At 70.2% G+C, this 230,686-nt stretch carries 199 protein-coding genes, 1 tRNA gene, 1 other RNA gene and 5 pseudogenes (2 of these 206 cut by a window edge); 112 read left to right on the plus strand and 94 right to left on the minus strand.

Going from position 1 to position 230,686, the window contains the following annotated elements; genetic code table 11:
* Together IPI43_00700 and IPI43_00705 are read left to right on the plus strand one after the other, a co-directional pair.
* A protein-coding gene (locus IPI43_00700) for a heme-binding protein (protein ID MBK7772649.1) crosses the window boundary here: on the plus strand, positions 1 to 409 show its 3' portion. 242 nt of this gene lie to the left of the window's left edge; 409 of the gene's 651 nt are visible here — the last part of the coding sequence; the start codon falls outside the window, past its left edge; the stop codon is at positions 407 to 409.
* A gap of 168 nt (positions 410 to 577) precedes the next feature.
* Positions 578 to 1,708 (plus strand): hypothetical protein, encoded by a 1,131-nt coding sequence (locus IPI43_00705; GenBank protein ID MBK7772650.1) that lies wholly within the window; start codon positions 578 to 580, stop codon positions 1,706 to 1,708.
* A 98-nt stretch (positions 1,709 to 1,806) separates the two neighbouring features.
* Here the strand turns inward: IPI43_00705 and IPI43_00710 are convergent, their stop codons facing one another.
* Positions 1,807 to 2,538 (minus strand): DNA alkylation repair protein, encoded by a 732-nt coding sequence (locus IPI43_00710; protein MBK7772651.1) that lies wholly within the window; start codon positions 2,536 to 2,538, stop codon positions 1,807 to 1,809.
* A gap of 126 nt (positions 2,539 to 2,664) precedes the next feature.
* On the opposite strand from IPI43_00710, the gene IPI43_00715 reads away from it, so the two are divergent.
* Both IPI43_00715 and IPI43_00720 read left to right on the plus strand, forming a co-directional pair.
* The gene (locus IPI43_00715) at positions 2,665 to 3,609 is read left to right on the plus strand and encodes an ABC transporter ATP-binding protein (protein MBK7772652.1); all 945 of its coding nucleotides are present in this window, start codon (positions 2,665 to 2,667) and stop codon (positions 3,607 to 3,609) included.
* A gap of 4 nt (positions 3,610 to 3,613) precedes the next feature.
* Positions 3,614 to 4,219 carry a hypothetical protein gene (locus IPI43_00720; protein ID MBK7772653.1) on the plus strand — a complete coding sequence of 202 codons (606 nt, stop codon included), beginning with the start codon at positions 3,614 to 3,616 and terminating at the stop codon, positions 4,217 to 4,219.
* A 15-nt stretch (positions 4,220 to 4,234) separates the two neighbouring features.
* Here the strand turns inward: IPI43_00720 and IPI43_00725 are convergent, their stop codons facing one another.
* On the minus strand, positions 4,235 to 4,810 hold the full coding sequence (locus IPI43_00725; GenBank protein MBK7772654.1) for a hypothetical protein: 576 nt from the start codon (positions 4,808 to 4,810) through the stop codon (positions 4,235 to 4,237).
* An 80-nt stretch (positions 4,811 to 4,890) separates the two neighbouring features.
* Between IPI43_00725 and IPI43_00730 the strand changes: the two genes are divergently transcribed.
* From IPI43_00730 to IPI43_00740, 3 genes are all read left to right on the plus strand, one after another.
* Positions 4,891 to 6,123, plus strand: a complete 1,233-nt coding sequence (locus tag IPI43_00730; GenBank protein MBK7772655.1) for an SGNH/GDSL hydrolase family protein — start codon at positions 4,891 to 4,893, stop codon at positions 6,121 to 6,123.
* An 80-nt stretch (positions 6,124 to 6,203) separates the two neighbouring features.
* Positions 6,204 to 6,923, plus strand: coding sequence for a hypothetical protein (locus IPI43_00735; protein MBK7772656.1), 720 nt, complete (start codon positions 6,204 to 6,206; stop codon positions 6,921 to 6,923).
* 12 nt (positions 6,924 to 6,935) lie between these two features.
* Positions 6,936 to 7,157 (plus strand): hypothetical protein, encoded by a 222-nt coding sequence (locus tag IPI43_00740; protein MBK7772657.1) that lies wholly within the window; start codon positions 6,936 to 6,938, stop codon positions 7,155 to 7,157.
* Between the two features lie 64 nt (positions 7,158 to 7,221).
* Here IPI43_00740 and IPI43_00745 read toward each other — a convergent pair whose 3' ends face one another.
* Positions 7,222 to 9,015: a DEAD/DEAH box helicase gene (locus IPI43_00745; protein ID MBK7772658.1), complete on the minus strand. Its 1,794-nt coding sequence runs from the start codon at positions 9,013 to 9,015 to the stop codon at positions 7,222 to 7,224.
* 202 nt (positions 9,016 to 9,217) lie between these two features.
* Here IPI43_00745 and IPI43_00750 point away from each other — a divergent pair, with 202 nt between their 5' ends.
* From IPI43_00750 to IPI43_00775, 6 genes are all read left to right on the plus strand, one after another.
* Positions 9,218 to 9,874, plus strand: a complete 657-nt coding sequence (locus IPI43_00750; protein MBK7772659.1) for a hypothetical protein — start codon at positions 9,218 to 9,220, stop codon at positions 9,872 to 9,874.
* A gap of 234 nt (positions 9,875 to 10,108) precedes the next feature.
* Positions 10,109 to 11,296: an outer membrane protein transport protein gene (locus tag IPI43_00755; GenBank protein MBK7772660.1), complete on the plus strand. Its 1,188-nt coding sequence runs from the start codon at positions 10,109 to 10,111 to the stop codon at positions 11,294 to 11,296.
* Positions 11,293 to 12,642, plus strand: coding sequence for an outer membrane protein transport protein (locus tag IPI43_00760; protein MBK7772661.1), 1,350 nt, complete (start codon positions 11,293 to 11,295; stop codon positions 12,640 to 12,642). The genes IPI43_00755 and IPI43_00760 overlap by 4 nt, the downstream gene beginning before the upstream one ends.
* The gene (locus IPI43_00765) at positions 12,639 to 13,775 is read left to right on the plus strand and encodes a hypothetical protein (protein MBK7772662.1); all 1,137 of its coding nucleotides are present in this window, start codon (positions 12,639 to 12,641) and stop codon (positions 13,773 to 13,775) included. Before IPI43_00760 ends, IPI43_00765 begins: the two co-directional genes overlap by 4 nt.
* Entirely contained in the window at positions 13,772 to 14,401 is a 630-nt protein-coding gene (locus IPI43_00770; protein MBK7772663.1) for a TetR family transcriptional regulator, read from the plus strand. Before IPI43_00765 ends, IPI43_00770 begins: the two co-directional genes overlap by 4 nt.
* Positions 14,402 to 14,599: 198 nt before the next feature.
* Positions 14,600 to 16,825: an NADP-dependent isocitrate dehydrogenase gene (locus IPI43_00775; GenBank protein MBK7772664.1), complete on the plus strand. Its 2,226-nt coding sequence runs from the start codon at positions 14,600 to 14,602 to the stop codon at positions 16,823 to 16,825.
* Between the two features lie 195 nt (positions 16,826 to 17,020).
* Here the strand turns inward: IPI43_00775 and IPI43_00780 are convergent, their stop codons facing one another.
* The 4 genes from IPI43_00780 to IPI43_00795 all read right to left on the minus strand — a co-directional run bounded on the left by IPI43_00780 (position 17,021) and on the right by IPI43_00795 (position 19,945).
* Complete coding sequence (locus IPI43_00780; GenBank protein ID MBK7772665.1) at positions 17,021 to 17,389, minus strand: hypothetical protein; 369 nt, start codon at positions 17,387 to 17,389, stop codon at positions 17,021 to 17,023.
* A 230-nt stretch (positions 17,390 to 17,619) separates the two neighbouring features.
* On the minus strand, positions 17,620 to 17,919 hold the full coding sequence (infA, locus tag IPI43_00785) for a translation initiation factor IF-1 (protein MBK7772666.1): 300 nt from the start codon (positions 17,917 to 17,919) through the stop codon (positions 17,620 to 17,622).
* 271 nt (positions 17,920 to 18,190) lie between these two features.
* Positions 18,191 to 19,264, minus strand: coding sequence for a phytanoyl-CoA dioxygenase family protein (locus tag IPI43_00790; protein MBK7772667.1), 1,074 nt, complete (start codon positions 19,262 to 19,264; stop codon positions 18,191 to 18,193).
* A gap of 57 nt (positions 19,265 to 19,321) precedes the next feature.
* Positions 19,322 to 19,945, minus strand: coding sequence for a TetR/AcrR family transcriptional regulator (locus IPI43_00795; protein ID MBK7772668.1), 624 nt, complete (start codon positions 19,943 to 19,945; stop codon positions 19,322 to 19,324).
* 114 nt (positions 19,946 to 20,059) lie between these two features.
* On the opposite strand from IPI43_00795, the gene IPI43_00800 reads away from it, so the two are divergent.
* From IPI43_00800 to IPI43_00810, 3 genes are read left to right on the plus strand one after another with little or no spacing between them, the layout of a single operon-like run.
* Entirely contained in the window at positions 20,060 to 21,067 is a 1,008-nt protein-coding gene (locus IPI43_00800; GenBank protein MBK7772669.1) for a 1-acyl-sn-glycerol-3-phosphate acyltransferase, read from the plus strand.
* A gap of 44 nt (positions 21,068 to 21,111) precedes the next feature.
* Positions 21,112 to 21,846, plus strand: coding sequence for a class I SAM-dependent methyltransferase (locus IPI43_00805; GenBank protein MBK7772670.1), 735 nt, complete (start codon positions 21,112 to 21,114; stop codon positions 21,844 to 21,846).
* Positions 21,847 to 21,893: 47 nt separating this feature from the next.
* Complete coding sequence (locus IPI43_00810) at positions 21,894 to 23,237, plus strand: hypothetical protein (GenBank protein ID MBK7772671.1); 1,344 nt, start codon at positions 21,894 to 21,896, stop codon at positions 23,235 to 23,237.
* 3 nt (positions 23,238 to 23,240) lie between these two features.
* Here the strand turns inward: IPI43_00810 and rnk are convergent, their stop codons facing one another.
* The gene (rnk, locus tag IPI43_00815; GenBank protein ID MBK7772672.1) at positions 23,241 to 23,648 is read right to left on the minus strand and encodes a nucleoside diphosphate kinase regulator; all 408 of its coding nucleotides are present in this window, start codon (positions 23,646 to 23,648) and stop codon (positions 23,241 to 23,243) included.
* A 589-nt stretch (positions 23,649 to 24,237) separates the two neighbouring features.
* On the opposite strand from rnk, the gene IPI43_00820 reads away from it, so the two are divergent.
* A complete protein-coding gene (locus IPI43_00820) occupies positions 24,238 to 24,921 on the plus strand; it encodes a hypothetical protein (protein MBK7772673.1) in 684 nt (227 codons plus the stop codon).
* Positions 24,922 to 24,961: 40 nt separating this feature from the next.
* Here the strand turns inward: IPI43_00820 and IPI43_00825 are convergent, their stop codons facing one another.
* The 5 genes from IPI43_00825 to IPI43_00845 all read right to left on the minus strand — a co-directional run bounded on the left by IPI43_00825 (position 24,962) and on the right by IPI43_00845 (position 31,167).
* The gene (locus tag IPI43_00825; protein ID MBK7772674.1) at positions 24,962 to 26,113 is read right to left on the minus strand and encodes a sigma-70 family RNA polymerase sigma factor; all 1,152 of its coding nucleotides are present in this window, start codon (positions 26,111 to 26,113) and stop codon (positions 24,962 to 24,964) included.
* 3 nt (positions 26,114 to 26,116) lie between these two features.
* A complete protein-coding gene (locus IPI43_00830; protein MBK7772675.1) occupies positions 26,117 to 27,613 on the minus strand; it encodes a hypothetical protein in 1,497 nt (498 codons plus the stop codon).
* A gap of 70 nt (positions 27,614 to 27,683) precedes the next feature.
* Positions 27,684 to 28,622, minus strand: a complete 939-nt coding sequence (locus IPI43_00835; GenBank protein MBK7772676.1) for a hypothetical protein — start codon at positions 28,620 to 28,622, stop codon at positions 27,684 to 27,686.
* A gap of 56 nt (positions 28,623 to 28,678) precedes the next feature.
* The gene (locus tag IPI43_00840) at positions 28,679 to 29,335 is read right to left on the minus strand and encodes a lysoplasmalogenase (protein ID MBK7772677.1); all 657 of its coding nucleotides are present in this window, start codon (positions 29,333 to 29,335) and stop codon (positions 28,679 to 28,681) included.
* A complete protein-coding gene (locus IPI43_00845) occupies positions 29,332 to 31,167 on the minus strand; it encodes a long-chain-acyl-CoA synthetase (protein MBK7772678.1) in 1,836 nt (611 codons plus the stop codon). The genes IPI43_00840 and IPI43_00845 overlap by 4 nt, the downstream gene beginning before the upstream one ends.
* A gap of 185 nt (positions 31,168 to 31,352) precedes the next feature.
* On the opposite strand from IPI43_00845, the gene IPI43_00850 reads away from it, so the two are divergent.
* Positions 31,353 to 31,739 carry a hypothetical protein gene (locus IPI43_00850; protein MBK7772679.1) on the plus strand — a complete coding sequence of 129 codons (387 nt, stop codon included), beginning with the start codon at positions 31,353 to 31,355 and terminating at the stop codon, positions 31,737 to 31,739.
* Complete coding sequence (locus IPI43_00855) at positions 31,739 to 32,731, plus strand: Rieske (2Fe-2S) protein (protein ID MBK7772680.1); 993 nt, start codon at positions 31,739 to 31,741, stop codon at positions 32,729 to 32,731. Before IPI43_00850 ends, IPI43_00855 begins: the two co-directional genes overlap by 1 nt.
* 40 nt (positions 32,732 to 32,771) lie before the next feature.
* On the opposite strand, the gene tsaD is transcribed toward IPI43_00855, so the two are convergent.
* From tsaD to IPI43_00870, 3 genes are read right to left on the minus strand one after another with little or no spacing between them, the layout of a single operon-like run.
* On the minus strand, positions 32,772 to 33,839 hold the full coding sequence (gene tsaD / locus IPI43_00860; GenBank protein MBK7772681.1) for a tRNA (adenosine(37)-N6)-threonylcarbamoyltransferase complex transferase subunit TsaD: 1,068 nt from the start codon (positions 33,837 to 33,839) through the stop codon (positions 32,772 to 32,774).
* Positions 33,836 to 34,444 (minus strand): hypothetical protein, encoded by a 609-nt coding sequence (locus tag IPI43_00865; protein ID MBK7772682.1) that lies wholly within the window; start codon positions 34,442 to 34,444, stop codon positions 33,836 to 33,838. The genes tsaD and IPI43_00865 overlap by 4 nt, the downstream gene beginning before the upstream one ends.
* Positions 34,445 to 34,465: 21 nt before the next feature.
* Positions 34,466 to 37,471, minus strand: a complete 3,006-nt coding sequence (locus IPI43_00870) for a protein kinase (protein ID MBK7772683.1) — start codon at positions 37,469 to 37,471, stop codon at positions 34,466 to 34,468.
* A 46-nt stretch (positions 37,472 to 37,517) separates the two neighbouring features.
* Here IPI43_00870 and IPI43_00875 point away from each other — a divergent pair, with 46 nt between their 5' ends.
* Positions 37,518 to 38,285, plus strand: coding sequence for a hypothetical protein (locus IPI43_00875; protein ID MBK7772684.1), 768 nt, complete (start codon positions 37,518 to 37,520; stop codon positions 38,283 to 38,285).
* Between the two features lie 51 nt (positions 38,286 to 38,336).
* Here IPI43_00875 and IPI43_00880 read toward each other — a convergent pair whose 3' ends face one another.
* Positions 38,337 to 38,675, minus strand: coding sequence for an SCP2 sterol-binding domain-containing protein (locus IPI43_00880; protein ID MBK7772685.1), 339 nt, complete (start codon positions 38,673 to 38,675; stop codon positions 38,337 to 38,339).
* Positions 38,676 to 38,861: 186 nt separating this feature from the next.
* On the opposite strand from IPI43_00880, the gene IPI43_00885 reads away from it, so the two are divergent.
* Genes IPI43_00885 through IPI43_00895 form a run of 3 tightly spaced genes read left to right on the plus strand, consistent with a single transcriptional unit; the run spans position 38,862 to position 42,156 of the window.
* On the plus strand, positions 38,862 to 40,241 hold the full coding sequence (locus IPI43_00885) for an FAD-dependent oxidoreductase (GenBank protein ID MBK7772686.1): 1,380 nt from the start codon (positions 38,862 to 38,864) through the stop codon (positions 40,239 to 40,241).
* Between the two features lie 3 nt (positions 40,242 to 40,244).
* Positions 40,245 to 41,366 carry a 4Fe-4S binding protein gene (locus tag IPI43_00890; GenBank protein MBK7772687.1) on the plus strand — a complete coding sequence of 374 codons (1,122 nt, stop codon included), beginning with the start codon at positions 40,245 to 40,247 and terminating at the stop codon, positions 41,364 to 41,366.
* A 22-nt stretch (positions 41,367 to 41,388) separates the two neighbouring features.
* Positions 41,389 to 42,156, plus strand: coding sequence for a hypothetical protein (locus IPI43_00895; protein ID MBK7772688.1), 768 nt, complete (start codon positions 41,389 to 41,391; stop codon positions 42,154 to 42,156).
* 24 nt (positions 42,157 to 42,180) lie between these two features.
* Here the strand turns inward: IPI43_00895 and IPI43_00900 are convergent, their stop codons facing one another.
* Positions 42,181 to 42,801 (minus strand): TetR/AcrR family transcriptional regulator, encoded by a 621-nt coding sequence (locus tag IPI43_00900; GenBank protein MBK7772689.1) that lies wholly within the window; start codon positions 42,799 to 42,801, stop codon positions 42,181 to 42,183.
* A 167-nt stretch (positions 42,802 to 42,968) separates the two neighbouring features.
* Between IPI43_00900 and IPI43_00905 the strand changes: the two genes are divergently transcribed.
* Together IPI43_00905 and IPI43_00910 are read left to right on the plus strand one after the other, a co-directional pair.
* A complete protein-coding gene (locus IPI43_00905; protein ID MBK7772690.1) occupies positions 42,969 to 44,072 on the plus strand; it encodes a ferredoxin reductase in 1,104 nt (367 codons plus the stop codon).
* A gap of 57 nt (positions 44,073 to 44,129) precedes the next feature.
* Positions 44,130 to 45,290, plus strand: a complete 1,161-nt coding sequence (locus tag IPI43_00910) for an acyl-CoA desaturase (GenBank protein MBK7772691.1) — start codon at positions 44,130 to 44,132, stop codon at positions 45,288 to 45,290.
* Between the two features lie 329 nt (positions 45,291 to 45,619).
* Here the strand turns inward: IPI43_00910 and IPI43_00915 are convergent, their stop codons facing one another.
* Entirely contained in the window at positions 45,620 to 47,134 is a 1,515-nt protein-coding gene (locus tag IPI43_00915) for a DUF4403 family protein (protein MBK7772692.1), read from the minus strand.
* Between the two features lie 144 nt (positions 47,135 to 47,278).
* On the opposite strand from IPI43_00915, the gene IPI43_00920 reads away from it, so the two are divergent.
* Entirely contained in the window at positions 47,279 to 48,109 is an 831-nt protein-coding gene (locus IPI43_00920; protein MBK7772693.1) for a kinase, read from the plus strand.
* A 101-nt stretch (positions 48,110 to 48,210) separates the two neighbouring features.
* Entirely contained in the window at positions 48,211 to 50,388 is a 2,178-nt protein-coding gene (locus tag IPI43_00925) for a hypothetical protein (protein ID MBK7772694.1), read from the plus strand.
* Between the two features lie 25 nt (positions 50,389 to 50,413).
* Here IPI43_00925 and IPI43_00930 read toward each other — a convergent pair whose 3' ends face one another.
* Complete coding sequence (locus tag IPI43_00930; protein ID MBK7772695.1) at positions 50,414 to 51,283, minus strand: acyl-CoA thioesterase II; 870 nt, start codon at positions 51,281 to 51,283, stop codon at positions 50,414 to 50,416.
* Between the two features lie 80 nt (positions 51,284 to 51,363).
* On the opposite strand from IPI43_00930, the gene IPI43_00935 reads away from it, so the two are divergent.
* Together IPI43_00935 and IPI43_00940 are read left to right on the plus strand one after the other, a co-directional pair.
* The gene (locus IPI43_00935; GenBank protein MBK7772696.1) at positions 51,364 to 52,140 is read left to right on the plus strand and encodes an SDR family oxidoreductase; all 777 of its coding nucleotides are present in this window, start codon (positions 51,364 to 51,366) and stop codon (positions 52,138 to 52,140) included.
* Positions 52,141 to 52,189: 49 nt separating this feature from the next.
* A complete protein-coding gene (locus IPI43_00940) occupies positions 52,190 to 53,473 on the plus strand; it encodes a cyclic nucleotide-binding domain-containing protein (protein ID MBK7772697.1) in 1,284 nt (427 codons plus the stop codon).
* A gap of 12 nt (positions 53,474 to 53,485) precedes the next feature.
* Here the strand turns inward: IPI43_00940 and IPI43_00945 are convergent, their stop codons facing one another.
* On the minus strand, positions 53,486 to 53,962 hold the full coding sequence (locus tag IPI43_00945) for a glutathione peroxidase (GenBank protein MBK7772698.1): 477 nt from the start codon (positions 53,960 to 53,962) through the stop codon (positions 53,486 to 53,488).
* A gap of 111 nt (positions 53,963 to 54,073) precedes the next feature.
* Between IPI43_00945 and IPI43_00950 the strand changes: the two genes are divergently transcribed.
* The 3 genes from IPI43_00950 (at position 54,074) to IPI43_00960 (ending at position 57,432) form a co-directional block, all read left to right on the plus strand.
* A complete protein-coding gene (locus IPI43_00950) occupies positions 54,074 to 54,904 on the plus strand; it encodes an outer membrane lipoprotein-sorting protein (GenBank protein MBK7772699.1) in 831 nt (276 codons plus the stop codon).
* Complete coding sequence (locus IPI43_00955) at positions 54,901 to 56,493, plus strand: hypothetical protein (GenBank protein ID MBK7772700.1); 1,593 nt, start codon at positions 54,901 to 54,903, stop codon at positions 56,491 to 56,493. The genes IPI43_00950 and IPI43_00955 overlap by 4 nt, the downstream gene beginning before the upstream one ends.
* A 78-nt stretch (positions 56,494 to 56,571) precedes the next feature.
* Positions 56,572 to 57,432 carry a hypothetical protein gene (locus IPI43_00960; protein MBK7772701.1) on the plus strand — a complete coding sequence of 287 codons (861 nt, stop codon included), beginning with the start codon at positions 56,572 to 56,574 and terminating at the stop codon, positions 57,430 to 57,432.
* Between the two features lie 25 nt (positions 57,433 to 57,457).
* On the opposite strand, the pseudogene pgi reads toward IPI43_00960, so the two are convergent.
* Together pgi and IPI43_00970 are read right to left on the minus strand one after the other, a co-directional pair.
* Positions 57,458 to 59,117, minus strand: a pseudogene (pgi, locus tag IPI43_00965) (glucose-6-phosphate isomerase).
* 57 nt (positions 59,118 to 59,174) lie between these two features.
* On the minus strand, positions 59,175 to 61,331 hold the full coding sequence (locus tag IPI43_00970; GenBank protein ID MBK7772702.1) for a response regulator: 2,157 nt from the start codon (positions 61,329 to 61,331) through the stop codon (positions 59,175 to 59,177).
* Between the two features lie 123 nt (positions 61,332 to 61,454).
* Between IPI43_00970 and IPI43_00975 the strand changes: the two genes are divergently transcribed.
* The 3 genes from IPI43_00975 to IPI43_00985 are packed head-to-tail and all read left to right on the plus strand — an operon-like array spanning position 61,455 to position 65,342.
* Entirely contained in the window at positions 61,455 to 63,068 is a 1,614-nt protein-coding gene (locus IPI43_00975; protein MBK7772703.1) for a GMC family oxidoreductase N-terminal domain-containing protein, read from the plus strand.
* A gap of 3 nt (positions 63,069 to 63,071) precedes the next feature.
* A complete protein-coding gene (locus tag IPI43_00980; protein MBK7772704.1) occupies positions 63,072 to 64,064 on the plus strand; it encodes an NAD-dependent epimerase/dehydratase family protein in 993 nt (330 codons plus the stop codon).
* Between the two features lie 9 nt (positions 64,065 to 64,073).
* Complete coding sequence (locus IPI43_00985; protein MBK7772705.1) at positions 64,074 to 65,342, plus strand: DUF1295 domain-containing protein; 1,269 nt, start codon at positions 64,074 to 64,076, stop codon at positions 65,340 to 65,342.
* On the opposite strand, the gene IPI43_00990 is transcribed toward IPI43_00985, so the two are convergent.
* The 3 genes from IPI43_00990 to IPI43_01000 all read right to left on the minus strand — a co-directional run bounded on the left by IPI43_00990 (position 65,336) and on the right by IPI43_01000 (position 69,304).
* Entirely contained in the window at positions 65,336 to 66,952 is a 1,617-nt protein-coding gene (locus tag IPI43_00990) for a hypothetical protein (GenBank protein ID MBK7772706.1), read from the minus strand. The genes IPI43_00985 and IPI43_00990 overlap by 7 nt on opposite strands.
* Before the next feature lie 68 nt (positions 66,953 to 67,020).
* Complete coding sequence (locus tag IPI43_00995) at positions 67,021 to 68,454, minus strand: MBOAT family protein (GenBank protein ID MBK7772707.1); 1,434 nt, start codon at positions 68,452 to 68,454, stop codon at positions 67,021 to 67,023.
* A 25-nt stretch (positions 68,455 to 68,479) separates the two neighbouring features.
* The gene (locus IPI43_01000; GenBank protein ID MBK7772708.1) at positions 68,480 to 69,304 is read right to left on the minus strand and encodes a YhfC family intramembrane metalloprotease; all 825 of its coding nucleotides are present in this window, start codon (positions 69,302 to 69,304) and stop codon (positions 68,480 to 68,482) included.
* Positions 69,305 to 69,547: 243 nt separating this feature from the next.
* On the opposite strand from IPI43_01000, the gene IPI43_01005 reads away from it, so the two are divergent.
* Positions 69,548 to 70,054, plus strand: coding sequence for a peptidase S1 (locus IPI43_01005; protein ID MBK7772709.1), 507 nt, complete (start codon positions 69,548 to 69,550; stop codon positions 70,052 to 70,054).
* A 31-nt stretch (positions 70,055 to 70,085) separates the two neighbouring features.
* Here the strand turns inward: IPI43_01005 and IPI43_01010 are convergent, their stop codons facing one another.
* The gene (locus tag IPI43_01010; protein MBK7772710.1) at positions 70,086 to 70,343 is read right to left on the minus strand and encodes a hypothetical protein; all 258 of its coding nucleotides are present in this window, start codon (positions 70,341 to 70,343) and stop codon (positions 70,086 to 70,088) included.
* Positions 70,344 to 70,414: 71 nt separating this feature from the next.
* The gene (locus IPI43_01015) at positions 70,415 to 70,822 is read right to left on the minus strand and encodes a hypothetical protein (protein MBK7772711.1); all 408 of its coding nucleotides are present in this window, start codon (positions 70,820 to 70,822) and stop codon (positions 70,415 to 70,417) included.
* Here IPI43_01015 and IPI43_01020 point away from each other — a divergent pair.
* On the plus strand, positions 70,815 to 72,350 hold the full coding sequence (locus IPI43_01020; GenBank protein MBK7772712.1) for a hypothetical protein: 1,536 nt from the start codon (positions 70,815 to 70,817) through the stop codon (positions 72,348 to 72,350). The genes IPI43_01015 and IPI43_01020 overlap by 8 nt on opposite strands.
* Positions 72,351 to 72,354: 4 nt before the next feature.
* On the opposite strand, the gene IPI43_01025 is transcribed toward IPI43_01020, so the two are convergent.
* Complete coding sequence (locus IPI43_01025; GenBank protein ID MBK7772713.1) at positions 72,355 to 72,873, minus strand: hypothetical protein; 519 nt, start codon at positions 72,871 to 72,873, stop codon at positions 72,355 to 72,357.
* A 13-nt stretch (positions 72,874 to 72,886) separates the two neighbouring features.
* Positions 72,887 to 73,492: pseudogene (locus IPI43_01030) on the minus strand (serine/threonine protein kinase).
* On the opposite strand from IPI43_01030, the gene IPI43_01035 reads away from it, so the two are divergent.
* From IPI43_01035 to IPI43_01050, 4 genes are all read left to right on the plus strand, one after another.
* A complete protein-coding gene (locus IPI43_01035) occupies positions 73,479 to 74,012 on the plus strand; it encodes an NUDIX hydrolase (GenBank protein ID MBK7772714.1) in 534 nt (177 codons plus the stop codon). The pseudogene IPI43_01030 and the gene IPI43_01035 sit on opposite strands and share 14 nt — an antisense overlap.
* Positions 74,009 to 75,553 (plus strand): cellulase family glycosylhydrolase, encoded by a 1,545-nt coding sequence (locus tag IPI43_01040; protein MBK7772715.1) that lies wholly within the window; start codon positions 74,009 to 74,011, stop codon positions 75,551 to 75,553. The genes IPI43_01035 and IPI43_01040 overlap by 4 nt, the downstream gene beginning before the upstream one ends.
* A gap of 69 nt (positions 75,554 to 75,622) precedes the next feature.
* Positions 75,623 to 76,849, plus strand: coding sequence for a DUF445 family protein (locus IPI43_01045; protein ID MBK7772716.1), 1,227 nt, complete (start codon positions 75,623 to 75,625; stop codon positions 76,847 to 76,849).
* A 265-nt stretch (positions 76,850 to 77,114) separates the two neighbouring features.
* The gene (locus IPI43_01050; protein ID MBK7772717.1) at positions 77,115 to 78,095 is read left to right on the plus strand and encodes an AraC family transcriptional regulator ligand-binding domain-containing protein; all 981 of its coding nucleotides are present in this window, start codon (positions 77,115 to 77,117) and stop codon (positions 78,093 to 78,095) included.
* A 7-nt stretch (positions 78,096 to 78,102) separates the two neighbouring features.
* On the opposite strand, the gene purU is transcribed toward IPI43_01050, so the two are convergent.
* Positions 78,103 to 78,957 carry a formyltetrahydrofolate deformylase gene (gene purU, locus IPI43_01055; protein ID MBK7772718.1) on the minus strand — a complete coding sequence of 285 codons (855 nt, stop codon included), beginning with the start codon at positions 78,955 to 78,957 and terminating at the stop codon, positions 78,103 to 78,105.
* A 184-nt stretch (positions 78,958 to 79,141) separates the two neighbouring features.
* On the opposite strand from purU, the gene IPI43_01060 reads away from it, so the two are divergent.
* Complete coding sequence (locus IPI43_01060) at positions 79,142 to 79,759, plus strand: hypothetical protein (GenBank protein MBK7772719.1); 618 nt, start codon at positions 79,142 to 79,144, stop codon at positions 79,757 to 79,759.
* Between the two features lie 129 nt (positions 79,760 to 79,888).
* Here the strand turns inward: IPI43_01060 and IPI43_01065 are convergent, their stop codons facing one another.
* Positions 79,889 to 80,611: a DUF455 family protein gene (locus IPI43_01065; GenBank protein MBK7772720.1), complete on the minus strand. Its 723-nt coding sequence runs from the start codon at positions 80,609 to 80,611 to the stop codon at positions 79,889 to 79,891.
* A 158-nt stretch (positions 80,612 to 80,769) separates the two neighbouring features.
* Positions 80,770 to 81,966, minus strand: a complete 1,197-nt coding sequence (locus IPI43_01070; GenBank protein MBK7772721.1) for a cysteine desulfurase — start codon at positions 81,964 to 81,966, stop codon at positions 80,770 to 80,772.
* Positions 81,967 to 81,969: 3 nt separating this feature from the next.
* Between IPI43_01070 and IPI43_01075 the strand changes: the two genes are divergently transcribed.
* Positions 81,970 to 82,854 carry a serine/threonine-protein phosphatase gene (locus IPI43_01075; GenBank protein ID MBK7772722.1) on the plus strand — a complete coding sequence of 295 codons (885 nt, stop codon included), beginning with the start codon at positions 81,970 to 81,972 and terminating at the stop codon, positions 82,852 to 82,854.
* Between the two features lie 113 nt (positions 82,855 to 82,967).
* Complete coding sequence (locus IPI43_01080) at positions 82,968 to 84,095, plus strand: hypothetical protein (GenBank protein ID MBK7772723.1); 1,128 nt, start codon at positions 82,968 to 82,970, stop codon at positions 84,093 to 84,095.
* 52 nt (positions 84,096 to 84,147) lie between these two features.
* Here IPI43_01080 and bfr read toward each other — a convergent pair whose 3' ends face one another.
* The 3 genes from bfr to IPI43_01095 all read right to left on the minus strand — a co-directional run bounded on the left by bfr (position 84,148) and on the right by IPI43_01095 (position 85,124).
* Complete coding sequence (gene bfr, locus IPI43_01085) at positions 84,148 to 84,615, minus strand: bacterioferritin (GenBank protein ID MBK7772724.1); 468 nt, start codon at positions 84,613 to 84,615, stop codon at positions 84,148 to 84,150.
* Between the two features lie 105 nt (positions 84,616 to 84,720).
* Complete coding sequence (locus IPI43_01090; GenBank protein ID MBK7772725.1) at positions 84,721 to 84,909, minus strand: (2Fe-2S)-binding protein; 189 nt, start codon at positions 84,907 to 84,909, stop codon at positions 84,721 to 84,723.
* A gap of 131 nt (positions 84,910 to 85,040) precedes the next feature.
* Positions 85,041 to 85,124, minus strand: a tRNA-Leu gene (locus IPI43_01095).
* 69 nt (positions 85,125 to 85,193) lie between these two features.
* Between IPI43_01095 and IPI43_01100 the strand changes: the two genes are divergently transcribed.
* Positions 85,194 to 85,403, plus strand: a complete 210-nt coding sequence (locus IPI43_01100) for a hypothetical protein (GenBank protein ID MBK7772726.1) — start codon at positions 85,194 to 85,196, stop codon at positions 85,401 to 85,403.
* Between the two features lie 34 nt (positions 85,404 to 85,437).
* Here IPI43_01100 and IPI43_01105 read toward each other — a convergent pair whose 3' ends face one another.
* Genes IPI43_01105 through IPI43_01115 form a run of 3 tightly spaced genes read right to left on the minus strand, consistent with a single transcriptional unit; the run spans position 85,438 to position 87,070 of the window.
* Complete coding sequence (locus IPI43_01105; GenBank protein ID MBK7772727.1) at positions 85,438 to 86,220, minus strand: enoyl-CoA hydratase/isomerase family protein; 783 nt, start codon at positions 86,218 to 86,220, stop codon at positions 85,438 to 85,440.
* Positions 86,217 to 86,645, minus strand: a complete 429-nt coding sequence (locus IPI43_01110) for a hypothetical protein (protein ID MBK7772728.1) — start codon at positions 86,643 to 86,645, stop codon at positions 86,217 to 86,219. Before IPI43_01110 ends, IPI43_01105 begins: the two co-directional genes overlap by 4 nt.
* On the minus strand, positions 86,645 to 87,070 hold the full coding sequence (locus tag IPI43_01115; protein MBK7772729.1) for an SCP2 sterol-binding domain-containing protein: 426 nt from the start codon (positions 87,068 to 87,070) through the stop codon (positions 86,645 to 86,647). Before IPI43_01115 ends, IPI43_01110 begins: the two co-directional genes overlap by 1 nt.
* A 151-nt stretch (positions 87,071 to 87,221) precedes the next feature.
* Between IPI43_01115 and IPI43_01120 the strand changes: the two genes are divergently transcribed.
* The 5 genes from IPI43_01120 to IPI43_01140 all read left to right on the plus strand — a co-directional run bounded on the left by IPI43_01120 (position 87,222) and on the right by IPI43_01140 (position 93,144).
* Positions 87,222 to 87,581, plus strand: coding sequence for a hypothetical protein (locus IPI43_01120; protein ID MBK7772730.1), 360 nt, complete (start codon positions 87,222 to 87,224; stop codon positions 87,579 to 87,581).
* 15 nt (positions 87,582 to 87,596) lie between these two features.
* Entirely contained in the window at positions 87,597 to 88,073 is a 477-nt protein-coding gene (aroQ, locus tag IPI43_01125) for a type II 3-dehydroquinate dehydratase (protein MBK7772731.1), read from the plus strand.
* Between the two features lie 111 nt (positions 88,074 to 88,184).
* Positions 88,185 to 88,655: an acetyl-CoA carboxylase biotin carboxyl carrier protein gene (gene accB, locus IPI43_01130; GenBank protein ID MBK7772732.1), complete on the plus strand. Its 471-nt coding sequence runs from the start codon at positions 88,185 to 88,187 to the stop codon at positions 88,653 to 88,655.
* Positions 88,655 to 89,983 (plus strand): acetyl-CoA carboxylase biotin carboxylase subunit, encoded by a 1,329-nt coding sequence (gene accC, locus IPI43_01135; protein ID MBK7772733.1) that lies wholly within the window; start codon positions 88,655 to 88,657, stop codon positions 89,981 to 89,983. Before accB ends, accC begins: the two co-directional genes overlap by 1 nt.
* Positions 89,984 to 90,252: 269 nt before the next feature.
* Complete coding sequence (locus tag IPI43_01140; protein MBK7772734.1) at positions 90,253 to 93,144, plus strand: tetratricopeptide repeat protein; 2,892 nt, start codon at positions 90,253 to 90,255, stop codon at positions 93,142 to 93,144.
* 19 nt (positions 93,145 to 93,163) lie between these two features.
* Here the strand turns inward: IPI43_01140 and IPI43_01145 are convergent, their stop codons facing one another.
* From IPI43_01145 to IPI43_01155, 3 genes are read right to left on the minus strand one after another with little or no spacing between them, the layout of a single operon-like run.
* Positions 93,164 to 93,388, minus strand: coding sequence for a TetR family transcriptional regulator C-terminal domain-containing protein (locus IPI43_01145; protein MBK7772735.1), 225 nt, complete (start codon positions 93,386 to 93,388; stop codon positions 93,164 to 93,166).
* Complete coding sequence (locus tag IPI43_01150) at positions 93,366 to 93,872, minus strand: helix-turn-helix transcriptional regulator (GenBank protein ID MBK7772736.1); 507 nt, start codon at positions 93,870 to 93,872, stop codon at positions 93,366 to 93,368. Before IPI43_01150 ends, IPI43_01145 begins: the two co-directional genes overlap by 23 nt.
* Positions 93,848 to 94,030, minus strand: coding sequence for a hypothetical protein (locus tag IPI43_01155; protein ID MBK7772737.1), 183 nt, complete (start codon positions 94,028 to 94,030; stop codon positions 93,848 to 93,850). The genes IPI43_01150 and IPI43_01155 overlap by 25 nt, the downstream gene beginning before the upstream one ends.
* A 185-nt stretch (positions 94,031 to 94,215) precedes the next feature.
* On the opposite strand from IPI43_01155, the gene IPI43_01160 reads away from it, so the two are divergent.
* Positions 94,216 to 96,117 (plus strand): permease, encoded by a 1,902-nt coding sequence (locus IPI43_01160; GenBank protein ID MBK7772738.1) that lies wholly within the window; start codon positions 94,216 to 94,218, stop codon positions 96,115 to 96,117.
* Between the two features lie 25 nt (positions 96,118 to 96,142).
* Here IPI43_01160 and IPI43_01165 read toward each other — a convergent pair whose 3' ends face one another.
* Genes IPI43_01165 through IPI43_01175 form a run of 3 tightly spaced genes read right to left on the minus strand, consistent with a single transcriptional unit; the run spans position 96,143 to position 99,365 of the window.
* Entirely contained in the window at positions 96,143 to 96,403 is a 261-nt protein-coding gene (locus IPI43_01165; GenBank protein ID MBK7772739.1) for a hypothetical protein, read from the minus strand.
* A 5-nt stretch (positions 96,404 to 96,408) separates the two neighbouring features.
* Positions 96,409 to 98,886 carry a cation-translocating P-type ATPase gene (locus IPI43_01170; GenBank protein ID MBK7772740.1) on the minus strand — a complete coding sequence of 826 codons (2,478 nt, stop codon included), beginning with the start codon at positions 98,884 to 98,886 and terminating at the stop codon, positions 96,409 to 96,411.
* Entirely contained in the window at positions 98,883 to 99,365 is a 483-nt protein-coding gene (locus IPI43_01175) for a helix-turn-helix transcriptional regulator (GenBank protein ID MBK7772741.1), read from the minus strand. The genes IPI43_01170 and IPI43_01175 overlap by 4 nt, the downstream gene beginning before the upstream one ends.
* A 60-nt stretch (positions 99,366 to 99,425) precedes the next feature.
* Here IPI43_01175 and IPI43_01180 point away from each other — a divergent pair, with 60 nt between their 5' ends.
* The 9 genes from IPI43_01180 (at position 99,426) to IPI43_01220 (ending at position 107,439) form a co-directional block, all read left to right on the plus strand.
* The gene (locus IPI43_01180; GenBank protein MBK7772742.1) at positions 99,426 to 99,845 is read left to right on the plus strand and encodes a CBS domain-containing protein; all 420 of its coding nucleotides are present in this window, start codon (positions 99,426 to 99,428) and stop codon (positions 99,843 to 99,845) included.
* Positions 99,846 to 99,885: 40 nt separating this feature from the next.
* A complete protein-coding gene (locus IPI43_01185) occupies positions 99,886 to 100,245 on the plus strand; it encodes a hypothetical protein (GenBank protein ID MBK7772743.1) in 360 nt (119 codons plus the stop codon).
* 186 nt (positions 100,246 to 100,431) lie between these two features.
* On the plus strand, positions 100,432 to 101,196 hold the full coding sequence (locus IPI43_01190; protein MBK7772744.1) for an enoyl-CoA hydratase family protein: 765 nt from the start codon (positions 100,432 to 100,434) through the stop codon (positions 101,194 to 101,196).
* A gap of 68 nt (positions 101,197 to 101,264) precedes the next feature.
* On the plus strand, positions 101,265 to 102,110 hold the full coding sequence (locus IPI43_01195; GenBank protein ID MBK7772745.1) for a CoA transferase subunit A: 846 nt from the start codon (positions 101,265 to 101,267) through the stop codon (positions 102,108 to 102,110).
* 80 nt (positions 102,111 to 102,190) lie between these two features.
* Complete coding sequence (locus tag IPI43_01200; GenBank protein ID MBK7772746.1) at positions 102,191 to 102,880, plus strand: CoA-transferase; 690 nt, start codon at positions 102,191 to 102,193, stop codon at positions 102,878 to 102,880.
* 79 nt (positions 102,881 to 102,959) lie between these two features.
* Complete coding sequence (locus IPI43_01205; protein ID MBK7772747.1) at positions 102,960 to 104,027, plus strand: nitronate monooxygenase; 1,068 nt, start codon at positions 102,960 to 102,962, stop codon at positions 104,025 to 104,027.
* 7 nt (positions 104,028 to 104,034) lie between these two features.
* On the plus strand, positions 104,035 to 105,195 hold the full coding sequence (locus IPI43_01210; protein ID MBK7772748.1) for an acyl-CoA dehydrogenase family protein: 1,161 nt from the start codon (positions 104,035 to 104,037) through the stop codon (positions 105,193 to 105,195).
* 15 nt (positions 105,196 to 105,210) lie between these two features.
* Entirely contained in the window at positions 105,211 to 106,245 is a 1,035-nt protein-coding gene (locus tag IPI43_01215) for an acyl-CoA/acyl-ACP dehydrogenase (protein ID MBK7772749.1), read from the plus strand.
* Between the two features lie 42 nt (positions 106,246 to 106,287).
* A complete protein-coding gene (locus tag IPI43_01220; protein MBK7772750.1) occupies positions 106,288 to 107,439 on the plus strand; it encodes an acetyl-CoA C-acetyltransferase in 1,152 nt (383 codons plus the stop codon).
* 32 nt (positions 107,440 to 107,471) lie between these two features.
* Here the strand turns inward: IPI43_01220 and IPI43_01225 are convergent, their stop codons facing one another.
* From IPI43_01225 to IPI43_01250, 6 genes are all read right to left on the minus strand, one after another.
* A complete protein-coding gene (locus IPI43_01225; GenBank protein MBK7772751.1) occupies positions 107,472 to 108,014 on the minus strand; it encodes a hypothetical protein in 543 nt (180 codons plus the stop codon).
* A 591-nt stretch (positions 108,015 to 108,605) separates the two neighbouring features.
* Positions 108,606 to 110,468 carry a thioredoxin domain-containing protein gene (locus tag IPI43_01230; GenBank protein MBK7772752.1) on the minus strand — a complete coding sequence of 621 codons (1,863 nt, stop codon included), beginning with the start codon at positions 110,466 to 110,468 and terminating at the stop codon, positions 108,606 to 108,608.
* A gap of 40 nt (positions 110,469 to 110,508) precedes the next feature.
* Positions 110,509 to 112,824 carry an AAA family ATPase gene (locus IPI43_01235; GenBank protein ID MBK7772753.1) on the minus strand — a complete coding sequence of 772 codons (2,316 nt, stop codon included), beginning with the start codon at positions 112,822 to 112,824 and terminating at the stop codon, positions 110,509 to 110,511.
* A complete protein-coding gene (locus IPI43_01240) occupies positions 112,821 to 116,339 on the minus strand; it encodes an ATP-dependent Clp protease ATP-binding subunit (protein ID MBK7772754.1) in 3,519 nt (1,172 codons plus the stop codon). The genes IPI43_01235 and IPI43_01240 overlap by 4 nt, the downstream gene beginning before the upstream one ends.
* On the minus strand, positions 116,336 to 119,683 hold the full coding sequence (locus tag IPI43_01245) for an ATP-dependent Clp protease ATP-binding subunit (protein ID MBK7772755.1): 3,348 nt from the start codon (positions 119,681 to 119,683) through the stop codon (positions 116,336 to 116,338). The genes IPI43_01240 and IPI43_01245 overlap by 4 nt, the downstream gene beginning before the upstream one ends.
* Before the next feature lie 36 nt (positions 119,684 to 119,719).
* Positions 119,720 to 121,540, minus strand: a complete 1,821-nt coding sequence (locus IPI43_01250) for a serine/threonine protein kinase (GenBank protein MBK7772756.1) — start codon at positions 121,538 to 121,540, stop codon at positions 119,720 to 119,722.
* Between the two features lie 152 nt (positions 121,541 to 121,692).
* On the opposite strand from IPI43_01250, the gene IPI43_01255 reads away from it, so the two are divergent.
* Genes IPI43_01255 through IPI43_01295 form a run of 9 tightly spaced genes read left to right on the plus strand, consistent with a single transcriptional unit; the run spans position 121,693 to position 133,481 of the window.
* The gene (locus tag IPI43_01255; GenBank protein MBK7772757.1) at positions 121,693 to 122,040 is read left to right on the plus strand and encodes an SCP2 sterol-binding domain-containing protein; all 348 of its coding nucleotides are present in this window, start codon (positions 121,693 to 121,695) and stop codon (positions 122,038 to 122,040) included.
* 16 nt (positions 122,041 to 122,056) lie between these two features.
* Positions 122,057 to 122,965, plus strand: a complete 909-nt coding sequence (locus tag IPI43_01260) for an OB-fold domain-containing protein (GenBank protein MBK7772758.1) — start codon at positions 122,057 to 122,059, stop codon at positions 122,963 to 122,965.
* A complete protein-coding gene (locus tag IPI43_01265; protein ID MBK7772759.1) occupies positions 122,965 to 124,023 on the plus strand; it encodes a thiolase domain-containing protein in 1,059 nt (352 codons plus the stop codon). The genes IPI43_01260 and IPI43_01265 overlap by 1 nt, the downstream gene beginning before the upstream one ends.
* Positions 124,023 to 125,171: a thiolase domain-containing protein gene (locus IPI43_01270; protein ID MBK7772760.1), complete on the plus strand. Its 1,149-nt coding sequence runs from the start codon at positions 124,023 to 124,025 to the stop codon at positions 125,169 to 125,171. Before IPI43_01265 ends, IPI43_01270 begins: the two co-directional genes overlap by 1 nt.
* Before the next feature lie 46 nt (positions 125,172 to 125,217).
* Positions 125,218 to 126,846 carry an acyl-CoA synthetase gene (locus IPI43_01275; protein ID MBK7772761.1) on the plus strand — a complete coding sequence of 543 codons (1,629 nt, stop codon included), beginning with the start codon at positions 125,218 to 125,220 and terminating at the stop codon, positions 126,844 to 126,846.
* The gene (locus IPI43_01280; GenBank protein MBK7772762.1) at positions 126,843 to 127,427 is read left to right on the plus strand and encodes a TetR family transcriptional regulator; all 585 of its coding nucleotides are present in this window, start codon (positions 126,843 to 126,845) and stop codon (positions 127,425 to 127,427) included. The genes IPI43_01275 and IPI43_01280 overlap by 4 nt, the downstream gene beginning before the upstream one ends.
* 32 nt (positions 127,428 to 127,459) lie before the next feature.
* Complete coding sequence (locus tag IPI43_01285) at positions 127,460 to 128,773, plus strand: L,D-transpeptidase (GenBank protein MBK7772763.1); 1,314 nt, start codon at positions 127,460 to 127,462, stop codon at positions 128,771 to 128,773.
* A gap of 35 nt (positions 128,774 to 128,808) precedes the next feature.
* Positions 128,809 to 130,956: a protein kinase gene (locus IPI43_01290; protein ID MBK7772764.1), complete on the plus strand. Its 2,148-nt coding sequence runs from the start codon at positions 128,809 to 128,811 to the stop codon at positions 130,954 to 130,956.
* Entirely contained in the window at positions 130,953 to 133,481 is a 2,529-nt protein-coding gene (locus IPI43_01295; protein ID MBK7772765.1) for a mechanosensitive ion channel, read from the plus strand. Before IPI43_01290 ends, IPI43_01295 begins: the two co-directional genes overlap by 4 nt.
* On the opposite strand, the pseudogene metH reads toward IPI43_01295, so the two are convergent.
* Together metH and IPI43_01305 are read right to left on the minus strand one after the other, a co-directional pair.
* Positions 133,466 to 137,141: pseudogene (gene metH / locus IPI43_01300) on the minus strand (methionine synthase). The gene IPI43_01295 and the pseudogene metH sit on opposite strands and share 16 nt — an antisense overlap.
* A gap of 10 nt (positions 137,142 to 137,151) precedes the next feature.
* Positions 137,152 to 138,117: a metalloregulator ArsR/SmtB family transcription factor gene (locus IPI43_01305; GenBank protein ID MBK7772766.1), complete on the minus strand. Its 966-nt coding sequence runs from the start codon at positions 138,115 to 138,117 to the stop codon at positions 137,152 to 137,154.
* A 129-nt stretch (positions 138,118 to 138,246) separates the two neighbouring features.
* On the opposite strand from IPI43_01305, the gene IPI43_01310 reads away from it, so the two are divergent.
* On the plus strand, positions 138,247 to 139,308 hold the full coding sequence (locus tag IPI43_01310; protein ID MBK7772767.1) for a GGDEF domain-containing protein: 1,062 nt from the start codon (positions 138,247 to 138,249) through the stop codon (positions 139,306 to 139,308).
* Positions 139,296 to 140,192 (plus strand): NAD-dependent epimerase/dehydratase family protein, encoded by an 897-nt coding sequence (locus IPI43_01315; GenBank protein MBK7772768.1) that lies wholly within the window; start codon positions 139,296 to 139,298, stop codon positions 140,190 to 140,192. The genes IPI43_01310 and IPI43_01315 overlap by 13 nt, the downstream gene beginning before the upstream one ends.
* On the opposite strand, the gene IPI43_01320 is transcribed toward IPI43_01315, so the two are convergent.
* Positions 140,170 to 140,727 (minus strand): hypothetical protein, encoded by a 558-nt coding sequence (locus IPI43_01320; GenBank protein MBK7772769.1) that lies wholly within the window; start codon positions 140,725 to 140,727, stop codon positions 140,170 to 140,172. The two genes, IPI43_01315 and IPI43_01320, sit on opposite strands and share 23 nt — an antisense overlap.
* Positions 140,728 to 140,836: 109 nt before the next feature.
* Between IPI43_01320 and ssrS the strand changes: the two genes are divergently transcribed.
* A non-coding RNA gene (gene ssrS, locus IPI43_01325) (6S RNA) lies at positions 140,837 to 141,022 on the plus strand.
* A gap of 95 nt (positions 141,023 to 141,117) precedes the next feature.
* Here the strand turns inward: ssrS and IPI43_01330 are convergent.
* Genes IPI43_01330 through IPI43_01355 form a run of 6 tightly spaced genes read right to left on the minus strand, consistent with a single transcriptional unit; the run spans position 141,118 to position 148,562 of the window.
* Complete coding sequence (locus IPI43_01330) at positions 141,118 to 142,404, minus strand: cyclic nucleotide-binding domain-containing protein (GenBank protein ID MBK7772770.1); 1,287 nt, start codon at positions 142,402 to 142,404, stop codon at positions 141,118 to 141,120.
* 22 nt (positions 142,405 to 142,426) lie between these two features.
* On the minus strand, positions 142,427 to 143,953 hold the full coding sequence (locus IPI43_01335) for a metallophosphoesterase (GenBank protein ID MBK7772771.1): 1,527 nt from the start codon (positions 143,951 to 143,953) through the stop codon (positions 142,427 to 142,429).
* A gap of 40 nt (positions 143,954 to 143,993) precedes the next feature.
* Positions 143,994 to 144,548 (minus strand): cob(I)yrinic acid a,c-diamide adenosyltransferase, encoded by a 555-nt coding sequence (locus IPI43_01340; protein MBK7772772.1) that lies wholly within the window; start codon positions 144,546 to 144,548, stop codon positions 143,994 to 143,996.
* Positions 144,549 to 144,598: 50 nt separating this feature from the next.
* Complete coding sequence (locus IPI43_01345) at positions 144,599 to 145,537, minus strand: methionyl-tRNA formyltransferase (GenBank protein MBK7772773.1); 939 nt, start codon at positions 145,535 to 145,537, stop codon at positions 144,599 to 144,601.
* A 6-nt stretch (positions 145,538 to 145,543) separates the two neighbouring features.
* On the minus strand, positions 145,544 to 146,053 hold the full coding sequence (gene def / locus IPI43_01350; GenBank protein ID MBK7772774.1) for a peptide deformylase: 510 nt from the start codon (positions 146,051 to 146,053) through the stop codon (positions 145,544 to 145,546).
* A gap of 40 nt (positions 146,054 to 146,093) precedes the next feature.
* Positions 146,094 to 148,562, minus strand: a complete 2,469-nt coding sequence (locus IPI43_01355; GenBank protein ID MBK7772775.1) for a hypothetical protein — start codon at positions 148,560 to 148,562, stop codon at positions 146,094 to 146,096.
* 101 nt (positions 148,563 to 148,663) lie between these two features.
* Here IPI43_01355 and IPI43_01360 point away from each other — a divergent pair, with 101 nt between their 5' ends.
* The 5 genes from IPI43_01360 to IPI43_01380 all read left to right on the plus strand — a co-directional run bounded on the left by IPI43_01360 (position 148,664) and on the right by IPI43_01380 (position 154,592).
* Positions 148,664 to 150,400 carry an FAD-dependent oxidoreductase gene (locus IPI43_01360; GenBank protein MBK7772776.1) on the plus strand — a complete coding sequence of 579 codons (1,737 nt, stop codon included), beginning with the start codon at positions 148,664 to 148,666 and terminating at the stop codon, positions 150,398 to 150,400.
* 47 nt (positions 150,401 to 150,447) lie between these two features.
* A complete protein-coding gene (locus tag IPI43_01365; protein ID MBK7772777.1) occupies positions 150,448 to 150,891 on the plus strand; it encodes an OmpA family protein in 444 nt (147 codons plus the stop codon).
* Between the two features lie 158 nt (positions 150,892 to 151,049).
* The gene (locus IPI43_01370) at positions 151,050 to 152,300 is read left to right on the plus strand and encodes a hypothetical protein (GenBank protein MBK7772778.1); all 1,251 of its coding nucleotides are present in this window, start codon (positions 151,050 to 151,052) and stop codon (positions 152,298 to 152,300) included.
* Positions 152,301 to 152,302: 2 nt separating this feature from the next.
* A complete protein-coding gene (locus IPI43_01375) occupies positions 152,303 to 153,433 on the plus strand; it encodes a hypothetical protein (GenBank protein ID MBK7772779.1) in 1,131 nt (376 codons plus the stop codon).
* A gap of 61 nt (positions 153,434 to 153,494) precedes the next feature.
* Positions 153,495 to 154,592 carry a hypothetical protein gene (locus IPI43_01380; protein ID MBK7772780.1) on the plus strand — a complete coding sequence of 366 codons (1,098 nt, stop codon included), beginning with the start codon at positions 153,495 to 153,497 and terminating at the stop codon, positions 154,590 to 154,592.
* A gap of 12 nt (positions 154,593 to 154,604) precedes the next feature.
* Here the strand turns inward: IPI43_01380 and IPI43_01385 are convergent, their stop codons facing one another.
* Positions 154,605 to 155,411, minus strand: a complete 807-nt coding sequence (locus IPI43_01385) for a DUF2236 domain-containing protein (protein ID MBK7772781.1) — start codon at positions 155,409 to 155,411, stop codon at positions 154,605 to 154,607.
* Between the two features lie 127 nt (positions 155,412 to 155,538).
* Positions 155,539 to 156,069: a rhodanese-like domain-containing protein gene (locus IPI43_01390; protein ID MBK7772782.1), complete on the minus strand. Its 531-nt coding sequence runs from the start codon at positions 156,067 to 156,069 to the stop codon at positions 155,539 to 155,541.
* A 140-nt stretch (positions 156,070 to 156,209) separates the two neighbouring features.
* On the opposite strand from IPI43_01390, the gene IPI43_01395 reads away from it, so the two are divergent.
* The 9 genes and pseudogenes from IPI43_01395 (at position 156,210) to IPI43_01435 (ending at position 166,660) form a co-directional block, all read left to right on the plus strand.
* The gene (locus IPI43_01395; protein ID MBK7772783.1) at positions 156,210 to 157,295 is read left to right on the plus strand and encodes an LLM class F420-dependent oxidoreductase; all 1,086 of its coding nucleotides are present in this window, start codon (positions 156,210 to 156,212) and stop codon (positions 157,293 to 157,295) included.
* Positions 157,296 to 157,341: 46 nt separating this feature from the next.
* Positions 157,342 to 158,937 carry an AAA family ATPase gene (locus IPI43_01400; GenBank protein ID MBK7772784.1) on the plus strand — a complete coding sequence of 532 codons (1,596 nt, stop codon included), beginning with the start codon at positions 157,342 to 157,344 and terminating at the stop codon, positions 158,935 to 158,937.
* Positions 158,934 to 159,926, plus strand: a complete 993-nt coding sequence (locus IPI43_01405) for a hypothetical protein (GenBank protein MBK7772785.1) — start codon at positions 158,934 to 158,936, stop codon at positions 159,924 to 159,926. Before IPI43_01400 ends, IPI43_01405 begins: the two co-directional genes overlap by 4 nt.
* Complete coding sequence (locus tag IPI43_01410) at positions 159,923 to 161,641, plus strand: hypothetical protein (protein ID MBK7772786.1); 1,719 nt, start codon at positions 159,923 to 159,925, stop codon at positions 161,639 to 161,641. Before IPI43_01405 ends, IPI43_01410 begins: the two co-directional genes overlap by 4 nt.
* On the plus strand, positions 161,638 to 162,267 hold the full coding sequence (locus IPI43_01415) for a hypothetical protein (GenBank protein ID MBK7772787.1): 630 nt from the start codon (positions 161,638 to 161,640) through the stop codon (positions 162,265 to 162,267). The genes IPI43_01410 and IPI43_01415 overlap by 4 nt, the downstream gene beginning before the upstream one ends.
* A gap of 1 nt (position 162,268) precedes the next feature.
* A complete protein-coding gene (locus IPI43_01420; GenBank protein MBK7772788.1) occupies positions 162,269 to 163,225 on the plus strand; it encodes a hypothetical protein in 957 nt (318 codons plus the stop codon).
* Positions 163,158 to 163,652 (plus strand): hypothetical protein, encoded by a 495-nt coding sequence (locus IPI43_01425; protein ID MBK7772789.1) that lies wholly within the window; start codon positions 163,158 to 163,160, stop codon positions 163,650 to 163,652. Before IPI43_01420 ends, IPI43_01425 begins: the two co-directional genes overlap by 68 nt.
* A 27-nt stretch (positions 163,653 to 163,679) precedes the next feature.
* Positions 163,680 to 165,407 (plus strand): annotated as a pseudogene (locus tag IPI43_01430) (GAF domain-containing protein).
* 119 nt (positions 165,408 to 165,526) lie between these two features.
* On the plus strand, positions 165,527 to 166,660 hold the full coding sequence (locus tag IPI43_01435; GenBank protein MBK7772790.1) for a hypothetical protein: 1,134 nt from the start codon (positions 165,527 to 165,529) through the stop codon (positions 166,658 to 166,660).
* A gap of 110 nt (positions 166,661 to 166,770) precedes the next feature.
* Here the strand turns inward: IPI43_01435 and IPI43_01440 are convergent, their stop codons facing one another.
* Positions 166,771 to 168,270: a putative metal-binding motif-containing protein gene (locus IPI43_01440; protein MBK7772791.1), complete on the minus strand. Its 1,500-nt coding sequence runs from the start codon at positions 168,268 to 168,270 to the stop codon at positions 166,771 to 166,773.
* 386 nt (positions 168,271 to 168,656) lie between these two features.
* Between IPI43_01440 and IPI43_01445 the strand changes: the two genes are divergently transcribed.
* Together IPI43_01445 and IPI43_01450 are read left to right on the plus strand one after the other, a co-directional pair.
* Entirely contained in the window at positions 168,657 to 169,679 is a 1,023-nt protein-coding gene (locus IPI43_01445) for an Ig-like domain-containing protein (protein ID MBK7772792.1), read from the plus strand.
* A 36-nt stretch (positions 169,680 to 169,715) separates the two neighbouring features.
* Positions 169,716 to 170,339, plus strand: coding sequence for an RNA polymerase sigma factor (locus IPI43_01450; GenBank protein ID MBK7772793.1), 624 nt, complete (start codon positions 169,716 to 169,718; stop codon positions 170,337 to 170,339).
* A 6-nt stretch (positions 170,340 to 170,345) separates the two neighbouring features.
* Here IPI43_01450 and IPI43_01455 read toward each other — a convergent pair whose 3' ends face one another.
* Positions 170,346 to 173,828: a protein kinase gene (locus tag IPI43_01455; GenBank protein MBK7772794.1), complete on the minus strand. Its 3,483-nt coding sequence runs from the start codon at positions 173,826 to 173,828 to the stop codon at positions 170,346 to 170,348.
* A 12-nt stretch (positions 173,829 to 173,840) separates the two neighbouring features.
* Positions 173,841 to 174,569, minus strand: coding sequence for a hypothetical protein (locus IPI43_01460; protein ID MBK7772795.1), 729 nt, complete (start codon positions 174,567 to 174,569; stop codon positions 173,841 to 173,843).
* Positions 174,570 to 175,085: 516 nt separating this feature from the next.
* Here IPI43_01460 and IPI43_01465 point away from each other — a divergent pair.
* Both IPI43_01465 and IPI43_01470 read left to right on the plus strand, forming a co-directional pair.
* Positions 175,086 to 176,129: a hypothetical protein gene (locus IPI43_01465; GenBank protein MBK7772796.1), complete on the plus strand. Its 1,044-nt coding sequence runs from the start codon at positions 175,086 to 175,088 to the stop codon at positions 176,127 to 176,129.
* 102 nt (positions 176,130 to 176,231) lie between these two features.
* Positions 176,232 to 177,065, plus strand: coding sequence for a LamG domain-containing protein (locus IPI43_01470; GenBank protein MBK7772797.1), 834 nt, complete (start codon positions 176,232 to 176,234; stop codon positions 177,063 to 177,065).
* A gap of 13 nt (positions 177,066 to 177,078) precedes the next feature.
* Here the strand turns inward: IPI43_01470 and IPI43_01475 are convergent, their stop codons facing one another.
* The gene (locus IPI43_01475) at positions 177,079 to 177,930 is read right to left on the minus strand and encodes an SDR family NAD(P)-dependent oxidoreductase (protein ID MBK7772798.1); all 852 of its coding nucleotides are present in this window, start codon (positions 177,928 to 177,930) and stop codon (positions 177,079 to 177,081) included.
* 67 nt (positions 177,931 to 177,997) lie between these two features.
* Between IPI43_01475 and IPI43_01480 the strand changes: the two genes are divergently transcribed.
* Positions 177,998 to 178,318: an oxidative damage protection protein gene (locus IPI43_01480; GenBank protein MBK7772799.1), complete on the plus strand. Its 321-nt coding sequence runs from the start codon at positions 177,998 to 178,000 to the stop codon at positions 178,316 to 178,318.
* 138 nt (positions 178,319 to 178,456) lie between these two features.
* Here the strand turns inward: IPI43_01480 and IPI43_01485 are convergent, their stop codons facing one another.
* Positions 178,457 to 179,029: a CoA pyrophosphatase gene (locus IPI43_01485; protein MBK7772800.1), complete on the minus strand. Its 573-nt coding sequence runs from the start codon at positions 179,027 to 179,029 to the stop codon at positions 178,457 to 178,459.
* 178 nt (positions 179,030 to 179,207) lie between these two features.
* Here IPI43_01485 and IPI43_01490 point away from each other — a divergent pair, with 178 nt between their 5' ends.
* Positions 179,208 to 180,197 carry an SDR family NAD(P)-dependent oxidoreductase gene (locus tag IPI43_01490; GenBank protein MBK7772801.1) on the plus strand — a complete coding sequence of 330 codons (990 nt, stop codon included), beginning with the start codon at positions 179,208 to 179,210 and terminating at the stop codon, positions 180,195 to 180,197.
* Positions 180,194 to 181,228 (plus strand): beta-N-acetylhexosaminidase, encoded by a 1,035-nt coding sequence (gene nagZ, locus IPI43_01495; GenBank protein ID MBK7772802.1) that lies wholly within the window; start codon positions 180,194 to 180,196, stop codon positions 181,226 to 181,228. The genes IPI43_01490 and nagZ overlap by 4 nt, the downstream gene beginning before the upstream one ends.
* A 19-nt stretch (positions 181,229 to 181,247) precedes the next feature.
* Here the strand turns inward: nagZ and IPI43_01500 are convergent, their stop codons facing one another.
* Both IPI43_01500 and IPI43_01505 read right to left on the minus strand, forming a co-directional pair.
* Complete coding sequence (locus IPI43_01500; protein ID MBK7772803.1) at positions 181,248 to 181,892, minus strand: TetR/AcrR family transcriptional regulator; 645 nt, start codon at positions 181,890 to 181,892, stop codon at positions 181,248 to 181,250.
* A gap of 3 nt (positions 181,893 to 181,895) precedes the next feature.
* Complete coding sequence (locus tag IPI43_01505) at positions 181,896 to 183,356, minus strand: NAD(P)/FAD-dependent oxidoreductase (GenBank protein MBK7772804.1); 1,461 nt, start codon at positions 183,354 to 183,356, stop codon at positions 181,896 to 181,898.
* A gap of 72 nt (positions 183,357 to 183,428) precedes the next feature.
* Between IPI43_01505 and IPI43_01510 the strand changes: the two genes are divergently transcribed.
* A complete protein-coding gene (locus IPI43_01510; GenBank protein ID MBK7772805.1) occupies positions 183,429 to 184,250 on the plus strand; it encodes an SDR family oxidoreductase in 822 nt (273 codons plus the stop codon).
* 44 nt (positions 184,251 to 184,294) lie between these two features.
* On the opposite strand, the gene IPI43_01515 is transcribed toward IPI43_01510, so the two are convergent.
* Positions 184,295 to 184,783, minus strand: a complete 489-nt coding sequence (locus tag IPI43_01515; protein ID MBK7772806.1) for a hypothetical protein — start codon at positions 184,781 to 184,783, stop codon at positions 184,295 to 184,297.
* A gap of 355 nt (positions 184,784 to 185,138) precedes the next feature.
* Here IPI43_01515 and IPI43_01520 point away from each other — a divergent pair, with 355 nt between their 5' ends.
* Entirely contained in the window at positions 185,139 to 185,390 is a 252-nt protein-coding gene (locus IPI43_01520; GenBank protein ID MBK7772807.1) for a hypothetical protein, read from the plus strand.
* Positions 185,391 to 185,423: 33 nt separating this feature from the next.
* Here the strand turns inward: IPI43_01520 and IPI43_01525 are convergent, their stop codons facing one another.
* The 3 genes from IPI43_01525 to IPI43_01535 are packed head-to-tail and all read right to left on the minus strand — an operon-like array spanning position 185,424 to position 189,116.
* Positions 185,424 to 186,683 (minus strand): hypothetical protein, encoded by a 1,260-nt coding sequence (locus IPI43_01525; protein MBK7772808.1) that lies wholly within the window; start codon positions 186,681 to 186,683, stop codon positions 185,424 to 185,426.
* Positions 186,676 to 187,542 (minus strand): immunity 49 family protein, encoded by an 867-nt coding sequence (locus IPI43_01530; protein MBK7772809.1) that lies wholly within the window; start codon positions 187,540 to 187,542, stop codon positions 186,676 to 186,678. Before IPI43_01530 ends, IPI43_01525 begins: the two co-directional genes overlap by 8 nt.
* Positions 187,539 to 189,116 carry a cellulase family glycosylhydrolase gene (locus IPI43_01535; GenBank protein MBK7772810.1) on the minus strand — a complete coding sequence of 526 codons (1,578 nt, stop codon included), beginning with the start codon at positions 189,114 to 189,116 and terminating at the stop codon, positions 187,539 to 187,541. Before IPI43_01535 ends, IPI43_01530 begins: the two co-directional genes overlap by 4 nt.
* A gap of 116 nt (positions 189,117 to 189,232) precedes the next feature.
* On the opposite strand from IPI43_01535, the gene IPI43_01540 reads away from it, so the two are divergent.
* The gene (locus IPI43_01540; GenBank protein ID MBK7772811.1) at positions 189,233 to 190,939 is read left to right on the plus strand and encodes a sel1 repeat family protein; all 1,707 of its coding nucleotides are present in this window, start codon (positions 189,233 to 189,235) and stop codon (positions 190,937 to 190,939) included.
* Positions 190,936 to 191,910, plus strand: a complete 975-nt coding sequence (locus IPI43_01545; protein MBK7772812.1) for a hypothetical protein — start codon at positions 190,936 to 190,938, stop codon at positions 191,908 to 191,910. Before IPI43_01540 ends, IPI43_01545 begins: the two co-directional genes overlap by 4 nt.
* Positions 191,911 to 191,925: 15 nt before the next feature.
* Here the strand turns inward: IPI43_01545 and IPI43_01550 are convergent, their stop codons facing one another.
* On the minus strand, positions 191,926 to 193,128 hold the full coding sequence (locus IPI43_01550) for a hypothetical protein (protein MBK7772813.1): 1,203 nt from the start codon (positions 193,126 to 193,128) through the stop codon (positions 191,926 to 191,928).
* 436 nt (positions 193,129 to 193,564) lie between these two features.
* Here IPI43_01550 and IPI43_01555 point away from each other — a divergent pair, with 436 nt between their 5' ends.
* Positions 193,565 to 194,575, plus strand: coding sequence for a DUF2804 domain-containing protein (locus tag IPI43_01555; protein MBK7772814.1), 1,011 nt, complete (start codon positions 193,565 to 193,567; stop codon positions 194,573 to 194,575).
* Between the two features lie 143 nt (positions 194,576 to 194,718).
* Positions 194,719 to 196,047 carry an amino acid permease gene (locus tag IPI43_01560; protein ID MBK7772815.1) on the plus strand — a complete coding sequence of 443 codons (1,329 nt, stop codon included), beginning with the start codon at positions 194,719 to 194,721 and terminating at the stop codon, positions 196,045 to 196,047.
* 24 nt (positions 196,048 to 196,071) lie between these two features.
* Here the strand turns inward: IPI43_01560 and IPI43_01565 are convergent, their stop codons facing one another.
* The 4 genes from IPI43_01565 to IPI43_01580 form a co-directional block, all read right to left on the minus strand.
* Positions 196,072 to 197,613 carry a hypothetical protein gene (locus IPI43_01565; protein MBK7772816.1) on the minus strand — a complete coding sequence of 514 codons (1,542 nt, stop codon included), beginning with the start codon at positions 197,611 to 197,613 and terminating at the stop codon, positions 196,072 to 196,074.
* Between the two features lie 77 nt (positions 197,614 to 197,690).
* Complete coding sequence (locus tag IPI43_01570) at positions 197,691 to 197,945, minus strand: hypothetical protein (GenBank protein ID MBK7772817.1); 255 nt, start codon at positions 197,943 to 197,945, stop codon at positions 197,691 to 197,693.
* Positions 197,946 to 198,610: 665 nt separating this feature from the next.
* Positions 198,611 to 199,216, minus strand: coding sequence for an RNA polymerase sigma factor (locus tag IPI43_01575; protein ID MBK7772818.1), 606 nt, complete (start codon positions 199,214 to 199,216; stop codon positions 198,611 to 198,613).
* Between the two features lie 58 nt (positions 199,217 to 199,274).
* Entirely contained in the window at positions 199,275 to 200,369 is a 1,095-nt protein-coding gene (locus IPI43_01580; protein MBK7772819.1) for a hypothetical protein, read from the minus strand.
* Positions 200,370 to 200,464: 95 nt separating this feature from the next.
* Between IPI43_01580 and IPI43_01585 the strand changes: the two genes are divergently transcribed.
* The 4 genes from IPI43_01585 to IPI43_01600 all read left to right on the plus strand — a co-directional run bounded on the left by IPI43_01585 (position 200,465) and on the right by IPI43_01600 (position 203,983).
* Positions 200,465 to 201,943 carry a hypothetical protein gene (locus tag IPI43_01585; GenBank protein ID MBK7772820.1) on the plus strand — a complete coding sequence of 493 codons (1,479 nt, stop codon included), beginning with the start codon at positions 200,465 to 200,467 and terminating at the stop codon, positions 201,941 to 201,943.
* Positions 201,944 to 201,996: 53 nt separating this feature from the next.
* Positions 201,997 to 202,674 (plus strand): DUF2293 domain-containing protein, encoded by a 678-nt coding sequence (locus IPI43_01590; protein MBK7772821.1) that lies wholly within the window; start codon positions 201,997 to 201,999, stop codon positions 202,672 to 202,674.
* 43 nt (positions 202,675 to 202,717) lie between these two features.
* Complete coding sequence (locus IPI43_01595) at positions 202,718 to 203,326, plus strand: AAA family ATPase (GenBank protein MBK7772822.1); 609 nt, start codon at positions 202,718 to 202,720, stop codon at positions 203,324 to 203,326.
* Between the two features lie 222 nt (positions 203,327 to 203,548).
* Positions 203,549 to 203,983, plus strand: a complete 435-nt coding sequence (locus tag IPI43_01600; protein MBK7772823.1) for an FHA domain-containing protein — start codon at positions 203,549 to 203,551, stop codon at positions 203,981 to 203,983.
* Positions 203,984 to 203,990: 7 nt separating this feature from the next.
* On the opposite strand, the gene IPI43_01605 is transcribed toward IPI43_01600, so the two are convergent.
* The gene (locus tag IPI43_01605) at positions 203,991 to 205,037 is read right to left on the minus strand and encodes a phosphotransferase (protein MBK7772824.1); all 1,047 of its coding nucleotides are present in this window, start codon (positions 205,035 to 205,037) and stop codon (positions 203,991 to 203,993) included.
* A gap of 44 nt (positions 205,038 to 205,081) precedes the next feature.
* Here IPI43_01605 and IPI43_01610 point away from each other — a divergent pair, with 44 nt between their 5' ends.
* From IPI43_01610 to IPI43_01620, 3 genes are read left to right on the plus strand one after another with little or no spacing between them, the layout of a single operon-like run.
* Positions 205,082 to 206,293: an acyl-CoA dehydrogenase family protein gene (locus IPI43_01610; protein ID MBK7772825.1), complete on the plus strand. Its 1,212-nt coding sequence runs from the start codon at positions 205,082 to 205,084 to the stop codon at positions 206,291 to 206,293.
* A gap of 4 nt (positions 206,294 to 206,297) precedes the next feature.
* Positions 206,298 to 206,603, plus strand: a complete 306-nt coding sequence (locus IPI43_01615) for a hypothetical protein (protein ID MBK7772826.1) — start codon at positions 206,298 to 206,300, stop codon at positions 206,601 to 206,603.
* A gap of 58 nt (positions 206,604 to 206,661) precedes the next feature.
* Positions 206,662 to 207,279: a DedA family protein gene (locus IPI43_01620; GenBank protein MBK7772827.1), complete on the plus strand. Its 618-nt coding sequence runs from the start codon at positions 206,662 to 206,664 to the stop codon at positions 207,277 to 207,279.
* 10 nt (positions 207,280 to 207,289) lie between these two features.
* Here the strand turns inward: IPI43_01620 and IPI43_01625 are convergent, their stop codons facing one another.
* Both IPI43_01625 and IPI43_01630 read right to left on the minus strand, forming a co-directional pair.
* Positions 207,290 to 209,119, minus strand: a complete 1,830-nt coding sequence (locus IPI43_01625) for a long-chain fatty acid--CoA ligase (protein ID MBK7772828.1) — start codon at positions 209,117 to 209,119, stop codon at positions 207,290 to 207,292.
* A 60-nt stretch (positions 209,120 to 209,179) separates the two neighbouring features.
* Entirely contained in the window at positions 209,180 to 210,199 is a 1,020-nt protein-coding gene (locus IPI43_01630; protein ID MBK7772829.1) for an AraC family transcriptional regulator, read from the minus strand.
* 96 nt (positions 210,200 to 210,295) lie between these two features.
* Here IPI43_01630 and IPI43_01635 point away from each other — a divergent pair, with 96 nt between their 5' ends.
* Together IPI43_01635 and IPI43_01640 are read left to right on the plus strand one after the other, a co-directional pair.
* Positions 210,296 to 211,420, plus strand: a complete 1,125-nt coding sequence (locus tag IPI43_01635; GenBank protein MBK7772830.1) for a glutathione S-transferase family protein — start codon at positions 210,296 to 210,298, stop codon at positions 211,418 to 211,420.
* Entirely contained in the window at positions 211,417 to 212,262 is an 846-nt protein-coding gene (locus tag IPI43_01640) for an SDR family NAD(P)-dependent oxidoreductase (GenBank protein ID MBK7772831.1), read from the plus strand. Before IPI43_01635 ends, IPI43_01640 begins: the two co-directional genes overlap by 4 nt.
* Here the strand turns inward: IPI43_01640 and IPI43_01645 are convergent.
* From IPI43_01645 to IPI43_01660, 4 genes are all read right to left on the minus strand, one after another.
* Positions 212,210 to 213,541, minus strand: a complete 1,332-nt coding sequence (locus tag IPI43_01645) for an AarF/ABC1/UbiB kinase family protein (protein MBK7772832.1) — start codon at positions 213,539 to 213,541, stop codon at positions 212,210 to 212,212. The two genes, IPI43_01640 and IPI43_01645, sit on opposite strands and share 53 nt — an antisense overlap.
* Before the next feature lie 71 nt (positions 213,542 to 213,612).
* Complete coding sequence (locus IPI43_01650) at positions 213,613 to 214,347, minus strand: DUF2071 domain-containing protein (GenBank protein MBK7772833.1); 735 nt, start codon at positions 214,345 to 214,347, stop codon at positions 213,613 to 213,615.
* Between the two features lie 32 nt (positions 214,348 to 214,379).
* The gene (dctP, locus tag IPI43_01655; protein ID MBK7772834.1) at positions 214,380 to 215,408 is read right to left on the minus strand and encodes a TRAP transporter substrate-binding protein DctP; all 1,029 of its coding nucleotides are present in this window, start codon (positions 215,406 to 215,408) and stop codon (positions 214,380 to 214,382) included.
* Positions 215,405 to 216,109 carry a hypothetical protein gene (locus IPI43_01660; GenBank protein MBK7772835.1) on the minus strand — a complete coding sequence of 235 codons (705 nt, stop codon included), beginning with the start codon at positions 216,107 to 216,109 and terminating at the stop codon, positions 215,405 to 215,407. The genes dctP and IPI43_01660 overlap by 4 nt, the downstream gene beginning before the upstream one ends.
* 140 nt (positions 216,110 to 216,249) lie before the next feature.
* On the opposite strand from IPI43_01660, the gene IPI43_01665 reads away from it, so the two are divergent.
* Entirely contained in the window at positions 216,250 to 217,191 is a 942-nt protein-coding gene (locus IPI43_01665) for a phosphoribosylaminoimidazolesuccinocarboxamide synthase (protein ID MBK7772836.1), read from the plus strand.
* A gap of 34 nt (positions 217,192 to 217,225) precedes the next feature.
* Positions 217,226 to 217,651, plus strand: coding sequence for a hypothetical protein (locus IPI43_01670; GenBank protein ID MBK7772837.1), 426 nt, complete (start codon positions 217,226 to 217,228; stop codon positions 217,649 to 217,651).
* Positions 217,652 to 217,717: 66 nt separating this feature from the next.
* On the opposite strand, the gene IPI43_01675 is transcribed toward IPI43_01670, so the two are convergent.
* Positions 217,718 to 218,449 carry an N-formylglutamate amidohydrolase gene (locus tag IPI43_01675; GenBank protein ID MBK7772838.1) on the minus strand — a complete coding sequence of 244 codons (732 nt, stop codon included), beginning with the start codon at positions 218,447 to 218,449 and terminating at the stop codon, positions 217,718 to 217,720.
* Between the two features lie 295 nt (positions 218,450 to 218,744).
* Here IPI43_01675 and IPI43_01680 point away from each other — a divergent pair, with 295 nt between their 5' ends.
* A complete protein-coding gene (locus tag IPI43_01680) occupies positions 218,745 to 219,407 on the plus strand; it encodes a hypothetical protein (GenBank protein MBK7772839.1) in 663 nt (220 codons plus the stop codon).
* Positions 219,408 to 219,443: 36 nt separating this feature from the next.
* On the opposite strand, the gene IPI43_01685 is transcribed toward IPI43_01680, so the two are convergent.
* Entirely contained in the window at positions 219,444 to 219,797 is a 354-nt protein-coding gene (locus IPI43_01685) for a hypothetical protein (protein ID MBK7772840.1), read from the minus strand.
* Between the two features lie 120 nt (positions 219,798 to 219,917).
* Between IPI43_01685 and IPI43_01690 the strand changes: the two genes are divergently transcribed.
* The gene (locus IPI43_01690; protein ID MBK7772841.1) at positions 219,918 to 220,292 is read left to right on the plus strand and encodes a group II truncated hemoglobin; all 375 of its coding nucleotides are present in this window, start codon (positions 219,918 to 219,920) and stop codon (positions 220,290 to 220,292) included.
* On the opposite strand, the gene IPI43_01695 is transcribed toward IPI43_01690, so the two are convergent.
* The 7 genes and pseudogenes from IPI43_01695 to IPI43_01725 form a co-directional block, all read right to left on the minus strand.
* A complete protein-coding gene (locus tag IPI43_01695; protein MBK7772842.1) occupies positions 220,293 to 221,363 on the minus strand; it encodes a DMT family transporter in 1,071 nt (356 codons plus the stop codon).
* Positions 221,360 to 224,486: pseudogene (locus IPI43_01700) on the minus strand (efflux RND transporter permease subunit). Before IPI43_01700 ends, IPI43_01695 begins: the two are co-directional and overlap by 4 nt.
* Before the next feature lie 9 nt (positions 224,487 to 224,495).
* The gene (locus tag IPI43_01705) at positions 224,496 to 225,932 is read right to left on the minus strand and encodes an efflux RND transporter periplasmic adaptor subunit (protein ID MBK7772843.1); all 1,437 of its coding nucleotides are present in this window, start codon (positions 225,930 to 225,932) and stop codon (positions 224,496 to 224,498) included.
* A gap of 113 nt (positions 225,933 to 226,045) precedes the next feature.
* A complete protein-coding gene (locus tag IPI43_01710; protein ID MBK7772844.1) occupies positions 226,046 to 227,332 on the minus strand; it encodes a TolC family protein in 1,287 nt (428 codons plus the stop codon).
* Between the two features lie 12 nt (positions 227,333 to 227,344).
* The gene (locus tag IPI43_01715; GenBank protein MBK7772845.1) at positions 227,345 to 228,337 is read right to left on the minus strand and encodes a M48 family metalloprotease; all 993 of its coding nucleotides are present in this window, start codon (positions 228,335 to 228,337) and stop codon (positions 227,345 to 227,347) included.
* Positions 228,334 to 228,690: a BlaI/MecI/CopY family transcriptional regulator gene (locus tag IPI43_01720; GenBank protein ID MBK7772846.1), complete on the minus strand. Its 357-nt coding sequence runs from the start codon at positions 228,688 to 228,690 to the stop codon at positions 228,334 to 228,336. Before IPI43_01720 ends, IPI43_01715 begins: the two co-directional genes overlap by 4 nt.
* Before the next feature lie 116 nt (positions 228,691 to 228,806).
* Positions 228,807 to 230,686 carry the 3' portion of an efflux RND transporter permease subunit gene (locus tag IPI43_01725; protein MBK7772847.1) on the minus strand. It continues 1,264 nt past the right edge of the window, so the window shows 1,880 of its 3,144 coding nt (coding positions 1,265–3,144); its start codon lies beyond the right edge, outside the window — the gene reads right to left on this strand; its stop codon occupies positions 228,807 to 228,809.

Genomic DNA, 230,686 nt, shown 5'->3' on the forward strand with positions numbered 1-230,686 from the left:
GAACGGTGGCGGCCAGCGCATCGCCATGACCACCCCCGTCACCACCGAGCCCACATCGGCGCGGATCGCGATGACCACCCCGGTGGAGACGGCCTCGACCGGGGGCGAAGCCTCCATGGCGTTCACGATGCCGGCCGAGTGGGCGCTCGCGGACCTACCGCGCCCGAACGACAGCAGGGTCGTGCTGGAAGAGGCCCCGGCGCGCCTCGTGGCGGTCTTCCGCTTTCGCGGTCGTCCGTCGCCTGCGGAGTTCGAGGCGAAGCAGGCCAACTTGCTCCGCGCGGTCGAAGCTGCGGGCATGCAGGCCGCCGGGCCGGCGTACACGGCCCAGTATGACCCACCGTGGGTGCTCCCGGTCTTGCGGAGGAACGAGGTCATGGTGCCCGTCGAGGCTCTGCCCAGCCCGTAGGGGCAGTCGGACCTCACCCAGCAAGGCATGGAAGCCGAGGAAACGCTGCGATGTGGTGCCGTGCCAAACAGTCCGGAGAGGGCCTCGATGTTCAGCAGCCGATCACCGCGACCGGGGGTGCAGGTACAGACTGTGGGGCGCCCGTAAATCCGTGCTAGAGCTGCACGCATGAATCGGGGAACCCATCTTGCAGCGCTCGCCTTCTCTCTCTTGGTCGCCGGCTGCGGTGGTGGTGACGAACCGCTGTGCACACCGGGCGCGTCCGTGGCGTGCGTGGGCACCGGAGGGTGCGCCGGAGGCCAGGTCTGCAACGCGGATGGGACCGGCTTCGGCGCGTGCTCGTGCGGTCCCGGACCCGACGGTGGCACGAACGACAGCGGGATGAACGACAGCGGCACCACCGACCATGGCACCAACGAAGACGCGGCCGTCGGGCCCTGCGACCTGGTCGCACAGTCCGGCTGCGGGAACGGCCAGCGCTGCACCTGGGTGCGCGACGACCTCGGGGGCGGTGGTGCAGAGTGCGCGAGCGCTGGCACGATTCCGGCTCTCGGCGAGTGTGTCGCATCGGAATCCGGCGAGGTGGACGACTGCGTCGCAGGCCACGCCTGCGTCGCAGGCCTGTGTCACCGCCTCTGCTCGACGGTCGCTGGCTGCGGCGCGAACTTCGCCTGCACCACCTACGCGGACTTCGTCGACGATGGAACGACCGGGGTGTGCTCGCCGCTCTGTGACCCCGTGAGTCAGACGCGGCTGAGCGATGACGCGCCCGCGTGTGGATCGTCCAACGTGAGCTCCCCCACGATCGGGTGCTACGGGCCCTTCTCTGGCCCGTTCACCTGCAACCGCATGGCCGACGGCGCCGGCGCGCTCACCCACGGGACGACTCCCCTTGGGCCGCCCAGCGGCGGGGCGTTCCGGAATGGATGCGCTCCCGGCTACTTGGCCGTCCCCACGGCCAATGGCTTGCGCTGCCGCGCGTTCTGCACACCGGCAGAGACCACCATGGGCAACGACGCCCAGCGGCAGGGCGTGGCCCCCCACACGTGCTCTGCACGCGGCGCGACCGCGGCGACAGAAGAGTGTCGCTTCGCGCCGTTCCTCTTGGGGAACCCAACCCCAGCGACGCCGGGTGTCGGCCTCTGCATCGACCCCACGCAGCACTCGTACGACCACGACGCGAACCCGCAGACCGGCTCCGTTGCATGGCCGAGCTGCTCGACGCTGACCTCCAGCGACGGTGACGGCAACCAGGTCTCCGACCACATCGACTGGGGCTGCGGACAGCTCATCCCGTGACGCTCCGCGAGCGCCCTGGCACGCCTGAAGGGTCCCGCTTTCGACTTCCGCGGTGCCCTTCCGAGTCTTGATCTCGGCGTCCCGGCGGCGGCGCCGAGTCACCGGTGCTGGAGCCGCGCGATGGTCTTCTCGGAGCGGAGTTCACGGAGCGCGTCGGACGCCACCCAGCGAGCAGCGCGCGCTCCGCGGTCGCCACCGCGCTCTCCTCCCGCGCGCTCGTTCGCCTCGGCGAGAATGGTCTCTGCGCACTCGGTGGCCGCCACATGGAGGGCGAGATTGCGCTTGCCGATGTTACGCAGCGCCCAGTTGACGGCCTTCTTGACGAAGTTGCGATCGTCCCAGGCGCCGCGTTGGATGAGCGGGAGCAGCTTCAAGAACGCCGCGTCGCTCGTGGCCTCGTCGTGGACGGCGAGACCCGCCATCAGGGCGAAGCCACCGCGCTTCACCCACTCGGCATCTCGCACCGCCCACTCGTGGGCCTTGGGCCAGGCGTGCTTGGTCCGATCGAAGAGGCTCGTGGTGGCCTGATCGCAGATGTCCCACGAATCGAAGTCGCCCGCCCACAGCTCAACTTGCTCGGCGGTGACTGCGGCCGGATCATCCACGAAGCAGGCCAGCAGTCGAGCCTCGTGGTTGCCAGTCGCCCAGAGTCCGCGGGCCAGATCGTGGTCCTTGCCGAGGCGCTTGGCGACCTTTCGCAGCTCACGGACCGACACACCGAAAGCGTTGTCCACGTTGATGCCGTAGCGGGCCATGCCGGCGCGGTCTTCTTCGCTACCGAGGGAACGCAGCTCGGCGAGGAGGGCCTCTATCCGCTTCTTGGTGCTCATGCTCGATCCGAGCCGCCTGTGCCGCCGGAGCCCAGGGCGTGGATGCCAGCCTAGCAGGGTGCCCTCGAGCTCGCTCCCGGCCACGTCCGCTTGCCAGAGCCGCCCTTCCCCGCGTACGGTGCCCGTGTGTCACTGCTTCAACTTGAGAACGTCGAGAAGCGCTACGGCGAGCTGCGCGCCCTGAAGGGCCTGAACCTCACGCTGGAGCCCGGCCGCATCGGCTTGTTGGGCCCCAACGGCGCGGGCAAGAGCACGTTCCTGAAGACCCTGCTGGGGTTGCTGCAGCCGTCGCACGGCTCGGTCCGCGTTCTCGGCATGGACCCGTCGCGTGAAGAGCTGAAGCTGCGCGCCCTGATTGGCTACATGCCCGAGGGCGACGCCGTGTTCCCCGAGATGAACGCGCTGCACTACACGGTGCTGGCCGGTGAGCTGTGCGGGCTGCCGCACGCCGAAGCCACCGGGCGTGCGCACCAGATCCTGCACTACGTGGGCCTGGGCGAGGCGCGCTACCGTCCGTTGGGCTCGTTCTCCACCGGCATGAAGCAGCGCGCGCGCTTGGCGCAGGCGCTGGTGGGTGACCCCAAGCTGCTGCTGCTGGACGAGCCCACCAGCGGCCTCGACCCGCGCGGCCGCGACGAGATGCTGGCGCTCATCCTGGACATCCCGCAGCGCACGGGCGCGAGCGTCATCCTGTCCACGCACATCCTCCCCGACGTGGAGAAGACCTGCGATCAGGTGGTGGTCATGTCGCAGGGCGAGGTGCTGTTCGCGGGCGAGCTGGCCGAGCTGCTGCGCACGGACCACAGCGTGTACGAGGTGCGCGTGAAGGGCGACCCCGACGTGGTGCGCCGCGCGCTCGAGATGGAGCGCTGCGTGGTGCAACGAGACGGCGCGGCCCTGCGCGTGCGGCTGCCCGAGGGCGTGGGCACGGACGCCATCCTGCGCGCCGCGCGCGAGGCCAAGCAGCCGGTGCGGCACATGGCGCCCTTCAAGATGACCCTCGAGCGCGCGTTCCTCGAGACGCTGGCCAAGCGCGAAGACGCCGACGCAGACGCCGCCGCGGCCGAGTGACGCGGTGAGCGTCCTCTTCTGCCCGTTTTGTGAAGAGTCCTTCGAGGGCCTCACGCAGTGCCCCGAGCACGAGCTCGAGCTCGTGGCCTTCGACAAGCTGAAGAGCCGGCTCGACGAAGACGCGCAGCGCGAGCGCACCTCCGACGAGAAGCCCATCGACGCCCTGCACCCCGGCTACATGCGCGGCCCGGTGGCGCTCGGCGCGGTGACCACGGCCGTGGGCTTCTTCCTGCCGTTCATCGAGTTCCAGCTCGGCGACCAGCTGGCCACCGCGTCGGCCTACTCGTTCGCGCTCGAGCGCGCGCTCAACCTGTGGACGCCGCTGGGCGTGGCCATCGCCCAGCTGGCCGTGCTGGCCACGCGCCGCACGCCGAGCGCCATGCAGAGCGCGCGGCTCACCATTCCGCTGCTCTCGTGCGTGGGGGGCGCGTCCATCGCCTACACAGCCCAGCGGGTGTTCGCGCAGGTGGACGCGCAGGGCAGCGCGGGCCACGCGGCCTCGGCCCAGCTGCTGGTGGGCGCCTTCATGATGATCGCGGGGCTCGCGTTCAGCGGCGTCAGCGGGCTGCGCTTCGGTTCCCCCGGGCGCGACAGCGCGGACACCGAGTAGCTCGGGCGTCGGGCCTCAGGAAACCAGGTTGGTGCGGTCTTCCCCGCGCGGCCCCGTCACGGCGTGGCTCAGCGCGATGACCTCCACCAGCAGCGCGCGGTACACGTGGTCCAGCTCCTCCAGCTCCACGTCGCCCTCGGCCTGCTCGATGGCCTCCTCGACGTGGTGCTGCACGAACTCCAGCACCGCGGGCTGCCCCATCGCCACCACGTCGTCGCTGTCCAGCGCCTCGGTGGGGTCGTTGGCGCGCAGCTCCTCGTCCACGCTCAGGGTCTCGAGCGCCAGCTGCAGCGAGCGCTCGTCCACCTCTTCGAGCCGCGTGGGGAAGGCCTCGCGAAACGCCATGTACACGGTGATGACCAGGAAGTAGCCCAGCGACTGCACCAGCTCGTCGTGGCCATCGGCCAGCTGCTCGGCCAGCCAATCGCTCAGCGCGGGCTGCCGGCGGTCGAGCTCCGCGTAGCCGCGGTCCAGCACGCCCTGCAGGTCGTCCTCGTGCGCATCGAGCTGCGCCTCCACCAGCTGGACGAAGTGCTCGTCTACCACAGCGTGGCGCGGCACGGGCCGGAGGGCCGCTTTCCGAAGGAACATCTCGGCGATCTAGCAGGCCGGGCCCCCTTGACCACCAGACGCCGGGGCGGGTCGGACGAGGCCTTGCTATGGTCCCCCTCATGCAGCAACCGCACCCGCCAATGGCCAGACTGCGCAGTGCGCGCGTGGGGGCGGCCGCCGCGCTCCTCTGTCTCCTGTTCCCCGGGTGCGCCGCCGACGGCCCGCCCGAGCCGTGGTTCGCCACATGGTCGAGCAGCATGGCCGAGGACGCACCCGGCCTGCAGGACCAGACCCTTCGACAGGTCGTTCGCATCAGCGCGGGCGGCGCTCAGGTGCGTGTGCGGCTCTCCCATGTGTTCGGCACCGAGGCCACGCGGGTCGGCGCCGCCAGCGTCGGCATCGCGCAAGAGGGCGCGGACATCGAGCCCGGCACGCTCCGCATGCTGACGTTCGGAGGGAGCCCCTCGGTCGTGCTCGAACCGGGTGAAGAGCTCGCGAGCGATCCCGTCGAGCTCTCCGTGCCTGCGGGCGCGGACCTCGCGGTGAGCCTCTACCTCGAAGCCGACTCGGGTGACGCCACGAGGCACCGCGCCGCGCAGCAGACGGCGTATATCGGAGACGGGGATCAAACGGCCGCCGACACGTTCGTGGTGGGGTCGACGAGCCGCTCGGCCGACTGGCTTACGGGCGTGGACGTGTTCGCGCCCGAGACGGAGCTCGTGATCGTCGCGTTCGGTGACTCCATCACGGAGGGGAGCGGGTCCACGACCGACCTCCACACCCGCTACCCGGACGTCCTCGCGCGGGAGCTCGCGGCGCGCGGCGTCGCCGGGGCGGTGGCCAACGCCGGCATCGGCGGCAACCGGCTGCTCAACGACGGCTTCTCCACCTTCGGGGCTGGGCCGAGCGGGCTGAGCCGCTTCGACCGTGACGTGCTCGCGCAGCCGCGGGTCACGCACGTGCTGCTGCTGGAAGGCGTGAACGACATCGGCATGGGCGGCACCCTCGGCCCCGTCGTCACCGCCGAGGAGATCATCGCCGGGTACGAGACCCTCATCCGCAGGGCGCACAGGCGCGACGTGCGCGTGGTCATCGGCACCATCCTGCCCTTCCGCGGTGCCGTCTTTCCGCGCTATTGGACCGCCGCCAACGAGGCCAAGCGGCAGGAGGTCAACGCCTGGATCCGGACCACCAACGCGCACGACGGCTTCGTCGACTTCGACGCAGCCCTGCTCGACCCCGACGACCCCGAGCAGATGCTGCTGGAGCTGCACAGCGGCGACTTCCTCCACCCGAGCGACGCGGGCTACCAACTCATGGGCGAAGCGGCAGCGGACGTGTTCGCGCCGTAGGCAGGCGCGCCTTCGGTCGGTGACTCATCGACACGCGGTCAGCGTGGCGCGCGCTCCGCCACCTGGTACCTTGGGCGCTGATGTCCGACGACGCGTCCACGGAAGAGGAGCCCCGCCCTGCCCCTCTCGAGGCGCCCCCGGACGAGCTGACCGCGCATCCCCCCGCCTCGCAGCGCGAGCGCCGCCTGGCCGTGGTGCTGGTCACGCTCACCACGCTGGTGGGCGGTGTGGGCACGGCCCTCTCGCCGTACCTGCTGGTGCACCACCCCGCGTGGCTGGTCGCGCTCAGCCCCGACATGCGCCACATCGTGCTCAGCGCCACGTCGCTGGACCTCGAGACCATGCTGCTCATCTGCGTGCCGCGACGCGTCTTCGGTATGTACACCGCGTGGGCCCTGGGCGCGGCGTACGGCGCGGCGGCGCTCGGCTTCATCGAGGGGCGCTACCCCCGGGTGCTGCGGGCCGTGCGCTTCATCGAGCGCGTCTTCGTGCGCACCGGCCCGCTGCTGCTGGTGGTCTGGCCGTCGTACACGCTCAGCTCCATCGCGGGCGTGGTGCGCACGCCGTTCTGGCGCTTCCTGCTAGCCACCTGCTTCGGGCAGCTGTTCTACGTGCTGGCCAGCTACTACTTCGGCAACGAGATCTCCGAGCTCACCGACGCGTTCCTGATCTGGCTACGCGCGCACGTGCTCGAGACCACGGCGGTGTGTGTCGCGGCCGTGGCCCTGCAAGTGGTGCTGCGCATGCGGCGGAACGCGAAGAAGCGCGCCGCGGCGGTGCGCACCTCGGAGGTGGGGTAGGTTCGCATGGCCATGGACGAGACCGAAGAGCGAGCCCGAGTACGCGCGGCCGTGGACGAGGCCAGCGAAGAAGTGGGCCTCGCCACGTGGTACCGGAGCAGCGTCATGCCGCTGATGAAACTTCCCGAGTCGCAGTTTCCAGAGTGCTGCGGAGGCGGATGCGAGCCCTGCGCCTCCACACTGACCGAGGTGGCCGTCCGAGCGCGCCGGAAGCTGGCTGGCCGCACGACCTGACCGGCCCAATGAAAAAGCGGCCCCGAAGGACCGCTCTCTCGAACTCACCCAGCGTCGCGTCGACTCAGCCGACGACCTGGCGCTTGGGCTTCGGGGCAGCCTTCTGCGCGCCGGGGGGCGCCCAGCGGCGCACGCGCACCTGCGGGTCCCGGTTGTCGGGCTTGCTGGCGCTGCGCTCGAAGTGGTCGGCCACGGCGGCGTGAACGTCCACGGCGCTGCTGCGCTGCTGGACCCGGATCTCGCCGATGTCCTGGCTGGTCACGTCGCCCTTGCGGCACAGGATGGCGAGCAGGCGGCGCACGTCGGCGCCCTTCTCTTCACCCCAGCTCACCTGGAACGTCACGAAGGCCTGGCCCTGGGCGCCCTGCCCTGTGGGCCGCTCGGTGCGCGGACGAGCAGGCGCCGACGGCGCGCTCACGCTGCTGACGGCCCGCTCACGAGCGGGGGCCGGGGCGCGATCCCGCATGGAGACACTGGCCACGGTGGGCCGCTGCGCGTTCGGGTCACGGTAGGGCTGCACGTCACGCGGCGCGCACGGCCCCGCGAAGTCCATGCGGGTGAGCAGCGCGGCCACCACGTCACGCGGCTCGCGCCCGTCCAGGAGCAGCTCGGCCAGGCGCTTGCGGCTGCTCAGCGTGGCGTCCTTCGCACCGCTCTGGTCGCGCTCGATGCTCTCGGCCACGGAGGCGAAGAGCCGGTTCTGCGCGGCGGCCAGCACGTCTTCGGCGGTGGGCACGTCCTGGAAGCGCGCCTTCACGCGCGCCGAGCGGAAGAGCATCTCGGCCCGAGCACGCGCGCGCGGCGGCACGAAGAGCACGTTGCGACCCTGACGACCAGCGCGGCCGGTGCGCCCGCTGCGGTGCGTGTAGATGTCGGCGTTGGTGGGCGGGTCCACCTGGATGACCTGCGCGATGTCCTGCACGTCGAGGCCGCGCGCAGCCACGTCGGTGGCCACCAGCAGCTTGCACGAGCCGCTGCGGAAGAGGTCGAAGGTGCCGGTGCGCTCGCGCTGCGTCATGTCGCCATGCAGCGCGCGGGCCGGGAAGCCGTTGTCGCACAGCGCGCCCGCCAGGCCCTCGGTGTCGGCGCGCGTGCGCACGAAGATGAGCGTCTTGTCGTCTGGCGCGGCCAGCAGCGTGTTGATGATGGCGTCGAGCGCGCGGCCCGGCTGTACCCACATGCCGATGTGGTCGATGTCCGTGTTGGCGCTGCCGAGGCTGGTGCCCTCGATCACCAGCGGGTCACGCTGCAGGCGCGCCGCCAGGCGCTGCACGGCGGGCGGGAACGTGGCCGACACCAAGTGCGTGGTGCGCTCGGCGGGCGCGTGGCCGAGGATGGCGTGAAGCTCCTCCTCGAAGTCCATGTCCAGCATCTGGTCGGCTTCGTCCAGCACCACGGCGCTCATGTTGGCGAGCGACAGGCCGCCATGGCGCAAGTGATCCAGCAGGCGGCCGGGCGTGCCCACCACCACGGCCGGCTCACCCGAGAGGCCACGGCGCTCCTCGAGCGGGTTGGTGCCGCCGGTCACGGCCACGACGCGCGCGTTCAGCGGCTCGTACAGCCAGGTGAGCTCGCGGCCCAGCTGCTGCGCCAGCTCACGCGTGGGCGCAATCACCAGCACGCAGGGAGAGGCCGAGCGGCCACCCGTGCGCTGATGAGCGGCCACCTGAGCGGCGACGGCGAGGCCGATGGCCACCGTCTTGCCCGAGCCGGTCTGAGAGGAGACACGCAGGTCGCGCCCGAGGGCGTCGGCGGCCACCACGGCAGCCTGCACGGAGGTCAGCGCCTCGAAGCCTTGCGCACGGAGAGTTTCGCCGAGCCCCATGGGGGCGGCGGAGAGGTCATTTTCTAGGGTCATTTTCCGGATCTCGTGGGCGCCATGTCGCAGGCAACCAAACGGCAGGCAGCCAACGAGAACGGCGAATGGGGGGCCGAGGTACGTCACAGCCAGAGGGCGTATGCGACGGGGGTCGGCGCTTTAGGCGCACCGACGCTCGGTCCGGCTATATGAGGGCAAACTGGCTCGGCGTCCAGTCCGCGTGTCTGTTAGGGTGCGCGCCGTGCCCATCGTCTTCACCCTCTCGGCCGGCGAACACCTACCCCAGCTGACGGAAACCTTCCGGCGCGACGCCGCAGGAATGTCCCTCGATGCGCTGCGCGCGCACGTGCTGCGCATGGGCCACCACTTCATCGACGCGTCCGTTCAGGGCTTGGTCTTGGGGCTCATCACGGACGGTGTGGGCGTCAGCTCCTTCACCGAGTCGCTCATGCGGGGCCTCGCCTCGCTGGTGGAGTCGGTGGGCAGCAAGCTGGTGGATCAGGTGCTCAAGAAAGCACCGCAAGCCGTGCTCATGGATGCGGGCCATTTCTTCGCTTCGCGCGTCACGCGGCTCCCCGGGCTCGAGCACCCCGTGATCGCCGTCCCCATGACGCCCGACAACGAGGCCGCCATCGATCTGGCCATCCAGACCGTGGAGCGAGAGCCGCTGGTGCGCGCGATGGACGGCGTGGTCGATGACAGCCTGGATTACCTGTTCGACGCCGCCTTCGCGGTCATCCCCGTGGGGCCGCTGATGCGTCGCGCGGTGGACGCTGGAGGGAGCGCAATCCGCTCGGGCGGCAAGAGCTCGTCGGCGCGGGCGATCCGCAAGGCCAGCGATGGCGAGCTAAAGGACCTGGCCGCGTTCCTGGTCCGCAGGCGCCAAGAAGCCCCGTAATTCCGGGCTTGTCACCCCCGCACAAACTATTTGTCACTGCGTGACAGGGGTCGTCGTTTTCGTGTCCAAGTGGACATGACATCATGTTAGCGTCCCGCCACGCACATGACGTGGCCTCGCCTTCGCGTTTTGCTCCTCGCCTTGGTCCTCGCAGCGCCCTCGTGGGCGCCATCGGTCGCACACGCGACCCCGCAGGACCTCATGGGCTTCGGGGGGCGCACTCCTGGTTTGGGTATGACGGGGGCGTCCTATGCGGACAACTTCGAAGCTGCCTACGCCAACCCCGCCGGACTCGGCCGCAACGGGCGCATGGAGCTGATGCTCGGCGCCACCGGCGGTCTCTTCCGCCTGCAGCTGGATGGAGACCCGTACGACGTGGACGCGTCCCAGGGCATGACCATCGGGTTCCAGCTGCCGCTGCCGTTCGGCGGCCCGCTCGAGGACGTGCTCACGCTGGGGGCCGGGTTCTTCACGCCGTTCAACACCATCCTGCGAAACGACGTGCGCTTCGCCGAGGTGCCGCAGTGGACGGTCATCGACCGCGTGCAGGTCGTGGCGCTGCAGATCGCCTTCGGCATCGGGCTCGAGCGCTGGGTCCCGGGCCTGCGTCTCGGCGTGGGCATCTCCGGTCTGGCGCAGAACTCGGGCACGCTGGACGTGCTCCTGGACGAGACCAACCAATTCGTCTCGCTCACCGAGGTGCAGCTGCTGGCGGACTTCAGCCCCATCGCCGGCATCCAGTATTACCGCGACAACTTCGCGCTGGGCATCACGTACCGCTCGGAGCTGGTGTCGGCCATCAACCTGGACATCGAGGTGCGCAACCTGCCCATCTCGCTGCCCACGCTGGGCATCGACGCCTACGCCCACTACGACCCGCACAACGTGGCGATAGAGGGCTCCTGGAAGCCCACGCCGGAGCTCATGCTGGTGCTCAACCTCACTTGGCGGCACTGGTCGGCCTACCCCGGCCCAGCAGGCGCAACCACCGACCGCAGCAACTTCCCGCCGGCCATGAACTTCCGCGACACCGTCTCGCCGCGCGTGGGCATCGAGTACACCGCTCGCACGGAGCGGATGGCCCTCTCGGCGCGTGGTGGCTTCCTCTTCGAGCCCACGCCGGCCCCGCGCGCGGCCATGGCCGCCGTGCGTGACTTCAACGGCGACCCGCTGCTGGACATGGACGGCAACGTGGTCATGCAGCCGCAGCGCCGCATCGACAACAATCGCTTCATCGTCACGGCGGGCTTCGGCCTCGAGTGGCAGACGGCCCACGAGCCGGTGTTCCGCCTGGACGTCTTCGGCCAGGCTCAGGCGCTCCAGGGGCGCACGCACCGCGTGCCCGTGGCCGGCGCCACCAACAACATGATCACGCGTGGCTACATGCTGGTCTTCGGCGGAACGGCAGGCCTCGCATGGTGAAGGGCATCCATCTCGCGGGCTGCGCGCTCGCCGTCCTGCTCCTGCTGGGCATCACCGGTCGCGCCAGCGCCACGCCGGGCGACACGCTCGGCTTCGGCACCCGCAACATCAACCTCGGCGGCGCGGTCACGGCCGACGTCGAGGACGTGGGCGCCAACTACTACAACCCGGCGGGAATCGTGCGCGGCCCGGGCCTGCGCCTCTCGGTCAGCTATGTGTCCGTGAGCTCGCTGCTGGAGATCAACGGCAACGACAGCGACGTGGAGCGCATGAGCGGGCTCACCATCGGCATCGTCGCGCCGCTGCAAATCGGTGACTTCCGCTTCGGCTTCGGCCTGGGCGTGCACCTGCCCGACCAGCGCCTGAGCCGCACCCGCTCCACCATCCAGACGCGCCCGCGCTGGGAGCGCTACGACACGCGGCCTCACAAGGTCTTCCTGTCCACCAACATCGCGTTCCGGCCCATCGATTGGCTGCTCATCGGCGTGGGCATCACGTTCCAGTCGCCCTCGGACCTCGAGCTGCTCATCGACGGCGACGCCGACCTCTTCCGTGTCACCAACACGCGCCTGCGCCACCAGTTCGGCGGTGACCTGACCAGCACGCGCTACCCGCAGGCCGGCGTGCAGTTCATCGCGTCGGAGGCCCTGTCGCTGGGCATCTCCTGGCGCGGCGCGCTCACGCTGCGCAACCGGCTCTCCGCCACCGTGGAAGGCAACGTGGTCGTGGGCACCGTGCGCGCGCCGCTCGACTTCTCGCTCGTCAGCAACAGCGTCAGCACGTACATGCCGCAGCAGCTCACGTTGGGCGTCTCGGCCAACCCGGTCGAGCGCCTGCGCGTGAGCATGGACCTCACCTGGATGGACTGGTCCAAGCACCCCAGCCTCATCCCCTCGGAGCAGATCACCCTCGAGATCGACCTCTCGATGCTGCCCGTCATGCTGGACATCCCGGAGGAGATCGGTGGCCGCTCACCCATCCCCATGAACATGCGCGACACGCTGGTGCCCCGCGTGGGCGTCGAGTTCGACGCCTACCAGAGCACCAGCACCCTGGTGCAGACGCGCTTCGGCTACGTCTACGAAGGCACTCCGTTCCCCATCCAACGCGGCGCCACCAACTTCGTGGACTCCGACCGTCACACGTTCTCGCTCGGCGCGGGCGTGCGGTTCTCCGACCTGCGCCCCACCATCCCCGGGCACTTGCAGCTGGACGCCTACTTCCAGTACGCCTACCTGCCCACCCGCAACCATCAGAAAGACAGCCTGGTCGACCCGGTGGGTGACTACACCGCAGGTGGCCAACAGTGGGGCGCCGGTGTCAGCCTCGAGGTGGTGTTCGAATGAGCCGTAGAGCCCTCACTCCCATTCGCAAGCCGCGCGCGCTGCACCTCTGCCTCGTGGCGCTCGCCCTGCTCACCGGCTGCGCCGCGCTCGGCAAGGAGACGCCGTTCTCGGAGCCCGTCAGCACCAGCGGCGTGGGCCCCTTCCGGCGCCTCACCGACGAAGAGACCCGCTTCCGTGGGCGCGCCATCGAGCTGGGCAACGTGGCTGTGGACCGCGCTTCCTTCGCGGGCGGCTCGCTTTTCTATGGCGCCGCCCCCGCCCTCGATCCGCTGCCGGTGCGCAACCCCGCGCTGCCGGTGAACGAGCTGGACCCCGCGCAGCTCGAGCCCTTTCGCATCTTCCGCAGCAGCACGGAGACGGAGTTCGGCTTCGACCCCGGCACGGTGCTGCTCACCGCCAGCGAGGCCTGGGAGGGCGGCTACGTCACACAGCCCTTCGCGCTCGAGCTGGCCGACGGCTCCGTGCGCCTCTACTACGCCGCCGCGGGTGGCATCGGCGTGGCCGTGGCCCAGAGCGCAGACGGCACGTTCACGCGCAATGGCGACGGCCTCGCGCTGGCCAACAACATGGGCGTGCAGGCCGCTGGCCTGCGCTCGCCCGCGGTCGCCCAGCTGGACGGCACGTACTACTTGTACGCCGACGACGGCGTGGACGTGTGGGTGGCCACCTCGGTGGACGGGCTCAGCTTCACGCTGCTGGACACCGACGACGCGGCCGCCGGGGTGAACCCGCTGGCCATCCCGGGACCCGCCGACGAAGACGACCCGATGGAGCGCGCGCACGTGAGCCCGGCCGCCACCGTGGCCACGTCGCCTACGGGGCGCACCACGCTGCGGCTCTATGTAGAGGCCCAACAGGTCCCCGAGGACCCTGCCACGGACGACGACCGCATCATCTTGGCCCTGGCCAGCCTGGACGGCGTGAGCTTCGAGCGCGCGCGCCTACCGGCCCACGAAGCAGGCGATTCCCCTGGGCAGCCCACCCTGCGCCCCTACCAAGACGGCGTCAGCGAGTCGCTCATGTACATGACCGTGGCACGCGGCATGAACCCTCAGTTGCGCGCCGTGGTGCTCGCGGTAGACCCTGGCCGCGCGAGCTTCGCGCCCGAAGCCGAGATGGAGGCAATGCCTTGAACGCTGAGCTGGTGAGCCCGGACCACGAGGAAGACGACCCCCAGGGCCTGCGCGAGCGCAAGAAGGTCCAGACACGCGAGGCGTTGGTGAACGCGGCCCGCGACCTGTTCCTGGAGCGCGGCTTCGACAGCGTGACGGTGGACGAGATCGCCGCCGTGGCCAACGTGTCGCGCCGCACGTTCTTTCGGTATTTCGCCACCAAGGAAGCGGCTGCGTTCCCCAACCGTGATCTGTGGCTCGAGCAGTTTCATGGCTTGACCGCTCACCGCTCGGGTGAGGCCGCCTACCAGACGGTGCGGCGGGCCATCCTGACCATGGCCAGCGCGTTCATGCAGAACCGCGACATGATGGTGGCACAGCACCGCATCGCCAACGGCGCCACTTCGCTCATCGCCTACCAGCGCGACGTGGACCGTGTGTGGGCCGACGTCATCGCCGACGCCCTGCGCGCCGAGCACGGCAGCCGTGAGTCGCGCCTGATCGGCGCCGCCATGATGGGCGTCATCCGCGCCACGCTCGACGAGTGGTTCGCGCAGGGGGCCCTTGGCGACCTGTTGGACATGGGGACCATGGCGCTCGAGCTGGTGGAGCGCGGCGTGCTGCACACCGCCCCCAAGAACGGCTGAGCCCAAAGCGCGCGATCACGGACGTGAACGTGGTCGTTGACGTGCTCGTGCTCGTGAACGGCCGAGCACGAGCGCGAGCACGTCAACGTTCACGTTCACGTTCACGTGGATGCTTGGGCAAACTCTTGCTTTGGGCTGGCGTGCCCTGGGCTGCGCGGGGCATGCTCTCACCCTCCCTTGGCAACCAGAACAGCACCCATGACCACCAAGCCGACGATCCTCTACACGTTCACCGACGAGGCGCCTGCCCTCGCGACCTTCTCCCTGCTGCCCATCCTCAAGGCCTTCGCGGCGCCCGCCGGGATCGCCATCGAGACGCGCGACATCTCGCTCGCGGCCCGCATCCTGGCGGCCTTCCCAGAGAGCCTGACCGAAGCGCAGCGCGTGCCCGACACGCTCGGCGAGCTGGGCAAGCTGGTGGTCCAGCCCGACGCCAACATCATCAAGCTGCCCAACGTCAGCGCGTCCATGCCGCAGCTGAAGGCCGCCATCGCGGAGCTGCAGTCGGATGGCTATGCCGTCCCCAGCTACCCGGACGAGCCCAGCACCGACGACGAGCGGCAGGCCAAGGCGCGCTACGACCGCATCAAGGGCAGCGCCGTGAACCCCGTGCTGCGCGAGGGCAACTCCGACCGCCGCGCGCCCCGCGCCGTGAAGGAGTTCGCGCGCAAGAACCCGCACTCCATGGGCAAGTGGACCGCCGACTGCCAGTCGCACGTGGCCACCATGAGCAAGGGCGACTTCCGCAGCAATGAGAAGTCCGTGACCATCCCAGCCGCCACCACGGCGCGCATCGAGCACGTGGACGCGAGCGGCAAGGTCACCGTGCTGAAGGACAAGCTGGCCCTTCAGGCCGGCGAGATCCTGGACGGCACCGTCATGGAGCGCGCCGCGCTGGTGGCGTTCCTGGAGGCCCAAGTGGAAGACGCGCGCAAGAGCGGTGTGCTCTTCTCGCTGCACATGAAGGCCACCATGATGAAGGTCTCGGACCCGATCATCTTCGGCCACGCGGTGCGCGCGTACTTCAAGGACCTGTTCGCGAAGCATGGCGCCACGTTCGAGCGCCTGGGCGTGGACTGCAACAACGGCTTCGGCGACCTGGTGGGCAAGATCGCCTCCCTGCCCGAGGCCGAGCGCGCCGTCATCGAGGCGGACATCGCCGCCACGTATGCCAAGGGCCCGGGCGTGGCCATGGTGGACTCCGACCGCGGCATCACCAACCTGCACGTGCCGAGCGACGTCATCGTGGACGCGTCCATGCCGGCCATGATCCGCACCTCGGGCCAGATGTGGAACGCGGCGGGCAAGCTGCAGGACACCAAGTGCGTGCTCCCCGACAGCAGCTACGCCCCGCTCTACGAGGTGGTCTTCGAGGACTGCAAGAAGAACGGCGCCTACGACCCGGCCACCATGGGCAGCGTGTCCAACGTGGGCCTCATGGCGCAGGCGGCCGAGGAGTACGGCTCGCACGACAAGACCTTCGAGATCAAGGCGAAGGGCACCGTGCGCGTCGTGGACGCCGCCGGCACCACGGTGCTCGAGCACGCCGTGAGCGAGGGCGACATCTGGCGCGCTTGCCAGGTGAAGGACGCCCCCGTGCGTGACTGGGTGAAGCTGGCCGTGCGCCGCGCGCGCGCCACCGGCACGCCGGGCGTGTTCTGGCTGGACGCCGCGCGGCCGCACGACGCGCAGGTCATCGCGAAGGTGAAGGCCTGCCTGGCCGAGGAGAACACCGAGGGCCTCGAGCTGCCCATCCTGTCGCCGGCCGAAGCCACGCGCTTCACGCTGCCGCGCCTGCGCGCGGGACAGGACACCATCTCGGTCACCGGCAACGTGCTGCGCGACTACCTGACCGACCTGTTCCCCATCCTCGAGCTGGGCACCAGCGCGAAGATGCTGTCCATCGTCCCGCTCATGAACGGCGGCGGCCTGTTCGAGACGGGCGCCGGCGGCTCGGCGCCCAAGCACGTGCAGCAGTTCCAGAAGGAGAACTACCTGCGCTGGGACTCGCTGGGTGAGTTCCTGGCCATGGCGGTGTCGTTCGAGCACCTGAGCGAGGTCATGAACAACCCGCGCGCCAAGGTGCTGGCCGACACGCTGGACGCGGGCACCAGCAAGTACCTGAGCGAGAACAAGGAGCCGGCCCGCAAGGTGGGCCAGCTGGACAACCGCGGCAGCCACTTCTACCTGGCGCTCTACTGGGCCGAGGCGCTGGCCGCGCAGAGCACCGACGCGGAGCTCAAGGCGCGCTTCACTCCCGTGTTCAAAGCGCTCTCCGACAACGAGGCCACCATCGTGGCCGAGCTCACCGCCGTGCAGGGCAAGCCCGTGGACGTGGGCGGCTACTACTCCCCCACGCCCGCGCTGGCGGAGAAGGCCATGCGCCCGAGCGCGACGCTGAACGCCATCATCGACGCGGTCTGAGCGCCGCGCTGGCGTGCTGCGGAAGGGACCCCTGGGCGCTCGCGCTCGGGGGTCTTTCGCTTTCAGCGCTTTGAGATCACGGACCGACCGTCAGTCGAGGAATCGGACGCACGCCCAGTCCTGCTGGCCGCCCGCCACGGTGTCGAGCCAGCACCAGTCAAGCTGGTCTGGGTCGTCCCAACTGGTGCGGATGTCTCAGAGGACTCCGTCAAAGAAGTACCAATAGGCGCAGCTAACGCCCGGCAGCGCGCTCAGCGTCGCGGCGGCCTCGTCATCGACACGAATGCCGACCATGGAACACTGGTCGGGGCCCTCGCCCAGGACGACTTCACCGGTTGGGACGGAAGACTCGATGTACACCCTCGCCGTGATGGGCCCGCACACGAGCGGTCCCACGTCCTCACGGGCACCGAGGTCTGGCGGTCCCACGTCAGGACGGACGCCCCGGTCGGGGCGCACGGAGACATCCCACACAGCACCATCTCGTGCCGCGCCGCCATCTTGCGGGCCCGCATCCGGGCCGGCTTCCACCACGTGCGACTTCGCGCACGCGAGCGCGAGCATCAACGGAAGGCAGACCCACAGTGGGCGGCGGGCACCTGCTCCATGCCTCATGTTCCTGTCCTCCGCGAACTCCACTGCAGGCAGCATGCCCAGCCTCACGCGCAACGGCAACGTTGGCCCTGCGGGGTCCGGCGGTCCACAAACGAGAAGAGCGCCCCGCCAAGTAGCGTGCGCTCATTCTCTTCCCTGCCGTCGAGGTGACTGGGGCGACCTCGAGGGCCGCCCAGTGGTCACTTCGCGCGGAAGACGATCATGCCGTGCGTGAGGTCGTACGGCGAGAGCGCCACAGTCACGCGGTCACCGAGGATCACGCGGATGCGGAACTTGCGCATGCGCCCGCAGAGCTGGGCACGGACCTGCGCGCCCGCGTCCGTGGTCACTTCGAACTGTCCACCCGCGAACACCTGACTGATGGTGCCCTCGAGCTTGACGTGGTCGTCGCGCTTCTCTTCTTCCGGCTCGCCGAAGGGGCGGCCCTTGCCGCGCCTCGCGCCACCACGTCCACCACCGCCGCTGTTCCTAGTCGCCAAAATCCTACTCCTTGGGTGCTCTGCCCCCGCCCGACGACCCCCTTGGGGTCTACCGACGTTGGTCAGCTGCGAACTCCCTCTACTTCGATGGAGGCCCCACGTGGGGGTGTCCAGCGTTGCTCTGGGAGGTTCGGCCCGCGCAGGGTAACACCGCGAGTTCAGCTGGCAAGGCGACACGCACGCACCCCGCGAGCCGGGACGTGCACGACCGCGCGAGGACACACACCGGGCGCGAGCACCCGCGCCCAACGCCACGCTCGCCGACGGTTGCTCAGCGCCGGGCCTGCTGCCGCCGCTTCGCGACCGCGCCACGTACCTTCATGATGCCGTCGAAGACCTTCATGTAGGCGTTCGTGGCCGTGCCGGCGTCCTTGGGCTGGTAGCCGTCCACGACGTAGGGCACGTACATGCTCCGCCGCAGGCTGCGCGCACCGTCGTAGGGCGAGCCCTTCACACGGTGCCACATGCGGCCGTCGTGCACGGTCAGGTCGCCGGGCCAGGTCTCGATCATGATCTCGCGCGGGTCGTCGTCGTTGCTGACGAAGTGCACCTTGTGGAACACGGTGTCGAGCGCGCTCTGCGTGTGCGTGCGGGGGATGACGCGCAGCCCACCGTCGGCCGGACGGATGCGATCGAAGTGCAGCCCCACGTTGAGCATTGGCCCTGGCATCTCGCGGTTGTAGAACACGTCGCGCAGCGCGTCCGTGTGCCACGCCAGGTCCGGGCGCAGGCTGCCCGGCAGGTTGATGTAGCGGTTGAACACGACACCATCCTTCTCGCGGGTGCCGATGCGGGCGTCCTCGCCGATCAGGCGTCGGATGGGCTCGAAGCGCTTGTCGGTGACGAAGGCCTCCAACCACTCCGAGTGGAACGACGAGAAGCCCATGCGCTGCAGGAACGGCTTGCCGTCCGCGCCGGTGCCGAACCACACCGGCACACCGCAGATGGTCTCGATGCCCTCGCCCAGGAGCTTCTGCTCCACCTGGTCCACCTCGTCGAGCACCCGTGCCACCTCCTCGGGTGAGGCGACGCGCGCGAACACGATGCAGCCATTGAGCTGCAGGAACGCGTACTGCACCGGGGTGATGGTCTCGCGCAGCCGGAAGCGCGTGCCGAGGGGCAGATCACTGGCGAGCTTACGGGCGTCGAGCGGCGGAAGCGTCAGCAGGTCCGACTCGTCGAGCGGCGGCACCTCGTCCGCGAAGACGTCCGCGCTCGCGAGGTGCTTGGACGGCGACCCTGCTGCCATCGCGCGCGCCGCGTAGGCTGCGGTCTGGCTGGGATCGAGGGTGGACGTGACAGGCGCGGTGCCTTGGGGAGAGGTGACGTGCGTGGTGGTGGTCATGACGGGCCTCGATGACATGGGGTGAGAGGAAGGCGGGCTGGCTCGGACGAGCGGGAGCTAGAGCGGCGGCAAGAGCGTGCGCAGGGCGATCTCTGCCAGGTGGTCGGCCACGGCGGCGCGCGCGGCGGCTTCGTCACGCTCGCCTGTGGACACGGCAAGCTCGTTGGCGCTGCTGATGGCGTAGCGTCCCACCAAGAACACCAGGCTCTGCAGCGGCAGGCGCAGCGCGCGCGCTTCGAGGCCGCCATACCCGGCCAGCAACGTGGAGGCCGCGTCCAAGTACGGCACCAGTAGCTCTTCGCGGCGGCGCGGGTCGATCTCGCCGGACTCGAGCACCCCGCGCAGCGCAAAGCGCGAGGCGTCGCGGTGCTCGCAGGCAAACTGGAACGCGGCGCGCACGGCGGCGGCCACGGCGGCCCGCGGGTCTTGGGTGCGCAGGAAGAGCGGGGCCAAGTGCCCGCGCAGCTCGGCGAGCTCGGCGAACATGGTGGCCACGCAGGTCTCGTAGAGCGCCTCTTTGCTCCCGAAGTAGTGGTTGACCATGCCCAGACTCACGCCCGCTTCACGCGCGATGTCGCGGATGGAGGTCTCCCCCCGGCCCACGTCGGCGAAGAGACGCAGGGCGGCCTCGAGGATGCGTGCCCGGGTGGCGTGGGCGTCGGCGTTGGCGGGTCTAGCCATGCCCCAGAGATAATCGAACGTTCGTATGATGGCAAGAACAAATCGAACGTATGATCAATTTTTGTCGCGGCCCCACGATTGACATCACAAGTCAGCGTGCGAGCGTTGCCAGCGATGCTCGATCTCGCCCGTCTCAAGCGGATTCGCCTGACCCCCGAGCCCCTGGGTCAGCGCCTGGTGGGGGGCATCCTGCTGCACGCCAACTACAACGTGCCGCCGGGGAACGTGCGCATCGAGGTGGAGGGGCTCGACCGCCTGCCCAACGAGCCGGTCATCTTCGCGATGAACCACACGGACAAGTACAACTACTTCCCGTTCCAGTACCACCTCTGGAAGAAGACGGGGCGCCTCACCGCCACCTGGGTGAAGGGCAAGTACTACGAGAGCCCCAGCGTGGGCGCGTTCATGGAGTGGACCAACCAGCTGCCCACCGTGTCGCGCGGCTACATCCTGGCGCGCGACTTCCTGAGCACTCTCGGCCGCCGCCCCACCGAGGACGAGTACGAGGCGCTGCGCCAGTGGATCAACGACACGGCCGCGGTGGACCGGGCAGACGGCGCGAAGCCCACGCTGCCCAGCCTGCAGCCGCTGTTGAACACCCCGCGGGACATCTTGGGCCGCCCCTTCGACCCCGCGCGCGAGTCGTATGCCGAGGCCGTGAACGCTACCTACGGCGCCATGATGCGCGAGTTCGTGGGGCTGCACGACAAGGCCTTCGCGTGCGGCTTGGACCTGCTGATCTTCCCGCAGGGCACGCGCTCGGTGCCGCTCACGCGCGGGCGCATCGGCCTGGCTCAGGTGGCCCTGCGCTACAAGAAGACCGTGGTGCCCGTGGGCTGCAGCGGCAGTGACCGGCTCTACCCCGGAGAGAGCCCGTGGGCCAAGCCCGGACGCGTGGTCTACCGCATCGGCCAGCCCATCCCGTATGGCAGCCTGCCCGACTGCACCGTGAGCGAGCCCTTCGAGCCGTTCACGCCGCACGCCGAGCACACGCACCGCGCGGTGTTTCAGCGCCACGTGGACCACGTCATGGACCGCATCAACGAGCTGCTGGACCCGGAGTACCAATACGGGCCGGACCCCGACGGCGGAGTGCTGGCCGGCACGGAGCGCTTCCTCTGAGCACGCCGGAAGAGCAGGCGCAGCAGGCCGAGCTGTACGCGCTCTTGCACCAGGGCACCGAGGGCGACGTCGACTTCTATCGCTCGGTCTGCACCGGCGTGAAGACCGCGCTCGAGCTGGGCGTGGGCGCGGGGCGCATCGCCGCGGCGCTCGCCAAGGACGGCGTGCGCGTGACGGGCGTGGAGCAAGACGCGGCCATGATCGCGCTCGGCAAGCGGAAGCACCCTTCCCCGCGCATCACGTGGGTGCAGGCCGACATGCGCGCGCTCGACCTGGGGCGGCGCTTCCCGCGCGTGCTGTTGCCGTACAACGGGCTGTTCACGCTGCCCTCGGACGCCGACGTGGTGGCCTGCTTCGAGGCTGCCGCGCGGCACCTCACGGAGGACGGCTACCTGGTGTTCGACTTCTGGGTGGCCGACGACTTCCACCGCGAAGACACCGAAGCCGACGAGAGCGGCTGGGACGCCGCCGAGGAAGAGCGCGAGCCCGTGGGCAGCGTGCGCTACCGGGGCCGCATGCACGACGTGTTCGAGTCCACCACGTGGACGCGCGAGCAGCAGCGGGTGGACGCCACCTATCGCTACGTGCCGCGCGACGGCGGGCCGGTGCTGGTGAGCGAGGTCATGAGCCGCTACGTGCTCACCACGCAGCTGGACGGGCTCTTGGCCGCCGCCGGGCTCGAGGTGCTGGTGCGCCACGGGGGCTTCGACCAGTCCGCCTGGGACGAGGACTGCGACCGCATGATCGTGACGGCCCGGCGGTCCCCGGCCGCGTCGTAGGAAGTCATCGGCCTCGCGCTCCGGTTGGGTATACTCGCCGGCAGCCCATGGAACTCATTCACTACGAGTCGCAGCCGACGCACGTCGTCGGCATCATTGGGGGCGCCGTCGCGGGCTCCGAGGCCGCTGCGCTGTGTGCCCAGAAGGGCGCCATCGCGCTGGTCTTCGAGCAGGGCAGCCGGCCCTACGGCAAGATCGAGGACGGCCTGCCGCGCTGGCACGACAAGCTGCGCCAGAAAGAGTACGAGCGCATCGACGCCAACCTGTCGCGCGACGGTGTGGTCTTCGTGCCCAACACCAAGGTCGGCGAAGACGTCTCGGTGGAGCAGCTGTGCAAGGAGTACGGCCTGAGCGCGGTCTTGCTGGCCAACGGAGCGTGGCGCGACCGCCCGCTGCCCATAGACGGCATCGACGCCTACGTGGGCAAGGGCCTGCTCTACCAGAACCCCTTCGTCTACTGGTTCAATCACTACCACGAGGCGGGCTACAGCGGCCCGCAGTACGAAGTGAAGGACCACGCCATCGTGGTGGGGGGCGGGCTCGCGTCGGTGGACGTGGTCAAGGTCATCAACCTCACGCTCTACGCGGCGGCGCTGCGCGTGCTCGGCCACGAGGTGGACCTGACCGAGCTCGAGGTGAAGGGCATCCCCAAAATCTGCGAGGACCACGGGGTGGACCCGGCCTCGCTCGGCATCCACGGCGCCACGCTCTACTACCGGCGCGGCATGGACGAGATGCCCGTGGCCACCGCGGACGACCCGAGCCCCGAGCAGCTGGCCAAGCTCAAGGTGTCGCGCGTGAAGATCATGGAGCGCGTCATGCGCAAGTACCTGGTGCACTTCGAGGGCAACGCCGCGCCGGCTGGCGCCATCACCGACGGAGACCGCCTGGTGGGCCTACGCTTCGACCGCACCGAGGTGGTGGACGGCCGCGTGCGCACCGTGCCGGGGGCCAGCTTCGAGGCCCGCGGCCCGCTGGTCATCTCGAGCATCGGCAGCGTGCCCGAGCCCATCCCCGGCGTGCCCACGCGCGGTGAGCTGTACGACTACACGGACTGGAACACCGGCGCCGTGCGCGACCGGCCGGGCATGTTCGGCCTGGGCAACGTGCTGACCGGCAAGGGCAACATCAAGGACAGCCGCCAGAACGCGGCCGAGATCACCGAGCAGGTCGCCGCCGAGTTCCTGGGCGTGGGCGTGGGCGAAGGCGCGGGCGGCGAGCTGCGTGGCCGCGCCGCTGCCCGCGTGGAGCCCGCCGTGGACGCTGCGCTGCACGGGCGCGAGCTGTCGGCCGAAGAGGTGCGCCGCGTGGGCGCGCTGGTGAAGGCGCGCCACGAGGCCGTGGGATACACGGACTACGCGGCGTGGATGGCGGCTCACCGCGCCGAGTGACGGTCAGCTGACGAAGTCCCCCGCCGCCTCGGGCTGGTACGAGACGGCCAGCAGCTCCAGCTGCAGGGTGCGCCCGGTGGGGCCCGCCCAGTCGATCACCTGACCCACGGACAGCCCCAGCAGCGCGCAGCCGATGGGCGTGAGCACCGAGACGCGGCCCTCGGCGCCGGCGTCCTGTGGGAACACCAGCGTCAGCTCGTGCTCCTTGCCGCTGATGCGCTCGCGGAAACGGGCGCGGGAATTCATGGTGACCACGTTGGCGGGCACGGCGTGCGGGTCCACCGGGCGGGCGCGGTCCAGCTCGTCGTAGAGGGCCAGCGCCGTGGGGCTCTCCGGGTTGGCGCGCTCCAGCATGCGCTCGAGGCGCTCGCGGTCGTGGTGGGTGACGAGGATGGGGGGCATGGGGTTCATGGGAGGTCTCTCTGTGAAGGAGCCAAGGCGCGTGATTGCGCCGGAGGGGCTCGAAGATGGCCGGGGCAGCGAGGCTCGTCTGCGGACACGTGGGTCTCGCTCGGGACGTTCTGGCTGCGCCACGCTGCACGGGGCAGCGGCGGGGCCGGAGTCGCTTGGTTGCGCTCCTGGCCGAGCCCTCAACGTAGGCAACTTCGAGCGCCGGTGCAAACGGCGCACTTTTCCGTGACCCGTTCCGGGGTGGCCGCGCCTCCCTAGAGACATGCCAGCCTTCACTGTGGTCTCGCGCGTTGCCATCTTCCCCGTCTTGCTGGCCGTCGCGCTCGTGGGGGCCGGCTGTGAGGAAGACCTGCCTGCCGGAGGAGACGACGCGTCGGTGACGTTGGACGGGTCCGCCCCCACGGACGGCGGCCTCCGCGACGAGGGGCCAGCCGAGGATCAAGGCTCACTGCCCGATGCCACTTCACCCACCGACACGAGCGTGACCGTGGACCACGGCGTGACCGCGGACCTGGGCACCGCCCAGGACCAAGGCGGCGGGACCGGCAGCGGCCTCGTCGAGCTGCTGGACGCGGACACCTGGGCCGAGATGTTCCCCAACCGGAACGCGCTCTACTCCCACGCCGCGCTGGTGGCGGCGGCCGAGTACTACCCCGCGTTCGCCAGCACCGGCACGCTCACCCAGCGCAGGCGCGAGCTGGCGGCCTTCTTGGCGAACATCGCGCACGAGACCACCGGCGGCTGGCCCACGGCCCCCGGCGGCGCGCAGGCGTGGGGCCTCTACTTCATCGAAGAGGTGGGCTGCGAGGGCGGCGCGTGCACCGGCTACTGCGACGCGGGCAACGTGACGTACCCGTGCGCAGCGGGGCGCACGTACCACGGACGCGGCCCCATCCAGCTGTCGTGGAACTACAACTACGGCCAGGTCGGCGCGGTGCTGGGCCTCGACCTGCTCAACAACCCGTCGCTCGTGACCTCCGACGGCGTGGTGGCCTTCCGCACCGCGCTCTGGTTCTGGATGACAGCGCAGTCGCCGAAGCCCTCCGCACACGCCGTGATGACGGGTGGCTGGACGCCCACGGCCGGGGACACCGCGGCGGGCCGCACGCCCGGCTTCGGCATGACCATCAACATCATCAACGGCGGGCTCGAGTGCCAGCAGCCCACCAACAACAAGGTGGAAGACCGCGTGGCCTTCTTCCAGCGCTTCACCACCATGCTGGGCACCACCACGGGCGACAACCTGCACTGCGACCAGATGCAGCACTACTGACAGCCCGCGAGAGGGCCAGCGGATCGCGGGCCAGAGCCCGTCAGGGCGTGCGCTGAGCAGCTCGCGCGAGCGCGCCCTCGATGGCTGCTCGCTCGCGGTGGAGCTGCCCCTGCGGGAAGCGCGCGTCATAGGCGTCTAGCGCCTGCCGTGCGCCCGCAGGTGACGTGGTGACCAGTGCGCGTGCCCGCGCCAGCATGCGAGTCTCGGCCACGAGTGGGTCCTCGGGGGGCTCCGGGGCGGTCTGTGGCACTGCGGGAACGCTCACGACGACTGGCGTGGTGGGGAGGACCACGGGGGGAGCGGCAGGCACGCTGGCAACCGCTCCGCGCGGCCGGGTGACCGCCCGGCTGGGCGGCTCAGCTGGGAGAGGGTCCTGGCGGGCATTCGCGGGCAGTTCGGGGCGCGTGTCCTCGAGCCGCGTGGGCGCGGAGGCAGGCGTCCCCGCTCGCGCCGTCCCGAGGGGCCGCCGCGAAGGAGGCTCCTCATCAGCGGGGGGCGCGATCCGCGGCGTGACCACCACGGCCCCCACGACCACGAGCACCACCGCCACCGTGGCGGCCGCCGCGGCAGGCGGGGACGCGAAGGCACCCAAGAACGCAGCCAGCAACGCGGCGCAGCGCGCCCGGAGCGCGTGCTTCCGAACCGCGCGGTCGAGCCGCGCCGAGCCCAGCCGGAGGCGCGAGTGCGCCGTGGCCACAGGACAGCCCACGGTCTCCGCCACCATCTCCATGGGCCAGCCCTCGAGCCGGTGCAGCAGCACCACGTCGCGCTGGGCTGGCGGCAGCTCGTCGAGCGCGCGGTGCACCAGCGAGCGCGCCTCGTGAGCATGCAGGCTTCGCTCCTGCGGCGGCGGTACGTGCACCTCGGGTGGCTCCGCCATGGGCGTCTCCACGCGCTGGTGCTTGCGCCGGAGGTTGCGGGCCACGTTCAAGGCCACGGTGTACAGCCAAGGGCGCGCGGAACGCTGCACATCGAAGGGCCCCGTGTGGCGCAGGGCCACCACGAACACGTCCTGCGCGGCGTCGTCCACGTCTGCCCCGGCGATGCCGAAGCGCAGCAAACAACGGCGCACGAACAGCTGGTGCTCACGGACGAAGGCGTCATCGACATGCCGGGACCCCTCGTGCGCGAGAGAGCGCAGAGAGGGGTCCCGGAGGTCACTCGTGGTGTGCGTCTGCCCGTGCGGCTGCACGCGTCAGCCTCCGAAGCCGTAGATGACGTGCACGAGCGACTCCGACTCGAGTTCGCGCGCCTTGGTGCCGAGCGCCACGTCCAACACTCCGTCGCCGTCCAGGTCACCCATGGCGCCGCCGAGCGACGTGAAGAGCGGCGAGTCCTGGGGCATGGCGTAGGAGAGCCCGGCGCGGTTCACCACTTCTTCCTCCATCGTGAGGTCGCCAGCGATCACGCCGAGCTCGGGCGTGATGAACGCGAAGGCGTCGATGCCCATCACGAACAGCTGCGTCCGATCCGCGCCTGCAGGGCGCGCAGCCACCGTCCACCTCGGATACTGCAGATCGAGGCGCAGCTCGCCGTGTCGCTGAGCGATGAGCGCTTCCTGAGCGTCGCGGCTCCCACCGGGCACGCAGTAGACGCCGCGACGAGTGCTGGGAGCGACATCACTGCCGGCCGTCGTCAGCAGCAGGTCCTCGGTCGCATCGCCACAGAAGTCGCCGATGACGGTGCGGGCCGCCCCATCGGGACCCAACGACTCCATGTCGGTGTGGAAGAACGCGGCTCCGAGGAGGTACACGCTCATGGTGCCCTCATCGCCAACCGTGATGTCGCCCTCGAAGGGGCCATAGAAGATGGCGATGCTGAGCGAGTTCCAGGACCACACCGAGTTCGGGTTCCGGCCGTCGGTCTGCGTCCAGAGCACGGCCACGTCGGACGCTCCATCGCCGTCGTGGTCCAGCACGCCGCGGACATCGAGGTAGGTGTCCTCGGGCGCCAGCAGACGGGCACGCGTCTCCCCCGTCTCGAGGTCGCGCACATGGATGACGGTGTTGCCTACGTCGACGAGGCGGTAGGGCTCGGTCAGGAACTCCTGGCCCGGGACCCCGTCGAGGTCCTGGAACTCGTGAGGGGAGTGCACCATGTACTCGGAGGTGAACCCATACGCGGGGGTGTGTTGAGCGACCGCCGTGAGCGGGTGGACGCCGGTCGGCAGCGACCCGCCCTTGACCACGTACACCCCCGTGTCGACTCCGTGAGGTCCCACCGACGACCGCACGGGCATCGGCCAGAAGTGCCGCGACGGCTCGGCGACCAGGTGCACGATGAGGTCCACGATCCCGTCACCGTCCAGGTCCTGGGCGGCCACACGCCCCACGAACTTCGCCTCCGGGATGGTCAGCGTGAGGTCCGCGTCGGCAGGGCCCAGCTGGCCCTCGAAGTGTCCTTCCCCGCCAAAGAAAACGAAGACGCCCACCGGAGGGAGGGTCACTTCCCCGTTCTCGAACTCGAAGTCGAAAGGCTGGGAGGCGTTGGTCCACACGATGAGGTCACCGGTGCCATCGTTGTTCACGTCGGCGATGGCCGTGCTCGAGTCGTAGGCAAACGCGCCCAGCGTGGTCTGCGGCAGGTCGATGGTGATCTGCCCTGAGGTCCCGACAACGGCGTCGTCGACGCAGCCCTGGATGAGCCCCGAGCACAGGAGACCGAATAGCGTGATGTTGGTTCTGGATGACATGTTGACCCTTTCCTCTCCCCTCGATCTGTTGGGACCCAGCCCGCGTCATCACGCTATTTGCGGGAGCCGCTCAATCTACCGCGCCGAGACGCACCATGAGCGCCAGGTCGAGGCGCACCCCCACCGCAGGGAGCTGGTGGATCACCAGCGCGACCCCACCCTGGTTCACGGAGAACGACGTGCGCGTCAGCGCCAACTCCAGCATGGCCGTGGTCACGAACCAGACGTGCCGCCCTAGCGCCAGCTCGCCCCCGAGCCCTGCCCCCACCCGCACGTGCGGCGCGCGGATGGTGGTGTTCGCCACGATGAGGTCCTCGGTGGTGGCGCGCAGCTGCCCCACCACGAGGTTGCCGCAGGGGCCAACGGCCGCCACCCGTGAGTTCAGGACGGCCCCGCACAGGGCGAGGCTGCCCGTCAGCGCGCGCAGCTCCATGCGCCCCTCGATGGCCGGCGTGCTGACCGCCTGGCCCAGCGAAGCCCGCGCGAGCGCCAACAGCCGACCGCGTCGAAACCCGACGACCAAGCTGCCGTCGGCGTAGGCGCTGGGCAAGACACGGAACACCCCACCTGCAGAGAGGCCCACGCTCCAGCGCTGCTCCCGGGCCTCTGCCACGCGCGCACGCTGCTCGGCCACGGCACCGTCCAGGATCAACGCCGACACCAGCACCAGCGTCTCGTCCAGGTCGCGGCAGTCTGGCGAGTGGCTCACGAGGTCCCGCCGGGTGAGCTGCGTCCCGGCTTCGTCGAAGACCACCAGGGTCAGCTTGAACGCGCCCTCCTCGAGGCGGATGTCCACGCGCAGCTCGAGGGCGCCCCGGGACGTGGTGGTGAGCGCTTCGTGCACGCGCCCCGTGAGCGTCTCGCGGTCCACGCAGTGGCTCACGTCATCCCCCGTGGAGAGCAGCACACGGTGAGCGCTGGCCGCCTGCGGGATCCCCACCATGGCCACGCAGAACGCCACACAGGCCGCAAGCCTGACGCAGGACGTGGAGGCTCCTTGCAGCGTCATCGCACAGGAGGTTAGCAGCCCGTCAGCGAACGGCTCGCCCCTATCGCGCCGCGGCCTCAGCTCCCGGTGAGCGCCACCGTGAACGCGAACGTGAACTGCGCCGCGTAGTAGAGCGGCAGGCCCCACAGGCGGTTGCCGAAGCCTGCGTCCAGGAAGCGGTCGCGCGCCACCGAGATGTCGGAGCCGTAGAACGCCAGCGCGCCGACGGGCACGGCCAGCAGCCCGTTGACGCCGAAGTGGCCGAAAGCCAGCGCCACCATGAGCGCGATGATGCTCATGTAGGCCAGCACGGGGCCACGCATGGTGTCCTCCACGTGCTTCAGCACCCACGCGCCGATGATCAAGCTGAGCACCAGCATGATGACCACGCCGCCGGCGAACCAGAGCACGTCCACACCGCCCAAGACGAACGCCGCGGCAAACGCGATGTGTCCGAACAGGAAGCTGAGCAGGCCGCACAGAAACAGCGGGCGCGCGCGCCACATGAGGAACACGTCGCCGAAGAACGAGAAGACCAGCGCGGTGAAGATGGCCAGGTGGAAGGCGTGCCCGTAGACCTTGCCCGTGAGGGCCACGCCCAGGAAGCCGAGCGACGCCAGCGGCTTCGACAAGCGCACCTGCGTCCAACGGTCGTGCTTCTCACCGTGCAGCGTGACGGCGAGCGCGATGAGGGAGACCAACGTGAAGACGAGAGCCCACGAGGTGGGGCTCAAAGCCGGACCTCGCCGCGGCCGATGGCGGCCCAGAGCTCGGCGGTGAGAGGCACGTACGCGTCGTCGATCAACACGAAGAGCGGGTCCGCCACCTTGGCTGGGTCTGCGCCGTCGTGCTTCAGCTGGTTCTTCTGCACCTTGAACGTGCCCGTGAGCTCGAGCGCGCTCTGCACGCGCACGAAGCGCGGGCGCGCGTACGCCGGGAGCGACTCGGCCTCCTTGCGCAGGGCGGCGAGGTCCAGCTTCTTGCCCGGGTCCAGCACCACGGCCACCAAGCCGCAGGCGCCCTCTTGGCTGGGAACGCGCACGCCCACCACGGTGGCCTCGGCCACGTTCGGGGTCTGGGCCAGCACGTCCGCCACCTCGGCCGTGGACACGTTCTCGCCGCGCCAGCGGTACGTGTCGCCGATGCGGTCCACGAAGTAGTAGAAGCCCAGGTCGTCGCGGCGCAGCAGGTCCCCGGAGCGGAAGTACTCGTCGCCCGGCTCGAACACGTTGCGCAGCACCTTCTTGCTGGTGGCGGCCGCGTCCGTGTACCCGCGGAACTCGGTGGCCGGCGTCTTGATGGCGCCCAGCTTCACCAGCAGCTCGCCGGGCTCGTCAGCCGTGCTCTCCACACAGAAGCCCTGCGCGTCGCGCACGTGGTCGTCAGCCTCCACGTCGTACTTGGCGAGGCGCATCCAGCCCATGCCGCCGAAGGGCATGCGGCCCACCGAGCCGCGCTTGCCGCTGAAGTTCAGCAGGAAGCCGGGCGCCTCGGTGGCGGCGTAGAACTCGCGCACGTCGGCGATGCCGAAGCGCTCCTGGAACGGGCCCCACACGTCGGAGCGGAGTCCGTTGCCCACGGCCACGCGCAGCGTGTTGTCGCGCTCGTCCGGGTGCTCGGGCGTGTTCACCAGGTAGCGGCACAGCTCCCCGATGTAGATCATGGCCGTGGCCCGATAGCGCTTCACGTCGGACCAGAACTGCGTGGCGCTGAACGTGGCGCGCAGAGCCACCGGCACGCGCGCCATGATGCAGCCGCCGATGCCGATCATGAAGCCGTTGGCGTGATAGAGCGGCAGCACGCAGTAGAGCTTGTCGCCCGGCTGCCAGTCGAACATGAGCGGGCCGAAGCCGGCCGCCGCCGAGAGCGCGCGCCCGTGCGAGATGCGGCAGGGCTTGGGCATGCCGGTGGTGCCCGACGTGTAGATATAGATGAAGTCGTCGTCCACGCTGACCGGCGCGGGCGGAAACGGAGCCGCCGGCGCCTTGTCCAGCTCGGTCTCGAGCTCACCGCGGCCGAAGGTCATGACGCGCAGGGCGTGCAGGTCGTCGCGCTCGGCGACGGCGGCGGCGAGCGACGCCTCCACCAGCACCACGTTCGCCTTGCTGACCAGCAGCGCGTGCGAGAGCGGCCGCCCGCGCAGGTTGCTGTTGATCATGGCGGTGGTGGCGCCCACGCGCGTGCACCCCAGCACCAGCGCCACGTAGAGCGGCGAGTTGGTGCCCACCAGCGCCACCACGTCGCCCTTGCGGACCCCGAGGCCGCGCAGCACGTGGGCAATGCGTGACGTCAGCCGCTCGAGGGTGCGCCAGGTCAGCCGCTGGTCACCCATCTCGAGGGCCAGCTCGTGGCCGGCCTCGCGCGCGTTCTCCTGCAGCACCTCCAGCAGCGTGGTGCGGGTGCCGCGCTTCATCTGCACCAGCGTGGGCAGCGTCTTGCCGGCCAGGCGAGGCAAGAGCGAGAGCTCGGCGCGCACGGAGTCGCGCCACTCGGCGTGGGCGGCGTTCTGGGCGGCGCCTGTGATGACGTCCTTGAGGATCGCGAGGGGGGCCGGGCTGCGCTTCATGGTGCGGCAGGATACGCGATCCCGACGCCGAGGGCTGCTCCCGTCGCCAGGCCGGGCGCACAAGGATTCGGCCTTCTCCGTCATCTGGGTTACACTGCCTGCGGATGTGGGCCCCGGCGAATGACCCCGCCCGGCTTCACTCCCCGCGAAGTGGCACTACAGTACGGCTCGCACGAGGAAGACCGATGCCCACCTGGTCCGATGTTCAAGAGTACGCCCGCTCGAAGTACGAGCTCACCGAAGACACCGAAAACAGCTTCAAGCTGATCTTCGAGTATCAAAACGACCGCCTGCAGGCCGTCATCGTGTCCCGCTTCGAGGCCATGGGCCGCGAGTGGGTGGACTTTGCGTCCGCCTGCGCCAAGCGCGAGGACCTGGACCCGGAGGTGGCCCTCCAGCGCAACTTCGGCTTCGCCGTGGGCGGACTGTGCCTCGACAAGGGCGTCTACGTGGTGCGCTACAGCGTGCAGCTGGACACCATGGACATGGACGAGTTCGAGCTGCCGCTCCACGTGGTGGCCCGCACGGCAGACAAGCTGGAACAAGAGATCACCGGCAAGGACGAATTCTGATGGCCCAGCGCTTCCCCTTCAGTGGCATTCCCTCCGGCTGGTACATGGTCGGGACCAGCAGCGAGCTGCGCCCGGGCACCGTGCTCACCCGCAAGTACTTCGGCACCGAGCTGGTGCTCTACCGCACCGAGCAGGGTGTGTTCCGGGCCACGGACCCGTTCTGTCCGCACCTCGGCGCCCACCTGGGCCAGGGGTCGGTCTGCGGTGAAGAGCTGAAGTGCGCGTTCCACGGCTTCCGCTTCGACACCGACGGCAAGTGCACGGGCACGCCCTACCCCAGCGGCCGCGCGCCGCGCAAAGCCGACCTGCGGCTCTACCCCACGCGTGAGCTGAACGGCATGCTGCTGGCGTTCTACGACGCGCTCGGCCGTGAGCCCACGTGGGAGGTCCCCGACCTCGACATGGCCAACTTCCCGGACTTCCGCTGGAACGACTTCGAGCTCAACAGTCACCCTCAGGAGACCAGCGAGAACAGCGTGGACATCGGCCACTTCGCGGTGCTGCACGACTTCATGGACGCCGCCTCCACGGGCCCGCTAGAGCTGGACGGCCCGCTGCTGCGCTCGAAGTACACCATGAAGCGCCGGCTGGACTTCATCCCGGGCCTGCGCGAGCAGGGCGTGCGCGCCGACTTCAACGTCTTCGTGCACGGCCTCGGGTACTCGCTGGTCGTGGCGCGAGTGGAGCAGGTCAAGCTCGAGACCAAGTTCCTGATCATGTCCACGCCCATTCACGACTCGCGCATCCACCTGCGCGTGGGCGCGACCAACTCGAGCTACCCCATCCCGGGGCTCACGCGCCTGGCGCAGGCCATCTCGCTGCACTTCCTGACGCTCGAGGTCTCGTCCGACGTGCCCATCTGGGAGGCCAAGCGCTACGAGGCCAAGCCGGCGCTGGCGCAGGGCGACGGCGAGATCGCGGCCTACCGCCGCTGGGCCGAGCAGTTCTATCCGCCGCCCAACAGCAAGGTCATGCTGCCCGTCGCGTCCTGACCTGAGACGCCCGAAACGAACGCGAAGCCCGCTGAGCCTCTCACGCGCGCTTCGCGTTCAACGTTCCGTCGGGCCGGAAGCGCCCGCGGGCACGTGCAGGGTCCCGGGTGAATGGCTGCAAGTCGAGGCCATCGCGCTCGCCACGCAGAAGGCGGCAAGCGCCCGCATAGGCGATCATGGCGGCGTTGTCCGTGCACGAGGCGAGCTCGGGGATGTGCACCGTGACCCCCGCCGCGGCGCCCAGCTGCTGTGCGCGCGCCCGCAGGCCGCGGTTGGCGGCCACGCCCCCGCCCAGCACCAGGTGGCGCACCCCCTCGGCCTCGCAGGCGAAGAGGCTCTTGCGCACCAGCGTCTCCACCACCACGTGCTGGAACGACGCGCACAGGTCCGCGAGGGCCTGGCCCTCCGGCACACCGTCGCGCTCCACGCTGCGTGCGATGGCCGTCTTGAGGCCCGAGAAGCTGAACTCGAGCGAACTGCGCTGCGCCATGGGCATGGGCAGCGGGACGGCGTGCGGGTCTCCGGTCGCCGCGAGCCGGTCCACCAGGGGCCCCCCGGGATAGCCCAGGCCCAAGAGCTTCGCGCACTTGTCGAAGGCCTCGCCGGCCGCGTCGTCGCGCGTCTGGCCGAGCAGCGTGGTGTCCATGGGCGCGTCCACGCGGTAGAGCGCCGTGTGCCCACCGCTGGCCAAGAGGGCCACGAAGGGGAACGGGGGCGCTTCGGGGTGCGGGCCGTGGCCGCGCCGCAGGTACACCGCCAGCAAGTGCCCATCCAGGTGGTTCACGCCCACGAAGGGCTTCTGCGTGTCGAAGGCCAGCGCCTTGGCGAGCTGGATGCCCACCAACAGCGCCCCCGAGAGGCCGGGCCCGTGCGTGACCGCGATGCCGTCGACGCTCTCGAGCCCGCCGGGCAGCGCCGCGAGCGCCTGCTGCACCACGGGCACGATGCTCTGCAGGTGCGCGCGCGAGGCCAGCTCGGGCACCACGCCGCCGTAGGGCGCGTGCAGGCGGATCTGGCTGGCCACCACGTCGGACAGCACCGTTCCGTCGTCACGCACCAGCGCCGCGGCGGTCTCGTCGCAGGAGCTCTCGATGCCGAGGACGATCACAGGTCCTCGCGGTCCAGCGAGAACACCCCGAAGTAGTCGCAGCCCCCCGCGTTGATCTGGTCGCAGTCGGCCGGGTCCGGGTCACAGGCGTTCTGCCCGGAGCCAGCGAGGATGCGCACCTCGATGCGCTCGGAGCGGAGCAGGGACACGAACGCCAGCACGTCACGCCCCGCCAGCGGGCCGCTCACCGGCGAGAGGGCGAAGATGTAGTTCTTGGCGCGCGCGCCGCCCGGGATCTCGAGCAGCGAGAGCTGGTCGTGCAGCAGCGGCTCGATGGCCATCAGCGGGACGTCCGTGAACGTGGGGCCGCAGCGCTCGCCCGAGCTGGTGACCGAGCCCGCCACGCCCTGCACGTTGTCCGGATCGAAGCGCAGGCGCAGTACCGTATCGCCGCCGAAGCCACGGCGGATGAACGAGCAGCGCGCGCGGTCGGCGCAGTCGTCGGCGTCGGCGCCGAACACCCGCCCGGCGTACTCGGTCTCATCCGTGGTCGCGAACTCGTCGAGCTCCACGCAGCTGAGCGTGAGCAGCCCCAGCACGCAGCTGAGCGCCACGCGCCACGCGCGCTGCACGGGGAAGTGTTCGGGTCGGGTCAGGGCCGGCACAGCCCGCATGATAGCAGAGTGTCAGAGCGACGCGGCGAACCCGGCGTACCGATAGACACCCTCGGCGTCCCCGGCTTCGGCAGCCAAGCGGCCTGCCGCCCGAAAGCGCGAAGCGGCCGTGTGCGCATCACCACGCTTGGACTCGAGCGTGCCCAGCACGCCCAGGGCACGGGCCGCCAGCGCGCTGAGGCCCGCCTCACGCGACAGCTGCTCTGCCTCGGTCAGCGCCAGGATGGCCTCGGCCATCTGATCGTTCTCGGCGAGCGCCTCGCCCAGCTCGATCTTGGCGCGCAGCAGCATGGCGGGTGCCGCCTTGGACTCCCGGTAGAGCTCCACGGCGCGCCGGAACGCGATGACCGCGTGGGTGGCGTTGCCGTCCGTGCGGCGAATGCGCCCGATGGTGAGCTGCACCTCGGACTCTACCTCGGGGTTGACGCCCGCCACGCGCTCGAGCGCCAGGCCGCAGTGCCGCATGGCGTCGCGCGAGCGCTCTCGCCGCAGCGACACGCGCGCCAGGTCCACCAGCATGCGCACGTGCTCGGGGCTGCTGGGCGCCACCAGGTCGAGCGCCTCACGCAACACGCCGTCGGCGCCGGACAGGTCGCCCACGTGCTCGAGCGCGCGGCCCAGCTTGCGGCTGAACGTCACCAGCGCGGCGTCCATCATCATGTCGCCGGTCTCGAGCACCTCGCGGCGCGCCACCTCGAGCGCGCGGCGATAGCCGAGCACGGCGCCCACACCGTCCCCGCGCGACAGCGACGCGTCGCCCATGCGCTCCAGCACCATGAGCGCCATCATGGCCTCGCCGGTGCGGTAGGCGTGCTCCGCCAGCACCTCGGTGGGACTGCCCGCCGTCTGGCGCATGCGCAGCGCGGCGCGGTGCAGCTCGCGGCGCGCCTCGGCCGGGATGAACGCCTCGGCCAGGTCGCGCAGGAAGACGTGCGGGAAGCGCACCAGCTCGCCGTCCTGCACCAGCAAGCCGGCGTGCACCAGCTCGCCCACACCTTCGTGATGCGCCGGCTCCGTGATGCCCTGCAGCTCGCTGACCAGCGACTCGGTGCCGAGCACCGCCGCCGCTTGGAGCATGCGACGCGCCGACGCGCCCACGCGGTCGAAGCGCAAACCCACCGCGTCCGCCAGGCGTGGCGGGAGGGTCTCTTCGTTCTTGTTTCCGCCGAGCGCGAGGATCTGCTCGAGGTAGAGCGGCAGCATGCGCTTGGCGAGCACGCCCTCCGACGTGCGCGCCATGCTCACGAGAGTGGGCGCCGTGGGGGACGTCTTGCCCGCCAGGAAGAGGCCCGTCTCCTCCACGCTCAAGCCGCGCAACACCATGGGCTCGGGGTCGCCGAAGCGCTCACGCCCGATGGTGACCAGCAGCGAGGACACGCCCTCGAGCGCCGTGGGCAGCGCCGACGCGCAGAGCTGCGTGAGGCCGTCACAACGCTGAAGGTCGTCCAGCACGATCATGGCGCGACGTGCGTCGTTGCGCGACATGGAGAGCACCAGCGCGGCCGCCACCGCTGCCGCCGCAGCACCACTCCGGCCCGCGTTGTCCGCGCCCTCGAGGCCCTTGGGCTCCAGCACGTCGTCGATGCCCGCTTGCGCCAGGGCGTCGAAGCCGTTGCCCTCGGTGGCCAGCTCGCGGAAGCGCTCGCGCGGGACCCCCAGGAGCGTGGCCAGCAGTGCGGTGACCGCGTGATAGGGGACGGGCGCGCCGCTCGGGTGGGGGCCGCCGGTGGCGATGACCACGTCACCCCGCTCCGACAACACGCGCGCGGCCTCTTGGACCAGGCGCGACTTGCCCACGCCGGGCTCGCCGTCGATGCGCAGCCACAGCGTGCGTCCCGTGGCGCGGTCGCAGGTCTCGACGAGGCGAGCCAGCTCGGCAGCTCGCCCCACGAGCGGGCGTTGGTCCAGCAGCACCGGGTACACCGAGCGGCGCGAGGTGCGCGCGGGCGTGGCCGGTGGCGGCCCCAGCTGGCTCGGCAAGCGCGCGCCACAAGCCCCACAGAAGCGCATGCCCGCGGGGTTGAGCTCGCCGCAGCCAGCGCAACGGGTGGAGCCCTTGCTGCTCTTGAGGCCCTCCATGGCCGCGCGCAGGGCCTCTTGCATGGCCACCGCATCGGCGAAGCGGTCGTCGGGGTCCTTCTCGAGAGCGCGCAGCACGATCTCCGCGAGTGAGTCCGGGATGCCACGATGCGGCACGACGGTGCGCGGGTCGGGCACCGGGTCGTTGAGGTGACGCAGCACCACCTTGGTCGGGGTGTCGTCCACGAACGGCAGCTGATCGCAGAGCAGCTCGAACAGCATGACGCCCAGGCTGTAGAGGTCGCCGCGACCGTCCACCGGATCGCCGCGGCCCTGCTCCGGGGACATGTAGTCGGGCGTGCCGCACACCAAGCCCGGACGTGTGATGGACGTCTCGCCGCCCACGATGGTGGCGAGGCCGAAGTCCACGACCTTGACCAGGTCGCTCCCCGAGCGCGTGCGCGTCAGGATGATGTTCTCGGGCTTGAGGTCCCGGTGCACGATGCCCAGCTGATGGGCTTCACCGAGCGCATCCAGCACGGCAATGAGGATGTTGCACACGCGCTTGAAGGGCAGCGGCCCCTCTTCGTGCATGACGAGCGACAGGTCACGCCCCGTCAGGTGCTCCATCGCCAGGTACAGGATGCCGTCCTCGGTGCGTCCGAAGTCGATGATGCTCACGCTGTTCGGGTGGTTCAGGCGGCTGGCCGCGCGCGCCTCCTGATAGAAGCGCGCAACGGTCTGGTCGTCCCCCAGCAGGTGAGGGTGGATGACCTTGATGGCGACGGTGCGGCCGAGCGTGCCTTGCTCGGCGCGGTACACGCGGCCCATGCCGCCCACGCCCACGATTTCCTGGAGCGTGTACGAGCCACCGACCGTGCGCCCGATCAACGGGTCGGACGAACCGGACGAGCCCTCCTCGGGCAGGCGTGCGCCGCACACCGCGCAGAAGCGATCGGATTCATCGGCGGCTGTTCCGCAGTGCTGGCAGACGCGCACCTGCGGAGGATATAGGATGCGAGGCGAACCACAAACAATGATGTGAATGACCTCACCGCAGTTCTCCAGCCCTGACGCACACTCGCCGCCGGCTCCCGGCTCGGCGCCGCCCGAATCGACAGGGCTGCGCGCCACCGTGATCGCCGCAGGGTCGGGGTTCGCGCTGGCGGCCACCCTGCCCGGCGCGCTTACGAGCGGACTGTCGGTCTCGCTCGTGCCGGCATTCCTGGCCCCGTGGCTGATGCTGCTCGGCCTCACGCTCCCGCGCACAGGGCTCTCGCAGGGGGTGCTGCTGGTGGTGGCGCCGCTGCTGGTGGTCCTGTCGCTGGCCTGGCCGGGGGTCGGGGCCCCCTCGGCGCCCGCCATGGTCATGGTCGCCGCCGCCTGGCTGGTCTACGTGGCCCTCGCGCTGCGCCTCCTGCGACCCGCGCCGAGCTGGGACGTCACGCACCACCCCGTGGTGGACACGCTTCCGCGGGAGCGCGCCCGTCAGCGCGTCGCGCGCCGTGTCTATTGGGCCACGCTGGCGCTGGGCGCGGGGCTGCTGGCGCTAGTCACACCGCTGCTGGGGAGCGACGCCACCTACCGGGAGGCGTGGGGCGAAGCGGCCGGCGCAGCCCGTGTGCTGGTGGCCGTGGTGGGCGGGTCCGTGTCGGTGGTGGCCATCGCCGCCATCGTGGCTCCCGGCCTTCGGCAGAAGACCGCAGACAGCACGCTCACGGTGCGCCGCACGTTGGTTCGAGCGCTGCTGTACGTGCTGGCGGCGGCCGCTTTCGCGGGGATCGCCTGGGCCATGACGCGCACGCGCGGATAGACGGGGCAGCGGGGCGGGCAGCCGTGGCCACCCTACCCCGTGCCCGGGGCATCACTGCGCCAGCTTCATCAGCTTGGGCAGGTTCATGGCGAGGTTGAGGTCACCATCGATGGTGATCTTGCCGCCCATGAACGCCGCCATCGGGTCCAGCGAGCCGTCCAGCATGGAGAGCCAGTCGTCGCTGCTGACGGAGATCTTGGCGCCGGCGTTGGCGTTCGGCTCGCGGCTCAGGAAGTCCGAGGTCTTGCCGGACGTGAGGTCGAGGACGTAGACGCCCTCTTCCGCGCCGCTGATGTTGAACTGGAAGATGGCGTCGGACTCGGTGGCCGCGCCGGGGTTGGCTTCGGCAGCCGCGCTGACCTTCGCGAAGAATTCATTCACTGTCGTCATGGGGCACTCCTCAGTCGGTACTTTGGGACTGTTGGGGAAGGGGGACGCCACGACGCTCCCTCATGGGATTGTGGCGCGGCGCTGAGTGTGTAACTGATCTCGGGCGGGAGCGCCGCACAAAAAGTGAATGGCCATTCATTCTGAATCGAGGCTAACGGCCGGGCCCAGAGGGCATACGATGACGCCATGCACGTGGTGATCATCGGCAACGGCGTGGCCGGCATGGAGGCGGCGCTCACGGTGCGGGCCGAGGCGCCCGACGCCCGCATCACGCTCGTGTCCGAGGAGTCCGACCACTTCTTCTCCCGCACCGCGCTCATGTGGGTGCACTCGGGGCAGCTGAGTCACCGCGACATCGAGCCGCTCGAGCGCGATGCCTACGTGCGGCATCGCTTCACCCGCGTGCGGGCCCGGGCCACGGGCGTGGACGCTGCCGCGAAGCGCGTGCAGCTGGGTGACGGCAGCGCGCTCGCCTACGACCGGCTGTTGATCGCGTGCGGCTCTCGCCCGCGGAAGGGCCCCTGGCCGGGCAGCGACCTGCGCGGCGTCGGGCACTTCGTCACGCTGCAAGACCTCGAGTGGTACGAGCGGGAGCTGCACGGCGGGTCCAGCCACGCAGGCAGGCCCGAGCGGCCGGATCACCACGTGGCCCACAGCCGGCCGGAGTCGCCCTACTTGCCGCGCGAGAGCGCCGCCGCGAAGCGGGGCTCACTGTCCACGCGGCCTGCCATCATCGGCGGCGGGCTGATCGGCATCGAGGCCGTGGAGGTGGCGCACGCCAAGGGGTTACACCCGCACTTCTTCATCCGCGACGAGTGGTTCTGGCCCATGGCGGTGAACGCGGCGGAGGCCGCTTGGATCACGGAGCGCATGCGCGCGCACGGCGTCCAAGTGCACCTGCAGCACGAGGTGGAGCGGCTCGAGGCCGACGCGCAGGGCAACGTGGCGCGCGTGGTCACCAAGCAGGGCGCGTTCGACGTGGACTGCGCCGTCATCGCCATCGGCGTGGTGCCGAACACCGAGTGGTTGCTGGGCTCGGGCATCACGCTCGACGACGGCGGGGGCGTGGTGGTGGACGACCAGCAGCGCACCAACCTGCCGAACATCTTCGCGGCCGGGGACTGCGCCTCGGTGCGCTGGCGTGACGGCGCGCAGCGGCCCGAGCAGCTCTGGTACACGGGGCGCGATCAGGGGCGCGTCGCGGCCCGGGCGCTGTTGGGTCAGACTGGCGAGGCCGCTCGGTATCGGCGCCCCACCTGGTACAACAGCGCGAAGCTCATGGACATCGAGTACACCACGGCGGGGCTCGTGAACACGAAGCAGCCCGGTGAGCGCGAGTGGTACTTCGAGGAGCGCGCTGCCGTGCGCAGCACCACGCGCATCGTGCACACGGACGCGGGGGTCATCGGCTTCAACCTGCTGGGGCGGCGCTGGGACCACACCGTGCTCATGGGCTTCATCGACGCGCAGCGCTCGCTCGCGTACGCGCTGGACCACCTGCACGAGGCCGCCTTCGACACGGAGCTCGTGCCGAAGCTCAGCTTCCCGCACGAAGGGAGCCGCTGAGCCATGGACCTCCAGGGACAAAACGGGCTGCTCTCCACGTACCGCGAGGGCTACCGCGCGCGCGGGCCGCTGGCGTTCGTGATCGCCGCCACGTTGGTGGGCTTCTACACGGTGCTGTACTGGGAAGAGAAGCTCAGCGGCATGCTGGGCGGACACCCGCTCACGGCGCTGGCCGAGGCCCTGCACCTCCGCAACCGCTGGTACCTCTACGGCTTCCTGTACTGCGTGGCCATGACGGCTGGTGGTGTCTACTACCTGCGCCGCCACGGCAACAGCCGCTACAACCGCGCGCGCATCGCCGTGAACGTGGGCGTGCAAGTGGTGCTGGGCTTCACCCTGCCCTTCGTCATGCCGTTGTTCGGGCAGCCCGAGTTCTATTTCAGCTACTTCTGGCCGCTGAAGTACGACTACCTCTACCCACAGACGCTGGTGCAGCTGCCCGTCTACCTGTCGGTCTACGCCGTGATCGGTGGGCTCGTGGCCGCGCCCGTGCTGGCGTTCTTCTTCGGCAAGCGCTGGTACTGCTCGTGGGTGTGCGGCTGCGGCGGCCTGGCCAACACCTTCGGCGACCCCTACCGCCACCTCACCAGCAAGTCGTCGGCGGCGTGGCGCTTCGAGCGCTGGTCCATTCACAGCGTGCTCGTGCTGGTCATCGTCACCACCGCGCTGGTGGCAGCAGACTTCTTCTGGGGCGCGAGTCATCCGGGCCTACACCGCGTGGTCTCGGGCGGCCCCGTGTCGGTGAAGGAGCTGTACGGCTTCGTGGTGGGCTCCATCTTGGCGGGGGTCATCGGCACCGGCCTCTACCCGCTGCTGGGCCCGCGCTCGTGGTGCCGCAACTTCTGCCCCATGGCCGCGCTGCTGGGGCTCATCCAGAAGCTGGGGCGCTACCGCATCACGGTGAAGCCCGACATGTGCATCTCGTGCGGCAACTGCAGCACCTACTGCGAAATGGGCATCGACGTGCGGGCCTACGCGCAGCGCAACGAGAGCTTCACGCGCGCCAGCTGCGTGGGCTGCGGCATGTGCGCGCACATGTGCCCGCGCGGCGTGCTCAAGCTGGAGAACACCACGGCACCCCGGCGGGTTACGAAGCGCGGCAGTCTGCCCATCGTCTCGGGCTGAGAACGTCGGTATGCTGGCGCGCGTGACCCACGCCCGCATCGCCCGTCCGCTCGCTGTCGACCACCCCCCACGCACGGCACACCATCTCGCAGCCTGCGCGCTGGCGCTCACGCTGATGGTGGCGCCTGGGCTCGGGTGCGGCGGCGGCGAGCCAACGAGCGCGGGCGCAGGCGAGACGGGGGGCGAGGACGTCGCCGAGACCGGGTCCGAGACCGCCACGTCCAGCACGCCAGGCGCCGACGCGGACAGCGATGGCCTGCCGGACCACTTGGACCGCTGCGCCACGGAGCGTGGTGAGGCACGCGCGGGTGGCTGCCCTCCCTACGACGCCGACCAGGACGGCTCTCCCGAGGCTTGGTCGGAGTTCACGTGCGCGGCCCGCACCTGCTCGCAGTCGTACTGCATCCGTGAGGCACCGCCGATGCCGGTCCTGTACTTCGTGCGCGGGCGCGCCGCGGGCCAGACGGCCGACATCCCTGCGCTGGCCCGGGCGTTGGGCGGAGAGGGCGACGTCTACGTCTCGGGTCACACCGGCGAAGGCGAGGCCGCCGAGCTCGGGCGCTCCCGCGCCGAGTGGGTCATCGCCAGGCTCGCCCAACAGGGTGTCGACACGGCGCGCCTCCAGGCCGTGGGCTTCGGCTCGCACTGGGGCAAGGTCGACCCGCCCAGCGGCATGAGCCCGGCAGACGCTGACCGTCGCGTCGAGGTGATCGCCACGTGGTACGGCCCGCCGGGCTGCACGGCACACGACGTTCCCGTGGACAAGTGCCCGGTGGCCTGCACCCCCTAGCGACCGCCGGCCGCGGGCGCTCCGTCAGCCCGGGGGCGCCTGGAACTTCGGCCGCTTGGGCAAGTGACGCAGGCCCATCCACGCGAGAGCCCCCATGTGCTTGGCCACCTCGTCCACCGGCGGCTTGCGCTCTTCGGTCCACCACTTGCCCACGAAGGTGACCATGCCGACCAGCGCGTGGGCGTAGATGGGCGCCGCGCGGGGGTCGTAGCCGGCCTCCTTGAGCGTGGCCGCGAACACGTCCCCCACGCGCTCCGCCATGTCGTTGAGCAGGCTGGACATGGTGCCTTTGGACGATGTGAGCGGGGAGTCCTGCGACAGCACGGCGAAGCCATCGGGATGGTCCCGCACGTAGGTCAGGAACGCGAGGGATGCGCGCTCCACCCGCTCGCGGGGGGTGCCGCTCGAGATCGACTCCACCAAGCGGCGCACCACATAGTCCATCTCGCGGTCCACGATGACGGCGTAGAGGCCCTCTTTGCCGCCGAAGTGCTCGTAGACGATGGGCTTCGACACCTTGGCGCGCTTGGCCACCTCTTCGACGGAGGTGCCCTCGTAGCCGCTGGCCGCGAAGACGGCGCGACCGACGTCGATGAGCTGTGCCCGTCGATCGGTGGCGGACATGCGGCGGCTCCGGAGGCTCATTGCGTCCCCATGGTAAGACGACACGGTAAGTTACGCCAACGTTACAAACGGCACTGCGTCGCACGTTTACAGCATGTAAACAGGCTCTTTTTTGAGGGTAGGCCATTGACCTACACTTACTTTGACGTAACTTACTCATCCGTAGGTTACGCAACCCGGAGATGCCCATGTTCGCGACACGAGAGAACCCCAGCCCCTGGTCGAAGGCCCCCCGCGCCGTCATCCGCCGGCTCTTCCTCGACCGCCAGGCGAGCTTCTGGATGAACGAGCTCGCCCCGCTGCATGCCGGCGACCAGTGCCGCGCACGCATCGTCTCCATCATTGACGAGACGCCCGACACCAAGACCTTCGTCCTGCAGCCCAACTTCCGCTTTCGGGGCCACGAGGCCGGGCAGTACGTCTCCGTCGAGGTGGAGGTCGACGGCGTGCGCACCAGCCGCTGCTATTCCATCTCGTCGCCGCCCGGCGCCGAGCACCTGACCATCACCGTGCGGCGCGTGCCGGATGGCCGGGTGTCTTCGTGGCTGCACGAGCATTCCCGCCCGGGCGACGTCCTGCGCCTCGGACCCGCCACCGGCGACTTCGTCCTCCCGGCCGTGCGTCCCGAGAAGCTGCTCTTTCTGAGCGGCGGCAGCGGCATCACCCCGCTCATGTCCATGGCGCGCACTCTCGCAGCCCAGGGCAACCTGCACGACGTGGTGTGGGTACACTACGCGCGCTCCCAGAAGGACGTGATCTTCGGCGCCGAGCTCCAGCAGCTGGCGCGGGAACACGTGGGGCTCCGGTTGGTCCTGTGCTTGGACGACGCCCCGGGCGCACCGCGCGGCTTCGACGAGGGCGTGTTCTCGGCCCTCGTCCCGGACTTCGCAAAGCGCGCAGCCTTCCTGTGCGGGCCCGGCCCCCTGATGGAGCGCGTCGAGGCCCTCTTCGACACCGCCGGCGCGTCCGCGCAGCTGAAGCGCGAGGCGTTCGTCTCGGCCATCCCCACGGCGCGCATGGTCGCCCCCGGTGAGCCGGTGGAGGTGAAGCTGCTGCGCTCCGAGCGCGCCGTCATCGCGCGTGGCGCCGGCAGCCTGTTGGAGCAGCTGGAGCGCGCCGGCACGCGCCCGCCCAGCGGCTGCCGCGTGGGCATCTGCCACACCTGCAAGTGCACCAAGCAGAGCGGCACCGTCGAGAACCTGCTCACCGGCGTGATCTCGAGCGCACCGGACGAAGAGATCCAGCTCTGCATCAGCAAGCCCCACTCGGACCTCGCGCTCGACCTCGGCTGACCCCGCGCGCCCCGCCTTGGCGCCCATCCCCAACCCCATTTTTCGGAGACTCTCCTCATGACTCGAGTAAGCAGAACCCTCAGCAAGTCGGAAGCGGAAGCGTTCGGTCGCGAGCTGGACGCGCTGCGTCAGTCGGTGGTCGACGACCTCGGCGAGCGCGACGTCGCGCACATCCGCAAGGTCATCCGCATGGCCAACACCAGCGAGGCCGCCGGCCGCGTGTTGCTGCACGTGGGCATCGGCCCGCTCAGCTTCGTCGGCGGCGTCAGCGCCCTCGCGCTCTCCAAGATCCTGGAGAACATGGAGATCGGCCACAACGTCATGCACGGTCAGTACGACTGGACGCGTGACCCGGCGCTCGACTCGCACCGCTACGACTGGGACAACGTCTGCACGGCCGAAGACTGGCGCCACTCACACAACTTCGAGCACCACACGTACACCAACATCGTGGGCAAGGACCGCGACGTGGGCTACGGCCTACTGCGCGTCGCGGCCGAGCAACCTTGGGAGCCCCGCTACCTGGCGCAGCCCATCAGCGCGGCGCTCTTGGCGCTGTTCTTCCAGTGGGGCGTCGGCGGGCACGACCTGCGGATCCCCGAAGTCATCGAGCGCAAGGAGCCCCTGGGACCCTTCCTCGAGCGGGCGAAGCCCTTCCTCAAGAAGTCCGCCTGGCAGCTCTTCAAGGACTACGGCTTCTACCCTGCGCTGGCGCTCGGCAACGCGCCGCGCGTGGCCTTCGGCAACCTGCTGGCCAACGGGGCCCGCAACCTGTGGACCTTCTCGGTCATCTTCTGCGGACACTTCCCCGAGGGCGTGCGCGTCTACACCGAGGCCGAGACCGAGAACGAGTCGCGCGGGGAGTGGTACGTGCGCCAACTGAACGGCTCGGGCAACGTCGAAGGCAGCCCCACGCTGCACCTGCTCACGGGCCACCTCAGCCACCAGATCGAGCACCACCTCTTCCCGGACATCCCGGCGGCCCGCTATCCCGAGATGGCCGTGACGGTGCGCGAGATCTGCGAGCGCTACGGGCAGGTCTACAACACGGGCAGCTTCGCGAAGCAGCTCGGCAGCGTGGCCAAGCGCATCGTGCGGCTCTCGCTGCCCGGGCCCGTGATTCCCGCACGCGAGGTGGCGCCGCCGTCTTCCGCCGAGGCTCAGGTGGAGCTGCCCGTGCGCGAGAGCGTGCGTGAAGGCGTGCGTCACGCCGCCTGATCGGCTCCGGCTACCGGGACGCGTGGTCCCACGTTGTCGCTGTCGTGGGCGTGGGCCTTGACGGCGACGGCGACGGCGACGCCCCGGCCTACCGCGACGCTCCGGCCTGACGCCTCGCCGAGAGGATGCACGCCGCAACCACGGTGACCGACCCCTCCATTTCCCACACTGGAGACGTCGACAGCCGAGTGCCGTCACAGGAGACGCTTCGACCCGGAATTCGTCGCCGTCGCCGTCGCCGTCAAGGCCCACGCCTACGACAACGAAAACGACAACGACGGGGTGCTCGCGGTGACCGGTGGTCACCCACTTCGGAGTGTGTAGGCCCGCTACTGCCGCGAATCCGCCGGCACCGCGTCCAGAGCACGCCCGAACAGGGACACGTCTGCCGCGACGGTGCCGTCGGCCAGGCCCACGATGACGATGGCCTGGTCACTGACCAGGATGGGCCCAATGTCCACGCGGGCGAGCTGCACGTGCAGGGTGAGCTGCTCGGACACCTCGATGTCGCGCGCGCTCTCGTTCACGGCCGCGAGCGCCGTATCCAGCGTGCTGCCGATGTCGAACTCGAGCGCGGCCTGCACGCCGGCGAGGAAGTCGTCGTGCATGGCCCAGTTGGCCATGCGCAGCAGCACGTTGCGGGTGTCCAGGTCGTACGCCACCTCCTCGAAGCGCAACATGCGCGTGGCCGGGTCGTAGCGCGGCACGCCGATCATGTGCAGCACCCCCTGGGCCGAGCGCAGCATGCCCTTGCGTGCGTTGATGCCGCACAAGATGTGGACACGCCCGTCCGAAGCGCCGCGCAGCTCCACACTGTCGATGCGGATGGTGGCGCCCGAGTCGAGCAGGCGCTCGCTCCCCACGAGATCCGCCTGGGCGCGCGCCGTCAGCTCGCTGAAGGGCACCTGGATGGGCACCTGCAGGTGGAACGAATTGCTCATGACGTCCACCTCGCGCAGCGCCGGCAGCGGTGGAATCTCCGGGAGCGTGGGCGGCGCGCCGAGGTAGCTCCGCACGCGGGCCGAGACACCGAGACCGAACGTGAAGCGACCCGGCTCGAGACGCGGGCGCACCCACTGCACCTCGACGGGCTCGAGCTGCACGTAGAGCGCGGGGTCATCCATGACCTGGATGGGCTGCAGCACGCGCGGCCAGAGGCGCTCCATGCGGCCGCGCAGGTCGATGGCTGCGCCCAGGCGGTCGTCGATGACGTCGCGCAGGGCGGTGATGTACGGCCGCAGCTGACCGTCCAGCAGGCGCCGCACGTCGAAGCGCGCGGGGCCGATGCCTACGTTGGCGTTGGTGATCTGGTAGTCGATGGTGGACTCGCTGGTGGCCTGCCACGCCTCGTCGGCCGAGATGCGCGTGTCGATGCGGATGGCGAACGAGGTGCTGGCGCGCTCGGTGTGGCCAATGGGGAAGCCCATGACCTGCGTGCTGACGGTGGCCTCGATGTCCAGCGTGATGGGCAGGATGACCTGCAGCCGCCCTTGGTTGGCGAGCAGGATGCTGTTGCCGGCGCGGGCCAGGCGGAACGAGCCCGTCACGCCCGAGGCGATGGTGATGTTGCGCAGGGCCGCGATCTCGGTGGGCAGGCTCTCGTTGAGCAGCCGGTTGAGCTCGTTGAAGTCGAGCGGCACCACCAGCTGCACAGTGGAGGCGGGAACCTCCATGTCCGCGGGCATCTGCGTGAGCGCCGAGGCGGCCGTGGGAGGCACCGGGTAGATCTGGCTGACGCACGCCGAGAGCGGCGCCCAGACCAGCGCGAGCGCCAAGAGAACCACCAGGGAGCCGGTGTACGGAGCACGAGCGAGTTCGATGGGACGTTCCGGCGCTGAATTCATCCCGCCGTCTTACTCCCTGGCGCCCACCGATGACAAACGAGAACGGAGCGGGCTCGTGGGGGCTGCTACGCTGAGGCTCGCATGACGCCTGCGCCCACCGCCACGCTCGAAGAGTCCGCGCTGCGCGTCGTGGACGCTCTCGACCTGCTCGAACCGCCCGCCCGGGAGCGCTTTGCTCGGCAGCTGCTGGCCCCCGTGGCGGGGCACGTGCTCGCCGCCCACGGGCGCGGGGCACGCGTGGTTGGCCTCTATGGGGCTCAGGGCAGCGGGAAGACCACGCTCGCTCGGAGCCTCGGGGCGGTACTGGCGGCTCACACGGGCCTGCGTGTGGCGGTGCTCTCGCTCGACGACTTCTATCTGAAGCGCGCGCACCGGCTGCGGGTGGCGGCCCATATGCACCCGCTGTTCGAGACGCGTGGCGTCCCCGGCACCCACGACGTGGCGCTGCTGGTGCGCACCATGGATTCGCTGCTGGCGCCGCGCGACGAGCACGATGTGCCGGTGCCGCGCTTCGACAAGGCGCGAGACGACCGCGCGCCAGAGCCAGAGCTGGTGCCGGCGCCCGTGGACCTGGTGCTGCTCGAGGGCTGGTGCCTCGGTGTGCCGCCCGAGCCGGCCGAGCGCTTGCTCACAGCGTGCAACGAGCTCGAGGTGCAGCAGGATGAGGGCGGGCGCTTTCGGCGCTGCGTGAACTACCGCCTGGCCCACGACTACGCCGACCTCGCGAACCGCGTGGACTGGTTGCTGGCCCTGATGGTGGACTCGTTCGAGGTCTCGTGCCGGCAGCGCCTCGAGCAAGAGCACGCGCTTCGCGCAGCCACTTCCGAGGGCATGTCCGACAGCGAGGTGCGCGCCTTCATGCAGCGCTTCGAGCGGGTGTCGCGCTGGGCCCTGCTCAGCATGGAGGAGCGCGCCGACCTCGTGGTGCACATCGACGAAGCCCACCTGCCCCGCGACCCCGTCGCCCCGCCCTGAGCCACGCCCACCCGCGCGCGTGGCGCATCGTGGTGTAGGGTGTGGGGGTCCATCCCTCCTCGAGACAGGAAGTCGACATGCCACGCTGCCCGCTCGCTCCCATGCCCCTCTGCGCCGGCCTCTTGGCCCTCGGCACGGTGGTGCTCCTGCCCACACCCACGGCCGGTGCGCAGGACGCCGCCGCGGTGAGCACCACGGTGGCGGTGGGGACGTACTTCAGCTGCGCCGTGCACGACGGCCGCGCGTACTGCTGGGGCAACAACGACGACGGCCAACTGGGCGACGGCGGCGAGGTGATGCGCGCGGCGCCGGCCGCCGTCCCAGGCGTCACTGGCGTGGTGGAGATCGGCGCTGGCTACGGTCACGCCTGCGCACGGACCGCCGGCGGCGAGGTGTTCTGTTGGGGCGACAACAGCAACCGGCAGGTTCCTGGCGCCACGGGCGAAGAAGCCCGGCAGGCCGTGCGCGTGGCCGGTGTGATGGGCGCGACGAGGCTGGCGGTAGGCGGGTTCCACACGTGCGCGCTTCTGGCCCGCGGCACCGTGACCTGCTGGGGCAGCAACAGCAGCGGGCAGAGCGGCGGGCGAGAAGACAGCGGCCCGACGCCCATCCGCGGCGTCACCGGAGCCACGGCGCTCTACTCGGGCATGTACCACTCGTGCGTGCTCTCGCCGCGCGGCGTGTCGTGCTGGGGCGACGGGAGCTACGGCCAGCTGGGGACCGGCAACTTCCGCAACGCCACCCAGCCGCGGCCCGTGCGCGGTGTGCCGCGGGGTGTGACGCAGCTGGCGCTGGGGCGGCAGCACACGTGCGCCGACACGGCCGAGGGCGTCTACTGCTGGGGCTACGAGCTGTTCACCACCGGGTCGCCGCGGGCCCCCGAGCGCGCCCGGCCCCAGCTTCAGCCCTTCTTCGAAGACGCGGTCGCCATCTTCGCGGGGGGCAACACGACGTGCGCCGTGAGCGGCGGCGGCGGCGTCAGCTGCCGTGGGGACAACGACTACGGCCAGGCCGGAAACGGCGGCACCGCGACCGTGGACCGCCCAGTGGCGGTCGCCGGGCTGGGCACCACGCTCGAGGTGTCCGTGGGCACCATGCACGCGTGCGCTCGCGGAGCCGACGGCAGCGTGTGGTGCTGGGGCGACGACTCCGGGCACCAGACGAGCCGGCGCGACACCACCTGGGCGGAGGCCCCGCGCGCGCTCAGCCTGCCCCCTGGGGCGGGCGCCGTGCGCAGCCTCTCGGTGGAGGGCAGCCAGTCCTGCGTGGCCACGCGCACCGGCGCCATCTATTGCTGGGGCCTCGACTCGGCCGGCCCGCAGATTGGCCACCACACCTACATCTTCGGCGTGCGCGAGGTGCCCACCTTGGTGGAGGGCGTGACCGGCGCGGCGCAGGTGGTGTCGGGGGGCGTGGACGTGTGCGCGCTCGGCGCGCAGGGCGAGGTGGCCTGCTGGGGCGGGAACCTGGGCCGCAGCAGCACCACCGAGGACAGCGGCGGCTTTCGGGTGCCGCAGACCATCGCGCTGCCCAACACGCGCGCGCTGAGCCTCGCCGGGGGCACGGCCTGCGCGGTGGACGCGAGCGGCGCCGTGCGCTGCACCGGCAGCAACGTGGACGGCGTGCGCGGCGACTCCGAGGCGACCTTCACGCTTGCCCCCACCACGGTGAACCCGGGCTTCCGCGTGGCCAGCGTCCACGGCGGCGGCTACACCATGTGCGCGCTGGGCGTGGGCGGCGAGCTCGCGTGCTGGGGGCGCGGAAACCAGGGGCAGCGCGGCGACGGCCAGAGCGCTTCCACGCCCACCCCTTCACGCGTCACGGGCCCGCCGCAGTGGGCCAGCGTCTCCGTGGGTGAGCTGCACGCGTGCGGCGCGCTGCCCAACGGCCAGGTGTACTGCTGGGGCCGTGGCAACGAGGGGCAGCTGGGCAACGGGGCGAGCGCGTCCTATGTCACGCCTGTGGCGGTGCAGACGCTGCGCGACGCCACGCAGGTGAGCGTGGGCTACAAGCACTCGTGCGCGCGCACCCGCGACGGTCGCGCCGTGTGCTGGGGTGTGGGTTCCCACGGGCAGCTGGGCGACGGAACGCGCCAGAACCGTCCCGCGCCGGTGGCCGTCAGCGGCCTGACCGACGTGGCCGAGGTCCACTGCGGCGACACGCACACGTGCGCCATCACCGCGAGCGCGCAGGTGCTCTGCTGGGGCAACTCGCACGACGGCCAGCTGGGCGGCGGGCTCAGCCACTTCGTGCGGCGGCCCGTGCGCGTCATGTTCTGACACTGCCCATGGTGCGCGGCTGGCGTCAGGAGCCGCGCTTCACGCGCATGAGGCTCTCCTGCGCCACGCTGGCCACCAGCGTACCGTCCGCCGCGTACATGCGGCCGGTGTTGAAGCCGCGCCCGCCCTCCGCGTTGGGGCTCTTCATGGAGTAGAGCAGCCAGTCGTCCGCGCGCAGCGGGCGATGGAACCAGAGCGCGTGGTCCAGGCTGGCGATCATCAGGTTGGGGTCGAGCCAAGTGTGCCCGTGGTGCTGGATGCAGTTGTCCAGCAGGCCCATGTCGCTCGCGTAGGTGACCACCGCCTGGTGCAGCGCCTGGTTGTCCGGGATGCGCCCGGCGCCGCGGAACCACAAGCGCTTGAGGCCCCGGTGCGGCTGCGGGTGCAGCAAGTCGATGGGCTCCGGATCACGGTGCTCGATGGGGCGCTCGAGCCGCAGCAAGAACGGGAACACCGGGTTGGACGTCTGCTCCGCGTACTCGGCCAAGCGCTCCGAGTTGCTCTTGAGTCCCTCGGGCGGCGGCGTGTCGGGCATGCGCTCCTGGTGCGACAGGCCCTCCTCGTGCACGTGGAACGACACCGACATGTTGAAGATGGCCTCGCCCTCTTGGCGCGCCACGATGCGGCGCGTGGCGAAGGACTTGCCGTCGCGGATGCGGTCCACATCGAACAGGATTGGCCCGCGCGGGTCCCCGGGGCGGAGAAAATATCCGTGCAGTGAGTGTGCAAACTTGTCGGTCTCATCCACGGTCCGATAGGCCGCGATGAGTGCCTGTGCAGCGACCAGGCCTCCGAACACCCGCTGACGGCCATCGTTGGGGGTGTGCCCACGGTAGAGGTCGCGGTCCAAGCGGTCGAGGTCGAGGCGCGCCAAGAGGGTGTCGATCGGGTGCATGGGTCCTCGTTTCGGACATACTCTCTAGCCCGCTCTCGCGGGGACGCCAGCCTGCCTTCCCGAACCCGAGAGCCTCAGCCATGAAGACCAAGCGCACCGCCCTCATCACCGGAGCCAGCTCCGGGCTCGGAGTCGAGTACGGAAAGCTCTTCGCGGCAGATGGCCACGACGTGGTGCTGGTGGCCCGCAGCGAGGGCAAGCTGCGCGAGCTGGGGGCGCAGCTCGAGCAGCAACACGGCATCCGCGCTCACGTGTATCCGGCCGACTTGTCTCGCGCCGACGCGCCGCGTGCGCTCTTCGACGCGCTGGCGAACGACGGGGTGGTCGTCGACATCCTCGTGAACAACGCCGGGCTAGGCTACGTGCAGGCGTTCCAGTCCAGCACCACCGACTCGGAGCTGGAGATGGTGCAGGTGAACGTCACCGCGCTCACTGCGCTCACGCACCTCTTCCTCCCGGGCATGGTGGCGCGACGCTTCGGGCGGGTGCTCAACATCGCCTCCACGGCCGCGTTCCAGGCCGGCCCCGGCATGGCGGTCTACTTCGCCACCAAGGCCTACGTGGTGTCGTTCAGCGAGGGCATCGCCCATGAGCTGCGGGGCACCGGTGTGACCGTCACCGCGCATTGCCCCGGCGCCACCCACACCGGCTTCGCGGCCGTCGCTGGGGCGGGGGAAACGCTGCTGTTCAAGGCGTCGGTGGCCAGCGCCGACGCCACCGCGCGCCACGGCTACCTGGCCATGCAGCGCGGGCGCGTGGTGTCCATCCACGGCTTGCTCAACCGCCTGCTCTACTGGGGTGGCCTGTTCACGCCGCGCAGCCTGCTCGCGTTCATCTCCGCGCGCATGATGAAGTAGCCCCCATTTTGGCGTTCCGCGTGTCGCCCGACTCCGTTATCGTCAGCGGGTGAAACTCATCGCTTCAGGGTTGTCGGACGTCGGCCGCGTCCGCGAGATGAACGAGGACACCTGGCTCGCCGCGCCGGACCTCGGGCTCTACGTGGTGTGCGACGGGATGGGTGGCCACGCAGGCGGTGACGTCGCCAGCCGGCTCGCCGCCGAGACGGTCGTGGCCGCCGTGCGTGCGCGCACGGATCTCCTCGTGGACGACCCCACGCCCGAGCAGTGCGAGGCGCTCAGCGGCCTGCTGCGCCACGCCATCGAGGCGGCCTCCGCGGCCGTGTATCGGCGCAGCGTGGAAGAGGGCAACCGCGGCATGGGCACCACCTGCACCACGCTCCTGATCGCGGGCAGCAAGGCCATCCTGGGCCACGTGGGCGACAGCCGGCTCTACCTGTCGCGCGCCGGACAGCTCCACCTCGTAAGCCAAGACCACACGTACGTGGCCGAGGCCGTGCGCCACGGCATCATGACCCGCGAGGAAGCGCTCGCCAGCGGCTACGGCAACATCGTCACGCGCGCCGTGGGTCCGCACGAGAACGTGCTGGTGGACACGCTGGTGTTCGACGTGCTCCCGCACGACCGCCTGCTGCTATGCAGCGATGGGCTCCACGGCTACTTCGAGGACAGCGTGGAGTTGGTCACGCTGCTGCGCGAGAACGACACGGACCGGCTCGCGGGCAAGCTCATCGGCATGGCCAACGAACGCGGCGGCGACGACAACATCACCGCGGTGGTGCTGCGCGTGGAGGCTCCCGACGCCGCCCCGGCCCACGTCACGGGCCGCATGGTGGAGGTCTCCCAGGACTTCCACGCGCTGCGCCAGCTCACCCTCTTCTCGGACATGGACCTGCCGGAGCTGGCACGCGTGAGCCAGGCGCTGAAGAGCGCCGTGTACTCCCCCGGGTCCGTGATCCTCGAGCAAGACGACGAGCGCGGGCGGCTCTTCATCATCGCGGAGGGCACCGTGGCCGTGCGCAAGGGCACCCAGTCGGTGGCCGAGCTGCGCACGGGTCAGCACTTCGGCGAGATGTCGCTGCTGAACTACGCGCCCAGCAACGCCTCGGTGGTGGCCGTCCGCTCGACGCGCGTGCTGGTCCTCGAGCGCGACGCGTTCTTCGCGCTCATCAAGCAAGACGCCAACGTGGGCGCCAAGTTCCTGTGGCGCATCGCCCAGGCTCTCAGCCAGCGCTTGGACGACGCCCTCCCGTTCATCGTGGGCCGCGACGACCCCCGCCGCACCATGCCCATGGGCGGCCACATGCCGTCGCCCTTCATCGGGCGCGGCTAAAGGCGGCACCCCTCACAGGAGGGGGAGGATGTCGGCTTCCAGCTCGGCCGGCGTGGTGCTCGAGCCGTAGCGCTTCACCACGCGACCTTTGCGGTCCACCAGGAACTTGGTGAAGTTCCACTTGATGGCCTCGGTGCCCAGCACGCCCGGCGCCGCCCGCTTGAGCTCGGCGTAGAGGCTGTGCGTGTCCGGCCCGTTGACGCTGATCTTGGCGTGCATGGGGAAGGACACGCCGTAGTTCTTCTGACAGAACGCGCCAATCTGGTCGGCGCTGCCCGGCTCCTGCTTGCCGAACTGGTTGCACGGAAACCCCAGCACGCGCAGCCCGCGTGCGGCGAGCTTCTGGTGCAGCGCCTCGAGCCCTTCGTACTGCGGCGTGAAGCCGCACTTGCTGGCGGTGTTGACGATGAGCAACACGTCGCCCTCGTACTGCTTCAGCGACACCGGCTCACCGCTCAGTGTCTCGACTTGGTGGTCGTAGATGCTCACCTGCTATCCATAGAAGCGAGCGCCAACCAACGCAAGCCGTGCCGCGCCGCTCATTGATTCGGCCTGCGGACGGCCCTAGCCTTGCCGGCGATGCGGTGTCGGCGGTTTTCAGTGAGTGTCGCGGGCCTCCTCGCGGCGGTGGCGATGGCGGTGTGCTCGGTCGCTGGGACCGGGCCGCAGGTGCGCGCGCAGGCAGGGCTCGGACCCAGCGCCACGCCGGCTCAGGTCCTCGCGGCAGCTCGCACACGGCCTACGGGGGAGCGGGTGCGGGCCCGCCTGCGCATGGTCGTGACCGACAGCGCGGGCCACGAGATCTCTCGCGTGCTGCGCAGCTCGAGCATGGAGCACGAGGGCGCGACGCGGACGCTCATGATGTTCGAGTCGCCGGCCGAGCTGCGCGGCACCGGGCTCCTGACCATCGACTACGACGACCAGCGCGACGCCGACCAGTGGCTGTACCTGCCCAGCCTGCGGCGCAGCACGCGCATCGCCATGCGCAACCGCTCGGGGGCCTTCGTGGGCTCCGACTTCTCGTACGCGGACCTCACCGTTCCCGATCCGGCCGACTTCACGCTGCGCATGCTGGACGCCGCCGCCCGCGTGGATGGCGAGGCCTGCTGGCACATCGAGAGCGTGCCGCGCAACGCCGCGGTGCAGGCCGAGACGGGTTACGAGCGCACCGAGATGTGGGTCAGCCAACGCTCGCTGGTGCCGTTGCGCATGAAGGCGTGGCTCGGTCAGGAGCGCTTCAAGTACGTGTCGGCCAGCGGCATCGCCCAGCAAGACGGCGTCTACACCGCTCGCACGCTGACAGCCCGCACGGTGCGCGCCGGGCGAGTGCAGTCGCAGACGGTCATCGAGCGGCTCGAGCTGCGGTTCCGTGACCCCGCCGTGGTGCCCGAGCTGTTCACCACGCGTGAGCTGGAACGCGGCGCCGAGTGACGCAAGCTCGACGGCTCGGCGCGCTGCGCTGCGCCGTCGCGCTCTTGGTGCTGGCGACGCCCACCTCGACGGTCGCACAGGCGTCGCCCGCACCCGCCACGGACCAAGCCGTCGACGACGCGGCCGGCTGGGGCGCTCCCGAACGCAGCGCCGACCCTGACGACGCGGCCGGCTGGCCCAGCGACGGCCAGTCGGGAGATTCCGAAGCGCCCGAGGACGACGCCGCGGGCTGGGGGGAAGCTCCACCCGAGGGGGCCACCGCCGAGCCACCGGCGGACGAAGCGCGACCCTATGCCTTGGTGGGCTTCGCGCGCTGGGACGGCGCGCTGGCCATCGAGCGCCTGCGCCAGGACCCGTTCGCCAAAGCCCGCTTTGCACTGGACGTGGACTTCCGGTGGTCGCGGGGCCCCGTACGTGTGGTGGCCGGCATTCACGGCGAAGTGGACCTGGTGCACGTGGGCCCCTGGAGCACCAGCGACGCCGCCACGCGCTCCCGCTACGGCTACTGGGTGCGTCCGCGTGAGCTCTACGCCTCCGTCCACCACGGCGCGGTCGAGGCCGTGCTCGGCTGGCAGGTGCTCGCGCTCGGGGTCGCGGACATGCTCAGCGTGCTGGACGTGGCGGCTCCCCTCGATCAGCGTGAGCCGGGCCTGGCCGATGTGGAGGACCTGCGGGTCAGCACGCTGGGCTCGCGGCTCGGCGTCTACCATGGGGCGCTGCGCGTGGAGGTGCTGCTCACTCATGAAGCGGGCTTCGGGCGCCGCGCTCCGCCCCTCGGGCGGCTCAGCCCCTTGCGCGCCTTCGTATACGACCACCCGTCCGTCTCGGGCACCTCGCTCGAGGCGCTGGTGGACCGAGCGGACGTGCGCTACCGGAACCAGCCCGATCGCTTTGGGCCGGCCCAGCAGGTCTACGCGCGCGCTCTCTACCAAGGCTCGCGCGCCGAGGTGGGGGCCTACTTCTTCAGCTTGCTGGACCCGATTGGGTTCGTCCGGACGCCGTCACCGCTCGGGCTGCTGGCCCCGGAGCTGGTCCTCGACCTCGAGCACCGCCGCTTCCACGCGGTGGGCGCAAGCCTCCTGGTGCCGGCGGGTGACTTCGTCTTGTTCGCCGAGACCCGCGCCGACATCGCGCGTCCCGTGACGCTGGCCGACACTGCGGCGATCCTCCCACGCACGGAGCTGGATCGGCGTGACGTGGTCTCGGCCACGCTGGGAGGGCGCTTCCATGGGCTCCCCGGCGTGGTGCTGGCCGCCGAGTTCTCCATGGGCTCCGACGGCCAGCGGCGCGCCCCGGAGGGCCAGGCCCCGCTGCTCTTCCCGGTCAACCCGCCCACCGTGGCGCTGCGCTACGAGCACCTGTTTCTGCGCGAGAGGTTGCGCTGGGCGACCTTGTTCGTGGCCTCGGGACCGCGGCTCGGCAGCGGCTTCTTGGTTCGCAGCGAGGTCAGCTACGACCTGCGCCACGGCCTCCGGGGAACGCTGGCGTACGTCCACTACCACCCTGGCAACGAGCCGGGCCCCATCTACGGGTTCCGGCGCAACGACCGCATCTGGCTGGCCCTGCGCTGGGACTTCTCGGTATGGTGAGGCTGCAATGGACGCGCGTGCTCCCCATTTAGGGACATGCTACTGCTGGCCTTCCTTTGGAGGAACGCAATGGAACACATGAACAAAGTACTCGTCCTCACAGCCGTGCTGGTCGTCATGACTGGCGCCCGCGCCCAAGCCCAAGACACCGACGTGCAGGCGCCCGCGTCCGCAGGGGTGCCCATCCAGCGCACCCAGCGTGAGCTGGTCCTGCCCGAGGGCTACGTCCGCGGCGACCTGGCGCTCGCGTTCGGTGACACCTTCGACCTGAGCCCGGAGAACGGCTTCTTCGCGCACGACTTCGGGGGTGGCCTCTCCATCGTCGAGAACCTGGAATTCGGCGTGAGCCTCAACCGCGAGTGGTTCTGGCCGCGCGTGGGCGGGGGCCTCATCCCCATCTACTGGGACGGCGACCGCGCGCACTTCTGGCGCATCCCCATCTACGCCCGCTACCAGTTCGTCACCAGCGAGCACGTGGCCATCGCGGCCGACATCGAGATGAACCTCGCCACCCACGGCTACAGCAACTCGCGCCGGCACGCGTTCCGCGCGTCGCTCCCGGTCCGCCTCCGCTTCGGCAGCTTCATGTTCGACACCGGCTTCACGTTCGAGGCCGAGACGAAGGGACCGGCCAACCGCGGTCAGGCCAACATCTACTTCCCCGCGGTGTTCACGCTGAGCGCCACGGAGGCCCTCTTCTTCCGCCTGTCCACGGGCATCGGCATCTTGGACATGCGCTCCGAGGGCGTGCACATGCCGCTCTTCTTCGGCGGTGGCTACACGTTGACCGTCGCCGACACGGTCGCCGACATCAACCTCGACTTCGGCTTCCCCTACCTGGCGCACAACGGCGACTTCTTCGTCCCGGGCGGCGACAGCAGCTCGCCGGACATCTGGATGGTGAAGATCTCGTTCGCGGCCTACCTGGACCTGCTCTGACGCGGCCCCTCGCGCCCTGCGGCGGTCACGCGCGTCGCAGGGTGCGGTAGCGCTCGATCAGCGCGGTGGTGGACGCGTCGTGACCCGTCACGGGCGCGTCCCCCTCGAGCTTCGGCAGAATGGCCTTGGCCAGCTGCTTGCCCAGCTCGACACCCATCTGGTCGTAGCTGTTCACGTCCCAGATCACGCCCTGCACGAAGATCTTGTGTTCGTAGAGGGCCACCAGGCGGCCCAGCGTGCGCGGGTCCAGCTGCTCGAAGAGGAACGTGGACGACGGCCGGTTGCCGGGGAACACCTTGTGCGGCGTCAGGCGATCGACCTCCTCGGCAGGCAGCCCGGCGGCCTCGAGCTCGGCGCGTGCCTCGGCCAGCGTGCGCCCGCGCATGAGCGCCTCGGTCTGGGCGAAGAAGTTGGCCATCAGCTTGTCGTGGTGCTGGCCGAGCGGATAGTGACTGCGCGCGGCGGCCAGGAAGTCGGCGGGGACCACGCGCGTGCCCTGGTGCAGCAGCTGGTAGAACGCGTGCTGCCCGTTGGTACCCGGCTCGCCCCACACGATGGGCCCCGTCTCGTAGCCCTGCACGTCTTCGCCAGAGCGGCGCACACGCTTGCCGTTACTCTCCATGTCGGCCTGCTGGAGGTACGCCGGGAAGCGGTGCAGGTGCTGGTCGTAGGGCAGCACCGCGTGCGTAGCGCAGCCCCTGAAGTTGGCGTGGAACACGCCCAGGAGCGCCATCAACACGGGGATGTTCTGCTCGAGCGGCGCAGCACGAAAGTGCGTGTCCACGTCGGCTGCGCCCGCCAAGAGAGCCTCGAACGCGTCCATCCCGAGCACCAGCGCGAGCGAAGCCCCGATGGAGCTCCACAGCGAGTAGCGCCCACCGACCCAGTCCCAGAACTCGAGCATGTTGGCCGGATCGATGCCGAAGGCCACCACGCCCTTCGTGTTGGTGGACAGCGCGAAGAAGTGCTTGGCCACGGCCTCCGGCCCTGCGTCGAGCTCCCGCAGCAGCCAGGCGCGCGCTGTGCGCGTTGGTCAGCGTCTCGTCGGTGGTGAAGGTCTTCGACGCGATCAGGAAGAGCGTGGTCTCGGCCTGCACCCGCTCGAGCACGTGGCTCAGGTCCGCGCCGTCGATGTTGCTCACGAAGTGCGCCCGCAGACCGGCGCGCCAGTAGGGGCGCAGCGCCTCGCTGACCATGACCGGGCCGAGGTCCGAGCCCCCGATGCCGATGTTGACGATGTCGGTGATGGGCTTGCCCGTGTGGCCGCGCAGCTCACCCCGGCCGAGGCGGTCGCTCAGCCCGCGCAGCTTGTGGAGCTCGGCTTGCACCAGCGGGAAGATGGGCGCTCCGTCCACCACCAGGCCCTCGTCCACGCCCGACCGCAGCGCCGTGTGCAGCACCGCGCGCCGCTCCGTCACGTTGATGGCGTCCCCACGAAACATGGCCGCGCGTGCGTCGAGGACGCCGCGCTCACGCGCGAGGGCGAACAGCAGCGCCAACGTCTCGTTGGTCACGCCGTGCTTCGAGTAGTCGAAGAGCAGGCCATCGAGCTCCACGTGCATGCGCTCGAAGCGGGTGGGGTCGCGGTCGAACAGCTCGCGGGCATGCAGTGTGGCGGTCTCTCGCGCGTGCTCCTCGAGGGCGAGCCAGGCATTGGAGCGGTGAGGCGGTGGTGCGGCGGTCATCGCGGCCAGCATGCCAAACTTCCTGCGCCGACCGTGCGCCAATCGATGCCGGCCCGGTCAGCGCGGCTCGGTGCGCGCCTCGCAGTGGGGGGCCAGCGCTCTCTGCAGCGACGCAACGGAGATGGGCTTGCTGAGGTAGTCGTCCATGCCGGCCTCGATCACGCGCTCGCGGTCGCCGTGCAGCGCGTTGGCGGTGACCGCGATGATGGGCGTGGTGTCCCCGCCCGCGCGCAGCCGCCGGGTGGCCTCGAAGCCGTCCATGACCGGCATCTGGCAGTCCATGAGGATGGCGGCGTAGCGCCCACGCGCGGCCATCCCCAACACCTCCTGCCCGTTGGCCGCGACGTCCGCCTCGAGGCCCAGGTTGGCCAACATCATGCGCACCACCTGCTGGTTCACCAAGTTGTCCTCGGCCACCAGCACGCGCCCCTCGAGCGGCGGGCGAGCGTTCGGCGCCATGGCGGGCGGGGTGCTGGAGCGCCCCTTGCGGAGCGCAGAGACCAGGGCCTCCTCGAGCGCCGAGCGCCGGGGTGGCTTGGTGATCCACGCCGCGGCGCGGCGGCTCCACTCGGGTGCGCGCGCATAGGGGCCCGCCACCGGCGCGAGCACCACCACGGGCGGCCGCTTCACCGCGCTGGGCGCCAAGAGCTGCTCCGCCGCGCGCTCCGGGAGGTCGGCGTCCAACAAGGCCACGTCGAACTCGTCGCCGTCCCGCGCCGCCTGCGCCTCGGCGAGCGTGGCCACGCGTGTCGTGAGGCAGCCCCAGCGTTCCACGAGGCCGCGCAGTGACCGGCCGAACGCCTCGTCCCCAACGAACAGCAGCACGCGTGTGCCGAGCAGCGGTGACTCCAGCGTCATTCGCTCGTCATTGACCCTGACGGGGATCACGGCCCAGAAGTGGCTGCCCTCCCCGCGCGTCGAGCGCACGCCGCAGTCGCCCCCCATCGCCTGGCTGAGGCGCCGCACGATGGCCAGGCCCAACCCGGTGCCGCCGTACGTGCGGGTGGTGGTGCTGTCCGCCTGCACGAAGGGGTCGAACAGGCGCGCCTGCTGCTCGGGCGCCACCCCGATGCCGGTGTCCTCCACTGCGAAGCGCAGGCGAGCCTGATCGCCCTCTTGCGCGTCGAGCTCCACCGCGAGGCGCACGGAGCCCTCTTGCGTGAACTTGATGGCGTTCGAGAGCAGGTTCAGCAGGATCTGCCGGATGCGCCCCGCGTCCGCGACCACCACGCTGGGGATGGCGGCGCCGACGTCCACGATCAGCTCGAGCCCCTTCGCGTGGGCGCTCTCGGCCACCAAGCTGACCACGTCCTCGATCGCGTCGCGCAGGTGGAACTCCGCGGGCTCGATGACCAGCTTGCCGGCGTCCACCTTCGAGAAGTCGAGCACGTCCTGGATGATGGTGAGCAGCGCATCGCCGCTGCGCCGCGCCGTGTCCGCGTACTCGCGCTGCAGGGGGTCGAGGTCGGTGTCGAGCAACAGGCTGGTCATGCCCAGCACGCCGTTCAGGGGTGTGCGGATCTCATGGCTGATGGTCGCCAGGAAGTCGCTGCGTGACTGTGCCGCGCGCTTGGCCTCCACTTCGGCCGCGGTGCGCACGGCGACCTCACGCCGCAGCGACTCGTTGGTCTCGAGCAGCGCGTTCTCGGCATATTGCTGGCCGCGCAGAAAGCTGCCCATGACCGTCATGGCCGCCACCAACGCGCCCAGGAGCGTGAGGCCTTCCGCATAAGGGCGCTGCGCTCGAGGCACGGCGTTCTCGAGCTGAATCCCCGCGAAGTCGAGCGCCCAGAACGCCAGGATGGCGAGCGCGCTGGCCACACCCCAGGAGACGCCCTCGCGCAGCCCCATGGACCAGCCGGCGATCAGAGGCACCACCAAGAACCAGGCGAACTGCGGGTTGCCGAAGCCGCCGGTGCCGAACGCCTGCCCCACCAGCACCAACATCAGCGCCGCCGACACCGCATGCCCAGCGAACGCCACGCGCCCCGTGCGCGCCATCAGCGCGTAGCCGCTGACACCCACGCCGAACGCCACCAGCAGCGTGGCAGCCTGCAGCGGCAGCCCGAGCCAGAGCGAGTGCCCCAAGAAGAACAGCGCGATGAACGACAGTCCCAGAATGGTGCCAGTGATGGACCGTAGCCGATGCAGCTGGAGGCCAGTCAGCTGCGCCGGGTCGAAGCCCGCGAGGAGGTAGCGTTCCAAGAGGCGCATGAGGAAAGCCAACCTTCGTCTCACGGCTGGCATACTTCGTCCACCGCTTGCCTGGCCGCGAGAAAATGATATCACTGTTCTACAAACAGGAACGGCCGTTTCTCACTTCGCACGAGGACTCCCATGAGCGAGACGTTTGACTATGTGGTGGTGGGCGGTGGCTCCGCCGGGTGTGTGGTGGCCGCCGAGCTGGCTGCCGACTCCCGCGTGCGCGTGCTGCTCCTCGAGTGCGGGCCGAGCGCCGACGAGAACCCCGAGACGCTGGACGCCGACGGCTACAAGCACGCGTTCGCCAACGACGCCGTCATCTGGGACCGCTTCAGCGTGCCGCAGCCCAAGGCGGGCAAGCAGCGCCTCTTCATGGGCACCGGCCGCGGCATGGGCGGCAGCGGCGCCGTCAACGGCATGGTCTACACCCGGGGCGCGCGGGAGGACTGGGACGAGTGGCCGCGCGGCTGGCGCTGGGACGACGTGCGCGGCGACTTCGACGCCATGGAGCGCACGCTGCGGCCGCATCGGCGCACGGGCACGAACTTCACCGAGGCCTGCATCGAGAGCGCCGTGGCCACGGGCTTCTGGCGTAGCGAGGACCTGAACGATGGCAACATGAGCAACGCCATCGGCTACGAGTGGATGAGCTACGAAGGGCAGGCGCGCCGCAACAGCTACGTCGCGTTCGTGCGCGAAAACCCGAGGCCCAACCTGCGGGTGGAGACCCACGCGCGCGTCCACAACCTGGTCCTGGAAGACGGCCCTCGCGTGGTGGGCGTGCGCTACGAGCAGCAGGGCGAGCTGCGCAGCGTGGTGGCGCGCCGCGAGGTGGTGATGTGCGCGGGCTCCCTCGAGACCCCCAAGCTGCTCATGCTCTCGGGCATCGGGCCCGCTGCACGGCTGAACGCCGTGGGCATCACCCCTGTGCTGGATGTCCCCGAGGTTGGTCAGAACCTGCAGGACCACCCCAACGTCACGCTGTTCTACAAATCGCAGGCCGAGGTGGACGCGTACTACCCGCAGCTCTACAGCTTCTGCCGCGCCAACCCGGACACGGACCTGCCTGCGGGCCAGAGCGACACCTGCCTGGTGTACTGGCCGGCGCCCTCGGCCATGAAGCAGGCGGCGAAGCGCATGCTGCCCGGCAAGGTGCTGCCGGCGAGCCTGTTCGACACCCGCGCCAAGGCCTGGCTCCGCTCCGCCGTGGAGACCGCCATGAGCACGCGCGCGGCCGAGAACTTCATCGCCCACACCTACGGCATCGTGGTGATCCTGGGGAAGCCCAAGAGCCGCGGTGAGCTGTGGCTGGCCAGCAGCGACCCACGCGCGCAGGCGGTCATCGACCCGGCGTACTTCACGCACCCGGAGGACATGCAGACCATGCTGGCCGGGGTGAAGCTGGCGCAGCAGATCGCCAAGGCGCCCGCCCTCAGCGCGTTCGGCAACAGCCCGCTGATGCCCGGCAAGCGCGCCACGAGCGATGCGGCGCTGCAGAAGTTCGTGGAGAAGAACGTGATGACCACGTTCCACTTCGCGGGCACCTGCCGCATGGGCGAGGACGAGCGCGCGCCAGTGGACCTGCGCCTGCGGCTGCGTGGCATGCGTGGCCTGCGCATCGCGGACGCCTCGGTCACGCCCTCCACGCCGGTTTCGGCGATGAACGCGCCCAGCATGCTGGTAGGCTTCCGCGCGGCTCGTGAGATCGCCCGTGACTACGCGGACAGCACCAGCCATGCGAGGACCTGAGGCATGAAGATTCTGGTGACGGGCGGCACGGGCCTGGCGGGCTCGCACAGCATCCGCGACCTCTTGGAAGCGGGGCACGACGTGCGCGCGCTGGTGCGCAGCGAGTCGAAGCTCGCGCGCGTGTTCCCGGATGCGCCCCGCGGCCTGTCGTCGGCCGTCGGTGACATCGCCGACCGCGCGTCCGTCGAGCGTGCGCTCTCGGGCTGCGACGCCCTGCTGCACGCGGCGGCGGTGGTGAGCATGGACAACGCGTCCCCCGAGGCGCTGATCGAGGCGAACCTGGGCGGCGTCAAGAAGGTGCTGGGCGCGGCGCTGGACGCTGGCGTGAAGCGCATCGTGCACGTCTCCACGCTGAGCGCCTTGTTCCACGTGGGGGCCAGCGGGCAGGCGGAGCCCATCACGCCGGACACCGAGCCACACGAGTCGGAGCACGCCTACGGCCGCAGCAAGGCCATGGCCGAGCGCTGGGTGCGCGAGCGTCAGGCCGAGGGCGCGCCCATCTGGACCACGTACCCGAGCGCCGTGCTGGCGCCGGACGACCCGGGCATGACCGAGTCCACCAACGCGCTGCGCATCTTCGCAGGGCAGTTCGTGCCGCTCACCAGCGGCGGGTTCCAGATGGTGGACGCGCGCGACCTAGCCAGGGCGCACCGACTCCTGTTGGAAGAGACGCCCACGCAGCGACGCCACCTCGTCCCGGGCCACTACCTGCCCTGGGGCACGTTGCACAAAGAGCTGAAGGCCGCCGGCGCGCGCAGCTTCGCGTTCCCGCTCTCGGGGGGCCTGCTGCGCGTCAGCGGCACCGTGCTCGACGGCATGCGCAAGGCGCTGCCCATGCCCTTCCCGCTCACGCGCGAGTCGTCGCTCTACGCCACGCGCTGGAGCCCCGTTCCTTCCTCACCCGAGCTCGACGCGCTGGGCCTCCGCTACCGTCCGGCGAGCGACACGCTGCGCGAGACCACCGCCTGGCTGCGCGCCAACGACCACATTCGATAGCGAGAACGCATGAGCGCCGAGAGCCAACGCAAGCTCGAGTTCGGGGGCATCCCCGGCAACCTGGCCATGATCCTGGGCTTGCCCGTGTTCACGGCCTACCTGTACTTCGCGGTGCGCTTCAACCACGGGCAGCTGCTGCCCAGCGCGAGCGCCGATGTGGACGGCTTCTTCCGAAGCCTCGTGCCCACGCCCTCCGCCGCCGCCTTCTACCTGGTGTGGTTCTTCCTGCAGGCCGCCCTCCAGCAGTGGGGGCCCGGCAAGACGGTGGACGGCACCGAGCTCCCCGGCGGCGGGCGCCTCCCGTACAAGATGAACGGCCTCTTCTCCATGGCGTTCACCTTCGGCGGCGCCGCCGTGCTCCACGCGTCGGGCCTGTGGAACATCGCTCAGCTGCACGACGAGTTCGGCGCGATCCTCAGCGTGATGACCATCTTCTGTTACGCGTTCAGCGCCTTCCTGTACGTGTACGGGAAGCGCCACGGACAAGCGGGGCGGCTGAGCGGCTACTTCATCCACGACTTCTGGATGGGCACCGGGCACAACCCGCGCGTGCCACCCAAACCCACGGGGCTGGACCTCAAGTTCTTCTGCGAGGCGCGCCCGGGGCTCCTGCTGTGGGTGCTGATCAACGCGTCGTTCGCCTACGTGCAGTACACGCGCCACGGCTTCGTCTCCACGTCCATGCTCCTCGTGGGGGCATTCCAGCTGGTCTACATCATCGACTACTTCTGGAACGAGCCGGCCATCCTCACCACGATGGACATCAAGCACGAGAACTTCGGCTTCATGCTGTGCTTCGGGGACCTGGCCTGGGTGCCCATGACGTACTCGCTGCAGGCGCACTACCTCATCGACCGGGTGCACGAGCTGCCGCTGTGGGCCGCCGGGCTCATCTTGTGCGTGAACCTGCTGGGGCTCTACATCTTCCGCGCGGTGAACCTGCAGAAGCACCACTTCCGGAGCGACCCCGACAACGCCACCATCTGGGGCAAGAAGGTGGAGTACATGACCACCGCGCAGGGCGGAAAGCTGCTGGTCAGCGGCTTCTGGGGCTGGTCACGCCACTTCAACTACGTGGGCGACATCCTCATGGCGCTCAGCTGGTCGCTGCCGTGCCTGTTCGGGTCGGTGCTGCCGTACTTCTACCCCATCTACTTCAGCATCCTGCTCATCCACCGCGAGCGCCGCGACCACCACTTCTGCACCACCAAGTACGGTGACGACTGGAAGCGCTACTGCGAGCGCGTCCCCTACCGTATCCTCCCCGGCATCTACTGAGCCGGGGCGGGGGCAGGCGGTTCGCTCGGCGCAGGCGCCTCCGCAGGCGGCGCGGTGCGCCCCTCGGTCCGCAGGTACTCTTCGAAGCCCGCCAGCAGCGCCATGTAGTAGAGGTCCGCGATGACGCGGTAGCCCTCGGGCGTGGCGTGGCGATAGTCGGTGAAGGCCAGCGCCGGGCGCGCCCGTGACCAGCGCTGCATGGCGCCCGAGCCACCCATGGCCTCCCACGTGTCGTAGAAGGCGCAGCCCATCTCGAACGCGGCGCGACGCTGCGCGGCCACGATGCGCGGCACCATGGGCATGGTGCGGATGTTGCCGCGCTCGTCTCGCTCCGCCTGGTCGAGCGGGGCGAAGATCAAGCAGCCCAGGTCGGTGCGGTCGCCGCGCATGTGCGCGATGACCTGCTTGAACTGCTCGTAGTAGCGCTCCTCGGTGGTGTTGTCGCTGGCGTCGTTGCCGCCGAAGCCCAGCACCAAGAGGTTGGTCCCGCGTGTGCGCAGCTGCTCGCGGATGTGCGCCTGGTCGAAGTTCAGCATGCGGCTGGCGCGCGTGCCCACCATGCCGAGCGAGTCGTAGACCACGCCCGGCCCCTCGCGCTCCATGACCACACCGTAGAGCGTGACGCGCCCGTTGCCCGTGTAGCGCACCTCGAGGCGATGCGGACCGTCCGGCACGTCGATGGTGTGCACGGCGTCGCCCGCCTCGAACTCCGGGGGGCCGGCGTCCCCGCCACCCAGACCCGTGGACAGCGTGACCGGCTCGCCCTCGTCCACCGTGAGGCGCACGTCCCCGCCGCCCGCCTGGCGCTGGAAGAAGAGCTGGAAGCGGCTGAGCGCGCGGCCGGTGGCGGGCTCGTCCTCTTCGTGCGTCCCGAAGGTGGCCACGCCCATGGCGCGCGCCTGTATCTGCACGCCCCCGAGACCGTAGCGCCCGTCCGGGATGCCGGCGCGCATGATCTCCTTGATGCTCCAACCGTCGTTCGCGGTGTGGAACACGTCCTGGTGGCGGTAGGGCATGAAGCCCTTCGAGATCAGGATGAAGCCGTGGCCCCCGTCGCCGAAGCGGTGCTGGAGGCGCTGCCGCACCGTGTGCGTCAGGTGGTCGGTCGCGATGGTGGAGTCACCGTAGTGCGACACGCGCGTGAGCGCCCCGGCCTCGCCCGCCGCGGTGCGCCGCAGCGCCTCGTAGAAGGGCCGCATGCCGCGCCCGGTGGGGTCCTCGATGAAGATGCGCGCGGCCTCGTACTCGCGCGCCGACACACGCGGCTCGGCCACACCACCGTCGGCCAGCGGCTCGGCGGCTTGCGGCTCACCCGGCCCCACGGGCTCGGCTGCGAGCACGGCCGCCACCTCGGCTCCGAGCGCCTCGTTCTGTTCCGCCGACGGAGCGCCCGCGTGATAGCCGCCGCCTGCGCCGACCGACGCGGGCACTGCCTCGAAGCGCTCCGACATGCGCGTGAGCGGCACGCGCTCGCCGGGCACCCACGGCCGGAAGCGGCCGAGCGCGGGGACCACGTAGGTGCTTGCGGCCATGAGCGCCACCACCAGGCTGGCCACCCCGAGGTGACGCAGGGCTGCGCCGGTCTCGGGCGCGGGTGCGGGCGGAGGCACGGACGCCAAAACGCCGGGCGCAGGAGGGGCAGCGGACGCGGGCGGCTTACTTGGACGGCGCTTCTTCATCAGAACTGGAAGTAGATGTACGGGGCGGCTTCACCCGTGGCCACCTGGGACAGGATGGCCCCCACCGCCCCGAGCGCCAGCCCCTGGACGGGCGCTGGCAGCTGCAGGAAGGCCCGCTCCACCGAGCGGAACCACGCCTGAGGGGTGAAGTGCAGGGCAAAGGTGACCACCAGCATGGCCCACAGCGCCAGCGAGATCTGCGCGGTGGAGGTGCTCCCCGAGAAGATGCGCTCTACGACCGCGCGGGCGTTGTCCATGCTGCTGGCTCGAAAGAGGATGCGCGAGAAGACCACGAACTGGAGCGCCCAGAACACCTTGAACGCGCGCATGGCGAACGCGTCCTCGCGGCCCTGCCCTTCCCCGCTGCCGCCGGTGTGGCGCACCACGAAGCGGTGGATGACCATCACGGTGGCCTGCAGGAACCCATAGAGCACGAACGTCCACGCGGCGCCGTGCCACATGCCGATGAGCATCATGGTGAGCCACAGGTTGAAGTACGCGCGCACGGGCCCCCCGCGCGAGCCGCCCAGCGGGAAGTAGAGGTAGTCGCGCAGCCAGCGGCTGAGCGTCATGTGCCAGCGGCGCCAGAACTCGGCCGGGTTCGTGGCCTGGTACGGGCGGTCGAAGTTCTCGGGGATCTCGAACCCCATCAGCAGCGCGGAGCCGCGCGCCATGTCGGTGTAGCCCGAGAAGTCGCAGTAGATCTGCATGGTGAACGCGTAGAGCGCGATGACCACCTCGGTGCCCGTGTAGAGCTCGGGCTGCGCGAACACGCGGTCCACCAGGTTGGCCGAGAGGTAGTCGGCCACGGCGACCTTCTTCACCAGGCCGGTCCCGATCAGGAAGAGCCCGCGGCTGACCTGTTCGCGGCGCAGCGTGGGCTCCCCGTCCAGCTGCGGCAGGAACTCGCTGGCGCGCACGATGGGCCCCGCCACGAGCTGCGGGAAGAACATGACGAACGCCGTGAACTCGAGGAGGCTGCGCTTGGGCTCGAGCGTCCGTCGGTACACGTCGATGGAGTAGCTCATCGTCTGGAACGTGTAGAACGAGATGCCCACGGGCAGCGCCCAGCGCAGCAGGAACGGCGAGAACTCCACCCCGAAGAGCAGCGAGGCCATGGACGCCGTGGCGCTGCTCCAGAAGTCGAAGTACTTGAAGACCGCGAGGATGCCCAGGTTGAACACGAGGCTGCAGACCAGCAGCACGCGTCGCTTGCGCTCGTCTTCCGTGTCGCCGAGACGCAGCCCGATGACGTAGTCGACCACCGTGCTGAGCAGCACCAGCAGGATGTACTTGGGGTTGGCCGCCATGTAGAACAGGCAGCTGGCCACCACGATGAAGGCGAGGCGCGCGACGCGATGGCGAGCGAGCGCCCAGAAGCCCGCGACCGCGAGCGCCAAGAACACGAAGTAGTCGAGGCTGTTGAAGAGCATCGGTCGCGCCTTGCGTCGCTGCGCCTCAGGCGGCGACGGCTCCCTCGGGCTGCTCGAGCGCTCCATCCCGCAGCGCCACCGTGCGCGCGACAGCCACCATACCGAGCGCCAGCGGGAGCCCCAGCGCGACCACCGCGAAGGCCACGCCAGCGTCTAGCCCGGTGGACGGATGCGCCGCCCACGCGCAGGTGGCCTCGAACACCGCGGTGAGCAGCATGGAGGCCGCCAGCCAGCGGTGCGCTCCGCGCCGCACACCCACCATGACGATGCAGGTGGAGCCCAGCTGGAACGCGAGGCGCACCAGGGCTTCGCCCGCAGCCAGGACAGCCCCGAGGGGTGACTCTTCCCACCACGCGATGACCCGCAGCCCCACCTTCACCGCCGTGCGACCGTCTAGCCCGGCCGCAGTGAGCGACTCCATGGTCTCGCCGCGGAACACGAGGGCCAGCACCAGCATCATGAGCACCACCGCAGCGGTGAGGATGCCCTCCATGGCGCCCGCGCCCGCGCCGATCAGCAGGGCGCTGCGCTGCGAGCGGTAGCCGGGCGTGTAGCGGGCGATGACGAACCAGCGCAGGGGCTCGAGCGTGAGGCCCGTGAAGACCCCCGAAAGCAACATGCTGTAGCGAGCCGCGTCCGCGCGGGTGGGCACGGGGATAACCTGCTCCGCCTGCAGGGAGGCGATGAGGTTGGACGCCCCCAGCTGCGCGACCTCGGCGAACACGAAGGCCAGCATTCCCGCCCCGAACAGGGCCCACGGAAGCGCGTGGCGGTGGCGGACCACTCGCGCGAGGAGGTAGCCGCCCAGCAGCATGACCAACACTTCGAAGACGTGGGCAGCGACCAGCACGGGGCCGGATCTAGCATGCGAGCCCGTGAGGGCGAGACGCCGAGCGGCCGAAAACGCTTGTTCGCGGGACCGCGATAAAGTACCCCAGCGGGGGGAATGGTTGGAATCAGGCCGCGTAAGAATATTTCGAGTCAGCGTGAATAGCTGCTCAAACACGGCGTCTAGGCCCTGCTCGCTACGGAAACGATCGAGCCAGGCACAACTCGCAAGCTCCCCCCGCTCACGGAATTCATGGAGGACACAGTGACTCGACTCAGCAAGCTACACATGGTGCTCGGCCTCGCGGCCGGCCTTCTCGTCATCGGCTCGCACGCGCAGACCATCGCGCAGGGCAGCCTCACCATCGGCGGGAACAACGCCAACTTCGGCGTGCACCGCCTCAACGGCGGCTTCATGCCGGACCCCATGACGGTCTCGGTCGTCTCGGGCGGCAGCCTCAACGTGGCCAACATGAACCTCGGCGCCGGCTGCACGGGCTACGCCACGGGCAACCCCGACGTGGTCCTCAACTACACCAGCCCGGCCAGCTTCCTGCGCTTCTTCGTCCGCGCTCAGGGTGACACCGCCCTCGTCATCAACGACGGCGCCGGCCGCTGGCACTGCAACGACGACGCCGTGGGCACCAACCCCATGGTCTCCATCGACAACCCCCCCGCCGGCCACTACGACGTGTGGGTCAGCAGCTACACCGCCGGCCAGAACCTCCGCGGCGTGCTGAGCGTCACCGAGCTCCGCAGCCAGCAGCCCTGAGCCCGCGAGTGCTCAACGAAAAAGGCGGCCCTCACGGGTCGCCTTTTTTCGTTGCCGAGTCCGAGGCCGAGACCGAGACCGAGACCGAGTCCGAGACCGAGACCGAGACCGAGTCCGAGACCGAGTCCGAGGCCGAGTCCGAGTCCGAGGCCGAGACCGAGACCGAGACCGAGACCGAGGCCGAGACCGCGTCCGAGGCCGAGACCGCGTCCGAGGCCGAGACCGAGACCGAGGCCGAGGCCGAGTCCGAGTCGGAGACCGCGGCCAGCAAGCACCCACCGTCGTTCACCTTGAGTCCCTTGATGAAGACGATGAACCTAAGCAGAGCGCGCCGAGACCTGACGAGAGCACAGGAGGATGTCAGAAAGGGCAAGCTTTGCCGTCAGGCCGCCAGAAGAGGAGTCCCTGCTGCCTGCCCAGCTGAACCTCCGGTGACAGCGCCACGGGGAGTTTTTTCCGGCTCTGACCAGGTGGGCTGCGGAGGTCCGGCGCGGACGCGGACTCGGCCTCGGACTCCGTCTCGGACTCCGTCTCGGTCTCCGTCTCGGACTCCGTCTCGGTCTCCGTCGCGGTCTCCGTCTCGGTCTCCGTCTCGGACTCCGTCTCGGACTCCGTCTCGGTCTCGGACTCCGACTCGGACTCCGACTCGGGCTCGGTCTCCGACTCGGTCTCGGACTCGGTCTCCGACTCGGTCTCCGACGCGGCCTCGGCCTCGGACTCGGCTCCGCCCCCCGGAAAAGTTGACGAAAGCCGTTCCAGCGTGAACAACGAGGGGGTGCCTCGTCCGTTCCGCTCACCCCTGGTCGTATTCGCGACGCCGCTCTGCGTCGCGTTCCTCTGGGCCTGCGTGTACGACTCGGCCGTGGGGCAGCCCGTCCCGGCGTCCAGCGCCGAGGGCTCCGAGGCGGCCGTGGACGAGCGCGACACGGGCGCTGTGGAGACGCGCGAGGGCACCGATGCGTCCGACGGCGACGACGAGAGCGTCGACGACATTCGTGCCGCAGACGACGACGTGGTGCGGAGCGCCCCGCGGGTTCGTCACTCGCGCCCCGAGGGCCACACGCTGGGGGTGGACATCGCCATCGAGGACCGGGACGGCAGCTCCATGCGCGCGTTGCATGCCGCGCTGCGCCGCGCCGAGCGGGGTGAGGGCCAGGCCAGGCTGGTGTTCTACGGCGCCTCGCACGTGGCGAGCGATCTCTTCACCGGAGTGGTCCGCTCGCGGCTGCAAGCGCGCTTCGGCGACGCGGGCCACGGCTTCGTGATGCCCGTCGCCCCGTGGCGCAGCTATCGCCACCAGGGCGTGCGCATCCGCGGGGACGAAGGCGGCTGGGAGTCCGCCAAGGTGCGCGGCGACACACGCGACATCGAGCGCTTCGGCCTGCACGGGGTCTTCGTGGAGACCGCCCGGCGCAACGCCTGGGCCGAGGTCAGCACCACCAGCAGCGGCGACGTCGGGCGAGCGGCTTCGGTGTTCGAGCTCTTCTACTACCGCCAGCCACGCGGCGGCGACCTGCAAGTGTTCTTGGACGGCCGCCCGCTCGAGCGCATCCGCACCCGGGCGACGGACGCCGGCGCGGGGTATGCGCGCTACGAGGTGCCGGACGGTCCGCACTCGCTGCGGGTGCGCGCTCATGGCAACGGGCTCGTGCGGCTGTTCGGCCTGGCGCTCGAGCGCGAGCGGCCCGGCGTCATCGTGGACACGCTGGGCATCAACGGCGCCCGCGCGCGCTACCACCTGATGTGGGAAGACCAGCTCTACCGCGAACACCTCCGCCGGCGTAACCCGGACCTGGTGGTGCTGGCGTATGGCACCAACGAGAGCGGCGACGATCAGCCCATCGCGCTCTACGAAGCCCAGCTTCGGCAGGTGGTCACCCGGGTGCGCGAGACCGTGCCCAACGCGTCCTGCTTGCTGGTGGGCCCATCGGACCGCCCCACCCGCCTCGAAGACGGCAGCTACGAGGACCGCCCGCGCACCGCGCAGCTCATTCAGGCTCAGCACCGCGTGGCCGTGGAGATGGGCTGCGGCTTCTTCGACCTGGTGGCGTTCATGGGTGGCCCGCTCAGCATGGTCACGTGGGCGGGCGCCGAGCCCGCGTACGGCTCGCAGGACCACGTGCACTTCACGCGCACCGGGTACGAGCGGCTGGGCAACGTGCTGCTCGACGCGCTGCTCGAGGGCTTCGATCCACCTGGCAGCACAGCGACCCCCGCCACAGCGGCGCTGCCTTCTCCGGCTTCCGACGAAGACCAGTCCGAGGCGCTCGCGCTCGAAGACCCTTCAGACTCGTAGGGGCTCAGCGCTCCTTCTCGAGGCCCGGTACGCCGGGGATGACGGGCCGTGAGAGATCCTCGGTGTCCCAGAAGGTCATCTCCGTGACCTGCGTGTCTTCGAAGTCCGACCACTCTTCGTGGTGGAGGGCAGCCTGGTGCGACTGGGTCTCGGCCGGGAAGAGGTCCGCCAGCCAGTCGGCGACCTGCGCCTGCGTGACCACGTTGCCGCTGCTGAACACGAACGCCTCGAGGGCGTCGTGCATCTCGCGGGCGCTCTGGTAGCGGTGGGACGGGTTGGGCTCGAGCGCGCGGTGGACGATCTGGGCCAGCGGCCGCGGCACCGTGGAAACCTTGCCCGCCAACGGCGCCACTTCGGCCCGGCGCACCGCCAGGATGGTGTCCGTCTCGGTCTTCCGCAGGAACAGCCGCGTGCCGCTGAGCCATTCGTAGAGGCACGTGCCCATGCTGAAGAGGTCGCTGCGGTGGTCGATCTCTTGGCCGCGCGCCTGCTCGGCCGACAGGTAGGGCGTCTTGCCCTTCACCACCCGCGCGCGTGCGCACCGCGCGACCCGCCGCCCGCGCGAGACCGAAGTCGATGACCTTCACCTCCCCGTCGAAAGAGAGCAGCAGGTTGTGGGGCGAGACGTCGCGGTGGATGATGCCCAGGTGCCCGAGGCCCGGCGCCTCGGCGCGGTGCGCGTGGTCCAGTGCCTCGAGGATCTTGAGGGCAATGTGGCAGGTGATGTCCACGGGCAGCGCGCGCCCGTCACCATAGCGGCGCTGGATGGAGCGCAGGTCGCGGCCCTCCACGAACTCCATGGCGATGTAGTAGGCGCCGTCGATGCAGCCCAGATCGAAGACCTGGGCGATGTTCGGGTGGCTGAGCTGGACCGAGATCTTGGCCTCGTCCACGAACATGTTGATGAACGCCTCGTCGTCCGCGAGGTCCGGCAGGATGCGCTTGATGGCCACCACGCGCTCGAACCCCTCGGCGCCGCGCTGAACCGCTCGGAAGACCTCGGCCATGCCGCCCACGGCGAGACGTTCGGTGAGCGTGTACGGGCCAAACTGCACGGCCGCAGCATTGCAGCCGGAAGGCAACGCGGTCAACGCCGACCTTGCGTCCGCATGAGGTAACCTGCGACCCATGACGACACGCATCCTCTTGGACAGTCGCAAGTTCCGCGTCGAGGCGGTGGAGGTGCCCGATCGCGAGGGCCGGACCCGCACGCGCGAGGTCGTGCGCCACCCCGGCGCGGTGGTGATCCTGCCGCTGCTGCCCGACGGCCGCGTGCTGCTGATCCGCAACCGGCGCTTCGCGGTGAACGCTACGCTCTACGAGCTCCCGGCGGGCACGCGCGAGCCGGGCGAGGCCGACGACGTGGGCGCGCTGCGGGAGCTCGAGGAGGAGACGGGCTACCAAGCCAGAACGCTCTCGCCGCTGGTGCGCTTCTTCGCATCCCCGGGCTTCTGTGACGAAGAGATGATCGGCTTCGTGGCCAGCGACCTCACGCTGAGCGCGCAGCGACTGGACGCCACGGAGCACATCGAGATCGAGCCGGTGGACGTGGCCACGTTCCGCGAGATGCTGCGCGACGGGCGCATCGTGGACGGGAAGACGCTGGCCTGTGGACTCTACTGGCTGACGTTCGTGGCGCCTGACATGAAGGGAGCGCCATGACGCTCTACGCCTCTCTCGCCTCCGTGACCCGCTGCGCTCGCCGGGTCGCCGCCCTCGGCGCAGCCACGTTCCTCGCGCTCGCAACGCCCAGCTGCTCCGGGGACGGCGCGCCGCCCGACGTCACGCCGCCCGCCGATCGCTTCACGCTGCCGCTGTGCGACCAGCCCGTGGGGGAGCAGGCGCCCCTCGCCACGCGCTGCCAGCAGTTCGTGGACGCCGAGGGTCGCGTGGTGGTGCTGCACGGCATCAACGCCCGCGTGGAGGGGCTCTTCGACGTCACCTTCGACGACGGGCGCGTTGCCCTCGAGGACATCCCCGAGTTCACGCTCGAGGACGCGCAGCGCATGCGCGCGATGGGCTTCAACCTGCTGCGCCTGCCCGTGAACTGGAGCGGCATCGAGCCACAGGACACGCAGCCGCCCACCTACAGCGCCACCTACCTGGCGCGCCTGCACGAGGTCGTGGACCTGTGTGAAGAGGCGGGCCTCTACGTGCTCATCGACTTCCACCAGGACGCCTACTCGAAGGAGATCGGCGAGGACGGCGCGCCGCTGTGGGCCATCTCGCCCGAGCCCGAGATGCTGCTCGAGGGCCCCCTCACGGACCTCGGCGCCCGGCGTGCTGCGGGCCAGACTCTGGCAGCCTTCCGCAGCTTCTTCGGTGACGCCGAGCCCGGCCCCACGCTGCGCGCACGCTTCGCGGACATGGCCGCGCGAGTGGCGTCCGAGTTCGTAGGGGACACCACCGTCATCGGCTACGAAGTCTTCAACGAGCCGGTGGCGAGCGACTCCGAGACCCTGCGCCTGAACCGTGACGTGGGCGCAGCGCTGCTGGCCGCAGACCCGGGGCACCTGGTGGTCTTCGAGCCGCAGGCCACGTTCCGCGTGGTGTTCAACCGCAGCGGCAGCACCGGCGCGCCCTTCGGCGTGCCCGGAGGCGTCTACGCGCCGCACATCTACACGCTGGCGTTCTCGGGCACCGAGGAGCAGTTGCTGGCGTTCACGCGCGCGTCGCTCCGGCCCGCGCACCGCAGCGCGTACGACGAAGCCGTGGCGTGGCAGACCCCGCTGCTGGTGGGCGAATTCGGTATGAACCCCGTGGGTACGCGTGGCCTCGAGTACCTGGAGCTGCAGACCGACCTGCACGACGAGTTCGGCGCCAGCTCCGCGTTCTGGGTCTGGAAGGAAGACTCGCAAGACTCGTGGGGCCTCTTCGACCGCAGCGGAGACGAGTGGGTGGAGCGCCCTGCCCTGCGCCGCGTGCTCTCGCGCCCCATGCCCGAGCGCATCGCCGGTCAGCCGCTCTGGTGGCGCTACGACCGCGTGACGCAGACGCTGGACGTGGCCTACGAAGGCGACGGCGCCGTGGACGCGCCCACCGAGGTCTACGTGCCGGCCAGCGAAGACTACACGGCGGACTTCGTGGTGCGCTGTGACGAGCGCGAGGTCGCGGTCACGCGTGATGGCGCTACCGGCATCGTCGCCATTCCGTGCCACGGACGTGGCCCTCACCGCGTGCAGGTAGCCCCCGCAGCGCCCTGAGGTTCGGTGCCCCCAGGCGCCCGGGGAATGCGTTGACTTTCCCCTTATTTTCGCCAGACTCGCGCTGCCGTGGGCTTTATTGAATTGATCCAGTCGGACTATACGGTCCTCACCATTCCCTTCGTCTCTGCGTTCATCGGTTGGTTCACCAACTGGCTCGCGGTGCAGATGATGTTCTACCCGAACGACTTCGTGGGGATCCCGCCGTTCCTGGGCTGGCAGGGCATCGTGCCGGCCAGCGCCGAGCGGCTGGCGCGCTTCAGCACCCGGCTCATCACCACCAAGCTGCTGTCGCTCGAGGAGCTCTTCCAGAACTTCAAGGGCGACGCGTTCGCGTCCGAGATGGACGCCGTGGTGGACCAGATCACCGAGCAGATCCTGCAGGAAGTGGCGCAGAAGCACGCCAAGGTCATGTGGGAGAATGCGGGCGAGGTGATGCAGAACATGGTGCGCCAGAAGCTCCGCGAGGAGGTGCGCACCGTGGTCATCAACATCACGGACGACTTCAGCAACAACATCACCAAGATCCTGGACCTCGAGCAGGTGGTGCTCGAAGCGGTCATGAAGAACCGCCGGCTCATGACCATGATGTTCCTCGAGGTGGGCGAGGCCGAGTTCAAGTTCATCATGAACTCGGGCATCTGGTTCGGGTTCCTGTTCGGCATCCCGCAGATGATCATCTGGGTGTACTGGCCGGCCGTCTGGGTCTTGCCCTTCTTCGGGTTCCTGGTCGGCTACGCCACCAACTGGATCGCCCTCAAGCTGGTCTTCGAGCCGAAGCGCCCCGTGAAGGTGGGTCCGTTCGTGGTCCAGGGCCTGTTCCACAAGCGCCAGCAGGTCGTTGCCGAGCGCTTCAGCGAGCTGACCGCCGGCCACCTGCTGAACGCCGAGAACATCGTGCGCACCGTGACCGGGGGTGAATCCGGCAAGCTGGTGCTGACCCTGGTGAAGGGCCGCGTGGAGGAGCTGATCGGCAAGTACGAGCAGCACCCGATGGCCGCCATGATGCTCCCCGAGGGGCAGCGCGCCCAGCTCCGGACGGAGGTCTACACCATGATCGAGGTGGAGATCCCGCGCGACGGCGGCCTGCTCCACACGTTCGCAGCGAAGGCCGTGGACATCCGCGGAGAGCTACACGACCGCATGAAGGCGCTCGACTCGGAGTCGTTCGAGGGGGTGCTGCGGCCCGCGTTCCAACAGGACGAGTGGAAGCTCATCCTGGCCGGCGCCGTGCTCGGCTTGGCGGCCGGCGTGGCTCAGCTGGTGTGGATGTTCGGCGACACCCTCGCCGGCTGATCACCCCGACAGCGGTGTGTCAGTGGCGCGCGCGTACGATGCGCAGCGCGCACGGGTTGCGCCGCAACCTGGCGAAACGGAACACGATTGGTGGCCGCTTCGGCGGTGCGAAAATGTCCCCGGGTTTCCGCAGACAGAGCTACAAACTGCCGCATTAGCAGGCAGGGGTGGGACGGGCGTCCCGCCATCCCTTGCCGTCGTTACTGGCCGGGCAAACGTAGTGAACTCAAGGGACTTCAGCAGCGCGTCTCCGATCCTCCTCGGGGTGTTGACTCGCGCCATCACGCGCGCGGTGCCATCCGTGCCCGAGAACGCCCTGGCTGAATTCGCCGCAGAGCCGGGCACGATGCGCGTCCCGGTGCCGCGCGTCCACGCCGCCTGGCAGCGGGCAGAGGCCCTCGCGGGGCCGCAGGTGGGCCTGCTCACGGCGCGCGAACTGCACGTGGGTGACATCGACCCGCAGGGATACGTGCTCAACGCCGCCGGGACACTGAGAGACGCAGTCGAGCTGGCCGGCCGCTACCACCGCCTGTTCTACGAGAACGTGGCGGTCACCACCGAGTTCGGCGACGACGCCGCCGTCCTGCGCTTCGACTTGGTCGAGGGCGCTCCGGTGCCCAACTCGCTCGTCGAGTTCGCGGTGGCCGCGCTCTGCCGCATGGCCCGCTTCGTGTTCGGAAGCTTCCCCATCACCGAGGTGCGCTTTCAGCACGTCAGCCGGGCCCCACGCGCCGTGTTCGACAGCACCTTCGGGTGCCCGGTGCACCAAGGCGCGGGCGAGACGGCCATCGTGCTCCCCGTCGGCGTGTTGGAGCTCCGGAACGCGGTGGCCGACCACGGCGTCGGCTCCATCCTGGCGGAGCACCTCCAGCGCGAGCTGGGCATCCTTCAAGCCCAGGGGGCCGTCGCCGGCCTGGTCTACGATCTGTTGGTGAAGGAGCTCCCCCTGCGTGGCACCGGCGCCATCGACGTCGCCCGCGAGCTGGGCATGAGCGAGCGAACCCTGCGGCGGCGCTTGGCGGACGAGGGCACCAGCCACCGCCGCTTGCTGGAAGAGGCGCGCCGCGAAGTGGCCATTCGGTTGCTGGGCGAGCAGCGCCTGTCCATCGACGAGGTCGCGTACCACCTCGGGTACGCACAGCCCTCCAGCTTCCAGCGCGCCTTCAAGCGTTGGACCGGTATGCCCCCGGCCACGTTCCGAGTGCGCTGCGGGCGGGCCAGCACCATGCCCCCGCGGCGGCCGTAGAACCGCGCTACTCGAACACCACGGTCTTGTTGTCGTAGACCAGCACGCGGTCCGCCAAGTGCAGACGCACGGCTCGCGCAAGCACGAGCTTCTCGAGGTCGCGCCCCTTGCGCACCAGATCGTCCACCTTGTCGCGGTGGGAGCAGCGCACCACGTCCTGCTCGATGATCGGCCCCTCGTCGAGGTCGGCCGTGGCGTAGTGCGCCGTGGCGCCGATGAGCTTCACGCCGCGCTCGTAGGCCCGGTGATAGGGCTTCCCGCCCACGAACGCGGGCAGGAACGAGTGGTGGATGTTGATGACGTCCCCCTCGTACGCGCGCAGGAAGTCGTCGCTCAAGATTTGCATGTAGCGCGCCAGCACCACCACGGAGGCGCCCGCCTCGCGCACCAGCTCGAGTGCTTGCTGTTCCTGCTGAGCCTTGGTCTCCTTGGTGACCGGCAGGTGCTCGAACCGCACCCCGAACTGCGCGGCGACCGGCCGCAGGTCTTCGTGGTTGCTGACGATGAGCGGAATCTCGCACGCGAGCTCTCCGCTGCGGTGCCGCAGCAAGAGGTCGTAGAGACAGTGGTCGTACTTCGAGACGAAGATGGCCACGCGCTTGATGGCGCTCGACTGCGTCAGCCGGTAGGTCATCTCGAAGCGCGCGGCGACCTCGCGGATGGCGTGCTCGAGGCTGGTGCGATCGGTGTGCAGGTCGGAGAGATCGAAGTGCACGCGCTGGAAGAACTGCCCCGCCACCGTGTCGGTGTGCTGGTCGGCGTCCACGATGTTGGCGCCGTGCCCGTAGAGCACCTGCGCGAGGGAGGCCACCAGGCCCTTGCGGTCGGGGCAGGAGACGAGCAGCGTGGCGAAGGACGACATGGTGGTGCGAGGATGTAGCAGCTCGAGGCCGCCGGGCTACCAGCTCGCGGGCGCCGCGCATGCCCACCGCGTAGCCCATGGTGTAGCGCGCGTTGAGTTCCCCACAGGGGTTCCAGCGCGTCAGCCCCTTCGCGTCCACATAGCGGTAGGCGTCCACCCCGAGCGGCCCGAAGTACCCCGCACGGTGCAGGGCCTCGGCCAGGCGCCTGAGCGTGTCCCCGAGCGACTCGGCCTCGCTTCGGTCGAGCTCCCGCTCGAGGGCTGGCCGCACCGAGACGAAGCGCCCGCGGTCCACCTGCTGCACGCAGGGAGCGCCGATCACCAGCGACCCGCTCGGCGCCAGGAGAGCGTGCTGGGACACCTCGATGGTGATGCCGACGTGGGGCTCGAGCACCACACCGAGGCTCAGCTCCGCGGGGCTCAGGAAGGCGCGGGTGTGCGGCGCGAGAGCTCCACCATGGGCACGCAGCTTGCCGCGCCCGGCCGCTCCGAAGGCGCGCTTGAGCCAGACGGGTTCGGAGGGCGAGCGCGCGGCGAGCCAGGTCTCGGCCGCATCGAGCGAGCTCAGCACCTGGGCATCCGGGAGCCGCGGACCGAGCACGTCGTACGTGAAGCGGGAGGCGTTGACCTCACGCAGCGTGGCCAGGCCGGGAGCCACGGGAACCTGCGCACCAGCCGCAGCCAGCCGCGCCAGCGCGCTGGGCGTGGGACACCAGGCCACTCCCCGACGGAGTTCGTCACCCTCACAGGGCATGACCGGCTCCTCGCCCAGCAGCGCATCCTCGGGACCGAGCAGCGCTAGGGCGGCCTCGCGCGCGGTGGCCACCGCCGCCAAGGTGGCGCGGCTGGGCGTGTACCCGGCCCCGGTGCCGCAGTTCGTCTTCCGCGTCCAGGTTCAGACACCACAGCGCGCGCGCGGGAGGCGCGCCGGTCATCCGCCCGCTCCGCCCGGGGGCTCGAGCGTTGCCTCGAAGCACTCGAGGGCATCCAGGAACGCGTCGTCCATCCCCGCACGTTTGCGACGGATGCGGTCCAGCGGGAGACCGCGCAGCAAGACCGGGCTGATGGGCGGCGGCAGGTGGCTGCGCCAGCTCTCGAAGTCGGTGGTGCCCGTGAAGGTCTCGAACCAGCGAACGGCGAAGCGCACGTGCGCCACCTCTTCCGCGCCCACCCGCTCTTGCAGCACGGCGCCGGCTTCGTCGCCCACGTCGCGGAAGCGCGCGGCGAAGCGCCCCGCGTGCTCGAGGTTGCCGGCTTCGAGGCCCATCCCCATGAAGGCGACGAACGCCGCGGGGGTGGTGGCACGTGGGACGCGCTCCCAGAACCAGTCCCGCACGGGAAACTCGCCCACGTGCGCGCCCAGCGCATCGATGTGCCCGGCGTAGAGCTTCATGTGGCGCACCTCGTCGAGGCAGATCCCCAGCAGGCCCCGGCGAAACTCTACGGGCGCGTCGGCAAACCGCAGGATGGCCCAGCACATCAGCTCGGCGGCCTGCAGCTCGTGGTGCAGGAACGTGTGCAGCAGCTCGGCGCGTGCGCGCGGGTTGGACAGCCCCTTCCGCCGGGGTGCGTGCTGCGTGATACGCAGCTCGGGAGGGCGTCCTGGCCCTTCGGGGACCACGGTCGCCCGACCCGAGAAGTGCGCCGGTGGCATGGGCGGGTCGAGCTTGTCTACCAAGCGCTCGCTCGTGATGTAGCGCAGCGCCCACGTCTCGACGTCCTCCTCGCTCGCGGTTGCGTGGGTGATTGCGTCGGCCACGCCAGGGCTTGCCACGCCGTCGCCCTGCAATCCAGACGCTGGCCTCGGGGCCGCTACCAGTCGAGCGTCTTGCCGCGGGCACGCCACAGCGGAGAGCGCGCGCGCAGGCCCTGAACGGCGGTGATCACGTGGGTGGCCACCGCGTCCACGTCGGCCTCCGTGGTCCCACGCCCGAGGCCGAAGCGCACGCTCGAGCGGATCCAGTCGTCCTGCACCCCGAGCGCCTGCAGCACGTGGCTGGGGGCGCGTTTGGCGGTGCTGCAGGCTGCGCCGCTCGAGACGCTGACGTGCGGATCGAGCTCCAGCAGGAGCGCCGCGGTGTCGGTGAAGCCAAAGGCCACGTTCAGATTGCCGGGGTGCGCGCGCTGCGGATCACCGAACCGACGCACCTCTTGGAGCACCGAGAGACGCTCCCACAGCCGGTCACGCAGTCCCGTCAGGCGCCGAGCATCCTCGGCCCCCTGCTCCGCCGCCAGCTGCGCCGCCGCTCCGAGCCCCACGATGCCGGAGACGTCCAGCGTGCCACTGCGCAGCCCGCCCTCGTGGCCACCTCCATGCTGGATGGCGTGGATGCGGTCCCGCACGGTGCGGCGCACCCAGAGCGCGCCAACGCCCTTGGGCCCGTAGAGCTTGTGCGCCGAGACGCTGATCAGGTCCACGTTCGTCGCCCGCACGTCCAGCGGCAGGAGCCCGAGCCCTTGCGCCGCGTCGCAGTGGAACAGCGCGGTGCCGCGCGGCGCAGCCGCCAGGACAGCGATGTCCTGCACGGTCCCGATCTCGTTGTTGCAGCGCATGATGCTGACCAGGCGGGTGTCGTGGCTCAACGCGGCGGCCAGCTGCTGCGCGTGGACGTGGCCGTGCGCGTCCACCGGCAGGCGCGTCACCCGTGCTCCGCGTCGCTCGAGCGCCTGGCACGTGTCGAGCACGGCAGGGTGCTCGGTCGCCTGCGTGACGATGTGCCCGCTCGCGGAGCCGAGTTGGTCCGTCATCACCCCCAACAGCGCGAGGTTGTTGCTCTCGGTGGCTCCCGACGTGAACACCACGTCGTCGGCGCGCCCGCCCAGGAGCGCCGCGACCTGTGCGCGCGCTCGCTCCACCGCCTCGCGCGCCATGCGCCCGTGTGCGTGCCCGCTGGCCGCGTTCCCATGGCTCTCCCGCAAGTACGGGAGCATCGCGTCGAGGACACGCGGATCGAGAGGCGTGGTCGCGTGGTGGTCGAGGTAGATGGGCATCGTGATACGCTCCACCATACGATGAGCGTCAAGCGAACGTTCGAGGTACTCGCGCCGGCCCCGCGAGACCCCGCGGATCCGGGTCGCCCCTCCATCTTCGGTGCCACGGACGTGGGGCTGGTCCGGAGCAACAACGAAGACCAGTTCCTGGTGGCGCAGCTGGAGCGCGCGCTCGTCCTCGAGCAGAGCGGGTTCCCGATCACCCCGGGGCAGCGCCTCTTGGACAAGCCCGGCTGGTTGCTGATGGTGGCCGATGGCATGGGTGGACACGACGCCGGGGAGCTCGCCAGCAGCTTGGTCATCGACGCGATGGCGCACTACGCGTTCACCGTGATGCCTTGGCTCGGGACACACACCCGCGCGGACTCTGCGGTCGTCGCCGCAGGGCTGCGGGGCGCGGCCGAGGGTGCCCAACAGCGGCTGCGCGAGGTCGCGCTGCGCAAGGGCCTGAGCACGGAGCTGGGCACCACGCTGACCATGGCCTACATCCGCTGGCCCGAGTGCCTGCTGGTCCACATCGGCGACAGCCGCGCCTACCTGCTGCGCAGCAACGAGCTCTTCCGGCTGACGAAGGACCACAACCTTGCGCAGTCCATGGTGCAGCGCGGAGTGATGACCGACGACGAGGCGAGGCGCTCGCGCTTCTCCAGCGTTCTCACCAACGCCCTGGGCGGCACGTCCGACGACCTGCACGTGGAGCTGCATCACTTCGAGCTGCTCGCCGGGGACCGCCTCCTGCTGTGCACCGATGGACTCTACGGCGAGCTGGGTGATGCCCAGATTGCGTCCACCCTCGGATCCTGCATCCGGCCAGACCTCGCGCCGCTGTGCGTGGACAGCCTCATCGAGAGAGCGAAGCGTGAGGGCGGGCAGGACAACGTCACGGCCATCCTGGCGGTCTTCTGAATCTCGCGTTTCATCCTATCGGGTGAAGGGAAGTGTATGCTACAGTGCGCGGCAGATGCTGCCGTCCAATGACACTCCCTGCGCCCGAGCTGCGTTGATCGCAGGCGCTCTATTTGGTCGGGGTCTCCGCCACGACCGCTTGCTCGCCGTTCGACGCCTCACTCGTTCCTCCGCTCGAGGACACGTCCATCGGCTGCACCGCCGGCAACACCCTGCCGCCACCGCGGCCCCCGGACAGCGCGCAGCCCGACGGTGGCACGGACGTCCCAGATTTCTGGGTCGCACTGCGGGACGTGCGCCTCGATCAGCGCACCAACGACGAGTGGGCCAACATCGGCTACAACATCGATGGGCGCTGCACGGATCTCAACAACGCGGCCACCGCCACCGAGTGCGTGCCCGTCGAGGGCCGCTCGCACGAGGTCGACGGCACCCGGGGCATCGACAACTCCTTCGGGCACAACCTCTTCCCGCTCCTGGACCTGGCCTTCGACGGCCTCGATGAGCGTGCGATCGAGGCCGAGCTGTGGGGCCTCGGGAACCCGCTCATTCGAATCCGTGGTTGGAACGGCACACCGAACGACTCACGGGTACAGATGCTGCTGACGCAGAGCGTCTTCGCGACCCCCAGCAACGCAGGGGCGCAACCCGACATCCACGTCATCGGCAGCGCTGCCTTCCTGGACGAAGCGGGGACCATGCCCGCGCCCCTGCCCATCTGGGACGGGACGGACTACTTCTGGGGCCGGGACGACACCTTCGCCGTGCCGTCCGCCTCGCCCGATCTGGACGCCGCGACGCCGCTCGTGGTCGACAACAACGCGTACGTCGCGAACGGCATCCTGGTCACCACCGTTCCTGACGGAACCGAGATCATCTTGGTGGGCGATGGGCTCGGCACCCGCGTTCGCCTGTCCGGCATGATCGCCACGGCCAACATCGCGGAGCTGAAGCTCGAGGACGCGGAGAGCATCACCGTCACCATCGCCGGCCGGTGGGGCTTCAACGACCTGCTGCGCACCGCCGAGTCGGTGGGCGTGTGCCCGGGCAGCGGTCAGTTCAACATACTTCGCGGGCAGGTGGCCTCCATCTCGGACGTGCTGTTGGACCCGCTGCCCGGAAACGTCGGCACGCAGTGCGACGCCGTGTCCTTGGGCATCACGTTCGAGGCCTATCCTGCCAACGTGGGTGGCCTCGCGCTGGGGCAGGACCTGCCCAACCCCTGCGAAGACGTGCCCTGACGCGACCGCGCCGCTCGAGCTGCGCCGCCCCCACAAGGAGGCGGCACCTCGTTCAGCGGATCTGCTGCGCCAAGTAGAGTTCTTTGCCGATGTCCCCAATGATGTGGAGCTGGGACTCGAGCCAGTCGATGCCGCCCTCCTCGTCCTTGAGGATGCGGTCGAGCAGCGCGCGCGTGCCCTCGTCTCCCACTTCACGGCACTTGGCGATGCCGCGGTTGAGGCGGTCGCGGGCGTCGTACTCCACGGCCAAGTCGAGCTTGTGCTGCTCGATGGGGTCCTCACCCACGCGCACGGGCGACAGGCGCTGCATGTTGGGGAGGCCCCCCAGCAGCAGGATGCGTCCGATGACCTCGTCGGCGTGCTTCATCTCATCGATGGACTCGCCGCGCTTCTGCTTGGCGAGCGCCACGTAGCCCCAGTCCTCGCACATCTTGTAGTGGATGAAATATTGGTTGATCGCGGTGAGCTCCGAGGTGAGGACCTCGTTGAGCAGCTCGATCACTTGGGCGTCGCCCTTCATGGCTATCTCCTTACTGGGATGGGGCGAGAGCACACGCTTTCGCTACCCCGACGCTAGTTCATGCGTGGTGCAGCGTCACGTTGATTTGTCCGGGCTGCCTCCCGCTCAGCGCACGCCCGCCATGGGGAGGCTAAAGAGCCCCTCCCGGCTGGCCTCGGCGTGCGTCTCGGCGATGAGCTCGTCCACCAGGGGACGGCAGCCGCCGCAGCGCGACCCGGCCCCGCACGCCATGGCGACGTCCAGGTGGTTGCGGGCACCCTCACGGGCGCACTTGCGAATGGTCCTGTCGTTCACACGCTCGCAGTGGCAAACCAGCATGATGCCGATAGTCTGGGGTCGACGGTATTGAAAGTCAATATCATTTGCAAAAGAACCTGCCGACCCAAAGAAAAAAGGCCAGCGCGGGTGGCGCTAGCCTTTCTGGGTGCGGACGGAGAGACTCGAACTCTCACAGATTTTACTCTACCAGATCCTTAGTCTGGCGCGTCTGCCAATTCCGCCACATCCGCAGAGCAGGGCGCGAATCTAGTGTGTTCGAGGGAGTTGTCAAGGACGTCTTTCTGCGGTCTGCTGCGTGCATGCCCGAGTGGGGATACTGGTCCTTCTTCTTCGTCGTTTCGCTCGCATCGCTGGCGGCTGCGCGTCGCCTCGACCGTGGGTCCACGCCCGGCAGCGGCGGCATCAGCACACGGCTGCCACCGCCGAGCGCCACCACCTCGAGCCTGGTCCCGCGCAGCGGACCGACAGCGCCTCCCGCCGAGCCGCTGAGCGTGCAGGTCCCCCTCTGACGGGCAACGCACCAGCCGCTGACGGCTGCTTGCGTCAGCGACCGCGGAACACGGGGCGGCGCTTCGCCAGGAAGGCTGCGACCCCCTCGGCGTAGTCCTCGCTGTCGAAGCACGCCTGGATGGCCGTGGCCACCGCCGCGTCGTCCCGCTGGGCCGAGGTGACCCGCAGCTCACCGAGGCAGCGCTTGGCGGCTCGCAGCGTGAGCGGCGCGTTGTCGGCCACCTGCAGGGCCAGCTCGCGCACGAAGTCCTCGAGCTCGGCCTTGGGGAGCACCTGGTGCACCAGCCCCATGCGCGCAGCCGCCTCGGCGTCATAGCGCCGCGCGGTGAACAGGATCTCGCGCGCGAAGGCCTGCCCCACCACGCCCACCAGGGTCTCCACGTTGGTGGCGCTGTACCCGAGGCCCAGGCGCGCAGGCGGGATGGCGAAGACCGCGTCGTCGGCCGCGTAGCGCATGTCCGCGTGCAGCGCGATGCCGCTGCCGCCGCCGATGCAGAACCCGTGGATCATGGCGATGAGCGGCTTCTGCGCGTTGCCCAGCGAGAGGAACGCGCGCTCCGTGAGCTTGTCGTAGTCGCGCGCGCCCGGCCCGATGCGGCTCTGCTCGAACTCGCTGATGTCGGCGCCTGCCACGAAGGCAACGTCGCCAGCGCCACGCATCACGATGACGCGCACGCTCTCGTCGGCGTCTAGCGTGGCCACGCGCTCGGGGATGACCTCCCACATGGCGCGGTGGATGGCGTTGCGGCGCTCGGGGTGGTCGAAGATCAGCCAGCCGATGGGGCCCTCACGCTCGAGGCGGACCTGGGCGCTCACGCGTTCACCGACATCACACGGGTGAGCCGCAGCATGAGCGGGATGTTGGCGAGCGCGCCGTAGTACGTGATGGCGCCGGCCTTCTCGGCGGCGGACAGCTCCTTGGCCACCTCGCCGCGTGGGTTGGGCAGGCCGAAGCGCCCCAGCTCCAGCATGGACATCTTCATGATGTACTCGCTGCCGGCGCGCACCGTGACATCCGGGATGCCCACGATCCCCGCATGCACGCGCACGGCGTAGGGCACGAACTCGAGCGTGACCGACAGCCCGAGGTCGGTGACCACCATGGCGACCCGTCCGCGCATGCGCATGGCGGTGGCGCGCTTGTCCGCGTGGTCGTCGAGGTTCTGCCGCAGCAGCGTGGCCAGCATGGGCGCGAAGCCGTGGTCCTCGGCCCCCGGGGCCAGCTCGATGGCGGGCTCCATCAGGCCAGGAACTCCGTGTCCACGTGCGTGGCGCTGACCACCAGCTGCCGCGACGACTCGACGAACCGGAGCATGGTGGGCAGATGCCCCTTCACCAGCTTGAGCTTGCCCTCCATCATGGACTTGATGGGGTCGAGCTTGCCCTCGAGGCAGGCGCGCCAGCGCGCGTAGTCGGCCACCACGATGAACGGCGCGCTCTGCACGGCGTCCATGCCCTTCACGAACGTGGTGCCGCGGCAGACGCCCTCGTGCACGTCCATGATCATGCCCACGTCTTCCGGGAGCCCGATGCTGGGGTCGGCCTTGATGACGAAGGCGACGGCGCCGAAGGTCCAGGGCTTCCCGTGGGTGCGGTAGCCCTCGTTGGCGTTCACCGCGTCTTGATAGGCCTTGGTCCACTCTTCAGTGGGGAACTTGAACGACATCGTGGCTCCTCGGGGTACGCGCGGCCATACCGCGCAGGGGGTCCCGGCGCAACGACACACAGCCCGGAGTCGGGCCCAGCATGGCCGCAGACCGGCACGATTACTTGACTTTCGGGGCCTCCGCGTGCGCTGATGAGGGTTCGGAGGTCCGATGTTCAGAGAGGTCCTACAAGAAGTGGTCGAGAAGACCGACGGCGGAATCGCTGCCATCCTCATGGGATACGACGGCATCCCCGTGGAGCAGTACGTCGAGGGCGACGCGGTGCTGGACGTCGAGACCATCGGGATGGAGTACAGCGTCATCTTGAAGATGATCAAGAACGCCGCCGAGATGCTGGACATCGGCGCCGCGCAAGAGGTCGCCATCCGGGCCGAGCGCATGACCACGCTGATCCGCCTCGTGACCGACGAGTACTTCCTCGCCGTGGCCGTGCGCCCCAGCGGCAACTTCGGCAAGGCGCGCTACCTCATGCGCGTGCGCGCTCCCGAGCTCGCGTCGGGCCTGGCCTGACGGCGGGCGGTCTCCATGCCCGACAAGAAGGGTAAGCCGACCAGAGCCACCGCCACTCGGCCGGCCGTGCTCGTGCTGCACGGTCCCAACCTGAACATGCTGGGGGTGCGCGAGCCGGGCATCTATGGCCACGCCACGTTGGCGTCCATCGATACGGACCTCGCAACGCTCGCGGGGCAGCTGGGCCTAGCGGTCACGTGCCGGCAGAGCAACCACGAGGGTCAGCTGGTGGACTGGATTCAGGGCGCGCGCCCCGAGTTCGCGGGCATCCTGATCAACCCGGCGGCCTATACCCACACCTCGGTCGCCGTGCGGGACGCCATCGCCGCTGCGGGGCTGCCCACGGTGGAGGTGCACCTCAGCAACATCCACGCGCGCGAGGCGTTCCGGCACCACTCCTACAGCGCCGCGGTGTGCGTTGGGCAGATCGCCGGCTTCGGGCCCGACAGCTACCTGCTGGGCCTGCGGGCGCTCGCCACGCGGCTCGCCTGAAGGGGCCCGGAGCGGGGTCGCGGGCAGCGCGCCGGACCTTACGCAGCCTGCCCCGCGCGACCGAACCGTGAAAGCTGACGCGCGCCAGGTTTTGGTGCTAGCAAGCGACTCATGGACATCGATCTTGAGCAGCTCCGCGAACTGATGCGCGCGATGACCGAGTTCCAGATGAGCGAGATGGAGCTCGAGAAGGCGGGTGAGCGCATCTCGCTCCGCCGTGGTGGGGCGGTGGTCAGCGTCTCGTCCGTGGCCACTTCGGCCGGGCACGTCAGCGCTCCCAGTGGCCCGGCTCCTGCCAGCGCCGCGAGCGTGGCCGCAGCAGCGGCCGTGGACGAGGCGAACACCCAGTGGATCACCTCGCCGTTCGTCGGCACGTTCTACGCGTCTCCCTCGCCGGGGGCCGCAGCCTTCGTGAAGGTGGGTCAGACCATCAGCCCGGGCACGGTGCTCTGCATCGTGGAGGCCATGAAGCTGATGAACGAGATCGAGTGCGAGGTCGCAGGCGTCATCGTCGAGATCACCGGCACCAACGGGAAGCCCGTCGAGTACGGCGACCGGCTCTTCAAGATCAAGGTCGCCTAGTGTTTCGCAAGGTCCTGATCGCCAACCGCGGAGAGATCGCGGTGCGCGTGATCCGCGCTTGCCGCGAGCTGGGCATCGGCACGGTGGCCGTGCACAGCGACGTGGACACCGAGGCCCTGCACACGCGCCTCGCGGACGAAGCCGTGTGCATCGGCCCGGCCGCCGCCAAGCAGAGCTACCTGCACATCCCGGCGCTCATCGCAGCCGCCGAGATCAGCGGCGCCGACGCCATCCACCCGGGCTACGGCTTCCTGTCGGAGAACGCGTCCTTCGCCAGCCTGTGCCGCGACGTGGGCCTCACGTTCATCGGGCCCAGCCCCGAGAACATGGGCCAGTGGGGCGACAAGGTGAGCGCGCGGCGCTTGGCCAAGAGCCTGGGTCTGCCCCTCATGGAGGGCAGCGAGGTCATCCGCGACACCGAAGACGCGGTGGCCAAGGCGCGCGCCGTGGGCTTCCCCGTCATGCTCAAGGCCTCGGGCGGCGGCGGCGGGCGCGGCATGAAGATCATCCGTAGCGCGGCCGAGATGGAGGCCTCGTTCCAGCAGGCGCAGCAGGAGGCCATCGCCGGCTTCCAGAACGGTGACCTCTACGTCGAGCGCTACGTCGAAGAGCCGCGCCACATCGAGTTCCAGGTCATCGCCGACGGCAAGGGCGACGTGCGCGTGCTGGGCGAGCGCGAGTGCTCCATCCAGCGTCGCCACCAGAAGCTGCTGGAAGAGGCCCCCAGCGTGGCCGTGTCCGACGAGCTGCGCCGCGACATGGCGGCCACCATCCGTCGCGCGCTGGCGGACAGCAACTACGTCTCTGCGGGCACGCTCGAGTTCCTCATGACCGAGAACGGCGAGCTGGCGTTCATGGAGATGAACACCCGCATCCAGGTGGAGCACCCCGTCACCGAGCTGGTCACCGGCGTGGACCTCATCGCCGAGCAGATCCGCATCGCGGCCGGGCTCCCCATGGAGTTCCCCAACCGCGAGATCAAGCCGCGTGGGTGGGCCATCGAGTGCCGCGTGAACGCGGAGGATCCCGTCACGTTCGCGCCTTGGCCCGGACTCATCACGGAGTACCACCCGCCCGGTGGCGCAGGCGTGCGCGTGGACAGCGGCGTCTATGGCGGCTGGCGGGTGCCGAGCGCCTACGACTCGCTGCTGGCCAAGGTCATCACCTACGGACGCACGCGGGAAGAGGCGCGGGTGCGCATGCTGCGCGCGCTGGGCGAGACGCTCATCGGGGGCATCCGCACCAACATCCCGCTGCACATGCGCATCCTCGCGCACGACGACTTCCGCACCGGCAAGCTGTCCACGCGCTTCCTCGAGCGCATGTAGGCTTCGTGGAGGCCCCCAAAGGGCGGGGGCACCAGCATTCTGGGGAAATTCGTCAGCAGACGAGGCGTCTGTGCGCGCGGTTGTTGACCGGCCCGAGGCAAGGCACGTACACTCGGCCGCAACGCAAAAATGCCGTGTGATTACGGCGTGATGCTGGCCTACCCCCTCCCGGATCCCACTTGGTCGACCGCAACAAAGTACTTGAAAACGCGCAGAAACTCGTCGCGAAGGGGAGCTACGACAAGGCGATCGCCCAGTACCAGCTGCTCGTGGACGACGATCCGCGGGACGTGCGGACGCTGCTCAAGATCGGTGACCTCTACACGAAGACGGGCGCACGCGACCGCGCGGTGGAGTCGTACGGCCGCGTCGCCACGCAGTACGCGAACCAGGGCTTCTTCCTGAAGGCCGTCGCGGTCTACAAGCAGATCCTGAAGCTGGACCCCTCCAGCATCGACTCCCAGCTGAAGCTCGCGAGCATGTACGAGCAGCTCGACCTGGTGAGCGACGCGCTCACCACGTACGAGCAAGTGGCCGCACACTATGCGCGCGCCGGAGACCTGAACCAGGCCATCGCGACGCTGGGCCGCATGGCGGAGCTCGACCCCGAGAACATCCCCGTCCGCATCAAGTACGCCGAGGCGCTCAGCAAGGTGGAGCGCACGGAAGAGGCTGCGAAGGAGTTCGAGGCCGGCGCCAATCTGCTTCGTGAGCAGGGGCGCATGGACGACTACCTCAAGGTCGCCGAGCGCCTGCTGTTTCACCGGCCCGACGTCGCGGTCTCGCGCGAGGTCGCCGAGATGTACCTCGAGCGCAACGACGCGAAGCGCGCGCTCAGCAAGCTGCAGGTCTGCTTCCAGGCCAACCCGAAGGACGTGGCCACGCTCGAGCTGCTTGCGCGTGCGTTCCACGTGCTGGGGCAGCACGCGAAGACCATCAGCGTCTACCGCGAGATCGCGCGCGTCTATCAAGACGGCAAGCGCCCCGCCGAGCGCGAGCGCGTGCTGCGCAAGATCCTGGAGCTGGACCCGAACGACGACGAGGCCAAGACGGCGCTCGGGCAGAAGCCACCGCAGGCACGCGACGCCTCCTCGCTGTTCGAAGTGCCCCCCGGAACCATCATGGCGCCGCCGAGCTCGGGTGGCGCGCCCAGCACCGAGACGCGCCTGCCCAAGCGCACCATCGTGCAAGAGCCCGAGGCGCCGGCCGACAGCCTGTCGTTCGACGATGACGCTCCCGAAATGGAGTTCCTCGACGACGACATCGATGACGTCGAGGACGACGCCGAGATCCTGATCGAGCCCGACTCCGAAGAAGAGTCCGAGCCCGCCATCTTCCTGGACGACGACAACACCCCCCCGCCCAGCCACGTCCCCGAAGAGCCCGCGCAGGTCGTGCCGGCGCCCCAGCCGGAGGCGGTGTACGCCGAGCAGCCTTTCGATGCCGACGAGCCCGTGGAGGGCTACGCGGGCTTCGTGGACCCGGCCGTGTGGCCCGAAGTCGAGCGCCTGATGTCGGAGGTGGAGTCGTTCTTGCGTTTCGGGCTGCTGGACAAGGCCCAGGCGCAGCTCGAGCACATCGTCAATCTGGCCCCTGACTACATGCTCGCGCGGCAGATGCTCAGTGACGTCTACCAGCAGAACGGCATGCTGGACGACTCGATCCAGCAGCTGCTCGACATGGCGCTGATCTGCAGCCAGATTCGGCCGGACCTGTCGGTCATGTACCTGGACGCGGTGCTCGACCTCGACCCGATCAACATCGATGCACGCATCATGCTGGGCCGCGTGAGCGTCCCCGCAGCCACCCCCGAAGTGGCACAACTGGCGCACGACGCGCCGCTCGAGCCGCACCCGGAGGAGCGCATCTCGGTGTCCAGCGAGCAGGCGCTGGACCCCCTGCCCCCAGCGGCCGCCCCCGACAGCGACGACAACGACGACGCCGGCGTGCTGTTCATGGACGAGCCGGACTCGGCACCGCACATCCAGGTGTCCGAGGCCGCACCCGTCCCCGCGCCCGAGTCCGTGCGCACGCGTCCCTCCGTGCCGCCCCCCGAGCGCGTGGCCGCCCCCGAACGCGTGGCCTCGGTGCCGCCGCTCAGCGTGCCCAGCGTGGTGCCCGACATGGGCCTGAGCGAGTACCCCGACGCGCTCACCATCGCCCCGCCCGCAGCGGCCGTCAGCGCCAGGTTCGAGTCCGAGATTCCGGACGCGCCCACCGTGCAGCGCGACGTCACGCCCGAGGCGCTGGTGGCCACCGCGGCGGACCCCGAGCTGGACGAGCTGCTCGCCCCTGCACCGGCAGAGCCTGAGGAGCTCTTCGCGGAAGAGGCAGCCGAAGCCCCTGCGGCGCTGGCTCCGGAGCCCGAGCCTCTGCAAGAGGAAGCGGAGGAAGAAGAAGTACCCGAAGAGGTCGCGGAGGGCCTCGAGGAGGCCGAATTCTTCGTGGCCCAGGGCCTGTACGACGACGCGCTCGCGAGCCTCGAAGATCTGCGCGAGGAGTACCCCGACTCGGCCGCGCTCGCGAAGCGCATCGCCGAGATCCGCGCGGCGTCGGAGGGCCCCGCCGAGGACCTTGCAGACGAGAGCTTCGCGCTGGCCGAGAAGCTGGCCGAGGAGCTGGAAGAGGAGCCGCCGGCCGCCGCGGGTAGCGACATCCTGGACGTGGAGCAGGTGTTCGCGCAGTTCAAGAAGGGCGTGGAGGAGCAGGTCGACGAAGCCGACAGCGACACGCACTTCGATCTGGGCATCGCCTACAAGGAGATGGGGCTGCTCGACGACGCCATCAGCGAGTTCCAGGTGGCCATGCGCAACCCCGTGCGCGAGTGCTCCTGCAACACCATGGTGGGCCTCTGCCGCATGGAGCAGGGCCGCACGCAGGACGCCATCAACTCCTTCCGTGCCGGGCTGCACTCCGAGAACAAGAACGAGCGCGAGGAGCTGGCGCTGTACTTCGAGCTGGCCAACGCGTACGAGCTCCTCGGCGACAGCAATGAAGCGCTCTACTTCTTCGAGAAGGTGCGCAAGCGCGACGCCGTGTTCCGCGGCGTGTCCCAGCGCATCCGCAAGGTGCAGGCCGCCATGGCCGCTGCTTCGGAGCCGGACGCCTCCGACGAAGACGAGCTGGACGCCGCGTTCGACGACCTGCTCAGCGACGACTGAAGCGGGCCAGGAGCGTGCTTCAGCCCGCGTCCACGACAGGGTCGAGCAGCTGACGCTCCGCGAGCAGCTGCGCGATGTGCTCCGGAACGCAGAACATGCAGACGAGCTCGCGCTGCATGCGGCGGATGACCTCCGAGGGCGGGACGCGCATGCCGTCCTCCAGCCAGTCCAGCAGCCGGACCTGATGCGTGGCGTGCATCAAGCGCGTCATCAAGCGCGGGTCACCCGGCGCGAACAGGCCCACCGCGATGCCCTTCTCGAAGCCTCGCGTGACGAGCGCGGCGCCGCGCCGCGACGTGTCCACCTGGCCCTGACTCGCGAGCAACGACTCCTCGGCCCACACGTTGACGTGACTGAGGATGCGCAGGTAGTCGGGGTGATCCATCAGGTAGCCCGCGTAGGCGGCCACGCCCCCGAGCAGGCGGTCCAACAAACCCGGGCGCGACGTGGGTGGGTTCGAGACCACCTGCGAGGAGCTCGGCACCATGTCGCGTGTGCACCGCCTCGTAGAGCGCTTCCTTGCCCTCGAACAGCTCGTACACGGTGCTGGTCGAGACCTTGGCGAGGGCCGCCACGTCATGCATCTTGGCGGCGCCGAACCCGCGCTCCGCGAACACCCTCTCGGCCGCATCGAGGATGACGCCGCGGGAGAGCTCTTGGCGCGCCTGGCGCATCCGCGCCTTGGTGGACGCGGGGGCCAGACTCAGCCGACCGCGGTCGGTGGCCACGGGCGATTGACTTGCGCCGCGACCGCCGCCGCCAGCTCGGCGGAGATGGGCTGGTCAGGCTGATACCCCGCCTGCTTCTTGAGCAGCATCTTCAAGTATGCGGAGGAGAACTTCAGCAGCGAGGAGAGCTCGGAGAGGTTGTAGCTTTGCTCGGACATGAACGAAGAATGACCATTCCACGCAGGGTGCGTCAAGGGTGAAATTTTCAACTCGCTGAAATTGCAGCGAAAATTCGATATACGCAGTACACAATCGGGCACGTAGCGCACCACGCGGCGGCGGCGCACACTCCCCGCCCGCTCCGCCGTACGGGTCCATGACGCTCGCCTATTCCTTTGCACTCTTGTCCACCTTGCTCGGCACCGCCCTGGGTCTCCTGGGCGGTCATGGTCGCCTAGCGGGAGGGCTGCGCAGCTTCGCGTTCGTCGCGGCGATCACCGTGGTGTTCGGCCAGTTGCTGCCCGAGGCCCTCACCGAAGCGGGGCTCGTGGTGATGGTGGTGTTCGCGGCGGGTGTCGTTCTGCCCCGCCTGCTGTTCCGGCACCAGCACCACCATGGCCACGCTCATGGACCTGGGGCTGCCGATTGCGGCCCGAGCGACGACGACGAGACGGAGGCGGACGAGCGCGCACGCACGAAAGCGGGCCTCTGGCTGAGCTTGGTGGCCATGATGCTGCACGAGGTCGGTGACGGTGTGGCGATCGGCACCTTCGCGAGCGGCGCGCACGCGGAGCACCTGCACCTCGAGGTGTTCTTCGCCATCGCGGCGCACACCGTCCCGGTGGTGGCGCTGCTGGTGCAAGCCTTCGTGCCGGTGTGGGGCCGCACGGTGGCGTTCTTCCAAGGTCTCGCGCTGGGCCTCTCGGGCGTGCTGGGCGTGGCGGTGGCCGGGGCCGTGAGCGAGACGGCTGCTGTCACGCTGACCCCTTACATCACCGCGTTCGCGGCGGGGCTCTTGATCCACGTGGTCTCGCACGACCACAGCACCGCAGGCGTGCGCACGCGCGCCGCGCGGGTGGTGGACGTGCTGGCCGTGATCGCCGGCGTGGCGCTGGTGTCGCAAGGCGGCCACGCGCACGGCGAGTACAGCGGAGAGATGCACGACGAGGTGGCCATGGGCGTGAGCCACGCGCTGCTGGACTTGAGCCTCGAGACCGCGCCCGCGCTGTTGCTGGGCCTGGTGCTGGCCGCCGCGGTGCAGTCGCTGGGCCACCGCGTCCCGCTCGCGTTCTTGCAGGCTGGTGGCTCGCTCCGCCAAGCGCTGCGCGGGGCTCTGGCGGGTGCCCCGCTGCCCATCTGCGCGTGCGGTGTCCTGCCGGTGGCGCACGCCCTGCGCAGCCGCGGCGCGGGAGCTGCCTTCGTAGTGGCCTTCCTGCTGGCCACGCCGGAGCTCGGCGTGGAGAGCCTGCTGCTGACCGGCCGCTTCCTGGGCTGGGAGTTCGCCCTGCTCCGGCTGCTGGGGGCGCTGCTGTTGGCCATCACGGCCGCGCTGGTGGTGGGGCGCGTGCTGGCCGGCCGCGATCACGCGCCGCCGGCCCCTGCCACGGACTTCGAGCTGGGTGCCGGCGAGTCCCGCTGGCAGCGCGCGCTCACACAGCTCGACGAGCTGTTCGTACACATCCTGCCCTACACCATGGTGGGCCTGCTGGCCGCGGCCTACGTCGAGGTGGCGCTCGATGCGGACACGCTGAGCGGCCTCACCTATGGCTCGCTCGACATCCTGGTGGTGACGCTGGTTTCCGTACCGGTCTACGTGTGCGCCGCCAGCGCAACGCCCCTCGCGGCGGTGCTGGTGGCCAAGGGACTCTCACCCGGCGCGGCGCTGGTGGGATTGCTGCTGGGACCGGCGACCAACCTCGCCACCCTCGGCTTCATGCGCGCGAGCTTCGGCATGCGCGCCACCGTGGGCGCCACCATCGCGGCGGTGGCCGTGACGTGGGTCCTGGCGTTCGGCGTCAACGCCAGCGCCCTGCTCCCCTCGGTGGGGCTCGACGGCGGCGAGGAGCACGCGCATGGAGTGCTCTCGTATGGCGCCTTGGGGCTGCTCCTCGTGTGGGCGCTGCGCAGCGTCTATCTGCACGGCGTGGACGCGCTCTTCGAGGGGCTACGCCTGAACCAGGGCGGGTCCGGCCACCGGGACGGCGACCACGGTCACGCTGCTCACGGACATGCGCACGGCGACCACGGTCACGGTGCGCACGGTCACGGGCATGGTGGACACGACCACGGAGGTCACGGCCACTGAGCCCGTGGCGCGCCCATGCGGTGTGTCAGCTGGCCTTCGACATCGCCCCGCGCGCCGCGGCCATGATGTCGCTCGCGCGCTCGGCGAGACCCTCGGAGTCACCGACCACCTGCTCGAGCAGACCGTCGAGGAGAGGGCGCAGCTGGGTCAGACGCTCACGGACGTAGGGCGCGATGGCCACCCCGACCGCGACGCCGAAGGCCACGTACTGGGCCTTCTCGCCGAGGCTCGGCTCGCGCGTGCCCTTGCCCTTGCCCTTGTTCTTCTTTTTCTTCTTCTTGGACATTGCGTTCAGCCTTTGTCGGGTGCCCAGCCTTCGCCGGATGCGAGCTCGCGGTTGAGGGAGTGTCCCAGTCGGAACGAGTTGAGCACCACCGCGATGGTGCTGAGGTTGTGCACGATGGCCGCTGCGAAGGGCGTGAGGTTGCCCATGGAGCCGGCCGCGATGCCGAGCGCGTTCACGCCGATGGACGCCGCCAGGTTGGTGTAGATGGTGCGCAGGGTCTTGTCGGCCACGTTCATGGTGGCGATGACGAGGCCCAGCTCGTCACGCGCCAACGTCACGTCGGCGGTCTCGATGGCCAGGTCGCAGCGCCCGCTGCCCATGGCGATGCTGAGGTCTGCGTGGGCGAGCGCCTGGGCGTCGTTCACGCCGTCACCCACCATGGCCACGCGGTGGCCGGCGGCGCGCAGCGTGTCCACCAGGTTGAACTTGTCCTGCGGGAGCTGCTCGGCGAGCACGTCCTCGGGAGCGAAGCCGAGCGCGGCCGCAACGGCCGTGACGACCGGGGCGCGGTCGCCGCTCGCGAGGATCACCCGGTGGCCTCGCGCGCGCAGGGCATCGAGCACCGCTCGCGCGTCGTGCCGCACGGCGTCCTCGATCAGCGCGCGCCCGAGCAGGGTGTCTCCGCGGGCGAAGAAGGCCTCCGAGCGCTGTCCGGAGTCGAGCCCGTCGAAGCCCGTGAGTGAAATACCCGCGGCGGCCATCAGGCGTGCGTTGCCCACGCGCAGTTCGCTGTTCGAGAACCGCGCGAGCAGCCCCTGCCCCTCGATGGTCTGGACGCTCTCGACGGGTTCGAGCACGGCACCAGCGTCACGCGCGAGCGTCACGAGCGCCTGCCCGAGCGGGTGCGTGGTGTGTTGTTCGGCCGAGCCGACGAGGCGCAGCACCTCGGCGCGCCCCAGCTGCTCGCCCGCGGGCGTGAGCTCGAGCGAGGTGACGCGCGGGTTGCCCTCGGTGAGCGTGCCCGTCTTGTCGAAGATGAGCGTGTCCACGCCGGCGGCCGTCTCGAGGTGCAGGCCACCCTTGACCAAGATGCCGCGCCGCGCGGCGCTCCCGATGGCCGCGGCCACCGCCGTGGGGGTAGCCAGGCCGGCAGCACAGGGGCACGCGATGACCAGCATGGTCACGCTGCGGCGCCAGTCCCGCGTCACGAGGAACGTGAGGGCGGAGATGCCGATGGATACGGGAATCAGCTTGGAAGCGAAACGCTGGCCCACGCGCTCCACGTCGGCCTTGTGTTCGCGCACGTTCTCGATGGCGTCCACCATCTGGGCGATGACGGTGGCGTCCGACTCGTTGGTGACCTCGATGACCAGGTCGCCGCGCACCAGCACGGAGCCAGCGTAGACGTGGTCGCCCACGCGCTTCTCCACTGGCGTGGACTCGCCCGTGATCACGGCCTCGCGCACCAGACCCTGGCCCTCGCGGATGAGGCCATCGAGCGGGACGCGCTCAGCGTCCATGACCCGTAGCTTGTCACCACGACGCACGTCGCTGACGGCCACGCGCAGGGCACCTTGCCCCTCGGTCACGCGCCACGCCTCCGACGGCGTGAAGTCCATGAGCTCTTTGATGGCCGCGCGGGAGCGCCGGATGGTCATGGCCTCCAGCAGACGACCGAGCCGGATGAGCACCACCACGCTGAGCCCGGTGATGCTCTCGCGCATCAGGAGGCTGGCGATGACGGCGATGGAGATGAGCGTGTCGTCGGTGGCCTTCTTGCCGGGGCCCAGGGTCTTGGCGCCATCACGGAAGATGGGATAGCCGAAGGCGATGGTGGCGAGCGCGGCCAGGTCGCCGAGGGGGTTGCCGCCCGTCATGACCCCCGACCGCAGCCGCTTCCGCAGCATGTAGACGAGCAGGCCGCCGCTGACGGCGAGGTTCCAGATCTCGCGCCGCACCCCGGACTCCGTGGCCAGCGCGGAGTGATCGTGGCCCGCCGCGCAGTCGCCGCCCTCGTCGGTGCACGAGTCCTCGTGGTCGTGTTCGTGTTCGTGACCGTGACCGTGACCGTGACCGTGACCGTGGTCGTGCTCGTGGTCGTGCTCGTGCCCATGAGCGCCCGCGGCGTGCCCGCCCTTGGCCTGGGCCTGCCGGGTCTTGCGCGACGCAGGCTCGTGGTGGTGATGCGCCAGGTCGCAGTAGCCGTGCAGGCGCGCGAACTCGCCCACGCCCCGCAGCACCGCCGCGGCGACCGCCACCACGTCGTGCTTGCTCACGTCGAACGTGACCAGCGCCGTGCGCGTGCGCGGGCTGTAGCTCTGCAGCGAGAGCCCATCGAGCGGGCTCAGCTGGCGCCGCAGGCAGTCCTCGAGGATCTCGTCCCCCGGGAAGTCCAAGCGGAAGCGCACGCGGCCCGGCAGCACGGACGTGGGCCGCACGCGCTCGAAGAGGTGGTGCATCCACGTGTGGCCTGGCGCGGCGCCCTCTTCGCAGGGCTCACCCGGCAGCGTCACGCAGTCGATAGCCTCGACGAGAGCGCTCATCCTTCGTCCTCCTCTTCGCCCGCGTCTTCGCTCGTGGCGGTGGGCTCGTGCTCGTGCAGGGCGTGGTCGAGCGCCGTGCGGATGAGCTCCGCCACGTGCTCGTCCGCCACCGTGTAGTAGATGTGCTTGCCGTCACGACGACGACGCACCAGCGCGTCACCCCGCAGCCGCCGCAGCCGCTGCGACACGGTGCTGAGCGCCTCGCCGGAGGAGTCCGCCAGCTCGCCCACACAGAACTCGCCGTGCGTGAGCTTCTCGAGCAGCGACAGCCGAGCCGTGTCACCGAGCGCGCGGAACAGGTCTGCCGCGCGCTCCAGCAGCGGGGCGGGTGACAGCGCGCCGAACGACGCGGGCGCGTGCACGTGGTCTGACGCCGCAGACCCGGCTGAGGGTTCGGGCGACGCAGCGTGCTCCACGTGCGGATCGGAGTCTCGATGCCGCGCGGCGCCCCGCCCGAGCCGTTGACCTGCATAGTTCATCAGTTGATGAAGTGATTACACAGGGCGCCTCGGAGTGTCAAGCGTGGCATCATGCGCCGCATGAAAGCGATGCCGCGCGTGGCCCGCCTGATGACGCCCTTCCCCTACTCGCTCGACGCCAACGCCGACGTATCCACCGCGTGGGCCATGATGGAGGAGCACGGCATCCGGCACATCCCGGTGACCCAGGGCGAGACCGTGCTGGGGGTAGTCAGCGAACGCGATCTCTGGCGCTGCCAGGCCGAGGGCCGCCACGACATCGACATGGGCGGGCTGGTGTCGGCGGCGCCCTTCATCGTGGAGTGGAGCGCGTCCTTGGCGGAGGTGGCCCGCGAGATGGGGGCCCGCAAGATCGGCTCGGCGGTGGTGCTGCGCGACGGACGGCTCGCGGGGATTTTAACCACCACGGATGTGTGTGTGTACCTGGCCGAAGTGCTGGAGGAGCACTATCACTCCCCTACGACCGACGACGCCGCATAGCGCCTTCGAACTCCATGAATCCATGGAAAGGACGGTTCCCATGAGTCAGACCAAGCCCGAGACCAAGCGCCCGAACTCGACCAGCGGCATGTCCCGCCGCGTCTTCCTGCACCGCGGCACCGCGCTGATCGGCGGCGCCGCCCTGGCGACCACGTTCCTGGGCTGCGGCGGCAGCGAGCCCGAGGGCTTCGTGTGCACCACGGGGCTGACCCCCCAGCAGACCCAGATGCGCCAGACCATGTCCTACACGGACATGAGCGCCGACGCGACCAAGCTCTGCAAGGACTGCAACTTCTTCCCGGCCGGCGCGCCGCTCACCGCCTGCGGGGAGTGCACGCTGCAGCTCGGCGCGGTGCACCCGCTGGGCACCTGCACCAGCTTCGCCCCGCGCCAGAGCTGACACCAGCCGGCCGCCGACTCCCCGTTCGCCCGCCCACGGAGCCCACCGTCGGCGGGCGTCGCATTTCAGGCCCCGCGACGGGCGCTTCGGGTTGCGTGAAAGTGAAACGTGTTCTATTTTGCGGTCTGCGCGCGGCGAGGCTGTACGCCCGTGCCGACGCCTTCCCCCAAGCCCCCGTGAGCACGCATGACCATCTCCGTAGAGATCAACGACGGCATCGCTGAAGTCGTCATGAACAACCCCCCGGTCAACGCGCTCACGGTCGCGGGCTGGTTCGATCTCGCCGCCAAGATCACGGCCTGCGGGAAGAACCCAGAGGTGGCCTGCGTGGTGCTGCGCGCCGAGGGCAAGGGCTTCAACGCCGGCGTGGACATCAAGGAGATGCAGACGACCGACGGCTTCACCGCGCTGCTCGGCGCCAACAAGGGCTGTTGGGAGGCCTTCAAGGCGGTCTACGAGTGCGAGGTGCCGGTCATCAGCGTGGTGAACGACTTCTGCGTGGGCGGCGGCATCGGCCTCGTGGGCAACTCGGACATCATCATCGCCAGCACGGGCGCCAAGTTCGGCCTGCCCGAGGTGGACCGTGGCGCGCTCGGCGCCGCCACTCACCTGGCGCGCTTGGTGCCCCCCATGAAGGCGCGCGCCATGGTGCTCACGTGCGAGAACGCCACCGCCGAAGAGCTGCAGGCGTGGGGCAGCGTCTACGCGGTGGTGCCGCGCGACCAGACGCGCGCGAAGGCGCTCGAAGTGGCGGGCACGTTCAAGAAGAAGATCAAGGCGGTGGTCCGCGCCGCCAAGGAGTGCCTGAACAACATCGACCCGGTGGACGTGAACCGCTCCTACCGCTTCGAGCAGGGCTTCACCTTCCAGCTCAACCTCGCTGGCGCTGCCGACGAGGCACGCAACGCCTTCGTGGAGAAGCGCGACGTGGACACCAAAGCCGGAAGCTGAACCGGCCGCTGAACCGCACCGGGCACGGCTCGCGCACACGCCGCGACGCGCCCTGAAAGAAGAGCCACGTGGCAGACAAGACGATGACACTCGAAGACGCCGTGGGCGAGGTGCGCGACGGCATGACCGTCGGCATCGGCGGCTGGGGCTCGCGGCGCAAGCCCATGGCCTTCGTGCGGGCGCTGGTGCGCTCCGGCGTGAAGGACCTGACCATCGTGAGCTACGGCGGCCCCGACGTGGGCATCCTGTGCGCCACGGGCCAAGCGCGAAAGGTGGTCTACGGCTTCGTGTCGCTCGACTCCATCGCGCTCGAGCCGCACTTCCGCAACGCACGCCAGGCCGGCACCATCGAGGCCGTGTCGCTGGACGAGGGCATGTTCCGCCTGGGCCTGCAGGCCGCCGCGTGGCGCTTGCCGTTCCTGCCCACGCGCGCAGGCCTCGGCTCCGACGTGCTGGTGAACCAGCCGCAGATCCGCACCGTGAAGTCGCCGTATGATGACGGTGAAGAGCTGGTGGCCATCCCCGCGCAGCGCCTGGACGTGGCGTTCATCCACATGAACCGCGCCGACACGGCTGGCAACGGGCAGTACCTTGGCCGCGACCCGTACATGGACGAGCTCTTCTGCATGGCCGCCGACAAGGCGTTCATGAGCGCCGAGAAGATCGTCCCCACCGCGAACCTGCTCGACGAGGGCACGTTCCACACGCTCAAGATCAACCGCATGATGGTGCAGGGCGTGGTGCACGCGCCGGGCGGAGCCCACTTCACCGAGTGCCCTCCGGACTACGAGCGCGACGAGGCGTTCCAGAAGGAGTACGCCGCGAGCGCGAAGGACGCGGCGTCGTGGGAGGCGTGGAAGGCCAAGTACCTCGACGTGACCGAAGACGAGTACCAGAAGGCGGTGGCGAAGTGAGCACTGACAACCAAGCGATCACGCGCACCGACATCTGCGCCGTGGCCGTGGCCGAGTGCTTCCGCGGCGACGGTGAGATCATGGTCAGCCCCATGAGCCCCACGTCCAAGCTGGGGGCCATGCTGGCGCGCGCCACCTTCGAGCCGGACCTGGTCATGACCGACGGCGTGAACATGATCCTGGCGGACAACGTGCCGCTCGGCGCCGATGTGGCCGACGCGGTGATCGAAGGGTGGATGCCCTTCCCCTTCGTGTTCGACACGCTCTTCTGGGGCAAGCGCCACGTCATGATGGGCGGCAGCCAGATCGACCAGTACGGCAACCAGAACCTCGCCTACCTGGGTGGCACCTTCAAGCAGCCCAAGACGCAGCTGCTGGGTGTGCGCGGCGCGCCGGGCAACACCATCAACCACACCACCAGCTACTTCATCGGGGACCACAACCCGCGCGTGCTGGTGCAGAAGGTGGACTGCGTGGCCGGCGTTGGCTACGACCGCGCGGCGAAGCTGCACCCCAACAGCCGCGCGCGGCACGAGATCCGGCGCGTCATCACCAACCTCTGTGTGCTGGACTTCGAGACGCCGGACAACCGCATGCGCCTCCGCTCCGTGCACCCCGGCGTGAGCGTGGCCGACGTCCAGGCCGCCACCGGCTTCGAGCTGGTCATCCCGAGCGATGTTCCCGAGTCGCGTGAGCCCACGGCCGACGAGCTGGCGTGGCTGCGCAAGCTGGATCCCAAGGGCGTTGCCGCCCGCGAGGTGAAGTCATGAGCGAGTCGAAGAAGCCCTCCGCCAAGGCCCGGAAGTCGACCTCACCGTGGTGGCCGGCGGCGGCGCGCCCGACGCCGGGATGAAGGCCAAGCTGGACGCCAAGCTGCGCACGCCCATCTGCGACCTCTTCGGCATCGACTACCCCATCATCCAGACCGGCATGGGCTGGGTCTCGGGGGCCAAGCTCACCTCGGCCACGTCGGCGGCCGGCGGCCTCGGCATCCTGGCGGCGGCCACCATGACCTTCGAGGAGCTGGAGCAGGCTATCCAGCAGGTGAAGGACAACACCGACCGCAACTTCGGCGTGAACCTGCGCGCCGACCAGGCCGACGTGATGAAGCGCGTGGAGCTGCTGATCAGCGCTCAGGTGAAGGTGGCCAGCTTCGCGCAGGCGCCCGGCAAGGCCGTCATCACGCGCCTCAAGGACGCGGGCGTGCTGACCATGCCCACCATCGGCGCGCAGCGGCACGCCCAGAAGGTGGCCGAGTGGGGCGTGGACTCCGTCATCGCGCAGGGCCACGAGGGCGGCGGGCACACGGGCAACGTGCCCACGCACATCCTCATGCGGCAGGTGGCCGACGTGGTGTCGTTCCCGTTCTTGGGCGCTGGCGGCTTCAGCGACGGGCGCGGCCTCGTGTCGGCCATGGCCAGCGGCGCGAGCGGCATCGCCATGGGCACGCGCTTCTTGCTCACGCAGGAGAGCCAGGTGCCCGAGCACGTGAAGGCGCAGTACCTGAAGACGGCCATCGACGGCACCGTGGTGACGCGCGCCATCGACGGCTACCCGCAGCGCGTGATCCGCACGCCCATGATCGACGAGCTGGAGCAGGCCAGCCCGTTCACGCGCTTCCCGAAGGCGGCACGCAACGCGCTCACGCTCATGAAGCTGACCAACACCAAGCTCATGGACATGATCGAGGAGGGCCGCGCCATGAAGGAGAGCAAGGGGCTCACCTGGTCGCAGCTGGCCATGGCCGCCAACGCGCCGATGCTCACCAAGGCGAGCATGGTGGACGGCAAGGACTCGGGCATCCTGCCCACCGGTCAGGTGGTGGGTGTCATCGACGAGCTGCCCACCGTGGCCCAGCTGCTCGAGCGCATCATGGACGAGGCGAGGGCCACGCTGCTCTCGCTGCAGGTGGGGTGACGCCATGATGAACCTCGACTTCAGCGCGCAGGAGAGCGCGTTCCGCGCCGAGTGTCGCTCGTGGCTGGAAGCCAACGTGCCGAAGGAGTCGCTCCCGAGCGGTGACACGCGCGAGGGCTACGCCCTGCACCTCGAGTGGGAGCGCAAGCTCTTCGACGCGGGCTGGTCGTGCGTGTCGTGGCCCAAGGCCTACGGCGGCCGCGAGGCCTCGCTCTACGAGTGGCTGATCTTCGAGGAGGAGTACTACCGCGTGCGCGCGCCCAGCCGCGTGACGCAGAACGGCATCTTCCTGCTGGCGCCCACCATCTTCGAGTTCGGCACCGAGGCCCAGAAGCAGCGCATCTTGAAGCCCATGGCGCGCGGGGACCTGAGCATCGCGCAGGCCTGGTCGGAGCCCAACTCGGGCAGCGACCTGGCCAGCCTCCGGAGCACGGCCAAGCGGGTGGACGGCGGCTGGCTGCTCACCGGGCAGAAGACCTGGTCCACGCGCGGCGCGTTCAGCGACATGGCCTATGGCCTCTTCCGCACGGACCCGAGCAAGTCGCGCCACCACGGCCTCACCTACTGCCTGTTCCCGCTCACGGGCGAGGGCGTGACGGTGCGCGGCGTGGACCGCCTGGACGGCGACGAGGGCTTCGCAGAGCTGTTCCTGGAAGACCTGTTCGTGCCCGACGAGAACGTCATCGGCGAAGTGAACAAGGGCTGGGAAGTGGCGATGGCCACCACGAGCAGCGAGCGCGGCCTGTCGCTGCGCAGCCCCGGGCGCTTCATGGCCACGGCCACGCGCTTGATCGACCTTTACCGCCGCTACCGCGAGACATGTGACCCGGCGCTCCGCGATCAGGTCATCGACGCGTGGATGGGGGCCGAGGCCTACCGCTGGTACACCTTCAAGAGCGTGACCGACATGCTGACGGGCAAGCCCATCGGCGCGGAGTCGAGCCTCAACAAGGTGTTCTGGTCGGAGATGGACGTGCGCACGCACGAGACCGCGCTGAGCATTCTGGGGCAGGCGCAGTGCCTGGACGAAGGCAGCGCCGATGCCGCCGACGAGGGGGCCTGGATCAAGGGCTTCCAGTTCGCGCTGGCGGGCCCGATCTACGCGGGCACCAACGAGATTCAACGGAACATCGCGGCGCAGCGCGTGCTGGGCCTGCCGCGCGGCTAGCAGAGAGAACGAGCCATGCACTTTGCATTCTCCGAAGATCAGACGCTGCTGCGCGACACCGTGCGCGACGTGCTCGCGAAGGAGTGCGCGCCCGAGGTGGTGCGCCGCGTGTGGAACGGCGCGAGCGACCTGCGCGCCCCGGTGTGGAGCACGCTCGCCGAGAACGGCTTCGTGGGCATGGCCGCCTCCGAAGAGGCTGGCGGCATGGGCATGGACGAGGTGGACCTCGCGCTGGTGCTCGAAGAGGCCGGCTACGCGGGGCTTCCGGGCCCAGTGGCCGAGACGTCGCTGGCTGGCTTGCGCTTGCTGGAGACGCTGGGCGCGGGAACCCCGCATGCCGAGTGGGTGGGCAAGGTATGCGCGGGCGACGCGACCCTGGCGCTGTGCTTCGAAGGCCAGCAGCTGGCGCTGCACGCGCCGCTCGCGGACTTGCTGCTCATCGCTCGTGGCGACGCCCTCTATGCGGTGCCGCGCGCGGAGGCGGGGCTCGGCGAGCAGACCGCCGTGGACCGCGCGACGACGATCGCCACACTGGACTACACGCCGTCCGACAAGCACTTGGTGGCGCGCGGGCCAGCCGCCACGGCCGCCATCCAGCTCGCCTACGAGCGCGCCGCCCTCGGCAACGCGTGCATCATGGTGGGGCTCTCGCGGCGCATGCTGGACCTCGCGGTGGCGTACGCCAAAGACCGCGAGCAGTTCGGCAAGCCCATCGGCGCACAACAGGCGGTGCAGCATCACTTGGCCAACGCGGCTGGGCGCATCGCCTTCGCGCAGCCAGTCGTGTATCGCGCCGCGTGGGCGCTGGCCAACCGTGACCGTCACGGCGACGAGTCGCGCCGCGAGGCCGAGCTGGCCGTGTCCACCGCCAAGATCTACGCCGAAGAGGCGGGACGCGTGGTGGCCAAGATCGCGCTCCAGGTGCACGGCGCCATCGGCTACACCATCGAGTGCGACCTGCACTTCTTCATGAAGCGCGTGTGGACGCTGGCTCCCTTCTACGGCACCGCCGCGGAGCATCGCGCCCGCATCGGCGCGCACATCCTGTAACCCTCGCTCCCGTTCTCCGACCCTCGATCACAAGGATCCGCCATGCCCGAAGCCTATATCGTTGATGCCGTCCGTACGCCCGTGGGTCGCCGCAAGGGGGGCCTCGGGGCCGAGCACCCCGCCGATCTCGGCGCGCACGTCATCAAGGGCCTGGTCGAGCGCACGGGCATCGACCCGGCCGCCGTGGACGACGTCATCTTCGGCTGCGTGGACACCATTGGTCACCAGGCGGGCGACATCGCGCGCACGTGCTGGCTGGCGGCTGGCCTGCCGGACTCGGTGCCGGGCACCACGGTGGACCGCCAGTGCGGCAGCTCGCAGCAGGCCGTGCACTTCGCGGCGCAGGCCGTGATGAGCGGCACGCAGGACCTGGTGGTGGCCGGCGGCGTCCAGCAGATGACGCAGATCCCCATCAGCGCGGCCATGATGGTGGCCACCCAGTTCGGTATCAGCGACCCGTTCAGCGGCAGCAAGGGCTGGCAGGCGCGCTACGGCGGGCAAGAGGTGAACCAGTTCCTCTCGGCGCAGCGCATCGCGGAGAAGTGGGACCTCTCCCGCGCCGCCATGGAGGCCTACTCGCTCGAGAGCCACGAGCGCGCCATCCGCGCCCAGGACGAGGGCCGCTTCGACCGCGAGATCCTGCCCTACGGCGACGTGCGCATCGACGAGGGCCCGCGCCGCGGGAGCACGCTCGAGAAGATGGCGGAGCTCAAGACCCTGCCGGGCGCAGACCGCCTCACGGCCGGCGTGGCCAGCCAGATCTCGGACGCCTCGGCGGCGCTGTTGATCGCGAGCGAGGCCGCGGTGAAGCAGCACGGCCTCAAGCCGCGCGCGCGCATCCACCACATCAGCGTGCGCGGCGCGGACCCCATCTGGATGCTGACCGCGCCCATCCCGGCCACGCAGCACGCGCTCAAGAAGGCCGGCATGTCGCTGAACGACATCGACCTGGTCGAGATCAACGAGGCCTTCGCGTCGGTGGTCATGGCGTGGGCCAAGGACCTCGAGGCCGACCTGAGCAAGGTGAACGTGAACGGCGGCGCCATCGCGCTGGGCCACCCGCTGGGCGCCACGGGCGCGCGCCTGATGACCACGCTGCTGCACGAGCTCGAGCGCACCGGCGGCCGCTACGGCCTGCAGACCATGTGCGAAGGCGGCGGCCAGGCCAACGTCACGATCATCGAGCGCCTGTGACCCGCTGACGTGAGCCCAGCGGCGCCTCGCTCTCAGTACGCGGCGCTGGGCTCCACGTAGCGGCCACCACGCAAGATGGCGACGCCGTCGATGTCCACGTCCAAGCCCGGGCCGTTGAGGCAGAAGGTGAGCCCCGTGTAGGCCGCGTCGCTGGGGCTGACGCCGCGTTGCCGTGCGTCGACCACGCTGAGCGTGCAGCCCACGTCGCTGAGGCGAACACCCGCGCGCTCGATGGGCGAGACCTGCGGGGACACCAGACCGAAGCCGAGCGTGCGCAGGCGCATGCCCGGAAAGCGGCGTGAGACCTCGCCCAGCCAGTCGGGCCCGTCCGCCCCGACCACCGCGCGCAGCACACCGTTGTGGAACTGGAACCCCTGCGGGGGCCGTGTGAGGAGCGGCGGCGTGGGCAGCAAGATGGACGTGGGCCGAGCGAGCTGCCCGGCGGCCGTGTCGAGGCCGACTGCCACGTGGCCGTGTGGAAACTCGAAGTCCGCCACCGGCCCGCGCGGCCGCGAAGAGCGCGTGTGCTCCACACGCAGCAACAGCGCGGGGGCGCCGTGCCAACGCACCGCCACCTCGGCGTCGGGCGCCAGGCGCGAGGTGAGGTAGCGCGCATAGGCGCGCTGGAGGATGGTGGGCGCCGCCAGCCGTGGTGCAGCAACGCGTCGGGGTCCACGCGCAGGATGGCGAGCGGCTTGCCCCCGGTCTGGACCCGAACTTCTGCCTCGAGGCGCTCTGCCGCGGGGCGCCCCTCGCCGCCCAGCAAGATGCAGGCGTGACAGCGCGCCAGGGCCTCACGCCAGGCGCGACGCTCCACCTCGCTGGCCAGACTGAGCGCGCGGGTGTCGAGCGCGGTCAGCACCACGCCCAGCTCGGCCGACACCTCCTCGACCACGCGGCACGCCTGCTCGAGCCCGGACCCCTCGCCGAAGAGCACCAAGAGGCGCTGGCCAGCCACCAGGCCGAGCTGATCGGCCAGCAGCCGGCGCGCGCTGCGCTGTGCCGTGGTGGCCTGCGAGATCTGCGAGACCCGTGGCAGGGCATCCTGCTTTACGGTCTTGTCGCGATCTGGATTCGAAGGCATGCGGCATCGTTAGCAGCGCATTGCAGAATTGAAAAGCAGCACCTCTTACAGCGGAATTATTCGACAATCATGGCATTGACGCTCACTGGCGCAGGGACCGCGCGAAGGTGGTCACCCCCTGGGCTAGGCTCCCCGCGTCCGTGAAAGGGAGCGAGCATGCGTCGCGGCTGCAGAGGTAGACCGCTGCCTCTCCTGGATATGGATAACGGCTGCTCCCGGGTACGCCCAACTCCACCAAGCGGTCGGGACGCTGGAACCGCAGGGCTGCGCGGTGCAGCGCGTGCGTGGCCGGGTCTGCGGGCTCGCCCACCACCGAGAGCAAGAAGTACCCCGACCGCGCGCGCTCGAGCGCCAGCACCAACGCGCCGACCTTGCGACCCTGGCGGGCGATGGTGGCCGGAACGGCGACGTCCCGAAGCGTGGCGAGCGCTCGGTCACGCCGCGCGTCGTCACTCGCGCGCTGCGACAACTCGAGCATCAGCTCGGCCATCACGGCGTTCTGCTCGAGGGGCTTCTGGCGCTGCGCGAACACCCCCACCGCGCTCGGGTCGGCGGTGTGCGCGAAGAAGCCACCGCGCTCGGGGTCACGCAGCCGGGCCTCGGCGAAGACCAGGGTGCGCTCCGCGAGCGCGAACCAGCGTGGGTCTCCGGTCGTCTCACCCAGCGTGGCGAGCCCCCGTGCCATGTACGCCTGATCGGCGAGGTGCAGCAGCGCGCCCGGGGGGTCGTTGGGGGCGTGCGCGAAGGCGTCACCGCGGCGGTGCGTGCGCTCGAGGCGCTCGGCGGCTGCACGCGCCGAGGTGAGCCACGGGCCCTCGGGGTCCACCTGGGCGAGCCGCGCCAGCGCGTCGATCAAGAGGCCGTTCAGGCTGGCGTAGAGCGCCGTGTCGGTGCGTGGCAGGCCCAGCGCGCGGCGTTCTGCATCAGCGAGCGCGTAGTAGTCCGCACCAGGCAGCACGCCCCGCGTGGTGGGAACGTCCGCGTCTTGGCTGGCATAGAAGCCGCCCGCGGGGTCCTCCAGGAACGCTCGTACGTAGGTGGCCACGGAGCGCGCGTGTTCGAGCCAGCGCGCGTCCCCCGTGGCGCCGTACGCGCTGACGAAGGACTGGATGGCGCCAGCCTGAATGGCCGCGAGCTTCTCGAAGTGCGGGTGCTGCCAGTCTCCGCGGGTGGAGTACTGGTACATCCCACCGAACACGGGGTCGAGCAGCGCGGCGTAGCTCGTGGCGGTGGTCAGCGCGCGCGGGAGCCAGGCGGCCTCTCCGTCGATGACAGCGCGCGAGAAGGCGTGCTCGAGCGGAGCCGCGAAGGGGTAGCGCTGAATGCGTCCCCAGCCCCCGAGGCGCGGCTCATAGAGTTCGTCCAGCTGTGCGCGGGTGAACGCGAGCGCGGCGTCGAGGTCGGGCGGCGTTCCATGCGCCGGCTGGTCGAGTTGCTGGGCATCGGTGCTCCGCCCGGCGGCGACGTCATCGGCGGCGCGCGTCAAGATGCGCGCGAACACGTCGGGGGCGCGGTACCCACGCAGCGCGAGGATGGGCTCCGCGTCGGGGGTGAGGAGCGCCGTCGCGGGCCAGCCATACTCGGCGTAGCGCTCGGCGATATCCGGGCGCGCGTCGGCCTCGACGCGGATGACCACGTAGCGCTGTGCCAGCACGGCCAGCACGCGTGGGTCGGCGAAGGTCTCGGCGTTCATGACGTGGCACCAGTGGCACCAGCCGGCCTGCACGCTGATGAGCAGCAGCTTCCGTGTGCTGCGCGCCTCGGCGAAGGCTTCCGGGGTCCACTCGCGGAAGTCGGGCGCGGTCCCGTGACCGCCGGTTGCCACGAGCGTGGACGGCGCCGGCCGACTGTGTGCGCAGCCCAGTGGGCTGGTGGCCAGCGCGACAGTGGCGAGCACCAGGAACCACGCGTGGGGGTGCGAGCGGGCGAAGGAGCGGCAGCGCATCGGGGCAAGATAGCCGGTCGGTGGGTCTATGGCTGGCCCGTCATGAGAGCTCCACGTCAACCACCGTCCCTGCCAGCAGGGGCCGTGGCTCGCCCGCGCACGCCACCCGGAAGGTGACGCCCGTGAGCTCGGGCGCCTCGGCCAGGTGCACCGCCATGGGCGTGACCACACGCTCCTCGATGACGCGCTGCAGCGGTCGCGCGCCGCGGCGCTCGTCGTACCCCAGGTCGGCGAGCCGGTCGCGCGCCGCAGCGCTCACCTGCAGCGTCACGCCACGAGCGCGCAGCCCCTCACGCGCGCGCACCTTCCCCAGCTCGAGATCGACGATGCTCCGCACGTCTTCGCGCTGCAGGTGGCCGAACGACACCACGTGGTCGAGGCGGTTCCAGAACTCCGGGCGGAAGTGCTCGCGCACCCCACGAGCGAAGTCTTGCTGGCGGCTGGTGCCGAACCCGGCCGCGGCACGCTCGCTCACGCCGAGGTTGCTGGTCATGACCACGATGGTCATGCGGAAGTCCACCAAGCTCCCGCGTGAGTCGGTCAAGCGCCCCTCGCCAAGGAGGCCGAGCAGCAAGTCGAAGGTCTCGCGGTGCGCCTTCTCGATCTCGTCGAACAGCACGAGCGACAGCGGCTGAGCGCGCACGCGCTGCGCGAGGCTGCTCACGCCCTCGCCCACCTCGAGCAGACGCTGCGCCGCGCCGCGCACCATGTACTCGCTCATGTCCACGCGGATGAGGCGCTTCGCGTCGCCGAAGAGGTAGTGCGCCAGCTGCTTCGCGAGCTCGGTCTTGCCCACGCCCGTGGGCCCCACGAAGAACAGGCTGCCGAGCGGCTTGTCGGGGTCGTGCACGCCCGCCTTGAAGGGCACCACCACGCGCGCGCACGCCTCGCAGGCGGCGTCCTGACCGATGACGCCGGCGCGCAGCGCCGCGGCCACCTCGCGCGTGGTGACCGGGTGCTCGTCGGCGATCACGGCAATGGGCAAGCCGCTGTAGCGCGCGTACGCCACGCTCACGTCGGCGGGGTAGAGCACGCTCGGGCGCGCCTCGTCCGCATCCAGCCAGTCGAGGAAGTGCACAGCCTTGCCCGGGAAGCGCTGGTCTCGCCGGAACGCGGAGAGGTGGTGGACCACGCGCGAGACGCCCTCCGGGTGGATGACCGCACCCGGGCGCCCATCGCGTTGCCCAGACTGCGCGCTGCGCTGCACCACCAGGCGCGCCACCGAGGCGCTGGGCATCTCGGCCAGCTCCACCACGTCCATGGCGTCCAGCAGCGTGGCGGCGTGGCGTCGCGCCCACTCACGCTCGCTGGGGCTGCACTCCGCGATGATGGGCAGCGACGACGAGAGCACCGCGGGTGCGAACAGGTCGCCCACCGACGACCCCGCCGAGCGCTCCTTCAAGAACGAGGCGAGGTTGTCCACATAGAGGAAGTCGCGCTCGTCGGCGAGTTCCTCGATGAGCCCGAGGCAGCGCTCCTGCCACTCGCCCAGGTAGATCATGCCGGCGATCAAGCGGTCGGCCGAGGTGGCCCAGAGGCGCGGCTCGTGGCCAGTGCTCGCCCGCCGCCGGCGCAGCAGCTCGCGCGCGAAGCCCTGCACCAGGGTCGTCTTGCCCACGCCCGGCTCACCCACGATCAAGATGCTGGGCAGCGGGCGCAACTCGAGCAACGACGTCAGCTGCTGGAGCGCGCCCGGCGACGCGCTGCGCCGGGGCAGGCGGCCATCCGCACAGCGCTGCACCCACTCGTCGCACACGGCCGTGGCGATGGGGAAGTCGGCACGCAGCCGTTCTCCCTCACTGGGGCGCTTGGGAGCCGACCGGCTGCGCGCCAGCTCGGCCGGCTCGAAGACCTGCACATCGTCGTCCCCCTGCTGGTCGAAGTCGTAGACCCAGCTCTGCTGCCCCCCCAGCAGCGCCGCGCCCACGGCGGTGCGCAGCGCGTCGGGCGCTAGCGTGAGGGTCTCGAGCAAGATCCACCAGCCGAAGCGCGGCAGCATGACGCGGTACCCACCGCTCGGCAGGGGCGACCACGCGTAGGAGATGCGCATGGGGATGGTGCGTTCGCCGACGACGGTCTGCTTGTCCACCACCGTGGCCGGACGGACCACCACGCGCGCGACGCCCACCGAGAACGTCTCGGTGAAGAAGTACGCGTCGAGCGTCTCGCGGCCGGTGGCGATGCGCTCCGTCAGCTCTTGTTCGATGAGCTGCAGCACCTCTTCGCGGCTGAAGCCGTACGCCGACGGTGCGGGCTGGTCGAAGAGCCCCTGGCGCAGCCGCATGAGGTAGCCCGACCAGCGGCCCTCCGGGTGCGCGATGAAGTAGACGCGAAGCGATGGTTTGGGGCTGCTCATGGGCCCTCCGTGAGCTTCTCGCTCGCGCGCAGCGCCCAATAGTGTGGCAGCACGTCGGCCATGCGGCGGCACTGGTGCACGCCCGAGGTGCCGAGACGGAAGTCTTCCACTTCGATGGGCGCGAGCTCGCCGGGCCGCAGCGGCGGATCGAAGCGCACCCGGCGCACGCACGGCAGCAGCGCCTCGGGGTCTTCCGGCAGCGGCACCTGACCCGCCTCGAGGGCTTGCTCGAACACCACGCGCGCGCGGTCCGACGCGAGGATCACCGCGAGCGGCGTGCGCTCGTCGTCGCCGGGGATGGCGCGCACGCGCACCACCTCGGAGCCACTGAGCAGCGACGTGCGCACGTGGCACCCCACCTCCCCCGCGAAGAAGTCGGTGACGCCGAGGCCCACGAACTTGAGCACCACGCGCGAGGCGCCCTGGTTCTCGGGGAGCGCGAGCTTCTCGACGTCCTCGAACCCCAGCTCACGGCGCGACCCGTCGGGCATGGCCAGGGCGGCCCCCGTGAGCACGCCGCGACCGCCACGGTAGGCCTCGATGAGCCAGCCGAACAAGTCCTGGTCGCGCGCGGTCACCCGCCGGTTGCGGCCCTGACCCACCCGCAGCAGCTCCACCAGCACGGTGTGCTGCGCCGCGTCGCTGGCGGCGCGCGTGGCCCGCTCGAGGAACCACGCCTCTGCGAGCGCGAGCAACGTGTCCCGGCGCGACAAGCGCGGCGCGTCGGGCAGCACGTAGCGCGGGTGGAGCAGGCGGACGCGGCGGGCCCCCATGACCGACGAGCGCACCTCGAAGGTCTCGAGCGCGAGTTCGTTCAGGCCCTCCTCCATCCAGTCATCGTGCCGCACCCAGGCCTCGAGTCGCTCACGGAACGCCAGCAGCTCCCCACGCACCAGGTCGGCGCGGTGCACGTGGTCGGCATGCTCTTGCTCGCCGTCGGTCACGTGCGGCAAGTGCTTGCGCAGCTCGGCCACGGCCTGCTCCAGCAGCGGGCCGGCCAGAAGCGCGTCGATGGCCGCGAGCGCCGCCGGCAGCTCGTCCCGCAGCTCGCGCGGGCCGCGCGTGAGCAGCGCCGGCAGACGGAGCTCCCGACCGGTGGGAGGGGCCTCGCGCAGCGTGTCCACGTGCAGCTTGTACTCGCCGTCCGCGTCGTAGATCCGCACGATGCGCATCTCCGCGCGCGTGTGTCCCGCCACCTCCTCGGCGAGCACGTGGCCCACGTGCTTCTCGAGATAGCGCTTGAGCGAGCGCGCCCCCATGAGCGGGTCGAAGCCCTCACGCACCATGCGGGCGGTGGCGCTCTGCGTGGTGAACACGAACACCTGCCGCTCCAGCAGCCCGCGGCGCGCCAGCAGCTGGGTGAGCTCCTTCTCGGCCACGCTGGCGGCGGCGTCCGCCGAGAAGGGGTGGAAGCGCACCACCCGGTCGATGCGGTTGTACAGCTCCGGGGGAAAGAAGTCCTTCACCGCGTGGGTCACGGCGCCGGCTGCGTCTCTCCGGTCCCCGAACCCCACGCGCGGCTGCGCCTCGGCGCCCAGGTTGGACGTCATCAAGATCACGGTGTGGGTGAAGTCCGCCTCGTTGCCTTCGGCGTCGCACAGCCGCCCCTCGTCCAGGAGCTGCAGCAGCAGGTAGTGAACGCTGGGATGTGCCTTCTCGATCTCGTCGAACAGCACCACCGAGAAGGGCGCTTGGCGTACCGCCTCCGTGAGGGCACCGCGCGGCGCGTAGCGGTCACCGATGAGCCGCGCCGGGGCGTCCGCTGCGTTGTACTCGCCCATGTCGAAGCGCAGCAGGCGCGCGCTGCTGCCGTACAGGTAGTCCGCCAGCGCCTTGGCCAGCTCGGTCTTGCCCGTGCCCGTGGGGCCCGTGAACAGGTAGGTCGCGTAGGGGCGCGCCGGGTCGGTGAGCCCCGCGTGGATGCGCATGACCACGTCCACCACGGCGTCGACCGCGGCGTCCTGTCCCACCACGCGCTCCTCGAGGCGCTGCTTCACGTCGGCCGGGGCGAGCGGCTCGGTGGGCCGGAGCAGCTCCGAAGGCAGGCCGGTGCGCTCGCTGACGAGATCGAGCACGGAGTCCTCGTCCACCACGAAGTCACCGTCGGCGTAGCGCGGCAGTCGGCTCATCCACGCGAGCGCCGCGCCCGGGAGCGCCGTGCCGTGGAAGAGGGTCTGCGCCAGGTCGAGCAGCGCTCGGAACGCGAGCGGGTCGAAGATGACCGGCGTGGATCGCGCTGGCGCCTGGCCGTCCGCTGGGTGGGAGGCATCGTTCCCGCGCGCCGCGCCTCCGTGCTCCAGCTCGCGGGCGCGCGCCAACATCATCCCCAGCGTCTCGGCCGGCGTGGAGGGGGCGACGTGCACCTCGGTGAAGAGGTCTGCGAACCCTGGGGCGTCCTCGCGCAGCTTGTCCCACTGGGCGGGGGTGGCCTCACCGATGACGCACAGCTCCCCACGCGCCACGGGGCCGCGCAGCAAGTCCGCCACGGCGCGGGTGCTGTCGCGCGACTGGCCGACCTTGCCCATGGTGTGGAGGTCTTCGAGCCACACGACCACGCGCGCCGCGCGGGCATCGCGCAGCAGGGTGACCACGCGCTCTTCCCACTCCCCCACGCGACTCATGCCCGCGATGATGCGCTTACCGTCGAGCGCCACCACGTGCGTCACCTGATCGAGGTTGCCGTGCGAGGGGTAGTCCTCGGCGTCCAGCAAGTCGTACACCAGCTGATGCAGCACGGTGGTCTTGCCCGCCCCGCTCGGCCCGATGGCCACGAGCGGGAGCTGCTGGGAGGCGCCCATCAAGCGCGCGAGGGACGCGCGCAGCTCCCCACGCGGCTGGCCGCGAGGCAGGCGACCGTCGGCCGCGCGCAGCGTGAGGTCCGTGCCGAGCGTCCCCAGCAGCCCGAGGCCGCTCTTGCGCTTCTCTCCGCGCCCGCCACGCCGCGCGGGGTCCTGGTCCAGGTCGTCGAACGGCCCACGGCGCGTCTCGAGCCCGTCGAGCAGCGTGGGCACCTTGGCACGGAAGGCCACGGCCCGGATGAGGTCGTGCCCGTCGGTCTCGAGCTCCGTGATCTCGTCCTCCGAGAGGTCGGCCCAGGCGTGGCGAAAGTAGCGCGTGGCTTGCTCGGCCAGCGCCACATCCGGATCGCGCGCGAACCACTCGAGCGGGCGACGCGGGTGGTACACGATGTAGAGCAGCTCCGACGCCGAGCGATGGCGCGGCTCCAACACCAGCGGGAAGCGGCCAGCCGTCTTCACGCGCCCCTGCTCCCCGCGCAGCGTGAGCTCCAGGTGGGGACGCAGCAGCTCGGTACCACGCCCGATGGTGTAGCGCCGCAGCTCCTCGGGCTTGCTGTCGGCCAGCCGCTGCTGCACGCGCTCGCGCAGCTGCGCCTCCAGCTTCACCACGCTCTGTCCACGCAACGAGATGTCGCGCGACTCCCCGAGGCCGAGCGTGTGCCACTCGAGCGTGCCGCCCGGGAGCCTGCGCTGGTAGATGGCGATGGTGAGGTTCATGCGACCTCCGTCTGGGGGTGACGTCGCACCGTTGCGGCCACCACCGCGTCGATCTCGGTCCAGTAGTCTTCGACGGCGATGCGTAGCGCCCCACCCACGGCGATCACCAACCCACGGTGTGCCTCCACTACCCGCGCTGCCGGCAGCAGGTGCAGCCCGGCTCGCGGGTCGAACGGCGCTGGCGCCACACGCGCGAGCGTGGCCGGCGAAGGCGGGGCCTCGGCGATCACGAAGGTGAGCTCGAAGTGGCCCCGCTCGACCCCCTCGGGCCCGGCCGCCACGCGGTGCAGACCGCGCTCGGCATACAGGTAGTTCCCAATCAGCGCGCCGCTGCCGCTCAGCACCACCGACATGGGCGCGCGTGGCGTGACGTCCAGCAAGGCGACCAGCTCGTGCAGCTCGATGGCGGGCGCGAAGGGCAGCGCGCTCGAGTCCCCCGCAGGGAGCACGAGGCCGGTGGTGCCCCGCGCGGGGAACGCCCACACCTTCCAGCTGCGCGCGCGCGCCTCTTGGGCGAGGCCCCGCAGCCAGTGCGCAGCGGCACCCTGGAGATCGCGCTCCTGCAGGTACACCGTGGCCCGGTCGACGGGCTCTGCGGTCATCGTGGCGCGAACAGCGGCCTTCGTCAGTCTGGCGCGAAGCTCGTCGCAGAGCGCCATGTCGACACCGCCGTCGCGGCTGTCCGACCAGAGCGCCCCCAGCAGCAGCTCCTCGTAGACGCGCACCTCCTCGCTGACGGCCTCGAGCGCCTCGAGCGGCTGCGCCAGCCGCCCCGCGTCGCGTGCCAGCGTAGCCGCGAGCGGCCCTGGGTCGGCGTTCCTCCGTGCCCGGCGTGCGTGCTGGTTCAGCTGCATGGTGAGGAACCGGCGGCGCTGCAGCAGGCCCTCGATGGCCGGCGACAGAAGCCAACCGTCCGCCTCCCGTCGCACGCGCGCGAAGGCCCAGATCACGTCCAGGGAGCGGTGTCGCCCGAGGCGCTCGCCCCGGAACGCGTCGACGTGCCACTCGCCGAGGGCGCGCGAGGCGATGCGAGCCCCATCCTGGCCACGCTCCTCGGGCTCGTGGGCAGCCCGCACACGCAGGCTGGCTCCTTCCCAGACCTCCCCGAGCTCGCCCACCAGCCGCGCGAGCGGTGCCGCCAGCGCCTCGTCGAGGAAGCGCCGCATCCCGCGCGCACCGTAGGCCGGGTCGTGTCCCGCTCGCGCTAGGCGCTCGATGGCCGCGTCGGTGACCGTGAGCGACGCGCGCGCGTCCATGAACCCCCGCCGCCCCGCCAGCTTCGCCACCATGAGCCGCGTCACCGCCTGCATCTGCGCCTGGTCCAACGACACGAAGGGCACGATGCGGTCGATACGGTTGATGAACTCGGGGCGGAAGCGCGCCTCGATGGCGTCCTCGTAGCGCTGACCATCGGTCGCGGCCTGCGCGCCGATGCCGAGCGGGGGGCGTGCGCGATGGCTGGCGCCCAGGTTGCTGGTCATGATCAGGATGACGTTGTGGAAGTACGCGGTGCGCCCGCGCGCGTCGGTCAGCCGCCCCTCCCCGCAGACCTGCAGTAAGAGGTCGAAGACGCTGGGGTCGGCCTTCTCCAGCTCGTCCAGCAGCACCACCCCGAAGGGCTTGCGGCGCACCTCGCGTGTGAGCGCGCCCTCGCGGGAGTCCGCGCCGCGGATCAAGCGCTCGGCCGCGCTCGGGTCCGCGTACTCGCTCATGTCGAAGCGGATGAGGTGCGTGGGGTCGCCGAAGATCTGCGCGGCCAGCGCGCGCGCGAGCTCGGTCTTGCCCACGCCCGTGGGGCCCACGAACAAGAAGCTGGCCAGCGGCTTCTCGCCCTGCGAGAGCGCAGCCTTCACCACGCCCAGCGTCTCGATCACCCGCTCGACGGCGTCTTCCTGGCCCACCACGCGCGCGCGCAGCTGGGTGCGCAGCCGATCGGCTCCCAGCGCCTCGGCCGGGTCCAGCAAGAAGCGCGGCACGCCGGTGGCCACACTGAAGGTGGCATAGGCCTGGTCGGGGTCGATGCCTGCGCTGCCCGCCGGGTCGAGGCGCCGCGCCGCCGCGCGCACCTCTTCGTAGAGCCGTACTGCTTTTCCCGGGAATGCCCGGTACGGCACATAGCGCTCCGTCAACGTCAGGATGACCCGCTCCGTCTCGGGCGTGAGCAGCGGGGCATCGGGGGCATTTCCCGCCCGGCGCGTGTCGCTGACCACGTGCGCATGCAGCGCCCGCGCCGCGTCGTCGCGGCTCATGGCTGGCACCGCGATGACGTGGAAGAGCGCCAGGAAGCTCGGGTCGCGCTGGCGCAGCTCGTCGAGCACCTCGCTGGTCAGCTCGCCCACCACGCGTACGCGGCCATCGTCCACGAAGGGCTTCACGCCGGACGCCAGGTCCACGAAGCCGCCGGCCTTGTCGCCGAAGAGGTCCGCGAGGTCGTCGAAGTAGAGGATGGCGTCCAGCCGCGAAGCCGACTCCAGCACGCGACGCAGACGCTCCTGCCACTGCCCGAGGCCGCTCTGCCCGGCGATCAGCTGCGCCCCGGACGTGGCCCACACCAGCCGCTCGGCGTCCCGCCCCACGCTGCCCAGCCAGCTGCGGAAGACGGCGCTCTTGCCGCTGCCCTCGGGCCCCACCAGCACCACCCCCGAGCGCGTGGGCGCCGCGAGGAGCGCCCCCAGCGCGGCCTGCTCCTGCTCTCGGCCCACGCACGGGGCGGCGCCTCGGGTCTGCCCGTGCAGCGGCCGCCCCACGTGGTCCAGCATCTCCCGGGCCGCGCGACGCTCGGCGAGGCGCGTGAGCTTGCGCGCCAGGCCCGCCGCAGCGCCGCGCTCCTCGTCGCGCTCCGCCAGCTGCACCTCGAGCAGCTCGAGGTCCACGGTGGGCGCGGGCAGGAGGTCCAGCCATTGGCTCGGCGTGGGCTCGAGGGCTCGGATCAGCCGCTCGGCCTCGGCCCTTATGGCGGGCACGAGGGGCTCGTCGGGCTCCACGAAGAACGAGTGCCGCAACGGGAGGATGACCACCCAGTGGGCGTCCCCCTTGGGGATCAGCGCGCACGGGAAGACCACCTCGGATGCATGCCGCAGCGCGTGCGGCAGGTCTACGCGGCCGAGCGTGACGGGCACCAGACGTCCGCTCACGTCCGGCGCGAGGTGCAGGTGCGCCACCTCTGGCGCGCTCAGCTTCCGCACTTGTGCCTCGAGGAACAGGCGCAGCTCGGTGAGCACGTCGTCACGATCCCCGAACGCCGCCCACTCCGGGCGCATGACGGGATACGCCACGCACGCGCCGCTCGACTCCTCGTGCAGGGCGATCAGGGTGCGCAGCGTGCGGGGAGCCGAGGGGTCCATGGGGCGGACATCATACGGGTCCGCGCGGCCGGCGCCTCATGTGTTCTCGCTCGGCTTCGGCCCCCAGCGAGCGAGGGCCAATGCCGCGACCGGCACCGCCACCGACAGCCCGATGAAGAGCTCGTCGATGATGGCGGGCTCGAGCGCGCCCGCGAACGCCACCGCCAGGCTGAGTGACGCGAGGCCCGCCCCGCCACGGTGGAACACCGACAGCGCGAGCCCGCCCCCCGTGAGCAGGAAGGCATCGGTCAGCAGCACCGCGGCCGCCGAGCTGCCCGCCACGTGCCCAGCCACGCGCTGCAGAAAGCTGAGCGCCAGGGTGGAGACGCAGATCTGCGCGATGCGCCGGTTCACCAGGTTGAACTCGCCGCGACGACGCCAAGCGACCACCACCGCGATCATGACGCCCAGGATGCCGGCTCCCACGATGGCCAGGCGCTCGGTCGACGGCTGGAAGCTGGGCCGGTCGAGGCGCTGTACGAAGAGCCCGAGCGTGAGCGCCAACACCCCCACCGCCAGGCCGAGCGCTGCCCTCGTGCGCGGGCCAGCGCCGAAGCTGAGGTCGCGGTCCTGCTCTAGAGCCATGGCGCGTGAGGCGCGCTCCTGGTTCTCACGGCGCCGTGCCTCCAATTGCTCGCGCAGCACCTCGTGCTCCGTGGCCACTGCCGGCAGCGACTCGAAGAGGGCCTGCGCGGCGTCTACGTGATCGAGCGCCAGCTCGAAGCGCACCATCTGGGTGATGGCGTCACTCAGCCCCACGCGGGCGTCGGGGTGCTCGGGCCACACCTCGCGCGCCTGCTCGAAGGCAAAGCGCGTCTCGGTGAACAGAGACTGAGCGCGCCCGTAGTCGGCCTGAGCGGGGTCTCGCGCGAGCGACGTGAGCTGCAGCAGCCTCGCCCGAGCGGTTGCCACGAGGGATGACGCTGCACGGTGCTCGCGAAACTGGAGCAGGGCATCGCGCAGCTCATTGACGGTCTGATAGCGCGCGTCCGGGTCCCGCGCGCAGGCCCGCTGAAGGATGGCCGCCAGTTCCTCCGGCACGTCGGGACCGTACGCGTACGCTTCGCAGCGCATGGCAGCCGCCACGGTGGACAGCACGGTGTCGCCGCTGTGGCGCAGCTGGCCCGTCGCCGCATGGTGCAGGCTGGCACCCAACAAGAACACGTCCGAACGGACGTCCGAGCGCCCGCGCGCCATCTCGGGTGGCATGTAGGCAGGCGTCCCCGCCAACCTGTTGGTGGCGTCGTCGGCCAGGCGCCGGGCTACGCCCCAGTCCAGCAGGTACACCTCGCCGAAGTCCCCGATCATGACGTTGTCGGGCTTGATGTCGCGGTGCAGCACGCCACGGCTGTGGGCGAAAGCACACGCCTGGCAGACCTGCAGGATGACCTCGATGTGGCGCTCGAGCGGCGCGCGCGTGTCGATCAGCTCGTCCCACGAACGCCCGCCGATGCGCTTCATGACCACGGCCGGGCCTTCGGCGTCCTGCACCACCGCGTGCACCGGCACGATGTTCGGGTGCTCGAGCTGGCCCGTGATGATGGCCTCTTCGAGCAGCTGTCGCGAGGCCCCTTCCGTGGGCGTGTGCGCGCGCTTCACCGCCACCTCGCGCAAGAGGGCGCGCTGCTGGGCGAGCCAGACAGTGGCCATCCCGCCCTCGCCCAGCACATACTCCAGCCGGTAGTCGCCCTCACCGCCGAGCGTCAGTAGGGCGCGCGGGAGCTGGGACGTCCGCGGCGCTTCGGGCAGCAGATCGCCGCGCCCGAGCGAGGTGTCCGGATCGGCCGTCTCGCGGATGCCCTCGGCGAGCAGGGTTCGGCGCAGCGCCTCGAGCTCGTCCTCACGCGAAGTGGTCACCGTGCCTCCCCCCGCCCCAGCGAGCAGGGTGCCCCACCGGCACCTCATGGATACAAATCGTAAACGTCACGGCGCGCTGCCTCTTGACGGCCCGTGTAACAACGACTAGAACCCGTTCTAGAACACGTTCTAGTTGCTGACCGGAGACGAACATGACGGGCATGGTACGCGATACACGAGAGTACTTCGACACACTCGACGAGCGCTTCGTAGCAGACGCCGCCCGCGGGGTCAGCGCCACGCTGCAGTACGAGCTCTCGGGCGAGACCGGCGGCAAGTGGTACGTGCGCGTCCGCAGCGGCCAGCTGATCGAGATCTCGCAAGGCCAGGCCGAGCGCCCCACCCTCACGCTGCGCATGGACGCCCGCAAGTTCGTGGACATGACCAACGGCACCCTCGACGGCACGCTGGCCTACATGCTGCGCGACCTGCGCGTGCACGGGAACGTGGCGCTGGCCGGCCGCATGAAGCAGTTCCTGCCCCCGCGCACCACCCACTGACGCGACGAGAGAGACCATGACCGAAGCACTTTCAGCTCCCTACGTCCTCGAGTACACCTACCGGCGCTCGATGGGCCCCGTGATCGGGCGCTTCCTCGAGGGGCTGCGCTACGAGATCCTCGAGGGCGTCAAGACGGCCGACGGCCGCGTGCTCTGCCCGCCGCAGGAGTACGACGAGACCGGCGCCCCCACCACGGGCGAGTTCGTGGCCCTGCGCCCCACGGGCGTGCTCAAGTCGTGGACCTGGGTGGCCGAGCCGCGCCCCACGCACCCGCGCAAGGTGCCGTTCGCGTTCGCCATCGTGCAGATCGACGGCACGGACAGCTGCATCACGCACATCCTGGACGCCAAGGACCCGAAGCAGCTCCAGACCGGCATGCGCGTGCGCGTGCGCTGGGCCGCCCAGAAGCAGGGCACCATCCACGACATCGAGGGCTTCGAAGTGAGCTCGCCCATCCTGCCGGGCCCCGTGCACCTCGACTTCAGCGTCATGCCGGGCCTGCATCAGAGCGCGTACCTGCGCGGCTTCCAGGAGGGCAAAATCATCGGCGGCAAGTGCCAGACCACCGGCAAGGTCTATGTGCCGCCGCGCGGCGCGAGCCCCGTGGATGGCAAGCCCACCGAGGAGTACGTGGAGCTGCCGCACACCGGCGTGCTCACCACCTTCACCGTGGTGCGCATCCCCTTCGAGGGCCAGAAGCTCACCCCGCCCTACTGCTTCGGCGCCATCGTCTTGGACAGCGCCGACCTCCCCATCTACCACTTGATCAGCGGCGTCCCGCACGACGAGATCCGCATGGGCATGCGGGTGAAGGCCAAGTGGAAGCCGCGTGAGCAGTGGGAGACCTCGCTCGAGAACATCCTCTATTTCGAACCGACCGGTGAGCCCGACGCGCCGTTCGAGAGCTACTCGGAGCACCTCTGATGCGTGACATCGCCATCGTCGCCTTCTCACAACTTCCCTCCGAGCGGCGCGCCGAGCCCCGCGACGAGGCCGAGATGGTGGAGGCCATCGTCAACGGAGCCCTGGGCCAAGTGGGCCTCACGCACGACGACGTGGGCTTCACCGTGAGCGGCAGCTCCGACTACCTCGTGGGCCGACCGTTCTCGTTCGTGGCTGCCGTGGACGGGCTCAAGGCCTGGCCGCCCATCCGCGAGTCGCACGTGGAGATGGACGGCGCGTTCGCGCTCTACGAAGCGTGGGTGCGCCTGCTGCACGGCGACATCGACGTGGCGCTGGTGTTCTCGTTCGGCCGCGGCTCGCTCGGGCCCATCCCGGACATCATGAACCTGCAGAACGACCCGTACTACGTGCAGCCCCTCGGGCTCGACGCGATCAGCGCGGCGGCGCTCCAAGCGCGTGCGCTCATCGACGCGGGCAAGGCCACCGAGCGCGACTTCGCGGACATCGCGGTGCGCAGCCGGCGCGACGCCATGCAGAACCCCAACGCGCAGGTGAAGGGCGAGTTCGACGCGAAGAAGATCCTGAAGGAGGAGCCCTACCTCAGCTCGCCGCTGCGCAAGAGCTTCTGCCCGCCCATCACCGACGGCGCCGCCTGCGTCATCCTGGCCAGCGGCGACAAGGCGCGCGCGCTCTGCAAGCGCCCCGCGTTCATCCGCGGCATCGACCATCGCGTGGAGGCCCACTCGCTGGGTCTGCGCGACCTCACCCAGAGCCCCTCGGCGCGCCTGGCTGGCGAGCGAGCGGGGGTGGGCAAGGCCAAGGTGGACGTGGCCGAGCTGCACGCGCCCTTCGCGCACCAGGAGATCATCTTGAAAGAAGCGCTGGGTCTCGACGAGAGCGTGAAGATCAACCCCTCGGGAGGCGCGCTCGCCGCGAACTCCATCATGACCGCCGGTCTCATCCGCTTCGGAGAGGCCGCCGCCCGCATCATGGACGGCAGCGCCAAGCGCGCCGTGGCCCACTGCACGAGCGGACCGTGCCTGCAGCAGAACCTGGTTGCCGTCTTGGAGGCTGAGTGATGTCTGAACGTTGCGCCGTCATCGGCATTGGCCAGACCGAACACCGCGAGAGCCGCAAGGACGTCTCGCTCCCCGGGCTCCTGCGTGAGGCGCTGTTCCGCGCCCTCGAGGACGCCGACCGCACGCTCGCGGACATGGACGCCATCGTCATCGGCACGGCCCCCGACATGTTCGAGGGCGTGATGATGCCGGAGCTCTTCATGGCCGACGCGCTCGGCGCCGTGGGCAAGCCCATCTTCCGCGTGCACACCGCCGGCTCCGTGGGCGGCTCTACCGCGGTGGTGGCCAGCCACTTGATCGAGAACGGCGTGCACCAGCAGGTGCTCACCCTCGCGTTCGAGAAGCAGAGCGAGGCCAACGCCATGTGGGCCCTCTCGCCCGCCATCCCCTTCCAGCCACAGCTGGTGGCCGGCGCCGGCGGCTACTTCGCGCCGCTGATCCGCAGCTACATGGCGCGGCACGACGCGCACCCCGACGCGGGCCCCATGGTGGCCGTGAAGGACCGCGAGAACGGCCTCTTGAACCCCAAGGCGCACCTGCACCTCACGCAGACGCTGGACGAGGTGAAGGCCTCGCCCATGCTGTGGGACCCGATCCGCTACTCCGAGACCTGCCCCTCGTCCGACGGCGCGGTCGCGATGGTGCTGGCCAACGACAAGCACGCCAAGGGCTGCAAGAACCCCGCGTGGATCCTGGGCACCAGCGTGCGCACCGAGCGCACGTTCATGGCGGGCCGCGACCAGGTCAACCCCAAGGCCGGCCAGATGTGCGCCAAGGACGTGTACGACCAGGCGCGCATCGACCCGCGCAAGGACGTGGACTGCGCCGAGATCTACGTGCCCTTCTCGTGGTTCGAGCCCATGTGGCTCGAGAACCTCGGCTTCTGCGAGCCGGGCGAGGGCTGGAAGTGGACCATGGAGGGCAAGACCCGCATCGGCGGTCAGCTGCCCCTCAACATGAGCGGCGGCGTGCTCTGCACCAACCCCATCGGCGCCAGCGGCATGATCCGCTTCGCCGAGGCCGCACGCCAAGTGCGCGGGACCGCAGAGCGTCACCAGGTGGACGGCGCCAAGATCGCCATCGGTCACGCCTACGGCGGCGGCTCGCAGTTCTTCGCCATGTGGGCCGTCGGTAGCGCCCGCCCCTGAGTCGAGTCAGCCTAGCCAGAACCGGAAGCCCGAGAGAGCAAGAGCCATGCAGTACAATATCGCCGACCTCATGGAGTCGATCGCGGACGTCTGTCCCGACCGCCCCGCGCTCGCCTCCGGTGACGTGCACCTGACCTTCGGGGAGCTGGACACGCGCGCCAACCGGCTGGCGCACTTCTTCACGTCGCGCGGGATCAAAGCCGGCGATCACGTGGGGCTCTTCCTCTTCAACGGGCATCAATACGTGGAGACGCTGCTGGCGCTGATGAAGATCCGCGCCGTCGGCATCAACATCAACTACCGCTTCGTGGCGCCCGAAGTGCGCTACATGATCGACAACGCGGACCTGCGCGGCATCGTGGCGCAGCGTCAGTTCCTGCCGATCATCGACAAGGCCAACGAGGGCATGCCGCCCATCCCGGCGCTCATCACCATCGAAGACGGCACCAACTTCGTGAGCTCGCAGGAGACCACCGACTACGAGGCCGCCATGGCCGCGGGCAGCCCCGAGCGCGGCTTCGCGGAACGTTCTGGCGACGACCTCTTCATCATCTACACGGGCGGCACCACCGGCATGCCCAAGGGCGTCATGTGGCGCCACGAAGACCTCTTCTTCTCGGGCCTTCAGGGCGGCGCGCCCAGCGGCGACCCGGTCGAGACCCCAGAAGAGGTGGCCCGCAACGCAGCCGAAGAGAACTACTGCGTGAGCATGCTGCCGTGCGCGCCATTCATCCACGGCGCGTCCCAGCTCACCGGCTTCATCTGCCTGCTGACGGGTGGCAAGCTCGTCATCCAGCCGGGCAAGAGCTTCGACCCGGAGCGCGTGCTCGACCTCATCGGCGAGGAAGAGGCCACCACACTGACCATCGTGGGCGACGCCATGGCCTACCCGCTGCTCGAGCAGCTGGAGCGCACGGACAAGAGCTTCGACGTCTCGCACCTGAGCGTCATCGCCTCCGCCGGCGCCATCCTCTCGCCCACCAACAAGGCCAAGCTCCAGGCGCTGCTGCCCGACGTGATGATCATCAACAGCTTCGGCAGCACGGAGTCCGGTGACCTCGGACGTGCCGCCGACGACGAGGAGAGCGTGGACGGGCGCCCCACGTTCTACATGGACGAGAGCGTGACCGTGCTCGACGAGATGCTGAACCCGATCGAGCCCGGCAGCGGCGTCATCGGGCGCCTGGCGCGCAGCGGTCGCTTGCCTCTCGGCTACTACAAGGACGAGGCGCAGACCAACGAGCGCTTCGTGACCGCCAACGGCAAGCGCTGGGTGGTCCCGGGCGACTTCGCCACCATCGAGGCCGACGGGCGCATCACCTTCATGGGCCGCGGCAGCAAGTGCATCAACACGGGGGGCGAGAAGGTCTTTCCGGAAGAGGTCGAGGAGGCCATCAAGGCGCACCCCGACGTCATCGACGCGCTGGTGGTGGGCGTGCCCGACCCGAAGTGGGGGTCCACCGTGGGCGCCGTGTTCAACACGAAGGGCAACAAGCCGCTGTCCAACGAAGACCTCCAGGCGCACTGCCGCCAGCACGTGGCGGGCTACAAGGTGCCGCGCGTGATCGTGCAGCGCCCCGTGGTGGAGCGCTTCCCGAGCGGCAAGCCCGACTACAACTGGGCCGAGGCCATCGCCAAGGAGGCGGCGGGCATCACGCCGCAAGGGCCGTCATGACCGAGCTCGACGAACGCGCGCAGCGCATCGTGGACACCGCCATCGAGCTGGCCGCTGCGGACGGGTTCGCGGCGGTTCGCCTGCGTGACGTGGCCGCCAGCGCGGGCGTGGCGCTCGGCACGCTCTACAAGCGCTTCGCCAGCAAAGAAGAGATCCTGGTGGCGGCGCTCGAGCAGGAGAGCGAGAAGCTGCTGGCGCGCCTGGGCAAGCGCCAGCCCGAGGGCACGGACCCAAACGAACGCGTGGGCAACCTGTTCGACAGCATGACGCGCGGCCTCACCCGCAAGCCCAACCTGGCGCGCGCGCTGATCCGCTCCATCGCCAGCGGCGACCCGCACGTGGCGTCCAAGGTCATCAGCTTCCACGCCATGATCACGGGGCTCACGGTGGCCACCATCCGCGGCGAGGCGGCGTCCGAGTGGCGCGGCGAGGCGAGCGAGGCTCAGCGCACGGCCGCCATGATCCTCCAGCACGTGTGGTTCGCGTCGCTGGTGGGCTGGGCCGGCGGACAGCACGACGTGCAGGCCACCATCGAGCAGGTCCGCGCGGCGGCCAAGATGCTGAACCTGAGCCAGGGTTGACTCCCGCGGCGACGGACGTCACGACCTGTCCCGTGAGTTTTCGTCACCGCATCGCGCTGCTCTCGCTCCTGCTCGGGGCCGTCACTTGCCTGCCATCGTGCGGCGGCAGTGAAGATGAGCCCGGAAACGGCGAGTTCGACCGCGAGGCCGTGCTGCCCGAGGCCCCGCCCGAGCCGCCGCCTCCCCCCGAAGAGACCATCGGGCTAGGCATCACCATGGAGGAGCGCACCTTCGTGCGGGTGGAGCCCGACGCCAACGCGCGCGCCATCGGCTTGATCCGCACCGGCGCGCGCTTCGAGGCCACTGCCCGCCGCGAGGTGGCCGGCAAGACGTGGTGGAAGCTGCGCGGGTCTGGCTGGGTCATCGACGACGAGGTGCGCGTTCGCGACGAGGAGCCCACGCTGAGCTTCACCCCGCGCCTGCCCAACCGCGAGTCGGGCATGCCCTACCCCATTGGGCGCGTGGTCGCGAGCGAGGGTGTGCCGGTGTTCCGCCGCCCGCCACGGCAGGGCCAGGACACGGGGCCCTTGACGTTGCGCACCCTGCAGGAGGGCTACTTCTTCACGGTCAACCGGATCATCAACATCTATCAGCAGGAGCTCTATCAGGGCACGCGCTACTGGTGGATCCCGCGCACCGGCACCACCACCGTGCGAGGCCCCGACTTCCGCGGGATCGAGGTGGACGAGAACACGGTCATCCCCTTCCTGTGGGTGACCGACCCCACCGCCCGAGTCTGCTCCGCCCCCCGCAGGCCGAACGCCGAGCCCCCCGGCTGCGAGGCCGTCGAGCGGCACTCCCGGCTGACCTACGCCGCCACTGAGCAGGCTGCCGGCCAGTGGTACCGGACGCGAGAGGGCAAGTACATCGCGTCCCTTCAGGTGTCTCGCGTGGAGCGCGTGGACCGGCCCGAGGGCATCTTTGCCAACGAGCGCTGGGTGCACGTGGACCTGCTCAACCAGTTCGCGGCGCTGTACGAGGGCGACCGCATGACGTACGTGACGCTGATCTCGTCAGGCGACGACGAGCACCCGACGCCCACGGGGCTCTTCCGAGTGGAGTCGAAGCACGTCTCGGCCACCATGGACAACGAGGACAACCTCTCCTCGGCGTTCTTCATCCAGGACGTCCCCTGGGTGGTCTACTTCCGTGGCTCGTACGCGCTGCACGGCGCCTTCTGGCACGACCGCTTCGGCCTCCGCACCAGCCACGGCTGCGTGAACCTGGCGCCGGACGACGCCCGCCGCTTCTTCAACTTCGTGGACTCTCCCGTGCTGGAAGAGCCCTTGCACGCCGTCTTCACCCCGCCTGGAACGCGCAGCACCGCCGTGTACGTGACACGCTGACCCCGAGCGCCCCGTGAGCGCCCGCGAATGGATGCATGCTGCTCGCAGACCGCTACCGCATCGAAGAGAAGCTGCTCGAGGACTCCCTCGGTCAGCTCTTTCGCGCGCATGACGAGCGCTACGACCGCCCGGTGACCGTGCGGTTGCTGAGCTTCGAGCAGTCGGACCAGCGGGAGGTGAAGCGCGAGCGTTGGGCGCGCGAGGCCCGCATCCTGGGAAGCGGGCGGCACCCTGGGCTGATCTCGGTGTACGACCTGGACGAACGCCATGACCCTCCCTACTGCGTGCTCGAGCCCCTCGAAGGCGAGCCCATGGCCAGCTGGCTGCTGCGGGGCCAGCTGCCCAAGCTGGCCGTCTGGCACGCGTGGATGCAGCGCCTGCTGGGCGCCCTCGGCGAGGTGCACGCGCAAGGCTTCCTGCACCGCAACCTGGGGCCCGAGTACCTCTTCCTGACCGAGAAGGGTGGCCTGAAGCTGCTGGGCCTCGGAGGAGCACGCACGGCCCGCGACGCCACGCTGAGCACGTTCACCATCACGGCCGGGCTCATCCCGCGCTACGGCGCACCCGAGCTGATCGAGAGCAGCCGGGCCGACACGCGCGCCGACCTCTACTCGGCCGGAGCCCTCGGCTTCCGCATGCTCACGGGCGTGGACGCCATCCCCATCGACGACACGCGCCCGCCGGGAGAGGCCATCAAGCTGGTGCAGCGCGGGACGCCGTACCGGGCTTCCCAGCTGCGGCCAGATTTGGGGCTGCCCTACGACTCGTTCTTCGAGCGCATGCTGAGCGTGGACCCGAGCGCGCGCCCCAACACCGCGGCCGAAGCGGGGGCGCTGCTGCGAGCACTGAGCCAGCTCCCGAGCGGGGCGGGGCGCAACGACGACGTGCGCCTGATTCGTCCGTCGGCCCCCGGCGACCAGGGAGACGTCCTCGCCAAGCTGGGCGACACCATCGCGGGCGCGCGCGTCATCGGCAAGCTGGGGGCGGGAGGCATGGGCGCCGTGTTGCTGGGCCGCGACGACCGGCGCCAGCGCAACGTGGCGCTCAAGATCGTGGGTGACCAGCAGCGCGGTGAGCGCAAGGACGCGCTGCTGGCCGAGGCCAAGGCGCTCACGCTGTTCTCGCACCCCAACGTGGTGCAGCTCTTCGGCGTGGAGACGCACCAGGGCAAGCCCGTGCTGGTGATGGAGTACGTGCCCGGCAAGACCGTGGAGGAGTACTTGCTGGCGCGGCGCAGCCCGGCGCCCCTGACGCTCACGCTCTCGGTGCTGGTGCAGGCCGCAACGGGCCTCGCCGCCGTGCACGAGCGCGGCTTGGTGCACGCGGACGTGAAGGCCAGCAACGTGCTGATCGGGCCTGCTGGGCGTGTGTGCATCGCCGACTTCGGGCTGGTCACACCCGTCACGGCGTTCGTCCCCGGCCCCGTCGCGCGCGTGGCGGGCACGCCCGAGTACTTGGCACCGGAGCGGGCCACGGGTGCGCTCCACCCCACGCTGGCGCCCCGCATGGACGTATACTCGCTGGGCGTCATGGCCTTCGAGATGCTCACCTTTCGTCGGCTCTTCGCCACGGACTCCCCGCTCGCCCAGATCGAGGCGCACCGCAACGCGCCCACGCCGCGCCTGCGCACCTTCCGCCCGGACCTGAGCGCGGAGCTGGAAGCCGTGCTGCTGCACGCGCTCGAGAAGGACCCGGTGGCGCGCACTCCGTCGTGCACCGCGTTCCGCAGCGAGCTGCTGGCCGCCGCCGAGCTGACGCTGCCGCCGCGCAGCGGTGCGGGCGCGCGGGTGTTGCTGGTGAGCCACGATGAAGGCCTGCTGGCCACGCTCAGCGCCCTCGTGGACACGGGCCTCGCCCCGGTGAAGGTGACGCGCGCGACCAGCGGGGAGCAGGCCCGTCAGGCCCTCGAGGCGGAAGCCGACACAGACATGGTGCTGCTCGACCTGGACCTGCCCGACACCAGCGCCGTCTCGCTGAGCGCGTGGATGCGCGCCTCGCTGCCGCGTTCGCCACGCCTGATGGCGCTGGTGGCCGAAGACGGCCACCCCGACTGGCAAATGCTGCAGGCCCTTGGCGTGAGCGGCTTCGCGCTCAAGCCCCCTGCCGCGGACGTGCTGCTCTTCAGCATGCGACGCGTGCTGGCCGACGCTCAGCGCGAGCGCGACGCAGAGGCGGTGTCGTGACGCGCTCGCCCGTCTGCGGGCCGCTGGCCGCTGCGCTGCTCGGGCTGTTGGCGGTGCTCGCCAGCGCGGTTCCCCGTGCGAACGCTCAGGGTGACGCCGACGCCGGTGTGGACGTGCCGGCCGTCGTCCCGTTCGCCGCGTCCGAGATCGCCAGCGCCACCAACGACACCAGCGCCGCCCTCGCCGCGCTCGAGCTGTCGCTCGCACCCAGCCGCGAGATGAAGGCCATCGAGGCCGCGTTGCCGGGCCTCGAGGAGCGCGTGTCCGAGCAGGCCGAGTCTCCCGCCGGTCGCCTCGGCCTGCGCGAGCTCGACGAGGCGCGCCAGACGTGGCTGGCCACGCAGTCGGACCTCGAGCACTACCAGTCGGCCCTCGAGGAGCGCGCGGCCCGGCTCGAAGAGGTGGCCCGCGAGCTCGAAGACATGCGCGCTCGCTGGCAGGCGACGCGCGACGTGGACCCCACGCTGCCGGACGCCGCGCTCGAGCAGGCGCGGCGCGCGCTGCGTGACGTCGCGAGGACCCGCCGCAAGGTGGAGGAGAGCCTGGCCAAGACGCTCCAGGTGCAGCGCAACGTGGCGCGCGTGCAGCTGGTGGTCACGGGCGTGCTCAACCGCATCGAGGGCGCCGAGTCCGACCTGCGTGGACAGCTCACGCAGCGCACCCGTGGGTTCATCTATCCCCACATGCCGCGCGCCGAGGACGAGCACGCCTTCGTCGGGCCGCGTGGTGCACAGGCATCCATCGCGCGCTTCGTTCGACAGAGCGGCGAGCGCCTGCCGTTCCAATTGGTGCTCTTCGTACTGCTCTTCGCGGCGGGTCGCTACGCTGCGGGCCACGCCACGGGCAGCGCCGCCCCCAGCGTGCGGCGCCCCTTCGTCACCGCGCTGTTCATGACCCTGGTCGCAACGCGCGTGCTGCACCCGTATGCGCCGGCGTTCGTGCGCGACCTGGTGCTGCTAGGCACGGTCGGCACGCTCGCGGGCGTGCTCCGTACGCGTGCGCAGCGGCGGGTGCTCGCCTACGCCCTGCCCTTCGTCGTCATCGACGCGCTGCGAGTGCTCTCCCACGAGGCCTCGCACTGGCATCGCGTCACGCTTCTGCTCGCCAGCCTGGCGGGCTGCTTGCCGCTCGTAGCCGTGCTGCGCGAGTCCCGTCCGCTGCCCACCACGGCATCCCCCGACCTCGCCCCGCTCGCCTCGGGTGCCGACGAGGGCACGGACTGGCTGCGGGGCCGCAACGCCCGCTGGTTGTGCACCATGGCGCTGGGCACGCTGCTGGTCGCGGTCGGCTCCAACGCCCTGGGCTACATCACCCTGGCGCAGCTGCTGAGCGAGGGGACGCTGGCCACGGTGTACCTGAGCGGCACGCTAGCCGTGCTGGCCGAGGCGCTGGACGCCTTCCTGGAGGTGCTCATCCGCACCCCGGCAGCCGTGCGCCTGCGCTCGCTGCAGTCCCGCCCCGAGGTGGTCCTCGCGTCGTTCCAGAAGCTCGTCCACGTCACCTGCTGGTTCGTGTGGGGCGTGCTCACGCTCGAGGAGTTCCGGCTGCTCGAGCCCGTCCGCGAGGTGCTGATCTCCACCGTCGAGGCGAGCTTCAGCGTGGGCGAAGTCACGCTCTCGCTCGGGCGGATCGGCACGTTCGTGCTCGCGCTGCTGCTCGCCTACTGGGCCAGTCGCTTCGCCGGGTTCTTGTTGGATGAAGACGTGCTGCCGCGCATGAACCTGGGGCGCGGCGTGGCGCCCACCGTCTCCATGCTGAGCCGGTACACCATCATCGGCCTTGGCATCGTGCTCGCCGTCGCAGCAGCCGGAGTGCACCTCTCGAACCTCACGTTCATCATGGGCGCGCTGGGCGTGGGCATCGGCTTTGGCCTGCAGACCGTGGTGAACAACTTCGTGTCCGGGCTGATCCTGATCTTCGAGCGTCCCGTGAAGATCGGGGACGTCATCGAGGTGGGCGATCAGGTGGGGGAGGTCACCAGCATCGGCATCCGCGCCAGCACGGTGCGCACGTACCAAGGGGCCGAAGTCATCGTGCCCAACGCGCAGCTCATCTCGAACGAGGTGGTGAACTGGACGGCGAGCGACCGAAACCGACGCGTGGACGTGGACGTGGGCGTGGCCTACGGGACTGACCTGCGCCACGCGGTGAACGTGCTGACCGAGGCCGCGGCGGGGTTGGAGGAGGCGCTCGAATTCCCAGCGCCGAAGACGGTCTTCGTGAGCTTCGGGGACAGCGCGGTGAACCTCAGCGTGCGCATGTGGATCTGGGAGCACAACGAGTGGCTCAACGCCAAAACCGCGCTGGCCGCCACCGTGGCAGCCACGCTTCAGCGCGAAGGCATCGAGATCCCCTTCCCGCAGCAGGTGGTGCACCGGGCGCCCGAGAAGCAGCCTGCTGCCGGCCCAGCCACGCGGCCGCAGGCTGCCAACCCCGCCATCCCCGGAGACCCTTCACCAGGGGACATCGACGACGACGACAACGGCGGCGTGGAGCCGCCGGAGCCTCCTCAGTCCGCGTCGTAGGCCAGGCTCGGTGCCAGCCAGCGCTCCACGTGGCTCAGCGTCTCGCCCTTGCGCGCGGCGTAGTCGCGCACCTGGTCACGGTCGATCTGACCAATGGGGAAGTACCGCGCCTCGGGGTGCGCCAGGTAGATGCCGCTCACGCTCGACGCGGGCATCATGGCGAAGTGCTCGGTGAGCGTGACGCCAGCGCGCTCCGCTTCCAGCAGGGTGAAGAGCTTGCTCTTCTCGGTGTGGTCCGGGCAGGCCGGGTAGCCGAACGCGGGGCGGATGCCGCGGTAGCGCTCCTCGATCAGGTCCTCCGACGTGAGCGACTCGTCCACGCCGTAGCCCCAGTCGCGCCGCGCGCGGGCGTGCAGGTACTCGGCGCCAGCCTCGGCCAGGCGGTCGGCCAGGGCCTTCACCATGATGGCGTTGTAGTCGTCGAGCGCCGCTTCGTAGCGGGCGGCCAGCTTCTCCACGCCGATGCCCGCCGTGATGGCGAACGCGCCCACGTGATCGGCGACCCCGCTCCCCACGGGCGCGATGTAGTCGGCCAGTGAAAGGTAGGGCTGCCCCGTGGGCTTCTCGGCCTGCTGGCGCAGCATGTTGAAGCGCAGGCGCTCCGCCGTGCGGGTCTCGTCGGTGTAGACCACGATGTCGTCGCCGTCCGAGTTGGCCGGCCAGAAGCCGTAGGCCGCGCTGGCCTTGAGCGAGCCGTCGCGGATGATCTCGGCCAACAAGCGCTGACCGTTCTCGTAGAGGTCGCGCGCCGCCTCGCCGTGCTGCGCGTGCTCGAGGATCTTGGGGAAGCGGCCCTTCAGGTCCCAAGCCGCGAAGAAGAACGTCCAGTCGATGTAGGGGACGATGTCGGTGAGCGGAATGTCCTCGAGGATGCGCAGCCCCGTGAAGCTGGGCGTCGGCACCGTGGTGGCGTCGAAGGTCAGCTGCGGGCGCAGCTCGCGGGCCACTGGAAGCGCCACGCGGGGCCGGTTGCGGCGCTCGGCGAAGAGGCCGCGCGTGTTCTCCTGGTCGCGCTTCACCTCGGCCACGTAGTCGGCCGAGCCAGCGGCATCCAGCACGTGGCTGACCACCCGCACCACGCGACTCGCGTCGATCACGTGGATGACCGGGCCATCGTACTGCGGCGCGATCTTCACCGCCGTGTGCTGCTTGCTGGTGGTGGCCCCGCCGATCAACAGCGGCAGCGTGAAGCCTCGCCGCTTCATCTCCTTGGCCACGTGCACCATCTCGTCGAGCGAGGGCGTGATGAGCCCCGAGAGCCCGATCGCGTCCACCTTCTCGGCCTCCGCGCGCCGCAGGATCTCGTCGGCCGCCACCATGACCCCGAGGTCGATCACCTCGTAGTTGTTGCAGCCGAGCACCACGCCCACGATGTTCTTGCCGATGTCGTGCACGTCGCCCTTCACGGTGGCCATCAGGATCTTGCCGCGCGCCTGCTGCCCGCTGCCTTCCTTCTCCGCGTCCATGAACGGCTCGAGGTAGGCCACGGCGCGCTTCATGACGCGCGCGCTCTTGACCACCTGCGGGAGGAACATCTTGCCCGCTGCCGAAGAGGTCGCCCACCACGGCCATGCCGTCCATCAGCGGCCCCTCGATGACGTCGAGCGGCTTCGCCAGCTGCGAGCGCGCCTCCTCGGTGTCCACCTCGATGAAGTCCGTGATGCCCTTCACCAGGGCATGGCGCAGTCGGTCGCGCACGTCGGCGTCGCGCCAGGCCAGGTCTTCCACCTGCGTCTTGCCGGCGCCCTTCACCGTCTCGGCCAGCGTGACCAGACGCTCGGTGGCGTCCGGGCGGCGGTCGAACAGCACGTCCTCCACGGCGTCGCGCAGCTCCTTCGGGATCTCTTCGTAGACCTCGAGCTGGCCCGCGTTGACGATGCCCATGTCCATGCCCGCCGCGATGGCGCGGTAGAGGAACGCCGAGTGCATGGCCTCGCGCACCTTGTCGTTGCCGCGGAACGAGAAGCTCAGGTTGGAGATGCCGCCGCTGATGCGCGCACCGGGGCACACCTGCTTGATCTGCTTGGTGGCCTCGATGAAGTCGATGGCGTAGCGGTTGTGCTCCTCGATGCCCGTGGCCACGGCGAACACGTTGGGGTCGAAGATGATGTCCTCGGGCGCGAAGCCCACCTGCTCCACCAGGATGCGGTAGGCGCGCTGGCAGATGCTCACGCGGCGCTCCACCGTGTCGGCCTGGCCGGCCTCGTCGAAGGCCATGACCACCGCCGCCGCGCCGTACTGCCGCACCTTGTGCGCCTTGTCGATGAAGTCGGCCTCGCCCTCCTTCATGGAGATGGAGTTCACGATGGCCTTGCCCTGCACGCACTTGAGGCCCGCCTCGATGACGCTCCACTTGGAGCTATCCACCATGATGGGCACGCGCGCGATCTCGGGCTCCACGGCCAGCAGGTTCAGGAAGCGCGTCATGGCCGCCTCCGAGTCCAGCATGCCCTCGTCCATGTTGACGTCCAGGATGTTGGCGCCGCCGCGCACCTGCTGGAGCGCCACGGTCACGGCCTCGTCGTAGTTGCCCTCCTTGATCAGGCGGGCGAACTTCTTGCTGCCGGTGATGTTGGTGCGCTCACCCACCATCTGGAAGCCAGAGTCCTTGGTCAGCACCAGCGGCTCGAGCCCGCTGTAGCGCGCGTTGTGGCTCACCGGGGACGGCTTGCGCGGGCGCACGTGCTTGGTGGCGTCCACGATCGCAGCGATGTGGTCGGGGGTGGTGCCGCAGCAGCCGCCCAGTACGTTCACGAGGCCCTCCTCCGCGAACTCGCGCATGAACCTGGCCATCTCGCGTGGGCTCTGGTCGTACTCGCCCATGGCGTTGGGCAGGCCGGCGTTCGGGTACGCGCTCAAGTACGTGGTGGCCACCGTCGACAGGTTCTGCACGAACGGGCGCATCTGCTCGGCGCCGAGGCCGCAGTTGATGCCAATGGTGAGCGGCTGCACGTGCTCCATGGAGGTCCAGAAGGCCTCGATGTTCTGGCCGGACATGGTGCGCCCGCTGTTGTCGATGATGGTCACCGAGACCAGCACGGGCACGCGCACGCCACGCTCGCGGAAGACGTCGTCGATGGCCGCCGTGGCCGCTTTGGCGTTCAGCGTGTCGAAGATGGTCTCCACCAGCAGCACGTCGGAGCCGCCGTCCAGCAGGCCGCGCGTCTGCTCGGCGTAGGCCGCGCGCATCTCGTCGAAGGTCACCGCGCGGAAGCCCGGGTCGTTCACGTCGGGCGACAGGCTGAGCGTCCGGTTGGTGGGCCCGAGGGTGCCGGCCACGATGCGCGGCTTGTCCTTGGTGCTGTACTTGTCGGCCGCCTCGCGAGCCAGCTTGGCCGACGCGACGTTCAGCTCGTAGACCAGGTGCTCCATGGCGTAGTCCGCCTGGGAGATGCGGTTCGCGTTGAACGAGTTGGTCTCGAGGATGTCCGCGCCGGCGGCCAGGTACTGCTCGTGCACGCCGCGGATCACGTCGGGCCGCGTGAGCACCAGGAGGTCCGTGTTGCCCTTCAGGTCGCTCGGGTGGGCCTGGAAGCGCTCGCCGCGGTAGTCGGCCTCCACGAGGCCGTGGCGCTGCACCATCGTCCCCATGGCCCCGTCGATGTAGAGCAGACGCTCTTCGAGGAGGGCACGGAGTTGGTCATGGAGGGAGCTGGTCATGGGGTGTGGCTCACTTTGTCGCGATCGCGGTCAGGACTTGAAAATGGGGAGCACGGCGCTCGCGCGACGTGATCTCGCAGAATTGTGGCGTCATGCCAGCACGCTTCAGCAGGCGGAGGAGCGCGCTGGGCTGTAAGCCTGCGTTGACGTGGCCATAGCGGGCCGTCAGCTCGGCGTGCGGATGCTCCAGCAAGGTGGCCACCACCACCCGGCCGCCGGGACGCAGCACCCGCGCAGCCTCGCGCAGCGCCACCACGGGCTCCGTGGAGTAGCCCAGCACGTGCAGCAGCAGCGCCACGTCCACGGACGCGTCCCCGAGCGGCAGGGCGTGCATGTCGCCCACCTCGAAGCGCACCCGCTGAGCCACCAGGGAGTCTGCCCCGGAGCCGAGCACGCGCCTCGCCGCCGCCTCGATGACCTTCGGGCTCACGTCGATGCCCACGTAGCGGACGCAGCGCCCCTCGAGCAGGGCGGCCAAATGCCCGTCGCCGCAGCCCACGTCCAGCACGTCGCCCAGGCTCAGCAGGCCGAAGAGCGCGTTGCCCAGGGCCTCCCAGGTGCGCCCGGGGGAGTAGTGGCGCTCCATCTCCCCGGCGATGCTCTCCGGCCAGGTCTCACCCCCCGCGCGCGCCGCGAGCGCCTCGGCCAGCCGCCGCCGGTCGCCGTCCAGCACGGAGTCGCGCAGGCGCTCCGAGAAGACGCCCAGCAGCGCGCGGCCCTCGGGGGGCAGCTGCTCATCGTCCACGCGATACAGGTTGGACGCGCCGCGCGCCCGCGCCGAGAGGAGCCCGCCCTCGCGCAGCCGGGCGAGGTGACCCGAGACGCGGCTCTGGGCCAGCTCGGTGACACGGCAAATCTCGGCCACCGAGAGCTCGGCCTCCGACAAGAGCCACAGCAGGCGCACGCGCGTCTCGTCCCCGAACAGCGCAAACAGACCGGCGGCTCGCTCCAGGCTGAGCGGCTCCGAGTCTTTCATCGCTTCATTCGGATGAACTGATGCCATGGGAGTTCGGGTTTAGCGGAGGAGTTCTGGGCTGTCAACGGCGGGCCGCGGAGGCTATCCTGCCGCGCCCACCGCCGCTGATAGCCACAGCAGCGAGTAAGCATGTCGAACAAGCTCCTCTTCAACGCCGCCACGTCGCGCTTCCTGCTCGCGGTCTACGTGTTCCTGCTGCTGCCGGACCTGCACCCGGGCTTGGAAGCGAAGCGTCCTCTGGTGGCGGTCTACGTGGCGGTGGTGGCGGTGGAGCAGTGGATGATCTGGCGCGGCCGCGGCGGCCTGCTGCGCCCCATCCTGGGCGGCATGTTCGATCTGGTGTTCATCACGGCCCTGGTGCACTGGGTGGGCAGCGTCACCACCGTGCTGGTCGCCCTCTACTTCTTTGCGTCCATCGTGAACACGCTCGTGGTGGGCAGCCGCATCGGCATGGTGCTGACGTTCTTCGGCGCCATGCTGTACACCGGCGTGGTCATGCTCGCCGCCACCGGCGTCATCGCCTACGGGCCCCACGCCCCCGCGGGGCTGATCGCCGCGCCGCCCACGTTGGTGCAAGGCATCCTCGCCTCGTCCACCGCGGCCGTGCTGCTCACCGTCTCGAACCTCATCGTGGGCATGTTGGTGAGCACCAACCGGGCGCGCGAGCACGCGCTGCTGGATGCCAACGCGCGCCTCGAGACGCTCAGCTCGCGGGACCCGCTGACCTCGCTGCTCAATCGACGCGCCCTAGTCGACCAACTGAACGTGGAGATCGACGCGCTGACCGCCAAACGACCGCTGGCGCTGGCCATGCTGGACCTCGACAAGTTCAAGCGCATCAACGACGAACGCGGCCACGCCGACGGGGACGCCCTCTTGGTGCTCATCGCAGCCGCCATCCAGCAGAGCGCGCGGGACACGGACGTGGTGGCGCGCTTCGGTGGCGACGAATTCTTGGTGCTGTACCCGCGCTGCAGCATCGAAGACGCGCGCGTGGGCGCGGAGCGGGTGGTGGCGGCGGTGGAGCGGATTGGCCTGGAGTTCGACCCGGAGCGGCCGGTGACCGTGAGCGTGGGCCTCGCGGCCGCCAAGGCCGGAGACACCGCGGTCAAGCTGCTGCGCCGTGCAGACGAAGCGGCCTATGACGCGAAGCGCCAGGGCGGAAACAGGGTGATCGAGTGCGAGTCCTGATCGCCGGTTGCGGATACGTCGGCAGCGCGCTCGCATGCCGCCTCGTGGACGGCGGACACACCGTCTACGGCCTGCGGCGAAACGTGGCGGCGCTGCCTCCGGGCGTGCTGGGCGTGGCGGCCGACCTGAGCGACCCAGAAACGCTGGTGGGCCTGCCTGCGGTGGATGCGCTGGTCTATGCGGCCGCCGCCGACGGCCGAACGCGCGAGAGCTATGAGACGGCCTACGTGCGTGGCCTCGAGAACGTGCTGCTGGCGCTCGACGGGTCCACGCTGCTGCGCTCTGTCCTGACCAGCAGCACGGCGGTGTACTCACAGGAAGACGGCTCGACCGTGGATGAGGAGTCGCCCACCGAGCCAACGGGCTTCTCGGGCGAGCTCCTGCTGCAGTCGGAGCGCCTGTTCCGGGAGCGGCTGGGCGCACGCGGCGTGGTCCTGCGGTTGGCGGGCATCTACGGCCCCAGCCGCACCCGCTTGGTGCGCACGGTGGCCGACGGATCTGCTGCGGCCCCCGAGCCGCGCTTCACGAACCGCATCCACCTCGCAGACTGCGCAGGCGCGCTCGCCCACCTGCTGAGCCTCGAGGCCCCCGAGCCCGTGTACGTGGGCGTGGACCATGATCCGGCGGAGCTGGGCGACGTCATGGCGTTCATCGCGGCGCACATCGGTGTGCCATGGCCACCCGCACCCGCACCCGTCGCAGCGCCATCAGCAGATCGTGCGCGCGTCACGCGGCGCGCCGAGGGCAACAACAAGCGCTGCTCGAACGCGCGCCTGCTGCGCTCCGGGTACCGCTTCGAGGTCCCCACGTTCCGTGAGGGCTACCCCGCCATCTGCGACGAGTTCCTGGCGGAGCGTGCCGCTAGTCTGCGCGGCGATAGCTGAGCGTGTACTCGAGCTCGTGCGGCAGCCGCTCGGCTGCGATGCGCACCTCCACGGCCAAGCGCGCTCCGTCGGCGGACAGCTGGAAGCGGTTCTGGCGGGTGCCGCTGCGCGTGTGCAGCACCTGAATCAAGCTGCGGCCGAACAGCTGCTGCCGCACCGCGGCGCGCACGCCGGTGGGCGTGGACGTGCGCACGGCCTCGCCACTGCGTGGGCTGACCACTTGGTGGTCGTCGAGCGCGACGCTGATCTCGTTGGCGCTCACCTCGAGGTTGAGGGCGGCATAGGGCGTGGACGCTTCGAGCAGCCGCGCCCGCGCGAGGTTGCGCGACACCACGTTCAGCGAGGACACGACCTCGTCGATGGCCGCCACCACGCGGCGCCGCTCTGCGTCACCGCCCACGAACACGTAGAGCCCATTCCAGGCCGCCGCCGCCGACGCGGCGTGTGCACGAGGCGCGCTCCACAGCGGCTCGGCTAGGAGCGGTGCCACGCCCATGCTGAGCGCCATGGCGAGAGTGAGCGTCTTGAACAGCACCGAGTCAGCATAGCGTCCGGGTTCGAGCGTGGAAACCCCTGGTGCGCAACTCTCTACGCACGTGAGAGGGATGTGCACGAGCCGTGGGCCCCTGCTATCCTGAGGTCGAATCCCTCTGGGGGGCTCGTTGAAACGGAGAAAGAATCCCTGACTCATGTCGAACCGGGGGCCTGAGCGTGAGCCGTGTGCCGGCCCGACGATCCTCATCGGGAAGCCTGACGCTCACGATACCGGCTCCCACCTGCTCGTAGCAGGGGTTCGACTCCATTATCCCAACGGCTTTTTCGGTACGGATTCATTATGAGGCCCACTGCGTCGCAGTGGGCCTCGCCAATTCCAGGGTCCCGCTGCATCGCAGTGGGTCTCGCCGGTTGACCACCGCGCAGGGGCTCAGCTGCCGTGGAAGAGCGTGGGGCGACCGGAGTCCACGCCATCACCGCCCGCCGCCCGCTCGCCCGTGTCGTAGAACGAATAGATGTCGTCGAGGCGGGTGCTGAGCGCGCACGCCAGCGCACGGAAGAAGTGCGCCGAGAGCGTGGGATGCTCGGTGAGCAGCGCGCTGAGCGCGCCCCGCTCGCAGGCCAGCGTCCGACACGCAGTGGCCGCGACCACGGACGCCGCGCGCGGGCGGTCGTTGAGCAGCGCCATCTCGCCGAAGTGGGCTCCACGACCCAGCGTTGCCACCTTCTCGCTGCCTCGACGCACCTCCGCGGTGCCATCCAGCAACACGAACATGCCGGCCCCCACCTCGCCCTCCACGGTGATGAACGCGCCAGGGGGATACGGCTGCTCGCGAAACACCTGACGCAGGAGCATGACCTCCTGCACGGAGAGCCCCTCCATGAGGTGGATGCCGCGCAGCGTGTCGAGCGTGAGCAGCACCTCTTGGCGCTCGGCGACCGGTGCGCCCTTCTCCACCGGCGGCGCGGTGGCCAGCACGCAGATGACGCTGATGTTGTCCGAGCCGCCCCGCGCATTGGCCGCCGTGATGAGCGTGCGCGTGAAGTCCTTGGGCGCGCGACCGCCCCGCAGCTTCATGAGCTCCTCGGCGCTCTCCACGTACTGCGAGAGACCATCGGAGCAGAGCACCATCAGGTCGCCGGGCACCACATCGAACACCAGCGTGTCCACCTGCACCGTGTCGCGCGTGCCCACGCAGCGCATGAGCACGTTGCCGTGCGAGGACGCCGCCGCCTGCTCGGCGGTCATGGCACCGCGCCGCACCGCTTCGGCCGTGAACGTGTGGTCGTGGGAGAGCTGCACGGCGGTCTCCTCGCGCAGCAGGTGAAGCTGGCTGTCGCCGACGTGGCCCATGACGCCGAAGCGCCCCGCCAGGAGCAGCACGGTGCACGTGGTCCCCATCCCACGCTTGCGCGCATCGGCCACCGACGCGTCGTAGACCTCTCGGCTCGCGGTCTCGATGGCGTGGCGAAGCAGCTCGGCGAGCGCGTTGGGTGGCGCCACCCCGGCGGACAGCGCCTCCACCATGCCACGTTGGCTCTGCACCACGCGCTTGATGCAGTCCGCCGTCATGCGCGAGGCCACCTCGCCGCAGGCGTGGCCCCCCATCCCGTCGCACACCACGAAGAGGCCCAGCTCCTCGTCTTGCAGGACGTAGTCTTCGTTGTGTTCGCGCTCGAGCCCGACGTCCGTGCCGGCATACGCTTGGAAACTCACTCGTACACTCGCTCTCTCGCCCTCAGGGCGCGCCCGGCGCGGGCAGGAAGATCTCGACGTTGCGGTCGGTCACCATGGAATCGTTGTTGTCGGCCCAGCCGCTAGTGTAGTCCAGGATGCCCAAGCGACGCGCCTCTTCCGCGAGCGCGTCGCCGCGCGTAGAGAAGTCCACGGCGGTGCCGCGCAACATCACCCAGCCGTTGTCCATGTCCCAGATCTCCACGATGCGCGACTGGTGCGGGAAGTCGGCCACCGCGGCAGTCATGACCTCCACCACGGCGCGGCCGTTGCCCGCGATCTCCGAGATGCGGTGCTGGTGCGAGTGCCCCACGAAGCTGAAGAGCACGTTGTCGTAGGACGTGACCAGGTCCGTGAACTCGGCCGTCGTGATCGCGTCGGGGTAGTCCATGGTGCTGAACGCGCCGCCCGACGTGGTGAGCGAGCCCGACGAGTGGTGGGAGGCGAGCATGACCCACTTCTGGTCGACCACGGCTTGGTCGAGCGCCGCCACCAGCCGCGTGCGGTCCGCGTCCATCAGGAGTCCGTCGGCGCCTCCGGTGCTGGCCGTGGTGTCCAGGATCACGAAGCGAATCGGCGTCCCCGGGACGTCGAACGTGTAGAACGCACGACCGATGGCCACCTCCCCGCTCCCGAGGCCGTGGCCGTCGTCATGGGCCACCACGCGCTCGATCACTTCGGTGGGCGTCAGGGCCTCTCGCGCCGGGTCGGCAGGCACCGTGGTGGCCGCGGGTCCACCAGGGCGCGACCAGTCGCGCGTCCGTGCCGACGCATACCCCCCCACGGAGGTGGTCTTCTGGCCCTCCGTGACCATGAAGTTTCCCTGGATGAGCATGTCGTGGTTGCCCATCACCCAGTAGAACGGGACGTCCAGACCCACCGTCTCGAACGGGTCCTTCGGGTCGTTGCCGCGTCCCGGGACCGGGTCGTTGTCTTCGCCGGAGTCACACTCGAGGGTGCCCCCTTCGCCCAGCAGCTGCAGCACCCAGTCCAGCTCGTTGGTCTGGGCGTTGTCGATGTTGTCGCCGCCCAGCAGCACGAAGTCGAGCGCGTCCTCCGCGTGGACCGCGTTGAGCGTCCGCGCCATGGCGTTGACCATGTGGCATCCGTAGGTGTCCTGGGGGCGCGAGGCCGCGCCCGTGAGCCCGGGGGCGTCCACCAGCACCACACGCGTGACCGCCTCATCATCCGTCAGCTGGAGGTCGGGCATGTGGGCGAAACGCGTGAGCCGACGTGGCGCGGCGCCGTCCGCAGGGCGCGCGGCCCCGCCGAAGACGATGGTCTGGTGCGGCTCGCCGGGCCCGAGCTCGTAGTCCCCGAACCCATCCGCCAGCAGCGACGTACGGTCTTCGAGCCGCGTGGGGTTGCGTGGGTCGTTCGGGTCCGAGCGGGGCGTTAGCGGGACGATGGTCCGCTCGTCCGTCAGGCGCCCGAGCGGCGCGTCACTGCCTGCGCAGCCACTGACCAATGGGAGCCCCAGCAAGATGCCGAGCGTGACGGATGAACGACGAGCGTGACGGTTCCATGCCATCCGCGCACCTTACGCTGGGTGGCCACCAAACGGAACGGGGTCAGCGGTCGCGCCCGAGCCAGGGCACGTCGGCCACGCCCAGCCGGTGGTTGGCGTGCCGCGCCAGCGTGAACAGCAGATCGCTCAAGCGGTTGAGGTAGTGAATGATCTCGGGCCGCACGCTCGAGTGCGCCGCCAGATGCACGACCGCGCGCTCGGCACGACGACAGACGCAGCGCGCCACGTGCAGCTGCGACGCCGCCCGGCTCCCGCCCGGCAGGATGAAGGTCTTCAGCGGCGCGAGGTCCGCCTCGAAGCGATCGATGGCCGTCTCGAGGCGCTCGACCTCCTCTTCTTCGATGCGCGGCAGATCCAGCTTCTCGAGCTTCTCCGGCACCGTGGCCAGCTCCGCGCCTAGGTCGAACAGCTCCAGCTGCACACGCGCGAGCAGCCCGTCCACCGTGGGGTCCAGGCTCTCGGAGCGCGCCACGCCGATCACGCTGTTCAGCTCGTCCACGTCTCCGTAGGCAGCGACGCGCATGTCCGCCTTGGACACCCGCGCCCCTCCGAAGAGCCCCGTCTCACCTTGGTCGCCGGTCCGCGTGTAGATCTTCATGTTGGCCGAGCAGTGTCCGCCATGCGGCCAATGGGAAGCAAGCCCGACGGTCAGCCCAGCTGCGTGCCGGCTGGCCAGCAGCGCCCGGCGATGGCCGCCTCTGCGCTGAGGCGCTTGCGGCTGGGGTGCTGAAGCTCTTGGATGGCGAGCACACCTTCGCCGCAGGCCACGCGGATTCCGTCGCGGTCGCCGCCGAGCACGGTGCCGGGCTGCGACCCGTCTGCCGAGAGCGTGAGCGCGTGGGCGCGGTGCACCTTCACGGGCACGTCGCCCTCGAGGACGTAGGCGCCGGGCCAGGGGCTCATGCCGCGAACGTGGTTGGCCAGCGCCTGCGCCGAGCGGGTCCAGTCCAGGCGCCCGTCCGATTTCTCGAGCGGCCGGGCGTGCGTGGCGAGGGCGGCGTCTTGCGGCACCGGCGTCAGCTCGCCGCGCACGAAGCGCGGCAGGTCGCGCCGCAGCAGGTCCGCCGAGAGCTGGGCCAGCCGCGTGAATACATCGCCCGCAGTCTCCTCGGCGCCGATGGGCGTCTCGAGCGTGCTGAGCATGGGGCCCGTGTCGAGGCCCTCGTCCATCTGCATGAGCGTGACGCCCGTGGTGGGGTCCCCGGAGGCCACGGCCCACTGGATGGGGGCCGCACCGCGCCAACGGGGAAGCAGCGAGCCGTGCAGGTTCACGCACCCGAGGCGCGGCGCATCCAACACCGCGCGCGGCAGGATGCGGCCGTAGGCGATGACCACGGCCACGTCGGGTGAGAGGTCACGCAGCTGCTGCGCCAGCGCGCCATCGCGCACCTTGGTGGGCTGGAGCACCGTGAGGCCAAGCTCGAGCGCGCGCTCCTTGACCGCGGGGGGACGCAGCGCGAGACCCCGACCCGCCGGCTTGTCGGGTTGGGCCACCACGGCCACCACGTCCGCCACCTCCACCAGCGCCGACAGCGCGGGCACGGCGAAGTCCGGGCTACCAAAGAAGACCGCGCGAGGGCGACTCACCCGGGGTCAGTCTCCGCCGCCGTGCTTGATCATCGCGCGGTGCAGCAGACGCCGCCGCAAGATGGAGAGCCGGTCGATCATGAGCTTGCCGTCCAGGTGGTCGTTCTCGTGCTGCACGGCGATGGCCATCAGGCCGTCGGCCACCATCTCGAACGGGTTGCCGTGGCGGTCCAGCGCCTTCACGCGCACCTTCTCGGCGCGGTTGATGTCTTCGCGCGCCCCGGGGAACGAGAGACAGCCCTCGGAGAAGCTGGTGGTGCCGATCAGCTCCACCAGGTCGGGGTTGATGAACACGCGGAGGTCGCTCTCGGCGTCTTCGTCCACGGCCACGTCGATGATGAACAGGCGCAGCGGGATGCCGAGCTGGGTGGCGGCGAGGCCCACACCGGGTGCGGCGTACATGGTCTCGGCCATGTCGTCGACGAGGGCCTGCAGCTGGTCGTCGAACTTCTCGACCGGCAGGCCGGGCTCGCGCAAGCGTTTGTCGGGGTAGTGAAGAATCGGTCGGATGGCCACGATGGGGGTAAGTATGGCGCGCATCCGGCGGGCGACAACTTCAAGCCCCGAGAAGCAGCCCGAGCGCGCGGGCATAGCGTGCCCGGGCGTCATCGTCGCGCAGGGCCCGCTGGGCCTCCGCGTAGCACTCGAGCACGTCGCTGCGCAGCGGCGCCAGCTCTCCCAACCCGATCATATCGAGGTCGAGGCTCAGCAGCGGCGCCGTGCAGGCCGCACAGGCACGCTCCACGGCGCGGGCCGAGGCCGATGGATGAACGCCCAGCAGCGTGAAGTGGTCCGCGTTGCGGGTGGCCGCGTACGCGCCCTCGATCAGGCGCCGTGCACGAGCACGCAGCTCGAGGATGGGGGGCACGGGCTCGGCGTCGGGCGGAGCCGCGACGAAGGCGATGGCCCCCACGCCGACGAGGGCCAGCAGCGCGCAAGGGAGACCCTCGCCCTGCGGGAGCGCATCCAGCAACCCGTCGAGCGACCGGCCCTCGCAGCCGCGCAGCCACTCCACCCACAAGCCGTCGATGCCCAGGCGCGTGGTCCAATCGGCGGCGCTCGGGTGCACCCGTAGCACTTGCCCCAGGTCGTCCTGCCAGTGGACCCGCAGCCAGGCCACGCTGACCCAGCCCGCGAGCGCCTCTAGCATGAGCGTCACCAGCGACCCGAGCGGCCAACCCTCACTGGCCTGCTCCCCGGCGGGGACGTCGTAGACCTCGAAGACCAGCTCGGGGTCCCCCCCGACGCGAGCACCCCCGCCCAACGGTGGCTGGCCGTGCCAGGGCGGCGTGAGAACAGCGAGCACGCGCTCGCGTGCCGCGTGACGGCCACGGCGCAGGCGCTGGAGCACCGCCAGCGGATCGCCGCCGGCACTCTCGTCGAGACGTGCCGCGCTCTCGGGGAGTCCTTCCGCTTCGACGGGAGCCAGCACCTCTCCCGCGCGCACCACCAGGAGCACTCCGTCTCGCTCGGTGCGCAGCGACACACGCTGCTCGCCCTCGAGACCACGCAGCGCGAGCGCGAAGCTGAGCCAGGCATCGGGCGCGAGCGTGCCCCAGCGTCCCCGTCCGTCGGCTGTGGGTGTGCCCACCGAGAGCACGGGGGGGCTCGGACGCGACGGGTACGCAGGCACTTCCACGGCGGTCTCGTAGAGACCTGCTGCGCCCGGGGGACTGGAGCCTGAGCCCTGGGGCGGCGAGCTGGGCGCGGGCGGCATGCTGGTCCGACGTCGGTCGGGCACCCGGCTCTGGCGGCGCGTGTCGGGCTCGGGCCGACGTGAGTCGCCATCCGGGCGCCGCGCATCGCGCTCGGGCCGTGGCCCCTGACCCTCGGCGCCACGGGCGTCGCCTTCTGGCCGCCGCGCGATGACGCTCTCGGCCGCCCCGTCGCGGGGCCCATCGTCGCGACGGGGCGCCACGGGGAGCACCACCTCGCGCGTGGACGGCGGCCCTTCGCTGACGCGCACCGAAGGGTGGGACCCAGGCTGAGAGCCTTCGTAGGACCCGGGCTGGGATCCCGCCTGCGAGCCAGGTTGAGAGCCCACCTGAGAGCCGGGGCGCGGCTCTTGGCCGCCCGCCGAGCCCGTGGCCGGACGACCCGGCGAGCTGCCCGCGCCGCTGACGCTCGACTCGAGCCGCGGCCACTCGCTGTGACGCTTTCCGGGCAGCGACTGCACCGCCCAGGGCAGCTCGCCCGCGAAGGTGTGTCCGTCGAACGCGTCGTTCGGAGCGGGATCGACAGGCACGCCCAACACGTCCAGCAGCGCCCTCGGGACCAACTCGAGCGGCCCGTCGTCGCCGGCGGGGAAGCGCAGATCGAGCGGCGGGGCCGCCGGGAACATGCGCCGGTCGCAGTCGCTCAGCATCTTGTGGAGCCAGGGCGAGAGCTCGGCGACGGGCTGCGTGTTCTCGATGAGCCCGGACACCTGGCTCGAGGCATCGTAGTCGCCGCCCGAGGAGGAGCTGGGCGGCCGCGACGAGCGACGCATCGGCTGCGGCGCGCCACGGCTGGCCGTGGACAGTTCCGGGTCATCGAGCCGCATGGTGCGTTCGCGCACGCCGTCGTCCGCCGGCGGCGCCACCACCGGAGCCGGGCGCGGGACGACCGGCGCATCGACGACAGGCGGCGCGCTGGGCGACCACGAAGGCCTGGGCGCACCGCCCTGCGCCACGTCCAACAGCGCCTCGATCTTGTGCACCAGGCGGGCCACGGGCACCGGCCGCGGGTAGACCCCCTGGGCCAGCGCGCGCAGCCCTTCGTCCAGCTGCGCGTCCACCGGCAAGAGCGCCACCAAAGGTGTCTCGGCCGGAAGCCCCTCGCGGGCCTGAGCCAGCTGTGCCTCGAACGACTCTCGCGGGCTGCGTCCTGGCTCGAGCGACAGCGCCACGACCACCACCCCCACCCTCGGCGACGGCGGCTGACCGGGCTCACGGCGGAAGGTGACCATGCCGGCCTGCGCGAGCGCGCGCGCGAGCCAGCCCCCCTCGGGGCCGGGCACCAGCAGGTCGACGCGACGCTCGCTCACGCGGCGCACTGTACCTCAATGGCGACGAGCGAGTTGACACGCGCTCCGAAATCCACCACACACTAGAACACGTTCTAGTTCAAGCGTGACGAGGTACGTCGATGAGCGAATGGGATCAGTCGGTAGACTTGCTGGTGATGGGCAGCGGCGCAGCGGGCCTGGCCACCGCCATTCGCGCGCACGACCTGGGCGCCAAGGTGCTGCTGGTCGAGAAGAGCGACCTCTTCGGCGGCAACACCGCCATGTCGGGCGGCGTCTGCTGGGTGGCCAACAACCCGCAGATCGCGAAGAAGGGCATCCCGGACTCCGACGAGGAGGGCCTGGCCTACCTCACGCACATCACCAAGGGCGAGGTGGCCCCCGAGCGCCTCGAGACCTACCTGCGCGAGTCCAAGCGCATGTTGGCGTGGTTCGAGAAGAACACCCACCTGCGCTTCGACGCCCTCGAGAAGTACACGGACTACTACCCCGAGGCCCCGGGCGGGAAGCCCGGTGGACGCTCCATGGACCCCGTCGTGTTCGACGGCGCCCTGCTGCGTGACGATCTCTTGAAGCTGCGCCGCCCGCACCCGCAGTCGCAGATCATCGGCAAGTTCGGCATCACGGCGCGTCAGGCGCAGGCTGCCCTCGGCCTCGGTCTGCGCACCATGTCGTTCATGGCGTGGCAGCTGTTCCTGTACTTCATGCGCTATTTCAAGCGCGCCAAGTGGGGTCGCGACACGAAGCTGTGCGCGGGCAACGCGCTGTGCGGCCGCCTGCTGCTCAGCCTGCGCGAGCGAGGCATCGACGCCTGGCTGAAGTCGGGCGTGGACGAGCTGGTCATCGAGGACGGCCGCGTGGTGGGCGCCATCGTGTCGCACGAGGGCAAGCGCCTGCGCATCCAGACGAAGCAGGGCGTCATGCTCTCGGCGGGCGGCTTCTCGCGCAACGCCGAGATGCGCAAGAAGTACCAGCGCAAGCCCATCACCACCGAGTGGACCGCGGGCTGCCCCGACAACGTGGGCGACGGCATTCGCCTTGGCATGGATGCGGGCGGCGCCGTGGACCTGATGGACGAGGCCTGGTGGACGCCCACCTCCCTCGTCCCGCGCAGCCCGTCGGCGTGGGTGCTCGTGGTGGAGAAGAGCCTGCCGCACGGCCTCTTCGTGAACCAGGCCGGCAAGCGCTTCACCAACGAGGCGGCGCCGTACATCGACGTGGTCAACGGCATGTACGACGACGCCGCCGCCACCGGTCACGAGGCCCCGCGCTGGTTCCACGTGTTCGACGCGAGCTACCGCAAGACCTCCATCACGGGGCCCATCGCGCCGGGCCAGGTCATGCCGGACAGCCAGGTGCCGAAGAAGCTCAAGGACGGAGCGTACCTGTACAAGGCAGGAACGCTGGACGAGCTGGCCGCCAAGATCGGCATCCCTGCGGACACGCTGAAGACCACCATCCAGCGCTTCAACGGGTACTCCGTGAAGGGCGAGGACCCGGACTACGGCCGCGGCATCAGCGCCCAGGACCGCTACTACGGCGACCCGAACGTGAAGCCCAACTGCTGTCTCGGCCCCATCGAGACCGGCCCCTTCTATGCGGTGCAGATCTACCCGGGTGACCTCGGCACCAAGGGTGGCCTCGTGACCGACAACGCGGGCCGCGTGCTCACCACCGACGGCGCTGTCATCCCCGGGCTCTTTGCCGCAGGCAACACCACCGCCAGCGTGATGGGGCGCACGTACCCGGGCGCCGGCGGCACCATCGGCCCTGCGCTGACCTTCGGGTTCCTGGCAGCCGAGGCCGCCAGCACCGACGTGGCCGTGCCCAACCCGGTGCTCGCCCGGGCGGCCAGCTGAGCCCACCCACACTGGCACACCATCCTCGTTTGGGTACACTGGCGCGCATGAAACACATCATCCTCGCCGTCACGGTCCTCATCTCGTCCATTGCCGCCGTGGGCTGCGGGGGTTCGCTCCTCAGCCGCTTCGGCATCCGCATCGAGGGCGACCACATCGTCTTCAACGACCACATCAACTTCGCCACGGGCAGCGACGAGATCCTCGAGGAAAGCCATGACCTCTTGGACGGCCTCGCGCAGACGCTGAACGAGCACCCGGAGATCCATGAGGTGCGTGTGGAAGGCCACACCGACTCGGCCGGCGACGCCGCTGACAACCTCAGCCTCTCCAACCGCCGGGCGGCCTCGGTGGTGACCTACCTGCGTGCGGCCGGCGTTGTCCAGACCCTCACCCCCGAGGGGCGCGGCGAGACGCAGTTGCTCTGCGAAGATGAGACCGACGACTGCAACGCGCGGAACCGCCGTGTGGAGTTCGTCATCATCAACTGACCCGGCGCCCTTCGGTAGCGTCTCTACGGGGCCCACCCCGTGACGCAGAACAGCCACACCCTGTGCCCCAGGGCAACGCTCAGCGCCGCGCAGCCGACCCGGCGAGCCTGCGCGGTGGCATCGGCCCGGGTGGCGCGGCGGTTGCAATGGTCGCTCCCATGACCCCACCGCGACTCCTCCTCGGCGTGATCCTCGCGCTGCTCGTGTCCCCCGTGGCACGCGCGCAGCCGGACCCTGACGTCACCGACGACCCCGACGGTGGGACGGACGCCGCAGAGGCCGGTGAGCCGGAGCCTTCCTTGGAGCCGGAGCCTTCCGTGGAGCCGGAGTCGGAGCCCGAGCTGGAGTCGGAGCCCGAGCCCGACACCACAGTCGACCCGCCACACGCCATGGGCGCGAGCGTCGTCGGGCTGCGCCACAACGACGCCATCATCGATCGCGGCCGCGAGCACGGCCTCGCGCCCGGCGCGCGAATGGAGCTCTACCGAGAGGAGGCGGTGGACCTCGGCGACGGCGAGATTGCGTACGAGCGTCACCGGCTCGCCGTGGGCGAGATCGTCGCGCTGACGGGGCGCCGCGCGCTCGTCCGCCTCGCGCCCAACGAGTTCGTGGAGGTTGGTGACGGTGCGGGCCCCACGGCCGATCCCCTCACAGGGAGCCGCGTGCGACCCCCTCGCACCGGTGGCTACTGGTATCTCGACGCGACCGCCCGCGTGTTCGTCACGACGCGCGCGGTGGGCGGCGGGCTCCTCGGCGACGCCGAGCTCGGGTACCGAGGCGAGCGGCCGTTCGTCTTGAGGCTTCGCGTCCCCTCCGCGGGCTTCACCATCCACCGAGATCGCGACGCGAGTGGGCTCGACTCGGCCTCGGCCGGCGCGGTGTTCGCGATGGCCGGCCTCGACCTCGAGTACGTCTCGGTCGGCGCCGGGTTCGGCCTGACCCGTGTGCTGCCGAAGGAGATCCGCGGACCGGAGGTCAGGCTCGCCGACGCGACGCTCGGGTTCTCGTTCGTGCTCTTCGGTCGGCTCGGGACGCAAGATGGTCTGCACGTCGCGACCGAGGTCGGACTCACGACGCTCGTCGACTCGTCCGAGCTGAGCCACCTCGCGATCTCGCTCCAAGTCCCCCTGACACAGCAGCTCGCGCTCGTGAGCCATGGCGGGACCGGCTTCGCGGTCACGGGTGCCGGCTACGTCGACTTCGGCGCCCGCCTGCGGGTGCGCGGCGAAGGCGGCTCCGGCACGCTCTTCGTGAGCCCCTTCCTCGGCTTCGCGCGAGTCGCTGAGCGGGCCGAGTGGTGGGGAACGGTCGACCCGGTGACCGGCGCCATCGAGCCCAGCGAGCTCAACGAGTCGTCACGCGTCCGCGGCGGTCCGTCCGCCGGTGTGCGCGTCGAGTACCGGCTCTGACCATGACCGCGCTCGGCCACACGATCAGGGTGGCGGCGGTGCTGACCGCGCTGACCACGATGGCCCTCGGCCCCGGGCTCGCGCACGCCGAGACCGCGCCCCCCCGGCGCGACGTCGCCATCCTCGCGGTCGACGGTCTGATGGTCACCATCGGCGCCGGTCGGGAAGAAGGCGTCGCGATCGGAGACCGCGTGGCCTTCTCGACCATGGAGCGCGTCGACCTGGGCGATGGCGAGATCAGCCACGAGCGCGTGGTGAGCCTGGTCGGTGAGGTGTCGGCGGTGTCGAGCCACCGCGCCCGCGTGCGGATGGGGACCAACGAGCGCGTGACACGGGACATGCTGGCCGAGCTCACCGACGCAGCGCTCACCCACTCCCCGTGGCTCCCGCCCCCATCGCTCGCTCAGAACGAGCTCTCGGTCGGCCTGGCCATCGTGGGTGTCATCGCGGTCGGGGCCGGGGCCGGGGCGCTCGTCGACGCGCGCTACGAGCGTCGCTTCGGTCGCCGCGGGTTCGCTCGGCTCGAACTCTACCCCACGGGCGCTGTCGGGTACACACGCGCCGACGACACCGTGGGGCCGAACAGCGCCGCGACGTTCGCGGCCGTCGGACTGCTCGGCTGGGACCTCGAGTACGCTACGTTCGCGGCGGGCGCGGGCGTGTCGCGGAGCACGCGCATCACGGAGGAGCGCGTCGCGTGCGACGGATGCGCGGTCGAGACGCGCGATCTCGGCTATCGGCTCGGGCTCACCATCGCGTTCGCCGCGCGGCTGGGGACGCGCGACGGCGCGCACATCGAGCTCGACTCGGCGCTGATGTTCATCGTGAACCGGTTCGAGGTGTCCCGCATCGGGGCGTCGATCCAGCTCCCGCTCAGCGCGAGCGCGTGGCTCGTCGTGCGCGGCGGGGCGGGCATCGGCGTCACCGGCGGCCGCCACGCCGAGGTCGGTGCTCGCCTGCTCCTGCGCGGGGGCGGCCACGGCGCCAGCACCTACTTCGCCCCGATGATCGGCTACGTCGGCATCGGCGAGCGCGCGACCCTCCGCATCGACCGCACCACACACAACCGCCCCGAGCACCCGAGCGTCATCCACGGCGCAGCAGCCCGCGTCGCCGTGGAGCATCGCTTCTGAAGCCTCGCGCAGCCAAGCGATGGCCGCGACCAAAGCCAAGCAAGTGTAGTATTCTCGCTTCATGAAATCTCGTCGCACATGCGTCGGGGTCGCGCTGGTGGTGGCGTTGACCTGCGCTTGGCGGCCCGGGGCGGACGAGCCCACGGTTGCTGCCCAGCACGCGCACCCCGCCCACCACTGTCGCCTCACGGGAAGCCACGTCTCCGGGGTCGTCTCGGTGGACCTCGGAGGGGGCACGCATGCGGATCTTCCTCTGGTAGACGTCAGCGCCACGGTCGAGATGACGCCGTCGCTCGCCGATGTGATCGTGCACGTGACGGCCCCCATGCACTTCTCGGGGCGCTTCGTTTCGCGCGACCTGGGCGGACCCGCTGCCTACGTGCCGCGCACGTACCGCGCCCCCTCCGGAGGCTTGCGACTGGACGGCAACGTGCCATTCGAAATCACCCTTGCCGGTGACACGTCGATGGCGCGTGCGCGTCTGCCCTCTCCCGCGGGCGACGGCGTGCTGACCCTCGCGCTGCCATGCACGGCGCTGCGCGCCGGCGCGCCACGGACTGACACGCGCCCGCTGCCCCAGCCGGCTCGTCAGCGGTTCGTCGCGATAGCCCCTGGCACGAACATCCTCTCGGGAGCCGGCACCGGTCACGAGCTCGCGCGCATCGAGCGCAGCGACCGTTCGAGGGCTGCCGTGGTCTTCGCGGGGGCTGTCGGCGAGGTGCGCAACGGGTTCGTGCGCCTCACGCTGAACAACGGACCCGTTCAGATCGACGGCTTCGTGCCCGAGGGTGCCGCCGCGGCGTTGGAGTTCGTCGTGGCCACCAACGTGGCTACCGGGGCATACGCGTCCCCCGTCGAGTCGGTCAGCGGCATGCAGCGGGTGCGCCTTCCTACCGGTACGGCGGTGTACTCGAACCCAACCATCGAGCACGCGTGGACCACCCTGAACGCGCCCCTCGACGTCTACCTACGGACGCGCACCGCTGGGGAGCGGAGCGCCATCTTGCTCGCGCCGGGAGAGATCGGGACGCACCCCTGTCGCTTCGACGGTGTGGCCGGGCGCGTGGCCTGTGGCGGTGCGCGCGAGCTGCCGCAGCTCGGGCTGCGAGTGTGCTCCGCGGAGGGCTGCGTCGATGTGGCGTACGTGACCCCGCCCTGATTCTCCGCGAGGCTACGATTCGACCCTGCCGTCCGGGACGAAGCGCTCCCCGCGCGTCCAGCTGCCGACCACCCGGAGGCCGGTGCGCAGCGCGAACCGGTGCACCTTCGAGGGCAGCGCCTCGAACGTGTTGGTGATGACGAAGTTGGCGCGCTCGAGCTGACGCTGGTCCGCGCGGCTCCACGGGATGCCAAAGCGCTCGCGCACGGCGGGTGGCAAGCAGCCGATCACCATCGCGCGGCCGGTGCTGCGCGTGAGCGGGTCCTTGAAGTTGGCGTGGATGAGCGGCGGCCTCCACTCGCCCGCCAATGCCATCTCCAGCACCCGCTGCGCCGCAGGTGTCAGCTGCAGCTCGTCAGCGCACACACTCTCGAACTTCGCCACGAACGCGTCGTAGTCGGGCGGCACGGGCCGGAGGTTCATGCCGTAGCGCTGGTACCAGGCCACGGTCTCCGCGTAGAGCGTTGCCACTTGGGCGGCACGAAGCGGCCTTCGATAGAAGAGCCGGCGGGTCTCGAACATCTCCCACGTGAACGTGGCGTGCGCCCACCAGAAGGTCTCGGGATCGAGTGCGTGGAAGCTCTGCCCCGCGTTGTCCCGCCCCTTTATGGAGCGGTGGAGGTCACGGACCTTGAGGGCGCGCGCGGCACCGTCGGGCGCCAGCACGGTTGCCCAGATCTGCGGGATGGAGCGATACACGCGGCCGAAGGGGTCGTCGAAGAAGTCCGACTGCGCCGCCACGGCGGCCCCTAGCGGTGGATACATCAGCTGCAGCAGCCCCGCGCTGCCGCCGGGGAAGAGGGAGCGCGCGTCGCGCATCGTGGCCTCCAGCAGGGGCAGCCGCCGAGGGGAAGCAGACGGGGACGCGGTCTGGCTAGTGGTGTGGATCACAATGCCTCGATGCATGCAGTCTACAACATCCGCGGAGGCCGCTGCGCTGAGGCCGTCACGGCAGCGGCGCGCGCCGCTCGGACCGCAGCATGCGGCCCCAGACCGCGTCGTAGGGGTGGACCTGCGTGGCGGCGCTGTCCCCCCGCACCATGGGGAGGCCTGCGTTGGCCCACCCGAAGAGGCCCTGCTCCAAGTTGAAGACGTTGGCGCGGCCGCGGGCGCGCAGCTGCTGGGCGATGTCTCCGCTGCGCCAGCCCACGCTGCAGTAGACCACCACGCGGCGTGCGGGGTTGCTGTCCACCACGCTCCAGTCGGGGTGCTCGGGGTCCATCCACACCGCGCCCGCCAAGTGGCTGACGTCGAACTCGGCGCGGGCGCGGCTGTCCAGCAACTGCGGAGGCGCGCTCGAGGCGAGCCAGCGCGTGAGGCTCTCGGCGCTCACCCACTGCACACCGGGGTAGCGCGCGTCCACCGCGGACCTCACGGCAGCGAGGCCAGCGCGATCATGATGCGCCGCAGAGACGGCCACCAGAGACAGGCCCGACAGCACGGCCACGAGCAGCATCAGCGGGAGCTTGCGCTTCATCTCCTCGACTATAGCCGCCGGCCGGGCGCGAGACAGATATGACGACGATGAACGGAAATCATCATTCCTTGTCATGTTTATCCAGAACCCTCCCCGCGCGCTATGCCAGCATCCTCCACCGCAATGGAAAGGCAATGGCGATGAAACTCGGATTCATGGTTGGTTACTCGGGCGCGCAGATGGGTGGCCCCATCGCCCAGATGAAGGCCGAAAGCGCTGCAGGTGCGACCGACACCAACGGTCTGCCCGTGAGCAAGGTGCAGGAGGCCGAGCGCCTGGGTTACGACTCCGTCTGGACCGCCGAGGCGTGGGGCTCGGACGCGGTCTCGCCGTTGGCTTGGATCGGGGCACAGACCACCAAGATCAAGCTTGGCACCGGCATCATGCAGATCCCCGGACGCTCGCCGGCCAACACCGCCATGACGGCCATGACCATGGACGCGCTCAGCGGAGGCCGCTTCATGCTGGGCCTCGGCACCAGCGGCCCACAGGTGGTGGAGGGCTGGCACGGTCAGCCCTTCGACAAGACGCTCACGTGGGTGCGCGAGTACGTGACCATCGTGCGGCAGATCTTCAAGCGCGAGGCGCCGCTCGAGTTCGACGGCGTGAAGTACCAGATCCCTTACAAGGGCCCCGGCAGCACCGGTCAGGGCAAGCCGCTGAAGAGCATCCTGCACGGCAACCCCAACATCCCCATCTACGTGGGCGCGCTGGCGCAGAAGGCGCAAGAGCAGGCCGGTGAGCTGTGCGACGGCCTCCTGCTGACCAGCTTCAACCCGGACGACCCCAAGTTCGTGCTCGACAACCTGAGCGCGGGCTTCGCGAAGGTGCCCGGCAAGAGCATGGCCGACTTCGACATCGCCCCCACGGTCGTGGTGGTCATCTCCGACGACCTCGAGGCTGCGCGCATGCCCCTCAAGCAGCAGCTCGGCTTCTACATCGGCGGCATGGGGTCGAAGACCAAGAACTTCTACAAGGACTTCTTCTCGCACTCGGGCTTCGAGGGGGAGAGCGAGAACATCCAGAACCTGTGGTTCGCGGGCAAGCGTCAGGAGGCCATCATGGCCGTCACCGACGAGATGGTGGACGCCGTGTACCTGGTGGGCAGCAAGGACCGCATCCGCGACCGGTTCGCGCGCTGGCGCGAGTCGGCCGTGGGCACCATGGTGGTGGGCTCCATGGACCTGGACGTGCTGCGCTTCATGGCGGAGCTGAACGCCGAGTAGCCTGCGCTCGCTCGCGGGGCGCCGGGAAGTGTACTCTCGGCGTCCCATGAGCAGCGGAAGCACCAAGCATCAGCAGGTCAGCCAGGCCCCCACCAACCCGCGCGCGGGGGAGCGCAAGCGGGGCTTCGACGTGGCGGAGCTCTACGCGGGGCCACTGGGCGATGCGGTGGTGGAGCCACAAATCGGGGGCACAGGCGGCGTGGCGCTCGACGAGAAGCTGCGCCAGGCCTACTTCTGGATCGTCAACCACGCGATCATCAGTCCCTTCTACGACATCGAGTACAACACCGAGCCCCCCAAGGTGTTTCGCTTCGGCGACTCGAAGGTGGAGGTGTCGCTGCCCACGTCGCAGAGCTACTCGAGCTACGTGATGATGCCGCTGCTCAACCTGGCCGTGCGGCGGCGCTGCCTCTTGGTGGGCGGCCCCGGGCGCGGCAAGACGGTGATCGCCACGCTGCTGGGCATCCTCTCCGGCTACAACCTGACCGAGGTGAAGCAGGGCATCCAGCACGGCCAGCCGCAGATGACCATCGCTGACCTGCTGGGGAGCCCGCTGCCCAGCACCATGATCAACGCCGCGCGCATGCAAGACATCCAGATCGCGTGGCGTCGCTGGCTGGGCATGCGCGTCAAGATCATCGACGAGTACAACCGCATCCCCACGCGCACGCAGTCCGCGCTGCTCACGGTCATGGCGGACAACTACGCCGAGGTCTACGACCAGATCTACGAGTGCCCGCCGGCCGCCTGGTTCCTCACGGCCAACGACGACGCGGGTGGCGGCACCTACCAGGTCATCGAGGCCCTGCGCGACCGCATCGACGTGGTGGTGAAGGCGCTGCACTTCAACACGCGCTTCCTGGACGAGCTGCTCACGCGCATCGAAGAGGGCGTGGCCCCCGAGGACATGGTGCCGCCCGAGATCGTCTTCACGCAGGCCGAGCTGGACCGCCTCGAGAAGGAGATCCGCGCCGTGCGCGTGCCCCTCGCGCTGCGCCGGCGGCTGCAGTTCTTCGCGAGTGAGTTCGAGTTCTTCGAGGCGGGCGGACGGCAGCTCGAGTACATGACCAAGGACACCGTGAAGGTGGCCGGCGTGCCGCTCAACAGCTTCGCCGACGCGGGCGGCAAGGACACGCAGCTGGACCTGAACGCGCAGACGCAGAACGGGCTCTCCGTGCGCGCGCTCATGACCATGCTGGTGTTCATCAAGGCCGCGGCGTACTTCCGCGGCGCCGCGGAGGTGGAGTTCGAGGACGTGCGCCAGGTGCTGCCCTTCGTGCTGCACGACAAGCTCGCGCAGAACCGCGACGCGGCCTTCTTCGACCAAGGCGACAACGGCTCGCTGCGCGCGGACCAGGTGAGCTGGATCCGCGGGCTGTTCGACACGGCCTGCCAGACCTACGACCGCCTGGGCCGGGACACCGAGGACACCGTCACCACGCTCATGGAGCAGCTCGAGTCGGGCCTCGACGGGGTGGAGCTGCCCGAGGTGGAGCGGCGCCTCGACGCCATCGAGCGCCAGCTGCGCAGCATCGAAGCGGGCGGCAAGCTCTACGGCCACATGTTCGACGACATCCTGGCGCTGAAGTACCTGCACCAGCGCTACACCAACTACCGCGTCTGGCTGCGGAGCCGCGCGTGAGCGAGGCCGCTGCGTCGGCGTTCCATGCCGCGCTCGCGGCGCGCCGTGACTACCTGAACGCGGTCTTTCGCCAGGACGGGCGGAGCGTGGACCCCGACATGTTCCTGCACCACCTGGGCAGCGTGGTGGGCCCGCTGGTGGACACCCTTTCGGGCGGCGACACCGAGCGCGCCGAGGACCTGACCACCGCGCTCTACCGCCTGAGCCTGCGGGCCCATCGTCAGGGCCTCTTGGGCGGGGACTCGCCCAGCCGCGCCATCGCGCGGGCGTTCGCATCCACGCTGCCGGTGCTGCTCGCGGTGTTCCCCGAGCGCGCGCGCGACCTCTCGCTGGCCGTCTGCAACGCGGCGCTGCGTCTCGAGCGCTTGGACGCTCAGCGCGCCGACCGCTGGCTGGGCGGCATGGAGTCGCTGGGGCCTTCGTGCGCCGATGTGGACGCGCTGTTCGCGCTGGGGCTGGTGCTGGCGTGGCGCGAAGGCGCAGCCGAGTTCCGTGCTGCGGCGCGCGAGCGCTTCCAAGAGCTGTCGCCCGTGCTGCGTCGCACCACGCTGGGGGTGGAGGCGCTCGGCCCGGACGCCGAGCGACGCTTCGCGGCACCGCTGGACACGGGCCCGCTCGGATCCCCCGAAGTGGTGGCGCGTGTGGGTGGCTTCGTGGGCTTCGGCGGCATGTTCCGTGACCCGCCGCTGGTGGTCGCGGCCGAGGGGCGGCTCTTCGCGTTCGACTCGCAGGCCACCACCGAGGTCTTTGCCGACGCCTTCGGCGCCACGCTGCGCCCCGTCGCCGAGACCCCCAGCGACCAGGTGGACGCAGCGCACTCCCCGGTGGCGCTCAGCGAAAAGGGCGACGTCTCCATGGGCGACGCGAGGGCCCGGCTGCCTCTCCTCGCGGGCGCCAGCAGCCATGCCTATGCGGACGGCGCACTGGTCGTCACGGTGCCCGAGAGCCACTTCGTGTTCGTGGTCGGTCGGAGGCCGCTCCCCGCATGAGCGCTCCGGCCGCGCTGCCCTCGCTCGAGAGCCTGCGCGAGGCCTGGCTCGCGGCGTGGCCCGAGGCCAGCACCGTGTTCAGCCGCTTCACGCGCCTGCGCTCGCCCATCTTGTGCATGAGCGCGGACGAGGAGAAGCGCGAGGGCTTGGTGGGCTCGTTCGCGATGATCCGCCTCACCGATCTGTCCGTGGTCATCTCGCTGCCCCAGATCCAGAACCGCGGCCTCGAGGGCTTCGCGAAGGAGATCCTGGCGCACGAGGTGGGCCACCACGTGCACGCCCCCGGCAACCTGCGCGACCAGGGCCGCCTGCTGGCGCGCATCCGCTACGGCCTCGGCGGAGACCTGCACGCCCACGCGCCCATGGCGGCCAACCTGTACGCCGACCTGCTGCTGAACGACCGCCTGGCACGCTCCGCCGGGCTGAACATGGCGGGCGTGTACGCGGCGCTTCGCGTCCCGGACCCGGACCCGCTGTGGACGCTCTACATGCGCACGTACGAGCGCCTCTGGGGCCTCAAGACGGGCACGCTCGGGCGCACCGACCTGTCCGCCACCATCGAGCGCGACGCGGACTTGTCGGCGCGCATCGTGCGCATCTTCCGCTCGAGCTGGCTCGAGGGCGCCAGCTCCTTTGCGCGCATCCTGCGGGAGTACCTGCTGCAAGCCGCGCGTGACGGAAAGGCACCGCAGCTGGGCGACTGGCTGGACACCACCATGTCGCACGGCGGTGACGAGATCCCGGATGGCCTCGTGGAGGACGAGGCGTTCGGCGGCAAGACCGAGGGCGGCATGCCGGTGCACCCGAGCGAAGACCCCAGCATCGCAGGCGACGCGAGTGGAGCGGGCGGCGCCGAAGCCGGCGAAGGCGACGACGACGGCGAGGGCGAGGGCGAGGGCGAGGACGGGAAGCCGACGAGCGGGGCGCACAAGGGGTCCGCGCGAGGCCCTGGTGGCGTGTCGAAGGGCGGTGCGGGCCTGCCCGACCGCCGGCCGATGACGCGCAGCCCCGCCGAGTACGTGGACATCATGAAGGCGCTCGCCGTGAAGCGAGACCCGCGTGACGTGGTCATCCACTACTACAAGGAGCTTGCCCGCGGGCGCCTGATACCCTTCCCCGCCGAGCTGCAGACGCGCGCCGGCGACCCGCTGCCCGAGGGGCTCGAGCTGTGGGAGCCGGGGTCGTCGCTCGAGCGCATCGACTGGGTGCAGACGCTGCTGCGCAGCCCCGTGGTCACGGCGCGCGCCATGGTGTGCCTGTCGGGCGAGTGGCATGGCCAGGGCACCTTCCGCGAGACCCCCGGCTTCGTGCGCGACGAGCGCGTGTTGTTGGGCACGCTCACCGACTACCTGGGGACCGGCTGCTCGTTCGGGCTGCCGCGCCTCCAGCAGACGTTCGTGGTGCCCGGCCCGTTCGTGCGAAAGACACACATCCTGATCGTGTCGGACAGCGATCTGTTTCGCGAGATCGACGGAACGGTGGGGGGCTGGGACACCCTCGCGCAGGCCGTGAAGAACGCGGGCGGCGGGGCCACCGCGGCGCTCAACCTGTCCACGCAGACCGCTGGGTACGAGCCCTTCCTGGCGAAGCTGCGGGCGGCCGGGGTGGAGCCGCACGCGGTGTCGAACGAGGCACAGCTGGTGGAGTTCGCGCGCGCGTTCGCCCGCAAGACCTACTCGAAGGAGCCCGAAGCGCGGGCAGGAAGACGGGCATGAGCAGCACCACCACCAGCCACCTCTCGGTCGAGCGGCTGTGTCGCCGCCTGGGCGCCATCCCCAGCGTGTTCGTCGAGGCTCCGCGCGAGGGCCAGGCGCCGCTGGTCACCCGCGCCATCGTGCACGACATGGTGCTGGTGCAGAGCGACGCACCTCCGTCAGACGCGCTCCTCGGGCTCTTTCGCAAGAGCCCCGCGGCCAAGAAGCCGAAGAAGGGCGCAAGCGACACGGCGCCCGCACAACGAAATTTCCTGGGCCGAGTGCTGGCCTGGCTGCTCATGGACGAGGCCTTCCGTGGCCTCCCCGCCGCGCGCCTCGAGCTGGCCGTCACGGAGTGCATGACGGTGCTGGAGGTGGTGGCGGCGCGGCAGTTCCTGGACGACGCCGACCGCCGCGAGGAGCTGGTGCGCCTGGTGCTACGCCACCTCGGGCTGGCCCCCGAGGGCGAGGCGCCGGCCGACGCCGAGGACCGCCTGAGCGCGCTCGACAGCGTCCGTCGCGTGCGCCTGTTGCAGGAGGCCCGCGCAGCCGAGGACGCGCGCCGCAAGCGCGAGGCCGAGCTGGCCGCCGAGCTGGCGAAGAAGCAAGCCGAAGAGCAGGCGGCTCGCTACGACAGGGAGTATTGAGATGAGCATCCCCGACGAGTGGCGCGCGCGCTCTCCGCGCATGACCGAAGCCGGCTACCAGGGCATCGAGGCCCTGCTGCAGCACGTGGACGCGCCGCGCTGGAACCACACCATCGGCGACCGCGTGGGCGACGCCGAGGCCGCCGCGCTCGACACCTTTCGGGAGCAGTGCGCCGAGGCGCCGCTCGAAGCCGGTGAGCGCCCCTCCGAGGCGCTGCTCGAGCGAGTGCGCGCGCAGGTGGACCAGACCTTCGATCTCGCGCAGCGCTGGCCCGAAGGGCTGGACCCGCGCCGTGACTGGGACGCCGTGCCCACCTGCTCACGCGAGGGCCTGGCGTCGCGCTTGGTGGACTTCGTGCCGCGCGAGCTGCCACTCCACGACGCGGTGCTGTACACCACCTCCGGCACCAGCGGGCACGCGCTCTCGGTGCTGCACCACCCGGGCGCCGTGGCCAAGAACCACGCGTTCGGGGAGCGGGCCCTGGCCGAGCACGCCATCGCCACCGCGTTCGAGCCGGGCAAGCCGGGCACGGTGAACCTGTGCGCGCAGCGCGAGACCTTCGTGTTCGCCACGTGCTTCACGGTCTGGAACCAGTCGGGCTTCGCCAAGCTGAACCTGCCCGACCACGCCTGGGCTGGGGCGCCGCGAGCCGCGAGCGCTTCCTCACCGAATCGCGCCGCAGCTGGTCACGGCCGACCCGCTCACGCTGGCCAGCATGCTGGAGCTGGACGTGCCGGTGCGTCCGCGCGCCATCTTCTCGAGCGCGCTCATGCTGGACCCGGCGCACGCCGCCGCTGCGGCCGCGCACTTCGACTGCCCGGTCATCGACTTCTACGGCGCCACCGAGGTGGGCCCCATCGCGGCGAAGCTCCCGGGCGCGCCGGGTCACGTGCTGTTGCTGCCCGACCTCTTCGTGGAGGTGCTGGACGAAGACGGCCTGCCCCTGCCCGACGGTGAGGTGGGCGAGCTGACCTTCACCGGCGGCCGCAACCCGTACCTGCCGCTGGTGCGCTATCGCTCGTCGGACCGCGGGGCGCTCGGCACCTGCACCCTCGCCGATGGCCGCAAGGCGCGCGTCATCCTGGGCCTCGAGGGCCGGGAGGCGGTGCACTTCCGCGCCCGCAACGGGAGCCTCGTGAACTCCGTGGACGTGGGTCGTGCGTTGCGCGACGTGGGCCCGTTCGTGCAGCACGAGGTGCACCAGCGCGCCGACCACAGTGTGGACGTGCGGCTGCGCCCGGCTCCGTCCATCCCCGCGTCCGTCGAGGGCATGCGCCTCGCCATGGAGCGCGTGTTCGGACCGGGCATCGAGGTGCGTGTCGATCTGGTGCACGACTTTGGCCACGATGGAAAACCACGCACGTTTTCCTCGGGATCGAGCTAGCGCTTTTAAAGCGCTACAGTTCGCCGCATGGAGAGCCTCACTCAGTCTCAGCTCGAAGAGAAGCTCGAGAAGCTGGAGCTGCTGATGCGCATCGGCACTGCGCTCTCCGCGGAGCGTAGCAAAGACCGGCTCATCGAGATGATCCTCCTGGAAGCCAAGGCGCTCTGCAACGCCGACGGCGGCACGCTCTACCTGCGCTCGAGGACACGCTGCGCTTCGCGATCCTGCGCTCCGACTCGCTGGGCATTGCGCTCGGGGGCAGCACCGGCAAGCCCGTCACGCTGCCGCCGCTGCCGCTTCATGACCCCCCTCACGGGCGAGCCCAACCGCAGCAACGTGGCCACGTGCGCGGCGCTGCTCAAAGAGTCCGTGAACATCCCGGACGCCTACGCCATCTCCACCGAGTTCGACTTCTCGGGCACGAAGGCGTTCGACGCGCGCAACGACTACCGCAGCCAGTCGTTCCTGACGGTGCCGCTGGTCAACAACGACGGCACCGTCATCGGCGTGCTGCAGCTGCTCAACGCGCAGGACCCGGAGACGGGCAAGGTGGTGCCCTTCCGCGCGGACCACCAGCGCGTGGTGGAGTCGCTCGCCTCGCAGGCCGGCATCGCGCTCGACAACCAGCTGCTGCTGGACGGCCAGCGGGAGCTGCTCGAGAGCTTCATCCAGATGATCGCCGCCGCCATCGACGCCAAGTCGCCGTACACCGGCGGCCACTGCGAGCGCGTGCCCATCCTCACCGAGATGATCGTGAAGGCCGCCTGCGACGTGACCGAGGGGCCGTTCCGCGACTTCACGCTGAGCGACGAGGAGTGGTACGAGCTGCGCATCGCGGCCTGGCTCCACGACTGCGGCAAGGTGACCACGCCCGTCCACATCATGGACAAGGCCACCAAGCTCGAGACCATCTTCGACCGCATCGCCGTGGTGCGCGCGCGCTTCGCGGTGCTCGAGCGCGACGCGCGCATCGCCATGCTGGAGGCCGTGGCCGCCGGCACGCCGCGCGCCGAAGCCGAGGCCCAGCACGCGCAGGCGGTCACCACCCTGCGCGAAGAGCTGGCCTTTCTCGAGAACGCCAACGTGGGCTCCGAGTTCCTGCCCGACACCGCGCGCGCACGCATCGCGGAGATCGGCGCGCGGCGCTACCTGGAGAACGGCAAGGAGCGCGCGCTGCTGGACGCCGACGAGGTCTACAACCTGCAGATCCAGCGCGGCACGCTCACCCAGGAGGAGCGCCTCATCATCAACGGGCACATGGTGCAGACCGTGAAGATGCTCGAGCGCCTGCCCTTCCCGCGCAATCTGCGGCGCGTGCCCGAGTACGCCGGCGGACATCACGAGAAGATGGACGGCGGCGGCTACCCCAAGGGCATCTACGCGGGTGACATGAGCGTCCCGGCGCGCATCATGGCCATCGCCGACGTGTTCGAGGCGCTCACCGCGCAGGATCGCCCCTACAAGAAGGGCAAGACGCTGTCCGAGTCCATGAAGATCATGGCCTTCATGAAGCGCGACAACCACCTGGACCCGGAGCTCTTCGACCTGTTCGTGACCAGTGGCGTGTACCGCGAGTACGGGCACAAGTACCTGCCGCCCGAGCTCATCGACGCCGTGGACGAGGCCGCGCTGCTGGCCTTCCAGCCGAAGCCCTTCGAGGCGCCCGAAGCGCCCGTGCGCAAGCGTCGCTTCCTCGAGTTCCTGCCCGAGTACATGGAAGCCACCGTCGCGGGCGAGCTGCGCGGCCCCGCCTGAACGGCAGAGGGCGTGCGGGAGACCTTGATCGCGACCGGGTGGCCGCGTCATCATCCGGCCGAGCGCACGGGTGTGCGCGACTCCGGCGCAGCAAGCGCCCCACACCAAAAGGCGAAACCGTGTCTGCATCCACGTCCTCCTCGAAGGCGCGCCCCGCTGCGCTCCTCACCCTGTTCGTGGCCCTGGCCCTCGTGGGCTGCGGCGGCGACGAGACCGCACCGCCGCCTCCCCCGCCCCCCGGCACCGGCGTGGCTGCCCCCGTCCCCGGCGTGCCCGGTCAGCCCATGGTCGCGCCGCCCGGTCAGCCCGTGGCCGTGCCACCGGTTCCCGGGCAGCCTGTCGCGCCCGTCGCCATCCCGGTCCCCGGTGTGGCGCCATCCGGAGGTGACTCCAACTTCGGCACCATCGCGCTCGCGCCCGGCTTCCTTCCGGACCCGCACATGGCGGCTGGCGTGAGCGGCGGCAACATCGACGCGTCCACGCTGAGCCCCGCCTGCCGCGGCCACATCAGCTCGCGGCCCGACCACCTCTTCGTCGCCGGCGGCACGTTCAACCTCGTGCGCTTCGTCATCAACGCGGGCACCAACGACACCACGCTGGTCATCCGCAAGCCCGACGGCACGTACCTGTGTGACGACGACGGCGCGGGCTCGGGCACCAACCCGGCCGTGCAAGCCATGCTCGTACCGGGCACGTACCAGATCTACATCGGCAGCTACATGGGCGGGCAGAACTTCCCGTACAACCTGGCCGTGACCGAGAACCCGGCGTTCTCCGTGGCCCAGATCCCCGCCCCCACGGGCGCGGTCCCCGGCGCCGTCCCCGGCGTGGTGCCTGGCGTCGCCGCCCCCACCGGTGGCGCGCCCACCATGGCCACCGTGGCCCCCGGCTTCATGCCGGATCCGCAGGTCCTCAGCGGCACGGCTGGCGGCACCATGCAGGCCAGCCAGATGAGCCCCAACTGCCGTGGCTGGGTCACCCCCACGCCCAACCACATCCTCACCACCGCGGGTAACTTCGCGGGCCTGCGCCTGGTGGGCTCGGCCGCGCAGGACACCACCCTGGTGGTGCGCACCCCGGCCGGCACGTTCCTCTGCGACGACGACGGCGGCGGCAACTTCAACCCGGTCATCCAGGGCCCGGCCCCCGCGGGCACCTACCAGATCTGGGTGGGCAGCTACGCCGCCGGCCAGGCCATCCCGTACCGCATCGCCGTGACCGAGCGCCCGCAGCTGAACGCTCAGGGCTTCTGAGCCTGCGCTGAGCACGAAGACGCCCCGGCGGACTGCGGTCCTCCGGGGCGTTTTGCTTGGGCAGTCTGTACCCCGACTCCGAGTGCGCACACCCCGCCTGGGAACCGAGACTAGCGGCAGCCGAGCGTGAAGCTGGTGGCGTCCACCCGACACGTCATCGGACACGGGCCGCAGCTCTGACCCACGAAGCAGCTGTTGTTGTAGGTGGCCACCTGCCCACACGCCGTGGGAGCTGCGCCAACCCACCCCGGCGTCAGCGTCGAGCCACTGCAGCTAGCGGCCACCGATCCGGCGCACGCGCCGGTGCTGATGGTGGTGGGGTTGGTGACGGGGGCGCGTTCGTCGCCGTTGACGCAGTTGAAGTCGTAGCCGCCACACGTCGTCCGCGCGCTCGTGAAGTACATGGTCTGTCCGGGGAACGCGCGGTTGTCGGTGTCGCAGCAGTCTCCGGGCTGCAGGGAGTGCTGCATTCCCGCCACGCAGCCGATGTCCGTCGTGGCCACGGTGGCCGACGTGCCGTAGGCGTCGCCATCTGCATTCACGTAGCAGATCTCCTGCCCGTTGCAGTTGTCGTCGATGCCGTTGGCGGTGATCTCGGTGCGTCCGGGGTTGATGTTGGCCCCCGCCCCGGGCGTGTCGTTGCAGTCCGTGGCGTTCGGCACGCCCATGCACTGACTGGCATCCGCATAGCCATCTCCGTCGTCGTCCTCGCCCGGGAAGTCCAGCAGGTTGTTGCAGTTGTTGTCAAAGCCGTCGCACTGCTCGTTGGCGCCCGGATAGATGTTGGCGCCGACGCCCGGCGTGTCGTTGCAGTCACCCGCCTGCGTCACGTACCCGCTCGGGCAGGTGCACGAAGAGAGCATGACGAGGGAATTGCCGTACGCGTCCCCGTCGAGGTTCTGGTAGCACGTGGGCACCACACCCTCGTCTGTGGAGCCATTGCAGTTGTCGTCCATCCCGTTGCAGATCTCGGTCGTGCCAGGCGCCACGTCGGGGTTGCCGTCATTGCAGTCGCCGTTGGCCAGCGCCCAACCGGCCCCCGAGAGCGAAGTCGCGCAGGTCGGCGCGCTTCCGGGTGAGCCACACCCCGGCACGGCGGGCGAGTTCTGGTCGCCCGTGCCGTCCCCATCGCAGTCGCGATAGTAGCTGCCCACCGAGAGCCCCTCGTCGGATGTCCCATCGCAGTCGTCGTCCGCCGCGTTGCACATCTCGGACGCGCCGGTGAACACCGCGGGGAGCGCATCGTCGCAGTCGTCCCCACACACCTCGTCATTGCAGCACGCGTCGGAGATGCGTCCATCCGTGTCGCCGTCCGTCGTGCCCAGCGTGTCCGGATCGCAGTCTTCGTCGTGCCCGTCGTCACACACCTCCGCGTTGCCCGGGAAGCGGTTCATGTCGTTGTCCGCGCAGTCATCGCCGTCGCAGACCACCGCGTCGTGTCCGTCGCCATCGGCGTCCGGCATGGTGCCGCACTGGGTCTCGCACTCGTCGTCCGCCTCGCTGCAGGCCTGACTCGCCATGCACGGCGTGGTGGCGGGCACGCAGCCGCGCGCGTCGGCGCCGGTCGCGCCCACACCTCCATGTCTCTTCGCCGTTGCAGAAGAGTCCATCACTGCAGTCGGCCGCGTTGGCGCAGACCATGACCTGATCGATGCCCGCGTCACTGTCGGTGGGCCCACCTCAGCCCACACCCGACAACATCACGAACACCAAGCCGCTACATACCCCGAAGCGCATTCCCAAGCCTCCTGTGGCGCACCCGACCGCCGACTCCAAATGCTAGAGGGCCTTGATTTCAGCGTCAACACCTCCCCCGGAAAACAGGCAGCGCAGGTCACGATTTGATCGAACCCGGCCCATCAGAGAGGAATTTTCTGCCGATGGTTCGAAGGTGGCACCGCGAAGGTCGGTCGATTTCCGTGAACCGCCGGGGGCCGGTCGTCACTTCTCCTCCGAAGGCCCGCATCGCGGGCAACCCCATACGGAGAAGACCCTCATGCTCAGCCGCTATTCTGCTTCACGCTCGCCCCGCTTCATCGCCGTCCTCTGCGGCGCCCTCACCGTCATCGCTGGCTGCGGCGGCGGGTCCGGCGACATCGACATGGACGCCAGCGTCATCCTCATGGACGGCGCGGTCCCCGAGAACGACGCGGCCCTCGAGGGGCCACACGTGGTGAGCACCACCCCCGCCAGCGGAGCGCAAGGCGTGTCCGAGGACACCGTGTTCGTCTTCGTGTTCAGCGAGACCATGGACACCCAAGCCACCCAGGCGGCCTACGAGTCGGACGAGCTCCCCGCGGCCGACGTGGACTTCCAGTGGAACGACGCCGGCGATCAGCTGACTGTCATCCCGAGCGAGCCGCTGCCCTACGCCGAAGGCGACGAGCTGGTGGAGGCCCTGGCGTTCGGCATGCGCATCACCACGGCGGCGACGAACGCCGAGGGTGACCCGCTCGCCGAAGAGGCCACGCTGGAATTCAGCACACTGCGCCGAATCGTGGTGAACGCGCCACTGGTGGCGTCCACCTCGGGCCGCGTGACCTCGACTGGGGTGGCTACGCCCGGCTCGTTCGTGCTCGGAGACGGTGTCTCCAACACGTCGTACTCCAGCTTCGTCACGTTCTCGCTCGACAGCATGCCGAACACGGTGACCGTGGAGTCCGCGCGTCTCGAGGCGCCCGAGATCACCGTCAACGGTGATCCGGATGACGACCTGGGCCAGCTGGTGGTGCAGCACGTGTACTTCGAGGCGCTGGACGCCGACGCGTATGGCGCCGAGCTGCTGGCCACGACCCCGAGCCAGGTGAACGTGGAGCGCACCGCCGGTGAGCTGACCTTCTCCCGCGGGGCCACCGTGACCGCGTTCGTGCAGAGCGACATCGACAACCGCAACCAGCGCGGAGACATGACCCGGGCGCGCCTGCGCTTCATGACGGCGACCGACAGCCAGAACGACGCCGATCAGGTGCAGCTCGTGGCGAACCAGGTGACGCTGACCATCACCTACTTGGTCGAGTGAACGGGCGGCGCGGTCATGATGGTAGGGTTCCACTCGATGAGCAGCGACGCAGACCTGGTGACGGAGTGGCGGAACGGCGACTCCGACGCGGGTGAGGTGCTCATCGAGCGGCACTACGACGCCATCGTGCGCTTCTTTCGGACCAAGACCGACCACGGGGCGGAGGACCTGGTGCAGCGGACGTTCCTGGTGTGCTCCGAGAAGCTGCACACCTACGGGGGAGTCGCCTCCTTCCGTGCCTTCCTGTTCGGCATCGCCCGCAACGTGCTGTTCGAGCACCTGCGGGCCCGGACGCGAGACGGTCGGCCCGACGCGGCCCTCGGCGCGAGCGCCATCGTGGACCTGGCCCCGGGCGTGAGCACCCTGGCCTTCCGCCGGGCCGAGCAGCGCTCGCTGGTGGACGCGCTCCAGCGCATCCCGCTCGAGCTGCAGCTGGTGGTGGAGCTCTACTACTGGGAAGAGCTGGGCATCGACGAGCTGGCCCAGCTGCTCGAGATCCCAGAGGGCACGGTGAAGAGCCGGCTGCACCGCGCGCGAGCCCTGCTGCGCGAGGTCATGGCCCAGACGCCGGGCACCGCCCTCCCGGGCAGCGCACGCCTGCAGCTGGACGCGTGGGCGGCGCGCTTCCGGGACCAACGGCCCGAGGCCGAAGAGAGCTGAAGCAACTCAGCCCGGGTGGTGTTTCGCGGCCAGCTCGAACAAGCGGAGGTGCGCATAGGGACGGCTGGTGTAGTGGCTGCGGGCCACCGGGTCCGCGAGGGTCTGGGCACGCGTCTCGAGGCGAGCGCACGCGGTGCGCAGTAGGGCGTCACTCCTCGAGCACTCGCCCACCGCTGCGAACCCCTTCACCAGGGCCAGCTCCACCAGCGCGTCGAACTCGGGGAGCACCCCCGCCCGCGCGACCGCCTGCTCGAGCGCGCGGGTGGCATCCAGCAGGCCTTCGGGGCGGCCGCACTGGGCGGCCACGATGATGGTGATGGCCTCGCTCGCGAGCGCGATGACGGGGGACTGGTGGCTGGCCACGGCACGCGACGCCGCGCTCGACGCCTCGTCGAGCAGCTGATGCCGAAGCGCGGAGAGGCCCTGGTAGACGTGCGCCCCGGCCTGCATGCGCGGGCTGTCCTCGAGCGCCGAGAGGACCGCCGCGATGGCCGCCTGCGCCGCGAGGTAGGAGCCCTCTTCGGCCACCCGCTTGCACGCGGTGTACTGTGCCGAGCGCCGTAGCTGAGCGCTGTCCAGGCGCTCGGCGGCGTGCAGGGCCTCGTCCAACACGGCCCGAGCCCGCTCCCAAGCACCCGTCCACACGTAGAGCGAGCCGAGGTAGATGTGTATCTGGGCCGCGCTGCGGGGGTCGCCAGCGCGGAGGTGGGCCGAGTGCGCGCGCATCCAGCACGCGAGCGTGTCGTCTAGCCCCGCGCCCAGCGTCTTCCACGCCCACATGCGCTCCACCCACGCGAGCGTGGCCGCGGCTGGGGTGCGCTGTCCCAGCTCGGCCTCCACCGCCTCCACCAAACGAGCGGCGTCGGCATCGGAGCTGGCGCTCAGCTGGGTGATGCCGCGGCAGAGGGCCAGCAGGCGTGCGTCGCGCGCGTCAGGGGCGGGCGCCTGCGCAGCCGCCACGCCCAGCAGCTGGCGGACCTCCTGGTTGTCACCCAGCTGGCCCGCCGCCGTGAGGGCTAGCCCCGTGGTCTCGAAGTGCGCGGACGAGCCGGGCGTGAGCAGCTCGCGCGCAGCGAGCGCCGCCGCTCGTGCCCCGCGGAGGTCACTGGACCAGAAGCAAGCCTCGGCACGCGCGGCCTCGAGCAGCCCACGAACGTTTGCATCGGCTGTGCAGCGCAGCCCCTCGCTCACCAGCTGCTCCACCAGCGCAGCGTCGTCTCCCGCCAGCGCATGACGCACCGCGCGCAGGAAGTGCGGTCCCGCCTCGGCCAGCGCGTCCGCCGCCCGCAGGTGACGAAGCACCGCCATGGGGGCAGCCCCGGACTGACCAGCGAGCCAGCGCCCGACCTCGCGGTGACCGCGGCGGAGATCCTCCTCGGCGGACGACTCGTGCGCGGCTCGGCGGAGGAACTCGTCTTCTATCTCCACGGTCAGGCCGCCGTCTGCCCCTGCCGCGACCACCGCACGGAGGAGCCCTAGGCGCACCAAGTACTGGAGCTGCTCCCGCAGCTGCGGTGAGTCGACATCCACGCCGAGGAGCCGCGCGATCAGGGCCGGATCGACCGCGCCCTGGACCAGGCTGACCGCACGCACGACGCGGCGGCTCTCTGGAGACAGCGCCGCGAGCCGTTCGCGCGCGTGCTGCCACGGGCTCTCGCCCTGCCCCGCGCGCGTGTCGCTCATGGCGCGGCCGAGGGCGCGAATGCTGGCGGGGTTACCGCCGGACGCTGCCACGATGCGCTCGCGCTGCGCGGCGGTGAGCGTGGGGGCGCAGTCGGCTGCGAAGCGGTGCGCGGAGCGACGGCCCAGCGGCCCGATGACGAGCGGAACCAGCTGCCGCGGAGAGAGACCACGCGCGAGCGCGTCGAACGCCGCGCCCGGCGGGCCGGCCAGCACCAGCAAGCGCGCGTTCTCGGTGGGGAAGTCCATGGCGCGGCGCAGGAAGCGCAGCGAGCTGAGGTCCACGAAATGCGCGTCGTCGACCACGAACACCACCGGGCCGCGCGCGTACCAGCACTGCAGCAGGTCGAACCACGCGCCCCGCAGCCGGTCGGCCAGGGCCGCCAGGTCTCCGAGCGCGTGGTGAGCGGCGCCGGCATCCACCACGCCGAGGAGCGCCGTCATGGCCTGCAGCGCGTCGCGGATGCCCTGCTTCGGTGGACCCCGGTGCCCACCGTCCGGCCCGGGCCCGTGCGCGGCGCTCGCGTGCTGGACCACGGCGCGCAGCGTGGCGAAGGGCGCGCCCGCGAGTTCTTCTTGGGCCACCACGTCCAGCACCAGCACATCGGGGCGTGCCGTGCGCAGCTCGCGAACGAACCCGCCGAGCAGCGCCGACTTGCCCTCCCCGGGGGCACCGGACAGCAGCACCACCGCGCCGAGCCCGTCCTCCTCGCAGGCAGCGACCTCGCCGTGCAGGGCAGCCAGCTCGCGCGCACGTCCGCGCAGCGCCCAGCTCGAGAGGCGCTGGCTCTCGTGTGCCGCGGCGACGGGCACCATCGGCTCACGCTCCGCGAGCGAAAACGCCGGCGCGGACGAGCGCCCCTCGGCCACGCCCAGCAAGTCGCCCAGCTCCGTGATGACGGCGCTCATGTCGCGCGGGCGGTCTCGTGGGTCCTTCGCCATCATGCGGCCGAGGAGCGCGTCCAGCTCGCGGGGCACCTCGGGCCGCGTGGCACGCGCGCTGGGTGCGGGCTCGGCCATGACCGCCAGCAGCACCGCCGCAGGGTGCTCGCCGGAGAAGGGCGGCGTGCCCGTGAGGCACTCGTACAGCGTGGCACCCAGCGAGTAGACGTCCGTGCGCACCGACTCGGCCCCGCGCGCCTGCTCGGGGGCCATGTAGTGGGGCGTGCCCACCACCGCGCCGGTGGACGTGAGCCGAGTGCCCATGTGCTCCGCGTGCGCGATGCCGAAGTCGATGATGCGCAGCGCCGTCACACTGCCACCCTCGAGGAACAGGTTGCTCGGCTTCACGTCACGATGCAGCACGCCGCCCGCGTGTGCGGCCCCGAGCCCCATGGCTGCCTCGTAGCCAGCTCGCACCGCGTCGGCGATGGGCAGCGGCCCGCGGCGGAGCACGTGCGAAAGGTCGTTCCCCTCGAGCCACTCCATCACCAAGTAGTCGAAGCCCTCGGCGGTGGTCCCGTGGTCCAGGTAGCGGACGATGCGCTCGTGGCGCAGCGTGCGCAGCACCTCCGCTTCGTGGGCAAAGCGCGTGCGGGCGCGCGGGTCGGTGTGCTCCAGGAGCTTGACGGCCACCTGTTGGGACGTGCTGGGGTCGATGCCGCGATAGACCACCCCCATGCCGCCCTCGCCCACCTTCTGCTCCAGTACGAAGCGGCCCACCCACGTGGAGGTGTCGCCACGCCCGAGCACGCGCCCGAGCAGCCGGCGGAGGCCTAGCTGCCGCGCGATGGCGTGCTCCTGCGGGCGCACGTCGCGCAGCGCCGCAAAGCTCGTGTCATCGTCGGGGGGCGGAGGAGGAGTAGCCACGTCGCAGCACGCTCAGATCCCGTAGAGCTCCGCAAACGTCTCGCGCAGGTGAGGCTTGGCCTCGTCACGGAGCACGGTGCCATGAGCGCTCACCAGATGCCGGAAGGGGAGCTCCAGGATCCGCTGGAAGTCCGCGGCGGCCGGCTCGCACGCGGTACGAAAGCCCGGCCCCACGTTGGCGGTGCGGAAGAACCCCATGCTCTGCATACGCGCCGCCGAAGCCTCGTCGAAGAACGCGTCTGGCGCCTCCCAGTTCTGGAGGCTGTCGCAGGCGATGAGGATGCCGCCCGCGCGCGCGACGAGGAGCATGCCCTCGGGCTGCTTGGCCGTCTCGTACACGAACAGCGAGGCGTCCGCCCACGGCAGCGGAGCGCCAGGGCGCAGCACGTGGTCCGTGGGGTGCGTGTGCTCGTGCACCATGTCCTGCAGCGCCCAGAGCGAGGCCCCATAGCGGTCCAGGTAGAAGGCGTCATCCATGCCGTGGAAGGCGCCCAGCCGGACCACGTGGCGCACCGTGCCCAGCGCCTCGAGCGCCTCGAGCCCCGCGTCGTCGAGGCGCACCGTGTTCACCAGCGTGAGCGCTTCGCCGTCGCGGACGATGGTCATGTTCCGGCTGAACTGCCAGTCCAAGCCGAAGAACGTGGGGCGGGTGGTCCCGGTCACGAAGAACACGTGCTCGAACACCTGCTCGATCGGCCCGTGTGGGAGTGCGCGGTGGAACGCGCTGTCGGAGCTGGCCATGCGGGAATGCTGCCCTCTCGCGCTGGGAAGGAAAATGACCATGGCTGAGTCCCCCGTCGATTCCTAGCGTGAGGGCCATGTCGAACCCACTCTTCTCGATCCTGCGCTCTGCCCTCACGCTGGGGCTGTTGACCCCGCTCGCCTTCGGCTGCGGAGACGGCCCGCCGATGACGGTGGCCGACGTGGGCCCGGACCTACCCCCGCCACCGCGCTGCGAAGACATGGAGCGCGACCTCGACATCCCGTTCGACTACACCCTCGAGGCCGACCACCTGGCGGTCACCTCTGCGTCGGGCAACATCGCGCACGTGCTGATTGGCCCCTGGGGTGCGCACACGCAGCCGCACACGGGGCACGCCGAAGGCAACGTGAAGGCAGACTGGGCGGCGCTCTTCGCGGTGGACCGCACCGACCCGCTGGTGGTCCAGCTGTCTTTCGATGGCGACCTGCAGCAGACGGGCTCGTGCGCCGTGGGCCAGGTGTGCAGTGGCCGCAGCCGACGTGTATGCGCGGCTGGTGGACTACGAGCTTCCCGCCGAGGCCCGCGTCACGCGCATCGAGAAGTACAACGGCGTGGAGTTCGAGGTGGAGGTGGAGCTGTGCCCCTACCGCTACACGTTCGGGCACGTGGGCGCCATCTCGAGCGCGGTCATCGACCTCATGGTGGACGCGGGCTACGCGGACCCCTCGGGGGACATCCCGCTCAGCCAGAACCTGATCACGGGTGACCCGGTGGTGGTCCCCGCGAGCACGCCCATCGCGCGCCCCTCGCTGGTGTCGGCCGGCATCGTGGGTAACGCCACCTACATGACCGGCCAGGACACCGTGCCCCACGTCCCGTGGCAGGACATCGAGTGGACCGCCATCCACATGGGCGACAGCCAGGACAACGTGGCGCGCCCAGAGTACGACTACGTGGCGCCGAGCGTGCGGACCGCGCTCGAAGGCATCTTGGTGGCGCAGGCCGAGCGGGTGGACAACTTCCGCTACGACGACCTGAGCCACGTGGAGGACTGGCTCTACCGCGCCGAACACGTGCTGGTGGCGACACCGCCCTTCCCGCGCGCTCCGCAGACGACCCTCACCGGTGGGGTGGGTGGCTGGTACGAGCAGCCCGAGGACGGCGCGGCCTGCGCGCCGCAAGAGGACGACGCGTGCAACGACCTCTTCTCCATCTTCCGCGTGCACCAGGACGGGGAGCTGTACGACGCGTCCCTCTACGCGTCTCCGGACGTGGCCTGGCTGGTGTATCGCCGTGAGCAACAGGGCATGGCCAACGTGTTCGAGCGCTTCGGCGAGGTGCTGACGCCCAGCGACCCGGACGACCACGAGGGCGAGCTGGTCATCCACTGGCGCAGCGTGGGCCCCGAGCAGTATCAGCGCGCCAGCTACCGCATCGACGACCAAGGACGCATGCGCATCCGCTATGGGGCGCGCGTGGACGCGGTGGACTTCACCACGGTAGCCGACCTGCCCGCGCTCACGCCGCTGGACGGCAGCGAGAGCTGCGCGGACGCCGACGTGTTCTGCTACAGCGGCGTGGCCTACGGGCGGTTCTAGGACTCTGAACCCAACATCCCCGTGGTCACCCACGCCAGAACCAGATAGCATTTTGCCGTGCAGCCGAGACACGGTGCGACCCGGCCACGGGTCTCTCGATGGGTGATCCTTTGGACGGCCGCGTCGCTCGCCGTCGGTTGCGGACGCATCCACTTTGGCGCGGTAGACACGCGCAGCGACGCCGGCCCTCGGGACGCAGGAAGCGACGCCGATGTCACGGACGCCGGAGGCGACCCGGACGCCGGCGTGCCCACGACGCTGGTGCACTGGTATCGCTTCGAAGGAACGGGAACCATCGCTACGGACTCGGTTGGCAGCGCGCACGGCGAGGTCATGGGCTCGGGTTCGCTCAGCGGGACCGGCACGCTCTCGCTCGCCGGTGGAACGTCCGAGCAATTCGTGAACCTGCCGAACGGCGTCCTCTCCGCGCTGCCCGATGCCACGATTGAATCATGGGTCGTCTGGAACGGGTCTGCGGGAGGTGACTACCAGCGCATCTTCGACTTCGGGAACAGCAGCGGTGGTGAAGGCGTGCAAGCGGAAGGGACGCGGCACTTCTCACTTGCCGTCACACCGAGTGGTCAACTTCGGCTCGTGTTCGACGTCGACCCGAGCCTGGACAGCACCGGTTGGCGCGTCTTCTGGGTGGACGCGCTGCCCACCGGGTCGCTGCACCAAGTCGTCGCCACCTTCGATTCGGGGCCGAGCCCGAACGTCATCGCGGTCTATCTCGACGGGGCTCTGCTGGGGATGACCACGGTGCCGGACACGGAGAGCCTGGCAGACATCGACGACGTGAATGGCTGGCTCGGGCGCGCGCAATGGAGCGCGGACGCGGAGTTCGAGGGAACGCTCCATGACGTGCGCATCTACGACGTTGCGATGAGCGAGGCCGAGATCGCGGAGCGCTACGCGCGAGGACCCGACGTCCCGTAGTTCGCCCGACCGCTCAGCGCATGCCCGACTGCACCTCGTCGCCGTCGAGCAGCATGCCGAACAGACCCGACGCGCCGAGCGTGAGCGCGCGGCTCTTGGCCATGCGCACCAGCAAGCCCAGCTGCACGGCGCTGCGGTTGATGGGCACCAGGAAGTCCGGCACCAGCACCGGGTAGTCGCGCTCGAACTGCGTGAGCGACGACGCCACGATGCGCTCGGGAGGCATGGAGCCGCCGATGAGCTTGGCCACCTTCCGGCTGCGCGGGCTGAGCTTCTTCTCGTAGCTCTCGCTGCCCTCGATGCCGTTCACCAGCGTGACGGCCACCTTCACGCCGCGGCGGCGGTACTCGGCCCAGAGGCTCTCACCGAAGAGCAGGATGAACGCCTTGGTGCCCTGGAACACGCTGTCGATCTCGAGCGGCGTGAGGCAGTTGAGCGAGCTGATCAGGATGATGCCCCCGCGCCCGCGCTCCAGCATGGGCGGCCCCAGCGTGTGCACCAGGCGCACCGGCAGCTCGGTGTTCATGCGGATCATGCGCAGCTTGGTGTCGAGGTCCATCTTGTCGAAGAGGTTCACCTTGTGGAGGTTGGCGTTCACCACCAGCAGCGAGATCTCCACGTCGGAGACGGCTGCCACCAGGCGGTCCACGGCGCCGTCTTCCATCAAGTCGAGAGCCACCACGCGCGCCTCCACGGCGTGCTCGCGGCGAATGTCGGCGGCCACGCGCTCGAGCTCCTCCTGGCGGCGCGCCACCAGCACCACGCTCATGCCCTTCTTGGCGAGTTGGCGAGCGAACTGCTCACCGATGGTGGTGCTGGCGCCGATGACGAGCGCGTGTGATCCGAGGCTGGTCCTGTAATCCATCGGCGGAGCCTACGATCAGGCGGGTGACGTGGCCAGGCAGGACCCTTTGCGCTACCTTCGGCCGCACATGCCCGCCGCCGACCCCGACCGCATCATCCATTGCATCAAGCTCGACAAGGACCTGCCCGGTCTGTTGAAGCCCCCGTTCCCCAGCGAACTAGGCAAGCGCATCTTCGCCGAGGTCTCGCACGAGGCCTGGGAGATGTGGCTCAAGGAGAGCGTGAAGTTCATCAACACCTACCGGGTGGACCTGAGCTCACGCGAGGGCGCCGAGTTCATGATCAAGCAGATCAAGATCTGGTGCGGCTTCGAGACGGGTGACCTTGCGGCCACCGCGTGGACCCCTCCCAAGGAGGGCGAGGATGGACACGAGGGCCACAAGCACTGAAGCGAAGAGGGGCCGCCAAATCGCCCGGGCGCGGCTTTCGTCCTCGCGGCAGGGCTTGAAATACAGAAGTATTTCTGCGCCCCGCCGCTCCGGGCGCGCTCGCGCTCGGACGATTTTTCGGCCCCTCTTCCTTTGGATTCAAGGCTGGCGGAGCAGCATGAAGAAGGAGGCGAGCATCTGGTGCGTGAGGCCCCAGACGACGCGGCCTTGAACGTCGTAGGCCGGGAGCTTCAGGCTGCGGCCGGCTAGCTCGTAGTCGTGGGTGATGTTTCGCTCGCCCATGAAGAGCGGCCGGAGCGGCGCCCAGACGAGCTCGGCCACTTCGTAGTTTCCGCGGAGCTCGGCGCTGGCCGGCACCTCGAAGACGTACGGGCGGATGATCATCCCGGTGCGCAGCGCCCTGGCGACGGCCTCGATGTCATCGAGGCGACCTAGTGGCGTGCCGTGCGTGGTGAGGTCGAGGCCCACCTCCTCGAGCGTCTCGCGCTGTGCTGTTGCCGAGAGGTCCGTGTCGTGCGGCTCGTGGCGGCCGCCCGGAAACGACATGTGGCCCGACCAGGGGTCACGCGTGCTGGTGGCGCGGCGCATCAAGAGCACCTCGGGGCCGCTGGCCTCGCCCTGCTCGCGCAGAATCACGGACACCGCCGCGCGCTTCTCCACCTGCGGGCCATCGAGCGAGAGCGGCTCGTGCTGGGCGAGGCGCTGTCGGATGCGGGCGAGCTGCACGGTCACGCGGGCAAGGTGAGTCCGGGCGCCGTGGTGGGCAAGCGCCCCGCCCAGAGCGCGAGCTGAGCCCTTGCAGAAAGCCTCACGGGCGCGCGGGGTAACTTTTCGCCAAATGGTGAATTAGGGCGAGCGCGGAGGCTGGCGCATGAGGTATGGTCCCCGGATGAAACAAGCGTTGGTCACAGGCGGCTGCGGGTTCCTCGGCAGCTCCATCGTCAAGCTGTTGGTGGAGCGCGGCGTGCGGGTGCGCATCATGGCCGTTGCGGGCGAACCCGACGACAACGTGCGCGGGCTCGACGTTACGATTGTGCGCGGCGATGTGCGCAAGCGCGCCGACTGCGAGAAGGCGGTGGCCGGCTGCGACACGGTCTTCCACTGCGCGGCGGTCTACAAGTCGTACGCGCCCGACCCGACGATGATGTACGAGGTGAACAACGCGGGCACCTTCAACATGCTGGAGGCCTGCCGCCGGGCGGGCGTGGGCACCGTGGTCTACACGGCCAGCATCGTGGCGCTGGGCCGCCCCCCGGCCGGCACCGTGGGCGACGAGAACACGGTCTACGAGGTCTGGGACATCGACTTCCCGTACAGCCGCAGCAAGTACCACTCGCGCAAGCTGGCCGAGGCCTTCGCGGACTGGGGTCTGGACGTGCGCGTGGTGTGCCCCGCCATCGTGTTCGGCCCGGGCGACATCGGGCCCACGCCCTCCGGCAAGCTCATCCTGGAGACGCTCAAGGGTGGCCCGCCCATCCACGTGCCGGGCGGCGCGGCCTATGTGGACGTGCGCGACGCGGCGCTGGTGCACGTGTTGGCGGCCGAGCGCGGCAAGGCCGGCGAGCGCTACATCGCGGCCTCCGAGAACCTCACCAACGAGCAGCTGCTGCGCGCCATCCAGCGCGTGTCCGGCAAGGAGCGGCGCCTGTATGCCGTGCCCGTGGGCGTGGCGCGTGCCATCGTGACCGCTATGAACAAGGTGGCCATCCGCATGAACCAGGAGCCGCAGCTCAGCCTCGACTTCTTCGAGTACGGCCTGGCCGAGAGCTTCTTCAGCGCCGACAAGGCCAAGCGCGAGCTGGGGGCCACCTTCCGGCCCATCGACGACACCATCCGCGACGCCATCGCGTACTTCAAGAAGACGGGCAAGACCGCGTGACGCGAGCGCTGACGATCGCCGCCGGGCGCGTGATCATGGTTGGGTATCCAGCGGGTCACGTGCCGGAGGTCATCGGTGAGCTGGCGGCGCAGGGGGCGCTCGCCGGCGTCATCCTGTTCAAGCGCAACCTGCCGGACGTGCAGCACGCGCTCGAGGCCACTCGGGAGTACCGCGCGCTCCACGCAGCGGGCTCGCTGCCGCTCATCGCCGTGGACCAAGAGGGCGGGCGCGTGGCGCGCCTGCGCGAGCCGGTGCTGACCCTGCCGCCCGCTGCCGAGCTGGCCAAGCGTGGCCCCGAGGCCATCCGCGCGGTAGCCAAGCAGCTGGGTGCGCAGCTCCGCGTGCTGGGCTTCAACGTGAACTTCGCGCCGGTGCTGGACGTGAACACCAACCCCGAGAACCCCATCATCGGGGACCGCTCGTTCGGGGCGACGGCGCAGGCGGTCATCGACTTCGCCCTGCCCTTCGCGGACGGGCTCATGGACGCGGGCGTCATCGCGTGTGGCAAGCACTTCCCGGGACACGGCGACACCGACGTGGACAGCCACCTGGCGCTGCCCCGGTTGGGGCACGACCTCGAGCGGTTGCGCCACGTGGAGTTGGCTCCCTTCAAGGCGGCCGCGGGGCGCGTGCCGGCCATCATGACGGCGCACGTGGTGTTCGACGCGCTCGAGCCGGGCGTGCCCGCCACGCTGTCGCGGCGGGCCATTACCGAGCTGCTGCGCGGGGAGCTGGGCTACGAGGGCGCCATCATCAGCGACGACCTCGAGATGAAGGCCATCGCCGACCACTACGGCAGCGGCGAGGCCGGTGTGCGCGCGATCGACGCGGGCTGTGACCTGCTGCTGGTGTGCTCCGAAGTGGAGCGAGCCTTGTCAGTGCACGAGGCGCTGGTGAAGAAGGCGGAGGCCGACTCCGCGTTCCGCGCCAGGCTCTTGGACGCGGCCGCGCGGGTGGACGAGCTCGCGGCCACGGTGCCGCCGCTCGAGACCACGGCCCCCGAGGTGCTGTTGGCGCGCTTGCAGGGCTGACCTCCGCGCGATGGGGGCGTCAGCGTGAGAGCTTCTCGAGGACCGCGTCGAACACGAACCCGACGCTCTCCACGATGGCCCCCTGCTTCCGGTCGAAGCCGCTGAGGAGCCAGTTCCCGGCGACCGTCACCATGGCGCCCACCACGGCCTGGGACAGCACGGCGAGGTCGAGCCGCGGGCCGGCGTGTGCGGGCAAGCCGCTGGTGATGAGCGCGCTCACCACGCCCTCGAAGCGCTGGCTGCCGGCGCGATGGAGCGCGTCGACTTCGGGGGACACGCCCAAGACCTCGAAGAGCACGACGCGCCCGAGCCGCGGGTCGGCCCGGATGGTGGTGAAGTAGGCGTCGGCCGCGCGCCGCACCTGCTGCGAGAGTGACTGACCGGGCTGCACGCTGCCGAGGATGGCGGCCTCGAGGCGGGCGATCTGACGCTGGTAGACCTGGGTCAGCAGGTCCTCGGCGTCGCGGAAGCTCTCGTAGTAGTAGCGCTGGCTGAGCCCCGAGGTCGCGCACACCGCACGCACGGTGGCCGCCGACCGGCCCTCGGTGCCGATGAGCTCGAGGCCGGCCTCGAGGAGCCGCTCGTGTCGCGCGGTCACTCGTTCGGTGTGGCTCTCGCCTCCGTAGGCGCGGGGGCTGGTGGGGCTCTCTCGGCTCTTGGGCATGCGCTACGCAACCAGTCGGTGGTGGCGAGGGTCCATGCGGCGGGCCAGGTGTCGGAACGTGAAGCTGAAGCCGGGGAACATGGCGATGACCTTTCCGCTCTTGCTCTTGTACCAGCTGTTGCAACCGCCGGCCTGCCAGACCGTGCCCTCCATCTCGCGGTGGATCATCTCCGTGTACTCGGCCTCGGCGCGCGGCGTGACCTCCACGGTGCGGTAGCCCTCGTCGAGCGCGGTGGTGATGCAGCTCATGATGTAGTTCATCTGCGACTCGATGATGAACAGCGCGGAGGTGTGGCCGATGCCGGTGTTGGGCCCGGTGACCAGGAAGAGGTTCGGCAGGTGCGGCAGGCTCGTGCCCAGGTACGCCCGCGGGTACTCGCTCCACAGCTCCGCCACGCTGTGCCCGTCGCGCCCCACCACGGGATAGGAGATCACGCCGTCGGTGGCGTCGTAGCCCGTGGCGTAGACGATGATGTCCACGTCCACGCGCTCTCCGTCCGTGGTGAGGATGCCGCGCTCGTCGATCTCGGCGATGCCGCGGTCGCCCGTGTGGAGCGTGGTGGTGGGCAGGCACAGCGCCGGGTACAGCGTGGATGACAAGATCACGCGCTTGCAGCCGATGGTGAAGTCCGGCGTGAGCTGCGCGCGCAGCACGGGGTCGGCCACCTGGGCCCGGAGGTGCGCGAGGGCCTCGCGCTGCGCGGTGAGTTCGAGGGCGCGCAGGGAGTACTTCATGCCGACCACGCGGAGCTCGAGGCTCGCGTAGATGGCGGCGCGCAGCGCTCTGTACGCCAGGGGGTTGCGCAGCACGGCCCGCTCCACCGGTGTGAACACGTGGTCGGGGCGCGGCAGGACCCAGTGCGGACTGCGCTGGAACACGTGCAGCTCGGCGACGCTGCCGGCGATGGCGGGGATGATCTGCGCGGCGCTCGCGCCCGTGCCCACGATGGCCACGCGCTTGCCACGGTAGTCCACGCTGTGGTTCCAGTCGTTGGTGTGGAACGACGCGCCGGCGAAGCGCTCGCGGCCCTTGATGGTGGGGAACACCGGCGTGCTCAGCGGCCCGCTGGCGTTGATGACGAAGCGCGCGCGATAGGTCCCGCGCTCGACGGTCTCGACCTCCCAGATATGCTCCTCTTCGAGCCAGCGAACCGACTTCACGGTGGTGCCCAGGTCGGTCTTCTGCGTGAGGCCGTGTTTCTCGATGATGTGTTCCGTGTAGCGCTGTAGCTCGTGCTGCTCGGCGTACATCTGGGTCCACGGATAAGGCTCGAACGACAGCGAGTAGAGCGGGGACTGCACGTCCACGGCCGCACCGGGATAGGAGTTCTGCGTCCACGTGCCCCCCATGAAGGGGCGCCGCTCGAGGATGCGGAAGTCGGTGTGGCCTCGCTCGAGGAGGTTGATGGCGGCGCACTGCCCGCCGAACCCGCTGCCGACGATGAGGGTGGTGTACTGCTTGATGCTCATGATGGACCTTGCATGTGGATGCACTTGTATCCAGAATAGCAGACTTCCAGCAAGAGGACACGAAACATGCGCCGGTACTACGAGAACAAGAACGCCATCATCACGGGCTCGGCCGCCGGGATTGGGCGGGCCCTCGCGGTGCAGCTCGCCCAGCTGGGGGTGCGGGTGGCTCACTGCGACGTGAACGACGCGAGCGAGACCACGCGCGCGATGCGCAGCCACCCTGCGGGGCACCACTTCAGCCAGGTGGACATGGGTGACAAGCGCGCCATCAGCGCCTTCGTGGACGACGTGCTCCAGCGCTTCGGGACCGTGGACGTGCTGATCAACAACGCCGGCATCGCCCTCGGCGACCGCACGTTCGAAGAGGTGAGCGAGCCGGACTTCGAGCGCATCACCAACATCAATTACTGGGGCGTGGTGCACACCACCCAGCGCCTCTACCCCCACATGCTGAAGCGACCCCAGGCGGCCATCGCCAACCTCTCGAGCTCGCAGGGCATCTTGGCGGCGCCCTACCTGGTGCCGTACTGCACCACCAAGTTCGCGGTGCGCGGCTTCACGGACGCGCTGCGCGCCGAGCATGCGGTGCGAGGCCTGCGCAACCTGACGTTCCACACGGTGCACCCCGGCGCGGTCGCCACGAACATCACACGGAACGCCGACTACCAGGGCCCCAACAGCGACCACTTCCACAAGGCGCTGCAGACGCGCGGCGCGACGCCGGAGAAGGCGGCGGACACCATCCTGCGCGGCATCGCCAACGGGACGGGCCGCATCTTCATCGCGGACGGACGAGCCCAGGACCTGCTGGCGCGCTTGGTGCCCACTCAGGTGCCGCGGCTGCTCGAGCTGTACATGAAGCTGGAGGGGGTGAAGCCCCGGTAGACGTGGGGCCGTTCGGTCTGCGCTGAGACGACCCGCATCAATACTCAGGGCACGACCCGAATCGCTCCCCGCATCTCGGTGTGCACTTCGCAGATGAACCCGTAGGTCCCCGGAACGGGGAACGCGAGCGTGTGGTCGCCCTCGTCCGGATAGGCGCCGGGGATGGGGCTGGGCAGGTCACCTCCGAGCGCGGAGAGCGGGTGCCACCGGAAGGCTCCGGACCACGTGACGCTCTGGCCCACGGCGATCTGCATGCAGCGTTCGGGGAGCGCGCCCAGATCGAAGTTCCAAGCCAGCGTGCGGTCCGCGTCAATGGCGGAGCGGTCCGTGAACGACAGGCAGTCCTGCACGACGGACGCGCCCGCGTCCACGCCCGTCTCCGCGTCGCTCGCATCGAACGCGGCGTCGGCCTCGGAAATGTATGCGTCCTCCTGGGGGCTCGCGTCGTTCGCCGCGTCATGCCGGCCGCCGACGTCACGCTCGCCACCATCGACTTCCGCGTCTGGCGTGCGGTCAGGGTGCGCAGCATCCAAGACGTCGCGGTTCGCGCCTTGCCGGCACCCGAGCGCCAGCAGCGCAGCGGCGCATACCCAGGCGCGGCGGCATAGGTCGCCGTGCGTCCATCGTGGTTCCCACGGTCGAACTGGTCCTGGTCCACGAGCTTGGCGGGTCATTGGCGTTGGGCGAGCGAGACGGGCTGTCGGTCAGCTCGCGCATCAGTTAGCCGCACGCGGCGCCCGCACGTTGCAACGCTGGGTGCCGACAGTGCAACGTGTCAGGGCTCGGCGCCACGCCTCCATCGCCGAGCTTCCGCGCGAGGGTGCACAGGGCCGCCGGAAGCGCGCCTCCGCTCGAGCAAGGAACGCCCGATTTCGATAGACTCGAAAGATGAGCAACGAGCATCCGTATCGCCCTTGCCCCGCCTGCGGGGGTGTCGAGTTCCACAACCTGCCGGACCTCGCCTTCGAGGTACACCGCGCAGTGGGGATCGCGCTCACGAAGCTCCCCACGAGCATCCGCGTCGCGCTGATCGTGTGCAGCGGCTGTGGAAAGACCGACCTCTACACGCAGAACGTCGCTCAGCTCGTGCCGCGCGTCCCGGGCGCCACGCAGTTTCGCGCGGCGCCGCGAAGGCAGTAGCGGACACGGCGGCGGGCGAAGCTGCGTGCGGGCTCAGAAGCGCTGAGCGACGAACACGTGTTGACTGCCGAACACGTCCACGTACGACAGCTCCACGCTGCTGACTGCGCTCCACGGGATGTCCTGGCACGCCAACTCGTGCGAGACCGTCTCCGGCGGCAAGACCATCGCGTACACGTTGTCGGGCGCGAACTGCGTGAGGTTGGACTCTGGGCAGCGCACCGCCGGCGCCCCGGCGACCACCTGCACCCGCACGTCACTCGCCAGCGACGCGGGGGCAGTCGACGTGGACCCATCGGCCATGCGCCACACCCAGTCGATGCGCTCTATGGTCTGATCGTCATGGAGGACGACAGTCGGCTCGAGCGCGGGCGCGATATCGGCCAAGCCCGAGACGTCCGCGAGCTGGAAGAGGAGGGTGCGCTCGCCATACGTTAGCGTCCACATGCCCGGCGTGGGTCGAACCTCCGGCGTCGGCAGCGGGATGCCGTACAAGATGTTGCCGAAGCCGGCCGCCATGCTGTTGACCATCAGCGCGTCGATGCCGGAGCCCGCAGGCCCCGTGACGGTTGCCGAGCTGGGGTAGGTGTCGACCCCGTCCTCGACCACGTTGACGCCCATCTGCCAGACGGACACGGGCGCCGCCGGCTGCCCTACCAGACCCGCAAAGCTGCTGTTGCGGAGCGCGGCGATCTGCAGCCGGAACTCCCGCCCCTGCAGCAGGTCGATCACTCCGTCGCCGTCCACATCCGGATCCTCGAGGAACGCGCGGGCGACCACGCCGAGCTCCGAGAGCGCCTCGATCTCCGCGTCGTCCAGGGTGATGCCATTCCCGACGGGGTCGACTCCCGGGGCGATCAGCGCGCCACTCGCGACCAACGTGCCGAGGTCGATGGTGGACACACCGTCATCGACGGCCTGCACCGGCACGCCCGGGATGGCGTCGCGCACCGAGACGAAGCCCAGGTACTCGTCGGCTGGGCCCACCAGCACCAGGCTCACCACGCGGTCGGTCGGGACAGGGAACGAGAACGCGCCGTTGCTGACTGCCCGGATCTCGTATTGGTTGCCGCTGATCATGATGACCTTCACCGCATCGGCAGGCCCGAGCGCGGCGATGATCGCGCCGGGGACCGACGCAGTGTCGGTCTGGGGGATGCGACCGCGCAGCGTGATGGTCCGCTGATTCATGTCGTCCGAGGGCACGCGCTTGCACGCCGCGAGCAGCACGAGCAGCGACAGCAACGCCGAACGACGTACGAACGCGGGTACCCAATGTTCGAGACTAGCCATGGAGTGCTCCGGTGTTGTCGATGATCCACGCCGGCACGTAGTCGGTCGTGATCGCAATGGAGAGGCCGACGCCGAGGTCGCGGGCCAGGCAGGCCATGGCCAGCGGCGCCAGCGCGAGCTGACCATGAACGCCCCCCTTGGCGTCGCCCTGGCCGTAGTAGTGATGGTGCCCGCCGAGTGCCTGGGCGAGAGCGATCCCGAAGCCCGCTCCGTCGCGCTCTACCACGCGGAGGCCCAGCTCGAGCTCAGCGCCGACCAGGAGGCGCACGTAGTCGCGGCTGACGGGATCGACTCGGTCGGGGTCGGCGGCGCGCATCGCGGCGACCAGCCAGTCACTGGCGTCGGCGTCGCGGCGGAACGTGGCGGTCAGCGCGGCAGCTTCGCTCGCGAACCACGACGGGGCTGCGGGGGAGAGGTCGCGCAGGTCGTGAGGTTGGATCGACGCGAGCACCGCGATGGCCTCGTGGTGACGAGCGGCGGCGGCGGCCAGCATGCCGGTGCGCCAGTGCAGCTGCCCCCTGAGCTTGCCGCGGTCGAAACGGTCGCGGTCCACCTGGACGCGCCGCAGCCCAGGGCCTGGCGCCTCGATCGGGCCGTGGCCGGGCGCGGTGGCGGCGAGGAACGCGGCCGCGGCGGCGCAACCGCAGCACTCCAGGTCGTCGAGGATGACCGGATCGTTGGGGTCGAGCGCTGCGCGGATCGCGGCGGTGTCGAACGCCATGGTGCTGATGGCGCCCAACGTCGCACCGGGCCACACGTCGCCATCGAGTCGCTGTCGGAGAAGCGCCGCCTGGGTCGCCAGGGTCTGGCGGCGGACGTCATCGGAACCGGCAAGGACATGGCGCACGAGCTGACTCATCGGCGGACCTCGGCGAAGCTCTCTTGGCGCACGGCGCGGCTGGCCGTGGGGGAAGGAGCAGCGCGTCGCACCACCACTTCGTGGGTGCCCGAGCTGCGCGTCGTGACGAACACCCGCTGACGCGCGTCGTCGCGGCGTACGTCGAAGGTGCCTTCCTCGTCCGACACCACGACCTCGAAGCCCTCCGGGTAGCGACGCCTCGGCACGAAGATCTCCGTGTCGCCACGTACGCCAGCGCGCGACTCGAACACTAGCCGCAGCTCCGCCGTGGCGGGCTCGAACGCGATGGACACGGGCTCGCCCGCGACGCGCAACGGGTAGGTGCGCACCAGCTGCTCGAGGAGGGGGCGCTCCACCCAGCGGGGCTCGCCCTCGCCGCCCTGATCGAACATGGACCAGCCGCCGTTCGGGTCCCACGACCACTGGGCCCAGCCCACCATCATCTCGTCGGACATCTGCAGCAGCTCGTCGACGAAGCGCGTGGCGCCGGGGAAGTTCATGTCGAGCCCCCACTCGCCCATCACGATGGGGGTCTGCAGCCGTTCACCGTCGACTTCCCTCTGGGCGCGCCACCTCGCAAAGATGTCGTCCTCGTCGCCATAGAGTTCAGCGGCTTCCAGCTTGAAGGAGTAGAGGTGCGGCGCATACACGAGACGCGCCGCGCCGCCGCGCGGGTCGTCCAGTGGCTGGATGAACGATGGGCCTCCGTCGCCCACCGACCCATACGACGGCTCGAAGAAGATGTAGTTGTCGCGGTCCACCTCGCGGATGCCGTCGATGACGCGCTGGTAGAAGTCGGTCAGCGCCCCGGCCTCGTGGCGCCCGAGGGCGCTCTCGGGGGTGGCGTCGCGGCGCAAGGCCAGGCCCACCAGGTCGAAGTCGGAGCCCTGGTAGGGCTCGTTCATGACGTCGTAGCCCAGCACGGCGGGGTGGTCTCGGAAGCGCTCGGCCACGTGCCGCCACATCGCCACGTAGTGGTCTTGGAGGACGCGGTGTTCGCCCTCGTAGCCCCAGAAGTTGTCGAAGGCCTCTTGCACCTCGGGGGTGAAGTAGTTGAACGACCAGAGGCCGGTGTTCACCTCGTAGTCTTCGTAGGGTGCGTGAATGGCCCAGTCGGGCGCGCCATCGCAGCAGAAGCGCGTGGAGTACACGTCCTGGTGCATGTCCAGCAGCACGTGGATGCCATTCGCCGCAAACCAGTCGAGGCGCTCCTCCACGTCGTCCAGGAAGGCCTCGTTGTACATGCCCATCTCGGGCTCGATGGCGCTCCAGAAGATGAGGTAACGAACGAAGTTGAAGCCCCACTCGGAAGACATGTGCTCGGCGTCCACCTCGGCGAAGGTGACGGGGAGGTTGTCCGGGCTGCCCTTTGCCGCGCTCTCTACGTTGGTGCCGTGCAGGATCAGCGCGCCCCCCTCGTCGTCCACCAGGAACCGCGTCGGATCGACGCGCGGCGCGGGGTCGCTGCAGCCGGGCGAGAGGAGCGCGGCCAGCAGCGCGAGCGAGCAGGCAGCGGTCACATAGGGGCGCCGGCATGCGCGAGCGAGCCTGACCGAGCATACGACCGAGTGCATGGGCACACGCTAGCTGGCTCTGTGTCAGCGGCCATGACTTGGATCACGACACGCTCGTGGGGTTGGGGTGGCGACGCGCGCGGAATGGCCTAGGCTCGTGCGGAAGGAGCGCTGACTTGCTGCACGTGCGAACACTCTTGGTGGCGGTCACCCTCTTGGGCTGCGGGTCGGGAGCCTCGAGAGCGCCCAGCCCCACCAGGTCGGCAGAGGCGGCCAACGTGACGCGGGCCACGCCGAGCCCGTGCGAGGAGGACGAAGCGCTGTGCGGGTTCGCGCCGTTCGAAGACCGCAGCCGGTTCTTCGAGGAAGTGGCCGAGGAGCGCGCCCGCCTCGCGCAGGTGTGTCGCCACGACGAGGCTGCCTGCCGTGCGCTCGCGGAGTCCTACGGCTACCACCCACTGCGCGTCCCCCCGGACCGTCTCCGCGCAGCCGAGCTCTACACCTCGCTGTGCCAGGCCGAGGACGTCAGCGGGTGCTGGAGCGCAGCGTCCATCTGGCTCGACCGAACCGATCTGTCGGACGCGCCGCCGCGGGCGGCGGCGCTCCTCGATCGCGCTTGTGCGCTGGGTGACCCGGGGCTCTGCTACTTGGCCGGAGTCGAGCGCCTGCCGAACGGCGGGCTCCCTCCCGACCGCGCACGGGCGCTCACTCAGCTCCGCGCCGCATGCGAGCAGGGCGAGGAGCCGGCGTGCCTGAGCCTGCTGCGCGGCGGCGCAGGCGGCCTGATCGACGCGCTGCCGCCCGGCGCGGTGGACGCGCTCTTCCGCGCGGTGCACCCGGATGCCACAGCGCCTTCCAACGTGGTGGCAGCGTCCCAGGCCCGGTGCGGGCGGCGTGAGGGTGCGGCGTTCTATGCCCCCTTGGTGAACGCGCTCGCCGCCCTCGCGCCTCCCGCATCGCTGACCGCGCCCGGCGCACTCGCGCCCAGCCGTCTCGCCGTGGCCATCCAGCGGCAGCTCACGTGCACGCTCGAGGGCGCATACGGCGACCTGGCGCACGGAGAGTTCCCGGCGCTGCGCTACCTGCGCGTGTTGGCCACGATCTCAGGCGGCCTCGACGTCTTCCTCGAGTGGTCGGACTCGCTGGACGACGAGGTGGTGATGCTCCACGCCACGCGTCTCCACGTGACACCCGAGCGCTTGCGGGTGGTGGCAGACGTGCTGTTCGACGTCATGGAGGGCGCCTACGCCGAGTCGTTCCACGACACGCGCCTCGACGTGGACGGCGACGGCCTGCGCGACGTGCTCATGACGCTCGGCCAGCTGGCGCCGGGTGATCATCAGCAGGCCTTCGTCTTCGTCGCCAGTCGTCCCGGAGGGATCTCGCGTGTGGCCATCCCGAACGACAGCGAGGCGCTGCTCGACGGCTGCTTCCTCCCCTCGGAGACCACCCCCACGCTCCTCCTGATGGAGACCCAGCGCGATGCCGAGCTCGGCTGGCTCTCGAGCTGCGTGGCGCTCCACCAGTTCCCCGCGTTCGAGCGCGAGAGTGTCGCGCCCATCACCTACACCCTCGGGCCACGGCTCGCCGCGGATGACGTCATCCCCACGCTGCCTCCGGACGGCGTGCCGGTGGTGAGCGAGCGCGAACGTCCCTATGTGCCGGGCGCGGTGCCCGTGGGGGAAGAGGCGCGCCGGCTGGTCGACAGTGACTGGCTGCCCTTCGCGATGTGTCCCGAGCACCCGGTCTTCCTCCTGCGCGGCCACGACGGCGAGGAGCATGTGGTGCAGACGGTGACGAACATCGCACGGTCGGACCAGGGCAACGTGGGACCAGGACTCTCGCCGACTCTGGGCGTGATGCGCTGTGAGGACTTCGAATGACGCTACGCTTCCCCACGCTGCTCTGCCTCGCCGGCTTGCTCGCCCTGCCCGCGCGCGCGGACGCCCCGAGCGCCGCGGAGCACCTGGCCCAGCTCGACCAAGCGGTGGAGAAGGGGCTCTTTCTCGTCCTGGCCGATGCGGGGGTGAACCTCGCCATCATCGGACGCGCGCCCGAGGGGCTGGGCCAGGGCGCGCTGCGTCGGCTCGACTCCGGCCGCGGAGACCTGATCGTGGCGGCGCAGGCGCTGCGCCCCGACCACCCCGCTTCACTCGACACACTGCCGCGGAGGCCGCTGCGGATCGCCACCAGCGACGGGTACTGCAGCGCACGCCTCGGCCGGGTCTACGTGGTGGACGTCGCGAGTCGCGACACCATGAACACGCACCGCGAGGAGCGCATGGAGGACGCCGACGAAGCCGACGAAGTGTGGGCGGGCGGCGGGTACGTCGCCGCCGTCATCGAGCGGGGCTGCCGTGACGGCATCCTGGCCACCACGCGCATCTCGGCCTCACGTGCACGCAGCACGCGCCAGGATCCGTCCCCCGAGCTGCGGTCTCAGGCGGAGCTGGCCTATGGCGGTTCGGCAGCGGCGCGAGAGGCATCCATGTATCGCGCCACCGAGGCCGCCGATGGCGGGGGCGTGATCGCCACGCACACCTTCTCGTTGAGCGAGTCCCACCGCGTGACGTTCGTGTCCGAGGTGATCCACGATGTGTGGCACTGCTCCGGCTCGCAACAGGCGTTCACCATGGTCCTCGAGGAGCGCAGCGGCGTGCTGCGGCGCATTGGCGCGCCGCGGATGGACTTCGAGCCCGCCATGGGCGCCCTCATCCTGGACGTCGACGGAGACGGGGCGCTGGAGGTGGTGCTCCAGTACGACGGAACCTCGTTCTTGTTCGAGCTACGCAGCGACCAGGACCAGCTGGTGCCGCTGGGCACGGTGGGTGTCAGCTACGAGATAGGCTGCTGAGGGAGGAGCGAACCGTCAGGGCGAGAGCACCTGGTACCGGACCTGGGTGACGCTGCACACGGGCGATGCGCCGCAGGTCTCGCAGATGCGCACCCAGCAGGAGTCCGTGCCGAGGTTCGCGCCCGCGCTGTACAGCAGCTGGCCGCCCGCTAGCGCGCACGTGCCGCCCAGCGACGTGACCACCGACGACTCCGAGAAGGCCCCGCTCATGGTGGCGCCCACCGCCACGCTCGCGATGGCTTGAGCGGGCGCGGCGCCCATCGCCGCTCCCGTGCTGACGAAGATCTCCGAGTCCACCGCGAGCGCCGGCGCCAGCTGCAGCACTGTCACGTCGAACGGCGTCGGGAAGCTCGTCAGCACCGGAGGGTCGTTCCACACCACGCTCCACACACCCTGCGCGCAGCCCGGCAGCGCGTTGTCGTCGCACGCCGTGAGGCTCTGCGCATACGTCCCCGCGTTCGACGCGTTGTTGGGAGACCACGTGATCACATCGCCCGAGCGTGAGATCGAGCCCCCTGGGCCCGTAGCCACGATGCTCGAGGCATCGAGACCATCGCCGTCCGGGTCACTGAAGACGCTCTGCACCCCCAGCGACAGGTTGGCCGTGTTGACCGGCGCGCAGCTCAGCGTGCTGGCCACGCTCGGGCGCCGATTGATCGTGATGGTGACGGTCGCCGTGTCGCAGCCCACCGCGGGAGCCGCAGCGCACACCTGGTAGGTGAAGCTATCCGACGTCCGGCACGTGGAGACGGGCGCCAGGTTCGCTGGGCCGGTGTAGACCACGTTGCCTGCTTGGAGCCCCACCTGCCCGTTGCACGACGTCGTGCCCCCACCCTGCAGCGCGAACGTCGCCGCCGCCGCGAAGCTGTCGTTCGCCAGAAGACCCGCCACGGGGAACGAACCCCCTGCCCCTGTGACGAGCGGATCGACAGCCTCCAGCGCGCGGACCCCGTCGTCGCTCGCGGTCACCTCGTCCACGTCCGGGTCGTCGCACACGCCGTCGTCCACCCACGCACCGCCCACGCAGCGCTGCGGCAGCGTGCCGTTGCCCAGCACCCCGCACACCCTCGTCTGCGTGTCGTCCTCCGCGCAGGGCTGGTACCGGACCTGGGTGACGCTGCACACCGGCGACGCGCCGCAGGTCGCAATGCGCCAGGAGGTCCGTGCCAGGCGCCCGCGTGTCGGAGCGGCGCCCGCTGGCGCACGTCCGCCCAGCACGACCCCTCGTCCATGGGCATCGTCGTGGCGTCGAGCGCCGCGGCATCGCCTTCGCCGCCATCGAATTCACCGGCATCCAGGGTCGCGTCCGGGCCTGCGTCCTCCCCACCGTCCTCGCCCATGTCGGCGTCCCCGACGCTCGCGTCGGTCAGATCCGCATCCACATGCCCGGCGTCGTCGTCGGGGCCAGGTCCATCTGCACACCCAGCACCAAGGGGGATGGCTGCCACGAGAGCAGCGAGCCAGAACGAGCGCGCCATGCGACGCGGGGAGACGGTAGAGTTGGTCATGTAGACGATCGCCCTCATCGGGTGGGGCCGTAAGATTACTACGGCAGCGGCACTCTGTCGCGCCGCGGCCAGCGGCCGCCACGGTTGGACGCAGGTCCGCAGGTGGATACACTCGCGGCTTCAGCCCCGAAAGCCTTGAGCCACCCATGACCGAGACGAGCGCCCTCCCCCTCCCGCCCGCAGCCATCCGTGTCGACGGGGCATGGCAGTTCGGTCGCTATGTGCAGCCTTTCGCGGCGCCCGACTTCGGCAACCCGCTCACCAACCGCTTCCGCTTGAAGGAGTGGCACTACTCGAGCTTCGCCACGGACAGCTGGTTCTTCGCGGTGGGCCTGGTGCAGCTGGGCTACGCGGCCAACGCGTTCGCCTACCTGGTGGACCGGAAGCGGCCCACGCACCCGGCGCGGCAGTTCGAGGCCATCTCGCCGCTCGGCAGCGCGCTGCGCTTTGCGCCCAGCTCGGTGAGCGGCACCACGCGCTGGCAGCGCCGCAACGCGAAGGTGGAGTTCGAGTGGATGGCGCCCGAGTGGCGCATCAAGCTGGACATCCCGTTCGAAGACGCGCCGCTGCGCGGTGAGCTGCGCTTGGCCCGCGACGAGGCGCTGGCGCTGCTGCACCCGCTCACCAAGGACCGCCCCGCGTACACGCACAAGGCGGCCGGCATGAAGGCCACTGGCGTGCTGGACTTGGGCGACCAGCGCCTGGACTTCCGCGAGGCGTACGGCACGCTCGACTGGACGCGCTCGTTGGCCAACCGCGAGACGCGCTGGAAGTGGGCGTCGTTCGCGGGCCGCAGCAAGGCGGGCGACATCGTGGGGCTGAACCTGTCGGCCGAGGTCTACGACGACGCGGCGGGCGACTCGCGTGAGAACGGCTTCTGGCTGAACGGCAAGGTGCACCCCCTCGGCGGCGTGCGCTTCGAGCTCCCCAAGGACCCGGGCGTGAGCGACTGGCGCATCGTGTCGCGCAGCACAGCGGGGGGCCGGCCGGAAGTGGAGCTGACCTTCGAGCCGTTTGGCGCGCGCCGCCAGAACCTGGACCTGCGGCTGGTGCGCAGCGACTTCATTCAACCGTACGGCGTGTTCCGCGGACAGGTGCTGGGCCACGAGGTGGACCAAGTGTTCGGCGTGGTGGAGGATCACCTCGCGGTGTGGTGAGCGCCACCAGCTGGTCGCCACCCGAGCGAGCACACTCGGTATCACTTTGATGCTCCAGCAGCGCCGCACACGCTGACAGAGCGTGACCAGCCCTTGTCGAGGGCACGTTACGAGCTGGCACGCCACTTGCTGAAGGACTCGCCATGAAGGCAGCAGCGTCCTCGCAGACAACGTCCCCAGCGCCCGCAGCCGGCAAGCTGCGCCGCACGCTGGGGCCATTCGCGCTCACCTTCAACGGGCTCGGCATCATCCTGGGCGCTGGCATCTACTCGGTCATCGGCGTGGCGGCAGGCCGCGCGGGCGATGCGCTGTGGATCGCGTTCTGCGCGAGCGGCGCCGTGGCGTTCTTCACCGCCCTCACCTACGCGGAGCTCGCTACCAGCTACCCGAAGGCGAGCGCCGAGTTCACCTATCTGTCGAAAGCGTTCCCGCGGGCGCCTTCTTTCGCGGTCGTCATCGGTGTGCTCGTGGCGTTCTCGGGCATCGCGACCACAGCCACGGTCGCGCTCGCCTTCGGCGGCTACCTCGCGGGCTTCGTCGACGTGCCGCCGTTCGTCGCCGCGGTCTCCCTGATTGCCGTGGCCACCGCCATCGTGATCATCGGCACGCGCCAAGCGTCGTCGGTCACCATCGTCTTCACGCTGGTCGAGATGGCCGGGCTCATCGCGGTGGTGGTGATCGGGGCGGAGACACCGCGCTTCGGAGAGGCGCTCTCAACTCCGGTGCACTGGGGCCTGGCGAGCGCGACGGCGCTCGTCTTCTTCTCGTTCCTGGGGTTCGAAAACATCGCGAATCTGGCCGAGGAGGCCAAGAACCCAGGGCGTGACGTGCCCATCGCGATCTTTGCCAGCCTCGCGGTGGCCACCGTGCTCTACGCACTCGTTGCGCTCGCGGTGGTGGCGCTCACCCCATCCGAACAGCTGGCGGCGAGCGACGCGCCCCTCGTCACGGCGGTGGCTACCCAGTCCAGCTGGGGAGCCCGAGCCCTCGGGGGCATCGCGCTCTTCGCCACGGCGAACACGGGGCTCGCGTCCATCCTCGTCGCCAGCCGCGTGCTCTTCGGCATGGCGCGCGAGCGCGCGCTCCCGACAGTGCTCGACCGGGTGCTCGCGAAGCGCAAGACGCCTTGGGTGGCCACGCTCGTCACCAGCGCCATCGCCATGGCGATGCTGCCGCTCGGGAAGGTGGAGATCGTGGCCAGCATCTCGTCGTTCGCAGCGCTGCTCGCGTTCGTGGCCGTGAACGTGGCGCTGATCGCGCTGCGCCGCCGTGACCCAGACCGTGAGCGCCCGTTCCGTGTGCCCTTGGCGATCCGCGGCGTGCCCGTGCTCCCCATCATCGGAGTGTTGGCGAGCGTGGCGTTGCTCACACGCCTCGACTACCGGGCGCTGCTCATCGGAGGCGCGCTGGCGTTGCTCACGCTCGCGGTCGACGTGGTGGTTCGCCGGCGGAAACGCGCGGGGACCGTATGAACGGCGGTGCGGCATGAGTGAGCGCTAGGGATCAACCGCCCCGACCGCTGGCCGTCCCAGCGAGACGAGCGCGTCGCCGAAGACCATCTCGCCGAGCTGCCCACCGTCCCCCGAGTGGGTCATGGGCGCGTCGGAGAGCCCAGCGCCGAAGATGGCGGGCCGGCTCCCTGCGCGCACGTCTACACCCAGGAGGTGCGTGTGCCGCGCCGGGGCATCCACCTCGATGCGGCGCTGCGACACCGCGCCCTCGGGCGAGACGAACACGAGCCACGGGTCGGCGCCGCGCGAGATGCTCATGCCACCGTTCCAGCGGTCCCAGTCGGCCGCGCCCACGGCGAGGACTCCGCCCTCCACGAAGCGAAGCGCGTGAAGCGCGTCACCGCGACCCGAGGCGTCGATGTCCCGCTCGAGCGTGAGCGCGCCGGTCTCCCGGTCGAAGAGCGCCACGTAGCCGTCGTAGGGCACGCGGTTGCCCTCGTAGTAGACCACGCTCCCATCCGGCTCTTCGCGCACGTGCGCGCCGGCGAGCGCCACGACGCCGGCGTCGAGGGCCATGTCGAAGACCACGAACTCGCTCGTGGCCTCGGGCATCCACACGCGGGTCGCCTCGCGGGTGCCATCCGGCGCGAACGACGTCCACGCGAAGGGCAGGCGCTCGTTGTCCACCGGCGAGACGGACTGGAACACGCAGTCGCGCTGGGAGCCCTCGCCGAAGATCTCGAGCGCCGCCATGCAGCGCGGGTTGCTCCAGGTGCGGCCGACCACCACGTAGCCCGTGTCCTGGTCGACCGCGAGGTAGGGGCGCACGGCCACCTGCCGCCAGCGGAACTCGTCGTACGTCCAGGCCGCGGGCCCCACACCGTGGCGTCCATCGACCAGGCGCGTGCGGGTCTCGGTGTACGTCTCTCCGTCCCAGTCGATCCACGAGACCGCCGAGACGTGCTCGAACGTGAACTCGTCGTTCGGTCGGTTGATCTGAGTCTGGAAGGCGACCACGACGTCCTCGCCCTGCGCCGCCACGCGGACCCAGCCCTCGGCGAGCGCGTCGTCGTTCCACGTGGACTTCATGCGGAACGGCGGGCGTGGCAGGTCACCGAGGTCCGTGTCGGGCACCAGCGCGCCCGCGGGCAGCAGCGCGCGGTAGAGCAGCGATCCATGACCCGAGAAGCGCAGGAGCTCGTACGTGTCGCGCACCACGCCGCGGTGCTCGAGCGTGAGCGTGACGTCTCCGGAGGGATGCACCGTGAAGTCGTCGATGAACTCGTCGGTCTCGGTGGTGTCGTCGGCGGGATACGCCCAGAGGCGCGTGACGTCCTCGGCGGTGGCGCCCAGCGCCTCGACGATGAAGCGGCGACGGTGCTCACCGTCCGGGGTGCGCGAGGCCTGGAGGCGATGCACCCGATCGGCCGTGACGCGCAGCGCGAGCGTGCCGAAGTCGGGGCGCTCCGTGGTGTGCGAGCGCGCCGCGCCTCGTTCGATGGTGAGCACGGGATCCAGGCTGGGCGTGGAGCCGCACGCGACGAGGACCAGCAGGGAGAGCGCCAGGATTGGGCGACCGAGGGGCATCGTGGCGACAAGCTTAGCGAGCTGCGTGCGCCCTGCCAGGGGTGGTGCGGGGTGTCGCGGCGTGAGTTGCAGAGGCGTCAGGGGGTGGGCGCGGCGGCAGCCTCGAGCTCGCCCAGGCGCGTGCGGGCGGTGGCAGCGAACGGGGTGCTGCCGTGGTGCGCGAGGAAGTCGCGCAGGGCGCGCTGCTCGGCGTCGCGCTGGCCGGTGCGGCGCGTGGCGAGGGCGATGCCGCGGCGGACCTCCTGGGCCAGGCTGCCGCTGGGGTTGTCACGCAGGGCGGCGCGGAAGAGGGAGAGCGCGCCGCGCGGGTTGTTCAGGCGCTCGAGGCGCAGGGAGGCGGCTGCGACCTTGGCGACGTAGGCGGTGGAGGAGCGCGGGTGCTCGCGGACGACGCGGAGGTAGAGACGCTCGGCGGCAGGAACGCGCCCTGGCCGCGGAGGGCGTTGGCTTCGCGGAGGAGATCACGAGGGTCGGAGGCGGGGGCGGGGGAGGCCGAGGCCGAGTCGGAGGCCGAGTCGGAGGCCGAGGCCGAGGCAGAGTCCGAGGCCGAGTCCGAGTCCGAGGCCGAGGCCGAGTCCGAGTCCGAGTCCGAGTCCGAGTCCGAGTCCGAGGCCGAGGCCGAGTCCGAGTCCGAGGCCGAGGCCGAGTCCGGGGCCGGGGCCGAGGCCGGGGCCGGGGCCGGGGCCGAGGCCGGGGCCGGGGCCGGGGCCGGGGCCGGGGCCGGGGGCGTCCTGTGGACAGCCAGAGGGCTGTGAGGGCCGCCAGGAGGAGGGCTGTGGCCGCCAGGAGGAGGCCCAGGCTCGGGGCTGCACGGGGGGCGGGGCTGGGAGGCGGCGGGGGCGCGTTGGGGTGCGCGTCCAGCGCGGCGTTGATGATGGCGTCGAGATCCGCGGCGGAACGGCGGGGGGCGGGGCCCGTGGCGTCGTCCAGCGGGAAGAGCTGGCGCATCAGGGCGGCGTCGTCTTCGCCCTCGGGCATGAGAGGGTCGTTGTGGGGGTCACGCATGGCGATCTCCTCCGGGGGGAGCGGTTTCGGCGAGGGCGTCGCGCAGGCGCTTCATACCCAGGCGGGCGCGGCTGCGGGCGGTCTCGTGAGGGATGTCCAGGAGGTCGGCGATCTCCTGCATGCTGAGGCCGGCGATGTGGTGGAGCGCCACCACGCTGCGCTGCTCTTCGGGCAGGAGCTCCAGCAGCTGGACGGCCGCGCGCCGGTCGGCGTAGGGGTCGCGGGAGTCCCCCTCGCCTGCGAGGCCGCCCTTCAGCAGCCGCATCTCCGGAGCAGCGTCGCGGCGGCGGGTGGCCTCGGCGCGGTCGCGCCGCAGGTACGCAAACGTCTCGCGCGCGGTGATGCGGTCGCACCAAGCGGCGAACGAGCCGCTGCCCTCGAAGGTGGGCAGGCCGCGCAGAATGGCCAAGAGGGCCTGTTGGGCGATGTCGTCCACGTGGTCGTCGCCGCGCACCAAGTATCGCACCAGGTTGCGTACACGTGGCAGGCGCTCCCGCAGGATGTGCCCCGCCGCGGCGCGGTCGCCACGCACGGCCGCGTCGATGAGCACGCGCAGCGCGTCCTCCGCGGGGGTTCCGTCGTCGATCGTGCGCGCCATCAACATGCAGTATCACAGAGGGTCGGCGGGGCGGGATCGGGTCACAGGGGCAAACGAATCAGCGCACGCGCCCAATTCGGGCCAGCACGGCCAGCCCGAACGCCGGGGCCGCGCGCGGTGTGCGCGAAAGCGTGGAGGCGCCCGCGTCCGTGTTCACGGTGTAGAGCACGCGCTGCAGGGGGAGCTCGAGGCGCGCGTCCAGCGTCAGCCAGGCCACCGGCCCGAGCGCCAAGCGAAGCCGCAGCCCCGCCCCCACGCGCAGGTCCAGGTGCGCCCGTGAGCCCGTGCCCACGAAGCCATCGGCCACGCGCGTGGTCTCGCGCCGCACGCGCCCCACGCCGAGCGACCCCATGGGCAGCAGCGCGAAAGCGCCCCGCTCGAATGCCACCACCCCCGCCTCGAGCCAGGCCCCGGCGTGCGCCACCGAGATGGCTGCCGGCGCCGCCCGCACCCGCTGCCGCGTGCTGGCGTGTACCGTAGCGCCCAGCCACAGCCGTCCGTAGCGCCAGGCCAATGACCCACTGCCCTCGAACGCCGGCCCGTCGTCCACCACGAAGCGCAGGCCGAGGCCGGCGCCGAGCATGACCTCACTGCGCCGGGTGGACTCACTGCGTGCCGCCGCAGCGGGCTCCGCCTGCTGAGCCGCTACCACCTCCTGCGCGGTCTCGGCCGGGGGCGCTGGGGGCTGGGACACGGGAGGAGTGGCCACACCGATCTCGCCTCCCTCGGCCAGCGCCTGGAGCGCCGCCCGCACGATCACGCCCACGGTCTCGAGCGCCGCCGAGTGCTCGCGCGGACCGCTGGCCGGCACCTCGCGCACCAGCACGCGACGGGCCGCGAGATCCACGATGGTCACCTCGAGGCCACCCTCGCGCTCGGTGGTCCACACCACCACGCGTGCCTGCGTGCCCAGCGCCAGGCGCGCGGCTCGCCCGAGCGGGTCGCCCTCAACACCTCGCGGATCTCCCGGCGCTCCGGGCGGCAGCAGCACGAACGGCAGGTCCGAGGTCTGCCCCACGATGCGCTCGCGGGTGTCTGCAGGGACACCCGGATCCAACAGCCAGGTGAGCGGCTGCGCAAGCGCCAGCCCCGGCCGCGCCGAGAGCGAAGCGACCAAGACGGCGAGCCAAACCAGCGGACGCAGAAACCGCACGTCCCGAGCGGTACCATGGAGCCTCCCGCGCCGCCTCCACGAAAAAACCTGCCCGTGTTGACCCGAATGGCCGCAGCTCGCGCTCTCTCTTCCCGATGACCCACACATCCCCCCTCCTCTGCCGCAGAACGCTCGCCTCGTGCAACGTGCTCGCCTTCCTGATCCTCACCGTCGCGGGCTGCGGCACGGAGCGCGACATCGTCGCCTGCAGCTCGAGCGTGCCGTGCGCCACGGGGTCCACCTGCGTGTCGGGCGGCTGCGTCCCGAACGACGCCGCAGTCCCGAACGACGCGAACACCACGGACCTCGGCAACGGTGGAGACGCGGGGCCCGACCAGGGTGACGACGGCGGCCTGGTGGGCTTCTGCGCTGGAGCAGGCCCCTTGCTGATCCCCAGCGCCGGCGCGGCCGGTGACCGCTGCACCGGGCAGCTGGCCGAGAGCGCGTTCCGCTTCGCGGTGTGCAGCTGCGGCGAGTTCGTGGTGAGCAACACCTTCCGGACCGATTCGTTCGACAGCCGCAATGGCGTCTACGACAGCGCCAGCGCGGGGACCGCCGCAGCGTTCGGCACCAACGGGTCGGTCAACCTGGCGGCCACGGCCACCATCGGCGGCTCGGCCTGGGTGGCCGGTGCCCAGGGCCTCGGCGCCAACGCCAGCGCGCCATTGTCGGTGGCGGGCAACCTGCGCGTGGCCGGCCCCGTCGCGTCCATGTCCACGGTCACGGTGGACCTCGACGCCGACATCAACGGCGACCTCAGCGCCACCAGCGTGACCATCGACGGCTCGCTCATGCAGCCCGGGGGCGCCAGCATCACGGCGCCCACGCAAGCCATCAACGCCCAGGCTTCGGGAGTGGTCACGGTCACGCCGCCATGCGACTGTGGCTCGTCCGCCGCGGTGGACCCGGCCGCGCTGGTCGGCACGTTCGCCAGCCTGAACGACAACGCCGAGGCCGATTTCGACCCGAGCGTGCTCGCCAACCACACTGCGGGCGCCGTGGTGGACCTGCCCTGTGGGCGCCTCTACGCCCCGAGCATCGGCGGCACGGGCGCGCTCACGCTGCGCGTGGCAGGCCGCACGGCGCTCTTCGTGGGCGGTGACCTCGCGCCGGACGCCGCCTTCAGCGTTACGATCGTGGGCGACGGTGAGCTCGACCTCTTCGTGGCAGGCAACCTGGTGAGCGCATCCAGCGTCAGCCTCGGCAGCGCCGCAACGCCCTCGCGCGTGCGCCTCTACGTGGGCGGCTCGGATCCCATCGCGCTCTCGGGTGGCGGCACCTTTGCGGGCTTCGTGTATGCCCCGTCCGCACGCTTCACCATGAGCGCCGCCATCGAGATCTTCGGCGGCTTGTTCGCCAACGGCATCGTGGCGTCCGATTCGCTGACCGTGCACTACGACGACGCCATCCGTGACGCTGCGTCCGACTGCACCCCTCCCACGGGCTGTGACAGCTGCAACGACTGCGGTGGCAACGCGTGCATCGGCGGGGCCTGCGGGGCTTGCGTCACCGACGCCGACTGCTGCGCCCCGCTCACGTGCTTCGAAGGCGTGTGCTCCCCGGCTTTCGAGTGACCCAGCGCGCACGTGCGTGACCTTTCAGGCAAGCGCGACTACAACGCCGCCTCATGCCCAACCAGACCCGCATCGTGCGTCCGGGGCCCACCCCGGACACCGTCGTCACCGAGCAGAAGGAGACGCTGCGTGTCCCCCCGGGGTGGGAGCGTCTGCCACCCGGAGACGCGGGCCTGACACGCCGCGTGAAGGCCGCAGGGCCGAGCTGGACGGTGCAAGAAAAGGTGGGGCGCAAGCTCTTCTCGCGGGGGGTGTGGGCCCCGGGTTTGAACATTCGTGCGGCGCGCACCACGCTCGACGAAGAGCGCGCCGACCCGGCGTACGAGAAGCGCCTGACCGCCGCGCGAGTGCGCCGCGAGAAGAAGCAGGACGCCTACGTGGAGGACTTCCGCGGGGCGGTGCTGGCCTTCCTGGACTTCGACCCGCGCTTCGACGCGCTGGCGCAGCGGCTCGCGGACGCCGTCACCACGCACGCCACGCCGGTGGGCAGCGGCACCGTCGCACGCACGGAGCGGATCCCCATCGACGAGCGCGCCGAGTCGGCGGTCATCGCGTGGATGCGTCACCAGACCACCGCCTACGACGGAATGGTCATCCCCCGCATCAAGGGCGAGCGCCGCCGCGTGCGACGCATGCTGGCCGAGCGCTCGAAGTTGCTGCTCTCGCGCTACCGTCGCGGCGAAGCTCCTCAGGAAGGCCGCTGCCCCCTCGTGAGCGCCCTCTCGGGGTGAAGCACGGACGGCCTCGAGCCGATGCGCTACCCTCCGCACCGCCATGCCCGCTTCTCCCTCCGAGCACACCCTTCGCATCGTCCTCACCGGAGGCCCCGGGGGAGGAAAGACCACCGCGGCCGACCTGCTGCGCCGCGAGTTCTCCGACCGCGTGGCGCTGGTGCCCGAGACGGCCACCATGCTCTTCACGGGAGGCTTCCCGCGCGTGGCCGAACCCGAGGCCGTGCGCGCCACGCAGACCGCCATCTATCACGTGCAGCGCCACCTCGAAGAGGTGCAGGCGGCCCGCTTCCCGGGTCAGATCCTGCTGTGCGACCGTGGCACGGTGGACGGCGCCGCCTACTGGCCCGGTGAGCCCGCGGGCTTCTTCGAGGCGCTCGGCACCACGCTCGAGGACGAGCTGGCGCGCTACCACCACGTGATCTTCTTCGAGACCGCCGCCGTGGGTGGGCACTCCATCGCCAGCGGCAACCCGGCCCGCATCGAGTCGGAGGCCGCGGCCGTCGCGCTCGACAAGGGCCTGCGCACGCTCTGGCAACAGCACCCGCGCTTTCACTTCGTGCCCCACGGGCCCAGCTTCCTGGCGAAAATCACAACAGGGCTGCACACGCTGACCGAGATCCTGGCCGGCGCACGGAACCACCACGACTGAAGGCCGATTCTGTCCGGCGTTCTGACGCCGAGGGCTATTCCGTACCGCCACTCGCGGTGGTAGGGTCCGGCCGCGATGAAGCCAGCTGGACACTACGTCGTGGACGCCTATGGCCTCACGACCGACGCATTCGTGGCCGTGCACGGGCGCTTCTTCCTGGTGCACACCGCGCCCGCAGAGCCAGCGGCGCTGGACGACTCCTCCGATGAGTGGGCGTCGGCCATGGCGTACAACACCACGTACGGGCCGAACCCCGGGTCCATGACACCCGAGGTGGAGGCGGCCTACAACGCGGTGCGCGACTTTCAGGTGTCCGAGGTGCGCAAGCGGAAGGGCAACCCCTTCCCGGACCGTGTCAGCGTGGGGCGCGCGCGCAACTGTGACGTGGTGCTGCGCTACTCGTACGTGTCCAAGCTGCACGCTCACTTCGTCGCAGCCGACGGCGCTGCAGACGCCAGCACCGAGTTCAGCCTGGTGGACCAGAAGTCGCACAACGGCAGCGCGGTCAACGGAAAGCCGGTGCAGCCCGGGCGGCCCGCGCCCGTGGTGAGCGGCGACGAGCTGGTGCTCGGGTCCCTGCGGTTGCGCCTCATGGACGCCGGCCGGTTCATCGCGTTCATCAAGCGCGAGAGCCAGCGCCCCAAGTCGCGCTACTGAAGCGGCCCTAGAGGCCCAGCAGCCGACAGCCGGCAGCGCTGAGCGCCGAGACCGCCGCGCCGAACATCACGGCGTTCTCGGAACTGGCGTTGCCCAGCTGGCTGCGGCGGAAGACGCCCTGCGCGATGGCGGCCAGGCGGAAGAGCGAGAAGGCCTTGAAGTAGGCCCAGTCGGCGCTCGGCTCGCCGCCCGCGGTGGCCAGGTAGCGGGCCACGAACTCGCGCTCGGTGGGGATGCCCGTCTCGGCGAAGTTCACGCCCAGCAGGCCGCCGATCTTGGGCATGGCCACGTCGTACAGCATGCAGGTGTAGGCCAGGTCGGCGAGCGGGTGGCCCAGCGTGGACAGCTCCCAGTCGATGACGGCCAGCACGCGCGGCTCGGTGGGGTGGAAGATGAGGTTGTCCAGCCGGTAGTCGCCGTGCGCGAGCGTGGTGCGGTCGTCGGCCGGCACGTGCGCGGGCAGGTAGGCCAGCAGCTTCTCCATGGGCTCGATGACGCTGGTCTCGGAGGCGCGGTACTGCTGCGTCCAACGAGCCACCTGACGCTCCACGTATTGGCCCTGCTTTCCGTAGTCAGAGAGGCCCACGGCGGTGACGTCCACCGCGTGGATCTTGGCCAGCACGTCGGCGAGCTGCTCGTACATCACGATGCGGTCCTCGCGCGACACGTCCTGCAGGCGCACGTCGAAGAAGATGCGGCCCTCCACGTGCTCCATGACATAGAACGACGTGCCGATGACGGCGGGGTCCGTGCACAGCGCGTGCATCTCGGCCACGGGCACGTCGGTGTCGCGCAGCGCGCGCATGACGCGGTACTCGCGGTCCACCGCGTGAGCGGACGGCAAGAGCTTGCCCGGGGGCTGCTTGCGCAGCACGAAGCTGCGCGTTCCGTCGCCCAGCCAGAAGGTGGGGTTGGACTGCCCGCCACGAAACTGGCGCACGGTGAGCGGGCCACCAAAGGCCGGGACGTGCTCGTTCAGCCAGGCCTCGAGGGCGGCTTCGTCAAAACGGTGGGCATCGCGAACAGGCGTCGTATGATCGGGTGGCGCGGACATTTCGCCGCGACCGTACCACGCCCCCGAAGAGAAGGATCCCCACCATGGGCTTCGATGTCAGCGACGACCTGCAGCACCTCCTCGACAAGGCCCGCGCCTTCGTCGAGGGCTCCATCTATCCGGTGGAGCAAGAGGCCATTCACGACTTCCGCGCCGCCGAGGGCAAGCTCGCCGCGCTGCGCGCCGAAGTGAAGGCCATGGGCATGTGGGCGCCGCAGATGCCGCGCGAGATGGGCGGCATGGGGCTGTCGTTCCTGGACCACGCCCGCCTGGTGGAGGTGCTCGGTCGCAGCCCGCTCGGGCTCTACGTGTTCGGCTGCCCAGCGCCCGACGCGGGCAACATGGAGATCCTGCACAAGTTCGGCACCAAGGAGCAGCAGGCCCGCTGGCTGCAGCCGCTGGTGGACGGGACCATCCGCAGCTGCTTCTCCATGACGGAGCCGGACCACGCGGGCAGCAACCCCACGTGGCTCGGGACCACGGCCGTGCGTGACGGCGACGACTACGTCATCAACGGGCACAAGTGGTTCACCACGAGCGCCGACGGGGCGGACATCGCCATCGTCATGGCGGTCACCAACCCCGACGCGCCGCCGCACATGCGCGCCAGCCAGATCATCGTGCCCACCAGCTCGCCCGGCTTCGTGCACGTGCGCCGCATCTCCGTCATGGGCGAAGAGGGCTCGGGCTGGTCCAGCCACTCGGAGCTGCGCTACGAGAACGTGCGCGTGCCCATCAGCAACCGCCTCGGCGCCGAGGGCGCGGGCTTCATGATCGCGCAGGAGCGCCTCGGGCCCGGACGCATCCACCACTGCATGCGCTTCCTGGCCATCTCGCAGCGCGCGCTCGAGCTCATGTGCGAGCGCGCCGCCACGCGCATGGTGGCGCCGGGCAAGCCGCTGGGCACCAAGCAGGCCGTGCAGATCATGATCGCGGACAGCAAGGCCGAGCTCGACTGCGCGCGCCTGTATGTGTACGACACGGCCGAGAAGATCGACCGCCACGGCGCCAACGGCGCGCGCGTGGAGATCAGCTGCGTGAAGTTCCTGGTGGCCAACACCATGCAGCGCATCCTGGACCGCGCCATCCAGATCCACGGCGCCCTCGGCATGACCGACGACACGCCGCTGGCCTGGTTCTTCCGTCACGAGCGGGCCGGCCGCATCTTCGACGGCGCCGACGAGGTCCACAAGACCAGCGTGGCGCGCCAGCTGCTGAAGCCCTACGGCCTCGAGCTGGGCTCCCAGGGGAAGTGAAGCCATGACGCTCGCACGCATCGTGTTGGTGAAGCTGCAGCCCGAGCAGGCCAACGCCGGGGGGCGCGCTGCGCTGGCGGCCTCTGTGCGTGCGGCCCTGGGCGCCGATCCCGAGCTGCTGGCGCTGCGTGTGGAGCTGCCCGCCGACGCGGACGCCGAGCGCTCGTGGGACGTGGCGCTCCGGCTCGAGCTGCCGTCACCCGAGGCCTTCGAGCGCCTGGCGGCACGCGAGCACTACCGAGGGCTGTTCGAGCGTGACCTGCCGGCGCGCGCGGTGGTGGTCAAGGCCTGGAGCTTCGTGCCCGCGTGAGCCCGCTGGGCGAGACGAGCGCCGCCTTCTCTGCTATCAGCCGTCCTGATCGGAACGCATGGAAGAATTGATCGGAACGGCCGGGCTGCTGGGCATCGCGCTCATCTTGTTCTTCGAGAGCGGCTTTCCTTTTGCGTTCTGGCTCCCTGGCGACAGCCTGCTGCTGTCGGTGGGGCTGTTCGCGGCGAGCGGGCGCTTCGAGATCGTCTCGCTGCTCCTGACGCTGTTCTGCGCCTCGGTGGCCGGCGTGGCTGCGGGCTACTGGACGGGGCGGCTCGTGGGGGCGCGCTGGCTCGACCCGGACCAGGGCAGCGTGGTGCGCCGCAAGCGCCTCATGGCAGCGCAGTCGTTCTACATCAAGCACGGCGGCAAGGCCCTGGTGCTGGGCCGCTTCGTGCCCGCGGTGCGGTCGTTCATCCCGTTCTTCGCCGGCATCGCCCGCATGCCCCAGCGCCGCCTCATGTTCTACAACGTGCTGGGCGGGGCCATGTGGGCCACCGGCCTCCCGCTCGTGGGCTACTACGGCGGCGCAGCCCTCCATCGCCGGGGCATCGACATCGACGCCTACGTGCTGCCGGTGGTGGGCAGCATCGTCGCCATCTTCATCATCGTGCCGGTGGTGCAGAGCCTGCGCGACCCCGAGACCCGCGCGCGCCTCTTGCGGCGCCCCCGCTGAGCCCGCGGCCTCAGCCCGCGCCGTCGGCGTAGAAGCGCTCGATGACGGCCGAGTACTTGTCGGCGATGACGTTGCGCCGGAGCTTCATGGTGGCCGTCAGCTCGCCGCCCTCCACGCTGAACTCCGCGGGCAGGACCTCGAACTTCTTGATGGTCTGGTAGCGCGCCACCTTGGCGTTGCACTGCCGCTCGATCTGGTCTTCCAGGTAGTCGCGCAGCTTGCGGTTGCCGGCCAGCTCGCGCGCGCTGCTGGCGCCCACGCCGATGCGCTCGCGCAGCGCAGCCAGGCCCTCGGGGTCCAGCGTGATCAACGCTGCGAGGTACGGCTTGCGATCGCCCACCACCACCACCTGCCCCACTCCGTCGATGCCGCCGATCAGGTGCTCGAGCTCCACGGGCGCCACGTTCTTTCCGCCCGCCGTGATGAGCAGCTCCTTGATGCGTCCCGTGATCTTCACGTTGCCTTCGTCGTCGAAGGCGCCGATGTCGCCGGTCTTGAGCCAGCCGTCTTCGGTGAACAGCGCCGCCGTCTCGGCGGGCATGTGCAGGTAGCCCTTGGTGTTGAGCGTGCCGCCCACCTGGATCTCGCCGTCGTCCGCGATGCGGATCTGCGCGCAGGACAGCGGGCGCCCCACCGTGCCGAAGCGCGGGCGCAACGGGTGCGTGAGGGTGCACAGGCCGCTGGTCTCGCTCAGCCCGTAGGCCTCGTGGATGCCGATGCCGAGCGACGCGAAGAAGCGCTGGGTGCTGACCGCGATGGGCGCCGAGCCGGTGATGGCCACGCGCAGGCGGTCGAGCCCGAGCGCCGTCTTGACCTTGTCCACCACCAGCTTGCGCGCCAGGAAGCGGCGCGGCGTCATGTGGCTGCGCAGCCCGCGCTCCACCTGCACGTCGAAGGCGGCCAGCTCGGAGGCCATGCCGAAGTCCACGATGCGCTTGGCGTTGCCCGTCTTGGCACCCAGGTTGGCGCGCAGCGCGTCCTCGAACTTCTCCCACACGCGCGGCACCCCCAGGAACACCGTGGGGCGCACGTCGGTGAGGTACTCCTTGATGTGCGCGAGGTCGGGGCAGAAGTAGACCTGCCCGCCCACCATGAGCGTGGCCACGTTGGTGATGAGCTGCTCGGCCTGGTGGCACAGCGGCAGGTAGCTGATGCAGTGGTAGGCGTCGGGCTCCGACATGAACGGCGCCCACTCGAGGATGCTGGCGCCCACCGCGAGCTGTCCCTGGTGGCTGAGCTCCACGGCCTTGGGCACGCCGGTGGTGCCCGACGTGTAGATCAGCATGCAGGTGGCCGCGGGGTCGATGGACGCCATGCGGGCGTCGATGAGGTCACGTCGCGCAGCGCGCCCGTCACCCAGCAGCTGGTCGAAGGAGCGCAGGCGCCCGGCCGCGCGCGGGTGCAGCGCCTCGTCCAGCAGGTCGAAGGTGATGATGTGCTCGAGCGCCGGGAACGCGCCCTCGGCCTCGGCCGCCAGCAGCTTGTCCACCTGCGCGGCGCCGTCGGCGATGAGGATGCGCGCGCGGCTGTGCTGCACGATGTACGCCGCCTGCGCCGCCGTGTTGGTGACGTAGATGGGCGCCGGGATGCCCTGCGCCGCCTGGATGGCGAACTGGCACTGCACCCACTCGGGCCGGTTGGCGCCCACGATGGCCACGCACTCGCCCGGCTGGTGGCCGAGCTCCACCAGGGCAGCCCCGAGCGCGCGCACGCGCTGGAAGTACTGCGACCAGGAGAGCGCCTGCCACCGGCCGGCGCGCTTCTCGTTGAGCGCGGGGGCGTCGGGCGTGGTGGCGGCCCAATGAGCGAGCCGGTCGACCAGGGTGCTCGGGGAGGTCATGGGCCTGCACCGTGGCACGCGCGGGAACATGCGTCGAACGCCGTTGCGAAAGTGATCCGGTCAGCCACGAGGCATGCGCGGATTTGCCCGAAACGCGGTGGGTGTGTTGCCCGTCCAGCGCCGGAACGCGCGCGTGAAGCCGCTCTGCTCGGCGAACCCCAGCCGGAAGGCCACCTCGGCGAGCGGGATGCTGGCGTCGGCCACGTAGCGGCGGCCCAGCTCGGCGCGCGTCTCGTCCACCAGCAAGAGGAAGCTGGTGCCCTCCTCGGCCAGGCGCCGCTGGAGCGTCTTGTCGCCCAGGTGCAGCTGCTTGGCGATGGCGGCGCGCTGCGGCTCGCCCAGCGAGAGCCGCGCGATCACGGCCTCCCGCACCTGGTCGCCCACGCGGGACCCGTCGAAGCGCGCGAGGTAGCTGCGCACCACCGTGTCGCTGGCCAGCGCCAGCGCGGGGTTGGCCATGGGCAACGGGCGGTGGACCAGCTCCTGCGGCACCAGGAAGGCATCACGGTCCGCGCCGAACGTGATGTGAGGGCCGAAGAAGGACTCGTACGTGGACAGGCTCGCGGGCGCCGGCACGTGCCTCAGCCAGAGACGCGCAGCCAGCAGGTCGTCGCCCGTGAGCAGCCTGCCCATCTTGAGCGACGCCGCCACGTAGAGGTCCACGGACTGCGGCACCAGCGCGACCCCCGCGTGTACGCGCAGCGTCTGCACCAGGCCCTCGGGCGTCTCCGTGATCACCAGCTCGACGGCGTCGGTCACCACCCGCGAGAAGCGTGCGCCGCGGCGCATGGCGTCGCCCAGGGTGTCGCTCGCCAGGATGGCGAGGCCCAGGCTGACGAAGGTGGTGGGCTGCACGTAGCGGGACGCGTGCAGCCCGAGGCAGGGGTCACCCGTGCGCGCCACCGCGAGGCGCCAGAGACGCTCGGTGGCGGGCACCGGATGCCGCCCGTTGGGGTCCGCCAGCACGCTGGGCGAGAGTCCGGCTTCCGCGAACAGCCCGGGCACATCCACCCCACGCTCCTCGAGCGTGCGCGCCAGCGCCAGCGCCCACGTGTTCAGGGTGGTGGCCTCACGCGGCATGCTGTGCGGTCCTCCCCCCGGTCGAATGTCCTGCGGCGCGCATGGCTTGTCCCGCAAAGGTAAGACGAATGCCCGCTGCGCTCCTAGGGTGAACGCATGAACCACGCGCTCACGAACCATCCCCACGTGCTCTTGGGCTGGGAGCTCTCCTACTTCAGCGGCAAGGTCCGCTCGTATCTGCGCTTCAAGGAGGTCCCCTTCGTGGAGCGCCCCATCGACTTCATCGGCTTCCGCTTTCGAGCACCACGCGCGACGGGGGCGGCCGCCATCCCCATCGTCATCACGCCGGAGGGGACGTGGCTGCAGGACTCGAGCGCCATCCTGGACGCGCTCGAGGTGCGCTTCCCCGAGCGCGGCATCGTGCCCGGCACGCCGGTGCAGCGCTTCGTGGCCTACCTGCTGGAGCTGTGGGGCGACGAGTTCTGGATCCCGGCGGGCATGCACACGCGCTGGAGCCACGCCGAGAACTACCCGCTGTTCGAGCGCGAGGTGGGCGGTCACCTGCTGCCGTGGCTGCCGCGCGCGCTGCAGGACCGCGCAGCGGCCCACGCGGCCGGGATGATGCGCGGCCACCTGCCGGGCGTGGGCATCGTGCCCGCCCAGGTGCCCACCCTGGACGCATGGATCGCGCAGACGCTGGACCAGCTGGAGGCGCACTTCGCGGTGCACCCGTACCTGCTGGGAGGCCGCCCCACCCTGGCGGACTTCGGCTTGATCGCACCGCTCTACGGGCACCTGGGCCGCGACCCTTGGCCCAAGCGCGAGCTGATCGCCAAGCGGCCGCACGTGCGCGCGTACATCGAGCGCATGGCGCGCCCAGCGCAAGCGGACGGAGAGCTGGAGGCCGACGACGCCATCCCGGAGACGCTGGTGCCCATCGTGAGCGCCGCGCTGCGCGAGCTGCTGCCGTTCGTGGCGGGCACGCGTGACGAGCTGCTGCGCTTCATGGCGGAGCAGGGAGGCCACAAGCCCGTGCCGCGAGGGCTCGGCCCGGTGGAGCACCCGCTGGGCACGGGGCGCTATTCGCGGGCCGCCCTGCCCTACGTGCTGTGGATGCTCCAGCGCATGCGCGACGCACAGCGTGACGGCACTCCGGTGGAGCAAGCCCGGCTGCGCACGTTCCTGCAGGGCTTCGATGCCGAGGGCTGGCTGGACCTCGAGGTGCCGCGCGTCACACGCGTGGGGCTGCGCGTGGCGCTGACGCCGGAGGGGCAGCGATGAGCGGCGCGTTCGACGGCAAGCGCGTGCTGGTCACCGGCGCGTCGAGCGGCATCGGGCGCGCGGTGGCGCTGGCCTTCGCGCACGCAGGCGCGCGCCTGGTGTTGGTCTCCCGGCGCGAGGGCGCGCTCGACATGGTGGCCAGCGAGGTGGAGCAACGCGGCCACGCCCGACCGCGGGTGCTGGCCGCCGACCTGAGCAAACGGGGCGTGGCCGCCATGGTGGCCGACGAGGCGCGCGCCCACGGTGGCCGCGTGGACATCTTGGTCAACAACGCGGGCGCCGGCATCGCGGGCACCCAGCTCGGCGTGGCGGACGACGACGACGCGCGGGCGCTCTTCGAGACCAACTACTGGTCGCCGCTGGCGCTCGCGCGCGGGCTCTTCGGCGACGCGTCGCCTACTCACGAGTTCAGCATCGTGAACGTGAGCTCGCTGATCGCGGGCTTCCCCGTGGCCACGGCGGGGCACTACTCGTCATCCAAGTCGGCCCTGGCGCTGGCCACCGAGGCGCTGCGGCTCGAGCTGGTGGGACGGCCAGCCCGCGTGCTGCACGTGATCCCCGGGCCCGTGGAGACGCCCATGTTGGCCGACCTGCGGAGCGTGCGCGGCGCCGCGAAGATGGTGGAGCGCTTGCCGCGTGCACAGCCGGAGGAGCTGGCCACCGGCATCCTCCGGGCGCTCGAGAACGACGAGGGAACACTGGTCATGCCGCGCTCGCTCGGCTTCGTGCGGCACCTTCCGACGGTCATGCTGGCCCTCGGTCAGAAGCGGGCGCGACCGCTGCGGGAAGTCAGGCCGGCGCCATCATCTTCGCCATCTTCGACTTCATCAGGCACTCCATGATGATGGGCTGCGCCAGCACCAGCCCGTTGATCTTGTCGTCGAGCGCGGTGAACACGCCCGCCAGGAGCCCGAACATGCGGCCATACAGGATGATGTCCTGAGGGATGGTCACGTTCTCGATGCGCCCCACCACGCCCTGCACGTCGGCCTTGATCTTGTCGAAGTCCAGCGTGCGTGCCTCGGACGGTGACATCTCGAAGTACTTGTCGAAGAACTCCACGATGAGCGGCTTGGCGTGGCCCATGTCGCTCTCGCTCATGACGCCCATGTCCACCACGGCCCGCATGAAGCCCTCCACGTCACGCACCATGTAGGCGAAGGACGCGGTGAGCATCTTGTCCTGGAACGCCGCGGGCAGCTCCTTCACCTGACCGAAGTCCAGGATGCACACCTCGGAGCGCTCGCCGTTGCCACCGAAGAGGATGTTGCCGGGGTGCGGGTCGCTCTGGAACACACCGTCCACGAACACCATGTGCGTGAACGCGTGGATGATGCGCCGCATGAGCTCGTGGATGTCCACGCCCAGCTCCTGGACCTTCTTGCGGTCCGTGATCTTGTGCCCCTCGAACCACGTGGTGCAGATGATGTTGCGGGTGGTGTACTCGGGCAGCACGCGCGGGATGACCACGTTGGGCAAGCCGCTCAAGTTCGCGTGGATGGTCTGCGTGAAGCGCGCCTCCTGCTCGTAGTCGAGCTCGGCCGTGAGCGCCTTGCTCATCTCCTCCGCGATGACGCGCAGGCCGATCTTGGGCACGAAGATGTTGAACATCGGCACCACGCGCCGCATGAGCCCGAGGTCCACCGCGAGCTGCTGCTCCACGTCGGCGTACTTGATCTTGAGCGCCACGTCCTGGCCGTCCTTGGTGCGCGCGCGGTGCACCTGGCCGAAGCTCGCAGCGTTGCGCGCCTCGTGTTCGATGGCGGCGAAGATCTCGTCGGGCGGCGCCCCGAGCTCCGTGGCCAGGCGCCCCTCCACGTCGCTCCAGGGCAGGGGGTCCACCTTGTCCTGCAGCTTCGACAACGTGCGCGTCCACTCCACCGGCGCCACGTCCACCCGCACGCTGATGAGCTGGCCGATCTTGATGAGGCCTCCGCGCATGCGCACCGCCAGGCGGTAGAAGCGGTCGGCGCTCCACTGGTGCACCCGTGACCAGGCCGCGCGGCGGGCGGGGACCCGCAGCTTTCCGCGCAGCCAAAGGTAGAGGTACGCGAAGTAGATGGGGAAGAGCGCCGCGGCGACGCGTGTGCCGCGTCCGGCGGCCATGAAGAAGCTGCGCATGCAGGGTGATAGACCTACCACCGTAGGGGTGGGCAAGCGGGCGGCGGTGAGGGGGGCAGCGCCGCGGCCGCTCAGACGGGCTTCACGGAGAAGACCTCCACGTCCACGCCGGGCGAGTAGTGCACCAGCGCGGGTGGACGCACCGTCACGCCGGGCAGGCCCGCGGCCGCAACGAGCCCGTCGCTCACCGAGAGCACCTCGGCCACGTGCGCCGGGTACGGCACGTGGTGCACCTGCCCGCGGTGCAGCTTCCCGCCGCGCACGTTGTAGAGGTAGTAGCGCTCCAGCAAGAAGAACTCGAGGCTGCCCAGCTGCGGCTCCGGCAGCACGTCGCCGATGCGGCAGCGGATCTGCGAGTGGACGCCGCCGGCGCGGCGCACGCTGTCATAGGCCAGCTCGTCGCCCACCTTCACGTGACCCTCGTTGTCGGCGCCGCTCATGCGGGCGTGGTGGTACGGCAGCCCCCAGCCGTTGCGCGCGGCCTGCACCGCCAGCCAGCTGCTGGCCTCGAGCGAGAAGAAGTACACCCCGGGTGCGTCGCCCTGGTGGTGCACGTAGGTGCGCAGGTTGGTCTCGTAGAAGTCGAACGCGGGCCCGGGCCACCACGAGGGCCGGATGCCGCGCATCAAGAACGGCACCACGCCCACGTAGGCGCGCCCTTCGAAGAGGTCGAGCTCCAGCTGCGGCGGCACCAGCGCGCGCAGCGCGGCCACGTCCACCTCCCAGTGCAAGAAGAGCAGGTCGCGCCAGCGCTGGGTGCCGGCGTTGCCGCCTGCGGGGCGACGAGTGGGGGCGACGCGATCCATGGGCCGAGCATGCCGCACGCGGCGCGCGCTGACTACGGCGCCTGCACGATGGCCCGGATGCGGTCCACCTGGGCGCGCGAATAGAGCCGGCCCACCAAGGCGTCGTTGGCGCGCGTGCCGGTGGCATCCCAGGCCGCGCGATGGGGCTCCATGTCCACCACCGTCAGCCGCCTCCGGAGCGTCTCGGTGGCGCGGTCGTCGAGGCGCCGCCCGGCCCTCCGGAACGTGCTCTGCTGGCTGCGCCCCTGCGCCAGCATGTGCTCGCGCAGGGCCTGCGGCACGAGCGCCAGTCGGTCGCTGCGCACCACGATGGCGCCCACGATGACCCCGTTGGCCTGCTCGCTCATGAAGCGCAGGCGCCCGTGCCACTGCATGGCCACGGCCGTGACGCTGGACGCCACCACGGTGTCCACCATGCCGGTGGAGAGCGCCGGCAGCACCTCGTTCACGCTGAGCGGCACACCGGTGGCGCCGGTGGCGTTCACGAAGGCCTCCATGGTGGGTGAGTCACGCCAGATCCACGGGCGCCCGGCGCGCATGTCGCTGGGCCGCTCGATGCGGCGCGTGGAGAACAGGCGAATGCGCCCGGCGTCTCCCCAGCCGAGGATGGTGAAGCCCTCCCGCTGGAAAGCGCGGTTGAGCTCGCCCTGGAGCTGGCCACGCACCCGGTCGAGCTCCGCATACGACGTGATGAGCCCGGGCGCCTGCAGCACCAGCACCTCCCGCGCGATGGTGCCGAGGCCCACCGAGGTGAGCGCTGCGCCGTCCATTTGCCCATCGCGAAGCTTGCGTACGATGGTGCGCTCGTCGCCCGCCGCGCCGCCGCCGAACAGGCGCACGCGCACCTGACCGGAGGAGCGGTCCGAGAGGTCACGGTCCATGTCCGCGAAGCCCCGCCCGAGCGGCGAGTCGGCCGGCGCCAGCGTGGCGAAGCGCAGCTCGAGAGGCGCTGTGGCCTGAGCGCGCAGCGGGGCCACGTCGCAGGGCAGCGCCAGCAGCGAGAGCGCCAACAGCGAGAGCGCGCACGCGCCTGGGGTGAGCCGGCGCGGGCGCATGGTCACGAGCCCCCGTAGCGCGCCAACACCAGATCCAGCAGCGGCCCGATGCCTTCGCCTTCGTCGATGCCCACGCAGGTGGTGCCCGTGGACTGCAGCATCTTCAGCAGCGGGCGGCCATAAGGCGTGTCGTCGCCCCACACCACGCCCAGCGCGTTGTCGGGCAGGTCTTTCATGCACTGCGCCAGGATCTCGTCGCCCATGGCGGGCGCCGCCGTGCCGTCCACCACCACCAACAGGGGCTGCACGGTGAAGACGCTCTTGCGCAGCTCGCGCTCGCTCATGGCAGAGGACACGTAGACGCGGTCATCGCCCAGCGAGGCCACCAAGCGCTCTGCGAACCGGAACTTGGACGACACGACCAGGACGCTCACCGGCGCGGCGAAGACCACGGGCATCATCAGCGTGCGCTCGACGTCGTCGTCGAGGTCCACGTCGATCTCGAGGGGCACCTCGGTGCCGGTCCGGTCGCCGCGCACCAGCACCTGCTCGATGCGCGCCATGACCTCGTCCGTGACGTCCTGGCCCACCTTGGCCGTGAGGGCGGCGGCCAGCGGACCCCGGCAGAGCGCCAGCACCGCGTCGCGGTCCTTGGGCAGCTCGTCCACGTCGCGCAGCGCGCGGAAAATCATGGCCGTTGCGAGCTCGGTGGGGAGGGCTCCCTCGAGCACCTCGCGCACCACGTGGACCTCTTGTTGAATCTGCATCGGCCGCTCAACGATAACAGAACCCGTGAGTTGGGTGGTCAAGTGTCTTTGCGCGTGCAGGGAAGCGGCAACGCTGCTAGATCGACCGCCCCCCAACCCCTCACCAATCGGAGCGCGCTGTGACCGTCTCGAACGAAACGCTGCACCTGGGCCTCAAGGCCACCCTGGACGAAACCGACCTGGATGTCCTCGGCGACAAGTACGAGGGCAAGGTCCGCGACAACTACACGGCGGGCGGCAAGCGCTACATCGTGGTCACCGACCGCATCAGCGCGTTCGACCGCGTGCTGGGCACCCTGCCCTTCAAGGGCCAGGTGCTCAACGGCCTGGCCGCGTGGTGGTTCGACCAGACCAAGGACCTGGTCCCCAACCACGTGCTGGACGTGCCGGACCCCAACGTCATGGTGGGCATCGAGTGCGAGCCGCTCCCGGTCGAGATGATCATGCGCGGCTACATCACCGGCGTGACCTCCACCAGCATCTGGACGCACTACGCGGCGGGCTCGCGCTCGTTCTGCGGGCACGAGCTGCCCGAGGGGCTCAAGAAGCACCAGAAGCTGCCGGAGCCGCTGCTGACGCCGTCCACCAAGGCGCCCAAGGGCGACCACGACGTGAGCGCGTCGCGCGAAGAGATCTTGGCCATGGGCCGCATGACCGCGCGCGACTTCGACGAAGCGGCGGGTTACGCGCGCGCCCTGTTCGCGGCGGGCCAGAAGCACTGCGCCGAGCGCGGGCTCATCCTGGTGGACACGAAGTACGAGTTCGGCAAGACGCCCGACGGCAAGATCGTCGTCATCGACGAGATCCACACGCCGGACTCGTCACGCTTCTGGTACCAGAGCACCTACCCCGAGCGCTTCGAGGCCGGCGAGGACCCCGAGTCGTTCGACAAGGAGTACGTGCGCCGCTGGCTCAAGGCCGAGGGCTACTCGGGCGACGGCCCGGCGCCGGCCATCCCGGACGACGTGCGCGTGGAGGCCTCGCGCCGCTACATCGAGGCCTGCGACCAGATCCGCGGGACCGACTTCGTGCCCGACCTGGCGCCGCCGCTGGCGCGCATCCGCAAGAACCTGGGGCTCTGAGTCTCACCCGCTGCCCAGCCCGGAGCTGCCCACCATGCTGAAGAAGTTCGTCTACTGGACCGGGATGTCGGACTTCGTGGTGGGCCTCGCCACCTGGGGCGGCGCCGTGGGTGTGGCCCTGGCAGACCCACCGGTGCTAGGGCAGTTCGTGCCGCTCATCACGCTGGGCACCTTCTTGCTCATGGCCGCGGCGCTCCTGGTGTGGAGCTCCCACGACATGGCCACGCGGGCGCCCGTCATGTTCTGGCAGGGCCTCGTGCGCCTCTCGGCCATCTCGGCCGTGGTGTACGCCGTGCCGCACCAGCTGGCCTACCCGTGGGAGTACGCGCTGCTGGCCATCGACGGGCCCATCGGGCTCACCTACGTGATCGGCGCCATGAAGGTGACGGGCTGCTCGTTCGTGGAGCTGCTGCAGTGCAAGACCACGCCGGGTGGCAGAACGCCGCCTGCCGTGGGGTGAGGCCGGCGGCGGCGCGCGGGGGGGGGGGGGGGGGGGGGGGGGGGGGGGGGGGGGGGGGGGGGGGCGTCAGACGCGCGCGAAGAAGTCAGCCAGCACGCGGATGAGCCGCGCGCGGTACGCGGCGTCGGTGCACAGGTCCTGGCGGACCTCCAGCTCGAGTGCCCGCCGGCCATGGCGCAGCGCGTGCGCGTCGGGCGAGTACATGAAGCCCTCCTGACCCGACCAGGGCTCGTTGGCGTGCGTGACGTAGCCGGCCCGCGAGAGGTGCTCGGTGAGCGCGTAGCCCAGCGCTGGCTCACGGTTGAAGAGCACGCCCAGCTCCATGGCGCGCGGCTGGCCCTCGTACATGGGCGTGAACGAGTGCACCGCGAACAGCATGGGTGCCAGGCTGGCCCCCAGGGTCGCGTCCAGCGCCGCGTGGTAGGGCCGGTAGTAGTCCGTGAGCCGCAGCCTGCGATCGGCGTCGCTGAGCGCGGCGTTCAGCTCCACCGGCTGGCCCTCGGCCACGGTGCGGAAGAGCGTGTCCGAGTCCTCGGGGCGGTTTGGGTCGCACAGCAGCCGGCTGAAGCGGGCCAGCACGCCGGGGGCGCCCAGGTGGTCCGCCAGCTCGCGCGTGAGGTCCGCTGCACCGAGGTCCAACGCCCAGTGCGTGCCCACGAGGCGGCGGTCCGATTCGGACCAGCGCCAGCGCCCCGGGAGGCGCTCGGACGCGTGCTCGCAGCAGAGGACCAGCGCGACGTCGGCGCGCCCGCCGAGGACCTCGGCCGCGTCGCCCAGCGTGGACAGGATGGGTGCCATCGGCCGTAGTGTTGGGGAGAAGCCGCCGGCCGCAAGGTGGGGACGTCGTGTTCCGGGGCGCACCGGTGTAGTGTGGGGGTGTGGGTGCGACGAAGCCGGCGGTGGTCTTGCTTGCGAGCCTGTGCGCGTGGAGCGCGGGGGCTGGCGTGTCCGCCTCCGCGCAGGCGGTACCCGAGCCGGAAGACGACGCTGTACCAGAGCTGGAGCTGGCGGTAGCGGGAGCGCCACCCGCCGCGGACCCCGCCGCGGGGAAGACGACGCGGCGCTCGAGCGTGCGCCCGCATATGCCTTCGCCGTGGGGCTCGACCTCTACTCACGCTTCCTGTGGCGCGGGGTCTCCTTCGGGGAGCAGTGGACACTGCAGCCGAACGCGTCGTTCCGGGCCTACGGCCTCAGCGTGGAGCTGTGGGCATCGGCGTCTCCCGACCAGTCGTCGCTGGTGGACTACGTGGGGATCACGCTGGGCTACGCGTACGACGCCGGCTTCGGCACGTTCGGCATCCGGCTGGCCGACTGGATCTTCAGCCAGCGCTACGCGGAAGACGGAACCCTGGAGACGGCAGCGCCCTACCTGTTCGACTTCGCGAACGACGGCGAGGGCTCGCACTGGCTGGACCTGACCGTGTTCTTCACGGGGCCCGCGACGATCCCCATCACGCTGCAACTTGGCGCGGTGGTCTACAACGACCCTGACCACTCACTCTACGCGGGCGTGCTCTACGCGATCGACGTCGGCCGAGGCTTCACGCTCACCCCCGAGTTCGGCGTGGTGTTCGGGCGCAGTCGGCGCTGGTACGGCACGGATGCCGACCCGGTGAACGTGACCAACTGCGCGCTCACGGTGGCCCGCACCGTGGAGTTGGGGCGAGGCGTCACGCTGCCGCTGTCCGTGGCGCTGGTGGTGAACCCTGAGGCCGAGCGCGTGCACGTGGTGGTGGGCGTGGGCCTGCGGCTCTGAAGCGACCGACCCCGCCGCGCACCGGCGCGGGCCAGCTCAGGAGACGACGGTGATCGAGTGGCTATGGCCCGTCGAGGTCGTGGACTGCACGGTCACGGCCCCATCGTCGCGGAGCGTGGCGAACTGAGCGGCCGTCACCGTCACGCTGTGGGAGTGGCCGGCTGAGCCGGCGATGTTGTAGGACTTCTCCACGCCCTCACTGAGGTCGGCGGCCGTCACGACCAGGACGTGCCCGTGGTTTCCATTGATGGTGGCCGTGAGGGCGGCTGGCGTTCCACCGTCCTGCCCGTTGGGAGTACCGCCCGAGTCGTCCTCACAGGCAGCCAGCGCGGCTGCCCCCACAGTGAGAAAGAGAGTGGACTGAATGAAGGTGCGCCGTGTGCTGTGCATGCCTCGAAGCTAACCGACGCCGCGGCGCCCCGCCTCCGTGCGCGGCCCGAATAAGTGCCGAATAACCGTTCGCGGCACGCGGGTTGGCGTGATCCGGCCTCGCGCTTCAGAGTCCGGGGGATGAACTCCCCCTACGAGCAGCTCGGTGACGAGGGCGTGCGCGCCCTGGTGGACCACTTCTATCGTGCGATGGACACGCGGCCCGACGCGGCGGTCATTCGTGCCATGCACAAGGAGGAGCTCGCGCTGATGTCCGACAAGCTGGCCACCTTCTTGGTTGGTTGGATGGGCGGCCCGCAGCGCTACAACGAGCGCTTCGGCCGCGTGGTCATCCCCGCCGCCCACCAGCGCTTCGACATCGGCCCCGCCGAACGCGACGCCTGGCTGGCGTGCATGCAGGACGCAGTGGACGCGAGCGCGCTCACGCCCGACATGGCCAAGCGCGTGATGGACTCGTTCGGCAAGATGGCCGAGATGTGCCGCACGCGAGACTGATCAGTGTGGGTGGCGGTGGTGCACGTCGGGCACGTGCGGGTGGTCGTGGACCAGCGCGTCGTGACGATGCCAGTGGCTGTGGGGTGACCCCACTGGGTCGTCCGGCGCGTGCTCGTGCTGGTGATGCACGTCGTGTTCGTGCAGGTGCTCGTGCTCGAGCACCTCGTGCGTGTGCAGATGAGCGTGGCGCTCGCGGAGCAGCAGCACCACGCCCAGCACCATGGACAGCATGGCGAGGAGCGTGTCCCAGCGCAGGTGGTCCCCGAGGATGACCACGGACAAGAGCGCCCCCACGAACGGCGCCGTGGCGAAGTAGGCGGCCTCGCGCGCCGCCCCGATGAACCGCAGCGCGTAGGCGTCGAGCACGATGCTGAGGCCGTAGCTCACGCTGCCGAGCAGCATCGCCCCGACCAGGTACCGGACATCGGGGCACGCCCCGCCCACGACGACCAGCCCGAGGGTCACGTTGGTTCCTCCCGCCATGAGCGTCTTCACGCGCACGATGGCGAACGGGTCACGCAGGGTGAGCCGCTGCGTGAGGTTGTTGTCGAGCGCCCAGCACAGGCACGCCGCAGCCAGCAGGAGCACACCCGCCGTGTCGGCGCCGAGAGCACCCGACTCGAGCTTCAGCACGCCGGCGCCCGCGAAGATGAACAGCGCGGCCAGGGCGGCGTGCCTCCCGAGGTGCTCACGGAACAGCAGAACGGCAAGGAGGACGGTGAACGGCGCCTCCAGGTTCAAGAGCAGCGAGCCGCTGAGCCCCGTCACCCGCTCGAGCCCGAACAGCATCAGCACCGGAGCGAGAATGCCCCCCGCAAGGACCACGCCTGCCAGCTTCGGCACGTCCGCTCGCACGAGGCGTGCCTCGCTGCTGGCGGGACGAACGGCCCGGTGCAACCAGAGCCCGGCCGCCGCGCCCAGATAGAGCAGGCCCGCGAGCAATACCGGAGACACCTCGGTGAGCAGCAGCTTGGCGACTGGCGCCGAGAGCCCGAAGAGCGCCGCCGCGCAGAGGCCGAACACGGCTCCCCGGGCCGAGTCTCCGAGCGCACGCGGGCCGGATGGCTTCACGTGACCTCTGCGGGGGCCTCGGTGAGCGATGCCCCGCTGCGTTGGGCGAGCGCGCCGAACTGACGGTAGAGAGCGGGCACGACGAACATGTTGAGCGCTGTGGAGGTCAAGAGCCCACACAAGATGACCACGGCCATGGGCGCTTGGATCTCGCTGCCCGGCTGCCCACCCGAGAGCGCGAGCGGCACGAGGCCGAGCCCGGCTGCTAGCGCCGTCATCACGATGGGGATCAGGCGCTCCCGCGCCCCGCGCTTCACGGCTTCGTCGATGTCACGAACACCCTCTTCATGAACCAGGTGGCGTATGTGCGAGACCAGCATGATCCCGTTGCGCGTGGCGATGCCGAAGAGCGTGATGAAGCCCACCAGCGACGCCACCGAGAGCACCCCGCCCTGCAGGAAGACACCGACCGCTCCGCCGATGAGCGCCAGCGGCAGGTTGACCATCACCAGCACCGCATCCCGCATGGAGCCGAAGGCCGTGTACAAGAGACCCAGCATGCCCAGCAAGCACGCGAGGCTCAGCAGCCCGAGGGTGCGGGCCGCTCCCTCCGCGCTCTCGAACTGTCCGCCGTAGGCCACCCGATAGCCGGTTGGGAAGACCACCGCCGCGTCGACGGCGGCCTGTATGTCACCCACCACGCTCCCCACGTCGCGGCCCGCTACATTGCAGCTCACCACCAGCCGGCGCTGGACGTTCTCGCGGCCGATCTCGTTGGGCCCGCGGTCACGCTGCACGCTGGCCAAGGCACGCAGCGGGACGCGCGCCCCCGGGAGTGACCACCAACAGCTCGCGGAGATCCTCGAACGTCTGGACGCGCGTCGGGTCCGTCCTCACCACCAGGTCGAAGACCGCCTGGCCCTCCATGACCTGCGACACCACGTGGACGCCCGAGCCGATCTCGAGCGCGCGCGCCACGTCTGCGATGCGCATGCCGTGCCGAGCGATGGCCGGGCGGTCGAAGCGCACCCGCGCGAAAGGGATGTCCGACTGCTGCTCGCGCGCCAGGTCGACCACGCCCGGGACAGCGCGCATGGCGGCTTCCACTTCTGTACCGAGGCGACGCAGCTCGCTGAGGTCGTCCCCGAACACCTTGACCGCGATGCTCGCCCGGGTGCCGGACAGCATGTGATCGATGCGGTGCCCGATGGGCTGCCCGATGGTGATGTTCATGCCGGGCAGCATGCTGAGGTCGCGCCGCAGCTCGTCCAGAAAGTCCTCGCGCGACCGGTCCGTCTCGCGCAGCGTCACGTCCAGCTCGGCGGCGTTGGTGCCCTGGGCGTGCTCGTCCATCTCCGCGCGCCCGGTGCGACGCGCCACGGTGACCACCTCCGGGTGGCTCAGGAGGATCTCCTCGATGCGACGCCCCATCGCGTCCGACTCGGCGAGCGACGTGCCCGGCAGCGTCACGGCGGCCACCACCAGCGTGCCTTCGCGGAACTCCGGGAGGAACGAGCGGCCCGCCAGCGCGAGGGCGACAGCGGCGACCGCGAGCAGGGCGAACGCCACGGCCGCCACGAGCCGCCAACGCCGCATCGCGCCGTGGAGCAGCGGCGCATAACGTTGCTTCAGCCACTGCGCGAAGCGTGGCTCGTGCGCGTTGGTCACGGCCTTCGAGCCGGGCAGCAGGAACGAGCAGAGCACGGGGGTCACGGTGACCGCCACGAAGAGCGAGGCCGTCAGCGACACCACGTAGGCGATGCCCAGCGGCGCGAGCAGGCGGCCCTCCACGCCGGAGAGGAAGAACAGCGGCAGGAACACCAGCACCACCACCAAGGTGGCGAACACGATGCTGCTACGGATCTCGCGGCTGGCCGAGAGCACCACCTGCAGGGCCGGCAGCCGCTCTGCCTCGGGCAGCAGCGCGTTCAGACGCAGGCGCCGCACCACGTTCTCCACGTCGATGACGGCGTCGTCCACCAGCTCCCCCACCGCGATGGCCATGCCACCCAGCGTCATGGTGTTCAGCGTGGCGCCGAACGCCGAGAGCGCGAACACGGCGGTGACGAGCGAGAGCGGGATGGCCACGATGGTGATCGCGCTCGCGCGACCGCTGGCCAAGAACAGCAGCACGATGAGCAGCACCAGCGCGACGCCATCGCGCAGCGCCGCCAGCACGTTCTCGACCGCCACCTCGATGAAGTCGGCCTGCCGGAACACGTCGCGCTCGAGGGTCAGCCCTGCGGGCAGCGTGCGGGAGAGTTCGTCCAGCTCGCGGTCGATGCGCTCGGTGAGCTCGAGCGTGTTGGTGCCCGGCTGCTTCTGGATGCCCACGATGACCGCTGGCCGTCCGCCATACGACCCCTCACCACGCCGCAGGGCCGCGCCGAGCCGGACGTCACCGAGGTGCCGCACCAGGATGGCCTCGTCACCGCGCTGCACCACCAGCGTCTCGCCCACGTCCTCGGGGGTCCGCACGCGCCCCACGCCGTGAACCAAGTACTCCTGGCCACCCTCGTCGATGAAGCCGGCGGAGACGCTGGTGTTGGTCTCTTCGAGTGCCTGCACCACCTGGTCGACGGTGAGGTCGAGCGCCACCAAGCGCTCGGGACGCAGGGCGACCTCGAACTGCCTGCGCTCTCCGCCCGTCACGATGACCTGCGACACACCGGGCACGGCCAGCAGCCTGCGGCGCAGCGTGAAGTCCGCGAAGGTGCGCGCCTCCATGGCGGTAGCACCGTCGGTCGTCACGGCCAGGAACAGCACCTCGCCCATGATGGACGAGATGGGCGCCAGGACCGGCTGCTCCACCTCCGCGGGGAGCGCGTCGCGCACGAGCTGCAGCTTCTCGGAGACCACCTGGCGCGCCCGGAACACGTCGGTGCCCCACTCGAACTCCGCGTAGATGACCGAGATGCCGACGCCGGTGGCCGAGCGCACCCGGCGGACCCCCGGCGCGCCGTTGAGCGAGGACTCGATCGGCAGGGTCACCCGTGTCTCGAGCTCTTCCGGGGCCATGCCGTGGGCCTCGGTGATCACCGTGACCGTGGGCGCCGTGAGGTCCGGGAACACATCCACCGGCATGCGGGACGCGGTGTACCCGCCCCACACGAGCAGGACGCCGGCAGCGACGATCACCGGGAGGCGGTGCGAGAGGGACCAACGAAGAATGGCGTCGATCATGGCGGCCCCTCAGTGCGCGTGCCCGTGGGCGGGGATGGCGCCGCTCGAGGCGGCCAGCTTGACCGACCAGGCTCCGATGGTGACGACGTGCTCGCCGGCCAGAACGCCGCTCAGCACCTCGACATGGCCGGAGTCGCGCGCGCCCAAGCGGACCACCCGGCGCTCGAAGGCCTCGCCTTCGATCTGTACGAACACCACGAACATGCCGTTGTCGTCGACCAGAGCGGACTCGGGGACGGTCAGCGCGCTGCGGGCGTCACCATTCGCGATATGCACCCGCGCGAACGCACCAACCGGCAAGTGTAGCTCCGCGTTGTCCACCGCAAAGACCACCGGGAGCGTCCGCGTGTGGGGGTCGACACGGCTGCCGCGGGCGACGAGCGCTGAAGCCGGGACCTCGACGGCCTCCTCGGCTCCGTCGATCAAGAACGAGGCGCCCTGTGGCGTACCCAGCCGGCCGAGGTCGGCCTCGGGGACGCGCGCCTCGAGCCATAACTGGGTCAGGTCGGTGATTCGAAAGAGGGGCGCGCCCGCCTCGACGAACTCGCCGGGCGCCACGAGCACCTCGGTCACGGTGCCCGAGAGGGGGGCGCGCAGCGGCACGGACGCTTGGCTGCGCCCGGTGGTGCGCTGCACACGCTGGAACTGTTGCATCCGGCGCTGCCCCGCAGTCAGGGCAGCCTGGGCAGCCTCGGTGGCGAGCACCGCTTCGTGCAGCCGGCGCTCGGGCACCACTCCGTCCCCACGCAGCGCCTCGAGACGCTGCTGCTCGCGCTCGGCGTGACGCAGCTCGAGGGTGGCCTCGGTGACCGCGTGGTCGAGCGAGGCGAGGTCTGCCGCATCGAGGCGGGGCGCGAGGTGTCCCAAGACGTCGTTCAGCGCGACCGGGTCCGCGAGGCGTGGGAACACGGGTCCCGCGGCCAGAACGCGCCCGGCGACCGGAGCCGTGATGAGCACCTCCCCATCGGAGCGCGCCACCAAGCTGCCCGTGGCGCGCAGCGTGGGACGGATGGAGCGCGGCGCGACCAACGCCGTGCCGAATTCGATGGGCCACTGCTGCTCCTTGAGGAACACGACCCGATTGCTCGCCTCCGGCTGTTCTGGGTTCGCCGCTCGGGCGGTGGCCGCGCTGCCGTACACGGTGACGTCGCCGAGATCGTGGTCCGCCGTGAACCCCGGTGCGCGAATCTCCACGATGAGCCGGCGCGGACCCGTCGACGCGGGCGTGGCCACGGGCCGGAAGATGCCCGGCACGGTGGGCGCGTCGGCCACGAAGCGCTCTTCGCCCGACGGTCCGCGGAGCACCACGCTGACGCGCCCTTCGGCGAGGGCGGCGAAACCGTCCAGGTTGGTCACGTGCGCAGCGCACGGTGATGCCTCGCCGAGAACCAACGCGGGTAGCACGATGAACAGCTCGCTCGTGTCGGTCCAGTGCGTGAAGGACAACGCTGGCCGCTCTTCGGCCGCCTCATCGCCGTGCGGGTGGTCGCCTTCCCCATCGTGCTCGTGGGGATGACACGAAGCGAGAGAGCCTAGGAAAAGTAGTGTGGTGAATCGTCTCATGGAAGCGCTGCTCCGGTCAGCCGGTCGATGTCGATGCTCGCTCGACGCGCGGCGAGCTCCATGTCGAGCGCGCTGAGGAGGTCGTCGGCGGTGCCGCGATAGGCATCGAGGAGCTCGAGCAAGCCCAGCTCGCCGCCCTCGTACCCAGCCGAGGCGATGCGCACGAGGTCGCTCGACGCTGCCGTGGTCTGGTCGCGAAATTCCTCTGCCGCCCGCCGCAGGCGGACAGCTTCTGCGCGGGCCCCCTCGAGCTCGCCCTGCAGCTCGGACTCCAGCAGCGCGCGGCGGCCTCGCGCTGCCTGCGCTTGAGCCGCCGCGATGCGGGACGCCCCCGACGAGCGGTCCCAGAGAGGGATCGAGAGGGAGGCACCCAGCAGAAAGCCGTCCGTGCGCCCCTGCGGCCCGAGGTCAACTCCCTTCCACCCGGCCTCGAGTCGGAGGTCGGGCGCCCACCAGCGCGACGCGGCGCGCTGGTCGAGGGCCGCCGCGTCGATGCGCAGCTCGATGGCCAGCAAGTCGGGCCGGGAGGCGATGGCGACGCGCAGCTCGGGCAGCGCCTGAGGGTCCCCCTGGGGGAGGAGCTCTCCCGCCACCCGCAGGTCGCTCGTGCCCGTGGCCAGCAGCGCCTCCAGCCGCGCGCACGCGCGCTCGAGGGCCGCACGCTCGGTCTCGAGTTGGCCTGTGGCGACCGCTCGTTCTCGCTCGAGCCGCCGCCGGTCGTAGGGCGCCGCGTCCCCACCCTGCTCTCTCCGCGCCACGATGGTGAGCGCTCGAGCGATGTGCCCCTGCCAGCTCTCCAGCACCGCGACGCGAGCTTGGCGGTAGAGAACTTCGTAGAAGCGCAGGCGCGCCTCGCTGGCGACGGACAGCTGCCACGCCTCTCCGTCTCGCTCCGCTGCGCGCGCACGCGCCTCACCCGCCTGACCCTGCAAGCCGCGCCTGTTGCCGAGGTCGATGGTCTGCGCGAGCGTCAGGTAGTCTTCGCCCGTGCCGAGGGCACCGAAGGTCTGCTCCCGCACATAGGTGATCTGGGGGTTCGGGTAGGCCCGCGCAGAGCGTGCGCGCGCCGCCTCGAGCTCGACATCTCCTTCAATCGCATCCAGCAGGGGGGCACGCTCGAGGGCGCGGGCAACGACCACCGGCTCCGTCAGCCCTTGGAGCGACTCGCCGTGCTGCGCGCGGATCGTTGGTGCGAGCACGAGCGAGAGCAGTAAGCACAGCGAGACACAAAACCGATGGAAGGTCGGTTTTTTGGAGAAGAGCAGTCCGAGCGGCATGGTCATGACAAATACACCTCAGTGCGCGACGGCCGAGAGGAGGAACTCGGTCAGGTGGTGCAGGTCATCCGCGTGGAGGACAACAGCCACCAGAGCGACTCCGAGCGACCCCGTCAGGGCGCGAAGCGACGTGGGTGCCGAGGGTTCTGCCATCAAGGCCTCGACGCGGCGCTCCACGGCGCGAGCGCCGAACGCGGAGCCCACCAGCTCGAGCCCCACTGCCGACGATTGCCACACCGCACGCTCCACCCTGAGGATGGTGGCGGCAACGGCCAAGCGGTCCGCCACGGCCGCGGCCTCGTCATCGCAGGCTTGCTCCGCCGCGACGTCCAGCTCGCTCGTGAGCCAACGCCCGACGCCAGGCAGGTGGACCACCGACAGCGCGCGCACGGCGGCTGCTGCGAGTGCGTCGCGACGGCGCACGTGCGCCCGCTCGTGTGCGAGAACGACAGCGCGTTCCTCGTTCCCCAGCGAGTCCAGCAGGCCGCGGGAGATGAGCACGCGGGGCTGAAGGAAGCCCGCTGCGACGCACACCGGCTGTGGGCTCTCGACGATGGTGCATCCGAGCTCCGCCCGCTCTTCGCCGACCCGCGCGAGCGCGCCCACGACACGCAGCGCCCGCGCCACGCGCACGAGGGCCAGCGAAGCGCGCAGGAAGGCATAGCCCACCAACAGCGCGAGGCTCAGCGCCACGGCGGTGTGGACCGGGGCGCCCGGCAGGTGCGTGAAGCACAAGTGCGCGTGTCCGTCGTGGTGCGCCGTGCAGTGGTCGAGACCCGGCGCGAGCAGCGCTGCGACCGAGGGCAGGCTGACGGTCACGAGCAGCACCAGCGCGGTGAGCACCGGGAGCGCGGCGAGCAAGAGGACGGCGCGATGGCGCGCGCGCGGCTCCCAGCGGAGAAGCCGCCCGCGGAGGAGGCCCACCAGAACGGCCGCGCCCACAGCCCCCACTGCCAGAAAGGCGAAACCCGCGAGCAGGAACAGCTGGGCGCTGTACCAAGCCGGGTTCATCCGCGGCCCCTGCCGAGTTCGCGACGGCGCTCGGCCACCAGCGCCTCGAGGCGCTCCAGGTGTTCTGGACCGGCGCGCTCCGTGAGGTCCACGAAGGCCGCGACCACCGCATCGGCTTGGCCGTGCATCAGGTCGCCCACCAGCTCCCCGAGCAGGCCGCGATGGAACTCTTCGCGGCTCACGCGGGCGCGGTAGATGTGCGCATGGCTGACCTTGTCGCGCTCGAGCAGGCCCTTCTCGAACAGGCGCTTCAGCGTGGACTGGATGGTGTTGAGCGTGATGCCCCGTCGCTTGCCGAGGGCAGTGTGCACGGCCTTAGCGTCGCCCTCCCCGGCCGTCCAGAGCTGGTTCATGACGGCGGACTCGAGGTCACCGAGGAGGGAAGGTCTGACGCGTCCGGAAAGCACTCGAGGAACGTAGTGGGGCAAACACCGACCGTCAATCGGTTTTTCGGAGTGGGCCAGCAGCCTCAGCGTGTTCCTGGTGCTTGGTCACGACACTCGTCCCGGCGGTAGACGAACGCGTACACCGTGGGGAGCACGAACAGGGTCAGGAACGTGGCGCTCACCAGGCCTCCGATGACCACCGTGGCGAGCGGCCGCTGCACCTCCGCGCCGGCGCTGGACGAGAGCGCCATGGGAATGAACCCGAGGGCGGCGACCGTGGCGGTCATGGTCACGGCGCGCAGGCGTGACTCGGCGCCCTTCCGGGCCGCCTCGAGTGGACGCGCGCCGGCCGCGCGGAGAGCCTTGATGGTGGTGAGCAGCACGACGCCGTTCAGCACCGAGATCCCGAACAGCGCGATGAAGCCGATGGCGGCGCTGATGGAGAACGGCATGCCGCGCGCCGCGAGCAGGAAGATGCCTCCCACCGCGGCGAAAGGGACGTTGAGGTAGATCAGCAGTGCGGGCTTCAGCTGCCCGAACGCCATGTAGAGCAGGATGAAGATCAGCCCGAGCGCCATGGGCACGGCCACCGCGAGCCGACCCACGGCGGCGCTCAGGTTCTCGAACTGGCCTCCCCAGCGCGTGACGTAGCCCGGCGGCATGGGCACGTCCGCGAGGACCCGTGCTTGGGCTTCGCCCACGAACGACGCAAGGTCTCGTCCGCGCACGTTGGCCTCCACGCTGGTTCGGCGTCGCACTGCTTCACGGCTGACGCTGGCCGGCGAGTCCACCACCTGGATGCTCGCGATCTGCGCGAGGGGCACGAGCGGGCCGCCCTCCCCGCTCACGGGCAGGTGACGAATCTGGTCGATGTCGTCACGCAGGGACTGCGGCACGCGCACCTGGAGTCGGAAGCGACGCTCCCCCTCGTACACCTCGCCCACGCCCCGCCCACCGAGGGCCTCGATGGCGTCGAGGGCATCGCGTACCGAGATGCCGTAGCGGGACGCTGCCGCCCGGTCGATCGTGACGTCGAGCGTGGGCAGACCCGCCAGCTGCTCGCCACGGACATCCGACGCCCCCTGGACCTCGCGGACCACCGCTTGGGTCTGCAGGCTCAAGCGCTCGAGGGTGGCGAGGTCGTCGCCATAGATCGTGATCGCGACGTCGGAGCGCGTGCCACTGATGAGCTCCGCCATGCGCAGCTCGATGGGCTGGCTGAACGAGAAGCCCAGCCCCGGCAGCGCGTCCGTCAGCCGCCGGGACATGCGCTCGACGAGCTCCTCCCGCGTCGCGGCCGTGGTCCACTCGCGCTGCGGACGCAGGATCACGATGGCGTCGGACAGCTCGACACCCATCGGGTCGGTCGCGATCTCGGCGCGGCCCGTCTTCGAGACCACCGTCACCACCTCGGGGAACTCGCGCAAGACGGTCTCGAACCGCGTGGCGCCCCGCACGCTCTCCTCGAGCGAGACGCTGGGGAGGCGCAGCACCTGGATGGCAATGGCGCCCTCGTCCAAGCGCGGCACGAACTCCGCGCCGAGCCGCGAGGCCACCAGCCCCGAGAGCGCCAGCAGCAGCAACGAGACGCCCATCACGACCTTGGGCGCCTTCATGAGCGGCGCCAGCAGCGCCGGGTACACGCGGTGGAGCAGGCGCACCAGGAAGGGTTCGCGCTGCTCGGTGTGCTGCCGCATGAACGTGGCCACCAGCACGGGAACGAACGTGAGTGAGGCGATGAACGCACCCAGCAGCGCGAAGAGCACCGTGATGGCCATGGGCTTGAACATCTTCCCCTCGATGCCCGCGAGCGTGAGGATGGGGATGTAGACGATCACGATGATGGCCTCGCCGAAGGTGGCCGCCTTGCGCACACCCAGCGTGGACTGCAGCACCACCGCAGAGGCCTCCGCATACGTCATGGGGGTGGTGCGACCACGAGCCGCCGCCGCGAGGTACACCA

The sequence above is a fragment of the Sandaracinaceae bacterium genome (assembly GCA_016706685.1).
Taxonomy (GTDB): domain Bacteria; phylum Myxococcota_A; class Polyangia; order Polyangiales; family Houyiibacteriaceae; genus JADJJE01.

Bases quoted from the DNA above. Each gene is read 5' to 3' on its own strand.
- IPI43_00910 (MBK7772691.1), top strand. From the start codon at position 44,130: ATGACTCGAGTAAGCAGAACCCTCAGCAAGTCGGAAGCGGAAGCGTTC.
- IPI43_00875 (MBK7772684.1), top strand. From the start codon at position 37,518: ATGACCTCACCGCAGTTCTCCAGCCCTGACGCACACTCGCCGCCGGCT.
- IPI43_00795 (MBK7772668.1), bottom strand. From the start codon at position 19,945: ATGGCTAGACCCGCCAACGCCGACGCCCACGCCACCCGGGCACGCATC.
- IPI43_01510 (MBK7772805.1), top strand. From the start codon at position 183,429: ATGCGCCGGTACTACGAGAACAAGAACGCCATCATCACGGGCTCGGCC.
- IPI43_01555 (MBK7772814.1), top strand. From the start codon at position 193,565: ATGACCGAGACGAGCGCCCTCCCCCTCCCGCCCGCAGCCATCCGTGTC.
- rnk (MBK7772672.1), bottom strand. From the start codon at position 23,648: ATGAACCCCATGCCCCCCATCCTCGTCACCCACCACGACCGCGAGCGC.
- IPI43_01445 (MBK7772792.1), top strand. From the start codon at position 168,657: ATGCTCAGCCGCTATTCTGCTTCACGCTCGCCCCGCTTCATCGCCGTC.
- IPI43_00960 (MBK7772701.1), top strand. From the start codon at position 56,572: ATGAACAAAGTACTCGTCCTCACAGCCGTGCTGGTCGTCATGACTGGC.
- IPI43_00970 (MBK7772702.1), bottom strand. From the start codon at position 61,331: ATGCGCCTCTTGGAACGCTACCTCCTCGCGGGCTTCGACCCGGCGCAG.
- IPI43_01390 (MBK7772782.1), bottom strand. From the start codon at position 156,069: ATGAAGCGCAAGCTCCCGCTGATGCTGCTCGTGGCCGTGCTGTCGGGC.
- IPI43_00975 (MBK7772703.1), top strand. From the start codon at position 61,455: ATGAGCGAGACGTTTGACTATGTGGTGGTGGGCGGTGGCTCCGCCGGG.
- IPI43_01310 (MBK7772767.1), top strand. From the start codon at position 138,247: ATGTCGAACAAGCTCCTCTTCAACGCCGCCACGTCGCGCTTCCTGCTC.
- IPI43_01490 (MBK7772801.1), top strand. From the start codon at position 179,208: ATGAAACAAGCGTTGGTCACAGGCGGCTGCGGGTTCCTCGGCAGCTCC.
- IPI43_00935 (MBK7772696.1), top strand. From the start codon at position 51,364: ATGAAGACCAAGCGCACCGCCCTCATCACCGGAGCCAGCTCCGGGCTC.
- IPI43_00985 (MBK7772705.1), top strand. From the start codon at position 64,074: ATGAGCGCCGAGAGCCAACGCAAGCTCGAGTTCGGGGGCATCCCCGGC.
- IPI43_00850 (MBK7772679.1), top strand. From the start codon at position 31,353: ATGCCCACCTGGTCCGATGTTCAAGAGTACGCCCGCTCGAAGTACGAG.
- IPI43_00885 (MBK7772686.1), top strand. From the start codon at position 38,862: ATGCACGTGGTGATCATCGGCAACGGCGTGGCCGGCATGGAGGCGGCG.
- IPI43_01385 (MBK7772781.1), bottom strand. From the start codon at position 155,411: ATGCGCGACGCGCGCTCCCTCTTCCCCGGCGGCAGCGCGGGGCTGCTG.
- IPI43_00980 (MBK7772704.1), top strand. From the start codon at position 63,072: ATGAAGATTCTGGTGACGGGCGGCACGGGCCTGGCGGGCTCGCACAGC.
- IPI43_01575 (MBK7772818.1), bottom strand. From the start codon at position 199,216: ATGGCGCGCACGATCGACGACGGAACCCCCGCGGAGGACGCGCTGCGC.
- IPI43_01275 (MBK7772761.1), top strand. From the start codon at position 125,218: ATGCAGTACAATATCGCCGACCTCATGGAGTCGATCGCGGACGTCTGT.
- IPI43_01595 (MBK7772822.1), top strand. From the start codon at position 202,718: ATGCCCGCTTCTCCCTCCGAGCACACCCTTCGCATCGTCCTCACCGGA.
- IPI43_00890 (MBK7772687.1), top strand. From the start codon at position 40,245: ATGGACCTCCAGGGACAAAACGGGCTGCTCTCCACGTACCGCGAGGGC.
- IPI43_01165 (MBK7772739.1), bottom strand. From the start codon at position 96,403: ATGTCCAAGAAGAAGAAAAAGAAGAACAAGGGCAAGGGCAAGGGCACG.
- IPI43_01520 (MBK7772807.1), top strand. From the start codon at position 185,139: ATGAGCAACGAGCATCCGTATCGCCCTTGCCCCGCCTGCGGGGGTGTC.
- IPI43_01720 (MBK7772846.1), bottom strand. From the start codon at position 228,690: ATGAACCAGCTCTGGACGGCCGGGGAGGGCGACGCTAAGGCCGTGCAC.
- IPI43_00730 (MBK7772655.1), top strand. From the start codon at position 4,891: ATGCAGCAACCGCACCCGCCAATGGCCAGACTGCGCAGTGCGCGCGTG.
- IPI43_01360 (MBK7772776.1), top strand. From the start codon at position 148,664: ATGAGCGAATGGGATCAGTCGGTAGACTTGCTGGTGATGGGCAGCGGC.
- IPI43_01590 (MBK7772821.1), top strand. From the start codon at position 201,997: ATGCCCAACCAGACCCGCATCGTGCGTCCGGGGCCCACCCCGGACACC.
- IPI43_00740 (MBK7772657.1), top strand. From the start codon at position 6,936: ATGGACGAGACCGAAGAGCGAGCCCGAGTACGCGCGGCCGTGGACGAG.
- IPI43_01415 (MBK7772787.1), top strand. From the start codon at position 161,638: ATGAGCAGCACCACCACCAGCCACCTCTCGGTCGAGCGGCTGTGTCGC.
- IPI43_01170 (MBK7772740.1), bottom strand. From the start codon at position 98,886: ATGAGCGCTCTCGTCGAGGCTATCGACTGCGTGACGCTGCCGGGTGAG.
- aroQ (MBK7772731.1), top strand. From the start codon at position 87,597: ATGCCCGACAAGAAGGGTAAGCCGACCAGAGCCACCGCCACTCGGCCG.
- IPI43_01035 (MBK7772714.1), top strand. From the start codon at position 73,479: ATGACGACACGCATCCTCTTGGACAGTCGCAAGTTCCGCGTCGAGGCG.
- IPI43_01395 (MBK7772783.1), top strand. From the start codon at position 156,210: ATGAAACTCGGATTCATGGTTGGTTACTCGGGCGCGCAGATGGGTGGC.
- IPI43_01220 (MBK7772750.1), top strand. From the start codon at position 106,288: ATGCCCGAAGCCTATATCGTTGATGCCGTCCGTACGCCCGTGGGTCGC.
- IPI43_01185 (MBK7772743.1), top strand. From the start codon at position 99,886: ATGAGTCAGACCAAGCCCGAGACCAAGCGCCCGAACTCGACCAGCGGC.
- IPI43_00930 (MBK7772695.1), bottom strand. From the start codon at position 51,283: ATGCACCCGATCGACACCCTCTTGGCGCGCCTCGACCTCGACCGCTTG.
- IPI43_01440 (MBK7772791.1), bottom strand. From the start codon at position 168,270: ATGGACTCTTCTGCAACGGCGAAGAGACATGGAGGTGTGGGCGCGACC.
- IPI43_01380 (MBK7772780.1), top strand. From the start codon at position 153,495: ATGAAATCTCGTCGCACATGCGTCGGGGTCGCGCTGGTGGTGGCGTTG.
- IPI43_01600 (MBK7772823.1), top strand. From the start codon at position 203,549: ATGGCGTACAACACCACGTACGGGCCGAACCCCGGGTCCATGACACCC.
- IPI43_01635 (MBK7772830.1), top strand. From the start codon at position 210,296: ATGAACCACGCGCTCACGAACCATCCCCACGTGCTCTTGGGCTGGGAG.
- IPI43_01255 (MBK7772757.1), top strand. From the start codon at position 121,693: ATGACGGGCATGGTACGCGATACACGAGAGTACTTCGACACACTCGAC.
- IPI43_01235 (MBK7772753.1), bottom strand. From the start codon at position 112,824: ATGAGCAGCCCCAAACCATCGCTTCGCGTCTACTTCATCGCGCACCCG.
- IPI43_01215 (MBK7772749.1), top strand. From the start codon at position 105,211: ATGCACTTTGCATTCTCCGAAGATCAGACGCTGCTGCGCGACACCGTG.
- IPI43_00835 (MBK7772676.1), bottom strand. From the start codon at position 28,622: ATGACGCTGCAAGGAGCCTCCACGTCCTGCGTCAGGCTTGCGGCCTGT.
- IPI43_01545 (MBK7772812.1), top strand. From the start codon at position 190,936: ATGACGCTACGCTTCCCCACGCTGCTCTGCCTCGCCGGCTTGCTCGCC.
- IPI43_01240 (MBK7772754.1), bottom strand. From the start codon at position 116,339: ATGAACCTCACCATCGCCATCTACCAGCGCAGGCTCCCGGGCGGCACG.
- IPI43_01180 (MBK7772742.1), top strand. From the start codon at position 99,426: ATGAAAGCGATGCCGCGCGTGGCCCGCCTGATGACGCCCTTCCCCTAC.
- IPI43_01450 (MBK7772793.1), top strand. From the start codon at position 169,716: ATGAGCAGCGACGCAGACCTGGTGACGGAGTGGCGGAACGGCGACTCC.
- IPI43_01400 (MBK7772784.1), top strand. From the start codon at position 157,342: ATGAGCAGCGGAAGCACCAAGCATCAGCAGGTCAGCCAGGCCCCCACC.
- IPI43_01120 (MBK7772730.1), top strand. From the start codon at position 87,222: ATGTTCAGAGAGGTCCTACAAGAAGTGGTCGAGAAGACCGACGGCGGA.
- IPI43_01065 (MBK7772720.1), bottom strand. From the start codon at position 80,611: ATGCCACCGGCGCACTTCTCGGGTCGGGCGACCGTGGTCCCCGAAGGG.
- IPI43_01040 (MBK7772715.1), top strand. From the start codon at position 74,009: ATGACGCTCTACGCCTCTCTCGCCTCCGTGACCCGCTGCGCTCGCCGG.
- IPI43_00775 (MBK7772664.1), top strand. From the start codon at position 14,600: ATGACCACCAAGCCGACGATCCTCTACACGTTCACCGACGAGGCGCCT.
- IPI43_01075 (MBK7772722.1), top strand. From the start codon at position 81,970: ATGAGCGTCAAGCGAACGTTCGAGGTACTCGCGCCGGCCCCGCGAGAC.
- IPI43_01525 (MBK7772808.1), bottom strand. From the start codon at position 186,683: ATGGCTAGTCTCGAACATTGGGTACCCGCGTTCGTACGTCGTTCGGCG.
- IPI43_01690 (MBK7772841.1), top strand. From the start codon at position 219,918: ATGAACTCCCCCTACGAGCAGCTCGGTGACGAGGGCGTGCGCGCCCTG.
- IPI43_01340 (MBK7772772.1), bottom strand. From the start codon at position 144,548: ATGAAGATCTACACGCGGACCGGCGACCAAGGTGAGACGGGGCTCTTC.
- IPI43_01685 (MBK7772840.1), bottom strand. From the start codon at position 219,797: ATGCACAGCACACGGCGCACCTTCATTCAGTCCACTCTCTTTCTCACT.
- IPI43_00845 (MBK7772678.1), bottom strand. From the start codon at position 31,167: ATGAAGCGCAGCCCGGCCCCCCTCGCGATCCTCAAGGACGTCATCACA.
- IPI43_01535 (MBK7772810.1), bottom strand. From the start codon at position 189,116: ATGCACTCGGTCGTATGCTCGGTCAGGCTCGCTCGCGCATGCCGGCGC.
- IPI43_01530 (MBK7772809.1), bottom strand. From the start codon at position 187,542: ATGAGTCAGCTCGTGCGCCATGTCCTTGCCGGTTCCGATGACGTCCGC.
- IPI43_01260 (MBK7772758.1), top strand. From the start codon at position 122,057: ATGACCGAAGCACTTTCAGCTCCCTACGTCCTCGAGTACACCTACCGG.
- IPI43_00925 (MBK7772694.1), top strand. From the start codon at position 48,211: ATGCCCCTCTGCGCCGGCCTCTTGGCCCTCGGCACGGTGGTGCTCCTG.
- IPI43_01645 (MBK7772832.1), bottom strand. From the start codon at position 213,541: ATGCGCAGCTTCTTCATGGCCGCCGGACGCGGCACACGCGTCGCCGCG.
- IPI43_01205 (MBK7772747.1), top strand. From the start codon at position 102,960: ATGAAGGCCAAGCTGGACGCCAAGCTGCGCACGCCCATCTGCGACCTC.
- IPI43_01620 (MBK7772827.1), top strand. From the start codon at position 206,662: ATGGAAGAATTGATCGGAACGGCCGGGCTGCTGGGCATCGCGCTCATC.
- IPI43_01710 (MBK7772844.1), bottom strand. From the start codon at position 227,332: ATGACCATGCCGCTCGGACTGCTCTTCTCCAAAAAACCGACCTTCCAT.
- IPI43_01460 (MBK7772795.1), bottom strand. From the start codon at position 174,569: ATGGCCAGCTCCGACAGCGCGTTCCACCGCGCACTCCCACACGGGCCG.
- IPI43_01115 (MBK7772729.1), bottom strand. From the start codon at position 87,070: ATGTCGTTCAAGTTCCCCACTGAAGAGTGGACCAAGGCCTATCAAGAC.
- IPI43_00855 (MBK7772680.1), top strand. From the start codon at position 31,739: ATGGCCCAGCGCTTCCCCTTCAGTGGCATTCCCTCCGGCTGGTACATG.
- IPI43_00735 (MBK7772656.1), top strand. From the start codon at position 6,204: ATGTCCGACGACGCGTCCACGGAAGAGGAGCCCCGCCCTGCCCCTCTC.
- IPI43_00810 (MBK7772671.1), top strand. From the start codon at position 21,894: ATGGAACTCATTCACTACGAGTCGCAGCCGACGCACGTCGTCGGCATC.
- IPI43_00765 (MBK7772662.1), top strand. From the start codon at position 12,639: ATGAGCCGTAGAGCCCTCACTCCCATTCGCAAGCCGCGCGCGCTGCAC.
- IPI43_00790 (MBK7772667.1), bottom strand. From the start codon at position 19,264: ATGACCACCACCACGCACGTCACCTCTCCCCAAGGCACCGCGCCTGTC.
- IPI43_00745 (MBK7772658.1), bottom strand. From the start codon at position 9,015: ATGACCCTAGAAAATGACCTCTCCGCCGCCCCCATGGGGCTCGGCGAA.
- accB (MBK7772732.1), top strand. From the start codon at position 88,185: ATGGACATCGATCTTGAGCAGCTCCGCGAACTGATGCGCGCGATGACC.
- IPI43_01335 (MBK7772771.1), bottom strand. From the start codon at position 143,953: ATGGCATGGAACCGTCACGCTCGTCGTTCATCCGTCACGCTCGGCATC.
- IPI43_00755 (MBK7772660.1), top strand. From the start codon at position 10,109: ATGACGGGGGCGTCCTATGCGGACAACTTCGAAGCTGCCTACGCCAAC.
- IPI43_01265 (MBK7772759.1), top strand. From the start codon at position 122,965: ATGCGTGACATCGCCATCGTCGCCTTCTCACAACTTCCCTCCGAGCGG.
- IPI43_01365 (MBK7772777.1), top strand. From the start codon at position 150,448: ATGAAACACATCATCCTCGCCGTCACGGTCCTCATCTCGTCCATTGCC.
- IPI43_01660 (MBK7772835.1), bottom strand. From the start codon at position 216,109: ATGCAGATTCAACAAGAGGTCCACGTGGTGCGCGAGGTGCTCGAGGGA.
- IPI43_01615 (MBK7772826.1), top strand. From the start codon at position 206,298: ATGACGCTCGCACGCATCGTGTTGGTGAAGCTGCAGCCCGAGCAGGCC.
- IPI43_01500 (MBK7772803.1), bottom strand. From the start codon at position 181,892: ATGCCCAAGAGCCGAGAGAGCCCCACCAGCCCCCGCGCCTACGGAGGC.
- IPI43_00830 (MBK7772675.1), bottom strand. From the start codon at position 27,613: ATGTCATCCAGAACCAACATCACGCTATTCGGTCTCCTGTGCTCGGGG.
- IPI43_01560 (MBK7772815.1), top strand. From the start codon at position 194,719: ATGAAGGCAGCAGCGTCCTCGCAGACAACGTCCCCAGCGCCCGCAGCC.
- IPI43_01110 (MBK7772728.1), bottom strand. From the start codon at position 86,645: ATGGAGCCCGCCATCGAGCTGGCCCCGGGGGCCGAGGACCACGGCTTC.
- IPI43_01245 (MBK7772755.1), bottom strand. From the start codon at position 119,683: ATGGACCCCTCGGCTCCCCGCACGCTGCGCACCCTGATCGCCCTGCAC.
- IPI43_01565 (MBK7772816.1), bottom strand. From the start codon at position 197,613: ATGCCCCTCGGTCGCCCAATCCTGGCGCTCTCCCTGCTGGTCCTCGTC.
- IPI43_01640 (MBK7772831.1), top strand. From the start codon at position 211,417: ATGAGCGGCGCGTTCGACGGCAAGCGCGTGCTGGTCACCGGCGCGTCG.
- IPI43_01410 (MBK7772786.1), top strand. From the start codon at position 159,923: ATGAGCGCTCCGGCCGCGCTGCCCTCGCTCGAGAGCCTGCGCGAGGCC.
- IPI43_00995 (MBK7772707.1), bottom strand. From the start codon at position 68,454: ATGCTCTTCAACAGCCTCGACTACTTCGTGTTCTTGGCGCTCGCGGTC.
- IPI43_00905 (MBK7772690.1), top strand. From the start codon at position 42,969: ATGTTCGCGACACGAGAGAACCCCAGCCCCTGGTCGAAGGCCCCCCGC.
- IPI43_01650 (MBK7772833.1), bottom strand. From the start codon at position 214,347: ATGGATCGCGTCGCCCCCACTCGTCGCCCCGCAGGCGGCAACGCCGGC.
- IPI43_00915 (MBK7772692.1), bottom strand. From the start codon at position 47,134: ATGAATTCAGCGCCGGAACGTCCCATCGAACTCGCTCGTGCTCCGTAC.
- IPI43_01305 (MBK7772766.1), bottom strand. From the start codon at position 138,117: ATGAAAGACTCGGAGCCGCTCAGCCTGGAGCGAGCCGCCGGTCTGTTT.
- IPI43_01100 (MBK7772726.1), top strand. From the start codon at position 85,194: ATGCCCGAGTGGGGATACTGGTCCTTCTTCTTCGTCGTTTCGCTCGCA.
- purU (MBK7772718.1), bottom strand. From the start codon at position 78,957: ATGTCGTCCTTCGCCACGCTGCTCGTCTCCTGCCCCGACCGCAAGGGC.
- IPI43_01370 (MBK7772778.1), top strand. From the start codon at position 151,050: ATGACCCCACCGCGACTCCTCCTCGGCGTGATCCTCGCGCTGCTCGTG.
- IPI43_00820 (MBK7772673.1), top strand. From the start codon at position 24,238: ATGTTCCCCAACCGGAACGCGCTCTACTCCCACGCCGCGCTGGTGGCG.
- IPI43_00780 (MBK7772665.1), bottom strand. From the start codon at position 17,389: ATGCTCGCGCTCGCGTGCGCGAAGTCGCACGTGGTGGAAGCCGGCCCG.
- IPI43_01605 (MBK7772824.1), bottom strand. From the start codon at position 205,037: ATGTCCGCGCCACCCGATCATACGACGCCTGTTCGCGATGCCCACCGT.
- IPI43_01200 (MBK7772746.1), top strand. From the start codon at position 102,191: ATGGTCAGCCCCATGAGCCCCACGTCCAAGCTGGGGGCCATGCTGGCG.
- IPI43_01155 (MBK7772737.1), bottom strand. From the start codon at position 94,030: ATGTCCGAGCAAAGCTACAACCTCTCCGAGCTCTCCTCGCTGCTGAAG.
- IPI43_01675 (MBK7772838.1), bottom strand. From the start codon at position 218,449: ATGGCACCCATCCTGTCCACGCTGGGCGACGCGGCCGAGGTCCTCGGC.
- IPI43_00800 (MBK7772669.1), top strand. From the start codon at position 20,060: ATGCTCGATCTCGCCCGTCTCAAGCGGATTCGCCTGACCCCCGAGCCC.
- IPI43_01480 (MBK7772799.1), top strand. From the start codon at position 177,998: ATGCCCGCCGCCGACCCCGACCGCATCATCCATTGCATCAAGCTCGAC.
- IPI43_01625 (MBK7772828.1), bottom strand. From the start codon at position 209,119: ATGACCTCCCCGAGCACCCTGGTCGACCGGCTCGCTCATTGGGCCGCC.
- IPI43_01230 (MBK7772752.1), bottom strand. From the start codon at position 110,468: ATGCGCTGCCGCTCCTTCGCCCGCTCGCACCCCCACGCGTGGTTCCTG.
- IPI43_00725 (MBK7772654.1), bottom strand. From the start codon at position 4,810: ATGTTCCTTCGGAAAGCGGCCCTCCGGCCCGTGCCGCGCCACGCTGTG.
- IPI43_00900 (MBK7772689.1), bottom strand. From the start codon at position 42,801: ATGAGCCTCCGGAGCCGCCGCATGTCCGCCACCGATCGACGGGCACAG.
- IPI43_01270 (MBK7772760.1), top strand. From the start codon at position 124,023: ATGTCTGAACGTTGCGCCGTCATCGGCATTGGCCAGACCGAACACCGC.
- IPI43_00705 (MBK7772650.1), top strand. From the start codon at position 578: ATGAATCGGGGAACCCATCTTGCAGCGCTCGCCTTCTCTCTCTTGGTC.
- IPI43_01375 (MBK7772779.1), top strand. From the start codon at position 152,303: ATGACCGCGCTCGGCCACACGATCAGGGTGGCGGCGGTGCTGACCGCG.
- IPI43_01630 (MBK7772829.1), bottom strand. From the start codon at position 210,199: ATGCCGCGTGAGGCCACCACCCTGAACACGTGGGCGCTGGCGCTGGCG.
- IPI43_01070 (MBK7772721.1), bottom strand. From the start codon at position 81,966: ATGGTGGAGCGTATCACGATGCCCATCTACCTCGACCACCACGCGACC.
- IPI43_00880 (MBK7772685.1), bottom strand. From the start codon at position 38,675: ATGACGACAGTGAATGAATTCTTCGCGAAGGTCAGCGCGGCTGCCGAA.
- IPI43_01290 (MBK7772764.1), top strand. From the start codon at position 128,809: ATGCTGCTCGCAGACCGCTACCGCATCGAAGAGAAGCTGCTCGAGGAC.
- IPI43_01190 (MBK7772744.1), top strand. From the start codon at position 100,432: ATGACCATCTCCGTAGAGATCAACGACGGCATCGCTGAAGTCGTCATG.
- bfr (MBK7772724.1), bottom strand. From the start codon at position 84,615: ATGAAGGGCGACGCCCAAGTGATCGAGCTGCTCAACGAGGTCCTCACC.
- IPI43_01670 (MBK7772837.1), top strand. From the start codon at position 217,226: ATGCTGAAGAAGTTCGTCTACTGGACCGGGATGTCGGACTTCGTGGTG.
- IPI43_01420 (MBK7772788.1), top strand. From the start codon at position 162,269: ATGAGCATCCCCGACGAGTGGCGCGCGCGCTCTCCGCGCATGACCGAA.
- IPI43_01715 (MBK7772845.1), bottom strand. From the start codon at position 228,337: ATGAACCCGGCTTGGTACAGCGCCCAGCTGTTCCTGCTCGCGGGTTTC.
- IPI43_01280 (MBK7772762.1), top strand. From the start codon at position 126,843: ATGACCGAGCTCGACGAACGCGCGCAGCGCATCGTGGACACCGCCATC.
- IPI43_01475 (MBK7772798.1), bottom strand. From the start codon at position 177,930: ATGGATTACAGGACCAGCCTCGGATCACACGCGCTCGTCATCGGCGCC.
- IPI43_01175 (MBK7772741.1), bottom strand. From the start codon at position 99,365: ATGAACTATGCAGGTCAACGGCTCGGGCGGGGCGCCGCGCGGCATCGA.
- IPI43_01610 (MBK7772825.1), top strand. From the start codon at position 205,082: ATGGGCTTCGATGTCAGCGACGACCTGCAGCACCTCCTCGACAAGGCC.
- IPI43_01210 (MBK7772748.1), top strand. From the start codon at position 104,035: ATGAACCTCGACTTCAGCGCGCAGGAGAGCGCGTTCCGCGCCGAGTGT.
- IPI43_01585 (MBK7772820.1), top strand. From the start codon at position 200,465: ATGACCCACACATCCCCCCTCCTCTGCCGCAGAACGCTCGCCTCGTGC.
- IPI43_00710 (MBK7772651.1), bottom strand. From the start codon at position 2,538: ATGAGCACCAAGAAGCGGATAGAGGCCCTCCTCGCCGAGCTGCGTTCC.